Origin of the sequence: Rhodococcus koreensis, assembly GCF_900105905.1 — a bacterium.
Taxonomy (GTDB): domain Bacteria; phylum Actinomycetota; class Actinomycetes; order Mycobacteriales; family Mycobacteriaceae; genus Rhodococcus_F; species Rhodococcus_F koreensis.
In genome coordinates this window covers 7,555,997-7,772,500 of the sequence record NZ_FNSV01000005.1, presented here as the reverse complement: position 1 = coordinate 7,772,500, position 216,504 = coordinate 7,555,997, and the positions used below count along the sequence as shown (strand labels likewise).

Annotated in this window: 195 protein-coding genes, 2 tRNA genes, 2 pseudogenes and 1 riboswitch (1 of these 200 running past the window's edge); of the genes and pseudogenes, 94 read left to right on the top strand and 105 right to left on the bottom strand. The window is 67.8% G+C overall.

Features of this window, described 5'->3' with window-relative positions; all coding sequences use genetic code 11:
- The first annotated feature begins 23 nt into the window (after positions 1-23).
- On the top strand, positions 24-599 hold the full coding sequence (locus tag BLV94_RS39905) for a cob(I)yrinic acid a,c-diamide adenosyltransferase (protein WP_072946138.1): 576 nt from the start codon (positions 24-26) through the stop codon (positions 597-599).
- On the opposite strand, the gene BLV94_RS39900 is transcribed toward BLV94_RS39905, so the two are convergent.
- The 21 genes from BLV94_RS39900 to argS form a co-directional block, all read right to left on the bottom strand.
- Entirely contained in the window at positions 600-1,022 is a 423-nt protein-coding gene (locus tag BLV94_RS39900) for a DUF2550 domain-containing protein (protein WP_072946136.1), read from the bottom strand.
- A 48-nt stretch (positions 1,023-1,070) separates the two neighbouring features.
- Positions 1,071-1,439, bottom strand: coding sequence for a F0F1 ATP synthase subunit epsilon (locus BLV94_RS39895; RefSeq protein WP_007300053.1), 369 nt, complete (start codon positions 1,437-1,439; stop codon positions 1,071-1,073).
- Between the two features lie 6 nt (positions 1,440-1,445).
- Positions 1,446-2,897 carry a F0F1 ATP synthase subunit beta gene (gene atpD, locus BLV94_RS39890; protein WP_072946134.1) on the bottom strand — a complete coding sequence of 484 codons (1,452 nt, stop codon included), beginning with the start codon at positions 2,895-2,897 and terminating at the stop codon, positions 1,446-1,448.
- A 3-nt stretch (positions 2,898-2,900) separates the two neighbouring features.
- On the bottom strand, positions 2,901-3,881 hold the full coding sequence (locus BLV94_RS39885) for a F0F1 ATP synthase subunit gamma (protein WP_072946132.1): 981 nt from the start codon (positions 3,879-3,881) through the stop codon (positions 2,901-2,903).
- A gap of 48 nt (positions 3,882-3,929) precedes the next feature.
- Positions 3,930-5,573, bottom strand: a complete 1,644-nt coding sequence (gene atpA, locus BLV94_RS39880; protein WP_012688409.1) for a F0F1 ATP synthase subunit alpha — start codon at positions 5,571-5,573, stop codon at positions 3,930-3,932.
- Between the two features lie 62 nt (positions 5,574-5,635).
- Positions 5,636-6,463, bottom strand: coding sequence for a F0F1 ATP synthase subunit delta (locus tag BLV94_RS39875; RefSeq protein ID WP_174705532.1), 828 nt, complete (start codon positions 6,461-6,463; stop codon positions 5,636-5,638).
- Between the two features lie 5 nt (positions 6,464-6,468).
- A complete protein-coding gene (locus tag BLV94_RS39870; protein ID WP_072946127.1) occupies positions 6,469-7,029 on the bottom strand; it encodes a F0F1 ATP synthase subunit B in 561 nt (186 codons plus the stop codon).
- A gap of 9 nt (positions 7,030-7,038) precedes the next feature.
- Entirely contained in the window at positions 7,039-7,284 is a 246-nt protein-coding gene (locus BLV94_RS39865; RefSeq protein WP_072946125.1) for an ATP synthase F0 subunit C, read from the bottom strand.
- Positions 7,285-7,369: 85 nt separating this feature from the next.
- A complete protein-coding gene (gene atpB / locus BLV94_RS39860; RefSeq protein WP_371851572.1) occupies positions 7,370-8,155 on the bottom strand; it encodes a F0F1 ATP synthase subunit A in 786 nt (261 codons plus the stop codon).
- A 321-nt stretch (positions 8,156-8,476) separates the two neighbouring features.
- Positions 8,477-8,950 (bottom strand): Cg1360 family ATP-synthase-associated protein, encoded by a 474-nt coding sequence (locus BLV94_RS39855; RefSeq protein WP_072946122.1) that lies wholly within the window; start codon positions 8,948-8,950, stop codon positions 8,477-8,479.
- A gap of 38 nt (positions 8,951-8,988) precedes the next feature.
- Positions 8,989-10,170, bottom strand: coding sequence for a glycosyltransferase family 4 protein (locus BLV94_RS39850; RefSeq protein ID WP_072946120.1), 1,182 nt, complete (start codon positions 10,168-10,170; stop codon positions 8,989-8,991).
- A complete protein-coding gene (locus tag BLV94_RS39845) occupies positions 10,167-10,823 on the bottom strand; it encodes an L-threonylcarbamoyladenylate synthase (RefSeq protein ID WP_072946118.1) in 657 nt (218 codons plus the stop codon). The genes BLV94_RS39850 and BLV94_RS39845 overlap by 4 nt, the downstream gene beginning before the upstream one ends.
- A complete protein-coding gene (gene prmC / locus BLV94_RS39840) occupies positions 10,820-11,749 on the bottom strand; it encodes a peptide chain release factor N(5)-glutamine methyltransferase (RefSeq protein WP_072946115.1) in 930 nt (309 codons plus the stop codon). Before prmC ends, BLV94_RS39845 begins: the two co-directional genes overlap by 4 nt.
- Positions 11,750-11,803: 54 nt before the next feature.
- Complete coding sequence (prfA, locus tag BLV94_RS39835) at positions 11,804-12,883, bottom strand: peptide chain release factor 1 (protein ID WP_072946113.1); 1,080 nt, start codon at positions 12,881-12,883, stop codon at positions 11,804-11,806.
- 92 nt (positions 12,884-12,975) lie between these two features.
- Positions 12,976-13,218, bottom strand: a complete 243-nt coding sequence (gene rpmE, locus BLV94_RS39830) for a 50S ribosomal protein L31 (RefSeq protein ID WP_005252948.1) — start codon at positions 13,216-13,218, stop codon at positions 12,976-12,978.
- A gap of 229 nt (positions 13,219-13,447) precedes the next feature.
- Complete coding sequence (gene rho / locus BLV94_RS39825; protein WP_072946111.1) at positions 13,448-15,514, bottom strand: transcription termination factor Rho; 2,067 nt, start codon at positions 15,512-15,514, stop codon at positions 13,448-13,450.
- 328 nt (positions 15,515-15,842) lie between these two features.
- Positions 15,843-16,787 (bottom strand): homoserine kinase, encoded by a 945-nt coding sequence (gene thrB / locus BLV94_RS39820; protein ID WP_072946179.1) that lies wholly within the window; start codon positions 16,785-16,787, stop codon positions 15,843-15,845.
- Between the two features lie 44 nt (positions 16,788-16,831).
- Entirely contained in the window at positions 16,832-17,914 is a 1,083-nt protein-coding gene (gene thrC, locus BLV94_RS39815) for a threonine synthase (protein ID WP_072946109.1), read from the bottom strand.
- Positions 17,911-19,224 carry a homoserine dehydrogenase gene (locus BLV94_RS39810; RefSeq protein WP_005264470.1) on the bottom strand — a complete coding sequence of 438 codons (1,314 nt, stop codon included), beginning with the start codon at positions 19,222-19,224 and terminating at the stop codon, positions 17,911-17,913. Before BLV94_RS39810 ends, thrC begins: the two co-directional genes overlap by 4 nt.
- Positions 19,221-20,642 (bottom strand): diaminopimelate decarboxylase, encoded by a 1,422-nt coding sequence (gene lysA, locus BLV94_RS39805; RefSeq protein ID WP_072946106.1) that lies wholly within the window; start codon positions 20,640-20,642, stop codon positions 19,221-19,223. The genes BLV94_RS39810 and lysA overlap by 4 nt, the downstream gene beginning before the upstream one ends.
- Positions 20,639-22,291, bottom strand: a complete 1,653-nt coding sequence (gene argS, locus BLV94_RS39800) for an arginine--tRNA ligase (RefSeq protein WP_072946104.1) — start codon at positions 22,289-22,291, stop codon at positions 20,639-20,641. Before argS ends, lysA begins: the two co-directional genes overlap by 4 nt.
- A gap of 208 nt (positions 22,292-22,499) precedes the next feature.
- On the opposite strand from argS, the gene BLV94_RS39795 reads away from it, so the two are divergent.
- A complete protein-coding gene (locus BLV94_RS39795; protein WP_072946102.1) occupies positions 22,500-23,420 on the top strand; it encodes a DUF3105 domain-containing protein in 921 nt (306 codons plus the stop codon).
- Positions 23,413-24,147, top strand: coding sequence for a DUF305 domain-containing protein (locus BLV94_RS39790; RefSeq protein ID WP_072946100.1), 735 nt, complete (start codon positions 23,413-23,415; stop codon positions 24,145-24,147). Before BLV94_RS39795 ends, BLV94_RS39790 begins: the two co-directional genes overlap by 8 nt.
- Positions 24,148-24,156: 9 nt before the next feature.
- Here BLV94_RS39790 and BLV94_RS39785 read toward each other — a convergent pair whose 3' ends face one another.
- On the bottom strand, positions 24,157-26,559 hold the full coding sequence (locus tag BLV94_RS39785) for a phosphoketolase family protein (RefSeq protein ID WP_072946097.1): 2,403 nt from the start codon (positions 26,557-26,559) through the stop codon (positions 24,157-24,159).
- Between the two features lie 166 nt (positions 26,560-26,725).
- On the opposite strand from BLV94_RS39785, the gene BLV94_RS39780 reads away from it, so the two are divergent.
- Together BLV94_RS39780 and BLV94_RS39775 are read left to right on the top strand one after the other, a co-directional pair.
- Positions 26,726-26,801, top strand: a tRNA-Arg gene (locus BLV94_RS39780).
- A gap of 208 nt (positions 26,802-27,009) precedes the next feature.
- Positions 27,010-28,170: a N(5)-(carboxyethyl)ornithine synthase gene (locus BLV94_RS39775; RefSeq protein WP_072946095.1), complete on the top strand. Its 1,161-nt coding sequence runs from the start codon at positions 27,010-27,012 to the stop codon at positions 28,168-28,170.
- Positions 28,171-28,180: 10 nt separating this feature from the next.
- Here the strand turns inward: BLV94_RS39775 and BLV94_RS39770 are convergent, their stop codons facing one another.
- The 10 genes from BLV94_RS39770 to BLV94_RS39725 are packed head-to-tail and all read right to left on the bottom strand — an operon-like array spanning position 28,181 to position 38,708.
- Positions 28,181-29,839, bottom strand: coding sequence for an AMP-binding protein (locus tag BLV94_RS39770; protein WP_072946092.1), 1,659 nt, complete (start codon positions 29,837-29,839; stop codon positions 28,181-28,183).
- 53 nt (positions 29,840-29,892) lie between these two features.
- The gene (locus BLV94_RS39765) at positions 29,893-30,681 is read right to left on the bottom strand and encodes a RhlG family 3-oxoacyl-ACP reductase (protein ID WP_072946090.1); all 789 of its coding nucleotides are present in this window, start codon (positions 30,679-30,681) and stop codon (positions 29,893-29,895) included.
- Positions 30,682-30,708: 27 nt separating this feature from the next.
- Positions 30,709-31,692: an NADPH:quinone oxidoreductase family protein gene (locus tag BLV94_RS39760; RefSeq protein ID WP_072946088.1), complete on the bottom strand. Its 984-nt coding sequence runs from the start codon at positions 31,690-31,692 to the stop codon at positions 30,709-30,711.
- Positions 31,693-31,727: 35 nt separating this feature from the next.
- Positions 31,728-32,828: an acyl-CoA dehydrogenase family protein gene (locus tag BLV94_RS39755; RefSeq protein WP_072946086.1), complete on the bottom strand. Its 1,101-nt coding sequence runs from the start codon at positions 32,826-32,828 to the stop codon at positions 31,728-31,730.
- Positions 32,825-34,015 (bottom strand): acyl-CoA dehydrogenase family protein, encoded by a 1,191-nt coding sequence (locus BLV94_RS39750; protein ID WP_072946084.1) that lies wholly within the window; start codon positions 34,013-34,015, stop codon positions 32,825-32,827. The genes BLV94_RS39755 and BLV94_RS39750 overlap by 4 nt, the downstream gene beginning before the upstream one ends.
- 17 nt (positions 34,016-34,032) lie before the next feature.
- Positions 34,033-35,067: a phosphotransferase family protein gene (locus BLV94_RS39745; RefSeq protein ID WP_072946082.1), complete on the bottom strand. Its 1,035-nt coding sequence runs from the start codon at positions 35,065-35,067 to the stop codon at positions 34,033-34,035.
- Positions 35,060-35,842 carry an SDR family oxidoreductase gene (locus tag BLV94_RS39740; RefSeq protein ID WP_072946080.1) on the bottom strand — a complete coding sequence of 261 codons (783 nt, stop codon included), beginning with the start codon at positions 35,840-35,842 and terminating at the stop codon, positions 35,060-35,062. The genes BLV94_RS39745 and BLV94_RS39740 overlap by 8 nt, the downstream gene beginning before the upstream one ends.
- A gap of 1 nt (position 35,843) precedes the next feature.
- A complete protein-coding gene (locus BLV94_RS39735; protein WP_072946077.1) occupies positions 35,844-37,094 on the bottom strand; it encodes an acyl-CoA dehydrogenase family protein in 1,251 nt (416 codons plus the stop codon).
- Entirely contained in the window at positions 37,081-37,893 is an 813-nt protein-coding gene (locus BLV94_RS39730) for an enoyl-CoA hydratase-related protein (RefSeq protein ID WP_072946075.1), read from the bottom strand. The genes BLV94_RS39735 and BLV94_RS39730 overlap by 14 nt, the downstream gene beginning before the upstream one ends.
- Complete coding sequence (locus BLV94_RS39725) at positions 37,890-38,708, bottom strand: SDR family oxidoreductase (RefSeq protein ID WP_072946072.1); 819 nt, start codon at positions 38,706-38,708, stop codon at positions 37,890-37,892. Before BLV94_RS39725 ends, BLV94_RS39730 begins: the two co-directional genes overlap by 4 nt.
- 160 nt (positions 38,709-38,868) lie before the next feature.
- On the opposite strand from BLV94_RS39725, the gene BLV94_RS39720 reads away from it, so the two are divergent.
- The 3 genes from BLV94_RS39720 to BLV94_RS39710 are packed head-to-tail and all read left to right on the top strand — an operon-like array spanning position 38,869 to position 41,926.
- On the top strand, positions 38,869-39,348 hold the full coding sequence (locus BLV94_RS39720) for a MaoC family dehydratase (protein WP_072946070.1): 480 nt from the start codon (positions 38,869-38,871) through the stop codon (positions 39,346-39,348).
- Positions 39,349-39,353: 5 nt separating this feature from the next.
- Positions 39,354-40,913, top strand: coding sequence for an AMP-binding protein (locus BLV94_RS39715; protein ID WP_072946068.1), 1,560 nt, complete (start codon positions 39,354-39,356; stop codon positions 40,911-40,913).
- A 5-nt stretch (positions 40,914-40,918) separates the two neighbouring features.
- Positions 40,919-41,926, top strand: coding sequence for an NADP-dependent oxidoreductase (locus BLV94_RS39710; protein ID WP_072946177.1), 1,008 nt, complete (start codon positions 40,919-40,921; stop codon positions 41,924-41,926).
- 72 nt (positions 41,927-41,998) lie between these two features.
- Here the strand turns inward: BLV94_RS39710 and BLV94_RS39705 are convergent, their stop codons facing one another.
- Positions 41,999-43,375, bottom strand: coding sequence for an MFS transporter (locus tag BLV94_RS39705; protein ID WP_072946065.1), 1,377 nt, complete (start codon positions 43,373-43,375; stop codon positions 41,999-42,001).
- 192 nt (positions 43,376-43,567) lie between these two features.
- On the opposite strand from BLV94_RS39705, the gene BLV94_RS39700 reads away from it, so the two are divergent.
- The gene (locus tag BLV94_RS39700; RefSeq protein ID WP_072946063.1) at positions 43,568-44,194 is read left to right on the top strand and encodes a TetR/AcrR family transcriptional regulator; all 627 of its coding nucleotides are present in this window, start codon (positions 43,568-43,570) and stop codon (positions 44,192-44,194) included.
- 7 nt (positions 44,195-44,201) lie between these two features.
- On the opposite strand, the gene BLV94_RS39695 is transcribed toward BLV94_RS39700, so the two are convergent.
- From BLV94_RS39695 to BLV94_RS39665, 7 genes are all read right to left on the bottom strand, one after another.
- Positions 44,202-44,840, bottom strand: coding sequence for a TetR/AcrR family transcriptional regulator (locus tag BLV94_RS39695; RefSeq protein ID WP_072946061.1), 639 nt, complete (start codon positions 44,838-44,840; stop codon positions 44,202-44,204).
- Position 44,841: 1 nt separating this feature from the next.
- The gene (locus tag BLV94_RS39690; protein ID WP_072946059.1) at positions 44,842-45,834 is read right to left on the bottom strand and encodes a phosphotriesterase family protein; all 993 of its coding nucleotides are present in this window, start codon (positions 45,832-45,834) and stop codon (positions 44,842-44,844) included.
- Positions 45,835-45,925: 91 nt separating this feature from the next.
- Positions 45,926-46,327 carry a nuclear transport factor 2 family protein gene (locus BLV94_RS39685; RefSeq protein WP_072946058.1) on the bottom strand — a complete coding sequence of 134 codons (402 nt, stop codon included), beginning with the start codon at positions 46,325-46,327 and terminating at the stop codon, positions 45,926-45,928.
- Positions 46,324-47,454 (bottom strand): 3'(2'),5'-bisphosphate nucleotidase CysQ, encoded by a 1,131-nt coding sequence (locus BLV94_RS39680; protein WP_072946056.1) that lies wholly within the window; start codon positions 47,452-47,454, stop codon positions 46,324-46,326. The genes BLV94_RS39685 and BLV94_RS39680 overlap by 4 nt, the downstream gene beginning before the upstream one ends.
- Positions 47,444-49,294: an adenylyl-sulfate kinase gene (gene cysC / locus BLV94_RS39675; RefSeq protein ID WP_072946053.1), complete on the bottom strand. Its 1,851-nt coding sequence runs from the start codon at positions 49,292-49,294 to the stop codon at positions 47,444-47,446. The genes BLV94_RS39680 and cysC overlap by 11 nt, the downstream gene beginning before the upstream one ends.
- Positions 49,294-50,211: a sulfate adenylyltransferase subunit CysD gene (gene cysD, locus BLV94_RS39670; RefSeq protein WP_072946051.1), complete on the bottom strand. Its 918-nt coding sequence runs from the start codon at positions 50,209-50,211 to the stop codon at positions 49,294-49,296. Before cysD ends, cysC begins: the two co-directional genes overlap by 1 nt.
- Before the next feature lie 124 nt (positions 50,212-50,335).
- Positions 50,336-51,259, bottom strand: coding sequence for a helix-turn-helix domain-containing protein (locus BLV94_RS39665; RefSeq protein ID WP_072946049.1), 924 nt, complete (start codon positions 51,257-51,259; stop codon positions 50,336-50,338).
- A 91-nt stretch (positions 51,260-51,350) separates the two neighbouring features.
- Here BLV94_RS39665 and BLV94_RS39660 point away from each other — a divergent pair, with 91 nt between their 5' ends.
- Genes BLV94_RS39660 through BLV94_RS39650 form a run of 3 tightly spaced genes read left to right on the top strand, consistent with a single transcriptional unit; the run spans position 51,351 to position 54,488 of the window.
- Positions 51,351-52,517, top strand: coding sequence for a hypothetical protein (locus BLV94_RS39660; protein ID WP_072946047.1), 1,167 nt, complete (start codon positions 51,351-51,353; stop codon positions 52,515-52,517).
- On the top strand, positions 52,514-53,311 hold the full coding sequence (locus tag BLV94_RS39655) for an SDR family oxidoreductase (protein WP_072946045.1): 798 nt from the start codon (positions 52,514-52,516) through the stop codon (positions 53,309-53,311). The genes BLV94_RS39660 and BLV94_RS39655 overlap by 4 nt, the downstream gene beginning before the upstream one ends.
- A 19-nt stretch (positions 53,312-53,330) precedes the next feature.
- Complete coding sequence (locus tag BLV94_RS39650; protein WP_072946044.1) at positions 53,331-54,488, top strand: sulfotransferase family protein; 1,158 nt, start codon at positions 53,331-53,333, stop codon at positions 54,486-54,488.
- Here BLV94_RS39650 and BLV94_RS39645 read toward each other — a convergent pair.
- A complete protein-coding gene (locus BLV94_RS39645) occupies positions 54,472-55,155 on the bottom strand; it encodes an arsenate reductase/protein-tyrosine-phosphatase family protein (protein ID WP_072946043.1) in 684 nt (227 codons plus the stop codon). The two genes, BLV94_RS39650 and BLV94_RS39645, sit on opposite strands and share 17 nt — an antisense overlap.
- A gap of 208 nt (positions 55,156-55,363) precedes the next feature.
- Here BLV94_RS39645 and BLV94_RS39640 point away from each other — a divergent pair, with 208 nt between their 5' ends.
- Together BLV94_RS39640 and BLV94_RS39635 are read left to right on the top strand one after the other, a co-directional pair.
- Positions 55,364-55,972 (top strand): ClpP family protease, encoded by a 609-nt coding sequence (locus tag BLV94_RS39640; protein ID WP_005568279.1) that lies wholly within the window; start codon positions 55,364-55,366, stop codon positions 55,970-55,972.
- A gap of 4 nt (positions 55,973-55,976) precedes the next feature.
- Positions 55,977-56,561, top strand: coding sequence for an ATP-dependent Clp protease proteolytic subunit (locus tag BLV94_RS39635; protein ID WP_072946042.1), 585 nt, complete (start codon positions 55,977-55,979; stop codon positions 56,559-56,561).
- 9 nt (positions 56,562-56,570) lie between these two features.
- Here BLV94_RS39635 and BLV94_RS39630 read toward each other — a convergent pair whose 3' ends face one another.
- The 3 genes from BLV94_RS39630 to BLV94_RS39620 form a co-directional block, all read right to left on the bottom strand.
- Entirely contained in the window at positions 56,571-56,918 is a 348-nt protein-coding gene (locus BLV94_RS39630) for a helix-turn-helix domain-containing protein (RefSeq protein ID WP_072946041.1), read from the bottom strand.
- Positions 56,919-56,982: 64 nt separating this feature from the next.
- Entirely contained in the window at positions 56,983-57,831 is an 849-nt protein-coding gene (locus BLV94_RS39625; protein ID WP_072946040.1) for an alpha/beta fold hydrolase, read from the bottom strand.
- Positions 57,828-59,615, bottom strand: a complete 1,788-nt coding sequence (locus tag BLV94_RS39620; RefSeq protein WP_072946039.1) for an N-acyl-D-amino-acid deacylase family protein — start codon at positions 59,613-59,615, stop codon at positions 57,828-57,830. The genes BLV94_RS39625 and BLV94_RS39620 overlap by 4 nt, the downstream gene beginning before the upstream one ends.
- Positions 59,616-59,714: 99 nt before the next feature.
- Between BLV94_RS39620 and BLV94_RS39615 the strand changes: the two genes are divergently transcribed.
- On the top strand, positions 59,715-60,323 hold the full coding sequence (locus BLV94_RS39615) for a TetR/AcrR family transcriptional regulator (RefSeq protein ID WP_072946037.1): 609 nt from the start codon (positions 59,715-59,717) through the stop codon (positions 60,321-60,323).
- Between the two features lie 113 nt (positions 60,324-60,436).
- Positions 60,437-62,383 carry an ArnT family glycosyltransferase gene (locus BLV94_RS39610; protein WP_174705531.1) on the top strand — a complete coding sequence of 649 codons (1,947 nt, stop codon included), beginning with the start codon at positions 60,437-60,439 and terminating at the stop codon, positions 62,381-62,383.
- 55 nt (positions 62,384-62,438) lie between these two features.
- On the opposite strand, the gene BLV94_RS39605 is transcribed toward BLV94_RS39610, so the two are convergent.
- Positions 62,439-62,510 (bottom strand) — tRNA-Cys (locus tag BLV94_RS39605).
- 92 nt (positions 62,511-62,602) lie between these two features.
- Between BLV94_RS39605 and BLV94_RS39600 the strand changes: the two genes are divergently transcribed.
- Positions 62,603-63,853, top strand: coding sequence for a multidrug effflux MFS transporter (locus tag BLV94_RS39600; protein ID WP_072946172.1), 1,251 nt, complete (start codon positions 62,603-62,605; stop codon positions 63,851-63,853).
- A 54-nt stretch (positions 63,854-63,907) separates the two neighbouring features.
- A complete protein-coding gene (locus BLV94_RS39595; RefSeq protein ID WP_072946034.1) occupies positions 63,908-64,441 on the top strand; it encodes a MarR family winged helix-turn-helix transcriptional regulator in 534 nt (177 codons plus the stop codon).
- 57 nt (positions 64,442-64,498) lie between these two features.
- On the opposite strand, the gene BLV94_RS39590 is transcribed toward BLV94_RS39595, so the two are convergent.
- The 5 genes from BLV94_RS39590 to BLV94_RS39570 are packed head-to-tail and all read right to left on the bottom strand — an operon-like array spanning position 64,499 to position 69,942.
- The gene (locus BLV94_RS39590; protein WP_072946032.1) at positions 64,499-65,275 is read right to left on the bottom strand and encodes an enoyl-CoA hydratase; all 777 of its coding nucleotides are present in this window, start codon (positions 65,273-65,275) and stop codon (positions 64,499-64,501) included.
- Positions 65,272-66,171, bottom strand: coding sequence for a 3-hydroxyisobutyrate dehydrogenase (gene mmsB / locus BLV94_RS39585; RefSeq protein WP_072946029.1), 900 nt, complete (start codon positions 66,169-66,171; stop codon positions 65,272-65,274). The genes BLV94_RS39590 and mmsB overlap by 4 nt, the downstream gene beginning before the upstream one ends.
- A 33-nt stretch (positions 66,172-66,204) precedes the next feature.
- The gene (locus BLV94_RS39580) at positions 66,205-67,275 is read right to left on the bottom strand and encodes an enoyl-CoA hydratase/isomerase family protein (RefSeq protein ID WP_072946026.1); all 1,071 of its coding nucleotides are present in this window, start codon (positions 67,273-67,275) and stop codon (positions 66,205-66,207) included.
- On the bottom strand, positions 67,272-68,429 hold the full coding sequence (locus BLV94_RS39575) for an isobutyryl-CoA dehydrogenase (protein WP_072946024.1): 1,158 nt from the start codon (positions 68,427-68,429) through the stop codon (positions 67,272-67,274). The genes BLV94_RS39580 and BLV94_RS39575 overlap by 4 nt, the downstream gene beginning before the upstream one ends.
- A 10-nt stretch (positions 68,430-68,439) precedes the next feature.
- The gene (locus BLV94_RS39570) at positions 68,440-69,942 is read right to left on the bottom strand and encodes a CoA-acylating methylmalonate-semialdehyde dehydrogenase (protein WP_072946022.1); all 1,503 of its coding nucleotides are present in this window, start codon (positions 69,940-69,942) and stop codon (positions 68,440-68,442) included.
- A 96-nt stretch (positions 69,943-70,038) separates the two neighbouring features.
- Here BLV94_RS39570 and BLV94_RS39565 point away from each other — a divergent pair, with 96 nt between their 5' ends.
- Positions 70,039-70,479 (top strand): nucleotidyltransferase family protein, encoded by a 441-nt coding sequence (locus BLV94_RS39565; RefSeq protein ID WP_244163765.1) that lies wholly within the window; start codon positions 70,039-70,041, stop codon positions 70,477-70,479.
- 27 nt (positions 70,480-70,506) lie between these two features.
- Here BLV94_RS39565 and BLV94_RS39560 read toward each other — a convergent pair whose 3' ends face one another.
- From BLV94_RS39560 to BLV94_RS39525, 8 genes are all read right to left on the bottom strand, one after another.
- Entirely contained in the window at positions 70,507-70,998 is a 492-nt protein-coding gene (locus BLV94_RS39560; protein WP_072946019.1) for a pyridoxamine 5'-phosphate oxidase family protein, read from the bottom strand.
- Between the two features lie 36 nt (positions 70,999-71,034).
- Complete coding sequence (locus BLV94_RS39555) at positions 71,035-72,357, bottom strand: HNH endonuclease signature motif containing protein (protein WP_174705530.1); 1,323 nt, start codon at positions 72,355-72,357, stop codon at positions 71,035-71,037.
- Between the two features lie 78 nt (positions 72,358-72,435).
- The gene (locus BLV94_RS39550) at positions 72,436-73,149 is read right to left on the bottom strand and encodes a copper homeostasis protein CutC (RefSeq protein WP_072946014.1); all 714 of its coding nucleotides are present in this window, start codon (positions 73,147-73,149) and stop codon (positions 72,436-72,438) included.
- Entirely contained in the window at positions 73,150-73,929 is a 780-nt protein-coding gene (nagB, locus tag BLV94_RS39545) for a glucosamine-6-phosphate deaminase (RefSeq protein WP_072946011.1), read from the bottom strand.
- On the bottom strand, positions 73,917-75,101 hold the full coding sequence (locus BLV94_RS39540) for an N-acetylglucosamine-6-phosphate deacetylase (RefSeq protein ID WP_072946009.1): 1,185 nt from the start codon (positions 75,099-75,101) through the stop codon (positions 73,917-73,919). Before BLV94_RS39540 ends, nagB begins: the two co-directional genes overlap by 13 nt.
- A complete protein-coding gene (gene ptsP / locus BLV94_RS39535) occupies positions 75,098-76,777 on the bottom strand; it encodes a phosphoenolpyruvate--protein phosphotransferase (protein ID WP_072946007.1) in 1,680 nt (559 codons plus the stop codon). Before ptsP ends, BLV94_RS39540 begins: the two co-directional genes overlap by 4 nt.
- Complete coding sequence (locus BLV94_RS39530; protein WP_083395816.1) at positions 76,777-77,052, bottom strand: HPr family phosphocarrier protein; 276 nt, start codon at positions 77,050-77,052, stop codon at positions 76,777-76,779. The genes ptsP and BLV94_RS39530 overlap by 1 nt, the downstream gene beginning before the upstream one ends.
- Entirely contained in the window at positions 77,049-78,296 is a 1,248-nt protein-coding gene (locus tag BLV94_RS39525; RefSeq protein ID WP_072946003.1) for a PTS transporter subunit EIIC, read from the bottom strand. The genes BLV94_RS39530 and BLV94_RS39525 overlap by 4 nt, the downstream gene beginning before the upstream one ends.
- Positions 78,297-78,462: 166 nt before the next feature.
- Here BLV94_RS39525 and BLV94_RS39520 point away from each other — a divergent pair, with 166 nt between their 5' ends.
- Positions 78,463-78,774, top strand: a complete 312-nt coding sequence (locus BLV94_RS39520; RefSeq protein WP_143051459.1) for a PTS sugar transporter subunit IIB — start codon at positions 78,463-78,465, stop codon at positions 78,772-78,774.
- Positions 78,771-79,235, top strand: a complete 465-nt coding sequence (locus BLV94_RS39515) for a PTS sugar transporter subunit IIA (protein ID WP_072946000.1) — start codon at positions 78,771-78,773, stop codon at positions 79,233-79,235. Before BLV94_RS39520 ends, BLV94_RS39515 begins: the two co-directional genes overlap by 4 nt.
- A gap of 23 nt (positions 79,236-79,258) precedes the next feature.
- Here the strand turns inward: BLV94_RS39515 and BLV94_RS39510 are convergent, their stop codons facing one another.
- The 6 genes from BLV94_RS39510 to BLV94_RS39485 all read right to left on the bottom strand — a co-directional run bounded on the left by BLV94_RS39510 (position 79,259) and on the right by BLV94_RS39485 (position 88,821).
- Positions 79,259-80,002, bottom strand: a complete 744-nt coding sequence (locus BLV94_RS39510) for a GntR family transcriptional regulator (protein ID WP_072945999.1) — start codon at positions 80,000-80,002, stop codon at positions 79,259-79,261.
- A 112-nt stretch (positions 80,003-80,114) separates the two neighbouring features.
- On the bottom strand, positions 80,115-80,594 hold the full coding sequence (locus BLV94_RS39505; protein ID WP_072945997.1) for a DUF1990 family protein: 480 nt from the start codon (positions 80,592-80,594) through the stop codon (positions 80,115-80,117).
- A gap of 80 nt (positions 80,595-80,674) precedes the next feature.
- Positions 80,675-82,099 carry an FAD-binding oxidoreductase gene (locus tag BLV94_RS39500; protein WP_072945994.1) on the bottom strand — a complete coding sequence of 475 codons (1,425 nt, stop codon included), beginning with the start codon at positions 82,097-82,099 and terminating at the stop codon, positions 80,675-80,677.
- A gap of 48 nt (positions 82,100-82,147) precedes the next feature.
- Positions 82,148-85,159, bottom strand: coding sequence for an ATP-binding protein (locus BLV94_RS39495; protein ID WP_072945992.1), 3,012 nt, complete (start codon positions 85,157-85,159; stop codon positions 82,148-82,150).
- A gap of 60 nt (positions 85,160-85,219) precedes the next feature.
- Complete coding sequence (locus BLV94_RS39490) at positions 85,220-85,993, bottom strand: SWIM zinc finger family protein (RefSeq protein ID WP_072945990.1); 774 nt, start codon at positions 85,991-85,993, stop codon at positions 85,220-85,222.
- Positions 85,990-88,821: a DEAD/DEAH box helicase gene (locus BLV94_RS39485; RefSeq protein WP_072945989.1), complete on the bottom strand. Its 2,832-nt coding sequence runs from the start codon at positions 88,819-88,821 to the stop codon at positions 85,990-85,992. The genes BLV94_RS39490 and BLV94_RS39485 overlap by 4 nt, the downstream gene beginning before the upstream one ends.
- A gap of 374 nt (positions 88,822-89,195) precedes the next feature.
- Here BLV94_RS39485 and BLV94_RS39480 point away from each other — a divergent pair, with 374 nt between their 5' ends.
- The 3 genes from BLV94_RS39480 (at position 89,196) to BLV94_RS39470 (ending at position 91,256) form a co-directional block, all read left to right on the top strand.
- On the top strand, positions 89,196-90,098 hold the full coding sequence (locus BLV94_RS39480) for an NADP-dependent oxidoreductase (protein WP_072945988.1): 903 nt from the start codon (positions 89,196-89,198) through the stop codon (positions 90,096-90,098).
- A gap of 73 nt (positions 90,099-90,171) precedes the next feature.
- Positions 90,172-90,489, top strand: a complete 318-nt coding sequence (locus tag BLV94_RS39475) for a hypothetical protein (protein WP_012688484.1) — start codon at positions 90,172-90,174, stop codon at positions 90,487-90,489.
- 65 nt (positions 90,490-90,554) lie between these two features.
- Complete coding sequence (locus BLV94_RS39470; protein WP_072945987.1) at positions 90,555-91,256, top strand: HNH endonuclease family protein; 702 nt, start codon at positions 90,555-90,557, stop codon at positions 91,254-91,256.
- 13 nt (positions 91,257-91,269) lie between these two features.
- Here the strand turns inward: BLV94_RS39470 and BLV94_RS39465 are convergent, their stop codons facing one another.
- Positions 91,270-92,844: a molybdopterin-dependent oxidoreductase gene (locus BLV94_RS39465; protein WP_072945986.1), complete on the bottom strand. Its 1,575-nt coding sequence runs from the start codon at positions 92,842-92,844 to the stop codon at positions 91,270-91,272.
- Between the two features lie 85 nt (positions 92,845-92,929).
- Here BLV94_RS39465 and BLV94_RS39460 point away from each other — a divergent pair, with 85 nt between their 5' ends.
- From BLV94_RS39460 to BLV94_RS39435, 6 genes are all read left to right on the top strand, one after another.
- Positions 92,930-93,745 carry a shikimate 5-dehydrogenase gene (locus BLV94_RS39460; protein WP_072945985.1) on the top strand — a complete coding sequence of 272 codons (816 nt, stop codon included), beginning with the start codon at positions 92,930-92,932 and terminating at the stop codon, positions 93,743-93,745.
- A gap of 1 nt (position 93,746) precedes the next feature.
- Positions 93,747-94,214 (top strand): DUF6328 family protein, encoded by a 468-nt coding sequence (locus tag BLV94_RS39455; RefSeq protein ID WP_072945984.1) that lies wholly within the window; start codon positions 93,747-93,749, stop codon positions 94,212-94,214.
- Positions 94,215-94,444: 230 nt separating this feature from the next.
- Positions 94,445-94,954, top strand: a complete 510-nt coding sequence (gene uraD, locus BLV94_RS39450) for a 2-oxo-4-hydroxy-4-carboxy-5-ureidoimidazoline decarboxylase (RefSeq protein WP_072945983.1) — start codon at positions 94,445-94,447, stop codon at positions 94,952-94,954.
- A complete protein-coding gene (gene uraH / locus BLV94_RS39445; protein WP_072946167.1) occupies positions 94,951-95,295 on the top strand; it encodes a hydroxyisourate hydrolase in 345 nt (114 codons plus the stop codon). The genes uraD and uraH overlap by 4 nt, the downstream gene beginning before the upstream one ends.
- A gap of 2 nt (positions 95,296-95,297) precedes the next feature.
- Positions 95,298-96,191, top strand: a complete 894-nt coding sequence (pucL, locus tag BLV94_RS39440; protein WP_083395815.1) for a factor-independent urate hydroxylase — start codon at positions 95,298-95,300, stop codon at positions 96,189-96,191.
- A gap of 10 nt (positions 96,192-96,201) precedes the next feature.
- Entirely contained in the window at positions 96,202-97,653 is a 1,452-nt protein-coding gene (locus BLV94_RS39435) for a nucleobase:cation symporter-2 family protein (RefSeq protein WP_072945980.1), read from the top strand.
- A gap of 47 nt (positions 97,654-97,700) precedes the next feature.
- Here the strand turns inward: BLV94_RS39435 and BLV94_RS39430 are convergent, their stop codons facing one another.
- From BLV94_RS39430 to BLV94_RS39420, 3 genes are read right to left on the bottom strand one after another with little or no spacing between them, the layout of a single operon-like run.
- Positions 97,701-98,978, bottom strand: a complete 1,278-nt coding sequence (locus tag BLV94_RS39430; RefSeq protein WP_072945977.1) for a cation:proton antiporter — start codon at positions 98,976-98,978, stop codon at positions 97,701-97,703.
- The gene (locus BLV94_RS39425) at positions 98,975-99,484 is read right to left on the bottom strand and encodes an O-acetyl-ADP-ribose deacetylase (RefSeq protein WP_072945975.1); all 510 of its coding nucleotides are present in this window, start codon (positions 99,482-99,484) and stop codon (positions 98,975-98,977) included. Before BLV94_RS39425 ends, BLV94_RS39430 begins: the two co-directional genes overlap by 4 nt.
- Positions 99,485-99,491: 7 nt before the next feature.
- Positions 99,492-100,682, bottom strand: coding sequence for a benzoate/H(+) symporter BenE family transporter (locus BLV94_RS39420; protein ID WP_143051458.1), 1,191 nt, complete (start codon positions 100,680-100,682; stop codon positions 99,492-99,494).
- Between the two features lie 82 nt (positions 100,683-100,764).
- Between BLV94_RS39420 and BLV94_RS39415 the strand changes: the two genes are divergently transcribed.
- On the top strand, positions 100,765-101,202 hold the full coding sequence (locus BLV94_RS39415) for an acyl-CoA thioesterase (RefSeq protein ID WP_072946165.1): 438 nt from the start codon (positions 100,765-100,767) through the stop codon (positions 101,200-101,202).
- A 22-nt stretch (positions 101,203-101,224) separates the two neighbouring features.
- Here the strand turns inward: BLV94_RS39415 and BLV94_RS39410 are convergent, their stop codons facing one another.
- Positions 101,225-102,253 carry a phosphotransferase family protein gene (locus tag BLV94_RS39410; protein ID WP_072945972.1) on the bottom strand — a complete coding sequence of 343 codons (1,029 nt, stop codon included), beginning with the start codon at positions 102,251-102,253 and terminating at the stop codon, positions 101,225-101,227.
- 115 nt (positions 102,254-102,368) lie between these two features.
- Here BLV94_RS39410 and BLV94_RS39405 point away from each other — a divergent pair, with 115 nt between their 5' ends.
- The 5 genes from BLV94_RS39405 to BLV94_RS39385 all read left to right on the top strand — a co-directional run bounded on the left by BLV94_RS39405 (position 102,369) and on the right by BLV94_RS39385 (position 107,541).
- A complete protein-coding gene (locus BLV94_RS39405; RefSeq protein WP_072945969.1) occupies positions 102,369-102,737 on the top strand; it encodes a DoxX family protein in 369 nt (122 codons plus the stop codon).
- 241 nt (positions 102,738-102,978) lie between these two features.
- Positions 102,979-104,076, top strand: coding sequence for a pyruvate dehydrogenase (acetyl-transferring) E1 component subunit alpha (gene pdhA / locus BLV94_RS39400; protein ID WP_072945967.1), 1,098 nt, complete (start codon positions 102,979-102,981; stop codon positions 104,074-104,076).
- Positions 104,073-105,056 carry an alpha-ketoacid dehydrogenase subunit beta gene (locus BLV94_RS39395; protein ID WP_072945965.1) on the top strand — a complete coding sequence of 328 codons (984 nt, stop codon included), beginning with the start codon at positions 104,073-104,075 and terminating at the stop codon, positions 105,054-105,056. The genes pdhA and BLV94_RS39395 overlap by 4 nt, the downstream gene beginning before the upstream one ends.
- Positions 105,057-105,086: 30 nt before the next feature.
- Complete coding sequence (locus BLV94_RS39390; RefSeq protein WP_072945963.1) at positions 105,087-106,331, top strand: dihydrolipoamide acetyltransferase family protein; 1,245 nt, start codon at positions 105,087-105,089, stop codon at positions 106,329-106,331.
- A 19-nt stretch (positions 106,332-106,350) separates the two neighbouring features.
- Positions 106,351-107,541 carry an MFS transporter gene (locus BLV94_RS39385; RefSeq protein ID WP_083395814.1) on the top strand — a complete coding sequence of 397 codons (1,191 nt, stop codon included), beginning with the start codon at positions 106,351-106,353 and terminating at the stop codon, positions 107,539-107,541.
- Positions 107,542-107,544: 3 nt separating this feature from the next.
- Here BLV94_RS39385 and BLV94_RS39380 read toward each other — a convergent pair whose 3' ends face one another.
- A complete protein-coding gene (locus BLV94_RS39380) occupies positions 107,545-109,320 on the bottom strand; it encodes a multicopper oxidase family protein (RefSeq protein WP_072945958.1) in 1,776 nt (591 codons plus the stop codon).
- A gap of 183 nt (positions 109,321-109,503) precedes the next feature.
- On the opposite strand from BLV94_RS39380, the gene BLV94_RS39375 reads away from it, so the two are divergent.
- Positions 109,504-110,136, top strand: a complete 633-nt coding sequence (locus BLV94_RS39375) for a hypothetical protein (RefSeq protein WP_083395961.1) — start codon at positions 109,504-109,506, stop codon at positions 110,134-110,136.
- Between the two features lie 68 nt (positions 110,137-110,204).
- Here the strand turns inward: BLV94_RS39375 and BLV94_RS39370 are convergent, their stop codons facing one another.
- Genes BLV94_RS39370 through BLV94_RS39360 form a run of 3 tightly spaced genes read right to left on the bottom strand, consistent with a single transcriptional unit; the run spans position 110,205 to position 113,068 of the window.
- A complete protein-coding gene (locus BLV94_RS39370; protein ID WP_072945954.1) occupies positions 110,205-111,629 on the bottom strand; it encodes an NAD(P)(+) transhydrogenase (Re/Si-specific) subunit beta in 1,425 nt (474 codons plus the stop codon).
- A complete protein-coding gene (locus BLV94_RS39365) occupies positions 111,629-111,955 on the bottom strand; it encodes an NAD(P) transhydrogenase subunit alpha part 2 (protein WP_072945952.1) in 327 nt (108 codons plus the stop codon). The genes BLV94_RS39370 and BLV94_RS39365 overlap by 1 nt, the downstream gene beginning before the upstream one ends.
- On the bottom strand, positions 111,956-113,068 hold the full coding sequence (locus BLV94_RS39360; RefSeq protein ID WP_072945950.1) for a Re/Si-specific NAD(P)(+) transhydrogenase subunit alpha: 1,113 nt from the start codon (positions 113,066-113,068) through the stop codon (positions 111,956-111,958). It abuts the gene before it with no gap.
- 271 nt (positions 113,069-113,339) lie between these two features.
- Here BLV94_RS39360 and BLV94_RS39355 point away from each other — a divergent pair, with 271 nt between their 5' ends.
- Both BLV94_RS39355 and BLV94_RS49730 read left to right on the top strand, forming a co-directional pair.
- Positions 113,340-113,741, top strand: a complete 402-nt coding sequence (locus BLV94_RS39355; RefSeq protein WP_072945947.1) for a DUF488 domain-containing protein — start codon at positions 113,340-113,342, stop codon at positions 113,739-113,741.
- Complete coding sequence (locus BLV94_RS49730) at positions 113,738-113,902, top strand: hypothetical protein (RefSeq protein WP_167372210.1); 165 nt, start codon at positions 113,738-113,740, stop codon at positions 113,900-113,902. Before BLV94_RS39355 ends, BLV94_RS49730 begins: the two co-directional genes overlap by 4 nt.
- 11 nt (positions 113,903-113,913) lie before the next feature.
- Here BLV94_RS49730 and BLV94_RS39350 read toward each other — a convergent pair whose 3' ends face one another.
- Entirely contained in the window at positions 113,914-115,455 is a 1,542-nt protein-coding gene (locus BLV94_RS39350) for an AMP-binding protein (protein WP_072945945.1), read from the bottom strand.
- Positions 115,456-115,623: 168 nt separating this feature from the next.
- Between BLV94_RS39350 and BLV94_RS39345 the strand changes: the two genes are divergently transcribed.
- Together BLV94_RS39345 and BLV94_RS39340 are read left to right on the top strand one after the other, a co-directional pair.
- Positions 115,624-116,442: a maleylpyruvate isomerase family mycothiol-dependent enzyme gene (locus BLV94_RS39345; RefSeq protein ID WP_072945942.1), complete on the top strand. Its 819-nt coding sequence runs from the start codon at positions 115,624-115,626 to the stop codon at positions 116,440-116,442.
- 5 nt (positions 116,443-116,447) lie between these two features.
- Positions 116,448-117,131: a Type 1 glutamine amidotransferase-like domain-containing protein gene (locus BLV94_RS39340; protein ID WP_072945940.1), complete on the top strand. Its 684-nt coding sequence runs from the start codon at positions 116,448-116,450 to the stop codon at positions 117,129-117,131.
- A 29-nt stretch (positions 117,132-117,160) separates the two neighbouring features.
- Here the strand turns inward: BLV94_RS39340 and BLV94_RS39335 are convergent, their stop codons facing one another.
- Positions 117,161-117,490, bottom strand: a complete 330-nt coding sequence (locus BLV94_RS39335) for a hypothetical protein (RefSeq protein WP_011594545.1) — start codon at positions 117,488-117,490, stop codon at positions 117,161-117,163.
- 513 nt (positions 117,491-118,003) lie between these two features.
- Here BLV94_RS39335 and BLV94_RS39330 point away from each other — a divergent pair.
- The 6 genes from BLV94_RS39330 (at position 118,004) to BLV94_RS39305 (ending at position 123,387) form a co-directional block, all read left to right on the top strand.
- Complete coding sequence (locus tag BLV94_RS39330) at positions 118,004-119,377, top strand: FAD-binding oxidoreductase (RefSeq protein WP_072946160.1); 1,374 nt, start codon at positions 118,004-118,006, stop codon at positions 119,375-119,377.
- A gap of 110 nt (positions 119,378-119,487) precedes the next feature.
- A complete protein-coding gene (locus BLV94_RS39325; protein WP_072945939.1) occupies positions 119,488-120,678 on the top strand; it encodes a DUF4185 domain-containing protein in 1,191 nt (396 codons plus the stop codon).
- A 64-nt stretch (positions 120,679-120,742) separates the two neighbouring features.
- Complete coding sequence (locus BLV94_RS39320) at positions 120,743-121,018, top strand: GNAT family N-acetyltransferase (protein WP_072945936.1); 276 nt, start codon at positions 120,743-120,745, stop codon at positions 121,016-121,018.
- Positions 121,002-121,541, top strand: a complete 540-nt coding sequence (locus tag BLV94_RS39315; protein ID WP_072945934.1) for a DUF3558 domain-containing protein — start codon at positions 121,002-121,004, stop codon at positions 121,539-121,541. The genes BLV94_RS39320 and BLV94_RS39315 overlap by 17 nt, the downstream gene beginning before the upstream one ends.
- Positions 121,538-122,062, top strand: a complete 525-nt coding sequence (locus tag BLV94_RS39310) for a DUF3558 domain-containing protein (RefSeq protein WP_072945931.1) — start codon at positions 121,538-121,540, stop codon at positions 122,060-122,062. The genes BLV94_RS39315 and BLV94_RS39310 overlap by 4 nt, the downstream gene beginning before the upstream one ends.
- Positions 122,063-122,145: 83 nt before the next feature.
- Positions 122,146-123,387, top strand: a complete 1,242-nt coding sequence (locus tag BLV94_RS39305) for an MFS transporter (RefSeq protein WP_072945929.1) — start codon at positions 122,146-122,148, stop codon at positions 123,385-123,387.
- Here the strand turns inward: BLV94_RS39305 and BLV94_RS39300 are convergent.
- Positions 123,380-124,933 (bottom strand): carboxylesterase/lipase family protein, encoded by a 1,554-nt coding sequence (locus tag BLV94_RS39300; protein ID WP_072945927.1) that lies wholly within the window; start codon positions 124,931-124,933, stop codon positions 123,380-123,382. The genes BLV94_RS39305 and BLV94_RS39300 overlap by 8 nt on opposite strands.
- 112 nt (positions 124,934-125,045) lie before the next feature.
- On the opposite strand from BLV94_RS39300, the gene BLV94_RS39295 reads away from it, so the two are divergent.
- The 5 genes from BLV94_RS39295 (at position 125,046) to BLV94_RS39275 (ending at position 129,222) form a co-directional block, all read left to right on the top strand.
- Positions 125,046-125,723: an NUDIX hydrolase gene (locus BLV94_RS39295; protein WP_083395960.1), complete on the top strand. Its 678-nt coding sequence runs from the start codon at positions 125,046-125,048 to the stop codon at positions 125,721-125,723.
- 58 nt (positions 125,724-125,781) lie between these two features.
- Positions 125,782-125,877, top strand: a riboswitch (TPP riboswitch).
- Complete coding sequence (locus tag BLV94_RS39290; protein ID WP_072946158.1) at positions 125,871-126,593, top strand: TenA family protein; 723 nt, start codon at positions 125,871-125,873, stop codon at positions 126,591-126,593. (Overlaps the previous riboswitch by 7 nt.)
- On the top strand, positions 126,578-127,618 hold the full coding sequence (locus tag BLV94_RS39285) for an ABC transporter substrate-binding protein (RefSeq protein WP_072945923.1): 1,041 nt from the start codon (positions 126,578-126,580) through the stop codon (positions 127,616-127,618). Before BLV94_RS39290 ends, BLV94_RS39285 begins: the two co-directional genes overlap by 16 nt.
- On the top strand, positions 127,596-128,417 hold the full coding sequence (locus tag BLV94_RS39280; RefSeq protein WP_072945921.1) for an ABC transporter permease: 822 nt from the start codon (positions 127,596-127,598) through the stop codon (positions 128,415-128,417). The genes BLV94_RS39285 and BLV94_RS39280 overlap by 23 nt, the downstream gene beginning before the upstream one ends.
- The gene (locus BLV94_RS39275) at positions 128,410-129,222 is read left to right on the top strand and encodes an ABC transporter ATP-binding protein (RefSeq protein ID WP_072945919.1); all 813 of its coding nucleotides are present in this window, start codon (positions 128,410-128,412) and stop codon (positions 129,220-129,222) included. Before BLV94_RS39280 ends, BLV94_RS39275 begins: the two co-directional genes overlap by 8 nt.
- A 29-nt stretch (positions 129,223-129,251) precedes the next feature.
- On the opposite strand, the gene BLV94_RS39270 is transcribed toward BLV94_RS39275, so the two are convergent.
- Positions 129,252-130,610 carry a WS/DGAT/MGAT family O-acyltransferase gene (locus BLV94_RS39270; RefSeq protein WP_072946156.1) on the bottom strand — a complete coding sequence of 453 codons (1,359 nt, stop codon included), beginning with the start codon at positions 130,608-130,610 and terminating at the stop codon, positions 129,252-129,254.
- A gap of 178 nt (positions 130,611-130,788) precedes the next feature.
- On the opposite strand from BLV94_RS39270, the gene BLV94_RS39265 reads away from it, so the two are divergent.
- A complete protein-coding gene (locus BLV94_RS39265) occupies positions 130,789-131,778 on the top strand; it encodes an alpha/beta hydrolase (RefSeq protein ID WP_072945917.1) in 990 nt (329 codons plus the stop codon).
- A 10-nt stretch (positions 131,779-131,788) separates the two neighbouring features.
- On the opposite strand, the gene BLV94_RS39260 is transcribed toward BLV94_RS39265, so the two are convergent.
- Both BLV94_RS39260 and BLV94_RS39255 read right to left on the bottom strand, forming a co-directional pair.
- Complete coding sequence (locus BLV94_RS39260) at positions 131,789-132,133, bottom strand: 4Fe-4S dicluster domain-containing protein (RefSeq protein ID WP_072945915.1); 345 nt, start codon at positions 132,131-132,133, stop codon at positions 131,789-131,791.
- Positions 132,130-133,707 (bottom strand): FAD-binding protein, encoded by a 1,578-nt coding sequence (locus BLV94_RS39255; protein WP_072945913.1) that lies wholly within the window; start codon positions 133,705-133,707, stop codon positions 132,130-132,132. The genes BLV94_RS39260 and BLV94_RS39255 overlap by 4 nt, the downstream gene beginning before the upstream one ends.
- A gap of 303 nt (positions 133,708-134,010) precedes the next feature.
- Here BLV94_RS39255 and BLV94_RS39250 point away from each other — a divergent pair, with 303 nt between their 5' ends.
- Complete coding sequence (locus BLV94_RS39250) at positions 134,011-134,556, top strand: hypothetical protein (protein ID WP_072945910.1); 546 nt, start codon at positions 134,011-134,013, stop codon at positions 134,554-134,556.
- A gap of 3 nt (positions 134,557-134,559) precedes the next feature.
- On the opposite strand, the gene BLV94_RS39245 is transcribed toward BLV94_RS39250, so the two are convergent.
- Positions 134,560-135,771, bottom strand: coding sequence for an MFS transporter (locus BLV94_RS39245; protein ID WP_072945908.1), 1,212 nt, complete (start codon positions 135,769-135,771; stop codon positions 134,560-134,562).
- 123 nt (positions 135,772-135,894) lie between these two features.
- On the opposite strand from BLV94_RS39245, the gene BLV94_RS39240 reads away from it, so the two are divergent.
- From BLV94_RS39240 to BLV94_RS39225, 5 genes are all read left to right on the top strand, one after another.
- Positions 135,895-136,794: a PPE domain-containing protein gene (locus BLV94_RS39240; protein WP_072945905.1), complete on the top strand. Its 900-nt coding sequence runs from the start codon at positions 135,895-135,897 to the stop codon at positions 136,792-136,794.
- Positions 136,795-136,808: 14 nt separating this feature from the next.
- A complete protein-coding gene (locus tag BLV94_RS39235; RefSeq protein ID WP_072946154.1) occupies positions 136,809-137,471 on the top strand; it encodes an ESX secretion-associated protein EspG in 663 nt (220 codons plus the stop codon).
- A gap of 70 nt (positions 137,472-137,541) precedes the next feature.
- Positions 137,542-138,900 (top strand): T3SS (YopN, CesT) and YbjN peptide-binding chaperone 1, encoded by a 1,359-nt coding sequence (locus BLV94_RS39230; RefSeq protein WP_083395813.1) that lies wholly within the window; start codon positions 137,542-137,544, stop codon positions 138,898-138,900.
- A gap of 95 nt (positions 138,901-138,995) precedes the next feature.
- Complete coding sequence (locus BLV94_RS51640) at positions 138,996-139,130, top strand: hypothetical protein (RefSeq protein WP_255315001.1); 135 nt, start codon at positions 138,996-138,998, stop codon at positions 139,128-139,130.
- A 345-nt stretch (positions 139,131-139,475) separates the two neighbouring features.
- Positions 139,476-139,766, top strand: a complete 291-nt coding sequence (locus tag BLV94_RS39225; RefSeq protein WP_072945903.1) for a hypothetical protein — start codon at positions 139,476-139,478, stop codon at positions 139,764-139,766.
- A gap of 288 nt (positions 139,767-140,054) precedes the next feature.
- Here BLV94_RS39225 and BLV94_RS39220 read toward each other — a convergent pair whose 3' ends face one another.
- The 3 genes from BLV94_RS39220 to BLV94_RS39210 all read right to left on the bottom strand — a co-directional run bounded on the left by BLV94_RS39220 (position 140,055) and on the right by BLV94_RS39210 (position 144,181).
- The gene (locus BLV94_RS39220; RefSeq protein ID WP_072945901.1) at positions 140,055-141,176 is read right to left on the bottom strand and encodes a methyltransferase; all 1,122 of its coding nucleotides are present in this window, start codon (positions 141,174-141,176) and stop codon (positions 140,055-140,057) included.
- 81 nt (positions 141,177-141,257) lie between these two features.
- Positions 141,258-142,892 (bottom strand): AMP-binding protein, encoded by a 1,635-nt coding sequence (locus BLV94_RS39215; protein WP_072945899.1) that lies wholly within the window; start codon positions 142,890-142,892, stop codon positions 141,258-141,260.
- A complete protein-coding gene (locus BLV94_RS39210; protein WP_072945897.1) occupies positions 142,892-144,181 on the bottom strand; it encodes an MFS transporter in 1,290 nt (429 codons plus the stop codon). The genes BLV94_RS39215 and BLV94_RS39210 overlap by 1 nt, the downstream gene beginning before the upstream one ends.
- A 300-nt stretch (positions 144,182-144,481) precedes the next feature.
- Between BLV94_RS39210 and BLV94_RS39205 the strand changes: the two genes are divergently transcribed.
- The 6 genes from BLV94_RS39205 (at position 144,482) to BLV94_RS39180 (ending at position 148,733) form a co-directional block, all read left to right on the top strand.
- Positions 144,482-145,225 (top strand): SDR family NAD(P)-dependent oxidoreductase, encoded by a 744-nt coding sequence (locus tag BLV94_RS39205; RefSeq protein ID WP_072945894.1) that lies wholly within the window; start codon positions 144,482-144,484, stop codon positions 145,223-145,225.
- 43 nt (positions 145,226-145,268) lie between these two features.
- Positions 145,269-146,456, top strand: coding sequence for an acyl-CoA dehydrogenase family protein (locus BLV94_RS39200; RefSeq protein ID WP_072945892.1), 1,188 nt, complete (start codon positions 145,269-145,271; stop codon positions 146,454-146,456).
- 68 nt (positions 146,457-146,524) lie between these two features.
- Positions 146,525-147,037, top strand: coding sequence for an acetyl-CoA C-acetyltransferase (locus tag BLV94_RS48080; RefSeq protein WP_244163764.1), 513 nt, complete (start codon positions 146,525-146,527; stop codon positions 147,035-147,037).
- Positions 147,038-147,077: 40 nt separating this feature from the next.
- Positions 147,078-147,653 carry a TetR/AcrR family transcriptional regulator gene (locus BLV94_RS39190; RefSeq protein WP_072945888.1) on the top strand — a complete coding sequence of 192 codons (576 nt, stop codon included), beginning with the start codon at positions 147,078-147,080 and terminating at the stop codon, positions 147,651-147,653.
- Positions 147,654-147,763: 110 nt separating this feature from the next.
- Positions 147,764-148,228, top strand: coding sequence for a winged helix-turn-helix transcriptional regulator (locus tag BLV94_RS39185; protein ID WP_072945886.1), 465 nt, complete (start codon positions 147,764-147,766; stop codon positions 148,226-148,228).
- A 91-nt stretch (positions 148,229-148,319) separates the two neighbouring features.
- The gene (locus BLV94_RS39180; protein ID WP_072945883.1) at positions 148,320-148,733 is read left to right on the top strand and encodes an ester cyclase; all 414 of its coding nucleotides are present in this window, start codon (positions 148,320-148,322) and stop codon (positions 148,731-148,733) included.
- A gap of 68 nt (positions 148,734-148,801) precedes the next feature.
- Here BLV94_RS39180 and BLV94_RS39175 read toward each other — a convergent pair whose 3' ends face one another.
- Together BLV94_RS39175 and BLV94_RS39170 are read right to left on the bottom strand one after the other, a co-directional pair.
- Positions 148,802-149,896 (bottom strand): Glu/Leu/Phe/Val family dehydrogenase, encoded by a 1,095-nt coding sequence (locus BLV94_RS39175; RefSeq protein WP_072945879.1) that lies wholly within the window; start codon positions 149,894-149,896, stop codon positions 148,802-148,804.
- A gap of 6 nt (positions 149,897-149,902) precedes the next feature.
- Entirely contained in the window at positions 149,903-153,415 is a 3,513-nt protein-coding gene (locus tag BLV94_RS39170) for an indolepyruvate ferredoxin oxidoreductase family protein (RefSeq protein ID WP_072945877.1), read from the bottom strand.
- A 137-nt stretch (positions 153,416-153,552) separates the two neighbouring features.
- On the opposite strand from BLV94_RS39170, the gene BLV94_RS39165 reads away from it, so the two are divergent.
- Positions 153,553-154,065: an Lrp/AsnC family transcriptional regulator gene (locus BLV94_RS39165; protein ID WP_072945874.1), complete on the top strand. Its 513-nt coding sequence runs from the start codon at positions 153,553-153,555 to the stop codon at positions 154,063-154,065.
- A 23-nt stretch (positions 154,066-154,088) separates the two neighbouring features.
- Positions 154,089-154,550: a 6,7-dimethyl-8-ribityllumazine synthase gene (locus tag BLV94_RS39160; protein WP_072945872.1), complete on the top strand. Its 462-nt coding sequence runs from the start codon at positions 154,089-154,091 to the stop codon at positions 154,548-154,550.
- A 252-nt stretch (positions 154,551-154,802) separates the two neighbouring features.
- Here the strand turns inward: BLV94_RS39160 and BLV94_RS39155 are convergent, their stop codons facing one another.
- Entirely contained in the window at positions 154,803-155,444 is a 642-nt protein-coding gene (locus BLV94_RS39155) for a restriction endonuclease (RefSeq protein ID WP_072945870.1), read from the bottom strand.
- A 190-nt stretch (positions 155,445-155,634) separates the two neighbouring features.
- Here BLV94_RS39155 and BLV94_RS39150 point away from each other — a divergent pair, with 190 nt between their 5' ends.
- Positions 155,635-156,690: a 2,3-butanediol dehydrogenase gene (locus tag BLV94_RS39150; protein ID WP_072945867.1), complete on the top strand. Its 1,056-nt coding sequence runs from the start codon at positions 155,635-155,637 to the stop codon at positions 156,688-156,690.
- Positions 156,691-156,693: 3 nt separating this feature from the next.
- Here the strand turns inward: BLV94_RS39150 and BLV94_RS39145 are convergent, their stop codons facing one another.
- Positions 156,694-158,211 carry a PucR family transcriptional regulator gene (locus tag BLV94_RS39145; protein WP_244163870.1) on the bottom strand — a complete coding sequence of 506 codons (1,518 nt, stop codon included), beginning with the start codon at positions 158,209-158,211 and terminating at the stop codon, positions 156,694-156,696.
- Positions 158,212-158,326: 115 nt separating this feature from the next.
- Between BLV94_RS39145 and BLV94_RS39140 the strand changes: the two genes are divergently transcribed.
- The 3 genes from BLV94_RS39140 (at position 158,327) to BLV94_RS49725 (ending at position 160,459) form a co-directional block, all read left to right on the top strand.
- Complete coding sequence (locus tag BLV94_RS39140; RefSeq protein ID WP_072945865.1) at positions 158,327-159,778, top strand: purine-cytosine permease family protein; 1,452 nt, start codon at positions 158,327-158,329, stop codon at positions 159,776-159,778.
- Complete coding sequence (locus tag BLV94_RS39135; protein ID WP_072946146.1) at positions 159,771-160,178, top strand: YybH family protein; 408 nt, start codon at positions 159,771-159,773, stop codon at positions 160,176-160,178. The genes BLV94_RS39140 and BLV94_RS39135 overlap by 8 nt, the downstream gene beginning before the upstream one ends.
- Positions 160,179-160,306: 128 nt before the next feature.
- The gene (locus BLV94_RS49725; protein WP_167372209.1) at positions 160,307-160,459 is read left to right on the top strand and encodes a hypothetical protein; all 153 of its coding nucleotides are present in this window, start codon (positions 160,307-160,309) and stop codon (positions 160,457-160,459) included.
- 10 nt (positions 160,460-160,469) lie between these two features.
- Here BLV94_RS49725 and BLV94_RS39130 read toward each other — a convergent pair whose 3' ends face one another.
- The 5 genes from BLV94_RS39130 to BLV94_RS39110 form a co-directional block, all read right to left on the bottom strand.
- A complete protein-coding gene (locus BLV94_RS39130; RefSeq protein WP_072945863.1) occupies positions 160,470-161,837 on the bottom strand; it encodes a bifunctional lysylphosphatidylglycerol flippase/synthetase MprF in 1,368 nt (455 codons plus the stop codon).
- Positions 161,838-161,927: 90 nt separating this feature from the next.
- A complete protein-coding gene (locus BLV94_RS39125; RefSeq protein WP_072945860.1) occupies positions 161,928-162,266 on the bottom strand; it encodes a 4Fe-4S dicluster domain-containing protein in 339 nt (112 codons plus the stop codon).
- Positions 162,263-163,858 carry an FAD-dependent oxidoreductase gene (locus tag BLV94_RS39120; protein ID WP_072945858.1) on the bottom strand — a complete coding sequence of 532 codons (1,596 nt, stop codon included), beginning with the start codon at positions 163,856-163,858 and terminating at the stop codon, positions 162,263-162,265. Before BLV94_RS39120 ends, BLV94_RS39125 begins: the two co-directional genes overlap by 4 nt.
- Before the next feature lie 142 nt (positions 163,859-164,000).
- Positions 164,001-164,429: a pyridoxamine 5'-phosphate oxidase family protein gene (locus BLV94_RS39115; protein ID WP_072945856.1), complete on the bottom strand. Its 429-nt coding sequence runs from the start codon at positions 164,427-164,429 to the stop codon at positions 164,001-164,003.
- A 1-nt stretch (position 164,430) separates the two neighbouring features.
- Positions 164,431-167,340 (bottom strand): FAD-binding and (Fe-S)-binding domain-containing protein, encoded by a 2,910-nt coding sequence (locus BLV94_RS39110; protein ID WP_072945853.1) that lies wholly within the window; start codon positions 167,338-167,340, stop codon positions 164,431-164,433.
- Positions 167,341-167,470: 130 nt separating this feature from the next.
- Between BLV94_RS39110 and BLV94_RS39105 the strand changes: the two genes are divergently transcribed.
- Positions 167,471-168,118, top strand: coding sequence for a DUF998 domain-containing protein (locus tag BLV94_RS39105; protein WP_244163869.1), 648 nt, complete (start codon positions 167,471-167,473; stop codon positions 168,116-168,118).
- Positions 168,119-168,163: 45 nt separating this feature from the next.
- Positions 168,164-168,946, top strand: coding sequence for a DUF427 domain-containing protein (locus BLV94_RS39100; RefSeq protein WP_072945851.1), 783 nt, complete (start codon positions 168,164-168,166; stop codon positions 168,944-168,946).
- Here the strand turns inward: BLV94_RS39100 and BLV94_RS39095 are convergent.
- Positions 168,943-170,238 (bottom strand): NtaA/DmoA family FMN-dependent monooxygenase, encoded by a 1,296-nt coding sequence (locus tag BLV94_RS39095; protein WP_072945849.1) that lies wholly within the window; start codon positions 170,236-170,238, stop codon positions 168,943-168,945. The two genes, BLV94_RS39100 and BLV94_RS39095, sit on opposite strands and share 4 nt — an antisense overlap.
- Positions 170,239-170,330: 92 nt before the next feature.
- Between BLV94_RS39095 and BLV94_RS39090 the strand changes: the two genes are divergently transcribed.
- From BLV94_RS39090 to BLV94_RS39080, 3 genes are all read left to right on the top strand, one after another.
- Positions 170,331-171,842: an ATP-dependent DNA ligase gene (locus tag BLV94_RS39090; protein ID WP_072945846.1), complete on the top strand. Its 1,512-nt coding sequence runs from the start codon at positions 170,331-170,333 to the stop codon at positions 171,840-171,842.
- Between the two features lie 79 nt (positions 171,843-171,921).
- Complete coding sequence (locus BLV94_RS39085; RefSeq protein WP_072945844.1) at positions 171,922-172,410, top strand: hypothetical protein; 489 nt, start codon at positions 171,922-171,924, stop codon at positions 172,408-172,410.
- Between the two features lie 27 nt (positions 172,411-172,437).
- Positions 172,438-173,166 (top strand): SDR family NAD(P)-dependent oxidoreductase, encoded by a 729-nt coding sequence (locus tag BLV94_RS39080; protein ID WP_072946142.1) that lies wholly within the window; start codon positions 172,438-172,440, stop codon positions 173,164-173,166.
- Here BLV94_RS39080 and mddA read toward each other — a convergent pair whose 3' ends face one another.
- Positions 173,167-173,949, bottom strand: coding sequence for a methanethiol S-methyltransferase (gene mddA, locus BLV94_RS39075; protein ID WP_072945841.1), 783 nt, complete (start codon positions 173,947-173,949; stop codon positions 173,167-173,169).
- A gap of 134 nt (positions 173,950-174,083) precedes the next feature.
- Between mddA and BLV94_RS39070 the strand changes: the two genes are divergently transcribed.
- The 5 genes and pseudogenes from BLV94_RS39070 (at position 174,084) to BLV94_RS39050 (ending at position 183,104) form a co-directional block, all read left to right on the top strand.
- The gene (locus BLV94_RS39070; RefSeq protein WP_072945839.1) at positions 174,084-177,296 is read left to right on the top strand and encodes a DEAD/DEAH box helicase; all 3,213 of its coding nucleotides are present in this window, start codon (positions 174,084-174,086) and stop codon (positions 177,294-177,296) included.
- A 90-nt stretch (positions 177,297-177,386) separates the two neighbouring features.
- Complete coding sequence (locus BLV94_RS39065; protein ID WP_244163762.1) at positions 177,387-178,706, top strand: DUF2786 domain-containing protein; 1,320 nt, start codon at positions 177,387-177,389, stop codon at positions 178,704-178,706.
- A 15-nt stretch (positions 178,707-178,721) separates the two neighbouring features.
- A pseudogene (locus tag BLV94_RS39060) lies at positions 178,722-180,217 on the top strand (DUF3375 domain-containing protein).
- Positions 180,214-180,819, top strand: a complete 606-nt coding sequence (locus BLV94_RS39055; protein ID WP_072945834.1) for a DUF4194 domain-containing protein — start codon at positions 180,214-180,216, stop codon at positions 180,817-180,819. The pseudogene BLV94_RS39060 and the gene BLV94_RS39055 overlap by 4 nt, the downstream one beginning before the upstream one ends.
- The gene (locus tag BLV94_RS39050) at positions 180,816-183,104 is read left to right on the top strand and encodes an ATP-binding protein (protein WP_244163761.1); all 2,289 of its coding nucleotides are present in this window, start codon (positions 180,816-180,818) and stop codon (positions 183,102-183,104) included. Before BLV94_RS39055 ends, BLV94_RS39050 begins: the two co-directional genes overlap by 4 nt.
- A gap of 70 nt (positions 183,105-183,174) precedes the next feature.
- Here BLV94_RS39050 and BLV94_RS39045 read toward each other — a convergent pair whose 3' ends face one another.
- Positions 183,175-184,317 carry an RNA-guided endonuclease InsQ/TnpB family protein gene (locus tag BLV94_RS39045; protein WP_072944263.1) on the bottom strand — a complete coding sequence of 381 codons (1,143 nt, stop codon included), beginning with the start codon at positions 184,315-184,317 and terminating at the stop codon, positions 183,175-183,177.
- Between the two features lie 79 nt (positions 184,318-184,396).
- Here BLV94_RS39045 and BLV94_RS39040 point away from each other — a divergent pair.
- From BLV94_RS39040 to BLV94_RS39020, 5 genes and pseudogenes are all read left to right on the top strand, one after another.
- A pseudogene (locus BLV94_RS39040) lies at positions 184,397-185,422 on the top strand (SbcC/MukB-like Walker B domain-containing protein); the annotation flags it as partial.
- Entirely contained in the window at positions 185,419-186,570 is a 1,152-nt protein-coding gene (locus BLV94_RS39035) for a DUF3322 domain-containing protein (RefSeq protein WP_072944261.1), read from the top strand. The pseudogene BLV94_RS39040 and the gene BLV94_RS39035, both read left to right, overlap by 4 nt.
- A 52-nt stretch (positions 186,571-186,622) precedes the next feature.
- Entirely contained in the window at positions 186,623-187,039 is a 417-nt protein-coding gene (locus BLV94_RS39030; protein ID WP_072944259.1) for an acyl-CoA thioesterase, read from the top strand.
- A gap of 43 nt (positions 187,040-187,082) precedes the next feature.
- On the top strand, positions 187,083-187,514 hold the full coding sequence (locus BLV94_RS39025; RefSeq protein ID WP_083395811.1) for a hypothetical protein: 432 nt from the start codon (positions 187,083-187,085) through the stop codon (positions 187,512-187,514).
- 167 nt (positions 187,515-187,681) lie between these two features.
- Positions 187,682-189,178 carry a stealth family protein gene (locus tag BLV94_RS39020; RefSeq protein ID WP_371851561.1) on the top strand — a complete coding sequence of 499 codons (1,497 nt, stop codon included), beginning with the start codon at positions 187,682-187,684 and terminating at the stop codon, positions 189,176-189,178.
- Here BLV94_RS39020 and ppk2 read toward each other — a convergent pair whose 3' ends face one another.
- Complete coding sequence (gene ppk2, locus BLV94_RS39015) at positions 189,179-190,120, bottom strand: polyphosphate kinase 2 (RefSeq protein ID WP_072944257.1); 942 nt, start codon at positions 190,118-190,120, stop codon at positions 189,179-189,181.
- A 57-nt stretch (positions 190,121-190,177) separates the two neighbouring features.
- Here ppk2 and BLV94_RS39010 point away from each other — a divergent pair, with 57 nt between their 5' ends.
- Positions 190,178-190,531 carry a helix-turn-helix domain-containing protein gene (locus BLV94_RS39010; RefSeq protein ID WP_072944255.1) on the top strand — a complete coding sequence of 118 codons (354 nt, stop codon included), beginning with the start codon at positions 190,178-190,180 and terminating at the stop codon, positions 190,529-190,531.
- Here BLV94_RS39010 and BLV94_RS39005 read toward each other — a convergent pair whose 3' ends face one another.
- The 3 genes from BLV94_RS39005 to BLV94_RS38995 form a co-directional block, all read right to left on the bottom strand.
- The gene (locus tag BLV94_RS39005) at positions 190,532-191,461 is read right to left on the bottom strand and encodes a phosphodiesterase (protein WP_072944254.1); all 930 of its coding nucleotides are present in this window, start codon (positions 191,459-191,461) and stop codon (positions 190,532-190,534) included.
- Positions 191,462-191,595: 134 nt separating this feature from the next.
- Positions 191,596-192,468, bottom strand: coding sequence for a slipin family protein (locus BLV94_RS39000; protein ID WP_072944252.1), 873 nt, complete (start codon positions 192,466-192,468; stop codon positions 191,596-191,598).
- The gene (locus BLV94_RS38995) at positions 192,465-192,932 is read right to left on the bottom strand and encodes an NfeD family protein (RefSeq protein WP_072944251.1); all 468 of its coding nucleotides are present in this window, start codon (positions 192,930-192,932) and stop codon (positions 192,465-192,467) included. Before BLV94_RS38995 ends, BLV94_RS39000 begins: the two co-directional genes overlap by 4 nt.
- Before the next feature lie 139 nt (positions 192,933-193,071).
- Here BLV94_RS38995 and BLV94_RS38990 point away from each other — a divergent pair, with 139 nt between their 5' ends.
- Positions 193,072-193,881 carry a HugZ family pyridoxamine 5'-phosphate oxidase gene (locus BLV94_RS38990; RefSeq protein ID WP_072944249.1) on the top strand — a complete coding sequence of 270 codons (810 nt, stop codon included), beginning with the start codon at positions 193,072-193,074 and terminating at the stop codon, positions 193,879-193,881.
- Between the two features lie 164 nt (positions 193,882-194,045).
- On the opposite strand, the gene BLV94_RS38985 is transcribed toward BLV94_RS38990, so the two are convergent.
- Positions 194,046-194,447, bottom strand: coding sequence for a TM2 domain-containing protein (locus tag BLV94_RS38985; protein ID WP_072944248.1), 402 nt, complete (start codon positions 194,445-194,447; stop codon positions 194,046-194,048).
- 330 nt (positions 194,448-194,777) lie between these two features.
- Between BLV94_RS38985 and BLV94_RS38980 the strand changes: the two genes are divergently transcribed.
- The 3 genes from BLV94_RS38980 to BLV94_RS38965 all read left to right on the top strand — a co-directional run bounded on the left by BLV94_RS38980 (position 194,778) and on the right by BLV94_RS38965 (position 199,388).
- Positions 194,778-196,394: a GIY-YIG nuclease family protein gene (locus tag BLV94_RS38980; RefSeq protein ID WP_072944246.1), complete on the top strand. Its 1,617-nt coding sequence runs from the start codon at positions 194,778-194,780 to the stop codon at positions 196,392-196,394.
- A 932-nt stretch (positions 196,395-197,326) separates the two neighbouring features.
- On the top strand, positions 197,327-198,517 hold the full coding sequence (locus tag BLV94_RS38970) for an acyl-CoA dehydrogenase family protein (RefSeq protein ID WP_072944244.1): 1,191 nt from the start codon (positions 197,327-197,329) through the stop codon (positions 198,515-198,517).
- Between the two features lie 34 nt (positions 198,518-198,551).
- Complete coding sequence (locus BLV94_RS38965) at positions 198,552-199,388, top strand: mycofactocin-coupled SDR family oxidoreductase (RefSeq protein WP_072944242.1); 837 nt, start codon at positions 198,552-198,554, stop codon at positions 199,386-199,388.
- A gap of 34 nt (positions 199,389-199,422) precedes the next feature.
- Here BLV94_RS38965 and BLV94_RS38960 read toward each other — a convergent pair whose 3' ends face one another.
- The gene (locus BLV94_RS38960; protein WP_072944241.1) at positions 199,423-202,092 is read right to left on the bottom strand and encodes a LuxR C-terminal-related transcriptional regulator; all 2,670 of its coding nucleotides are present in this window, start codon (positions 202,090-202,092) and stop codon (positions 199,423-199,425) included.
- Between the two features lie 324 nt (positions 202,093-202,416).
- Between BLV94_RS38960 and BLV94_RS38955 the strand changes: the two genes are divergently transcribed.
- From BLV94_RS38955 to ribB, 3 genes are all read left to right on the top strand, one after another.
- Positions 202,417-202,812, top strand: a complete 396-nt coding sequence (locus BLV94_RS38955; protein ID WP_072944239.1) for a nuclear transport factor 2 family protein — start codon at positions 202,417-202,419, stop codon at positions 202,810-202,812.
- An 85-nt stretch (positions 202,813-202,897) separates the two neighbouring features.
- Positions 202,898-203,428, top strand: a complete 531-nt coding sequence (locus tag BLV94_RS38950; protein ID WP_072944238.1) for a flavin reductase family protein — start codon at positions 202,898-202,900, stop codon at positions 203,426-203,428.
- Positions 203,425-204,699, top strand: a complete 1,275-nt coding sequence (gene ribB, locus BLV94_RS38945; protein WP_083395810.1) for a 3,4-dihydroxy-2-butanone-4-phosphate synthase — start codon at positions 203,425-203,427, stop codon at positions 204,697-204,699. The genes BLV94_RS38950 and ribB overlap by 4 nt, the downstream gene beginning before the upstream one ends.
- Positions 204,700-205,520: 821 nt before the next feature.
- Here ribB and drmB read toward each other — a convergent pair.
- The 4 genes in view from drmB to BLV94_RS38925 are tightly spaced (at most 41 nt apart) and all read right to left on the bottom strand, a layout consistent with a single transcriptional unit that may run on beyond the window.
- Positions 205,521-207,320, bottom strand: coding sequence for a DUF1998 domain-containing protein (drmB, locus tag BLV94_RS38940; RefSeq protein WP_255314995.1), 1,800 nt, complete (start codon positions 207,318-207,320; stop codon positions 205,521-205,523).
- Positions 207,321-207,361: 41 nt separating this feature from the next.
- Positions 207,362-210,604 (bottom strand): helicase-related protein, encoded by a 3,243-nt coding sequence (locus tag BLV94_RS38935; protein ID WP_072944234.1) that lies wholly within the window; start codon positions 210,602-210,604, stop codon positions 207,362-207,364.
- Positions 210,601-212,514: a UvrD-helicase domain-containing protein gene (locus BLV94_RS38930; protein WP_072944232.1), complete on the bottom strand. Its 1,914-nt coding sequence runs from the start codon at positions 212,512-212,514 to the stop codon at positions 210,601-210,603. The genes BLV94_RS38935 and BLV94_RS38930 overlap by 4 nt, the downstream gene beginning before the upstream one ends.
- Positions 212,511-216,504, bottom strand: partial view of a sacsin N-terminal ATP-binding-like domain-containing protein gene (locus BLV94_RS38925; protein WP_072944231.1) — the 3' portion only. Its footprint extends 812 nt past the window's final position; 3,994 of the gene's 4,806 nt are visible here — the last part of the coding sequence; the start codon falls outside the window, past its right edge; it ends in the stop codon at positions 212,511-212,513. The genes BLV94_RS38930 and BLV94_RS38925 overlap by 4 nt, the downstream gene beginning before the upstream one ends.

Genomic DNA, 216,504 nt, shown 5'->3' with positions numbered 1-216,504 from the left:
CCGGAGGCCGGTACCGTAACGCTATGGCCGTACACCTCACCAAGATCTATACCCGGACCGGCGACGACGGGACCACCGGACTCAGCGATTTCTCCCGTGTGTCGAAGAACGATCCGCGGCTGATCGCGTACGCCGACTGCGACGAGGCGAACGCCTCGATCGGGGTTGCGGTCGCGCTGGGCGACCCGCCGGAGGAGATCCGGTCGATCCTGCGGCAGATCCAGAACGACCTGTTCGATGCCGGCGCCGACCTCTCCACCCCGGTGGAGGCGGAACCGAAATACCCGCCGCTGCGCATCACCGGCGAATACATCGATCGTCTCGAAGGCTGGTGCGACGAACTGAACGAACGCCTGGAGCCGCTGAACTCCTTCATTCTCCCAGGCGGGACGGCGCTGGGCGCTCTGCTGCACGTGGCGCGGACAGTGACCCGTCGCGCCGAGCGGTCCGCGTGGGCGGCCGTCGACACCAACCCGGAGACCACCAACGCTCTTCCGGCGAAATACCTCAACCGGCTGTCGGATCTGCTGTTCATCGTCAGCAGGCTCGCGAACCCCGAGGGCGACGTGCTCTGGAAGCCGGGCGCCGGGAAGTCCTGATCAGAGACGGCGACCGCGAACCGATCGGCCGGACGGTCGCGATTCGACCCAGGACAGGAACGCGGTCAACGCTCCCCCGTCCAATGCGATCTCGTACGAGCTCCCGCGGTCCTTGACCGACAGGATGATGATCTCGTCGGACATGATGTCGAATTCGGAGCCCTCGGGGCTGCGACGACCTGCGACCTCGATGCCCTGGCGCTCGATACGCGAATCGGGGCCAGGTCGCAGACTCGACAGTTTGAAGAAGACGAGGGAGCCCTCGCCGTAGCGGATGACGCCGTGGCGCCACCCGGTGTCCCCCGGGGCAGGCGTCACCCGGAGGATCGCCGCGGTGCCACCGCGGCGCAGTACTGCAAGCCGATACAGAAAAACCGCGACGAAGGCCGCGAGCAGCACAACCAGAATGATCAACACAGTCATTCCGATTGTCACTGTTCGTCGGCTCCGTCGCGGTCTTTCTCGTGCAGCCTAGGCGCGCTCGACAGCGCGGACCCGACCCTTGGCGACAGCAATCGCCTCGAGGTCGTCTCCACTCTCTGCGAGCACGGCCTTGGCCGCTTCCACATCGATGTCCTCGGCCAAGTCGGCTGACTCGGCGAGGATCGTGACTGTCTTCGCGGTCACGGACAGGAATCCGCCGTGCACAGCAGCGACGATACGCTCACCGTCGGCCGTCGTGATCGCAACCACTCCGCCCTCGACCAGCTGTCCGAGAACCGGCTCATGCCCGGGCATGACACCGATCTCGCCCTCGGTCGTCTGTGCGCTGACGAGAGTCGCCGAACCAGACCACAACCGTCGCTCCACGGCGACGAGTTCCACGGTCATCTCAGCCATCGTCGACTACTTCCCGGCGATCTTCTTGGCTGCAGCCTCGACGTCGTCGAGTCCACCACAGCTGTTGAACGCCTGCTCGGGCAGGTGATCGAACTCGCCCTTGCAGATGCGGTCGAACGCCTCGATGGTGTCGCGGAGCGGCACCACGGAGCCGGGCTCACCGGTGAACTTCTCGGCGACGATGAAGTTCTGGCCGAGGAACTTCTGCAGACGACGGGCACGGCCGACGAGCACCTTGTCCTCTTCCTGCAGCTCGTCCATACCGAGGATGGCGATGATGTCCTGCAGTTCCTTGTACTTCTGCAGGATGCGCTTGACCTCGTTGGCGACCCGGAAGTGCTCGGCACCGACAATGCCGGGCTCCAGGATGCGGGAGGTGGAGGTCAGCGGGTCCACAGCGGGGTAGATACCCATCTGCGAGATCGGACGCGACAGCTCGGTGGTGGCATCGAGGTGCGCGAACGTCGTGGCCGGCGCCGGGTCGGTGTAGTCGTCGGCGGGAACGTAGATCGCCTGCAGCGAGGTGATGGAGCGGCCTCGCGTCGAGGTGATCCGCTCCTGCAGCTCACCCATCTCGTCAGCCAGGGTCGGCTGGTAACCCACGGCCGAAGGCATACGACCGAGCAGGGTCGACACCTCGGAACCGGCCTGGGTGAAACGGAAGATGTTGTCGATGAACAGCAACACGTCCTGACCCTGGACATCGCGGAAGTACTCCGCCATGGTCAGCGCGGACAGGGCGACGCGCATACGCGTTCCCGGCGGCTCGTCCATCTGGCCGAAGACGAGGGCGGTGTCCTGGAGGACGCCCATCTCTTCCATCTCGAGGTGAAGGTCGGTGCCCTCACGGGTGCGCTCACCGACGCCTGCGAACACCGAGGTGCCGGAGAACTCGCGGGCGATACGGGTGATCATTTCCTGGATCAGAACGGTCTTGCCGACACCGGCACCACCGAACAGACCGATCTTTCCACCCTTGACGTACGGGGTGAGGAGGTCGATGACCTTGATGCCGGTCTCGAGGATCTCCGTCTTGCCCTCGAGCTGGTCGAAGGCTGGTGGCTTGCGGTGGATGCCCCACTGCTCGCCGTCGCGACCCGTACCGGGAGCGTCGAGGCAGTCGCCCAGCGCGTTGAAGACGTGGCCCTTGACGACGTCGCCGACGGGAACCGAGATCGGCCTGCCCGTGTCGGACACCGAGGTGCCGCGGATCAGACCGTCGGTGGGCTGCATCGAGACGGTGCGCACCAGGTTGTCGCCGAGGTGCTGTGCAACCTCGAGGGTCAGCGTCTTGGCGACCGAGGGGAGCGTGATCTCGGCGTGCAGGGCGTTGAACAGTTCAGGAATGGCGCCACGCGGGAATTCAACGTCCACGACGGGACCGATGACCCGCACGACGCGGCCGGCGACGGACGAACCCGAGCCTGCCCCGTTGTTTTCGGTTACTGCTGCGGTCATTGCTTAGTCACTTCCTGCGCTCGAGGCGAGCGCATTCGCGCCGCCGACGATCTCGCTGATTTCCTGGGTGATCTGGGCCTGGCGAGCCTGGTTTGCCTGACGGCTCAACGTGTTCACCAGTTCGTTTGCGTTGTCCGTCGCGGCCTTCATGGCGGTACGACGGGCAGCCGACTCCGACGCCGCAGCATCCAGCAGCGAGGAGTAGATGCGGGTGCTGATGTACTTCGGCAGCAGGGCACCGAGCAGCTTGTCGGGTTCCGGCTCGAAGTTGTATCCGGCGACCGGTTCCGAGTTGCTGGACCCGTGACCGTTCGTCAGTATGTCTTCGCCGAGTTCGACGTGCTCCTCGGAGACCATCACCTCGAGGGGAGCCATCCGGCGAACCTCGGGAGACTGGGTCAGCATCGACACGAAGCGGGTGTAGACGATGTGCAGCTCGTCGACGCCTTCGATGGTGCCCTCACCGTTCGGCGCGGGAACCTCGGAGCCGGATCCGGCCATGAACAGGTCGACCAGGTGCCGGCTCGCCTTGGCAGCGTCGGAGTAGCCCGGATTCTGGGAGAACCCGGTCCACGCACCCCCCAGATCGCGGTCACGGAACGTGTAGTAGCCCAGGCCCTTGGATCCGAGCACGTAGATCACCGGATCCTTGCCCTCGCTGCGCAGCAGCTGGAACAGCTCCTCGGCCTCCTTGAGGACGTTGGAGTTGTATCCGCCGCACATACCGCGGTCACTGGTGACGACCAGGACCGCGGCACGCTTGGGATCGGTGCGCTCGTTGAGCAACGGGTGGTCCAGCGAAGCGGACGCGCTCGCCAGCTCCGAGAGAACCTTCGTGATCTCCTCGGCGTACGGCTTCGCCGCGGCGACGCGCGACTGTGCCTTCGTGATCCGCGAGGTCGCGATCAGTTCCTGGGCCTTGGTGATCTTCTTGGTCGAGTTGACCGACTTGATGCGAGACCTCAGTTCGAGAATGCTTGCCATCGATCGATCACTCTCCCTTCATGTTTCGCAGCATCATGGGCAGGCCGCTCACTTGCTGACGGTGGTGCGCTTGACGTTGATCTGCTCGTGGCCGACCTCGCCGGCGTCCAGAGCCTCAGCCTCGGCCTCGTTCACGACCCGGCTTCCGTCGGACGCGAGGAACGTTTCCTTGAACTTGTCGGTGGCCTCGACCAGTGCCTTGGCGTTGTCGGCGTCGAGGGCCTTGCCGCCCTTGATGCTCTCGTACACGCCGGAGGCGGTGCGGTGCAGCTCGTCGAGCAGTTCGGCCTCGAAGCGACGGACGTCGCCGACGGGCACGCTGTCGAAGACACCTTCACCGGCGAGGTAGATCGACACGATCTGGTCCTCGACGGGGATCGGGCTGTACTGATCCTGCTTGAGCAGCTCCACCAGGCGGGCGCCACGCTCGAGCTGTGCCTTCGAGGCGGCGTCCAGGTCGGAGGCGAAGGCCGAGAACGCCTCGAGCTCACGGAACTGGGCCAGCTCCAGACGCAGCGAGCCGGAAACCTTCTTCATGCCCTTGGTCTGCGCGGCGCCACCGACACGGGACACCGAGATGCCGACGTTGATGGCGGGACGGACACCCTTGTTGAACAGGTCCGACTCGAGGAACACCTGACCGTCGGTGATGGAGATGACGTTGGTCGGGATGTAGGCCGAGACGTCGTTGGCCTTGGTCTCGATGATCGGCAGCGCGGTCAGCGAGCCTCCACCCAGGGCGTCGGACAGCTTGGCCGAACGCTCCAGCAGGCGGGAGTGCAGGTAGAAGACGTCACCGGGGTATGCCTCACGTCCCGGCGGGCGACGCAGCAGCAGCGAGATGGCGCGGTACGCCTCGGCCTGCTTGGTCAGGTCGTCGAATACGACCAGGACGTGCTTGCCCTGGTACATCCAGTGCTGACCGATGGCGGAGCCGGTGTAGGGGGCGAGCCACTTGAAACCGGCGGAGTCGGAGGCCGGGGCAGCGACGATGGTGGTGTACTCCATCGCGCCCTGCTCCTCGAGGGCAGCCTTGACGCCCGCGATGGTGGAACCCTTCTGGCCGATCGCGACGTAGATGCAGCGAACCTGCTGCTTCTCGTCGCCGGTCTCCCAGTTGGCCTTCTGGTTCAGGATCGCGTCGATGCAGACGGCGGTCTTGCCCGTCTTACGGTCGCCGATGACGAGCTGACGCTGTCCGCGGCCGATCGGGGTCATCGCGTCGATGGCCTTGATGCCGGTCTGCAGCGGCTCCTCGACGGGCTGACGCTCGAGCACCGAGGCAGCCTGCAGCTCGAGGGCGCGGGTCTCGTCGCTCGCGATCTCGCCCAGGCCGTCGATCGGCTGGCCGAGCGGGTTGATGACGCGGCCGAGGAAGGCGTCGCCGACGGGTACCGACAGCACGTCGCCGGTCCGCTTGACTTCCTGGCCTTCCTGGATGTTCTCGTAATCGCCCAGGATGACGGCACCGATCTCGGTGGCATCCAGGTTGAGCGCGACGCCCAGAATTCCGCCGGGGAACTCCAGCAGTTCGTTGGCCATCGCCGAAGGCAGGCCACTGACGTGCGCGATGCCGTCGCTGGTGTCGGTCACGACGCCGACCTCTTCGCGGGAGGCCTCCGGGGAGTAGCTCGCGGTGTAGTTCTCGATCGCGCTACGGATCTCGTCGGAGGAGATCGTCAGCTCCGCCATGTTTTTCCTGCTCTCGGTGTCTGGTCTTCGAAAAGATCTGGGGTATGGGGTTCGGTTGCGGACTACTTGAGGGACTTCCGCAACGCTGCGAGACGTCCCGCTCCGCTGCCGTCGATCACCTCGTCGCCCACCCGGACGACCAAGCCGCTGAGGAGTTCAGGATCGACCTCCACGTGAACCGTCACCGGCTTCCCGTAGGTACGGGTGAGGGTGGCGGTCAGCCGATCCGACTGCTCACTGGACAGCGGAGCAGCGCTGCGCACCTTGGCGACAACGGCCTTCCGCTGTGCTGCTGCCAGATTCGACAGTTCGTCGAAGGCGTCCGCGGGTGCGGAGTTCTTCAACCGGCCCACTGCCTGGGTCGCCAATGCCTCGGAGACCGCGGTGACCTTGCCGTACAGCAGCTTGGAGAGCAGGTCACGCTTGCCCTTCGCCGGTACGGAACGGTCGGACAGTGACTGCTCGAGCTTCGGGTCACCGGCAACGATGCGGCCGAGACGGAAGAGCTCGTCCTCGACGGCGTCGAGCTGTCCCTGATCGGCCGCTGCCTTCAGCAGCGATTCCCGACCGAGGAGCACCAGCGAGTTGAGCAGGTCGGAGGTGGCGGACCAGTCCTGGCCCACTGCCACCTTCAGGACGGCGAGGGTCTCGGCGGAGACCTTGCCGCCGAACACCTGCTCGGCCAGACCTTCGCGAACGCTCCCGGGCGTCGAGGTGTCCGACAGGGCACTCCGGAGAGTGCGCTGTTCGTCCAGGATCTCGACGACCGAGAACAGTTCGGCCCCGATCTGGGCCGCGGCCGCTGTGGCTGCTCCGGCAGAGACGGATCCCAAGGCCGAAGACAACGCAGCACGGGTCTGCGTCAAGGCCTCACGGCTCGCTGCGTACATGGTGCTCACTTCCCTGCTGCGGAATTTGCGCCGATGGAGTCGAGCTCGTTCAGGAATCGATCGACCGTGCCTGCCCGCTTCACGTCGTCGGCGAGGGACTCACCGATGAGCTTCTCAGCGAGGTCGACGGCGGTGCGGCCGAGATCGCCGCGCAGTTCGGTGACGATCTGCTGACGCTGCGCAACCAGCTGGTTGTTGCCGGCGGCCACGATGCGGTCGCTTTCTTCCTGAGCCTGTGCCTTCATTTCGGCGATGATCTGCTGCCCCTGGGTGCGCGCGTCCTCACGGATCTGCGCAGCCTCGGTGCGAGCTTCGGCAAGCTGAGCGCGGTACTGCTCGAGCGCCGCCTTCGCTTCGGCCTGGGCCTCTTCGGCCCGCTTGATGCCGCCGTCGATCTGCTCGGTTCGCTCGGCAAGGACCTTCTGGAACATCGGAAGGACGTACTTCCAGAAGACGAAACCAACGATGACCAGGCAGACGATCGACCAAACGATGTCATACGTCGCGGGGAGGAGAGGGTTGTGACTCTCTTCCTCTGCCGCGAGCAATGCGATGTTGGCTGCCATGTGACGGTCTTAGAAAATGAAGCCGGCGACGAGGCCGATCAGCGCGAGGGCTTCGGTGAAGGCGATACCGAGGAACATCGTGGTACGAACCTGTCCGGCCATCTCGGGCTGGCGAACCATTCCCTCGATTGCCTTACCGACAACGATGCCCACGCCGATGCCGGGGCCGATCGCGGCGAGACCGTAGCCGATGGCTCCGAAGCCCGTCGAGCGGGTTTCCTGGACAGCTTCCTGAGCGAGGTAGGCGAGGCTCATGGTGTTCCGTTCCCTTTCTGTTGACCTCCGCCGGATTCGGCGGGAGGCTCAGTTCTTGGTGTAGCTGGTCGTGAAGCTTGTGGTGCTAGTGCGAATCCGCGTGCAGCGCCAGATCGATGTACACCGACGTGAGCAGCGCGAAGACGTAGGCCTGCAGGAAGATCACCAGCAGTTCGAAGAAGGTGAATGCAATGCCGGCGGCAAGCGAGGCCACACCGAACACGGCCTGGAACCCACCGGAGACGAAGAAGAAGTACTGGGTGGCGCTGAAGAACAGCACCAGCAGGATGTGGCCGGCCAGCATGTTGGCCATGAGACGAACCATGAGCGTGAACGGCCGGAGGACGAACGTCGAGATGAACTCGATCGGCACGAGCAGGAAGTGCAGCGGAAGCGGCACACCCGGGACGACGATGCTGCTCTTCACGTACTTGAAGAAGCCGTACTTCTTGATGCCGACGTAGTTGAACACGATGTACGCCAGGGCGGCGAGCACGAGCGGCATGCCGATGCGCGCGTTCGGCGAGATGTTGATGAAGGGGATGATGCTGCCGAGGTTGCTGGCGAGCACCAGGAAGAAGATGGTGGTGATGACCGGCAGGAAGCGCTTGCCCTGCTCCTTGCCGAGAATCTCTTCCGCGATGTTGATCCGGACGAAGTCGAGCGCGATCTCACCGATGTTCTGGACACCGCGAGGAATGATCTTCGGGCTGCGCATCGCGATGACGAAGAAGAGCATCATCAGCGCGGACAGCAGGATGCGAACCAGCATCAGGCGGTCGAGTTCGAACGGAGTCCCTTCGAACAGGACCGCGGGCGGGAAGAAGTCGTTCAGGGAAGGCGCGTGGAATTCTTCCGCGGCCACGTTGATGACGCTCAGCGTTCTCTCCCGTAGTCGGTCCGCAGCCTTCGTTGACTGCGGTTCGATCGGACATTGACGATCAAACAAGTCGACAAGCTCGACTCGCGTATTCGTCAGCTGCTGCGGACTGTTCGAGTCCAGCGTCTGTCGGTGTCGGCGACTCTCGTCGACTCGGCGGCCCTGAAAGTGCGGCCACCTACAAGCATGCAATACCGGCGAGTAACTGACTCGCACTCTCATTGCTCTCGCTTGACCCAGACCTTAGCAAGTCATCTACGACGTTGTGTAGACGGGGTCGGGGTCGATTCAATTTTACTACATCTCGTAGTACTACTTATCGTCCGAATCGGGCGATCCGGCGTCGTCCGACGGCGTGGGTTCGACGTACGGCGCCTTGGTACCGAGCACTCCGAACGTTTCCGCTCCCAGCACGATGACCAGCGAAAGCACCATGACCAGCACCAATGCCGTCTTGTCGTAGAAGTCGAGCGGTTTGAGGATCGCGAGGACCGTGATCGCGAGGATCATCTTCAGCAACCACGTACCGAGCAGTACCGCTCCCGCCGTCAGCGCCGGAAGCTTCGCGGTGAACAGCACACCGAGTGCGGTGCACAGGATGAATCCTCCCCCGACCGCCGCACCGAGAAGGGCCCCGTACAGGCCCGGCTTGCCCGCGACGAGAAAAGCGACGATCGAACCGACCACTGCCAGCACGATCAGACCGAGAACTCCGTAGCGCACGGCAGCCCGCAACGACGCGGTGTGATCAGGGGCGGAGGCAGGGGTGAACGTCACGGTCGCCAAGGGTAGTGGATCCTCGCCGGTCCGCGGCAACCCTCCCGTCAGCCCCGACGATCGTGCTGCTGTCCGCGAATCGACGGGACAGCCGTCACGACCAATGCGAAGACCAGGCCTCCCGCGACCAGGAGCACGACGACGCGACGGTCGAACAGGGCCGAACCGACCGCGCCGAACGCCAGCACACCGACCCACAAGTAGATGAGCAGCACGACGCGGCGGTGCGAGTGCCCGATCTGCAGGAGCCGGTGGTGGAGGTGCATCTTGTCGGGGCTGAACGGGCTCACCCCGGCGCGGGTTCGCCGGACCACGGCCAGCAACAGGTCGAGGATCGGAATGAACATGACGGCACCGACCAACAGCAGCGGCGAGAGCAGACCGAGCAGGTCGCGGGTGCCGTACGCGGTCAACGGAATGCGACCGGACGCGCTGGTGGAGATGGCCGCCAGCATCAGTCCGATCAGCATGGAGCCGGAGTCGCCCATGAAGATCTTGGCGGGCTGGAAGTTGTGCGGAAGGAAACCGAGACACGCACCTGCCAGGGCGGCGGCGATCAGAGCGGGCGGATAGGCGCTGACGTCGCCGCCCTGATCGTGCAGAAGTCCCACCGAGAACACGCAGATCGCGAGCGACGAGATCAGGCCGAGGCCCGCGGCGAGGCCGTCGAGGCCGTCGACGAAGTTCATGGCGTTCACCATCACCACCGCGACACCAACGGTGACGAGACCGGCCTGCAGCTGGTCGAGGATGACCGTGCTGCCGTCCCCGAACGGCATATAGACGATGAACCAGCTCACCCCCATCACGACGAGGATCCCGGCCGCGGTGACCTGGCCGACGAACTTCGTGAGCGCGTCCAGGCCCCAGCGGTCGTCGACCACCCCCACCAGCACGATCACAAACCCCGACACCAGGGCCGCGGGAATGTCGGAGGTGAACTCGAATCCCCTGGTGAGCGCGGGTAGCTGCTGCGCGAACAACAACGCGACGAGCATGCCGAGATACATGCCGACCCCGCCGAGGCGGGGCGTCGGGATGACATGGACGTCCCGGTCCCGCGGCACCGCCACTGCCCCGAACCGCAGCGCGAACAGCCGCACGGCCCCGGTGGCGAGGTAGGTCACCACCGCGGCCGTGAAGAGGACGAGCAGGAGTTCGCGCAGCGGGACACCCGCGCCCCCACCTGCTTGAGCCAGCACCACGCCGGCCGATTCGGCAGCACTCACTGGGCGGACAGACTCTCCGCCGTCACTCCGAGTACGGCGGCGACATCGCCGGTGGGCACCGCGCCTTCACGCAGGATCCGCGGGGTGGCGCCGGTGAGGTCGACGATGGTCGATGCCTGCCCCTGTTCCGCCCGGCCGCCGTCGAGGTACACGCTCGCCGATCCGCCGAGTTGCTCGCGGGCTTCCTCCACCGTCGTGGCGGGCGAGCGCCCGGAGACGTTCGCGCTCGACACCGCGAGCGGACCGACCTCACGCAGCAGTTCGAGGGCGACCGGGTGCAGCGGCATGCGCAGCATGACCGTGCCCCGGGTGTCGCCGAGATCCCATGCCAGCGAAGGCGCTTGCTCCACAACGAGACTCAGCCCGCCGGGCCAGAACGCCCGGATGAGGTCGCGCGCCTGCGGGCGCACGCTGTACACCAGGCCGTCGATCGTGTTCCACGAGCCGACGAGCACGGGCACCGGCATGTCCCGCCCGCGACCCTTGGCCCGCAGGAGGGCGGCGACGGCCTCGCTGTCGAATGCGTCCGCGCCGATTCCGTACAGCGTGTCCGTGGGGAGCACGACGAGACGCCCGGCCTTCAGCGCATTCTTGGCCGCACTCAGTCCGGCGGAGCGTGAATCGGGAAGGCCACAGTCGTAAACGGTACTCACCGGTTCATTCTTTCACCCTCGGCGTCGGCCCCTGCACGCTGCGCCTCGATATCCGTTGCGACGCGCCGGGCCACGACGAACCGCGGCTTCCCCGCCAGGTCCGGATGCTCCGCGACCTCGCCGAACACCCGGCGGGACGCGAACAGTGCCGCGACGTCGGAGCCGTTCGAGTCGTCGTGCTCGATTCCGACCGCTCCCCCGATGCGCAGCCAGCGCGCGACGTTCGAGATCATCGGCTTGATGACGGACAGACCGTCCGGTCCGGCGAACAGCGCGCTGTGCGGATCGTGGTCGGCCACCTCGGGTTCGAGTTCGACACCCTCCGGGATGTACGGCGGATTCGCGACGATCAGGTCGACCCCGCCCTCGAGCCCGGCGAGCAATGTCCGGTCCGTCACGTCGCCCTGGTACAGCCTGATCGGCGCGTCACCTGCCTGTTCGCGGGCGTCGGCATTGCGCCGGGCCCACGCGAGCGCATGCGGTTCCAGTTCGACGGCGTGTACGACGGCGTCGGGGCGGGCGTTGGCGATCGCCAGCGCGAGCGCGCCCGACCCGGTGCACAGGTCGAGGACCACCGGCGGATGCTGATCGCAGCTTCCGAGGAATGCGAGCGCCCACCCGAGCAGCAGTTCCGTCTCCGGGCGCGGCACGAAAACGCCGGGGCCGACCTCGATGTCGATGTCTCCCATGGCGGCCGTACCAAGGATGTACTGCAACGGAATCCGCTTGGCCCGCTGGTCGACCATCTTCTTGTAGGCGTCGATCACCGACTCGTCGACGAGCGGGACGAGCCCGAGCCGGGTTCGCTCCACCCCCAGCAGGTGTGCCGCGAGCAGTTCGGCGTCCGCACGGGAGCTACGCACCCCGGCCTCGTCGAGTTGCGCGGTTGCGTCGATCAGGGCCAGGCGAAGAGGAAGGCGACTCACAGGTACAGACTGCCACGCGGCCCGCCGCCCGGTGGCGCGGTCCCGGCTTCGCGGTTACTCCGCGGCGAGCCTCGCCTCACGGTCCGACTTGCCGAGCGCGTCGAGCAGGGCGTCGAGTTCGCCGTCCAGGACCGCATCCAGGTTGTGGGACTTGAACCCGATCCGGTGATCGGTGATGCGGTTCTCCGGGAAGTTGTACGTACGGATCCGCTCGGAACGGTCGACGGTGCGCACCTGGCTCTGCCTGCCCGCCGACGCCTCCGCGTCCGCGGCCTCCTCCGCCGCAGCCTGCAACCGGGCGGCGAGCACCTGCATGGCGCGGGCCTTGTTCTGCAGCTGCGAGCGTTCGTTCTGACAGGTCACGACGATGCCGGTGGGCAGGTGCGTGATCCGGACCGCGGAGTCGGTGGTGTTGACACCCTGACCACCCTTGCCCGAGGAGCGGTAGACGTCGATGCGCAGGTCGGTTTCGTCGATCTGCACCTCCTCCACCTCTTCCGGTTCCGGGTAGATGAGGACACCGGCGGCGGACGTGTGGACGCGTCCCTGCGATTCCGTCACGGGCACACGCTGCACACGGTGGACGCCGCCCTCGAACTTCAGCCGCGCCCAGACCCCGTCACGCACATCGCCCTTCGACTTGATCGACAGCGTCGCGTCCTTGTATCCGCCGAGGTCGGACACGGTCGCGTCGAGGATCTCGACGCGCCAACCGTGACGCTCGGCGTACCGGACGTACATCCGGGCCAGGTCGGAGGCGAACAACGCGGATTCCTCGCCGCCCTCCCCCGACTTCACCTCGAGCACCACGTCGTCACCGTCGTGCGGGTCGCGGGGAGCCAGGAGATCGGTGAGAGTCTTGTCCAGTTCGAGGACCTGCTCCTCGAGTGCGGGCACCTCGGCGGCGAAGCTGGAATCGTCGGCGGCGAGTTCACGCGCCGCCTCCAGATCGTCCTGCGCCGACTTGAGCCTGGTGTACGTCGCCATGATCGGTGCGAGTTCGGCGAATCGCTTGCCCGCCTTGCGGGCCGCGGAAGCGTCGTTGTGCAGGGCCGGATCCGCCAACTGCTGCTCCAGGCCGGCATGTTCGGCCAGGATGTCGTCGATGGCCGAAGGCTGGGTGGTCCCTGCCATGATTCGCTCCGCTCTGCGTTCGTTCGGGAAGTAGGCACAAAAAAGCCGACGCCCGGCCTGCAATTATCGCAGGACGGGCGTCGGCGGAACAGCTAGGACTCTGCAGATTCCTTGGCTGCGCCCTTGCCGGCACGCTTGCCGTAGCGAGCCTCGAAGCGGGCGACACGTCCACCGGTGTCGAGGATCTTCTGCTTGCCGGTGTAGAACGGGTGGCACTGCGAGCAGACCTCGACGTTGATACGCCCGGTCTCCTTGGTGCTGTGGGTCTCGAAGGTGTTGCCGCAACCACAGACCACGGTGGTGGCCACGTAATTGGGGTGAATGCCTGACTTCATGGTGTCCCTTTCAATGGTCGCCGGGTCGCCTTCGCCGTTCGAAGACGTGAACCGGAACCGGACTCAGCCGCTCAGTATGCCAGACCGCAGGTTCGCGATCCCAATCGGCATTTTGTGCTTGCGGTGTGGTCAACGCGGGTGGTCCGCGTTTTGTTCCACGGTGATTCCGGAGGGGGAAACAGCGGGGCCCGGCGACCGAAAGTCGCCGGGCCCCGCTTCGGGTCGATGATCAGTCGTCGATCGCGCCCGGAGCAGTCTTCGACACCTGCATGAGGAATTCGAGGTTGCTCTTGCTCTTCTTGAGCCGGTCGATCAGCAGATCGATGGCCTGGTGCGAATCGAGACCGGAGAGCACGCGCCGGAGCTTGTGCAGCACCGCCGCCTCGTCCGGGCTGAGCAGCAGCTCGTCCTTACGTGTGCCCGAGGGGTTCACGTCCACGGCCGGGAACACGCGGCGTTCCGCGATCTTGCGGTCCAGCTTCAGCTCGGCGTTACCGGTGCCCTTGAACTCCTCGAAGATCACGGTGTCGCCGGTGGAACCGGTCTCGACCATTGCCGTCGCGATGATCGTGAGCGAACCGCCGTTCTCGATGTTGCGCGCAGCACCGAGGAAACGCTTCGGCGGGTACAGCGCGGTCGAGTCGACACCACCGGAGAGGATACGTCCCGACGCCGGCGACGAGTTGTTGTACGCACGGCCGAGGCGGGTGATCGAGTCGAGCAGGACGACGACGTCCTTACCCGCCTCCACCAGGCGCTTCGCACGCTCGATGGCGAGCTCGGCGACCGACGTGTGGTCTCCCGGCGGGCGGTCGAAGGTCGAGGAGATGACCTCGCCCTTCACCGAACGCTGCATGTCGGTGACCTCTTCGGGACGCTCGTCGACCAGCACGACCATGAGGTAGCACTCGGGGTTGTTGGTCGCGATGGCGTTCGCGATGGCCTGCAGAACGCTGGTCTTACCGGCCTTCGGCGGGCTCACGATCAGCGCACGCTGTCCCTTGCCGATCGGCATCACCAAGTCGATGACACGCGTCGTCAGGATGTTCGGCGTCGTCTCCAGACGCAGCCGCTGATTCGGGTACAGCGGGGTGAGCTTGCCGAACTCGGGGCGCTTCTTGGCCGCTTCGACGTCGCCGCCGTTGACGGTGTCGATGCGGACCAGCGGGTTGAACTTCTGCCGCTGGTTGCCCTGGTCACCCTCGCGTCCGATCCGGACGGCGCCGGTGATGGCGTCGCCGCGACGGAGGCCGTTCTTGCGGATCAGGTTCATCGACACGTAGACGTCGTTCGGTCCGGCCAGGTAGCCGGAGGTCCGCACGAACGCGTAGTTGTCGAGGACGTCCAGGATGCCCGCGACCGGCTGCAGGACGTCGTCCTCGCGGATCTCGGTCTCGCGAACGTCACCGCCGCCGCCTTCACCGCGGTCGCGTCCACGACGACGTTCGCGGAAGCGGCGTCCGCGGCGTCCGCGACCGCCTTCCTCGTCGTCGCCGGGGCGGTTGTCGCTGGTGCGCGGGCCGTTGCCGCCCTGGCTGCGGTCGCCACGGTTGTCGCGGTCGCCCCGGTCGCCCCGGTCACCGCGGGTCTCGCCGCGATCACCACGGGTCTCGCCACGGTCGCCGCCGCGCTCACGTCGGTTGCGGTCGCCGCCCTGCTCGCCGGAGCCGTCCTGCTTCGCCGGCTTCTCGGCGGAATCCTGACGGTCCTCGGCCTGCTTGCGCTCGGCCTGCTGCGTGTCGGTGGCAGTCGCCGAGGCCGTGTCCTGGGCGTTGCCGCCCTGGTCACCCTGCTCGGGAGCGCCCGCCCGACGTGCGGATCCGCGACGCTGGCGGCCACGACGTCCGCCTTCGGCGGTGTCGGTGTCCCCTGCAGCGCCGTCGGCCGTCGCAGGTTCGGCCGTCTTGGGCTCGGCGGCCTTCTCGGCGGGTTCCGCCTGCGGAATCACTTCGAGTTCGGTCTGAGCGGACTGTTCGCGCTTGGCGCGCGTCGCTCGGGTCCGGGGAGCGGTTTCGGTCGCGGCAGCGGCCGGGGCCGCAGAGCCGCCCTGACGCTCCTTGATCGCGGCGATCAGGTCGCCCTTGCGCATCCCCGAAATGCCCTTGATGCCCAGCTCACCTGCGAGAGAGCGGAGCTCGGTGAGCACCATTCCGGACAGCCCGGCACCTCGGCGCGCGTCGGCGCGCTTTGTGGAGGCCGTCACTGATGACGCCTGTGAAGAGTCGCCTGCCTGCGCGCCAACGGTATCCACCGAGGAGGCGCGCACAGGAGCGGCGATGAGGTCCGTATCGGTCACGGAGGTCCTTTCCTTCCCTCACTCGCGCTGCGCAGAGTCGAGGGTTCGTCCCGTAATTCGGTTTCGAATACCGAATTCGGATGTGCCGTACGTAGTTGCATGTGAAGAACTGCCGGCTTGCCCGCCATCACATCACCCTTGAAACAGGCGCGTACTCGCAATCCCTACACGACAGATAGTGCGGAGGATCGTGCCAGGAGCCGTCAACCCCGATTGACCTGGAGTAATTGCCCTGGTGAAGCACCGGCGTCTGATGCGCACGATGTACGGACATTGCCCAGGATAGCTGTGAACGACCGTAGGGGCAAGGAGACGCCCCTACTGCGTGTCAGCTGGTCCGGACGCCGTCGGCTACGTCCAGTTCGAGAACCTGCAACCCCTCGGCCTCGGCCTGTGCTCGAAGATCCACGGGGAAAGGCTCCGTGGTCAATGCGAGAACGGTCGGTCCGGCTCCGGAGACGGTGGCGGCGATACCCGCCTTGCGGAGGACTGCGATCCATCGCGTCGTCAGAGGAAGGGCCGGAGCGCGCTGCGTCTGATGCAGTCGGTCCTCGGTGGCCGACATCAGAAGGTCGGGACGCTCTGTGAGCGCCACCACAGCGAGGGCCCCGCGGCTGACGTTGAACGCGGCATCCCGGTGGGGAACCGTCTCGGGCAACAGACCCCGCGTGTGGGCCGTCGACGAGCGCTCCCCCGGAACCAGTGCGACGACCCGGATCGCGGGGTGCACCTTCAGCGGGACGGCCGAGTAGATGTCGGTGGCCGCGGGGGCTCCGTCGGCCTGCTCACCCGCGCAGCTCCACGACACGACCGCGCCGCCGAGCACGCTCGCCGACGCGTTGTCGGGGTGCCCTTCGAATTCCGACGACAGCTGGACGAGCTGATCGAGCGACAGTCCGAGTTCGGGGTCGAGCTTGATCGCCAGGCCGTTGGCGGCCGCCAGTCCCCCGACGACAGCGGAGGCAGAGGACCCCAGACCGCGCGAATGGGGTATCACGTTGTGGCACACCACGTCCAGGCCGTCGGCCCACACACCGGCCGATTCCAGGCCGCGTTCGATCGCCCGGACCACGAGATGGGATGGACCCCACGGCACGTCGTCGGCGCCCTCGCCCTCGACCCGGATGTTCAGCCCCGAAGCCGTGGTCGTCACGGTGATCTCGTCGTACAGTCCGAGCGCGATGCCCAGCGTGTCGAAACCCGGGCCGAGGTTGGCGCTCGACGCAGGCACGCGAGCGGTCACGGTGAGGCCCGCGGGGAGGGTCTGTGTCATGGTGGCAGTGTGGTCCTGCGGCGTGGTGGGCGTGGGCGCCCCCACTACGCCAGCTCGAGGGCCGAGGCGACAGCGACAGGGTCGACCGGGATCGGTTGGACCTCAGGCATACCCGCCAACGCCGTGTCGGGGTCCTTGAGGCCGTTACCGGTGACCGTGCAGACGACGGTCAGCCCGGAGTCCAGCCAGCCCTCCTTGCGGGCGGCGAGCAGGCCCGCGACGCTCGCGGCCGACGCCGGTTCGACGAAGACCCCTTCGGTCCTGGCGATCAGCCGGTACGCCTCGAGGATCTCGTCGTCGGTGGCGGCCCGGAAGGCGCCGTGCGACTCTTCCTTGGCGGTGACCGCGCCGTTCCAGGATGCCGGCGAACCGATGCGGATCGCGGTCGCGATGGTCTCCGGGTCCTTCACCGGCGCACCGTGGACGAGCGGCGCCGCGCCCGCGGCCTGGACTCCGAGCATGCGGGGCTTCACGCTGGTGAGCCCGTCCGCGTAGTACTCGGAGTACCCGCGCCAGTAGGCGGTGATGTTGCCGGCGTTGCCGACCGGGAGGGCGTGCACGTCGGGCGCCTTGCCGAGGGCGTCGCAGATCTCGAACGCCGCGGTCTTCTGCCCCTCGATGCGGACCGGGTTGACCGAGTTCACGAGCCCGATCGTGGGGAATTCCGCGGTGGTCTTGCGGGCCAGTTCGAGGCAGTCGTCGAAGTTGCCCTGCACCTGGATGATCCGCGCACCGTGCATGACGGCCTGCGCGAGCTTGCCCATCGCGATCTTGCCCTGCGGCACCAGCACGGCGCAGGTCATCTTCGCCTTGGCGGCGTACGCGGCGGCGGAGGCCGACGTGTTACCCGTGGACGCACACAGGACGGCCTGCTGACCGCGGGCCAGCGCATCGGTGACGGCCATCGTCATGCCGCGGTCCTTGAACGAACCGGTGGGGTTGAGCCCCTCGACCTTCAGGTAGACGTCGCAACCGGTGATCTCCGAGAGATGCCCGGCGGGCAGCAGCGGGGTGCCGCCCTCGCGCAGGGTGACCGTCTTCCAGTTCGGTCCGATGGCGAGGCGGTCGCGGTAAGCCTCGATCAGCCCCGGCCAAGGGGTGTGAACGGGATTACGGGTGCCGGTCATTGTTCGGTGCCTTCCAGTCGCAGCACGCTGGTCACAGCGGTGACGAATTCGAGTTTGCTCAGGGCCTCAACGGTTTCCGACAGGGCAGAATCCGTCGCGACGTGGGTCACGACGACGAGGCGGGCGCCGTCGCCGGCGCCTTCCTGCCGCACGGTGGAGATACTGACGCCGTGCTGCGAGAATTCGGCAGCCACCGCCGACAGGACCCCGGCCTTGTCCGCTACCTGCATGTTGACGTAGTAGCGGGTGGGGATGTCGCCGATCGGCGCGATCTTCAGCTTGGCGTACTTGGACTCGCGGGGTCCGCGGCCGCCGTTCACCTTGTTGCGCGCGGCCATCACCAGGTCGCCCATCACGGCCGACGCGGTGGGGGCGCCGCCGGCGCCCTGACCGTAGAACATCAGGCGCCCGGCGTTCTCCGCCTCGACGACGACCGCGTTGAACGCACCGTTGACCGAGGCCAGCGGGTGCTCCAGCGGCACGAGAGCCGGGTAGACCCGCGCGGAGATCCGCTCCTTGCCCTCGGGGGTGGTGATCCGCTCGCAGATGGACAGCAGCTTGATCGTGCAGTCGAGTGCGCGTGCCGACGTCAGGTCGGCCGCGGTGATCTTGGAGATCCCCTCGCGGTACACGTCGGCGGCGGTGACCCGGGTGTGGAACGCGATCGACGCGAGGATGGCAGCCTTGGCCGCGGCGTCGTAGCCCTCCACGTCGGCGGTCGGATCGGCCTCGGCGTATCCCAGGCGTCCGGCCTCGGCGAGGGTCGCGGCGTAGTCCGCGCCGGTCTCGTCCATCGCCGACAGGATGAAGTTGGTGGTCCCGTTCACGATTCCGGCGACCTTGTTCACCCGGTCGCCCGCGAGCGACTGGATCAGCGGGCGGATCACAGGGATGGCGCCCGCCACGGCGGCCTCGAAGTAGAGGTCGACGTTGTGCAGTTCCGCGGCCTCGGCCAGTTCACCGGTGTGATCGGCGAGGAGCGCCTTGTTGGCGGTGACGACGGACTTGCCGGAGTTCAGCGCCGAGAGAATCAGCTTGCGGGGCAGATCCATGCCCCCGATCACCTCGACGACCAGGTCGACGTCGTCGCGGGCCACGAGGGACTCCGCGTCGGTGGTCTGCAACTCCTCGGGAATTCCGCGGTCCTTGCCGGGGCGGCGGACGGCCACTCCACGCAGTTCCAGCGGGGCGCCGACGCGAGCCTCGAGGTCTTCGCTGTGCTCCCGCAGGATACGCACGACCTCGCTCCCGACGTTGCCGAGGCCGAGGACGGCCACACCGATAGCGCGATGCGCCGATTCGCTCGTCACTCTTGTACCTCCAAGCTCAACAGGTCTTCCACGGTTTCCCTCCGCAGGATCACGCGCGACTGTCCGTCGCGCACCGCCACCACGGCAGGGCGGGCGAGCAGGTTGTACCTGCTCGACATCGAATAGCAGTATGCACCGGTGGCCGCGACGGCGAGCAAGTCGCCGGCGTCGATGTCCTCGGGCATCCAGGTGTCGCGGATCACGATGTCACCGGATTCGCAGTGCTTGCCGACGACGCGGGACACCACCGGCGCCGCGTCGCTGACCCGCGAGACCAGTTTGGCCTCGTACTCCGCCTGGTACAGCGCGGTGCGGATGTTGTCGCTCATACCGCCGTCGACGCTGACGTACCGGCGGGTGAGGTTGCTGCCGACGGTGACGTCCTTGATGGTGCCGACCTCGTACAGCGTCACCGTTCCCGGTCCGGCGATCGCGCGGCCGGGTTCGACGGCCAGCGTCGGCTCCGGCAGACCGGCGAGCGCCGACTCGTGGCGCACGATGTCGCCGAGTTTGGCGGCGAGCTGGTCGACCGGCGGCGGGTCGTCGGTGGGGACGTAGGAAATTCCCATGCCGCCGCCGAGGTCGATGATCGAGATCTGGGCGGTCTTCTCGACGCCGAACTCCGCGACCACGTCCCGCAGGAGCCCGATCACACGGTGCGCGGCCACCTCGAAGCCGTCGACGTCGAAGATCTGCGAGCCGATGTGACTGTGGAGACCGACGAGACGCAGGTTGTCGGCGGCGAAGACCCGCCGGACCGCGTCGATCGCCTTACCGCCGGCGAGCGAGAACCCGAACTTCTGATCCTCGTGGGCGGTGGAGATGAACTCGTGGGTGTGCGCCTCGACTCCGACCGTCACGCGGATCAGGACGTCCTGCACCACACCGGCTTCGGCGGCCACCTTGTCGAGGCGGTCGATCTCCGTGGCGGAGTCGAGCACGATGTGCCCGACCCGGGCCGACACGGCGGCGGTCAGCTCGGCGACCGATTTGTTGTTGCCGTGCATGGCAATTCGCTCCGCCGGGAATCCGGCGTGCAGCGCGACCGCGAGTTCGCCGCCCGACGCGACGTCCAGGGACAGGCCCTCGTCGGCGACCCAGCGGGCGATCTCGCCGCACAGGAACGCCTTGGACGCGTAGTGCACCCTGGCCGTCGGCCCGAAGGCGCGGGCCATGTCGCGGCAGCGGGACCGGAAGTCGTCCTCGTCGACGACGAACAGTGGGGTGCCGTACTTCTCGGCCAGTTCGGTGACCGGGATGCCCGCGAGGCTCACCACTCCGTCCGCGGCGCGGCGGGCGTTGCGGGGCCACACCTCGGGAGAGAGCGCCGCGAATGCGGCCGCGTCGGCGGGACGTTCGGGCAGACCGGGCGCGTGCAGTTGCTCGGCGTGCTTGGGACCGGCGGGGTGCGCGTTCACATCTGCTCCGGTGCGCTGACGCCGAGCAGGGCGAGACCGTTGGCCAGAACCTGACGGGACGCGTCGCACAGCGCCAGTCGCGCGATGTGCAGCGGGCCGACCTCTTCGTCGCCCTGGGGCAGGATGCGGCAGGCACCGTAGAACCGGTGATAGGCACCGGCCAGTTCCTCCAGATACCGCGCGATGCGGTGCGGCTCACGCAGATTCGCGGCGCTGGTCACGACCCGCGGGTACTCGCCGAGGGTGCGGATCAGATCGCCCTCCTGCTCCGAGATCAGCAGCGAGAAGTCGGGATCCGTGACGGCGATGCCGAGGTCGGCGGCGTTGCGGGCGATGGCCGACAGCCGGGCGTGCGCGTACTGCACGTAGTACACCGGATTCTCGTTGCCGGTGCTCGTCCACAGTTCGAGGTCGATGTCGATGCTCGAATCCACCGAAGACCGGATCATGGCGTACCGCGACGCGTCGACGCCGATCGCCTCGACCAGGTCGTCCAGGGTGATGACGGTGCCGGCACGCTTGCTCATCTTCACGGCCACGCCTTCGCGGACCAGGTTCACCATCTGCCCGATGAGTACCTCGACGGTGTCGGGGTCGTCGCCGAACGCGGCCGCGGCCGCCTTGAGCCGGCCGATGTATCCGTGGTGGTCCGCACCGAGCATGTAGATGCACAGGTCGAAGCCCCGGGAGCGCTTGTCCTGGAAGTAGGCGATGTCACCGGCGATGTACGCCGCGTTGCCGTCGCTCTTGATGACGACCCGGTCCTTGTCGTCGCCGAAGTCGGTGCTCTTGAGCCACCAGGCGCCGTCCTCCTGGAAGAGGTTGCCGGAATCCTTCAGCGTCTCGACGGCCTTCTCCACCGCGCCGGACTCGAACAGCGAGTTCTCGTGGAAGTAGACGTCGAAGTCGACGCCGAACTCGTGCAGGGTGCGCTTGATGTGCGCGAACATCAGGTCGACGCCGATGGCGCGGAAGACCTCCTGCTGCTCGCCCACGGGCAGGTCCAGCACGTCGGGGCGCTGCTGCTGCACCGCGGTGGCGATGTCGGCGATGTAGGCGCCCGCGTATCCGTCCTCGGGGGCGGGTTCGCCCTTGGCGGCGGCGATCAGCGAGCGGGAGAACCGGTCGATCTGGGCGCCGTGGTCGTTGAAGTAGTACTCGCGCGTGACCGCCGCGCCCTGGGTGGACAGGATCCGGCCCAGCGCGTCGCCCACCGCGGCCCAGCGGGTTCCACCGAGGTGGATGGGGCCGGTGGGGTTCGCGGAAACGAACTCGAGGTTGATCTTCTTGCCGTCGAGCGTGTGGCCGGACCCGAAGGCGGCACCCGCCTCGAGGATCTTCGCGACGATCGCGCCCTGCGCGTCGGCGGCCAGGCGGATGTTGAGGAAGCCCGGGCCCGCGATGTCGGCGCTGTCGATGCCCTCGGCCGCGGTCAGCGCGTCGGCGAGCCAGCCGGCCAGCTCACGCGGGTTGGTACCGACCTTCTTGGCCACCTGCATCGCGACGTTGGTGGCGTAATCGCCGTGCTCGGGATTGCGCGGACGCTCGACCGTGAGAGTTTCGGGAAGCACGGACACGTCGAGTCCGCGTTCGGCGAGCACTTTCGCGGCGGTTCCGCGGAGCAGTTCGGCAAGGTCAGCTGGAGTCACAGGTATCTATCCTATGGCCAACGCGTCCCGAGCGGTGATCCGGCTTCCCGCGAGTCCCGGCGACCGCCGGCGAGCGTGGGCCCGGCCACTCTCCCAGGTTGCGCTCAGGGTGGGTAAGTACAGTGGGATCGCCCTGAGTCCCGGCTCTCAGCTCCCGGTCACCGGGGGGTCGAGCGCCCGTAACCCACACACCGAAAGATCACAATCGATGCCAAGCGGTTCGGAAAGTCGCGGTCCCGATAAGAACTCGGGCGCGAAGTCGGCGAAGGCCATCAAGGCCGCCAAGAAGAAGAGCGGCGGCGCGAAAGTCAAGGGCGGCGCGTCCGCTCCGCGGAACATCCCGTGGCTGACGATCGGTGCCGGAGCGGCCGTTCTCGCGCTCGTGGCGGTCCTCGCGATCAACCTGGTTCCCAAGTATCAGGCCAAGGAAGAGGCCGCGAAGTACGCGCCGAGCGCCGAGAACCCCGATCCGTCGGTCAACATCGACGGCGTCGTGAAGGTCGACTACCCGGCAGGCATCCACATCCAGCCGACGCAGCGCGTCGCGTACGACCAGTCGCCGCCGTTCGGCGGCCCGCACGACGCCATCTGGGCGACGTGCACCGGCACGGTCTACCCGAACGCGATCCGCACCGAGAACGCGGTGCACTCGCTCGAGCACGGCGCCGTGTGGATCGCCTACAACCCGGACGAGCTGTCCGCCGACCAGGTCGAGACGCTGAAGGACAAGGTGGACGGCGAGACGTACACGCTGCTGTCGCCGTACCCGGGCCTCGACAGCCCCGTCTCCGTGCAGTCGTGGGGCCACCAGCTGAAGGTGGACAGCGTCGACGACGAGCGCATCGACCAGTTCATCACCGCGCTGCGGATCAACAAGAACACGTATCCCGAGGTCGGCGCGAGCTGCTCGTCCATCCCGGGCTCCGGTTTCGACCCGGACAACCCGCCGCCGTTCGACCCGTCCACGCCGGGCGCGGACGCGGTGCCGATGGACGGTGGCGGTATCAACCCCGACCAGTCGGAATCCGGCGGCGCGGGAGCGCAGCTGCCGAGCGGCATGCAGCTCCCGTCCGACCTGCAGCTACCGTCCGATCTGCAGCAGGCCCCGGCCGAGGGCGGCAATGGCTAGTTCCGCCGACACCGGGCACGGACCCGAGACCGATTCCGTCGACGAGGCGACCCCGGCCCGGCCCAGTCAGCGCACAGCGCTCCTGGTCATCGGGCTGATCGGCGCCATCGCCCTCGGATTCGCGCTCGGGTTCCTCGCCCGGCTTCCGCTCGAGGACTCCGGTACCCCGGTCCCCGAGGCCGGTTCCGTCGATGTCGGATTCGCGCAGGACATGAGCGTGCATCACAGCCAGGCGGTGGAGATGTCGGCGATTGCGCTGGCCAATGCCACCGACCCGGCGGTCCGCAGCCTCGCATACGACATCCTCACCACACAGCAGAACCAGCTCGGACAGATGCAGGGCTGGCTCGCGCTGTGGGATCAACCGGCGCTGCCGTCCGGCGGCTACATGGGCTGGATGGAGTCGGACCACTCGGACGGTCACACCCACGGGACCGCCGAGAACACGCACATGGAGTCGATGTCGAAGATGCCCGGCATGGCGTCCTCGGAGGACATGGCCGCGTTGCGTCAGGCCACCGGCCCGGCCGTCGACGTCCTGTACCTCCAGCTGATGCTGCGGCACCACCAGGGCGGGCTCCCGATGATGGAGTACGCGGCCCAGCACGCGTCGGAAGACGCGGTCCGCAGCCTCGCGCAGACGATGGTGGACACCCAGCAGAGCGAAGCGACGGTGATGACGAACATGCTCACCGCGAAGGGCGCCGCTCCCCTGCCGATGAACTGACGTCCGGCGTCACGACCACGTCCAGTCGCGCACCTCGGGCATGTCCTCGAGGTGCGCGACGACGTATTCGCCGTGCCGTTCGAGTTGCCGGAGGCAGAAGTCGGCCAACTCCGTGGCACCGGCCGGTTCGCGCCGCGTGCGGCGCAGCGCGGCGAGGGCGAGGTGGTAGCGGCTCATCCGGTTTAGCACGACCATGTCGAACGGTGTGGTCGTGGTGCCCTGTTCGCTGAAGCCGCGGACATGGAAGCGGTCCGGTGCGGGACGTCCGTGCATCAACTCGTGGACGGCGCGCGAGTACCCGTGGAACGCGAACACCACGTGGGTGTCCGCGGTGAAGAGGTCGAGGAAGGTGCGCGCGTCGAACCCGTGCGGGTGCTCGGTGGGTGTGAGCAGCCCCATCAGGTCGACGACGTTGACCACCCGGGTGACCAGTTCCGGGGTGTGTTCGCGCAGCAACTGCGCTGCGGCGAGAACTTCCTGGGTCGGGACGTCCCCGGCGGCGGCGAGCACGACGTCCGGTTCGGTGCCCGCAGAAGACTCTGTTCCCGCCCACTCCCACACCGACGCCCCGGCCGCGCAGTGCGCGTGCGCCTCCGCGAGGGTCAGGTACTGCAGGTGCGGCTGCTTGTCGACCACGACGAGGTTGACGTGATCGGTGCTGCGGAGACAGTGGTCGGCGATCGAGAGCAGGGTGTTCGAGTCCGGTGGGAGCCACACCCGGACCACGTCCGGTGCGAGTGGGATGACGGCGTCGATCATTCCCGGCCCCTGGTGGCTGAACCCGTTGTGGTCGTTGCGCCAGCAGGTGCTGGTCAGCAGGACGTTCAGCGAAGCCACCGGCGCGCGCCACGGCAGATCCACCGCATGCTGCAGCCACTTGGTGTGCTGGACGAGCATCGACACGCTCACCATCGCGAACGCCTCGTAGCTCGCGAACAGTCCGTGCCGCCCCGACAGCAGGTACCCCTCCAGCCAGCCCTCGCAGAGGTGCTCGCTGAGCACCTCCATCACCCGGCCACGGGCCGACAGTCCGTCGTCGTAGTCGGTGACCGGGAGCTGCCAGCACCGGTCGGTCACCTCGAAGACGGCGCCCAATCGGTTGCTGGACGTTTCGTCCGGGCAGAACAACCGGAAGTATCCACCGCCGTCGGGCGTGGTGGTGGCGGCGTAGAGGTCGCGGAGCAGTTCCCCGAGCACCCGGGTGGTCTCGTGGTGGGTGGTGCCGGGTTTCTCGATCGGGAGCGCGTACTTCTCCAGGGGCGGTACCGGAAGATCCGCGCGCAGGCGGCCGCCGTTCGCGTACGGCGACGAACCCATCCTCTTGTCGCCCTGCGGCGCGAGCCGCACGAGGTCCGGCACGAGTGCGCCGGACGAGTCGAACAGTTCGTCCGGGCGGTACGACCGCATCCACTCCTCGAGTTGACGCAAATGGGCCTCGTCGGTGCGGACCCCCGACAGCGGAACCTGGTGCGCCCGGTGCGTGCCCTCGACGAGCACGCCGTCGACGGTGTGCGGACCGGTCCAGCCCTTGGGGGTCCGCAGCACGATCGCCGGCCACTTGGCGGCGCTGCGCCTGCCTGCCCGCGCCTCCCGCCGAAGGTCGGAGATCGCGGTGTGGGCGTCGGTCAGCGCGCGATGCAGCGCGGGGAAGACCTGCCGCGGGTCGTCGCCCGAGACGACGACCGGCGCCCACCCCTGACCGCCGAGGAACGCTTCGACGTCGGCGTCGCTGCTGCGGCCGTGGACGGTGGGCCCGGCGATCTTCGCACCGTTGACGTGCAGGATCGGCACCACCGCACCGTCGCGTTCCGGATTGAGGAATGCGGGCAGTTTCCACGACGCGGACAGTGGTCCCGTCTCCGCCTCTCCGTCTCCGATCACGCACGCCACCAACAGATTCGGGTGGTCGAACGCCGCCCCGGCGGCGTGTGCGAGCGCATAGCCGAGTTCGCCGCCCTCGTGGATGCTGCCCGGAGTCTGCACGCTGACGTGACTCGGGATGCCGCCCGGCGTCGAGAACTGCCTGCAGAGCCGGTGGATACCGGCGGCGTCGCGGGACACGCCCGGATACACCTCCGAGTACGTCCCCTCCAGGTACGTGGCGGCGACGAGCGCCGGACCACCGTGACCGGGACCGGTCACGTAGAGACAATCGGTGTCGGTCCGGCGGATGAGACGGTTCAGCAGGGCGTAGATCATCGACAGCCCCGGACTCGTTCCCCAGTGCCCGAGCAGCCGGGGTTTGATGTGTTCCGGGCGCAACGGCTCCCGCAGAAGCGTGTTGTCCTGCAGGTAGATCTGCGCGACCGTCAGGTAGTTGGCCGCCGCCCACCACCGCAGGTCCGACTCGAGGTCGGCATCGGAATAGTGCCTGTCGGAATCCTGCGACCCCGGCTGCCGTACATCGGTCATTCTCGACCCCTCCCCAAGAGTTCGCGAGCGTCCACGTCCTCCCGACACTAGGCGTGTTCGGGCCTCTACCGGGGCGAGTCCACGAAGTAGGGGGACCGATTTGGTCGATCCCCCCACCTATGCGCTACCATTGGCCAGCCCAATCGGCACACCGGTTTTCCGGTGCGCCCCCGTAGCTCAGGGGATAGAGCGTTCGCCTCCGGAGCGAAAGGTCGCAGGTTCGAATCCTGCCGGGGGCACCACGAGAAAATGCGCCGCATTGCCGCGGCGCAGTTTTCTCTGGTGCTACCAGTCTTCCCCGAGTGTCTTCTCGGGCCTTGTCGAGAGCTGCAGCCGCGCCGGCAGATGCCGCGCACATCGATCGAACGCTGGCCTCCTCCATTGCAGGTTCCGCGGCAACAACTCTCTGCCGAAGACTCTCTCCGGCAGTGTCGACCAAGGGACACCCCTGTGCAGCAACACCGCTCTCATCCACTCACCCTCGGCGTCGTCGCGCGTTCGAGTAAGACCGACGAACGCCGGCTCCCGATCCATCCGCTCCACTTCGACCGGATCGACGCCGACCTCCGCGGGCGCATCCATCTCGAGTACGGCTACGGCGAACCCTTCGGCGTGTCCGACGAGCAGCTGGCCCCGTCGGTGGGAGGACTGCGCACCCGGGAGCAGCTGATCGAGCACTCCGACGTCCTCCTGCTGCCCAAACCTCTCGCGAAGGATCTGGCGGACCTGCGTGACGGCCAGATCCTGTGGGGGTGGCCGCACTGCGTCCAGGACACCGAGCTCACCCAGGTGGCCGTCGATCGTCACCTCACGTTGATCGCGTTCGAGGCCATGAACCACTGGAGCGCCGAGGGGTCGTTCCAGCTCCATGTCTTCCACAAGAACAACGAACTCGCCGGATACAGCTCGGTGTTGCACGCGCTGTCGATCGCGGGTTCGACCGGCGACTACGGTCGCCGCCTCCGCGCGGTGGTACTCGGCTTCGGTGCGACCGCCCGCGGCGCCGTGACCGCACTGAACGCCCTGGGCATCCACGACGTCCACGTCGTCACCCAGCGCGGGGTCACCGCCGTGAGCTCGCCGATCCACTCCGCGGAGATCGTGCAGTTCGATCACGACGACGCCGATCCGCGCCGCAGTCACGTCACCACGGACGAGGGCCGGATGCCGCTCGCCGGGTTCCTCGCCCGGCACGACATCATCGTCAACTGCGTCCTGCAGGACACGGAGTCGCCGCTGACGTTCCTGATCGACTCGGACGTCGAGACCCTCCTGCCCGGCAGCCTGGTCGTCGATGTGTCCTGCGACGAGGGAATGGGCTTCAGCTGGGCCCGGCCCACGTCGTTCGCCGATCCGACGTTCATGATCGGTGAGAACGTCCGCTACTACGCGGTCGATCACAGCCCGTCCCACCTGTGGAATTCGGCGACCTGGGAGATCAGCGAGGCCTTGCTCCCCCACCTGGGGACGGTCCTCGACGGACCCGCCGCCTGGGACCGCAGCGACACCATCCTGCGGGCCGTCGAGATCCGCGACGGAGTGGTGCAGAACCCCAGGATCCTGTCGTTCCAGCACCGCGCGGCGGAGTACCCGCACCCTGTCGTCGCCTGATCGACCGGGCTCAGGCCGGGGCGCTGCGGCGCATTTCGCGCCGGAGGATCTTTCCGCTGGCCGTCTTGGGTAGTTCGTCGACGATTTCGACGCGCCTCGGGGCCTTGTAGCTCGCCAGCCGCTCCCGGCAGTACTCGACGAGGTCGTCCGTCTCGACCGTCTGCCCGGGGCGGAGGCTGACGAACGCTGCGACGGTCTCGCCGCGGTAGCTGTCCGGTTCGCCGACGACGGCCGCCTCCCGGACGGCGGGATGCCGGTAGAGGACGTCCTCGACCTCACGCGGCCAGACCTTGAAACCGGACGCGTTGATCATGTCCTTCTTGCGATCGACGACGTACACCCAGCCCTGGGCATCCATGAATCCCACGTCGCCGGTGAGCAACCGGCCGCCGGGCAGCGACTGCGCCGTGGCGTCCGGCTTGTTCCAGTACGCGGGCACGACCATGGGTCCGTCGACGGCGATCTCCCCGACTTCGAGTGGGTCGAGGTCGGCGCCGTCCTCCCCGACGATCCGGATCACGGCGGAGGGCAGCGGCAGGCCGATCGCCAGCGTGCCGGACGACGGATCGACCGGCGCCTCCAGGTTCGGCGGGACGACGACGCACGGCGCGCTGGTCTCGGTGAGCCCGTAGCCGTTGCGGATGTACTTTCCGGTCAGCTCCCGGAACCGTTCGACGATGGCGGGCGGCAGCGGGGCGCCACCGGACATCACGGCCTCCAGCGAGGCGAAGCGCTCACCGGAGAAGTCGGGGTGGGCCATCAGCGCCATGTAGGCGGTGGACGGGCCGACCATGAACACCGGCCGCTCCCGCTCGAGGGCGTCGAGCAGGACCCCTGCGTCGAACCGGTACGCGAGGATCAGCGGCGACGCCAGGTCGATCGCGGTGAGCAACTGGCACACCATGCCCGTGATGTGGAACAGCGGCGCCAGCGCGAAGATCGGCGAACCGGCGGGCTTGCTCTCGTACAGGCGCAGGATCGAACTGTTGACGGTGAGATTCCGGTGGGTGTTGGTCGCTCCCTTGGGGACTCCACTCGTTCCGGACGTGTAGGACACGAGCGCGATGTCGTCCGGGACCAGACCGGGATCGGGTACGTCTGCCCCCGCGCGCGCCCGGGCCACCTCGAGCAGGTCCGGCACGCCCTCGGCGCGCGCCCGGGTCACTCCCCCGAACACCCGTGGGTCGCCGGACGTCTGGATGTCGAGTTCACTGGCGGTCAGCGCGATCCGCACGCCGTCGGCGGACGCCCGCTCCCCCACCCGATCGGCCCACGCGTTCTCGCTGCACACGATCGCGGTGACTCCGGCGTCGGTGAGGATGTGGGCGAGCTCGTCCCGGTACATCGGGTTCAGCGGGACGACGACCCCGCCGGCCTTCCACGTGCCGATCAACGCCAGCACGAACTGCGGGACGTTCTGCAGGTAGATCGCGAGCCGGTCGCCGTTCCCGAATCCGTTCTCCGCGAGGTATGCGGCCACACCGTCGCTGAGTTCGTCGACCTCGCGGTAGCTCAGGGTACCGCCGAGGTACCGGACGGCGGGCCCGTCCGGGGCGGACTCGACCGCGGCCGAGAACATGTCGAGCGCTGTCCGGGCGGGGATCTCCCCCACGGAACGCGTGTTCTCGTCGTACCGGTTCATCCAGGGCCTGTCGTCGTACCAGCTCATCGTCGCCGTGCCGCCTCTCGCTCGTTCCGTGTCCGACTGTGTGACGTGCTGCTTCAGCGTGTTCCCGAGATCCCGCCGTCGACGGGGACGACGGTGCCGGTGAGGTAGGCCCCGGCGCGCGAAGAGAGGAAGATCGCGGTGCCGGCGACGTCTTCCGGTGTTCCGACCCGGCCGAGCGGCACCGATCCCTCGACCGCCTCCTTCCGCTCCGGGTCGTCGAGGATGAACGCCATCATCTTGCTCGGAAACGGACCCGGCGCAATGGCATTGACGGTGATCCGCTCGACGGCCAGCGCCGCGGCGAGCTTGCGGGTGAGCATGTGGACCGCGGCCTTGCTCGCCCCGTACGAGAAGTTCTCGGTACCCGACACCACGAGTCCGTCGATCGACCCGATGTTGATCACCCGGGCGGGGTTTTCGTCCGTCGCCGCGGCCCGCAGACTCGGCAGCAACGCCTGGGTGAGCAGGAACACGCCCTTGACGTTGATGTCGAAGATCTTGTCGAACCCGGCGGCGGGGAACTCGTCGACCGGCGCACCCCACGTCGCGCCGGCGTTGTTCACCAGGACGTCCAGCCGGGGCGACACCTCGGCGACCCGTGCGACGAGTCCCTCGATCCCCTCCTCGGTGGACAGGTCGGCGGGGTGCGCGTGGCACGTCCCCGGCCCGGCGGCGGACAGTTCGGCCGCGGCCTTCTCGCACGCCTCGGCCTTGCGGGCGGAGATGACCACGGTCGCCCCGGCCTCGACGAATCCCTGCGCGATCATCCGGCCGATACCCCGCGAACCTCCGGTGACCACCACGGTCTTGCCTGCGACGTCGAACAGCGAACCTACGTCCATGTGCGTTCCCTTCAGGGTTGGAAGACTTCAGGGTTGGAAGACGAGGCGACCGACGGTGCTGCCGTCACCGAGCCTGCCGATGCCGTCGGCCACGTCCGCGAGCGAGAGCCGCTCGCTGATGAGCGGCGTGATCGCCCCGGACTCGGCGAGGCGGGTCAGTTCCTCGTGACAGTCGGCGATCGCCTGCTGGTTGTACTGCTTGTACAGACCCCAGTGCAGTCCGATGATCGAGTAGTTCTTGATCAGGGCGTGATTGAGACCGGGTGTCGGGATAGTGCCGCCGGCGAAACCGATGATCAGGATCCGGCCCTCGAACGCGATGCACTTGGTGGACTTCGCGTAGGCGTCGCCGCCGACCGGATCGTAGACGACGTCCGCGCCGCGTCCGCCGGTGAATTCCTTCACCAGCGGAACGAAATCGTCGGTGTGCCGGTCGATCACCAGATCTGCCCCCAGCCGGCGGCAGTACTCGACCTTGTCGGCGCCACCGACGACGCCGATCACCTTTGCTCCCGCGGCCTTGCCCAATTGCACTGCGGCGCTGCCCACTCCGCCCGCGGCGGCGTGGACGAGCAGAGTCTCCCCCGGCTTCAGCTGGGTGCGGCGGTGCAGTGCGAACCAGCTCGTCTGGTAGCCGATGCTCAACGCCGACGCCTCCGCGTCGTCGAGCGCGGACGGGGCGGCGAACGTGTTGGCCTCGTCCATCACGGCCATCTGCGCGAATCCGCCGCCGGGCAGGTTCGGGTTGCCGATCACCCGGTCGCCGGCGGCGAAGCGGGTGATGCCGTCACCGACCGCGACCACTTCGCCGCACAGCTCGACTCCGGGCGTGAACGGCAGCGGCGGCTTGATCTGGTATTCGCCGCGGCACAGCAGCACGTCGGGGAAGTTCGCCGGTGCGGCGAGGACCCGGACCAGCACCTGCCCCGGGCCTGCCGTGGGGTCCGGGACCTCCTCGAGGTGCAGCGCGGTGCGCGGCTCGCCGAGTTCGTGGACACGCCATGCCTTCATGGATTGCTTCCTGACTGTCGGTGGTGGGGCCCGGGTTACGCGGGCAGGTCGATCAGGCCGGCGAGGTGCGCGCGGTGACGGTAGGCGGTGCCGAATGCCAACTGGTCGCTTTTCGCCCTCTTCAGATACAGGTGGGCGGGGTATTCCCAGGTCATGCCGATCCCGCCGTGCAACTGAACGCACTCCTCCGCGGCGTGGACCGCGACCCCGCTGCAGTACGCCTGCGCGACGGCGGCCGCGACCTCGGCGTCGGCGTCACCCCGGGCGGCGGTGTCGGCGGCGTAGCGGGCGGCGGCGGCCGCGGACGTCACTTCGAGCCACAGGTCGGCGAGGCGGTGCTTGATCGCCTGGAACGACCCGACGGCCCGGCCGAACTGGGTTCGGTCCTTGACGTACGCCAGCGTCGTCTCGAAGCACCACTGCGCCAGCCCGAGTTGCTCGGAGGCGAGCAGTGCGGCGCCGAGAACGAGGGCCTCCCGGACCGCCGCCGCGGCGTTGCCGTCGTCGATGCGGATGGACGCTGCGGCGTCGAACGCGACGTCCGACAGTGGCCGGGTCATGTCGAGCGCGAGCACGGGCGTGACCGTGACACCGGCGGTGCCGGCGGGCACCGTGTGCAGCTCGAGTCCCCCCGGACCCTCGACCGGCACGATCAGGATGTCGGCCTCCGAGACGCCCGCGACACTGGTCACGGTGCCGGTCAGAGCGTCGCCCTCCCGGCGCACGGTCGGGGTGAACAGTCCCGGTGCGGTCGCGAGACCGACCGTGAGCGCACCGGTGGTGGTGCCGTCGGCGAGTGCGCCGACCGTCTCGGTGTCGCCCGCCTTCAGCAGCGCGACCGTCGCGAGTACGGCGCTGGACAGGTACGGGACGGGTGCGACGGCGCGCCCGATCTCCTCCATGACCACCGCGGCCTCACGTGCGCTCGCCCCGGCGCCGCCCAGTTCCTCGGGGACGAGCAGGCCGGCCAGGCCGAGTTCGACGGCGAGCGATTTCCACACCCCGGAGAAGTCGGCGGGCGTCCCGTCGTACGCCCCGACGACCAGCTCGTGCGCGCAGCGGTCGGCGAGCAGCCGGCGGACGCTGTCGCGCAGGGCATCTTCCGTGTCGGAGTACAGCAGATCTGCGGTGTTCATCGGGGCAGGTCCTTCCAGGCGATGTCCTTGTCGACGCGGTGCTCCGGCGGGAGGCCGAGGACGCGTTCCGCGATGACGTTGCGCAGGATCTCGGACGTGCCGCCCTCGATCGAGTTGCCTTTCGCGCGCAGGTACCGGTATCCGGGTTCGCGGCCGGTGAAGTCGACCTTGTCCGGGCGGCGCATGCTCCAGTCGTCGTAGCGCAGCCCGGCCTCACCGTGGAGTTCGATGTCGAAACCCGAGATGGTCTGCGCGAGCCGGGCGAAGGCCAGCTTCAGGCCGGATCCCTCGGGGCCGGGCTGCCCGGCCTCGAGTTGCTGCCGCAGCCGTTCGCCGGTCAGCCGGGCGACTTCCGCTTCGACCCACAGCCGGAGCAGTTCGTCGTGCATCGCGGGGTCGCGGAGCTCGGGTTGTTCGCGCCAGGCGCGGGCGACCGGTCCGATCATGCCGCTCTCGCGGGCGGCCGCGGAACCGCCGATCGCGACCCGTTCGTTGTTGAGGGTCGCGGTGGCCACCCGCCAGCCCTGTCCCTCATCGCCGAGCCGATCGGAATCGGGAATGTGGACGTCGGTGAGGAACACTTCGTTGAACTCGGCCTCACCGGTGATCTGCCGCAGCGGCCGGACGTCGATTCCGGGATCGCTCATGTCGCACAGGAAGTAGGTGAGCCCGGCGTGCTTGGGCACCGACGGATCCGTGCGGGCCACGAGGATGGCCATCTGCGCGTTCTGCGCCCCCGATGTCCACACCTTCTGCCCGTTGACCGTCCAGCCGTCACCCTCACGGACGGCTCGCGTCGCGACGGCGGCGAGGTCGGAACCCGCCCCCGGTTCGCTGAACAGCTGGCAGTAGATGTGCTCGCCGGTGAAGATCGGCCGAAGGTACTTCTGCTGCTGTTCGTCGGTGCCGAACGCGGCGATGGTCGGAGCGGCCATGCCCAGTCCGATCCCGTTGCGGCTCTTCGCCGGGCCGGGCGCCCCTGCGGCCTCGAGTTCGGCGTCGACCTGCGCCTGGAAGCTCTGCGGCAGACCCAGACCGCCGCGCCCGGGCGGGAAGTGGACCCATGCGAGGCCGGCGTCGAATCGGGCCCCGAGGAACCGGGCCGGATCCGACTGGTCGTTCTGTTCCAGGAGGGTCGCGATGCGGCCGCTCAGGTCGCGTGCGATCGCCTGTTCGTCAGTGCTCATCGTCCTCAGTCCTTCGGTCAGATTCCGGCCCGGGCAGCGATGTCGCACGCCTTGGCCACGAGGTCGTCGATGCGCTCGACGGTCGGGGTGCCCGCGGCCGCCTTGTTCTGCGGTTCGTCCCGGGCGCGGCGCATGACGCCCTCCGCGATGACCGCGACCTTCCACAGGCCGAGGACGTGCCAGAACGCCAGGGCTTTCGGGTCGCGTCCGGTCTCGTCGAGGTACACCCCGGCGATCTCCACCCGGTCCGGGAAACCGTCGAGGGTGGACGCCGGGAAGTCGCCGCCGGTGGTCTCACCCGGCTCCGGCCAGTACGCGAGCAGGCTGCCGACGTCGGCGAGCGGGTCGCCCAGCGTGCACAACTCCCAGTCCAGGGCGGCGGTCACCTCCCCGGTCGCGTGGGAGGTGATGACGTTGCGCAGGTGGAAGTCGCCGTGCACGAGGGTCAGTTCCCGCTGCTCCGGCACCGAGTCGGTGAGCCGTCCGGTCAGGTCGTCGAGGGCGGGCAGCTCGCGGGTCTTCGACTTCTCCCACTGACCCGACCACCGCTTGAGCTGACGCTGCGCGTACGGCTTGTGGCTGGCCAGGTCGGTCAAACCGGTGCTCTCGAGGTCCACCGCATGGATCTTCGCCAGCGTCCGCGGCAGCGACAGGCCGATCGCCCGGCGACGTTCCGGGGTCAGGGACTCCGCGATCGACATGCGATCGACGACCTGTCCGTCGACGAACTCCATCAGCAGCAGCGGTACCTCCGTGACGTCCGGGTCGTCGGTGAGCCCGAACACCCGTGGGGTGGGCACCGCGGTGTCCTCGAGGGCGGAGAGGATCCGCGCCTCGCGGGCGACGTCGTGGGCCGACGCGAGCAGGTGCCCGAAGGGTGGGCGCCGGAGCACCCATCTGCCACCCGCCCGGTCCTGGACCAGATAGGTGAGGTTCGACTGGCCGAGACCGATCCGGTCGAAGGTCAGCGGTCCGGCAGTGTCGATGCCGAGCGTGCCGATCCAGCGGCTCACGGCCTCGCTGTCGATGCCGACGACGTCCACGCTAGACACCGAGCTGAGCCCCCTGCCGGAACGGGATTGCGTCGCCGAGCAGTTGCCCGCCGTCGATCGCCATGGTTTCGCCGGTGATCCAGCTCGCGGCATCGGACACGAGGAACGCGACCGCGGACGCGATGTCCTCGGGTTCGCCGATCCGTCCCAGCGCCGTGGACGCCGACACGGCCTGCTCGTGGTCCTTCCACAGCGCCTCGGCCAGCTTGGTCCGCACCACACCGGGAGCGACGGCGTTGACCCGCACGTTCGGTGAGAGTTCCAGTGCCAGTTGCTTGGTGAGGTGGATCAGCGCGGCCTTCGACGCGTTGTACAGGCCGATGTTCGCCTCGAACGCCATGCCACCGATGGACGCGGTGTTGACCACGGCGCCGCCGTGCTCGCCCATCCACGCCTTCGTGGCGAGGCCGGTCCACAGCACCGGCGCCCACAGGTTCACGTCGAAGGTCTTGGCGAACCGTGCGTGGTCCTGGTCGATGACCGGTCCGAAGGCGGGGTTCGTTCCCGCGTTGTTGACCAGGATGTCCAGGCTGCCGAAGCGTTCGACGGTGGTGTCGACGCAGCGCCGGGCGGCCTCCTCGTCGACGGCGTGCGCGGCGACGCCGATCGCGGTGCCCCCGACCTGCGCCGCGGCGGCGTCGGCCGATTCCTGGGAGCGTGAGGTGAGCACCACGTCGGCACCGGCCGCCGCGAGGGCCCGGGCGACGGCCAGGCCGATACCCCGCGAGGCGCCGGTGACGATCGCGGTGCGTCCGGTGAGGTCGAGTCCGGCCATGTCAGCTCACCGCAACCTTGTGACCGTTGGTGGAAGCGTGGGCGGCGTCGCGGTACTGCCGCAGTTCCTGCCGCGCGATGGCGCGCTTGTGGACCTCGTCGGGACCGTCGGCCAGGCGCAGGGTGCGCAGGTGCGCCCAGGCCATGGCGAGGGGGAAGTCGTCGGTGACGCCCGCACCGCCGTGCACCTGAATCGCCCGGTCCACGATCTTGAGCGCAATGTTCGGAGCCGCCACCTTGATCGCCGCGATCTCCGTCCGCGCCTCCTTGTTCCCCACCGTGTCCATCAGATACGCCGCCTTCAGCGTCAGCAACCGGATCATCTCGATCTCGATGCGCGCCTCCGCGATCCAGTCCTGGATGTTCGCGTTCTCACTGACCGGCTTCCCGAACGTCACCCGCGACGACGCGCGGCGGCACATCAATTCGAGTGCCCGCTCCGCCATCCCGATCGCCCGCATGCAGTGGTGGATCCGGCCCGGCCCCAGCCGCGCCTGGGAGATCGCGAAGCCCTCGCCCTCGCCCTTCAGCACGTCCGTCACCGGCACCCGCACATCCGCGAAGTCGATCTCCGCGTGCCCCTCACGGTCCTGATACCCGAACACCGGCAGCCCCCGCATCACCGTCACCCCGGGCGCATCGATCGGCACCACCATCATCGACTGCTGCCGGTGCGGCGCCGCCGACGGATCCGTCTTGCCCATCACGATCAGCACCTTGCAGTTGCGGTGCAACGCATTCGACGCGAACCACTTGCGGCCGTTCAGCACGTACTCGTCGCCGTCACGCACCATCGACAACTCCACGTTGGTCGCGTCCGAACTCGCCACCGCGGGCTCGGTCATCGCGAACGCCGACGCCATCGTCCCGTCGAGAAGCGGCTTCAGGTACTTCTCCTTGTGCTCGGCCGTGCCGAACAGCTCGAGCACCTCCATGTTGCCCGTGTCCGGCGCATTGCAGTTGCACGCTTCCGACGCAATGTGGCTGCGCCCCATGATCTCCGCCAACGGGGCGTACTCGAGGTTGGTCAACCCGGCGCCCGTGCCCGGGTGCGGATGGAACAGATTCCACAACCCCCGGCGCCGCGCCTCCGCCTTGAGCTCCTCCAGAACCGGCGGCTGGAAATGCGGATCCCCCGACTCCCGCATCTGCTCCTCATACACCGCCTCCGCCGGATACACGTGCGAATCCATGAACTCGAGCAGATCGACCTGCAACTGCTGGGCGCGTGCGGAAATGTCAAACAGGGACATGGGAACTCCTGACGGGTAGTGAGGGAAACACGGGTGTGCGCTTGTCGAGGTGGCTCTGGATGCCCTCGACGAGATCGGCCCCGCGGAACGCCTGCAACATCAGGCCTTCCGCTCGGGCCACGGACTCGGCGTAGGTGCCGTCCGCATCGCTGTGCAATTGGTCCTTGATGACGGCCATCGACGTCGGCGAGCAGTGCGCCGCCAGGTCCGCGGCATACGCGACCGCGGCGTCGACGACCGAACCGTCCGGCACGAGGTGGTCGACGAGTCCGATGCGCAGCGCCTCCTCGGCGTCCACCATGCGGCTCGACAGCAGCAGGTCGGTGGCCCGGCTGCGTCCCACGAGTCGGGGCAGCAGCCAGGAGATACCGTATTCGGCGATCAGCCCGCGCTTGGCGAACGCGGTCGTGAACCGTGCCGATGCGGACGCGAACCGGACGTCGCAGTAGAGGGCCTCCACCATGCCGAGTCCGGCCGCGACCCCGTTGATCGCCCCGATGAGCGGTTTCCGCAGCGTCGCGGGAAGGTCGCGGGGGCGCGGGCGGAAGAGGTCCGCGTCGGAAGCGTCACCGACGGCCTGCAGGCGGCCGAGGTCGGCACCGGCGCAGAACCCGCGCCCGGCGCCGGTCACGACGATCGCGCGCACGTCCGGGTCGTCCTCGGCGTCCACGAGCAGCGTGAAGTAGCGGTCCTCGAGGTCGTCGGTCCAGGCGTTCAGCTTGCCGGGCCGGTTGAACGTCAGCACCAGGACCGGTCCGCGCCGCTCGGCGAGGACCAGGTCTGCGGGCTCGCCGGTCACGCGTGCTCCAGCAGCGAACTCTGGAAGCGGCGCATTCCGCGCAGCCACCGGTCGTAGTCGGACCCCTTCTGCCGGTACATGGTGAGGACGCTCTCGTGGGGCAGGATCAGGAACGTCTCCCGGTCCACGGCGTCGAGCACGATGTCGGCGACCTGCCCGGGCTGCAGCACCTCCCCCGCCGAGACGACGGCCTTCGTGGCAGCGACGCCGAGGGGATCGCCCGAGTTCTCACCGGAGCGCATCAGCTTCGTCTCGACTCCCATCGGGCAGAGGCAGCTGACGCGAACCCCGTCGTCCCCGTATGTGACCGACAGCCATTCGGCGAACGAGACGGCCGCATGTTTGGTGACCGCGTAGGTCGCCGAGCCGATCTGGGTGAGGAGCCCGGCCGCGGAGGCGGTCGACACGAAGTAGCCCTCGCCGCGCGCGATCCATTTCGGCACGAGTTGCTGGGCGGCGCGGATGTGGGCGCGGACGTTGACGTCGAACGCGAGGTCCCAGTCGGCGTTGCCGGCGTCGAGGCCGGGCGCTCCCGCGATGCCGGCGTTGGCGAAGTAGAGATCGACCGGCCCGAACTCGGTCTCCGCGCGGTCGATGATGCGCCGGATCTGATCGGCGTCCGCGACGTCGCCACCTTCGGCGACGGCGGATCCCGGGTGGCGGGCGTTGATGCCGTCCGCGACGGCGGCGGCGGCGTCAGGGTCGAGATCGGCGACCAGCACCTTGGCGCCCTGTTCGGCGAGACGGTCCGCGATCGCCCCGCCGATTCCGCCTCCACCGCCGGTCACGATGGCGACTTTCTGTGCAACCTTCACGAGGTGTCCTCTCCTTCGCCGTGCGTTGTGACTCGCGTCTCTCTTTTGTATAGTTGAATCCGTCGTCAAGTTCAAGTGTCTGGGGTCGGCAACACACGACTTCCGATGCAGCCAACGTGACACATCCAGGCCCTGCACCACCCGGAATCGAGGGAGACAGATGACCGACACCACCGCACTGCCCGTTCGCCCCGCGAGCTTCGACGAGCTCACAGCGCTGATCGGCAAGGAGCTGGGCCCCACCGACTGGCACGACGTCACCCAGGAACGCGTCAACGCCTTCGCCGACGCCACCGGCGACCACCAGTGGATCCACATCGATACCGAGCGCGCCGCCGCCAGCCCGCTCGGCGGCACCATCGCGCACGGCCTCTACAGCCTGTCCCTCGGACCGGCCCTGTCGGCGACCCTGCTGCGCTTCGACGGTTTCGCCCACAGCCTGAACTACGGCTACAACAAGGTCCGCTTCCCCGCGCCGGTGCCGGTGGGTTCGCGCATCCGGATGCGTGCCACCATCCAATCCGCGGAACAGGTCGGGGGCGGCATCCAGGTGACCATGTCCCAGGTCGTCGAGCGCGAGGGCTCCGACAAACCGGTGGTCGTGTCCGAGTCCGTCGCCCGCGTCGTCGAGGCCGGCTAGCAGCCGTGAGCACCTGTGAACCGCCCGCGGTTGACAACTACTCACGGGCGAATGTGCTCGATCCGGTGTCCCGCCACGCCGACACCACTCCCGACAACATCGCGCTGCGAGGTGCGGACAGCACCCTGACCTACGGACAGTTGCGCGCCGCGAGCACCCGGTACGCGGGAGCGCTCACGGAAGCGGGCCTGTCCCCCGGCGACCGAATCCTTCTGGCCGCACCCTCGGTGCCCGAGTTCGTGGTCGCGTACCTGGGCATTCAGGCGGCGGGGTGCGTCGTGGTGCCGGTGAACACGATGTCGACCCGGCCCGAGACCGAGTACGTCCTCACCGATGCCGGCGCCGCACTCGCCATCGTGTGGCACGAACTCGGGCCGGCGGTCGCCGACGCGGCCGCCGCGCTGGACATCCCGGTCTGGACGCTCACCCCGGACAGCGTGTCGCCGGACACCGAGCCGGTTGCCGTCGCCCGGCGGGATCGCGACGACACCGCCGCCATCCTCTACACGTCCGGTACCACCGGGCGGCCGAAGGGCGCGGAGCTGACGGTGGGGAACCTGCTGTCCGGCGGCGAGATCGGCGCCGAATGCAGTCGCGGTTCGAGCGAAGACCGGACCGGCACCGGACTTCCGCTGTTCCACGTGTTCGGCCAGGCCTCGGTCATGATGGCGACGTTCACCGGGGGTGGGTCGCTGACGCTGCTGGCCCGGTTCGATCCGGCGGCGATGCTCGCCCTGCTCCGGCGCGACCGCCTGACGATCATGGCCGGTGTGCCGACGATGTGGAACGCCATGCTGCATGCCGCGGACGGCGCCGACTCGCAGGACTTCACACAACTGCGCATCGCCATCTCCGGGGGCGCGTCGTTGCCGGGCGAGGTAGCCCGCGAATTCGAGTCCCGCTTCGGGTGCACCATCCTCGAGGGCTACGGGCTCACCGAGACCACCGCGTTCGGCACGTTCAACGACATCGACCGTGGCGGGAAGATCGGCTACACGGGTCGCGCGGTGCCCCGGCTTGCGGTCGAGGTGCGGGACCACGACGGGCTCGTCTGCCCGCCCGGGACCGTCGGCGAGGTGTACGTGAAGGGTGCGACGGTGATGAAAGGCTACTGGAACCGGCCGTCCGACACCGCCGCCGTCCTGGACCCGGACGGCTGGCTGCGCACCGGGGACCTGGGCGAGATCGATGCGGACGGGGATCTGCGCATCGTCGATCGGGTGAAGGACCTCATCATCCGGGGCGGCTACAACGTGTACCCGAGTGAGATCGAGGAGGTCCTGTACACGCACCCCGACATCCTCGAGGCCGCCGTCGTGGGCGTCCCCGACGATCACTACGGCGAGGAGGTGGCCGCGGTCGTGGCCACTGTCCCCGGTTCCGGGCTGGACGGCGCCCAACTGACCGGCTGGGCCCGGGAACGGCTGTCCGCATACAAGATTCCCCGGATCGTCGCCATCGTCGACTCCCTTCCCAAGGGGTCGACCGGAAAGATCCTCAAACGGTCGATCGACAGAACCGCACTGAGAAACGACGCACTGACCGCAGAAGTACCCGAAAGGTGAACACCGTGACAACCGTGAACAGGCAGGTCCGACTGGCGAAGCGTCCGGTCGGCCGTCCCGACGACTCCACCTGGGAGATCACGTCGGAACCGATACCCGAACCCTCGGACGGCGAATTCACCGTGAAGGTGGACTACGTGTCCCTCGACCCGGCGATGCGCGGGTGGCTCGACGACGTGAAGTCGTACGTGCCGCCGGTCGCGATCGGCGAGGTGATGCGCACCCACGCCGTCGGCCGGGTGGTGGCGTCGAAGAACGCGAAGTTCCCCGAAGGACAGCTCGTGTCCGGGCAGTTCGGCGTGCAGGAGTACGCGCTCTCCGACGGCCGCGGCGCGCTCGCCGTCGACGAGTCGCTCGCCCCGGCACCGACGTGGCTGGGCGCACTCGGATTTCCCGGCATGACCGCGTATTTCGGCCTCACCGACGTCGGCAGACTGGAGAAGGGCGACACCGTGCTCATCTCGGGCGCGGCGGGAGCGGTCGGGAGCATCGCCGGGCAGATCGCCAAACTGAAGGGCGCCACGGTGATCGGCGTCGCAGGCGGCCCCGAGAAGTGCGCGTGGCTGACCGAGGATCTGGGTTTCGACGCGGCGATCGACTACAAGTCCGAATCGGTCGGGAAGGCGCTGCGCGCCGCCGCACCGGACGGGATCGACATCTACTTCGACAACGTCGGCGGGGAGATCCTCGACGCCGCGCTGGCCCGGCTCCGCAAGAACGCCCGGGTCGCGCTGTGCGGCGCGATCTCCGGATACAACGCCACCGACCCGCAGCCCGGGCCGTCCCGGTACCTGTCGCTGCTGGTCAACCGTGCGTCGATGACGGGGTTCATCGTGTTCGACTACCTCGACCGGTTCCCCGAGGGCATGGAGGCGATGTCGGAGTGGATCCGGGCCGGGGAGATCGTGACCCGTGAGCAGGTCGAGACCGGGGGCGTCGAGGCGTTCGGCCGCACCCTCAATCTGCTGTTCGACGGCGCCAACACCGGCAAGCTGGTGCTGAAGATCAGCTGAACTCCTCCTCCCGCGACGATGCCCACCGCCGAGATCCGGCGGTGGGCATCGTCGTGAAAAGGGGCGGGGTGTCTAGTAGAACTGGGCACCGGGCACGGCGGCCGGATCGCTGCGGACCTCGGCGGTGTTGGTCTCGCGGAGCTTCCACGCGCAAAGGAAGGTGACCAGCCCCATCACCGCGACGAACACCGCGACGAACGTGGTGGTCCCGGTCTTGGCGATCAGCGCGGTCATGATGAACGGGGTGCCGCCGCTCACCGTGATCGCGGCCAGCTGATACGCCAGCGAGGCGGCGGAATACCGGACATTGGGAGCGAACAACTCACCCATGTACGCGGCGATCGGCCCGTACGTCATGGACTGAAAGACGCTGCCGACTGTGACGGCGACGAAGAACAACACCAGGTTCCGGGTGTTGATCAGCCAGAAGTACGGGAACGCCCACACGATGATCATCGCCGCACCGATCAGGATCATCGGCCTGCGTCCGATCTTGTCGGACATGTGCCCGGACCACAGCACCACACCGACCGTGAGCGCCGCGCTGAGCAGCGAGATCGCGAGCAGGTCGTTGCGCTTCATCCCCAGTTCCGCGGTGCCGTAACTGAGCACCCCGGCGATGGAAATGTAGAACAGCGAGTTGGTGGCCGCGAGCAGGCCGCAGCCGAGCAGGATCTTGCGCCAGTGGTCCCTGATCGCCTGGGTCAGCGGTGCGCGGACGACGGTCCCGTTCTTCTTCTCCGCCTGGTCCTGCAGGTGACGGAATTCGGGGGTGTCCTCGACCTTGGTCTGGATGTACAGCACCACCGGGAACAGCAGCGCGCTGGCGAAGAACGGGATCCGCCAGCCCCAGCTGAGGAACGCCTCGTTCGAGATCGCCGCGGTGGCGCCGAGGAACACGAGGTTGCCGAGCAGGACACCGAACGAGACACCCATCTGCCCGAAGGTGCCGGAGAATCCCCGGCGCTTGGGACTGGCCGATTCGGTCAGCAGCAGCACGATCCCACCCCACTGACCCCCGCACGCGAGGCCTTGGACGAACCGCAGGACCACCAGCAGGATCGGGGCCGCGATCCCGATGGTCGCGGCGCCGGGCAGGCAGCCGATCAGGAACGTCGCCAGCCCCATGAACAGCAGGCATGTCACGACCGCCGGTTTGCGGCCGTACTTGTCACCGAAGTGACCGGCGACGAGGCCGCCGAGCGGGCGGGCGACGAAGCCGGCCCAGAACGTGCTGAACGAGAGGAGGGTGCCCACCAACGCCGACGCGCCGGGGAAGAAGACGTGGGGAAAGACCAGTGCCGCAGCGGTTCCGTACAGGAAGAAGTCGTACCACTCGATCGAGCTGCCGACCAGTCCCGCCGCCAGCAGTTTCCGATGTGCACGCGTGCGCGAGACGGCCGTGTCGCCGGCCGCGCCCTTACTCGGCTGCACCGCGGATGAAGTCATCCGATCACTCCTCGAGATAGGTCTACGGGTGGATGTGGGATCGCGATTTTTCAGAACCTGACGCCAACTTCAAGTCAGTGAGCGCTTGCTTAGTGTGTGTGAACAGTGATGTGATGTCAATCACTCGAGGGGATTGATCTTGCCGAATCCCGCCGGCACGGACGAAGCTCGATGCGGCGGAGAGGACCACCGATGACCGAACTGCGAGACGACGTGTTCGCGACCGAGCAGGCCAGCCCGGGTCCGCCGACCTCCGAGGAGCGCCTGCTCCGCGCGGCGACGACGCTGTTCTCCGACAAGGGTTTCGAAGCCACACGCACGCGGGACATCTCCACGACGGCGGGAATGAGCCCCTCCGCGATGTATGTGCACTTCCCGTCCAAGGAGGATCTGCTCTTCCAGCTGGTCCGCCGGTCGAACGAGCGCGCCCTCGCGCTGGTGCTCAGCGCGGTCGCACCGTTCACCGACCCGATCGACCGCCTCCGGGCCCTGGTCCGTGAGTTCAGCATCATGCACGCCCGGAACTTTCGCCGGGCGCGCATCGCCCAGTACGAGAGCAGGCATCTCAGTCCCGAACACCGCGAGACGGTGGCCGAGACCCGGCTCCAGATCCGGGTCGCCGCGATGCGCGAGGTGCAGAACGGGCTCGATCAGGGTGTGTTCCTCATTCCCGACCCCCGCGTCGCCGTTCTGGCGATCATGTCCCTCGCGGTGGACATCTGCCGCTGGTACAGCCCCGACGGCGAATTCACGCCGGAGGAACTGGGCGACATCAACGCCGATCTCGTTCTGCGCATCCTCCACGCCCCCGGCTACTGACGGCCCCTCAGACGCGGTCCGGGACGCGCAGCGCGTTCGTCCACATCCGCGCGAGTCCGGCGTTCAGTTCTTCGAACGTGAGTGATCGCCGCTCGCTCGGCGGTCCGACGAAATAACCGTAGGCCATTCTCCCGACCATGGCGGACAACGCCTTCGACGTCAGCATCGGGTCGAGCGACGCGTCGGCGAGACCCCGAGCCTGCAGATCGGCGATCGCCCGCGCGTTGCGCAGGTAGAACGTCTCGTCCCGCGAGCGCTCCAGTTCACGGAATGCAGGGTCGACGTGCGCGACCTGCTCGAGCAGGGCCAGCAGACGCGCATTCCGGCGGCACGCGTGCAGGTATGCCCGGATGCTCGCCTCCACGACCGCGTGCACGTCGTCCTCGTCCTCGACCCGCCCCATCCCGGGATGCAGCAGGTCGTTCTGCGTCACCTCCACGACCGCCGCGAACACTTCCTCCTTGCCGGTGAAGTAGGTGTAGAAGGAGCCGGTCGAGAGTCCGGCCTCCTTGCTGATGTCGACGAGGCGGGCGTCGAGGTATCCCTCGCGCTCGAACACCACCCGGGCCGCGGCGACGAGGCGATCGCGGGTGCGGACGCCCCGGGCGGTGACCGGTGGTGTGGGTGCGGTTCGCGGGCGCGACATGTCAGTACGGGTCCACGTTCTCGAAGTACCGCCGGGGCACGTCGACCAGCATCTCGGTGATCATCTTCTCGGTGACGCCTCGCTCGCGGACGTAGGGCAGCACGTCGTTCTCGATGTGCAGGTAGTGCCACTGCGGCAGCGCCGCCATCAGGTTCGGGTCGATCCAGTCGATGTAACAGGAGGCGTCCTGCGACAGGACCATCTGCCCCGCGAAGCCGCGGCGGCACATCTCGACGAGCGTGTCGGCGCGCGCTTCGAACGTCGTTTCGAGGTTGATCCCGAACCGGTCCATGCCGAGGACGAAGCCGGCCTCGGCGAGGCTGGTCAGGTGGTCGACGTCGGTGCTGTCTCCGCTGTGCCCGAGCACGATCCGGTCGGGCCGCACGCCCTCCTCGTCGCACATCACGCGTGTGACGTGCAGACCGGCCTCGCTGCCGGGGTGGGTGTGCACGGTGATCGGCACTCCGGTGCGCCGATGCGCCTTCGCGACGGCCCTCATGACCCGCTCGACACCCGGTGTCGGCCCCTGGTGGTCGATCGCGCACTTGAGCAGGCCGGCGCGCACCCCGGTGTCGGCGATCCCCTCTTCGATGTCCTTGACGAACATGTCCACCATCGGGTCGGGCACCTCGGCCCCCACCATCGCGTCCAGCGCGGGACCGCGGTAGTGGAAGAAGAACGGCACGTCGTCGTAGGTGTACAGCCCAGAGGCCGCAACGATGTTCAGTTCGGGAAGCTGTTCCGCCACCCGCTGGATGCGCGGAATGTACCGGCCGAGGCCGACGACGGTGGGGTCGACGATGGTCCGGACCCCCTGCTCCGCCAGCGCGCGCAGCTTGGTGACGGCGTCGGCGACCCGCTCGTCCTCGCTCCCCCACTCGTCCGGGTAGTTCTGCTGCACGTCGGGTGTCAGCACGAACACGTGCTCGTGCATGTACGTGCGTCCGAGTTCGGCGCTGTCGATCGGTCCGCGGACCGTGTTGACCTGACTCATGCAGATTCGCCTCTCCGAGTGTGACCGTCGTCATACCCCGGGCTCAGCGTAGAGCTAACTTGAACCTGACGTCAACATTTACTGCCGTGGGTCACCCACCACCGGCTGCAGCCTGGATCGGCGCCATGTCGAAGTAGTCGCGCCACGTGGTGATCTTGCCGCCGGTGATCTCGAAGACGCCGACGACGGGCAGTTCGACGACGGTGCCGTTGAGGGTGAACACGTCGATCCGCTCGTTCATCACCACCCCGCTCGACTCCTCGGCGTTGGGGCTCTGACCGCCGTCGGTGACCTGCCGGTGCACCCGGAAGTCGATGCCGCCGAAGGCCGCGGTGAAGCCGGCGATGAACTCGCGGATCGCGTCACGCCCGGTGACGGGTTCCATCGGAATATTGTGATAGACGGCGTCTTCCGCGAAGTATTCGGCGATCTTCGCCGGATCGGGCTCGATCCACTCGGCGCAGAATTGGGTGACCAGCTGGTCCGGGGTCATCGGTTCTCCCTCTCGATCGCGAACGGTTCGATGATGGCCATGACGGACTGGATCGCCCCGGCCGGGATGTCGAAATGTTCCGTGATCCGGACCGACGTCACCTCGGTAGGTGTGGCCCCGAGGTCGAGCACGAACCGGGCCACCACGTTGTCGCCCCATTCGTGGAAGGAGAGGTCGCGCACGGCCTGGATGGCCTGATACTGCAGTCCGTTCTCGAGTTCGTCCCGGATGAACGCCCCCGATTCGCCCGTGTGCTGCCCGTTCTCCACCCGCCACGCGTTGTCCGCGAGACGCACCTTGGTGGCGTCGTGACTGACCAGTGCGTCGATGTAGGCCCTGGCCATCGCGACGCGTCCGCTGTCGGCCGTGTCGGTGGCGTGTTTCGCGATCGCCGCAAGCAGGGGCGCGGCCAGTTCCGGCCGGCAGATCAGCAGGTCGGGGAGATAGGGGTGGGATTCGTTGTAGCCCAACGGGGTTCCGTCGATCCGCGAGCAGTGCAGGCCCGCGGCCACGGCGACGCCGACGGGGGCCGCGGAGTCCCATTCCCACTGCCCGCCCGCATGGATGTACGCGTCGACGTCTCCGCGGAGCACCGCCATCGCCTTCGCGCCCGCCGAACCCATGGTGGAGACCTCGGCACCGATGTCCGTCGCGACGGCGTCGACGAACGCGGGCGGCCTGCTGGCGGACACGACGATCCGCGGGCGGGCAGGCAGCTGTTCGGCATGGACCGCGTGGCTGTCGTCGTCGCTGGCGTACACGGCGCCCAGTGCCGGTTGCGCGACCGCGGCCGCCGTGATGCCGCGACCGCGTTCCCACAGCGCGACGTGCACCGCCCAGTCCGAGTGCCCGGGCAGTCCGTACTCCTTGGACCCGTCGAGCGGGTCGATGATCCACACCCGTGACCGCTCCAGCCGGGACCGGTCGTCGGCCGACTCCTCGGAGAGGATCGCGTCTTCGGGTCGCTCCGCCGCGAGTTTGCCGAGAATGAACGCATCGGCGGCGATGTCGCCGCGCCTGCCGAGTTCACGACCGTCGGCCGATCCCAGTCCCGCGGTGCGGATGTCCAGCAGCAGGGCGCCGGCACCGGAGGCGATGTCGGCCGCGAGTCGTGCGTCAGTGATCACGTGTCAACAATTCCATAATTCTCGCGGCTTGTTCGGTCGGCGTGCCGTCCTCGGGCCGGAGCACGAGTTCGGCGTTCTCGGGCGCCTCGTACGGGTCGTCGACCCCGGTGAATCCCGTGATCTCCCCGGCGCGGGCCTTCGCGTACATGCCCTTGGGATCGCGCGCCTCGCACTGGTCCACCGGCGTGTCGACGAACACTTCGACGAAGTCGAGCCCGGCTGCCCGATGCTGTTCCCGGACGCGGTCCCGGTCCTCGCGGTACGGGCTGATCAGCGACGCGATCGCGACCACCCCCGAGTCGGCGAGCAGTTGCGCGACGGCGCCGACACGGCGGACGTTCTCGGCGCGGTCCGTCGCACTGAACCCGAGGTCGGCGTTGAGGCCGTGCCGCAGGTTGTCGCCGTCGAGCCGGTAGGCGGGCACCCCGGACGCGACCAGGCGGCGCTCGAGTTCCACCGCGACCGTCGACTTTCCCGACGCCGACAGTCCGGTCAGCCACACGGTGCGGCCGCGCGTCGCCCGCTCCTCCCGCGACACGGCCGCCGCGTGCCACACCACCTTCGAACGCGACAGCGTCGGCCCGGTGATCATGCCGGCGGCGACCGTGTTGTGGGTCGACTCGTCGACGAGGACGAAACTGCCCGTCACGTGGTTGCGGCGGTACGGGTCGAACATCAACGGCTGCGACGTTCGCAGCTGCACACGGCCGATCTCGTTGAGCGACAGCGACCGTGCGGACTCGTCGCGGTGCAGGGTGTTCACGTCCAGCCGATAGTCGAGCCGCGCGATCGACGCCTTGGTGGCACGGGTGGTGTGCAGCAGCGTATACCGGGCATCGGGTGTCAGCGCGGACTGTTCGCTGAACCAGCAGACCATCGCGTCGAGTTCCTGCCCGACGAGCGGACGGTTGTTGGGACGGCACAACACGTCTCCGCGGCTCACGTCCAACTGGTCGGCGAGTTGCACGCACACCGCCGACGGTGCGAACGCCTCGTCGAGGCGGGTTCCGCCGGGACCCCAGATGGCACTGACGGTGGAGGTGAACCCCGACGGCAGGGCCACCACCTCGTCGCCCGGCTTGAACACCCCACTGGCGACCGTCCCCGCGTAGCCGCGGAAATCGTGCAACGCCGAATCGGTCTGGCGTTGCGGCCGGACCACGTACTGCACCGGGAACCGCGCGTCGATCAGGTTGCGGTCGGACGCCACGTGCACCTGCTCGAGGTAGTGCAGCAGCGACGCTCCCTCGTACCAGGGCATGTTGGCGGTGCGTTGCGCGATGTTGTCGCCGCGCAGTGCCGACACCGGGATGAACGTGAGGTCGTGGACCTCGAGTTTGATCGCGAACTTCCGGAATTCCTCCTTGATCTCCTCGAAGCGTTCCTCGGACCACCCGACGAGATCCATCTTGTTGACGCACAGCACGAGGTGCGGAATTCCGAGAAGGCTGGCGATGAAGGCGTGGCGGCGGGTCTGCTCTAGGATCCCCTTGCGGGCGTCGACCAGGATCAGGGCCAGGTCGGCGGTCGACGCGCCGGTCACCATGTTCCGCGTGTACTGCTCGTGCCCCGGGGTGTCCGCGATGATGAATTTGCGGTGCGGCGTGGCGAAATAGCGGTGCGCGACGTCGATGGTGATGCCCTGCTCGCGTTCGGCGCGCAGGCCGTCGGTGAGCAGAGCCAGGTTCGCGTGTTCGTCGCCCCGTTCGCGGCTGGTGCGTTCGACCGCCTCGAGCTGATCCTCGAAGATCGCCTTGGAGTCGTAGAGCAGCCTGCCGATAAGGGTGGACTTGCCGTCGTCGACGCTGCCCGCGGTCGCGACCCGGAGTAACTGCGGCATCAGAAGTAGCCTTCCTTCTTGCGGTCTTCCATGCCGGCCTCGGAGATCCGGTCGTCCGCCCGGGTCGCCCCGCGCTCGGTCAGCCTGCTCGCGGCGACCTCGGTGACGACGGCCTCGGGGCTGGTTGCCGACGATTCGACGCAGCCCGTGCACGTGGCGTCGCCGACGGTCCGGAAGCGGACGAGGGCCTCGTACGGTTCGTCACCGGGGAGCAGGGTCAGGAACCGTGTGTGCGCCAACAGCATTCCGTCGCGGAGCACGACCTCCCTGCGGTGCGCGTAGTACAGGGACGGGAGCTCGATCCCCTCCTCGCCGATGTACTGCCAGATGTCGAGTTCGGTCCAGTTGGACAGCGGGAACACCCGGATGTGCTCGCCCTTGCGATGCCTGCCGTTGTACAGGCTCCACAGTTCCGGGCGCTGCGCCCGCGGATCCCACTGCCCGAACTCGTCGCGGAAGCTGAACACCCGCTCCTTCGCGCGGGCCTTCTCCTCGTCGCGCCGGGCGCCGCCGAAGATGGCGTCGAACCCGTGGTCGCGGATGCCGCGCAGCAGCGCCGTGGTCTGGAGCCGGTTGCGGCTGGCCCGCGGACCCGTCTCCTCGCTGACGCGACCGGCGTCGATGTCGTCCTGCACGCTGGACACCACCATCCGCAGGCCGAGGCGGTCGACGGTCCGGTCGCGGAACTCGAGGACCTCGTCGAAGTTGTGACCGGTGTCGACGTGCATGACGGCGAACGGGAGAGGCGCGGGCCAGAACGCCTTGGCGGCCACGTGGAGCATCACCACCGAGTCCTTGCCGCCGGAGAACAGCAGGACCGGTCGCTCGAATGTGGCGGCCACTTCTCGGAAGATGTGCACGGCTTCGGCTTCGAGCGCGCCGAGGTGGGACAACTCGTACACGGGCGGTGCGGTCATGGGCGACTCCTCGTCGCGAGTTCCTTACCGGTCGCTGTTCCATATTTGGACCAGCCCGGTCGAAAATGAATGCACCTCCGAGAATAGAACGTGTTTCAGATTGCGGTCAATGCCTGCCCGCCCGTCACCGCGGCCGGCGGCCACCCACCTCCGTCGTGATCGCGTCCGCGGCCGCGGCGAGGGCCTTGCCCCGCCGCGCGATCTCGGACGGCGCGAGTTCGGTACCCACATAGAGGGTGAGGACCATGGCCTGGTGACCCTCGGCGTCGTACGTCGGCGCCGCGATGAGGCTGACGGGGTGCGGCGACGCGGGGTCCGCGTGCTCGGCGTCCAGGTACACCCGCTCCCCGAGGCTGGACACCATCTCGCCGAGCACGTCGCGCAACTCCGGCGGCAGGTCGTGCGCGGCCACCCCCGCCATGAGCGTGTGCAGGCGCTGCCCGACGGGAGTGAGTGTCTCGACGAGGTATCCGGTGCGGGAACACTCCTCGACGACCGTGCGCAACCGGTCCCGGTCGAGGCGCACCGGCAGCGTCGGTTCCCGGCGCAGCCACGACTGCAGGGCGTCGTCGCCGTCCCACAGCACGTACATCAGGCCGACGGGCGGCGCGAACGGGTACATTTCCCCCACCTTGGCGGCGGCCCGCACCCCCGGCGGACTGGTCAGCTCGAGGACGGCGATGCGGTCGCCGACCACCGCCGACGCAGTGCAGGTGGTCCGGAGCTCGTCGCTGAGCACGGCGAGATGCCTGCGCGCCACCGGCCCGGCCGCAAACCCCTGCTGGGCCGCGCGGCCCGCCGCGATGAGGGCGGGCCCGAGGCCGTACGTCTTCGTGGCCGGGTCCCGGACCAGGTAGCCGCCGCGGACCAGTTCGGTGAGGATCCCCAGGCACGTCGGCTTGCTGATGTCGAGCGTCCGGGCCAGCTCCGACAACCCGAAGCGATGCTCCTTACGCGCCACCAGGAAGTCCAGCACCTGCACCACACGCTCGGTCGGCGGCGACCGCCGGCCCTGCGCCCGGTCGGGCATCTCGTCCTCGTGCCCCATTGACCACTCCTTAGAACACGTTCTATTGTCGGTTCATCAATGTTCTACCACGCAGGTACATATTTGTACCACCCCTCGTGAGGAGCACGGTGTGCTGACCGACCCATTCGCCGACGCCATGGCCGAGGCCGAGAAACTGATCGAGAGCGCCCCCCACATCCGCACCGAACAGGACCTGCTGGAGGGCTACCAGTACCTCGCCGGCGGAATCCTCGCCACGACGCACGCGGCCTGGGCCACCGAACGGTCGCACCCGACGTTCATCTCGGGCACCGGCCCGTACATGAAGATGGGCCTGGACAACCCGGACACCCTCTACTTCGGTGCGCGGATCGACGACGACGTCGAATACGTGGTCACCGGCCTGCGCGGCACCACGGCGGACCTCAGCTTCCAGGTGCTGAACGGAAATTACACGGCCGCACACGTTCCCGGCAGCGTCACGGCATTCGACGACCGGGAGATCGACATCGCGCCCGACGGCTCGTTCGAGGTGCGGTTCGGCCCCGACGACAGTGCGGGCCGGCGCAACTACTTCACCCTCGCTCCGGGGTCGTCGCAACTGGTGGTCCGGGAGGTGTACAGCGATTGGAGTCAGCGGCGCGGCACCATTCGCATCGCCAGGGCGGATACGGTCGGTACCGCCCCGGGCCCGCTCACCCGCGAGACCGTGGAGAAGCGGTACGCGCGTGCGGGCAAGGCCCTCGTCGCGCGGGTGAAGACGTGGCTGCAGTTCCCGGAGTGGTTCTACCTGAACCTGCCGGTGAACACGATGACCGAGCCACGGCTTACTCCGGGCGGTCTCGCCACCCAGTACTCGTCGGTCGGGCACTACGAACTGGCCGAGGACGAAGCCGTGGTCATCACCGTCCCCAAAGCCGACGTGCCCTACCAGGGCTTTCAGCTCGGCAGCATGTGGTACATCTCCCTCGACTACGTCAACCACCAGACGTCGCTGAACGTCGCACAGTCGCAGGTGGATCCCGACGACCACATCCGTCTGGTCGTGTGCGAGCGCAATCCCGGCGTCGCCAACTGGATCGCCACCGTCGGACACCTCCGCGGCTACCTGCAGTTCCGCTGGCAGCGCGTCTCCCGCGAACTGACCCCGGACGACGGTCCCCGGGTCGAGGTCGTGAAGTTCGACGAGATCCACCGGAGCCTGCCGTACTACGACTCCAACAAGATCTCCCCCGGGGACTTCGCTGCACGCATCGCCGCACGCCAGGCCGCAGTGGCCGACCGGATGCTGGGATGACCGCCATGACTACTCCACAACTCCTGCAGGACAAGGTCGTCGTCATCTCCGGCGTCGGACCGGCCCTGGGCCGTACCCTCGCCGTCCGCTGCGCAGCCGCCGGCGCCGACGTGGTGCTGGCCGCCCGGACCGCGTCGCGCCTCGACGAAGTGGCCAAGGAGATCATCGCCGTCGGCCGGCGCGCGGTGACCGTCCCGACCGACATCACCGACCAGGCCTCGGCCGAGAACCTGGTGTCCGCGGCCGTCGACGCGTACGGCACGGTCGACGTGCTGATCAACAACGCGTTCTCGGTTCCGTCGATGAAACCGCTGGCCCGCACCGAGTTCGACCACATCCGCAGCAGTTTCGAGCTGACCGTGCTCGGGGCATTACGGCTGACTCAGCTGTTCACTCCCGCACTCGCCGAGGCGAACGGCGCGGTGGTGAACATCAACTCGATGGTGCTCCGGCACTCCCAGGAACGGTACGGCAGCTACAAGATGGCCAAATCCGCCCTGCTCGCGACGTCGCAGTCGCTCGCCACCGAGTTGGGACCGCTGGGAATCCGCGTCAATTCCGTTGCCCCCGGCTACATCTGGGGAAACACGCTGAAACAGTATTTCACGCACCAGGCCGAAAAGTACGGGACGACCGTCGAGCAGATCTACGAGCACACCGCCGCGAACACCGATCTGAAGCGGCTCCCCACGACCGAGGAGGTCGCCGACGCCGTGATCTTCCTGGCCTCCCCGTTGGCGAGCGCCGTGACCGGCCAGTGCCTCGACGTCAATTGCGGCGAATTCCACCACTAGCGAACGGAACCGGAGCATCATGAGCGAGCGCACCACGGTCGGCACGGTCGAGGACCTGCACGCCTCGGCCACCCGGCTGACCGGTCTCACCGACTTCGGTGTGGACGACTACACCGAAGCCCTCGGCGTCCTGCTGGATTCGTATCACACCGACGAGCAACTGACACCGCTCGGCAGCAAGGTGTCCCGGGTGTTCCTCCGCGGCGCCCTGGTGGCCCGGCTGCTGAGCGAGGCGGCGTGGAAGCAGAACCCCGGGCACGCGGACGTGCGGATCGAGCGGCCCATCTTCGTGACCGGCCTTCCCCGCACGGGGACGACCGCGCTGCACCGACTGCTCACCGCGGATCCGTCCCATCAGGGCCTGGAGATGTGGCTGACCGAGATGCCGCAACCCCGGCCGCCGCGTGAGACCTGGGAATCGAATCCGGTGTTCCAGAAGATCGAGGAGGGCTTCAGCCGCCACCACATCGAACGCCCCGAATTCATGGGCGTCCACTACATGTCGGCGAGCGAGGTCGAGGAGTGCTGGCAACTGCTGCGGCAGACGTTCAAGTCGATCTCGTACGAGTGCCTGGCGTCGCTCCCGACGTATTCCCGCTGGCTCGAGGGCCAGGACTGGACGAACGCCTATCGGCGGCACAAGAAGAACCTGCAGCTGATCGGACTGCCCGACCGGGACCGCCGCTGGGTGCTGAAGAACCCCAGTCACCTGTTCGCGCTCGACGAACTGCTCGCGGTCTACCCGGACGCCCTGATCGTCCAGACCCACCGGCCGCCGCGCACGATCGTCCCGTCGGTGTGCAGCCTGGCGGAACAGGCGACGGAAGGGTGGTCGGAAAAGTTCCGGGGCAGCGTCATCGGGGAGAGTCAGCTCGAACTGTGGGCCCGGGGGCTCGAGCAGTTCACCGCGGCCCGCGCCCGGCACGACCCCGCCCAGTTCGTCGACGTCGACTACCGGGATTTCGTGGCCGATCCGCTCGGCACCGTCGAGGGGGTCTACACGCACTTCGGGCTCGATCTCGGTGGGCCAGCCCGGGCGGCGATGGAGGCGATGCACGCCGAGAGCCGCAGCGGCGACCGCCGCCCCTCGCACAAGTACACGCTCGAGGAGTTCGGGCTGACGGCCGAGCAGGTGGACGAGAGATTCGCCGATTACCAGTTCAGCGCGTCCAGCTGACCGGATAGTCGAGGATCGACGACGCCGCCCGCGCCGCGATCAGCGGCCTGGGCGACAGCGGCAGGTGGACGACCGGGGGAAGCGGCTCGGGTTCGGGCTCGGGTCGGGGATCCGGTTCGGCTTCCGGTTCCGGCGACCACGTCGTACCGCTGTCGAGGTCGAGAGCGTCGAGCAGCGGTATCAACTCGGCGGCGATCCGGTCGCCCACCTCGGTGAACGCCGACTCGGCCAGACCCACCGGGTCGCTGATGTTCGGCTCCTCGATCGTCCCGTAGTCCCGGCGGGCAACCGCGAGTTCGGCGACGGTGCGGGCCCCGGTTGCGGCGGCGATCCTGCGTGCCTCCCGCAGGGTGAACGTGCAGTGGCTCGTCCCGAGGAGCAGTTCCATCGAACGGTCCCGGATCTGCTCGGCCATCGCGAGGACGAGGTCGGCGCGTTTGATCATCTCGGGCTGCAGGCGGCGCGCCCGGAAGCCGTCGGCGCTCGCACCGAGGCCCTCGATGACGCGGGCGGCGACGGGTTCGATCGGAAAGCCCACGAGGGCGCGGACGCCGGCGCTCTCCGCGGTGAGGTGCGGCAGATCGCGGGCGAGTGCGTACGCGTATGTCAACCGCTCTGCGATCGGCGAGCGGCAGACGTTCCCGCTACAGACGAACAGAACGTGCATGAGGGAACCCTAACCAGCGACTTCGCCCACATGCGAGCCCGATTCCACTGTCCGAGCGGTCTGTTCTTACAGTTCACCCACAGGTGGTGGGTCGTTCATCCACTGGACTCCTCACGGTCACCTCGATTCACGAACACCCGGCACTCCGTCGTCTGCCCACAGCAGACAACTGGCGGTCCTGCGCCGGCGCGGCGGTAGAACTGGAGACATGACCACAGCCGCACTACCCGACCTGAACTACCGCGACCTGTTGGCGGACAGACTGTTTCGCCAGCGCACGATCCTCCTCACCGGCGAGGTGGACGATGCCATGGCCGAGCGCGCCTGCTCCGAACTGGTGCTGCTCGCGGCCGCCGACCCCAAACGCGACATCGTGCTGTACATCAATTCGCCGGGTGGTTCCGTCTTCGCAGGCCTGGCCATCTACGACACGATGAAACTCGTCCCCAACGACGTGGTGACCGTGGCCATGGGTTTCGCCGCCAGCATGGGGCAAGTGCTGCTGTGCTCGGGAACCCACGGCAAGCGGATCAGCCTGGCGCACAGCCGCATCATGATGCACCAGCCCTCGGCAGGAATCGGCGGTACGGCCGTCGACATCGCCATCCAAGCCGAGAGCCTCGAACGGATGAAGCGACAGTCGCAGGAGATCCTGGCCGCGGAGACGGGGCATCCGGTCGAGCAGATCGCCGAGGACAGCGATCGGGATCGGTGGTTCACCGCGGACGAGGCCCGCGACTACGGGATCGTCGACCGCGTCGTGTCCTCGTTCGCGGAGATCGCCCCGCACACCACCGCCCCGAGAATTGGATTGTGAAGCCATGTCCCAATACACCATTCCCCACGTCATCGAACGCACCCCGGCAGGCGAGCGGTCGTTCGACATCTTCAGCCGACTGCTGAACGAGCGGATCGTCTTCCTGGGCACGGAGATCGACGACGGCGTCGCCAATGTCGTGATGGCACAGCTGCTCCACCTGCAGGCGGACAGTTCCGATCAGGAGATCGGGCTGTACATCAACTCCCCCGGCGGCTCCACGACCGCGATGCTCGCCATCTACGACACGATGCAGTTCCTGCGCCCGACCATCGCCACCTACTGCATGGGGCAGGCCGCCTCCGCCGCGGCGGTTCTCCTGGCAGCGGGAACCAAGGGACACCGGCACGTCCTGGCGCACTCCCGGGTACTGCTGCACCAGCCGTCGACGCAGGGCAACGGCACGATCTCCGACCTGGCGCTGCAGGCCGCCGAGATCATGCGGGTTCGTTCGCAGACCGAGGCCATTCTGAGCAAACACACCGGGCAGACCGTCGAACGCCTTCGCCGGGACACGGACCGGGACCGCATCCTCACGGCTCAGGAGGCCATCGACTACGGCCTGGCCGACACGCTCGTCGCGGAGTGACTGCGAAGGCTAGGCGGCGAGCAGGGTGGGCACCTGCCGGTTCGGGTTCCCGGTCGCCGAGTTCCGGTTGGCCGCGCCGAGCCGGCGCCCGGACCGGAACAGCAGGTGTTCGACCGGGAGACCGAGGGCGCCGCATACGGCGCGCAGCATTTCGGAGGACGGCTCCTTCTTCCCGCGCTCGATCTCGGAGAGGTACTGCTTCGACATCCCGACGGCGGCGGCAACGTCCTCGAGGCTCCGGTCCTGGTCCCGGCGCGCCTCGCGGAGCACCCGCCCGTAGAGCTCACGCACCAGCGGTTCCTCCCGCGAGTCCTCGGGAGCGGCCGTAACCAGCGTCAGTCTGCGCTGAGCTTCCATACCTCCGGAGTCTTCCAGACCACGCACCCTGACGCCGCGGCGTTCACCGACAGCGGACAGTCGATCACGACTGATCGAGCAGGTGGTTTCCGAGTAGTTCGTCGACGCGTTCGGCGGCCTCGTCCGGGATCCAGTGGCTCACGCCGCGGAGCACCTCGAATGTGTACGGGGCGTCGACGAATCGGGACGTCAGCTTCGGCCCCACCGGACCGATCGCAGTGTCGCCGTCGCTCCACACGAACAGCGTGGGCACCCGGACCTTCCGGGAGGCAGATCGGGGCGAGATGAACGGCATCGCACGATACCAGTTCAGGGCGCCCCGGGCCCGCGTCCGGTCGCGCATGGGCCCGAGGTCGCGCTTCGCGTCGTCCGGCGACTGGCCGCTGGCGACCAGGGCCCGGTAGCCGAAGCCGTCCGGGGTGAGCACCCGCTCCGGGATCCACGGCAGCTGGAACGCGAACATGTACCAGGACTTCAGGATCTGACGGCTGGTGAGCATCGCCCGCACGAACGCCGCCGGGTGCGGCACCGACAGCGCCGTGAGCGTCCGGACCCGGTCCGGGCGTTCGGCGGCGAGACCCCAGGCCACCGCAGCGCCCCAATCGTGTCCGACCACGTGCGCCGGGCCGAGGCCTGCCCGGTCGATGAGCGCGACGACGTCCGCGATCAGATCCGTGCTGCGGTACGCGCGGCGGGCGCGGGGCCTGGCACCGGGCGAATAGCCTCGCTGGTCCGGGGCCAGGGTGCGGAACCCGCGCCGGTGCAGCAGCGGCGCCAGCGCCTCCCACGACCGCGAGTCCTGCGGAAACCCGTGCAACAGCACCACCGGTGTGCCGTCGATCGGGCCCTCGTCGCGGACGTCGAACACCAGTCCGTCGCGGGTGAACGTGCCGATCCGCTCCGTGCGACTCATCCGACGATCGTCTCACGCTCGCTGCGGTCTGCGGCCGACTCTCCGGCGCGGAGGAAGCGTCCCGTCCTGGTGACCCCGAATCCACCGGCGAATTCGCCGTCGCGGTACACGAGCCTGCCGTTGATCACCGTCGCGACCGCGGCGCCGTCACTGCGGTTCACCATTCGCCGCAACCCGCCGTATTCGGGGACCTCCGCCTCGAACAAACCGTCCACCGTGGCGTCGAGACCCGCCGGGTCGACGACGACCAGATCGGCGCGGTCACCTTCGCGGAGGTGGCCGGCGTCGATGCCGTACCAGTCGGCCAGCTCGCCGGTCAGCCGGTGAACGGCCCGCTCGACGGTCAGGAACGGCTTGCGGTCGGACTGCGCGTCCTTGACCTTCTTCAGCAACCGGATCGGGTAGTTGTAGAACGCCATGTTGCGCAGGTGGGCGCCGGCGTCGCCGAATCCCATCTGCACCCCGGAACTGGCCGCGAGCTTCTTCGCGAACCTGGGGCGATGGTTGGCGATGGTGGTCCGCCACCGCAGGTCGGTGCCGTACTTCACGACGAGATCGAGGTACGCGTCGACCGGGTGCACACCGCCGAGGTCACCCACGGCGCCGAACGTCTTGCCGATCAGCGTCTCGTCAGGGCACCCGACGATTTCGGCGTCGTAGAAGTTGCGGTGCCAGATGCGGGGGCTGAACTTGTTGTCGTAGTCCTTGCGGAACCGGCGTCGGTAGGACTCGTCCTGCAGTAGGGCATTTCGCTCCACCTGGTCCTCGAGGTGCAGTGCCGCCGCGCCGGCGCCGAATTCCTCGAACACCACGAGGTCGATCCCGTCCGCGTAGACGGTGAACGGCACCGGCAGGTGCTGCCACTTGAAATCGGTCTTGGCGAAGCGGTTCAGCAGCGGCGCCGCGGCGAGCATGAAGTACACGATCGGCGGGTAGGCCTTCGAGTCCGCGGCCGACAGCAGCGACGTCTTGAGGGGCTTGCGCCGCCCGAGGCCCGAACTCTCCGTGAAGAATCCGGCGATGTTCGGATGCAGGTTGATTGTCGGTGCGCTCTGCAGGATCTTGCCGCGCTCGCGCAGGATGCGATTGAGGAAGCGGAACTCCTTCCACCGCGCGTACGTGGACGGCAATGAGCGCGAACGGTATTCGTCACCGTCGATCTTGTCGAGTGCGTTCGTCATCGAGGAGAGGCCGAGGAAGCCGGCATCGACGGCGTCGGTGAGCATCGCACCCATCTGCTCGAGTTCGCGCGCGGTCGGCTCGATCCGCTTGTCGGTGCCGCGGCCGAGACCGAGGACGTGGGTGCGGATGTCGGAGTGCCCGATGAACCCGGCGATGTTGGGGCCGAGCGGCAACGACTCGAGTGCCTCGACGTACTCCGCCGGGTTCTGCCAGATCTTGTTTTCCTCCAGGATCCCGAGCACGGAGTCGTGCGGCACGGCCTCGACCCTGCTGAACAGGTCGGCGCACTCGCGCGGCGTCGAATACACGGTGGAGAGGGAGCAGTTTCCGAGGACGACGGTGGTCACGCCGTGTCGTACCGACTCCGGCAAGCCGGGGCTGACGAGCACCTCCGCGTCGTAGTGGGTGTGCACGTCGACGAATCCGGGGAGCACCCACTTGCCTGCGGCGTCGATGACCTCGGTGTCAGGTCCGACGGGCAGCGGGCGGGTCGATGCCCGGACGACGATTCCGTCGCGGATGCCGAGATTGCGTCGCAGCGGCGCGGATCCGGTTCCGTCGAACCACAGCCCACCATTGACGACCACATCGAAATCCGGCATTGTTGCGCTCCTCACACTCGGTATGTGTAACCCGAGGTTACGTATGTGGTTGAGTAAAAGTCAATGGACGGTTCGGGCGATCCTCAATAGAGTGCAGGGGTGGCCGCCGCACCCCGCTCTCCCGAAGATCGGCGCGCGCAGATCCTCGACGTGGCCGTCCGACTCCTCGAGACGGTGCCGTTCGACGACCTCTCGATCGACCAGGTGGCGGCCGAGGCGGGCGTCTCGGCACCACTGCTGTTCCACTACTTCAAGAACAAGCAGGGCTTTCGCAACGCCGTCCTCGAAGCCTCGGCCTCCGAACTGCAGCGGCGGATGACACCCGACGCGACGCTCCCGCTATACGGGCAACTCCGGGCAGGCGTCGAAACGTTCGCGGACGCGGTGATCGAGCACCCCACCATCTATCTCGCGGTCATGCGGATGGCCGGGAGCGGCGACGAGAGGATGCGGCAGATCTACCGCGGCATGCGTCGGACGTTCACCCGGTGGATCGGCGTGTCGCTGGCCGAGTTCGGCGTGCCGACGACGCCCGCGCTCGAGGCCACGATCTCGGGCTGGCAGGCGTTCATGGAGGAGATCGTGCTGTCCTGGCTCGACGAGCCGACCATGGAACGCACCGAGATGATCGACCTCTGCGAACGCGCCTTCTACCACCTGCTTCCCGCAGCAGGCGTCGACGTCGACACACTCGACACGACACGCTGAACCGGATCGCGATCGGAGTCCGGGTTCACAGGAACCTTCCAGCCGCCTCCCAGCCGGGTGACGCCCCCACGCGAGAACGTTGTCAGGACAGCAACTCGCGAAGGGACCACCTGATGACTGCCGTTCTCACTCCGGCTCCGCCACGGAGAACAGAATCGCCCGGCCACCGCGCCGAGTCGGAATCGTGGATCCGCCGGCGCGGTTCCGCACTCGCCGTCACCGCACTACTCGCCGCCACCGCGGCGCTGTACCTGTGGGATCTCACCTCGAGCGGCTACGCCAACAGTTTCTATGCCGCGGCAGCGCAGGCCGGTTCGCAGAGTTGGAAGGCGTGGTTCTTCGGCTCGCTCGACACCTCGAATTTCATCACGGTCGACAAACCGCCCGCGTCGCTGTGGGTGATGGGACTGTCCGGACGGATCTTCGGGTTCTCCAGCGCCAGCCTCCTCGTCCCCCAGGCCCTGATGGGGGTCGGGTCGGTCACCCTCGGCTACGCGGCCGTCACCCGCGTCACGAACAGTGGCGCCGGGTTGATCGCCGGCGCCGTTCTCGCCGCAACTCCCGCGGCCGCCTTGATGTTTCGCTTCGACAACCCCGACGCTTTGCTCGTGCTCCTGATGACCGCGGCCGGATATTTCGTGGTCCGCGCGATCGAGACGGAGACCGGCCGCCGCGCCGCGATGTGGATCACCCTCACCGGGGTCGCGCTCGGCTTCGCGTTCCTCACCAAGATGTTGCAGGGCCTGATGGTGCTGCCCGCGTTCGGTCTGGCCTATCTGGTTGCCGGACATGCCCGGTTGCGGTTTCGCCTGCTGCACCTGGCCGGGGGTGTCGCCGCCGTCGTCGCCGCGGCCGGATGGTGGGTTCTCGCCGTGTGGCTGTGGCCCGCGGACTCGCGCCCCTACATCGGCGGTTCCACCGACAACAGCGTCATGGATCTGGTGCTCGGCTACAACGGACTCGGCCGGATCTTCGGAAACACCGGCGGTGGTGGCGGCGGAATGGCCGGCGGAAGTGCGGGATCGAGTTTCGGCGGGAGCACCGGGCTGGATCGCCTGTTCGGCAGCGAGATGGGCATCGAGATCTCGTGGCTGATCCCGGCGGCGCTGGTCGCCCTGGTCTTCGGGTTGCTCGCCCGTGGACGCGCTCCGCGGACGGACCGCGTGCGGGCCTCCCTGATCGCGTGGGGTGGCTGGTTCCTCGTCACGGGACTGATCTTCAGCTACATGTCCGGCACCATCCACCCGTACTACACGGTGGCGCTCGCCCCCGCGATCGCCGGGATGATCGGCACCGGCGGGTACGCCCTGTGGCAGAAGCGCGGCAGCATTCTCGGACGGTTCGGTCTCGCATTCATGATGGTGGCCGCAGGTGCGTGGGGCTGGGTCCTGTTGCACCGCAACACCGAGTGGATGCCCGCCCTGAAGTGGGTCCTGCTCGCCGGCACCGTTCTCGGCGCCGCCCTGCTCGCGCTCGGCGACGGGAACCGCGTCCGGAAACTCGCCGTCACCGGCGTGCTGCTGGGCTCGCTCGCCGGAATCGGAGGCTCCGCGTCCTACGCGATCGCCACCGCCGCCACCGCGCACAGCGGATCGATCCCCACGGCCGGCCCGTCCGGGGCAGTCACCGATACCGGAATGGGAGGCGGCGGCGGCCGGGCACCCGGCGGTGACATGGCCGGCGGCCAGGCACCGGGCGGTGACATGGGCGGCAACGAGGGTGGGACGAGTTCCGAGCTCACGACGTTGCTCGCCGAGGCAGGCACCACGTGGTCGGCCGCGACCAACGGTTCGCAGAGCGCTGCCACCTATGAACTGGCCGCCGACACCGCGGTGATGGCCATCGGCGGATGGAGTTCCGACCCCACGCCGACACTCGACCAGTTCATCTCCTACGTCGAGAACGGCCAGGTGCACTACTACATCGCCGGTGGTGGTGGGGGTGGTGGTCGCGGCGGCGACAGCACGTCCGGCGCGATCGAGCAGTGGGTGGCCGCCAATTTCACGCCCATCACGGTGGGCGGCACGACCGTGTACGACCTCTCCGGTTACACCGGATAGTTCCCCGTCGAGCACGCGGAGAACCGGCAGGTGCATCACCTGCCGGTTCTCGTCGAGCGAGTGACGGGATTCGAACCCGTGTGAACGGCTTTGCAGGCCGGTACCTCAACCACTCAGTCACACCCGCATCGATGATCACTGTGCCCGGCCGGCGCCGAGGGTGCGAGGGTTGTGCTCACGGTGATTCTGAACCGACACGCCGGGGCGGGAACAAACCACGTGCCCTCGTTGCTGTGTTGCTTCATGACCGACACCGAAGAACGCGCCGCCCCGACCGGCGAGCGGACAACCACTCGGCCCAGCCTTCGGGTGATCCTCGTACTCGGCGCGATGGTGGCCCTCGGCCCCTTCACCATCGACATGTATCTGCCGGCGCTACCGGACATCGGAACCGACCTCGGCGCGTCCTCGTCCGCAGTCCAGCTGACCATCACGGGAACCCTGCTCGGCCTCGCGCTGGGGCAGTTGATCGTCGGACCGCTGGCGGACAGCCTGGGGCGCAGACGCCCCCTCATCGCCGGTATCGGTGTGCACGTCGCCGCGTCCGTGCTCGCGGTGTTCGCGCCGACCGTGGCAGTGCTGGGGGTGCTCCGCGTCTTCCAGGGCATCGGCGCCGCCGCCGCAGCGGTAGTCGCGCTCGCCGTGGTCCGCGACCTGTTCTCGGGGAACACCGTCGCCGTCGTGATGTCGCGGCTGATGCTCGTCCTCGGCGTCGCACCCGTGCTCGCCCCGAGTATCGGCGGGGCGCTCCTCATCGCCCTCGACTGGCGCGGGATCTTCGTCGTCCTCGCCGTGATCGGCACGCTGACGGCGTTGATCGGCGCGTGGGGTCTGACGGAGACGCTGCCGCCGGAGCGTCGTCGCAAGAGCAACCTCGTCGCCGTGCTGGGCACCTACAGGGGCCTGCTCGGGGACCGGGCGTTCATGGTGCTCGCGCTCGTGTCGAGCGTGGCGATGGGATCGCTGTTCTCGTACGTCTCCGGTGCGTCGTTCGTGTTCCAGGACCAGTACGGCCTGGACGAGCAGCAGTTCGCGCTGCTGTTCAGCTCCGGCGCGATCGCCCTGATCGGGGCCTCGCAACTCAACGTCCGCGCCCTCGCGCGCTGGTCACCGCTGCAGATCACGGTGTCGGCCCTCGGCTTCGCGACAGTGGCCGGGCTGGCGCTGATCACCACCGCGCATTTCGAGTTCGGCGGGCTCGTCGGGTTCGTCGTTCCCCTGTGGTTCCTCCTCGGCGGTGTCGGCTTCGTCCTGCCCAATGCCCCGGCCCTGGCCCTCGGCAGGCACGGGGAGGCCGCGGGCACGGCTGCCGCGCTGCTCGGCGCCCTGCAATTCGGTGTCGGCGCCCTGATCGCTCCCCTGGTCGGGGTGCTCGGTAACACCGGCGTCGCGCTTGCGGTCACCATGACCGCGTGCACGGGACTGGGGTTGGTGGCGCTGGCGGCCGCAGCGAAGGCGGAAGCGCGCTGACGACACGCTCGGCAGACTTTCACGGCCCATCACCCGACATGGGATGATCGACGCATGCCACCACCGTCACCACTTCATCTCGACCCCATCGAAGAGGCCCACCGGCAGTGGACCAAGCACGGCTGGGGTGACGTTGCCGACGGCATGGCCGCGGTGACCTCGGTGATGCGCGCCCATCAGATCATGATCGCGCGGGTGGAAGAGGTGCTCAAACCGTCGGGGCTCACGTTCGCCCGGTACGAATTGCTGACACTGCTGACGTTCACGCGCACCGGCGCACTCCCGATGGCGAAGGCCAGCGCGCGCCTTCAGGTTCACCCGACGAGCGTCACCAACGCCGTCGACCGGCTCGAGACGGCGAATCTCGTGCGGCGTGTTCCGCATCCGAGCGACCGTCGGGCGACGCTGATCGAAATCACCGACGCGGGAAGGAAACTGGCAGTCGAGTCCACCGAGCGGCTCAACGCCCAGGTGTTCTCCCGCCCCGGCGTGTCCGGTGACAAGCTCGAACAACTGGTCGCCATCCTCGCCGAACTGCGCCGCGAGGCAGGCGATTTCGACACCGGAGACGCGCCCACCAAGTGGTGAAGCACCACTGTCGCCCCGCACCTGGTCCGGTGCGGGGCGACAGTCGTTTCAGGGCTTTCAGCGGTGCTTGAAGACGGGCGAACGCTTCTCGACGAACGCCGCCATCCCTTCCTTCTGATCTTCGGTGGCGAACGTCGAGTGGAACACCCGGCGCTCGAAGCGGACGCCCTCGGTGAGCGTGGTTTCGAAGGAGCGGTTCACCGCTTCCTTCGCCATCATCGCGACCGGGAGGGACATCTCGGCGATGGTGGTCGCCGTCTGCAGCGCCTCGTCCAGGAGGTCGGCGGCGGGCACGATCCGCGACACCAGCCCGGCGCGTTCAGCCTCCTCGGCGTCCATGTTCCGGCCGGTCAGGCACAGTTCCATGGCCTTGGCCTTGCCCACGGCGCGGGTCAGTCGCTGGGAGCCGCCGATGCCGGGGATGACACCGAGTTTGATCTCCGGCTGACCGAACTTCGCGGTGTCGGCGGCGATCAGGATATCGCAGAGCATCGCCAGTTCGCACCCGCCGCCGAGGGCGTAGCCCGCGACGGCAGCGATGGTGGGCTTGCGGGCCGCGGCGAGGCGATCCCACGCGGCGAAGAAGTCGTCCAGGTAGACGTCCATATACGACTTGGGCTGCATCTCCTTGATGTCGGCGCCCGCCGCGAAGGCCCGGTCGGAGCCGGTGATCAGGATGGCTCCGATCTCCGAATCCTTCTCCAACTCCTCGACCGCCGACACGACCTCGCGCATCAGCTCGGAGTTCAATGCGTTGAGCGCCTTCGGACGGTTGAGGGTGATGATCCCCACCCGGCCCTTGCGCTCCAGGAGGATGGTCTCGAAGTCGGTCACTGCTCTCCCTCGGTGGAACGTTCGCGGATGTCGTTGATGATGGCCGAGAAGTCCTGGCCACCACCGCCGGCGGCATGGAACCGGCTGTACAGTTCGGCGGCGCGGAGCCCGAGTTCGGCCTCGACGCCGTTGGTCTTCAGCGCGTTCGCGGCGAGACCGAGATCCTTGTCCATCAGCGCCGCGGCGAAGCCCGGCTGGTAGTCGTTGTTGGCCGGGCTCGTCGGAACCGGTCCGGGCACAGGACAGTTGGTGGTGAGCGCCCAGCACTGACCCGACGCGTTGGATGCGACGTCGAACAGGGCCTGGTTGCTCAGGCCCAGCTTCTCGCCGAGGACGAACGCCTCGCTGACGGCGATCATCGACACACCGAGGATCATGTTGTTGCAGATCTTCGCGGCCTGACCGTTGCCCGGGTCGCCGCAGTGGACGACCTTCTTGCCCATCACGTCGAGCAGCGGCTTCGCGGCCTCGAAGTCGTCCGCCGTGCCGCCGACCATGAACGCGAGAGTTCCCGCGGTGGCGCCGACGACGCCACCGGAGACGGGTGCGTCCACCGAGCGGTGTCCGGCCTCGACGGCCTCGTCGTGCGCGGCCCGGGCGTCCGCCACGTCGATGGTGGACGAGTCGATGAACAGGGTCCCCGGTTTCGCGGCGGGCAGGATCTCCGCGTAGAGCCCGAGAACGTGCTTGCCGCTCGGCAGCATCGTGATCACGACGTCCACCTCGCGTACGGCATCGACGGCCGAATCGGCGACAGTGACACCGTCTTTCACTGCCTGCTCGAGTGCGGCGGGGGCGAGGTCGAAGCCGACCACCGTGTGTCCCGCCTTGACGAGGTTGGCCGCCATGGGGCCACCCATGTGGCCGAGTCCCAGAAATCCGACGGTAGTGCTCATAGCAGTCCCTCCTGGACGCGTGTGGCTGATGGTTCAGTGCTGCGGTTGCGGGGCCGTCAGGCCGAGTTCGAGGTCGCCGAGGGGGGTGAAGAATGTTGCGACGGCGTCGTCGGTCACGTCGTCGATGGAGGCGGGTGACCAGTGCGGGTTGCGGTCCTTGTCGACGACCTGCGCCCGGATCCCCTCGACCAGATCGGCCGAGCCCAGGCAGGCCACCGACACCCGGAACTCCTCGTTCAGCACTTCTTCGAGGCTGGCCGCCACCCGGGCCCGGCGCAGCGACGCCAGGGTGACCGCGCACGCGGTCGGCGACTTCGCCAGCACCTGCTCGGCCGCCTTCGCCGCCTCCGGGACCCCACTGCCCTGCAGGCGGGCCACGATCTCGGCGACGCTGTCCGCGGAATATGCGGCGTCGATCCACGCCTGCTGCGCCAGCAGGTCCGATTCCGGGGCCGGTTCGGTGAACGCGGCCAACGCCTCCTCCACCGACGTGGTCGACAGAGCCTCGACGAACTGTCCGATCCTGGCGGACGGGATGAAGTGGTCGGCGAACCCGCACGCGATCGCATCCCCGGCACTGAGGCGGGCCGTGGTGAGCGCGATGTGGGTGCCCAACTCCCCCGGGGACCGGGCCAACAGGTAGGTGCCGCCGACGTCGGGGACGAACCCGATCCCGGTCTCGGGCATCCCGATCATCGACCGCTCGGTCACGATCCGCACACTGCCGTGCGCCGACACCCCGACCCCGCCGCCCATCACGATGCCATCCATCACCGCCACATACGGCTTCGGGTAGTTCGCGATGGCGGCGTTGAGGATGTACTCGTCCCGCCAGAACTCCCGCGACCCCGTGCCACCCTCCTTGGCGTCGTGGTAGATCGAGACGATGTCCCCGCCCGCGCACAGCCCGCGTTCCCCGGCGCCGGTGATCAGCACCGCGCGCACTTCGTCGTCCCCGGCCCACGCCGCCAACGCCGCGGCGATCCGCGCCACCATGGCGTGGTTGAGGGCGTTGATCGCCTTCGGCCGGTTCAACACGATCCGGCCCACACCGCCGCTCTTGTTGATCAGAACCTCGTCCACCGCTGTTCCCGCGTCGCTCATGCCGCTCCCTGCTTCCCGTGTCCCGCGATGATGCTGCGGGCGATGACCACCCGCATGATCTCGTTGCTGCCCTCGAGGATCTGATGCACCCGCAGGTCGCGGACGATCTTCTCGATCCCGTACTCGGCAAGATAGCCGTACCCGCCGTGCAGCTGCAGCGCCTTGTTCGCGACCTCGAACCCGGTGTCGGTGGCGAACCGCTTCGCCATCGCACACAACTCCACCACGTCCGGGGCACCCTCCTCCAACGCGGCCGCCGCCCGCCACAACAGGGTGCGGGCCGCCTCCAGCTCCGTGCGCATGTCCGCCAGCTGGAACTGCAACGCCTGCGAGTCGAGCAACGACGACCCGAACGCCTTCCGGTCCGCCAGATACGCCACCGCCTTATCCAACGCGGTCTGCGCCCCACCGACCGAGCAGGCGGCGATGTTGAGCCGGCCCCCGTTCAGGCCGGCCATCGCGATCCGGAACCCGCCGCCCTCGTCGCCGAGCAGGTTGCCCGCCGGCACCCGCACATCCTCGAAGATCACCTGCCGGGTCGGCTGGGCGTTCCAGCCCATCTTCACCTCGTTCGGCCCGAACGACAGCCCCGGTGAGTCCTTCGGGACGATGAACGCCGAAATCCCGCGCGGCCCGCCCTCCCCGGTGCGGGCCATCACCACATACACCTCCGAGGTGCCGGCCCCGGAAATGAACTGCTTGACCCCGTTGAGCACGTAGTCGTCGCCGTCGCGGACCGCCCTGGTGCTCAGCGCCGCCGCATCGGAGCCGGCGCCGGGTTCGGTGAGGCAGTAACTGCCCAGCTGATCCATCGCGCACAACCCCGGCACCCAGGCGCGGCGCTGCTCCTCGGTGCCGAACCGGTCGATCATCCAGGTGACCATGTTGTGGATGGAAATGTAGGCGGCGATCGACGGACAGCCCTTCGCCAACTGCTCGAAGATGCGGGCCGCATCGACCCGGGTCAGCTCGGAGCCGCCCACGTCCTCGCGGATGTAGATCCCGCCCATCCCGAGCGAGGCCGCCTTCCGCAGCACATCGACGGGGAAATGCTTGGCCTGATCCCATTCCACCGCATGCGGCGCCAGATGCTCGGCCGCGAAATCACGGGCCGTGTCACTGATCGCCCGCTCGTCATCGGTCAAGGTGAACATGGAGATCCGTTCAGTTCATGGTGGGGATGACGAAGTGGTTGGTCTCTTCCTTCTTGCCCGAGGGCCAACGCTGCGTCACGGTCTTGGTCTTGGTGTAGAAGCGGAAGGAGTCAGGACCGTGCTGGTTCAGGTCGCCGAAGCCGGAACGCTTCCAGCCGCCGAACGTGTGGTACGCGATCGGTACCGGGATCGGCACGTTGACGCCGACCATGCCGACGTTCACCCGGTTCGTGAAGTCGCGGGCCGTGTCGCCGTCGCGGGTGAAGATGGCGACGCCGTTGCCGTACTCGTGCTCGGTGGGCAGGCGGAGCGCCTCCTCGTAGTCCGCCGCGCGGGCAACCAGCAGGACGGGTCCGAAGATCTCTTCCTTGTAGACGCGCATGTCGGTGGTGACCTTGTCGAACAGGGTCGCGCCGGCGAAGAAGCCGTTCTCGTGGCCCTCGAGGGTGAAGCCGCGGCCGTCGATCACGGCCTCCGCGCCCTCATCGATGCCGATCTGGATGTAGTTGTTCACCCGCTCGAGGGCGTCCTTGCTGACCAGCGGACCGAAGTCGGCGGACTCGTCGTCGCTGCGGCCGATCGTGAGCTTGCCGACCCGCTCGGTCAGCTTCGCGACCAGCGCATCCGCCGTCTCCTCGCCCACCGGCACGGCGACGGAAATGGCCATGCACCGCTCACCCGCGGAGCCGTAACCAGCGCCGATGAGGGCGTCTGCCACCTCGTCGAGGTCGGCGTCGGGCATGATGATCGCGTGGTTCTTCGCGCCACCGAAGCATTGTGCGCGCTTGCCGTGGGCCGCGGCGGTCTCGTAGATGTACTGCGCGATCGGGGTGGACCCGACGAACCCGACAGCCTTGACGCGGTCGTCGGTGAGCAGGACGTCCACCACTTCCTTGTCACCGTTGACCACGTTGAACACACCCGCGGGCAGACCGGCCTCGAGGAACAGTTCGGCCAGGCGCAGCGGCACCGAGGGGTCGCGCTCGGACGGCTTGAGGATGAAGGCGTTGCCGGCGGCCAGCGCGGGACCGGCCTTCCACAGCGGGATCATGGCCGGGAAGTTGAAGGGTGTGATGCCGGCGACGACGCCGAGCGGCTGACGCATGGAGTACACGTCGATCCCGGTTCCGGCGGATTCCGTGTACTCGCCCTTGAGCAGGTGAGGAGCGCCGAGGGCGAACTCGATGACCTCGAGTCCGCGCTGGATGTCGCCCTTCGCGTCGGGGATCGTCTTGCCGTGCTCGGACGACAGGAGGCGCGCCAGCGAATCCATCTCCTCCTGCACGAGCTGGAGGAACTTCATCAGGACGCGTGCCCGCTTCTGCGGGTTGAACAGCGCCCATTCGCGCTGAGCTTCCACCGCGTTCGCGATGATCGCCTCCGTCTCGGCCTTGTCTGCGAGAGGCACACGCGCCTGCACCTCACCGGTGTTGGGGTCGTAGACGTCGCCGAACTTGTTGGAGGCACCGGGGACGCGCTTGCCGCCGACGAAGTGGGATAGCTCTTGAACCATTGTGCGAACCCGTTCCTTGTTCGATGATGAGGGAGTTCCGAATATGTGCTCATCCTATAGTTGGATGTCCATGTATGTCCACCATACGATCGGAACATGCAGATTCACTCTCCCGAGGAGCTGAACTTCCTCCGCATCCTGCAGACCAACCCGTACATCACCACGATCCTGGACCGTGCACCCCAACTCGGCCTCTCGGACTGGCACCTCACCGCAGGCGCCGTATTCCAGACGGTCTGGAACCACCTCGACGGCCGCGACCCGCAGTCGGGGATCAACGACTACGACCTCTTCTACTTCGACGACACCGACCTCGGCCACGACGCCGAAGACGACGTCATCCGCCGAGCCGACGCACTGTTCGGCGACCTCGATGTGCGCGTCGAAGTCAGAAACGAAGCGCGTGTGCATATTTGGTACGAAAACCACTTCGGCGTGCCCTCGACACCCTTCACCGACTGCACGATCCCGTCCTCGCTCCGCGTGAGGTGTACGAATCCAAAGCTGCCCGGTGGCAGAAGGAATGGCCCCATTTGACCGTGGTGCCGTGGCCGGAGTAAGCAGTCAGTGCTTTCGCACGACGTGCTCGGGCTTGCCCGGTTTCCAGATGGTGATATCCATGTGGCCGTCGCCGACCTCCACCGCCGAGCCGCCGATCAGGTCGGCTCGGTAGCAGTGATCGAATTCCTGCCCCCGGATGTCGAACCCGGTCTCGTCGAACAGTGCCTGCGCGAAACGCTGATGCAGGGCCTTGTCCTGGACGTCGTCGACGACACCCCACAGTTTTGCGTCACCCTCCTTCACCTCGGTGTCGACGGTCGCCGTGTGCAGGCAGAAGCGCGGATCCCGTGCCAGATCACGGAATTTCGTGGTGTTCGGCATTCCGGCGATCCACAACTGATTCTCGAAAAATCTCGGCTCGACCGGGCTGATCCGCGGAAACCCGTCGGAGCGAAGCGTGCCGAGCATGCACAGGTTCTTGGTCGCCGCGTGCCTGCGGGAGAAGATAGCGGCAATCCGCGGAGCAGCTTCGGCGAACTCATTCCAGCTGGCCATGCACACGACCCTACGACGAATCCCATGGCCGCCGGGTCAAGACGCCCGCAATTGTGCGATCAGGATCGCCTCGATCTCCGACCGCCGCGCCGCGGACGGCAGTCGTGGGGCCGCGGACCGGTAGTGATGCCCCGTCGGGGTACCGAGGTCGAAGAGATGCGTTCGGCCATGCCTCCTGACGGGGCGCGCGGTCCAGCCGTCGCCTTCCTTCGCGTAGTTGCACGCCGCGCACAACCCGGCCCCATTGTGTGCCGTGGTGGCGCCCTTGTTGCGGCTCGAGAGAATGTGATCGTGATGGCGGATCGGGGCGTCACACCACGGCGTCCGACACGTGCGGTCCCGGAGGTCGATCAGCTTCGCGAGACTTTTCGGGAACGTCCGCGCCTGCGATTCCATCGCCGTCAACGACCCCGACACCGGGCACGAGTAGATCAACCGCAACGTGGTTTCGGTCTCCAAACCCACCGCGTCCGCCACCAACCGGCGCGCGATCCCCGCCGGCACCGGCCCGAACCCCGCCAGATCCGCCGCCTCACTCTCACCCGCCAGCAGTGCTTCGTCGGAGATCACCAGGTTCACCGCCACCGGCACACCATTGGCGACCGATGCCCCGGTGCCGCGGTCGAACAACAGATCCGCCATCACCTGATTCCGAGTGCGGCCACCGCTGTTCCCGGTGGCGATGAGACTGTCCGCATCCCGCCCCAACGTCGCCTGCAAACACACGGCCTGTTCCATCGGCAACAGCACACTCAGATACGCCATCGAATCCGGCGCCGGCCGCATCGTGACCCGCCGCTCGGAGACGGCCTTGCGGTACCGGGCCACGACCGCGGCCGCGTCGAGTTCCACCGCCAGGGCCTTCGCCTTCGCGACCAGGCCGCGGTCCCCGACCCCGTCGAGACTGTTCGGGTCCGAACACAACCGGCGATCCACCACCGCGCGATCCGCCGCCGACAGACACGCTGTTTCCCGCACCAGCAGCGTGGCGCGCCACTCGTTCAACCGGCCCGACCGCAACAACGCCAACGTGTGCGGCATCTCGTGCACCACCGCCCGAGCGAACCCCAGATGCCGGCCGCCGCGGTTCGGGGATTCCCTGCGCGCCAACGCAATCTGTGAGGCGATACCGCGGTCCCACTCCGTCCGCGGCAACCGCCGGGCCTTCCGGTCCTCCCGCATGCACGTGGCGACATCGTCGGTGACGACCGCCTGCACCGCGCACCCCACTGACTTCAACGACTCCACCGCGTCGATCCACTCGATCCCCAACCCGGGATCACCACTCGCAGAAACCACACGAAGCCGCGCCGTGAACGCCCGCAACTCCTCCAGATCCGGTGCCCCCACATCCCCCACGACCAGCCTCCCCCGAGGTTGTTCGAAACTTTGTTCGATTCTAGCAGCCTGACCGGACCACAGGCAATGGCCGAAAGTTCAGATACCCAGTGCCACAGCGGCTGCGATGGCGAGGGTTTCGTCGACGGCGTCGTAATCGCCGGTCCCACCGCCGGGACCGCCGCTGTCGGCGACGGTGCGGCGGCCGGACAGGTGTACGGCGTCGACACCGGTCCCCGCGACCGCGGCGATGTCGTCGACGCGAATCCCGCCACCTGCCATCACCTGGATCCGCCCGTGTGCGTGGGCGACCATGGCCGACAGGGCGTCGAGGCCGTCGATGCAGCGGGGCGCTCCGCCCGAGGTGAGGACGCGGATGATGCCCGACCGCGCGAGCGCATCGAGGGCAGTCGCCCTGTCGTCGACGACGTCCATCGCACGATGGAACGTCACCTCCACCGCGTACGGGTCGATGCCGTCGAGCAGGCGGGCCAGCGCGTCGCGGTCGACGGCCATGCCTGGCGTGAGCGCACCGACGACGACGCCGGATGCGCCCGCGCCCACCGCGGCACGGATGTCGCGGGCCATGACCGCGATCTCGTCGGCGTCGTAGGCGAATCCGCCGGGCCGGCACCGGATCAGCGGGTGTACCGCGATCCCCTGGGCCACAACGGCTTCGATCATGCCGATGCTCGGTGTCAGTCCGCCGGTCGCGCCGAGTGCGGTGCACAACTCGACACGCGTTGCTCCGGCGCGCCGTGCGATCCGGGCGCCCGCGACGTCCTGGACCGCCAGTTCGAGTACGGGTGCCATCTAGAACAACTGCCAGGAAGGCTTGTGTTCCAGTGCGTACCGGTAGTAGTCGGCGAGTTGCAGTTTGCTCGCCGCGGCCTCGTCGATGACGACGGTCACGTGCGGGTGCAGTTGCATCACCGACGCCGGGCAGAACGCAGCGAGCGGACCTTCGGCGGCGGCGGCGATCGCTTCGGCCTTGCCCTTGCCGAACGCGATCATCACCAGGTGCCGGGCTTCGCTGATGGTGCCCAGCCCCTGGGTGAGGACGTGGTGCGGGACGTCGTCCACGCTGTCGAAGAACCGCGCGTTGTCGAGTCGGGTCTGCTCGGTGAGGGTCTTGACGCGGGTGCGTGAGGTCAGTGCGGAACCCGGCTCGTTGAACCCGATGTGGCCGTCGGTTCCGATGCCGAGCAGTTGCACGTCGACGCCACCCGCCTCGGCGATGGCCGCGTCGTATCGTGCGCCTTCCTCGGCGATGGTGGGCGATTCGCCGTTCGGGCTGAGCACCCGCTCGGGATCGAGGTTGACGTGGTCGACGAACTCCGAGCGGATCACCGAGAAGTACGACTGATCGTGACTTTTCGGCAGCCCGACGTACTCGTCGAGGAGGAAGGCCCGCGCGTCCGTGAAGTCCAGCCCGGACTCGCGGTGCCGTCGCGCGAGTTCGCGGTAGCTTCCGAGCGGGGACGACCCGGTGGCGAGGCCCAGTGTCGCCGGACCGCGTCGGACGTACCTCTCGACGATGTCCGCGACGGTCGTGCTCACCTCCGACGGCGTCGGCCGGATTACGATTTCCATGCGAGTCCTTCCGTTCCGGCGGGCATTCCGCCGGAAAACACGCCACGCGGGCGCAGTTGGTGATCGGTCACGACGATATCTGCGCGGAAGCCCGGGGCCAGGGTGCCGCGTTCGGATTCCAGGCCGAGCAGCCGGGCCGGGGTCCTGGTGGCGGACGCGACGGCGTCGACGAGTCCGACGCCGCTGTCGACAACGGTGGTGCGCACGACATCCAGTAGTCGTGCGGTGCCGCCCGCGATGGCCCCCTCGGATCCGTCGGCGGTCGCGAGCCGGGCCACCCCGTGCGAGACGCGCACGTCCAGTGGCCCGAGTTGGTAGTCGCCGTCCGAGACACCGGCGGCGGCCATGGCGTCGCTGACGAGGACGATCTGGTCCGGTCCGACGGCGTCGAACACCATCGACACGGTCTCGGGCGCGAGATGCACTCCGTCCGCGATCAATTCGACGACGATGTCGCCGCGACCGGCTGCGGCGAGAAACGCGGCCACCGGCCCCGGCGCGCGGTGGTGCAGCGGCGGCATCGCGTTGAACAGGTGTGTGGCGGTCAGCGGCCCGCCGGCGGCGTCGGCGATCCGTGCGGACGTCGTCGCTGCATCGGTGTCGGTGTGGCCGAGGCTCGGTAACACGCCGCGCCGGCGCATCGCGGTGAGAAGCTCGCCGAAGTGCGCGGTCTCCGGTGCGAGCGTCATCGACCGGACGGTGCCACGCGCGGCGTCGCAGATCCGCTCGAACAGGCCGGGGTCGCCGGGCACCACGGACGCGGGATCCTGCGCACCGCAGCGGGCACCGGAGATGAACGGGCCCTCCAGGTGGATCCCGAGGAGGTCACGGCGTTCCACCAGGTCGGCGAGGATTCCGGCCTGCCGGAGCAGATCCTGCTCCCCCGCCGAGACCAGGCTCCCGAGCAGTCCGGTGGTGCCGTGCCCGCGGTGATGGTCCGCGGCCAGCCTCGCCCCGTCGGCGTCGGCGTTCGGAAAGCCTGCGCCTGCGCCGCCGTGGCAGTGCAGGTCGATCAGGCCCGGCAGCAGTATCGACGAAGTCGGGTCCGGCAGCGGCACCTGCCCGCGGTACTGCGACGCGGAACCGACCCAGGAGATTCGGTCGCCGTCGGTGACGACCACGCCGTCGGCGAGGACGCCGTCCTCCACGACGGCCCTGCCCCGCAGGATCATCGGGGTGCCCCGGACGCAAGAGCCGCGACTGCCGACCGTGCGGCCTGCGGTGACTGTGCGCTGCGCGCGGCGACGGCCATCTCCCGGCACCGGTCGAGGTCGGTGACGGCCAGACGGGCACGGACGGCGCCCAGCGATGGGGCCACCATGGACAGGCTCGTGACGCCCGACCCGACCAGCACGGGCGCCAGCACTGGATCGGACGCGGCCTCCCCGCAGACGCCGACAGGTGTGCCCGCCTCCGCTCCGGCCGCACCGACCAGGCCGATCAGGTCCAGGACCGCGGGCTGCCACGGGTCGAGCAGTGCGGCGAGGCCGCCGGCCATCCGGTCGGCAGCGCACGTGTACTGGCTCAGGTCGTTGGTTCCGATACTGACGAAGTCGAGATGTTCGAGCAGATCGCGGGCGCGCAGGGCGGCCGAGGGGATCTCGATCATCGCCCCGACCTTCGCGATGCCGCGGGACCGGGCGAGTGCGGCGAATCCCTCCGCCTCTCCCGCCGTGGCGACCATCGGGGCCATCACCCACAGGTCCGCGCCGGTGGCGGAGGCCGCGACCCCGAGCGCTTCCAGTTGGGTGGCCAGGACGTCCGGGAAGACGGTGCCGACCCGCAGCCCCCGCACACCGAGTGCCGGGTTCTCCTCGGTGCCCAGGTCGAGGAACGGCAGTGGTTTGTCGGATCCGGAATCGAGTGTCCGGACCACCACCTTCCGTCCGGCGAACCGCTCCAGCACGGAGGTGTACGTGGCGATCTGCTCGTCGAGGGTGGGCGCGGTCTGCCTGCCGAGGTAGAGGAACTCGGTGCGGAACAGTCCGACGCCCTCCGAATCCGCGGCGGCGGCGCGCACGGCGTCGTCGACGGTGCCGATGTTGACGAGCAGCCCGACCGGTGCGCCGTCCCGGGTGCGGCCCGGCCCACTCGTGGCCGCGACCCGCGCCCGGGCCTCGGCGATCCGTGTCGACACCTCCGACTGCCGACGTTCGCCGGGGTCGACGACGACCTCGCCCGTGGTGCCGTCGAGCACCACCGGTCTCCCCTCGATCAATCGGTCGAGGTCGGCGCAGCTCACGATCGCGGGCAGGCCGAGCGATTTCGCCAGTATCGCAGTGTGACTCGTGGGCCCGCCCTCCGCAGTGAGCAGGCCCACCACGTCGCTGCCGCCGAGCATCGCGGTGTCCGCGGGCGACAGGTCCCGGGCAACGAGAACGAACGGGTATCCGGGGTCGGGGATTCCGGGCATCGGCACTCCCGACAGCACCGCGACCGCACGATGTCCGAGGTCGCGCAGGTCCGCGACGCGCTCGGCCATGTACCCCCCGAGTGCCTCGAGTGTGACGCAGTAACCCTCGAACGCGACGCTCACGGCGTGCGCCGTCGGCATGCCGCCGCGAAGGTTCTCCTCGGCGGCGGACACGATTCCCGGGTCGCGGGCCATCGCCGCCGACACGAGCAGGATCTCGTACGCGACGCCGTCCACCTGCGCGGCGCGGGCCTCGAGGTCGCCGGACACCGTCGCGAGGGCGTCCCGCACCCGGGCGATCTCCGCTGGGACCGATTCGCCGACAGGGTCTTCGGCGGACGTCTCGACCGGCGTCCCGAACGCGAGCCAGGGCGCGCAGACCAGCCCCGGACTCACCCCGAGTCCGTGCACTACCTGTTCCGTGGTCGTCGGCATCAGGCGGCGTCGAGGTCGGAGGCGAGCAGGTCGGCGAGGCGGTCGAGGGCCTCCTCGCTGCCCTCCCCTTCCGCGGTGATCGTCACCTCGGTACCGAATGCGGCGCCGAGGGTCATGACCGCGAGCATGCTGCCCGCGTCCACCGGCGCCGACTCGCCGACGGCGATCTGCACCGGGACCGGCACGGCCGCGGCGGCCTGGGTGAACTTCGCGGCGGGGCGGGCGTGCAGGCCCACCTTCGAACCGATGAGGACCGTTCGTGAAGCCATGCTCACTGACCTGCCTTTTCCGTGTCGGTGTCGGTGTCGGTGTCCGCGTCGTCCTCCCGGCCGGGAGTGCGCAGGTTCCATTTCTTGATGACGAAGCTGAACAGGACGTAATAGATCACCGCGTACCCGAGCCCGATGGGGATCAGCATCCACGCGTTGGTGGCCTTGCCGAAGTTGAGGACGTAGTCGAAGAAGCCTGCGGAGAACGTGAATCCGTCATGGATGCCGAGCGCGTTGACCAGGGCCATCGAGGTGCCGGTGAGGAACGCGTGGATCAGGTACAGCGGCCAGGCGACGAACATGAACGCGAATTCGAGGGGCTCGGTGATCCCGGTGAGGAACGCCGTCAGCGCGGTGGACAGCATGATGCCGCCCACGACCTTCTTCTGCGAGGGCCGGGCGTTGCGCCAGATCGCCAGTGCTGCAGCGGGAAGCGCGAACATCATGATCGGGAAGAAGCCGGTCATGAAGATGCCGGCGCTCGGGTCGCCGGCGAAGAACCGGTTGAGGTCGCCGCGGACGAGTTCTCCGCTCGCGTTCTGGTAGTCGCCGACGAGGAACCACACGGTGGAGTTCAGGATGTGGTGCAGTCCGGTCGGGATGAGCAGGCGGTTGGCCATGCCGTAGACGCCGCCACCGATCACCGAGTTCTCGGCGACCGTCTCGCCCACCCACGTCAGGGCGGAGTTGAACGCCGGGTACAGGAACGCCATGAGGACGCCGACGACGAGACCGGTGACGGCGGTGAGGATGGGAACGAGCCTGCGCCCGTTGAAGAATCCGAGGTAGTCGGGCAGTTTGGTGCGGTAGAACCGCTGCCACAGGATGGCGGACAGCAGACCCATCACGATGCCCGCGAGGACACCGTAGTTGATCAGCGCCTGGTCGCCGTTCGGATCGGTCTTGCCTTCCAGGACGACCGGGGACATGGCCTCGAACACGCCGTTGATGACCATGTATCCGACCACGGCGGCCAGGGCGGTGGAACCGTCGGCCTTCTTGGCCCAGCCGATGGCGATGCCCACCGCGAAGATGAGGGGCAGCCAGGTGAATACGGCCTGGCCGGCCGCGGAGATGACGGACGCGGCGGTGTGCATCGAGTCGAATCGTCCGAGGAGGTCGTCCTGGCCGAGTCGCAGCAGGATGCCGGCCGCGGGTAGTACCGCGATCGGCAGCATCAGGCTGCGCCCGAGGCGCTGTAACCCGGCAAACACCGCTGATTCCTTTTTCGGGCTGTCTACGACAGTCATATCGGCCTTCTCTGTGCGCGTCGGTCGCCGAATCGGCGTCTGGTGAGTCCCGAAACCGGTGGCGGCGAGCGCGTCGTACGGCTTCGGGAAAACTATTGTGGACCAGCACCCCCAACGGGTACTGTCCGGTCATAACCAGTTGCTAGTTTGACCAGGTGAGCACAGGATGTCAACAGGCAAATGTGATCCAGCTAACTCATTCCTCACCATCACCTGCAGCGCAAACACGAACTACGAGGGAGAACCGATGTCCAAAGCGGACGCAATCATCAGCGGCCTCGGCGGTGCCGACAACATCGTCGAGATCGAGGCCTGCATCACCCGGCTGCGCACCGAGGTCAAGGACGGCGCCAAGGTCGACGAGGCCGCGCTCAAGGCCGCAGGCGCCCACGGGGTGTTGAAGGCGGGCAGCGTCGTCCAGGTCATCGTCGGCCCCGAGGCGGACACCCTGGCCGAGGACATCGAGGACATCCTGTGAGCCTGTCCGTGCAGGCACCACTGCCCGGTCGGGTGCTCGCCCTGGCCGATGTGCCCGACCCCGTATTCGCCGGACAGATGGTGGGTTCCGGAGTCGCGATCGAGCCGGCACGCGACCGCGGCGCCCTCGACGTGCTCGCGCCGATCTCGGGCAAGATCCTCAAACTGCACCCGCACGCATTCGTCATCCTGGGCTCGGCGGGCGGCGGCGTGCTGGTGCACCTGGGAATCGACACCGTGAAGCTGAAGGGCGAGGGGTTCACCCTGCTCGCGGCGGAGGGCGACGAGGTCGACGCCGGCGACCCCGTGGTGCGGTTCGATCCGACCGAGATCGACGGCACCGGGTACTCCGCCGTCTGCCCGATCGTGGTGATGGATTCCAAGCCGGATTCGGTGTCCACCGACACCATCGGGTCCGACGTGACCACCGGCGACGTCCTGTTCGCCTGGGCGGCGCAGTAGTAGCAGGGCCAGGGCTGCCGGGCTCAGACGCTGCGCTGAGTCCGCTCCCCCTGAACTTCCATCTGCAGTTGGTAGCGATCGGACCGGTACCAGCTGCGGGTGTGCTCGACCGGTGTGGGGCCGCTGAAGGACACCCGGTCGAAGTACATCACCGGGGCGCCCTTCTTGATGCCGAGCAGGGTCGCGATCTCCTGGCTAGCGCCGTCGGCGCTGACGGTCTGCTCGGCCCGGTCGATCGGCATGCCGTACCGGTCGGCGGTGGCCCGGTAGATCGACCCGGTGAGGTCGAGGTCCAGCAGGCCGGGAAGCAGTGCGGCGTTGAACCAGCCGTCGTCGACGCTGACCGGTTCGCCGTCGGCCAGCCGCAGCCGTTTGACGTGGTAGGCGCTGGTGTCCGGTGCGATCCGCAGGGCCTTCGCGGTGGCCTCGGGCGCCGCGTCCTCCTCGCTCTGCAGCACGACCGTCGTCGGCTTGTGGCCCTGCGCCCGCATCTCCTCGGTGAACGAGGCCAAGTGGAGTTTCGACTGCACCGGACGATGCGCCACGAACGTGCCCTTGCCACGGACCCGGACCAGGTGCCCCTCGTTGACGAGCTGCCCGATCGCCTCGCGAACCGTGATGCGACTGACACCGTAGTCCTGCATCAGTTTTCGTTCACTGGTCATCAGGTCGCCGGGCTGAAGTTCCTTGGTGCACTTGTGCAGCAGGATGGCACGGAGTTGCTCGTGCTTCGGAATCACGCTGTCGCGTAGATGTACGGGCATCATGCCGGCGGCTCCAGCTCTGTCAGGGTCGGACACATCGGATCAGTCGGTCGGACTCCAAAGGTCCCGTCCGGTCCGGTCCAACACCGAGAATACGTGATCCGGGCGCCCGGGCCTACCGTGCCGCGGCGGCCAGCGCCTCGAGGTACCTGCGCGTCATCGCTTTCTGCACGACCCGGCCAGCGGGGCCGCCGAGCCGCGTGAACCACCGCCCCGGTTTCGAGAACGCCGACACGGTCGCGACGACGGTGCCGTCCGGCCGCTGTTCGACGACGAAGCTCTCCTCGCCGCGCTCGGGATGACCCGGCAGCGTGCCGTACGCGAAGCCCTTGCGCTGCGGATCGTCGAGCACGTAGACGACCCGGCAGGAGAACGTCAGCCGGAACGGACCGATCCCCCAGCGCAGTTCGACCGACGAGCCGGGCACGGCGGTCGGAGCCTCGGCCCGCACCTCGAGCCCCGCGCCGCGGTGCATCCCCCAGGCACACAGGTGGGCGGCGGCCGCGTCGAATGCGTCTGCCCCGTCACCGATCACCTTCTGCTCACGCAGATGGTGGTATCCCGCCGGGAACGGAACCTCGCGGCTCGCACCCACCTCCGGGTACGTGAACGCGGGCAGGTCGTCTCCGGAGGTACTGATGACGGTCGATCCTCTCGGTCGGGAGGTCGCCCAGCCTACTGCTCCGACCGGGCCGCGGGACGGATGTTCTGATTCACATGGAAGAGGTTGTCCGGATCGTACTTCGCCTTCACCTGCGCCAACCGGTCGTAATTGCCGAGGTATGAGGCACGCACCCGGTCCTCACCCTCGGACATCATGAAGTTGACGTACGCCCCGCCCGCGGTCGTCGGGTGGAGGGCCTCCCAGTACTGCTTGGCCCAGTCCGTGATGACCTCGGCGTTCGCCGGATCCGGGTCGACCCCGACGATCACGCCCGCCCAGCCGCCGTCCCGGTACGCGAACGCCGTGCCGTCCTCGGCCACCCGCGTCGCCGCGCCGTCGATCGGATACATGTGCATCGTCGAATGGCCGGTGGGCAGCCGACGGCCGAACTCCAGGTGGATGTCGACGGCCTCGTCGGAGATCTCGCGGACGAAGTCTGCGCGCCAGTACCACTGCAATCCCGCCGGGTACAGTGCGTCGAAGGCCGATTGCAATGCTGTGAAGGGCATTTCGCCGACCCCTACCAGCAGTGGATTACCGAATTCGCGGATCGGTTCGAGCACCGCGTCGGCCTTGCCCGGGTCGCCGGTGTAGCACCAGATGATGCCGCACGCCTTGCGGCCCCACAGTTCCTCGGGGAACGGCGGCGCCGGCGGAATGGTCAGCAGGCCGATCCAGCCGTTGAGTTCCTCGGGCAGTGAGGGCAGGAGTTCGCGGTACCACCGCATCACGTCGGGGGTGTCCTCCAGGTCGTACAGCACCGGCCCGCCGACGACATTTCCGTGGTCGCCGATCTCGTGACACGCGAACTGGAACGACGTGACCACACCGAAGTTCCCGCCGCCGCCCCGCAGCGCCCAGAACAGGTCCGGATGCGACCGCTCGCTCGCCGTCACCAGGGTGCCGTCGGCGAGGACGACGTCGGCGGAGAGCAGGTTGTCCACCGTGAGACCGAAACGGCGCGTCAGGTAGCCGATCCCGCCACCCAGCGTCAGCCCGCCGACACCGGTGGAGGCGATGAACCCGGACGGGGTGGCCATGCCGAACGGCACGGTGGCATGGTCGACGTCGCTCCAGGTGCACCCGCCGTCGACCCGGACGGTCCGGTCGGCGGGCGAGACCGTGGTCCCGCGCATACCCGACAGATCGATCACGAGGGCGTCGTCCCACACGCCGAGTCCTCCCGCGTTGTGTCCGCCTCCGCGAACCGCGAGCTCGACGTGCTGCTCGCGCGCGAACCGCACGCACGCGACGACATCCGCGGCGTTGGCGCACCGCGCGATGGCCGCGGGACGACGGTCGATCATGGCGTTGTACACGGCCCGCGCGTCGTCGTAGCCGGCGTCGCCGGGCATGATCAACTCTCCGCGCAGAGACGCGGCCAGTTCCGTGAAAGGCGGTGACGTCGTCGGTGTCGAACTGGTGGTGGTGCTCATGACCTTCTCCTCGGATCGGCGGCCCCGGAACGGGCAGTGCCTGGTAATTCACACCGTAGGAATCGGGCGTTCGCGCACCGTTCGCGCCGAAACCCCACCCGCGAACGGTCCGACGTCCGCACGAAGTCGCAGGACCTGAGGCAACCACCACCGGTCGTCGTGTTGCTCAGCGGCGATCAGGGCGGCATCGAGGGTGGCGCGGGCGGCGTCCACCGACCCGGCGTCGATCTGGACCTCCGCCAGCAACGAGAGCCAGTACGGCATCCGCGCGAACGCCCGCTGCCGTCGTAACGCGGCGAGCCCGTCGCGGATCTTCGCGATTCCCGGTTCGCCGCCGAGAAGCCGGCCTTCGAGGATCTGAGACCACTGGCTGTAGTAGGCGAAGTGGTAGCGCTCGCACAGCTGCCGCAACTCCGTCAGCGAGGCGAGCAGCGCGGTGTCGTCGCCCCGGACCTGATGCAGCACCGACGCGTACCCCAGCGCCACCGCGAGACTGTACGGGTGGCCGCAGGCCCTGCCCAGCTCGAGGGCATCCGCGGACGCCTGCACGGCCGCCTGCTCGTCGCCGATCATCCAGTACGCGTGCGATTTCCACGCGTGGCAATGCACCTCGAGCCGCGTTCCGAGGATGAACGAATAGTCGTCCGAGAACGATCGCTGCGCGATGTCGAAATGTTCGATCGCCTCCCTCGGCCTGCCGAGACCGAGGGCGCCGCCCGCCACCGCGAAATGCGCCTGACCCTCGAATTCCGGATCCGCCGCGGACAGTTCGAGGGCACGCACGCCGAGCCCGTAGGCGTGCGCGGTGTGCCCCTGCACGAAGTGGACCGCGAACAATCCGATCAGCGCACCGAGCACCACCTTCGGCCTGCGTAGTCGCTGCCCCAACTCCATGGTGCGGTCCAGCGTCCGCTCGAGCTGAGGGTCGGAGTATCCGTACAGGGTGGTCAGCGGCGCCGACATGCCCTGGCGCACGTCGACCTCGTGAGCGTCCCGGTTGCGGCCCACCGGCATCGCCTCCAGAAGGTCGAGGCAGTCCCGGAAGAGCCGCAGGGCGTCGGCGTTCGCGAACACGCCTGCCGCTACCTCGGCTGCGCGCTGCAGATAATGCAGGGCACGGTCGGGGCGGCCGCCGCGCCGATACTGCTCGGCGAGTTGCCCGGCCACGTCGTCGGTGCGGCCGGTGTGCAGAAGTTCGAGTCCCTGCGCCAGACGCCGATGCAGGAGCCAGCGTCGCGGCGGACCGACCGAGCGGTACGCGGCCTCCCGGACCAAGTCGTGCACGAAGTCGTACCCGGTGCCCGCCGGCCTGACGATCCTGCGCCGCCACAGTTCGTCCACCGCCTGCACGAGGGAATCGGTGTCCAGGTCGCTCGCCTCGCTGAGCAGGTCCAGATCGAAATCCGCGCCGAGGGCCGCGGCGAGGCCTGCGACGTCCCGGGCCGGTTCCGAGCACTGCCCGAGTCGCCGGGCCAACACCTCGCCGAGGTTGCCGGCGCCCCCGCCGCCCCCGGTCGCATCCGTGCCCGGCACCATCCTGGCGGCCTCCACGACGTACAGCGGGTAGCCCGCGGTCGCGGCGTACAGGACCGCCTCCTCCGCAGGATCCAGCACCCGGCCACCGAGGGACCTCGCCAGTTCGACGGTCCCGTCCGCGGTCAACGGGTCCACCTCGACGTCCGTGACCAGTCGCGCCGACCGGAGGGCCCGCAACGCGTCCCTCACGTCGCGGCGGGACTGCGCCTCGTCCGTGCGGGCGGTCGCCGCGACCAGTACCCGCAGATGGGTGTCGAGGGACAGCAGGAACGCCAGCCACGCCGTCGTCTCCGCGTCGCACCACTGCAGATCGTCGAGGACGAGCAGGACCGGCCGGCCGGGCGACAGCACCGCGCGCGCCGTCCCCTCGAAGAAGCGGTGCCTCTGCCATGCGTCGACCATCGCCCGGGACGTCGCCGGCCGCGGCGCGGACTCGACGCTCGGGACCAGCCGCTCGACCTCGACCCTCCACAACGGATCCAGCGACCCGATCGCCGACCGAAACTCCGGGCTGCGCAGCCACTCGGCGACGGGGGCGAGCGCGACGCGGCCCGGCAGTCCGAAACACCGCGCCGTCGCTACCACTGCCCCGTCGGCACGAGCGATCTCCGCGAGTTCGGTGGTCAACCGGGTCTTGCCGACCCCCGCGTCACCGGAGACGAGCACCAGCCCCTGCCTGCCGTCGAGGGCCTGCCGCCACCGCCGCTGCAATTCCGCGCATTCGCGCTCCCGCCCGATCAGGGCGGGCATCGCCGTCCGAACGCGTTCGCGCCGGGGAGCCGCGGCGGGTTGCTCGCCCAGCAGGTTGTCGAACAGCCGGGTGGTCGCGGCGCCCGGCGCGACCCCGAGTTCGGTCTCCAGCACCGCCGCGCACCGGTGATACGTGGTCATCGCCGCCGCCCGGTCACCCGATGCGGCTTGCAGTTCCATGAGCGTCCGGTACCCGGCCTCCGCCAGCGGGTCGAGTTGGATGCGCCGACGCGCCCACGTCGTCGCCGCCTCCACCTCACCCGAGTCCCGCAGCACCCGCACCGTCGCCTCGCAGAGTTCGACGCACTCCCGGCGCAGCACGTCCCGATGGTCGAGGACCCAGTCCTCGTACGCCCCAGGCATGAGGTCACCGCGATAGGTGTCGATCGCGCAGTCCGCGTGTTCGAGAAATGCCGGGGTGTCGGAATCGGCGAGGGCGGCGAGGGCTGCCGCCCGCTCGTTGCGGAACGTGTCGACGTCCACCCGGCACGACGGCGAGTCCGTCCACGTCAGCGTCGGCCCGTCCGCGGTCGGCGCACCATCCGACCCCAGGAGACCACGGAGGTTGTGCAGTTCCCGCCGCAGGTTGGTGCGAGCCTGCTGCTCGCTCGACTCGGGCCAGAACAGCCCGGCGAGACGGGTCCTGGACTGGGCGAGACCGGCGTGCAGCACGAGATAGGCCAGCAGCGCGATCGCCCGTGACGAGACGGTGCCTGCCCCGTCGTCCTCCGGGTTCGACACGCGCTGCTCGCCGAGCAGGTAGACCGTCACCATGACTGACCAGCTCCCGGTCGCGAAACGAGGCGAGCTTCCGCGTCATTCATCATCGCACGGTCAGCGGAAGTGCTGGTACAGCGCTTTCAGCTCCCGGATCGCGGCGTCCACCGCACGCTCGTCCTCACTGACCGAGCGGATCGCCTTCCGCAGCAGGAGCGGGTCGAGGTCGTCGATCGCTGCCCGGAAGTCGGCGTCGGGCAGTCCGGGCAACGAGGACTCGTCCCCGAACCAGTCGTCGACATCGGATTCGGAGGAGTCGCCCCCGACGCCCTCGATCAGCATGTCCAGATCGACGCCGCGCAACGTCAGGATCTCGAGCGGGTTCTCGTCGATGCGCTCGGTGGCGAGGTACGCGACCGCCGCCGCATGCTTGCACGGCCACCCGTCGTCCGGGCAGGTGCAGTCGTAGTTCAGCGCGGACGCCCCGGCGGGCAGCAACAGGGGGCCGAGAACCTCCGGAACCCCGCCGCCCGCCAGCATCGCCAGGCTGCCCGGTTGCCTGCGGACCACCGCGACCAGTTCGGCGATCTCCGACTCGTCGAGGCGATCGATCGAGACGGTCGCGACGAACGGCTGGAGTTGACTGCCCTGAACCTCCCCCGTCACCATTCCGCCTGCGATCTCGAGCGAGATCACCTGACCGCTGCGCGCGTAACTCCGACCGCGGCTCATCCGGCCCTTGTCGGCGACGAACTCGATGATGTCGACGAATTCGCGACCCCACCACGTGCGGCCGAACGATCCCCGCTGGGACCGTGCCTCCAGCCCGCCCGTCACGGGTCGTCGCCGGCCGTACTGACCGAAGTACGGTCCGGGGCGCCGATTCGTCATTCGCCCACCGCCTCGTCGCCGAGCCGCAGCAGTTCGCCCAGCTGTTCGGTGCTCATCTCCGTCACCCAGTTCTCGCCCGTCCCGACGGCGAGATCCGCCAACTCCTGTTTGGTGGCGATCATCGCGTCGATCCGCTCCTCCAGGGTGCCGACGCACACGAGCTTGCGCACCTGCACGTCCCGCCGCTGGCCGATCCGGAACGCGCGGCCCGTGGCCTGGTTCTCGACGGCCGGGTTCCACCACCGGTCGAGGTGGACGACGTGATTGGCCGCGGTGAGGTTCAGCCCTGTTCCGCCGGCCTTCAGCGACAGCATCATGATCGGCGGCCCGTCGTCGCTCTGGAACGAGGCCACCATGTCGTCGCGTTTCTGCTTCGGAACACCCCCGTGCAGAAACGGTACGGGGGTACCGAAACGTTCGGCGAGGTACGGGGTGACGAGATCACCGAATTCACGGAACTGGGTGAACAGCAACGCCTTCTCGCCGTCTGCCACGACGGAGTCGAGGATGTCCTCGACGAGCCCCAGCTTGCCGGAGCGGTGCTGTCCGCGCCGCATCACCGCCGACCCGTCGCGCAGGAAATGCGCCGGATGGTTGCACACCTGTTTGAGTTTGGTCAGGGCGGCGAGGACGGCGCCCTTGCGCTTCATCCCCTTCTTGTCCTTGATCTGCGCCATCATGTCGTCGACCACCGCCCGGTACAGCGCGGCCTGCTCGGCGGTGAGGTTGGCGCGGACGGTCATCTCGAACTTGTCCGGGAGGTCGGCGATGACGGCGGGATCGGTCTTGACGCGGCGCAGCACGAACGGGGACGTGACGGCGCGGAGCCGGGCGACGGCCGTCTCGTCCTGCTCCCGCTCGATCGGCACAACGAAACGCTTGCGGAACATCGCCTCCGAACCCAGGATGCCCGAATTCGCGAAATCGAGGATCGAGCGCAGTTCGTCCAGCCGATTCTCGACCGGAGTGCCCGTCAACGCGACCCGATGCTCCGCCGGAATGCTGCGGGCCGCCCGCGCCTGCCCGGTCTTCGCGTTCTTGATGTGCTGCGCCTCGTCCAGCACCACCCGCCGCCAGTCCTGCTCCTTCAGCTGCGCGACGTCGCGGGCGAGCAGCGCGTACGTGGTGATCACCAGGTCGCTCTGTGTCACGGCGGCGGCGAGGTCGTCACCGCTCAGCCGCTGCGGACCGTGGTGCACCAGCACCCGCAGCGAGGGAACGAAGCGTGCCGCCTCACGCTGCCAGTTGCCGACCACCGACATCGGGCACACCAGCAGGGTGGGCGTGGCGGCGTTCTCGTGTGCGAGCAGGGCGAGCAACTGCAGCGTCTTGCCGAGACCCATGTCGTCGGCCAGGACCGCCCCGAGCCCGAGGCGGCTCATGAACACCAGCCAGTCGAGCCCCCGCTTCTGGTACGGCCGCAGCGTGGCGTCCAACCCGTCCGGGGTCGGCACGTCCTGCGGCTTGATGTCGCCGTCGAGCAGCGCGGCCGCCCAGCCGGTGGCGGTGACCTCCTCGACGGGGAGATCGGACAGATCGTCCGCGATCAAATCTTTCAGCAGGTCCACGATGGCGCGGTCGCCGCTGCCGTGCCGCTCCGCGACGTACCGCGCGGCGCGGGAGAGCACGTCCTGATCGGCCCGGACCCACTCACCGCGCAGCCGCACGAGATCGCTCTTCGCATTGACCAGCCGGTTCATCTCCGCGGCGGTGAGCACCGTGTCGCCGAGTGCCAGTTCCCAGTTGTACTGCACCAACTGGTCTTTGCCGACGGACCGGTTCTCCGCGCTCGCCGGGGTGCTGGGCGAGCTCACCCGCAGTCGCATCGACGGCGACGCCACACTCCAGGCCCGCGGCAGCAGCAGGCTGATGCCCTTCTCTTTCAACGCCACCGCACCGTGCCCGACGAGGTCGATGACCACCGCGGTGGGCAGCATCAGGTCGAGACTGTCGGGGTCGCTCGGGACGTCCTGCAGCCGCGGGTAGGCGGCGACGGCCTCGGTCAGTTTGCGAACACCGGTCTGCAGGCGGCTCGCCTCCGTCCGGTGCAGCGGAATCGGCACCGGCGCTTCACCTTCCGGGCGCAGGCACACCTGTAGCCGCCACAACACCGTGTCCGGGTCCCAATCGCCCTCCACGTCCACGTCTTCCGGCTCGAGCAGTCGCAGCACCAGTTCGGGTTCGTCCACCTTCAGGCTGTCCCGCCACCCGTCGAGGGAACCCGCCAGCTGGGCGGTGCCCTCGGCGAAGTCCTCACCCCGAACCAGCGCGTCGATCAGCGGATGCTCCGGTGCGGTGCCGGAATCGTCCGGGTGCCTGCCGCCCAGGACCCGCCGGGCAACGGGGTCGGTCAACTCGGTCACCATGTCGTCGAGCACCGCCCGCGGGGTGGTTCCGTGGCGCTGCACCGGGGGCATCGCGACCGACAGTTCCGTGAGCCACGCACGCTGCCGTTCGCCGCCGAGGAGCCGCCATCGCGGCCACCATCCGCCCTCCGCCCGGTGCACCTCCGGCACCACGCGTCCCGCACGCACCCAGCGCTCGACGCCGCGCGCCACGTGGGCGAGGTAGCGCAGATCCCCGGCGATCCGGGGGTCGCGGGCCGACACCGACAGCAGGAAGTCGGTCGCGTCCGGCGGCGCGAGGGCGACCGCCGCCCACTCGAGCATCTCCGGACCCGACGGCGTCGGCATCGGCACCTTCACGTGATGGCGGAACTTCCGGGCGAGCACCCGCCCGACCGCGTCGGTCGGCTCCGCGGCGGCCGGATTCCGGTCCTCGACCCACAGCATGAGACCCGAACCGGGTGTCCAGAGGCCGTGCAGCATGCACCCATCCAATCAGGCACAACCGACAGTCGGAGAAATCCCTGCTCGGCGGCTGTAACCCTCGACGAGATTCCACCGATGAACGAGGTGGCGGCTGTCCACGCCGGTATCGACCGGGATCGCTGCCGTTGGTAGATCGCAGTGATCGGAGGAAGACACAATGGATGCGACACAGATGTTGCAGGTTCTCGTTCAACTCATCCAGGTCCTCGGACCGTTGATGGGCGGCGGCGGAGGCGGCGGAGGCACAGGCTCCCTGGGTAGCCTGTTCGGCTCCTGAGTTCTCACGAAGTAGGCCCGCCGACTCCGTTCGGCGGGCCTACTTCGTGCCCGGATCCGGGCACGAAGTTCGTGATAGGACTGTGGGCGTGAGCATGGCATACGGCTTCAGCGAATATGGCGGCCCCGAGACGCAGCAGTTCTTCGACGTCCCCGTTCCCTCCCCCGGCCCCGGACAGCTGCTGGTCGCCGTCCACGCGGCAGGCGTGAATCCCGCCGACTGGAAGGTGCGGGCGGGAACGCGGAAGGACACGGTCCCGGTCACCCTTCCCGCGGTTCTCGGCCGGGAGGTCGCGGGTGTGGTGGCCGACGTCGGCCCCCGGGTGACCGGGTTCGCGGTCGGCGACGCCGTGTTCGGGGCGACCGCCACCGGTTTCGGCGGATACACCGAGTACACCCTGGTCAACACGGCCGCAGCGGCACACAAGCCCGACGCGGTCTCGTTCGCCGACGCGGCCACGCTACCCGTCGCGGCGGGGACCGCGTACGACGCGCTGACGACCCTGGACCTGGCTCCCGGCAGCCGATTGCTCGTCGTCGGTGCGGGCGGTGGCGTGGGGGTGGCGGCGCTGCAGTTGGCCGCGGCCCGGGACGTCACCGTGATCGGGGTCGCGAGCGAGGGCAAACGGGAGGTCGTCGAATCGCTCGGCGCCACGTGGGTGGCGTCCGGGGACGGACTCGCCGAACGGGTGCCCGGCCCGGTGGACGCCGTCTTCGATCTCGTCGGCGGTGCCGCGCTGGCCGAGGCGGCGCGGGTGGTGACGGATCCGGCGGCGATCATCAGTGTCGGCGACCCACTCGCGGCACGGGATCTCGGCGGCTCGGGAGTGGAACGGCGCCGCACGTCCGCGGTGTTCGCGGAGGTGGCCGCGCTGGTGGCCGACGGAACCCTCGACCCGCGGGTGGCCCACCGGTACCCGTTCGCGCACGCCGGTGACGCTCTCGCGACGGTCGAATCCGGTCACACGAGCGGCAAGGTCGTGATCGAGTTCGGTTAGCGGGTCTGGCTTTCACCCGGCCCGAGGTAGATGCTGGAGAGACGTAGCTGCCGGAAACTCTCGGGAGTCGGCCATGAGCATCCTGATCCAGGTTCTCGAACAGGGGTACGCGCTCACCACCCCGTGGGAGCAACGGAAGTACGCCTTCGTCGATGCCACCCACATCGTCACCATTCGCCTGGACGGGCAGTCGGGTGTGTGGCTCGACGGAATGAAACACGGTGAGGCGCACCGGCTTGCGGTCACCCCCGTCGCCAGCGAGGCGATCTTCTTCCTCCTGCGCACGCTCGACCTGCTGGCCGAATGCCGACAGAGCGGCGGTTCCTGGGTCATCGGTCACGACGGCACGCACGTGTCGTCGATCGCCGCGGTGCGCCTGCCCTTCAGCTGACCTGTCGGGGGCCCGGTGCATACTCCTGGACGGTAGGGGAAGAGTTTTCGAGCGCCGGGGGACGCATGAGACTTCTGTACGTGACGGCGTGGCTGGCCGTGATCCTGTCGGCCGGTGGCTGCGGAGTGTCGCTGCTCGACCTGGGCGACAGTCCCGCACCGGGCAGCCCGCCGCGCGCGCACATCGAGGAGTTGCTCGGGCGGGTCGCCACGGTCGAATCCCGTCCGCACCCCGGCGGATACCAGCGCGGGTGTTCCGGCCGGGAGCTGTGCGTCTTCGGACCGGCCTGGACCGACGACCAGGACGCCGCGGGCGGCCACGACGGGTGCGACACCCGCAACAACGTTCTGGCGATCGATCTCCGCTCGGTGATCTTCCGCGACGGCACCCGCGACTGCGTGGTGCTCAGCGGGGTCCTCGCCGATCCGTACTCCGGTGAGGTGCTCCCGTTCGACCGGGCGGACGCGAAAGCCGTCCAGATCGACCACGTCTACCCGCTGGCAGCGGCGTGGGACATGGGCGCGTCGACGTGGCCGCCCGAGCGCCGGCTCCGGTTCGCCAACGACGTCACGTTCAACCTGCTGGCCGTCAACGGCGCCGACAATCAGGACAAGGGCGACCAGACCCCGCAGGACTGGCTGCCGCCGAACCCGGCGTACCGCTGCTTCTACGCGGGCAAGTACCTCTCGGTGGCGGTGGAGTACGGACTTCCGGTGACGCAGGCGGACCGCGACGCGCTCGCCGAGGTGGCGGAGCGGTGTCCGTGATCGTCTCGGCGCCTCATGCCACGGTGAACGACCGGGTGTGCCAGCCGGTGGCGCCGCTCGGGACCGGCGGCGTCCGCTCCTCCACCTGCACGTTGCCGTCCAGATCGGTGGCGCGCACCTGGAGTGTGTGCAGGCCGGACACGGCCTCCCACTCCCACGTCCACTGCCGCCAGGTGTCGATGCTGTACTGCGGGGCGAGGGTCGCGGTCTGCCATGCGCCGTTGTCGACCCGTACCTCCACCTTCTCGATGCCGCGGTGCTGCGCCCATGCGGTTCCGGCGACGAGTACCGGGCCGGGCGCGGTGGGTGCGAACGGGGCGGGCACGTCGATCCGGGATGCGGTCTTGATCGGACCTTCCGCGGACCATCCGCGCTTCGTCCAGTAGGCCTCGGCCTTGTCGAATCGTGTGAGTTCCCACTCCACCACCCATTTGGTGGCCGACACGTAGCCGTAGAGACCGGGGACGACCTGCCGCACGGGGTAACCGTGTTCGAACGGCAGCGGCTGACCGTTCATCGCCACCGCGAGAATCGCGTCGCGTCCGTCCCGCAGCGCCGCGACCGGGGTGCCCGCCGTGAAGTGGTCGCTGCTCGTGGAGAGCAGCATGTCGGCGTCGGGGTGCACGCCTGCCTCGTCGAGGATGTCCTTGATGGGGTAGCCGATCCACGTGGCGTTGCCTGCGAGGTTTCCGCCGACCTCGTTCGACACGCACGTCAACGTGATCAGCCGTTCCACGGGTGTGCGTGCGATCAGGTCGTCCCACGAGAGGGTGAGTTCGCGGTCCACCATGCCGTGGATGCGCAGTTGCCAGTCGTCCGTCGTCAGCCGCGGCACCCGGAGGGCGGTGTCGATCCGGTAGAAGTCCTCGTTCGACGTGACGAACGGGGTGCCGCCCGGCACGCCGATGTCGGTGCCCGGAACGATCGCGGCCGCCCGGTCCGTCACCCCGGGAACCGCGAAGGCGCGGCGGTTGTCCACGGCGCCCGCGACCTGCTGCCCGAGGTACCGGCCCGCGGCTCCCGCGGCCGCGGCCGTCGCGGCGGCTCCCGCCGCCAACAGGAGAAAAGTGCGGCGCGGCAACCACGAATCCTCGGAATCCGAGTTCTCGGGAGCCCGCGCGGTGGCCGTCAGCACCCGCAGGACCGCGATACCGGCGACGACGCCCACCACTGTCGGCAGCGCATACATCCAGGTGGCGCCGGGACGCTGGGTCGCGGCCACGATTCCCACCAGCCCGAGCACCGCGAGGATTGCGCTGCCGAACGGGGCGCGGGGGCGCTCGACGATCCCCGCGACTGCGGCGAGGAGCACGATGAGGATCGTCATGCCCACGAACAACGCGGGTTTGTCGTTGGTGCCGAACGTGTGTATCGCGAACTCGCGGGCCCAGGCGGGGCTGCGGTCCACCGTCGTCGATCCGACCGCGTAGAACGGCGACGCATTCGGGTCGATCAGCGCCGCCAGCAGTTCGCCCACTCCGAGTACCATGCCGGCGGCGATCACTCCGGCGAGCGCGCGCGAGAACAGGTGCCGCCGTCTCCGTGGCGTCCGCGCCGCCTCGTGCCGGTCACCGATCGTGGTAGTCATCGCAGACTTGCTCCTTTGCGGTCGTCACCGTGTATTCGGAGCTGAGAACGCGCACGGATGGGAGCCCACCACTAGTATTTACCGGATGAACCAGCTCGACAAAGACACTCTTCTCTGCATCTCGCTCTCCGGCCGGCCGAGCAACATCGGCACCCGGTTTCACAATTATCTGTACGGCGAGCTGGGCCTCAATTTCGTGTACAAAGCCTTCACCACCAACGACCTCCAGGCTGCGGTCGGCGGCATCCGGGCGCTGGGGATCCGCGGCGCCGGTGTCTCCATGCCGTTCAAGGAGCAGATCATCGACTACGTCGACGTGATGCACGAATCGGCGTCGGTCATCGAGTCCGTCAACACGGTCGTCAACGAGGACGGGGCGTTGCACGCCTACAACACCGACTACCAGGCCATCGCGAACCTGTTGCGCGACAACGTGTTGCCCCACTCGCTCTCGGTGGCGGTGGCCGGGAGCGGCGGCATGGCCAAGGCCGTCGTCGCCGCCGTGCGCGACTACGGGTTCACCGACGTCACCGTGATCGCCCGCAACGAGACGACCGGCGGCGCCGTCGCGAAGCAGTACGGATTCGCTTGGCAGCCCGAACTGGGCGCGGCGCGACCGGGGCTGCTGATCAATGCCACCCCCATCGGAATGGCCGGTGGTCTCGAGGCCGAGGATCTGGCATTCGAACTCGACGCGATCGACGCGGCGGAGGCCGTATTCGACGTGGTGGCGATGCCCGCCGCAACGCCACTGATCCGGGCTGCGGCCGAACGCCACAAGACCGTCATCACGGGCGCCGAGGTGATCGCGCTGCAGGCCGCGGAACAGTTCGTCCTCTACACCGGCGTGCGCCCGTCTCCCGAAGAGATCCGCAGGGCCTCCGAGTATTCACGGTCGTGAGGTGAGCACCGCCGAGACACCCGCGCAGCGGCTCGCCCGCAATTTCAGCGAGCTGCTGCAGGAACTCCGTGTCGCGCAGGCCGGTGTGCAGATCCTGTTCGCCTTCCTCCTGGCGGTCGCCTTCACCGAGGCGTACGAGGAGCAGTCGTTCGGCCTCCGCATGCTGCACCTCGTCACGGTGCTCCTGACGACGGTGTCCTCGGCGCTCCTCATCGCCCCGGCGGTCTGGCATCGCGTGCTGTTCCGTCAGGGCCGCCGGGCCGACATCCTGCGCAAGGCCAACCTGTTCGCGCTGTGGGGTATCGGATTTCTGGCCGCCGCCATGACCGGCACCGTGATCCTGATTGCCGAAGTGGCAGTGGGCGGTCCGGGCGCGATCGTGATCGGCGTGGCGGCCGCGCTGATGTTCGCGACGCTGTGGTTCGTGTTGCCCCGTCTTTTCAATCACCACGCCGACGGCGAGGAGTAGGTCCCGCCGTACCGCGTCCCGTTGTCCGTGAGCTGTTGCCCGACAACGTTTTCTCATCGCAGGTGGTTCCCCCACCACCGCACCCGGGACCCGTCACGCCCCCTGGTCGGCCGTAAACCCACCCATGTCCGAATCTGGATTAATTCAATTTTGGGTCTTGACACGAATTGTGACCCCTGTCACGCTTCTCTATACGGAATCATTATTTCGCATTGTGGAAGAAGGGTCGCATGGTTTTCGATGCAGGACTCCAACGATTCAACGAGGCGTCACAGTCCGAGGCGACGGAATGGGCGCGGATCTGCCTGGACATCCCCCGGTGGGCAGACGAACTCGTCTCCGCCCGGCCGTACCCCGATCGCGCCTCGTTGCTCACCGCGGTCAGGACGGGGGCCGGCCCGCTCTCCGCCGAGGAGATAGAACTGGCCCTCGCCCGCCACCCCCGAATCGGTGAACCCCCGGGCGGCGACGGCGCCGAGGCGCACCTGGCCCGCTCGGAACAGTCGAACGTCGATTCGTCCGACGCTGCCGCCAGGAAGCGGCTCACCGACGGCAACCGTGCCTACGAGGACAAGTTCGGACGGGTCTTCCTGATCCGCGCCGCCGGGCGCAGCACGTCCGACGTCCTCACCGCCCTCGACCGCAGGCTGGTCAACGACGAGGCCGGCGAATTGGCCGTTGTCGCAAAGGAACTGCGCGACATCGCCGCACTCCGGCTCGCCGGGATGCTGGACGCATGAGCGACGTCAGCCAGGTCACCACCCACGTGCTGGACGCGGCCGAAGGCATGCCCGCGCGGGAGGTGCCGGTCACGCTGGCGGTCCTGAGAGAGTCCGCCTGGGTCACCGTCGCCGACGCCGTCACCGACGACGACGGGCGCGCCGCAGCTCTGGGACCTGCCCGTCTCGAGCCGGGCACCTACCGGATCGTGTTCGACACCGGACGCTACTTCGCCGCGAAGGGACGTCCGACGTTCTACCCCGACATCACCATCACGTTCGCCCTCACCGACAGCGAACAGCACTACCACGTACCTGTCCTTCTCAGTCCATTCGCATACTCGACCTACCGAGGGAGCTAATCATGAGCAAGATCGTGCTCGGCCAGAACCAGTACGGCAAGGCGGAAGTCCGGTTGGTCAAGATCACCCGGGACACAAAGCGACACGAGATCGAAGACGTCACCGTCACTTCGCAACTGCGCGGAGACCTCGACGCGGTACACACCGAAGGCGACAACGCGCACGTCGTGGCCACGGACACCCAGAAGAACACGGTGTACGCGTTCGCTCGCGACGGCGTCGGCGCGATCGAGTCGTTCGCGATGCGACTCGGGAAGCACTTCACCGGCGAGTTCGAGTGGATCACCGGCGGGCGGTGGGAGATCGAGCAGTACTCGTGGGCGCGGATCCCGGTCGACGGCGAGGGCCACGACCATTCCTTCGTCCGATCCAGCGACGAACGACGGAACACCGTGGTCACCGTCGACGGCGACCGGACGTGGATCGTGTCCGGTCTCAGCAACATGGTGGTGTTGAAGTCGACGGGTTCGGAGTTCCGCGGATACCCGAAGGACAGGTACACGACCCTGCAGGAGACGTCCGACCGGATCCTCGCGACGTCGGTGAGCGCCCGATGGCGGTACCTCACCACCGACGTCGACTTCGACAAGACGTTCGAGAACGTGCGCGCAATCATGTTGGAGGCGTTCGCCACAACCCATTCGCTTGCGCTGCAGCAGTCGCTGTTCCAGATGGGTTCGGCGGTCCTCGAGGCGCATCCGGAGATCGCCGAGGTGAAGTTCTCGATGCCGAACAAGCACCATTTCCTGGTCGACCTGGAACCGTTCGGACTCGACAACCCCGGCGAGGTGTTCTTCGCCGCCGACCGCCCCTACGGGTTGATCGAGGCGACCGTCGAGCGCGAGGACGCTCCCGACGCCGGCCGCGCCTGGGATTCCGTTCCCGGATTCTGCTAGGAGCGCGGCGATGAAGCGGATCGGACATCGGGTCGCCGGAACGACCGGACCCGAAGACGAGCGTTTGCCGCTCGGAAAGTCGTACATCTACGGGTTGCAGCACATCCTGACCATGTACGGCGGCGTGATCGCGCCTCCCCTGATCGTCGGCGGCGCCGCCGGACTGACCGGCTTCGAGATCGGCCTGCTGGTGTCGGCGGCCTTGTTCGTCAGCGGCGCCGCCACCTTGCTGCAGACCCTCGGCGTTCCCTTCTTCGGCGCCAAACTCCCCCTGGTGCAGGGCATTTCCTTCGCTTCGGTGTCGACGATGGTGGCGGTGGCCGCCGGTCCGGGCGGGCTGCGCTCCGTGTTCGGGGCCATCATGGTCGCAGGCGTCATCGGGTTGCTGATCAGCCCCTTCTTCTGCAAGATCGTCCGCTACTTCCCACCCGTCGTCACCGGGTCGATCATCACGGTCATCGGCATCTCCCTCCTACCGGTCGCGGTGCGGTGGGCGATGGGCGGCAACGCCAAGGCCCCGGACTGGGGATCGATGTCCAACATCGGACTCGCCGGGTTCAGCCTGTTCGTCGTGTTGCTGGTGAGCCGACTGGTCCAGGGCACCCTGTCGCGGTTGTCCATCCTGATCGGCATCGTGGTGGGTACCCTGTTCGCCGCCCTGATCGGCAAGGCCGACTTCAGTGCGGTCGGGAAGGGCGCGATCTTCGAACTGCCGCAGGTGTTCTCGTTCGGCACCCCGCTGTTCCAGATCGGCGCGATCATCTCGATGACCGTCGTGATCCTGGTGATCATGACCGAGACGACCGCGGACATCCTCGCGGTCGGCGAGATCGTGGGGACGAAGGTAGATGCTCGCCGGGTCGGCGACGGACTCCGCGCCGACATGCTCGCCACCACCGTGGCGCCGGTGTTCGGGACGTTCCCGGCCAGCGCGTTCGCCCAGAACGTCGGACTCGTCGCGATCACCGGGATCAAGAGCCGGTACGTCGTCGCGGCCGGCGGTTCGGTCCTGTTCGCTCTCGGGCTGTTCCCCATCCTCGGTCGGCTGGTGGCGTCCGTGCCGCTGCCCGTCCTCGGCGGCGCCGGGATCGTGCTCTTCGGCTCGGTGGCCGCGAGCGGAATCCGCACCCTGTCCAAGGTGTCGTACGACGGCAACCTGAACCTGGTGATCGTCGCGGTGGCCCTCGGATTCGGCGTCATCCCGATCGCGGTGCCCGAGTTCTACTCGGCCTTCCCGGAGTGGGTGCACATCGTCTTCGACTCGGGAATCAGCGCGGCGAGCATCGTCGCGGTGCTACTGAACATCCTGTTCAACGAGATCAAGGCGGGCAACCGGCCCACGCCGTCGGTGGTGTCGGCGGCGCCTCCCGTCGCCGTCCACCGCGCCGAGGACACGGCGCACCCGGCAGACACTGGGCATCCCGCAGACACGGCGCGCACCTCCGCCGTGCGCAACGAGTGAAGGATCGCACCACCACAACACGCTGGTCGGGCGGTGCAGTCGCGACGCTATCGGTCCGCGACTGCACCGCCTTCCCGACGAAGATCGAGCAGGCGCATCACCCGCGTCGCGCTCACCCCGTGGACGAGGACGGAGAGGACGACCGTGAAGGCCACCGTCGACCACAACCATTTCTCGTTCTCCACGCCGGCCTCCGCGGCGGCGTAGGCGAGATAGAAGATAGACCCGATTCCGCGAACCCCGAAGAATGCGGTGACCCGGCGCTCGGGGCCGGACATCTCCTCGCAGCCCAGCAGCGAAAGCCATGCCACCACCGGCCGGATGACGAACACGAGGGCCGCCGCGACGAGAACCCCGCCCCACGTCAGTTCGGCCAGCAGTCCGGACGTGAGTGCCACGCCCAGCAGGAGCAGGACGGCGAGGGTGAGCACGTGTTCGAGTTGCTCGATCAGGCTGTGCATCTCGGCGTGATACTCGTGGGCCCGCTCCGTCCGACGGATGGCGACGGCGCAGGCGAAGACGGCGAGAAACCCGTATCCCCCGGCCAGTTCGGTGAGTCCGTAGACGGCGAAGGTGGCGGCGAGCGCGAAGATGGGTTCGCTGCGTTCGGCGAGGCGCATGTGTGCGATCGGGAAGCGGAAGACCGCGCGACCGAACAGGTCACCGGCAATCCACCCCAGGGCCGCGCCGATGACGACCTTGCCGATCAGCTCCCAGGCCACCCACTGCACGATCCACTGCTCGATCGGCCCCTTGCCGATCATGAACAGTGCCAGATACACGAACGGGAAGGCGAGAGCGTCGTTGAGCCCGGCCTCCGAGGTGAGCGCGAACCGGACCTCGTCGTCCTCCCGATGGGACTCGCCGCCCGACGTGGGACCTTCCACCTGCACGTCGGACGCCAGAACCGGGTCCGTGGGCGCGAGGACGGCCCCGAGCAGGATCGCGACGGCGGGGGTCAATGCCGCCACCCACCAGCCGAGCACCGCGACAGCGGCGATACCGAAGGGCATCGCGATCAGCAGCAGACGCCACGTCGAATTCCACGTCCGCCAGCCCAGTGGCCTGTCGATCGCCAGTCCCACACCCATCAAGGCGACGATGACGCAGGTTTCGCTCAGGTGTTCCGTCACAGCGGGATGCAGTGCCGGCGACAGGGTGTCGGTGCCCGACTTGCCGAGAAACAGGCCGGCCCCCGCTCCGACCGCCAGGACGATCAGCGGTGCCGAGACGGCACGGTCCTGGAACAGGCCTGGAACGGTGGCTGCCAGCAGAAGAGCCAGTCCAGCCGTCAGATACACGAGATCGGTGTTCAGCGCAGTCACCCCACCTCGCCGCGCAGCAGAGACGCCATCCGCGCGTCGAACGCCACGAACAGCACCCGCGGAATCCCGGAGTCCGATTCCCGGACGGCGCCGACCGCCTGCCGGACGGCGTCGTCCGCGGGCCAGCCGTACACCCCGGACGAGATCAGCGGGAACGCGACGGACTGCGCGCCGAGGTCGGCGGCCACCGCCAGGCTCGCGGTATACGCGCTGCGCAGGGTGGCCGACCGATCGTCCGAAGCGGAATAGACGGGGCCGACCGTGTGGATCACCCATCGGGCGGGCAACCGGCCCGCCGTCGTCGCGACCGCCTGTCCCGCCGGCAGTCCGTCCTGCAATGTGGTGGCCCGCAGTTGCCGGCATTCGGCGAGGATCTCGGGGCCACCGGCCCGGTGGATGGCGCCGTCCACGCCACCGCCGCCGAGCAGTCCGGAGTTGGCGGCGTTGACGATCGCGTCGACCTCGACCGTCGTGATGTCACCCTGCACTACCTCGATGGTGGTCATGTGTCCATTATCGCCGCGAGCCCACCGCGACCCGCACGATCAGTCCGGCGACCAGCGCCCAGAATGCGGACCCGATGCCGAGGATGCTCACCCCCGAGGCGGCGATCAGGAACGTGACGACGGCGCCTTCCCGTTCGCGGACGTCGTCGAGGGCGGAGGCCAGAGCGCCGCCGAGGGTGCCGAGGAGGGCGAGTCCGGCGACGGCCTCCACGACGCCCTCGGGCGCCGCGGCGATGAGTGCGGCGACCGCGGCGGAACACACCGCGAGCACGAGGTACGCCCAGCCCGCCGTGAACGCCGCGACCCAGCGTTTCCGCGGGTCGGGGTGCGCGGACGGCGCGGCGGCGAGGGCGGCGCTGATGGCGGCGAGGTTGATGGCGTGCCCACCCGCGGGGGCGCCGACGAGGGTCCCGACACCGGTCACCAGCATGGCCGGCCGCCACGGCACCCGGTAGCCGAAGGAATTCATGACGGCGGTGCCGGGAATGTTCTGGGACGCCATCGTCACGATGTACAGCGGGATCGCGATCCCGACCATCGCCTGCCACGTCCACGCCGGTGCCGTGACGTCGAGCCTCGGCAGGAGCGCGCTCGTGTCGAGGGTGTCGCTGCCGGAGACGAGACCGACCGCGATCACCACCGCGGCAGCCGCGAACGCGGCCGGGACCGCCCACCGCGGCGAATACCGCTGCAGAACCAGCCACACGAGGACGACGGGCGCAACGGCGAGCGGGGCGTCACGCAACGCCAGCACCGGCGCCAGGCACAGCGGCAGCAGTACTCCCGCGAGCATCGCCTGCGCCAGTGCCGGGGGGATGGCCGCGATGAGCCGTCCCAGCCGCGGCCACAGCCCGGTGAGGATCACCGCCGCCCCCACGACGGCGAACGCCCCGACCGCGGCGGGCCACCCGCCGCTCACCGTTCCCGCCCCGGCGAGCAGAGCCGCGCCCGGCGTCGACCACGCGAGGGTGATCGGCATGCGGTAGTGCCGCGCCATCCACAGCATCCCCAGCGCCTGCGTCACACACAGCGCCAGCAGTCCCGACGCGGCCTGGGCGGAGTTCGCGCCCACCGCCGTCAGCCCGGTGAGTACGACCGCGAACGAACTGGTGAAGCCCACCAGAGCGGTGACGATTCCGGCGCTGATCGGCTGGGCGGCGGAATCCGGTGAACGCACATCACTGTCGGGCACAGACATAGGACGCGATTCTGCCCGACGCGTGGTGCAGACGATCCGTGGCATTAGGGTCGGGACGGTGAAACACGACGACGCCCCCGTGATGCCGACCGCCGCACACTTCCCCGCGCTGTGGCCGGTGCCGACCCGCTGGGCGGACAACGACCACTACGGGCACGTCAACAACGTCACGTACTACTCGTACTTCGACACGGCCGTCAACGGCTGGCTGATCGCGTCGACGGGCACCGACATCCGGGATCTGCCCGCCATCGGCGTGGTCGCCGAGACGTCCTGCAGGTACGTCAGCGAGCTGACGTTCCCGGACCGCCTGCAGGTGGGATTGTCCGTCGAGAAGCTGGGCACCCGGAGCATCGTGTATGCGCTCGCCATCTTCCGCGAGAACGGCGACGCACTCGACCTCGCGGCTCTCGGCCGCTTCGTTCATGTCTACGTGGACGCGAAGACCCGCAAGCCGGTTCCGATCCCTGACGAAATTCGCAGCGCCGTAACCGTTCTGGTGGTGCCGGACACGCCCTGAGGGTCCGGCACCACCGGGTGGTTCAGTGCAGGCCCTCGGCCTCGGCGGTGGCCACCGCCCGGGCGATGATCCCGTCGATCAGCGCGACCGTGGGCGCACCGGTCTCGGCCTTGTTCCGGGGGTCGTCGATCACGCGGCGCAGCACGCCTTCGGCGATGATCGCCAGCTTCCACAACGCCAGCACGTGCCAGTACCCGACATGAGTGACATCGCGTTTGGTGTGGTGGACATAGGCCTCCACGAGTTCGGCCCGGGTGGGGAATCCCTCGAGGGTGGAGGCGGGGAACGGTCCCGCGTCCTCGTCGCCTGCCTCGGGCCAGTAGGCCAGCAGCGCGCCCACGTCGGCGAGCGGGTCTCCCAGCGTGCACAGTTCCCAGTCGACCACCGCGACCACCTCGCCCTCCTCCGGCGAGGTGATGACGTTGCTCAGGTGAAAATCACCGTGCACCAACGACAGTTCGGCCTGCTCCGGCATGTTGCGCTCGAGGATCCCGGCCAGATCCTCGATGGCCGGGACCTCGCGGGTGCGGGACTTCTCCCACTGATCCGTCCAGCGCTTCAACTGCCTTGCCGCGTAAGGTTTGTGGCTGGCCAGGTCCTCCAGCCCTGCGTCCCGGAGATCGACCGCGTGGATCTTCGCGAGCGCCTTCGGCATCGCCAGCCCGACGGCACCCCGCTGCTCGGGTGTCAGCTTCTTCGCCACGCCGACACTGTCGATCACCACCCCCGCGACGTAACTCATCAGCACGAGCGGCGCGTCCGTGACCTCCGGATCTTCGGTGAGCCCGAGGATCTTCGGCACCGGAACGTCGGATCCCTGCAGAGAGGACAGAATCCGGTGTTCGCGGACCACGTCGTGCGCCGACGCGAGCAGATGTCCGAGCGGTGGTCGCCGCAGCACCCACCGTCCGCCACCCGCGTCGCTGACCGCGTACGTGAGATTCGACTGACCGTTCCCGATCCTCTCGAAGCTCAGCGGCGCGATCGCTCCCACACCGAGTCCGGCAATCCACGCAGAAACGGCATCTTCGTTCAGCCCCACAGCATTCACGCGCTCGATGCTAACCGCTCGGAAGCCCGATGCGGAGGGAACCGGTCCGCACCGCAGGTCGCGGCCCTAGGGTGGCAACAGTGAGGCCGAATCGGCCGGAACTGGAGGGACGGACGTGGAAGTTTTCCTCATCGTGTGTGGCGTGCTCCTCGCCGTGAGTGCCGTCGCCGTGAGCATTCCCAAGCTGAGACTGAAGGGAACCGCGTGGACGGGGTTGCAGGCCCGGGGCCTGAGCGGGCAGCAGGTGCGGCTGATCGGCGTGGCGGAACTCGCCGGCGGTATCGGCGTCCTCGTCGGCCTCTACTGGACTCCGCTGGGCGTGATCGCGACGGTGGCGCTGCTGATTCTCCTCTTGTGCGCTATCGCGTTTCACGCCAGACACGGCGATTACGGCAATCCCGATACCCGGGCCGTCGCGATGCCCGCGGTCTACCTCACAGTGCTCGCCGTCCTCGCCTCGATCGGGTTCGTGTTCGCGGGGTGATCCGGACGTTTCGGACAATTGCAGCGACAACCATGCGTCGGTGGCGTTTGCATTGGTCATTAGACGCAGCATGACACCCATCGCACCCCCGAAACTGGGCATTCTGCTCGACGTCGCCGGTGCCACTTGCGCACTTCGCGTTCCCGTGGATGCTGTGAAGTAGGACACACCCGTCCTACCGCAGTACCCGTCTCCGACGAACCCACAAGGTTCACGGACTCGACAACACGAGGTGACCCCGATGGTCGACAAGATTGCCTATCCGGTCCAGCTCATCCAGCCGGACGGCCGACGGGTCTTCAGACCCGACTACACGAGCCTCGTCCGCGACATCGGACCCGACCAACTGCGCGACCTGTACGAGGACCTCGTCGTCGCGCGTCGGATGGATGTCGAGGCGGTCGCTCTGCAACGCCAGGGTGAACTGGGACTCTGGGCCCCGCTGCTCGGTCAGGAAGCCGCCCAGGTCGGCTCCGCCCGCGCCCTCCGTCCCGACGACTACGCGTTCATCAGCTACCGCGAACATGCCGTCGCCTACTGCCGGGGCGTGGACCCGGGTGTGATGACCCGCATGTGGCGGGGATGCGCGCATTCCGCCTGGGATCCGAGTTCCGTGAACGTGACGAATCCGGCGATCGTCGTCGGCTCGCAGGGGCTGCACGCCACCGGGTACGCCATGGGCGCCCACCTCGACGGTGCGGAGATCGCGACGATCGCCTACTTCGGCGACGGCGCCACCAGTCAGGGCGACCTCGCGGAGGCCCTCGGCTTCTCGATGAGTTTCAACGCACCGGTCGTATTCTTCTGCCAGAACAACCAGTTCGCGATCAGCGAACCGGTCCACCTGCAGAGTCCCGTCCCCATCGCGCAGCGCGCCGCCGGTTACGGCATGCCCGCCCTCCGGGTGGACGGCAACGACGTTCTCGCGGTCCTGGCGGTCACCCGTCAGGCCACCCAACGCGCCCGCGAAGGCAGTGGACCGACGTTCATCGAGGCCATCACGTACCGAATGGGCCCCCACACCACGTCGGACGACCCCACCCGGTACCGGGCGGCGGCCGAGACGGAGATCTGGAAGGCCCGCGACCCCATCGACCGGATGAGGCGACTCCTCGACCGGGAGGGACTGCTGGGCGACGACTTCCTCGCCCGGGTGCAGGCCACCGCCGACGCCGTTGCCGCGCGACTGCGCTCGGGGACCGTCGAGGCGCCCGACCCCGCGCCGCTCGATCTGTTCGACCACGTCTATTCCACCGACCACCCGCTCATCGACGAGGAACGCGAGCAGTACGCCGCGTACCTCGCAGGCTTCGCCGGCATCGAGGAGGCACTGTCATGACCACCACCACGCTGTCGCTCGGCGCCGCACTCAACGCCGGTCTGCGGCGCGCTCTCGAACACGACCGGAAGGTCGTGATCATGGGCGAGGACGTCGGACGCCTCGGCGGGGTCTTCCGCGTCACCGACACTCTGCAGAAGGACTTCGGCGACAACCGGGTCATCGACACCCCGCTCGCCGAATCGGGGATCGTCGGTGCCGCGTTCGGGATGGCGCTGCGCGGCTACCGGCCGGTCTGCGAGATCCAGTTCGACGGATTCGTCTACCCTGCGTTCGACCAGATCGTGTCGCAGGTCGCCAAGATTCACTACCGCACGCAGGGCCGGGTCACCGCGCCCCTGACGATCCGGATCCCGTACGGCGGCGGCATCGGCGCAGTCGAGCACCATTCGGAGTCGCCGGAGGCGTACTTCGTCCACACCGCCGGACTCCGCGTGGTCACCCCCAGCAACCCGGCGGACGCGTTCCACATGATTCAGCAGTCCGTCGCGGCGGACGATCCGGTGGTGTTCTTCGAACCGAAGCGGCGGTACTGGGACAAGGCCGAGTTCGACGTGGACGCCGAATCGGACCTGCCGCTGCATCGGGCCCGGGTGGTCCGGGCGGGCACGGATGCCACCATCGTCGCGTACGGCTCCGTCGTGCCGACGGCCCTGTCGGCCGCGTCGATCGCCGCCGACGAGGGGCACTCCCTCGAGGTGATCGACCTGCGCTCCCTCTCCCCGATCGACTTCGACACCGTCGAGGAATCGGTTCGCAAGACCGGGAGACTCGTCATCGCGCACGAGGCGTCGACATTCCTCGGGCTGGGTGCGGAGATCGCGGCCCGCATCTCCGAGCGGTGCTTCTACCAACTGGACGCTCCGGTCCTGCGGGTCGGCGGATTCGACGTCCCGTATCCCCCGTCGAAGCTGGAACGGCATCATCTGCCGGACGCCGACCGCCTGCTCGACGCCGTCGATCGCAGTCTCGCGGCCTGATCGCACTCACCGGAGGAGAGGAGTTGTCCGTTGGCACAGGAATTCCGCCTACCCGATCTCGGTGAGGGACTGACGGAGGCCGAACTGGTCTCCTGGGCCGTCGAGGTGGGCCAGACGATCGAACTCAATCAGGTGATCGGCGAAGTCGAGACGGCGAAGGCGCTCGTCGAGTTGCCCTCGCCGTACCCGGGTGTCGTGGAGGAACTGCTGGTCGCCCCGGGCGCGACGGTGCCGGTGGGGACACCGATCATCCGGATCGCGACGGATGCGGCCATCGAGGAGGCTCCCGTGCGCACACCCGTCCTGGTGGGGTACGGGCCCGAAGCCGCCGCCGAGAGCAAGCGTGCCCGGCGGCGATCCGTCGGCCCGGAGACTGCCCGCCCGGAGTCTGCCCGCCCGGACCACAGGCGCCCCGACGCGTCGCCGGGCGCCCGGCTCGCGGCCCGTGAACGCGGGATCGACCTCGCGGTCGTCACGGGAACGGGACCGTCCGGCGCCGTCACCAGGAACGACGTGGAATCCCACGCCGCGCAATCCGTGCAGCCGGAGCCTTCGGAGCCGTCCGACTCGCTGCAGCGCGAGACCCGCACCCCGATCCGCGGTGTCCGCAAGCAGACGGCGGCGGCGATGGTCCGCAGCGCGTTCACGGCCCCGCACGTCACCGAATTCGTGACCGTCGACGTGACGCGCTCGGTGGAACTGCTCGAGCGTCTGCGGGCCCTCCCCGAATTCGAGGGACTGTCGGTGACACCGCTGAGCCTGGTCGCGAAGGCGATGATCGTCGCGTTGCGGGCGAACCCGAGCCTCAACGCCTCGTGGGACGAGGAGAACCAGGAGATCGTCACCAAGCACTACGTCAATCTCGGTATCGCCGCGGCCACACCCCGCGGTCTGGTGGTCCCCAACATCAAGGAGGCGCAGTCGCTGAGCCTGGTCGAATTGTGCCGCGCGATCACCGAACTGACCGCGACCGCACGCAGCGGCAAGGCCGATCCCGCGCAGTTGACCGGCGGCACGGTGTCGATCACCAACGTCGGGGTGTTCGGTGTCGACGCGGGCACACCCATCCTCAACCCCGGCGAGGCGGCCATCCTGTGCCTCGGCAGCGTCGGCAAGCGACCGTGGGTACACGAGGACGAACTCGCGGTCCGGTGGGTCACCACGTTGAGCGTGTCGTTCGATCACCGGGTGGTCGACGGCGAGGAGGGGTCGAGGTTCCTGTCCTCCGTCGCGGCCATGCTGCACGATCCCGCCTCACTGCTCGCGCACCTCTGATCCTCGGTACGTTTGGTCGGTGAGCACTTCCCGAGCATCCCCGGTCGACAAGCGTGTGCCGGCGGCGGAGCCACTCCGCCGGGCCAGGGCGGGAACGTTCGGGATCTTCGGGATCAACGGGTTCCTGCTGGGCATGTGGGTCGTGCACATCCCGGCGATCGAAAACCGGACCGGCATCAGCCACTCCACGCTGGGTTCGCTGCTGCTCCTGCTGGCGGTCGGCGCGATCGGCGGCATGCAGGTCAGCGGCCCCCTGGCCGACCGGTTCGGCAGCAGGCGGATGGTGATCGTCGCCGGACTCGCGCTGGCGGTCGCCACCGTGGGTCCGGGGCTGGCGTCCACTGCCTGGCAACTCGGTCTCACCCTGCTCGTGTTCGGCTTCGCCAACGGCGCACTGGACGTGTCGATGAACTCCCAGGCCGTCGAAGTCGAGCAGCGGTATCGACGGCCGATCATGTCGGCGTTCCATGCCCTGTTCTCCGTCGGCGGGGTGGCGGGGTCCCTGCTCGGCGCGGCGACGCTCGCCGCCGGATGGGCGCCCCTGACGGCGCTGCTGGTCGCCGGCGGCATCGGGGTCGTCACCGTCGCCGTGGGCTCCCGCCGGCTGATGGTGGACCGTCCCCGCTCGCGGCACAACCCGGCACCCGCCGAGAAGGCCCACGGCCGACTGTCCGCGCGGGTGCTCGCGCTCGGCGGCATCGCCTTCGTCCTCATGCTGTCGGAGGGTGTCGCGAACGACTGGAGCACCCTGCAGGTCAAGGAACACCTCGGAACGTCGGATTCCGTCGCCGCCCTCGCGTTCGGCGCCTTCTCGGTGATGATGACGGTGGGCCGGTTCACGGCAGACCGCGTGAGCGCCGCGCTCGGCCCCGTCGCCGTCGTCCGCTACGGCACCCTGATCGCCGCGCTCGGCATGCTGCTCGTCCTCGTCTCGGCGCTGCTCCCGCTCACGATCCTCGGCTGGGCGCTGTTCGGCCTGGGACTGTCGGGCTGCGTCCCGCAGATCTTCACCGCCGCGGGCAACCTCGGCGCGGGTTCCGCCGGCACCAACATGTCCCGCGTGGTCGGGCTGGGGTATGTCGGATTTCTCGCCGGACCGGCCACCATCGGCTGGATCACCCAGGTGGTTCCCCTGACCGTCGCGATGGTGGTGCCACTGGTTTGTGTGCTGGTGGCCGCCACGTTCGCGGGGGCGGTCCGGCGCACCTGAACCTCAGGCGACAGTGCGGTACCTGAGCATCATCTCGTGATCCTCGTGATCGAGGATGTGACAGTGCCACACGTAACCCTGCAGTGATCGCGGAACTCCACCGGGGCCGTGCCCGTGGGCGTCGTGTGCCCCGTGCCCGAACACGGCATCAGGATCGAAGCCCAGCGACTCCGCGGTCGGGAACCGAACGACGATCCTGGTGACAGAATTGGCGTTCGCCAGCACCGTGTCCTTGAATCCCCGCTCCCACGGTTCCGCGGGAAGGAGCGGCGAGATGGTGAACGCGTCGGCGGATGGCGTCCACCGGATTCCGAGCGGCGGCTGCGGGGCGGCGAACGCGAGACGCAGCGTCTCGATGACTTGACGCCCCAGCACCCGGAAGTTCGCGAGATGAAGATGCACGGGATGCGGATCGTTGGTCGCGTTGACGATGTTCCACTGCTCCACCGTCCCCTGGCGCGGCAACTCGATGTCCTCGGTCGAATACCGGAGGTTGTTCAGGGACATGATCGACGGCGGCAGGCGCACGTCGCTCGGCTGGCTGAGGGTGACGTCCCGGAAGACCTGAGGTCGCGGGATCGGCGGCAGCAACTCCGGCTGCCCGGGTCCCCCGCGCAACGTCGCAGGCGGCGCGCCGGAGTATCCGCGGGCCGTGCCCACCCGGAACCGGCAGAACCTCGGCATCGTGCGCTCGCCGATCAGCGCGGCCTGGAACGGCGGTGGCTCGTCGTTGCAGAGTTCCACCGTCGACCCCGGTTCCAGCGCGCCGAAATCGACGAGCAGGTCGACCCGCTCGGCCGGGCTCAACCGCACCCGCGTCACCGCGACCGGGGCGTCGAGCAACCCGTTGTCGCCGCCGATGACCCAGAACGGCATGCGGTTGCCGAAATACAGATTCCACACGCTCAGCGAACCCGCGTTGACCAGTCGCAATCGGTACAGGCCGCGGGCCACGTCGAGTTCCGGCCACACCTTGCCGTTCACGACCCCGACGTCGCCGACCGCGCCCCCTTCCCAACTCCCCTGCGGCACGGTGGGCGTCGAACGGATCCGCTGCCTGCCGTCGGCGGTGAACATCTTCTCCTGCAGCACGAGCGGCACCTCGAACTCCCCCGCAGGCAGACCCAGCGGATTGTCGGCGCGTCCGGTGTCGAAGTCGTCCCGCAGCAGGTACAGCCCGACCAGGCCCGCGTAGATGTTGAGCCTCGTCACCCCCATGGCGTGGTCGTGGTACCAGAGTCCGGCCGCGTCCTGCCGGTTCGGAAGATGGTGCAGGTACTCCTCGCCCGGCCGGAACACCTGCTCCGGGTGCCCGTCGAACTGGGGCGGGTTCACCCCGCCGTGCAGATGCGTCGCTGTGGGCACCTGGGTGCGGTCCCGTTCGCTCAGCCCGTGCAGCGACGTGTCGAAGTCGACCGCGAACGGGTGGACGGTGACGGCGTTCCGGAACGCCATCATCGTCGGCTGATCGACGTGCGCCTCGATCGTCGCGCCGAGATAGTCCGCGCCGCTGTATGCCAACGCCGGCGAGGGCGCCAGGTCGGCGTGGAACTGATGCAGCGTGCTGCTCGCCTGCACGTCGACGCTCGTCCCGGACGTCGTCGGCAGGATCGGCAGCCGATCACGATACGGCTGGATCGGCGGCGACGAGAACATCAACGGTCGCAGCGGATCGATGTCGAAAGGGAACGCGCTCGCCGAACCGGCCGACACCGCGCCCAGCCCACCGCCCAGCGCCACCGCCCGCAGGAACGATCGGCGCGAGATCCGTCCACTCATATCGGTCACTTCGTGCGTGTCACGCGGAAAGACGATTCGAGATCGGTCGACGACGACGTTACTCCGACGGGTGCGGCACCCACCCGAGATCCGGACGCGCGCTCGTCGCACGACGACGACCATTCACCGACCTCACAGCGGCCGCTCATGGATCACTCAGCGTCGGTTGGCACACTGTGTGTCGTGACCGAATCGACTAGCAGGCTTCGTCGCAGTGTTCGTCGCCTCGCCTTCGCCGCGGCGGGTGTGGTGGCACTGTGCGCGCTGTACCTCATCCGCCCCGAATCGTCGGGTCTCGTCCTCCCGGAGGCACTCCGACCCGTCGCCGAACCCGTGATCCAGGCGATCGACGTCACGACGGTCCTCGCAGCGGCCGTCGTTCTCGCCATCGTCGCGGCGATGCGAAAACTCTCGTACGGCATGGGCGCGGTACTGCTGCTCTGTATCGGCGCGAATCTCACCAGCGCCGCCGTGCGGGCCTGGGAATCGGATGCGCCGTCCGTGCTGCTGCCGAGCGGGCACGTCGTCGCCGTCACCGCCCTGTACGGTTCGGCGCTGCTGGTGTCGGCGCCCCGGTTCCGGCCCGTCATCGCGGGCCTGGGTTTCGCCGTCGTCCTCGGTGTCGCGGGGGCCGCTGCGCTCGTCGAGTCCACCGGCATCTTCGGCCTCGCGGCCAGTCTGATCATCTTCGCGATCTGGTGGGCGCTGGCGTCCACCCTGATGCTGTACTCCCCCGTCGCGGCCGAGCGCGAAGAGCGCCGGCCCGACACCGCGGCCATCGCCTTCTCGCGGCACCGCGGCAGTCTCCGGCTGTAGGCGGCTTCGCCGCCCGTGCGCCTTTCTGGTAGCGGGAGCTACCAAAAAGGCGCACGGGCCCGGAGGGCCTAGAGGGCTTTGAGTTCCTCGGTGACCTCGGAGACCGACTTCTTCGCATCCCCGAAGAGCATCGAGGTGGTGTCGGCGAAGAACAGCGGGTTGTCGATGCCGGCGAAGCCGGAGTTCATCGACCGCTTCAGCACGATCACCGACTTCGACTGATCCACGTTCAGGATGGGCATCCCGTGGATCGGGCTGGACGGATCATTGCGGGCGGCCGGGTTGGTGACATCGTTCGCGCCGATCACCAGGGTGACATCGGTCCGCGAGAACTCGTCGTTGATGTCGTCCATTTCCTTCATCGCGTCGTACTCGACGTCGGCCTCGGCGAGCAGCACGTTCATGTGCCCGGGCATCCGGCCCGCGACCGGGTGGATCGCGTACTTGACCTCCACGCCCTTCGACTCGAGCATCTTGGCCATGTCCTTGACCGCGTGCTGGGCCTGCGCCACCGCCAACCCGTAGCCGGGGACGACGATGACCTGGTTGGCGTACGCCATCTGGATCGCCGCATCCGCCGCCGAGGTGGACTTCGCCGTCTTCGCGGTCCCGTCCCCGACCGCCGCCGCGACGCCGCCGCCACCGAACCCACCGGCCACGATCGCCGGGATGGACCGGTTCATCGCCTTCGCCATCAGGTTCGTCAGGATCGAACCCGACGCCCCGACGATCATGCCGGCCACGATCATCGCCTGATTGTTCAGCGCGAGACCGGCGGCCGCGGCGGACAGACCGGTGAGCGCGTTGAGCAGGGAGATGACGACGGGCATGTCGGCGCCGCCGATCGGCAGCACCACCATCAACCCCAACACCGCCGCCAGCACCAGGACACCGACGATCCACCACTGCGACGTCGGACCGGTCGGGTCGATGGCCTTGACCCCGATGGCCACCGCCAACGCGACGGCCCCGATCAGCAGCACCGCATTGAGCGGCTGCTGCAGCTTGCCGATGCCGATCGGCCGGCCCGGCAGCGTTTCCTGCAGCTTGAGGAACGCGATCACCGAACCCCAGAAGGAGATCGACCCGATGATCGCCGCGAACAGTGACGCGATGACGATGTGCACCGTCGGCGACTCACCGTGCGCGAAGGCGGTGAACCCGTCCGAGTCCAGGAACTCCGCATAGGCGATCAGCGCGACGGTGCCGCCACCGACACCGTTGAACAACGCGACCAGCTGCGGCATCGCGGTCATCTTCGTCTTGAGCGCCGGCGGCACACCCAACACCACACCGATCACCAGACCGGACACGATCAGCACCCAGTTGGAGGTGTCCCGGATCGCGATCAGGGTGGCGACCACGGCGACACCCATACCGACCGCGGCGATCTGGTTACCGCGGACCGCGGTCTTCGGGCCGGTCAGACCCATCAGACCGTAGATGAACATCGCGAACGCCACGATGTACAACACGTTGACCAGGTACTCCATTACTTGTCCCCACCCTTCTCAGCAGCAACGGGCGCGGTGGGCTTGGACTTGAACATCGCCAGCATCCGGTCGGTGACCACGAAACCACCGACCACGTTGATCGTTCCGAACACCAGCGCGACGAACAGGATCACCTGCAGCCCCCACGGCGGGTCCTCGACCTTGCCGAGCACCACCAGGGCGCCGAGGACGACGATGCCGTGGATGGCGTTCGTGCCCGACATCAGCGGGGTGTGCAACGTGTTCGGGACCTTGGAGATCACCGCGAACCCCACGAACCCGGACAACACCAGGATCGCGATGTTCGCCAACAATTCGGTATACATCTAGGACACACCCTCCTCACGGGTGACGCAGGACGCGGCCAGGACCTCGTCCGAGAAATCCGGGGCCAGCGCCCCGTCGACGAGCATCAGCTCGAGCAGCGCGGAGATGTTCTTCGAGTACAGCTCGGAGGCGTGCTCGGGCATGCTGGCGGGCAGGTTCAGCGGCGAGCAGATCGTCACCCCAGCCTTGACGACGGTCTGACCCGGTTCGGTGAGCTCACAGTTGCCGCCGGTCTCGCCGGCCAGGTCGACCACCACGGAGCCGGGTTTCATGCCCTCCACCGCGGCGGCGGTCACCAGGCGCGGTGCCGGGCGGCCCGGGACCAGGGCGGTGGTGATGACCACGTCGAAGCCCTTGATCGCGTCCTCGAGCGCCTGCTGCTGCTGCGCCCGCTCCGCCTCGGTGAGCTCGCGGGCGTAGCCGCCCTCACCGGCGGCGTCGATCCCGAGATCGAGCCACTGCGCACCGACCGAGCGGACCTGGTCGGCGACCTCCGGGCGCACGTCGTAGCCGGTGGCCCGGCCGCCGAGCCGCTTCGCCGTCGCCAGCGCCTGCAGGCCGGCGACACCGACTCCGAGCACCAGCACCGTGGCCGGCTTGACGGTGCCCGCGGCGGTGGTGAGCATCGGGAAGAACCGGGTCGACTCCGACGCCGCCAGCAGCACCGACTTGTAGCCGGAGACGTTCGCCTGCGACGACAGCGCGTCCATCACCTGGGCGCGGGAGATCCGCGGGATCGCCTCGACGGCGAACGCCGCCACCCCGGCCGCCTTCAGCGCGGCGACCTGGTTGTCCTGGTTGCGGGGGGCGAGGAACCCGATCAGGGTCTGCCCGGCATGCAACCGGCCCACCTCCTCGTCCGACGGCGGCGCGACCTTCACGATCACGTCCGCCGACCACGGGTCGGCGATCTTCGCCCCCGCCCCGGTGTACAACTCGTCCGGGATCAGCGCGCCCAACCCGGCACCCGACTCGACCACCACGTCGACGCCCTTGGCGATCAACGACGCCACGATCTTCGGCACCAACGCCACCCGACGCTCACCGTCGTTCGACTCCCGAACGACACCGATCGTCGGGCGCGCGGTGGACGCGCTCTGCGATGTATCCATGTATCGACTTCCTGCGGTAGATGGTGTGTGTGCCGCGACGAGCGGCGATCAACCGATGACGAGCGGGAAAAAAATTCCCCCGATTCGACTGAGTTAGCTGATAGTAGCCAGAGAACGCGTGACGTAGGGAACAGAGAAGTCCGTGCGTACGCGTCTGAATCGAGTCCGAACAGTCGTTCTCACAGATCTTTCTGCTCGTTTGTGAACCCGATCACAGGGCGATTCGTCGTAGTCTGACGGTAGACAGCCGCAAGGAAGCGGAGGTTCGGCCATGAGCAAACCGAAGGAACGGAGCGCGGAGGACGTCACCGCGGATCCGCCGGTGATCGTCGAGCGGGTCTACGACCATCCGACCGAGGGCGATGGACTGCGACTGTTCGTGGACCGGCTGTGGCCGCGGGGGCTGCGCAAGGACGCGTTCCATTTCGACGACTGGGCCAAGGACCTGGCGCCGTCGACGGAGTTGCGTCACTGGTACTCGCACGACGTCGCCGCGTTCAGCGAGTTCCGCGAGCGGTACGTCCACGAGCTCGATTCACCGACCGGCCGGAAGGCGGTCGCACGGGTGCAGGAACTGGCGCAGGGGCGGCCGATCGTTCTGCTCACCGCGACGAAGGACGTCAGTCACAGTCATGCCGAGGTCCTCGCCGAATACATGCTGGATCGGTTGTGACGTTTCCCGGCGACGAGGCCGTGCCCATCACCGAGCCGGACGGCGACGTCGGCGGCGATCCGGTCTGCTGGCTCGACCGCGTGTGCCCCGACTGCGGGTTGTTCCTCACCGACCGGACCGCGAGCACCTGCCCGCGCTGCGGTGCGGCACGGGACAGGTGACGGTCGGGGGTTCAGCCGGCGTTCAGGTACCGCGCGCGGAGTTTGTGCTTGACGAGTTTGCCGGTGGGGGTGCGCGGCAGGTCGTCGGAGAAGTCGATGCTGCGGGGAGCCTTGTAGTGACTGACCCGCTCCCGCACGTAGTCGAGTAGCTCGCGGGCGACGGCGTCCGACGGTTCCACCCCGTCGACGAGTTGCACGACGGCTTTGACTTGTTCGCCCATCTCCTCGTCGGGTACGCCGATCACCGCGACGTCGAACACCTTGGGATGCATGGTGAGAACGTTCTCCGACTCCTGCGGGTAGATGTTCACTCCGCCCGAGATGATCATGAACGCGGCCCGGTCCGTGAGGTAGAGGAAGCGGTCGGAGTCGATGTACCCGATGTCGCCGCTCGTCGTCCACGTCGGGTGGTCGGGGTGCGTCGCGGAGTCGGTCTTCGCGGGGTCGTTGTGATACTCGAACGGTCGCTCCTCCCGTTCCCAGTAGACGGTTCCGATGTCACCGACGGGGACGTCCGCGCCGGTGTCGTCGCAGATGTGGACGGTGCCCATGACCCCGTCGTGGCCCACCGACCCGGGCTTGGCGAGTGCCTGTGCGCTGTCGATGAACGTGGCACCGGCGCCCTCCGTGGAGGCGTAGTACTCGTGGACGACCGGACCCCACCAGTCGATCATCGACCGCTTCACGTCGGGCGGGCACGGCGCCGCCGCGTGGATCGCCACCTTCAGACTCGACACGTCGAACTTGTCGCGAACGTCCTTCGGCAGCTTGAGCATCCGGACGAACATCGTCGGAACCCACTGACTGTGGGTCACCCGGTACTCCTCGATGAGCCGCAGCGATTCCTCGGCGCCGAAACGGTCCATCAGCACGATCGTGCCGCCGACGGAGGTGATGGTGCCGCAGAAGCGCAGCGGCGCGGCGTGATACAGCGGTGCCGGGCACAGATAGACGGTGTCGGAATCGAATCCGTACATCGGGGCGAACACCGCGGTGTACGGGTCCGTCGTCGTGTCCACTTCCCCCTCGGGGAGTGCGGGTTTGATCCCCTTGGGCCTGCCGGTGGTGCCCGACGAGTACAGCATGTCCTGCCCGCGGGGCTGCGAATCGAGCGGTTCGGCCGACTGCGCCGCCACGGCGTCCTCGTAGCTGTCGAATCCGTCCAGCGCACCGCCGTACACGAGCCGGTGGCGGACGCGGGGCAGCTGACTCCGGTCGCGGGGCACAGCGCCGCCCGCGTCGGCGGACACGATGAGCACCTCGGCTCCGCAGTCGTCGACGACGTAACCGGCTTCCTCCGGGGTGAGGTGCCAGTTCACCACGGTGATGTACAGCCCGGATCGCAGCGCCGCCCAGTACACCTCGAGGACCCGGAGGTCGTTGCTCGACACGAGCGCCAGGTGGTCGCCGACCTTCAGGCCGAGCGAGCGCAGGTGCCGTGCGAGGCGGGTGGACCGCTCGTCCAACTCCCGGTAGGTCAGCCGCTCCCCCGTCGAGGGACGTATGACGGCGGGCTTGTCCGGGGTGGTCACCACGAAGTTTCCAGGGAACATCCGCACTCCTTTTGTTAATGGAGATTCTCACCCTCGGTCTACCACACCGAACCCCTGGACGGGGAGGCCTTCGACGCTCTCACCGGCACATTCGCCCACCCGCGGCGAAAATGCTCGGCCTGTCGGGCGGAAGGTCCTAGAGTTGAGGCAAAAGGAGGCGTACGACCCGTGAATGCCCTACAGAAGGAATCGATCCTCGACGCGTTGTTCGAGGAATGGGACGTACTCGACGACGTGCTGTCCTCGTTGTCCGGCGACGCGTGGTTCACGCCCACCGCCCTGCCCGGGTGGACGGTGCACGACGTGACCGCGCATCTCATCGGCACGGAGTCGCTGCTCGCCGGAATCTCCGCGCCGCACACCACCATCGACGTCCGCGGCCTCGCCCACGTGCGCAACGAGATCGGTGCGTTCAACGAACAGTGGGTGGAGGGACTGCGGGGGTGCTCCGGCACCGAAATGCTCGAGCGTTTCCGGATGATCGTCGCCCGCAGGCGGTCGGAGCTGGGCGAGATGACCGACGAGATGTTCGCGGCCGAGACCACCACGCCGGTCGGGCCGGCGCCCTATCTCCGGTTCATGCGCATCCGCGTGTTCGACTGCTGGATGCACGAGCTCGACCTGCGGGACGCACTCGGGCTGCCCGGCGACGAGGGCGGCCTGCGCGGGGAGACGGCGTTCGCGGAGATCGCAGGCGCCGTCGCATTCCTCGTCGGCAAGCGCGGCAAGGCTCCGGACGGGTCGAGGATCACGCTCGAGCTGACGGGACCGCTCGCGCGGAACATCCACATCGCCGTCGACGGCAGGGCCGCGGTGGTCGACGAACTGCCGTCGGAGGCCACCACGACGGTGACTCTCGACTCCCGGCTGTTCACCCGGCTGGCAGGCGGCAGGACGACGGCCGCGGACCACCGCGACGAGATCGCGTTGCGCGGCGACACCGACGTGGGCAAGCGGATCGTCGACAACCTCGCGTTCACGATCTGACCGCGGTGCGCCTGTTCCTGTCCTCGTACCGGTTCGGCGCGGATCCCGCGCCGCTGATGTCGCTCGTCGGCCGTCCGGGGCGCGTCGGGGTGATCGCGGCTGCGGCGGATGCGTGGCCGCGGACGGCGCGGACGTCCGCGGTCGTGAGTGACGTGATGCCGCTGACGCGCCTGGGCTTCACCGCGGAGGAGGTGGATCTACGCGACTACATCGGCGACGACGGGCAGCCGCGTGCGGCCGCACTGAGGCAGCGGCTCGACGGGTTCGGCATGGTGTGGGTGCGCGGCGGGAACACGTTCGTGCTGCGCGCGCAGATGGCCCGGAGTGGGGCGGATCGGGTGATCCCGGAACTGTTGGCGAGTGATTCGCTCGTGTACGCCGGCTACAGCGCGGGGGCGTGCGTGATGACTCCGACGCTGCACGGTCTCGACTCCTCCGATGACCCGGCGGAGGTGGTCGCGACGTGTGGCGTGGAGCCGCGCTGGGACGGACTGGGGATGGTGGGCTTCGCGATCGTGCCGCATCACCCGCCTGCGGAGCTTCCAGGGGCCGAGAACGCGGTGCCCTTGGAGGACGTGGCCGCCGTTCGGCGCACGATCGACGCCCTGAGGCTCGCCGGCATCGAGTACCGCACCTTGACGGACGATCAGGCGATCGTCGTGAACGGAGATCGAACCGAACTCGTCTGACGACGGCGAGCCCTGCGGCGGGAAGGCCTTCAGCCGAAGACGGCGACCGGCACGGACGGCGTGAAGGGGGCGACGCGGTCGAGTGCGGCCCAGGTGACCTCGCAGCGCTTGGCGGTGACTTCGTCCGCGTCGGCGAGGAGCGTGTTCAGGAGGGTCTTCGGGTTCAGGCGCCATTCCTGGACCATCGACCGAACTTCCTCGTTGGTGAACAATCCCGAACCGGCGAGTGCGAAGATCCATTCGTCGAACTCGCCACGGTGGATCTGCTCGATGGAGTCGTAGTCGATACCACCATCGAGGAACTCGTACGAGAACATCGCGGAGATGTAGCTGCTGGGATCTCGGTGGAGTGCATTCATCGGTGCGGGTCCTTCCAGGGTCGGTGCGGCAAAACCCGGCCCCAACGGTGTTCTGGCTCACATTTCGTGAGAATCTCCGTTTGGGTGTAACGCCTCGCCGGTGTTTGACGATGCAAGACGCTAACCCGTAGAAGTGGGTTTTTGCATTGCCTGGTCGATACGATCCGGTAACAGAGTGGCGAATGTGACCTGTGTTACACCCGATTTGTCCGGGTCCGCCCGGTTCGCGGGACGCCTCTACCAGCATTTTCCCCTCCGGGCACGGTTGCATACCCCATCGGTGGACCCCCCGAAAAAATTCACCCCCCTGATCCCACATCGTGAGACTCCTACGCGTAAGTAACTAACAGATGGGCTATTGGGGGGTCGCTTCTGCACCGAACGTCCAGGTTGGAGCGATATCCGGGAAACACGGTCGGAATCGGTTCAGTTGGACGAATGACCAATTCGCGGACACTCGCCGTTCGCCGGGCTACCGTCGAGGTCCCCGACACCCGCATTCCAGGAGTCACGATGACGGTCACCGACGACGCACTCGCGGCGCTCACGAGCGCGCTCCCCCGGGGCTGCCTCGTCACCGATCCGGACGTCCTGGCGTCCTACCGCCAGGACTGGGCGCGCGATCCCGACGCCGTCCTCCCCCTCGCCGTCGCCCGCCCCGCGACCACCGAGGAAGTCCAGGTGGTGATGCGCTGGGCGACCGAGCACCGCGTCCCCGTGATCCCGCGCGGCGCCGGCTCCGGGCTCAGTGGCGGCGCCACCGCCGTGGCGGGCAGCGTGGTGGTCAGCACCGAGCGCATGCGCCGGATCGAGGTGGACCCGGTGACGCGGATCGCCGTCGTCGAACCGGGGCTGCTCAACGCCGAGGTCAAGGCCGCGGCCGCCGAACACGGCCTCTGGTACCCGCCCGATCCGTCGTCGTTCGAGATGTGCTCGATCGGCGGCAACGTCGCGACCAACGCGGGCGGGCTGTGCTGCGTCAAGTACGGCGTCACCACCGACTACGTCCTCGCGCTGCGGGTGGTTCTCGCGGACGGGACGGACGTGCGCCTCGGCGGCCCGCGGCTGAAGGACGTGGCCGGCCTGTCGCTGACCAAGCTGTTCGTCGGGAGCGAGGGAACACTCGGCATCGTCACGGAGGCGACGCTGCGGCTGATCCCGGCCCAGCCACCTGCGAGCACCCTCGTCGCGTCGTTCGCCTCCGTGCAGGCGGCCGCCGACACCGTGCTGGCCATCACCCGCACGCTGCGACCGTCGATGCTCGAGTTCATGGACCGCGCCTCGATCGGCGCCGTCGAGGACGCATTGAAGATGGGCCTGGACCGGACGGCGGAGGCGATGCTCATCGCCCGGTCGGACGCCCCCGGTTCGATTGCGGCCGAAGAGATTTCCGTCATGGCCGACGCCTGCACGGCAAACGGCGCGACCGAAGTCTTCACCACCGACGACCCCGACGAGGGCGAAGCGTTCGCCGCGGCAAGACGATTCGCGATCCCCGCGGTCGAGAGACTGGGCACCCTGCTCCTCGAGGACGTCGGGGTCCCGCTGCCGAAACTGCCTGCGCTGGTGGAGGGAATCGCGGCCATCTCCCGCGAACGTGACGTGATGGTCGCGGTGATCGCCCATGCCGGCGACGGAAACACGCACCCGCTCATCGTGTTCGACCCCGAGGATGCCGCGATGGCCGAGCGCGCCCACCTCGCTTTCGGCGAGATCATGGACCTCGCAATCGCTCTCGGCGGCACGATCACCGGCGAGCACGGTGTCGGCCGCTTGAAGAAGGCCTGGCTGCCCGACCAGTTGGGCCCGGACGTCATGGAATTGACGCAGCGGATCAAGACGGCACTCGACCCGCTGGGGATACTCAACCCCGGAGCGATCCTGTAGCTACCCAGGGCGGGTGCGATATCCAATGGTTACCCAAGGGACTGGTGTGACAGGTGAGGTATTGCTAGCGTGACCGGACCGAACTCGACTCGTCGCAGAGAGGTGCGCTCGTGACCAGACTCCGCCGTGTCGCCTCCCTGGCGATGCCCGCCTTACTCGCTTCCACCTGCACGTTTTTCACGATGGCGCCCCCTGTTGCGGCGGCGGCGCCGTGCCTCGGCGGAACCGGCAGCCTCGGATCGAGCGGCTCGGGCCAGGGCATCAATCCCATCCCCTGGCTCAACGGCAGTGACGGCCGCCTTCCCGAGCTGCGTGGCAAAACTCAGGCAATCGCGCACATCACCGGGCCTCGCAGCCCCAACGACACGATCGGCAGGTTCCGGGTACTCGGCACCGACCTCGGCATCATGTGGGACAACGGCGGAGGCGAGATCCTCACGGCGTTCGGTGACACCGTCGGGCTGAGCGACAACCCGCTGTGCGGTCTGGTCGGCGACTGGCGCAGCAACATCCTGCTGCGCAGCTCCGACAAGGACCTCACCGACGGGATGGGCATCGACAATTCCCCGGTCGATCTGCCGAACCATTCCAAGGAGATCATCCAGAGCCAGAAGATCCCGGGCGTGGAGCAGACCGTCATCCCCACCACCGGCATCTCGGTCGGCGAGGGCCCGGCCGCGACGCAGTACATCAATTACATGTCGGTGCGCAGCTGGGGCGCCCCGGGCGAGTGGGACACCAACGCGTCCGGCATCGCGTACTCCGTGGACAACGGCGAGAACTGGGTCACCGATCCCCTGACGCTGCGGCCCAACGTGCCGGGCACGGGCGCCGAGAACTTCCAGATGGGCTCGTACGTCAAGCACGACGGATTCGTCTACGCATTCGGCACCCCCTCGGGGCGTTCCGGCGACGCCCGGTTGTCGCGGGTGAAGGAGGCGGACATCCGGAACCTCACGCTGTACGAGTACTGGGACGGCGGGGCGTGGGTGAAGGCCAACGCCACCGTCGCCACACCGGTGATCGCCGGACCGGTCAGCGAGTTGTCCGTGCAGTTCAACGAATACCTCGGTCAGTTCGTGGCGATGTACACCGATGCCGGCAACTCGGTGGTGATGCGCCGTTCCGACCACCTCGAATCCGGCTGGAGCGAACCCGAAGTGCTCGTGAGCAGCCGGGACGTGCCCGAGCTGTACGGCGCGTACATGCACCCGTGGTCGAAGGGATCCGACCTGTATTTCCTGGCCACCACCTGGTCGGACTACAACGTCATGCTGCTGCGCACCAACCTCGCGGACTGACGTAATCTGCGAGTGACAGCGTGCGCGGGACAGCGCGCACGCCACACGAGCAGAGGAGCGATCTGTGGCGGCCACGGTGGAACACGACGTGTCGGAATCCCGGTTCGAGATCTACCTCGACGGCCAACTGGCCGGATACGCCGATTACTTCGAGCGGAACGGCGCCCGCGACTTCCACCACACCGTGACGTACCCGCAGTTCCGCGGGCAGGGTCTGGCGGCGGTGGTGGTGAAGGCCGCCCTCGACGACACGAAGTCCAGTGGGCTCGCCGTGATCCCGTCGTGCTCGTACGTGGAGAAGTACATCGCCGAGAATCCGAGCTATGCGGAGCTCGTCTGATCCGCTCCGCCCGGCCGTCCGCGCGACGTGTCTTCTCGCGGCGACGGTCGTGCTGGCCGGTTGCGGTTCCGGCGGCGGTTCGGACACCGATCCGGCATCCGCGCCGACCACCTCGGTGGCCGTGCAGCCCGGCCCGTTCGTGGGTGAATGCGGCTCGCTGACCGACGCCGAAGTGTACGAGCGGGCGCGGATCGCGGGGCTCACCCCGGTGTCGCGGAACGGCATCAAGTGCCGGTGGGAAGCGGACGGCGGCGAACGGTACGTGATGTTCACCTGGTACCGCGGCAGCCCCATCGACCGGGAGCGGTCGGTGGCCAAGGGCATCGGTCACGAGGTCCACGACCTCGAGATCGCCGGGCATCGCGGGTTTTCGTCGCAGAACGTCGGGTTCTGCGAGGTCGCGCTCGGCACCGGTTCCGACTTCGTGCACTGGCTGGTCCGCTACGGAACGGGCAGTGCACCCTCCGATCCGTGCGAGGCACCGACCGCGCTCGGCCGGCTGACGCTGGAGAAGGCCAAATGACCGGCCGCCGGCGACTCGCCGCGGCGGTCGCGTCGGCGATGGTGCTGGCCGGCTGCGGCACGTCCGTCACGGGCACTCCCCTGCCCGAGGGTGCCGCCTCCTCCGACGACGGCTCGCCGCAGTTCGACAAGCTCCTGCGCGAATGCGACGCCGTCCCCAACGACAAGATCGTGGAGACACTGCACGGCGCAGGCATCGACCAGTACTTCTACGGTGCAGTGTGCATGTGGACGGTGTCGTCCGCCGCCGGATCGATCGACGTCACGTTCGGCTGGTTCGAGAACAACTCGTTGCAGCGGGAGCGGGCGGTGGCGGACCAGCTGGGCTATCAGGTGGAGACCACGACGATCGCGGGCACGTCGGCGTTCAGCGCCCGGCGGCCGGGTGATTCGGCGGCGTGTGGGATCACCGCCGCCTACTCCGGTGTCATCACGTGGTGGGTGCAGCAACGGTCCGGGACGGGCGACCCGTGCGACGGTGCGCGCACGCTCGCCGAGTTGACTCTGCAACGCAACCAGTAGCGGCCGAAAATTCGCTCGCGGTGGCCACGACCTCGCTGTTAGCGTCGAAGGACCACCGACCGAGCCGACCAGAGGACCTTGCCGTGACCGCCACCGAGACGGCTGTGACTCGCCGGTTCGGGCCCCTGATCCTCCTGAACGTCGCGACCCTGTTCTCCTCCACGGGCAACGGCATCGTGATCGTCGTGCTGCCGTGGCTCGTGCTCGAGCAGACCGGTCGCGCATCGGACGCCGCGATCGTCGCGGGCGCGGCCACCCTCCCGCTGTTGCTGTCGAGCCTGTTCGCGGGCACGTTCGTCGACCTGTTCGGACGACGCCGCACGTCGCTGATCTCCGACTGCCTGTCGGCCCTGTCCGTGGCGGCCATCCCGGTGATCGCGACCACGACGGGCCTCACCGTCACGGTGATCGCCGTCCTCGCCGCGATCGGCGCCGCGTTCGATCCGGCCGGCATCGCGGCCAGGGAGTCGATGCTGCCCGCCGCCACGAAGTCCGCGGGGTGGTCACTCGACCGGATGAACAGTCTCTACGAGGCCAACTACAACGTGGCGTATCTCGTCGGCCCGGGCATCGGCGGCGTCCTCATCGCCACCGTGGGTGCGGTGAACACGTTGTGGGTCGCCGCCGCCGGGTTCGTGCTGTCCGTTGCGACGATCGCGTTCCTGCGTCTCGAGCACGCCGGCAGACCGGACACCGCCACGCGCCCGACGTCCATTTGGCACGGCACGCTCGAGGGATTGAAGTTCGTGTGGCACAACCGGCTCCTGCGCACGATCGCGCTCGTGGACATGGCGGTGGTCGCGCTGTACATGCCGGTCGAGTCAGTGGTGTTCCCGGTGTACTTCACCGAACTCGACAAACCTGCGCAACTCGGTTCGGTCCTGATGGCGCTCAGCATCGGCGGCGTGGTGGGCGCCCTCGCCTACGGACCGCTCGCGCCGTTCGTGTCGCGCCGGATGCTGATGGTGGTGGCGGTGACGGTGCTGGGCGCAGCGATGGTCGCGATGGCGTTCCTGCCGCCGCTGTGGGCGATTCTGGCGCTGGCTCTCCTGCAGGGTCTGGTGTTCGGTCCGGTCGGCCCGATCGCCAACTACGCCATGCAGACTCGCAGTCCGGAGCACATGCGCGGCCGGGTCACCGGGGTCATGACGTCCACGGCGTATGCGGCGGGTCCGCTGGGCTACCTGCTGGCCGGCCCGATCCTCGACAAGTGGGGTATCCAGCCGACGTTCTTCGTGCTCGCGATCCCGGTCCTGATCATCGGGTTGGCGTGCTTCGCGCTGCCCGTGCTGAAGGAACTGGACGAGAAGGTGCCGGTCAGTTGAACCCCATGACGTCGTTGCCCCAGGCGACCCGCATCTCGTGGTCCGGGTCCTTCACCAGCGTGTCCGCGCCGTCGATCAGCAACGTGGCGCGGTCCTCCTCGTCGTAGGGGGCCCAGTGCTTGGACGCGTCCAGGGCGGCGGGGACACCGTGCCGCGCGAACGCGAGCCACCGGCGCTGGATGCGGCCCGACACCTCGAGTGCCGTCTTCCGGCCGCCGAGCCAGAACGTCGGGTCGATGTTGAGGGTGTCGAAATTGCCGAAGACGTACGGGAGTTCGGTGGCGTGCCCGGCTCCGATGCGCGCGGCCTTGAGCATCGGGGTGGCCTGGTCGAACCGGTACATCCACGTCGGCGAGTGCCTGCTGTGGGCATCGGCCACCCACAGGGCGGGCATCCGGAACGCGGCGTCGCGGGACATCGCGAGTGCGCCCTTCGGTTTGCCGCGGTCCGGGTACGCAGACAGGATGTCGGCGAGGCGGGCCGCGGGCAGTTCCGGGTGATCGGTCGCGATCGCCCGCAGCATCTCCTGTACCGAATCCGAAGTGACCGGCAGCAGAGGCGATTTCATGAACTTGAAGATCGACGACTCGTCCTTGTTGGAACCGATGATGAGGGGGATCCGGTGGGAGTAGCCCTTCTGGAACGCGGCCACCGGGTAGCGGGGCAGGAAGTCGCGGTCCACCACGGGCGCCATGGCGAGTGTGCCCGGGATCTTCGTCGGCACCTCGTTGACGAGGGTGTCGCTGGCCTCGATGACCGTGCGGTACGGGAGGCGCAGCAACGTGTCGATCCGGGCGGGTTCCACGTCGAGGATGTCGAGGAACTGCTTCGCGACCGTGGCCGCCCGCTCGCTGCCGTAGACCGACGTGGCGGGTGGGCTCTGGGCGATCGCGCGGTGGAACAACCCGTCCGCACTCGGGCACGTCATCAGGGTGGTGATCGACCCGGCTCCCGACGACTCCCCGAACACCGTCACCTCGTCAGGGTCACCGCCGAACGACGCGATGTTCTCGCGCACCCATTCGAGGGCGGCGACCTGGTCGCGCAGCCCGCAGTTGGTCTCGAACACCCGCTCCGCCGTCGAGAACGACGACAGGTCGAGGAAGCCGAGCGCCCCCACCCGGTAGTTGAACGAGACCAGCACGACGTCGCCGAGAGTGGACAGGATCCGCCCGTTGTAGATGCCCTGGGCCGCGGTTCCCAGGCAGTAGGCGCCGCCGTGGATCCACACCATCACCGGCCGCGGGATGCCGTCGGGCCTGGGTGCCCACACGTTGACCGACAGGCAGTCCTCGTCCATCTCGAGTCCGGCGTCGATCGGGACGGCGGTGCCGTGGCCCTGCGGGGCCATCGGGCCGAAGTCGACGCAGTCGCGCACGCCGTCCCACGGTGCGGGCGGGGCCGGCGCCCGGAACCGCAGATCGCCGACGGGGGCTGCGGCGAACGGGATGCCCTTCCACGCGTAGACGTCGCCTTCGGGATAGCCGCGCACGTCGCCGCCCCGGGCGCGGACGACGAGTGTGTCGCCTGACTTCTCGACATCCACGGCCGAATCTCCTCACGCAGCGCGTACGGGAATCTCTCGCCAAACTACCAACGATGCGCAGGCAGGACCGTTCGAACGCGATATAGATCAACCGCGCGCTAACATGTGCTCCGTGGCCGCATCGACCGATCCCGAGGGCAAGAGTCTCCTCGACTACCCGCGGCCGTCCGTGGCGGTCGACGTCGCCGTCCTCACCGTCGACGGCGCCGAGCTGAAAGTGCTTGTGGTTCCGCACCGTTCGGGCCGGCTCGCGCTTCCGGGCACCTTCCTCCACAAGGACGAGCGGCTGCGGGACGCCGCCGAGCGGTGCCTGCGGATCAAGGCCGGACTGGCGGGTGCCGAGTTCCACCAGTTGGCGATGTTCGACGACCCCGCCCGCGACGACCGCGGGTGGGTGCTGTCGATGACGCACGGGGCGGCGCTGCCGCGCACGGCACTCCCCCGCGACGCCCTGCTGATCCCCGTCGACGGCGACCGGGTGACGCAGGACCTCGCGTTCGACCATGCGGACGTCGTCACCCTCGCCGTCGCCGACCTGCGCGAGCGGTACGCGCGGTCCGTCGACCCGTCGGGACTGGCCGGCGACACGTTCACGGTGCTCGAACTCCGCCGGGTCTACGAGGTGGTGTTCGGCCGTCCCCTCCCGAAGGACTCGTTCCGCCGGCACATGATGCCCGCCCTCGAGCACACCGGCGACCTGGCCGTCGTCGGGACCGGCAGGCCCGCCGAGATCTACACGCGCGGCCCCGCGCCCCTCCCGCCGGGAGCGGCCGCGTTCCTCGCAGGCTGAGCCCGTCCACCCACCCGGGGCCTTTCCGTTCGCGGCACGGCCGGTGCTAGGGTCGGCTTGTTCTGACACGGGGTGCTCCGCACGGGCGGGGCTGAGAACACACCCGGGAACCTGCTCAGGTAATGCTGACGAAGGGATGTCAACGTTGTGAATAGCTCTGTCCAAGGTGCTGCGGGCGCAGGCCAGCACGCCCGATTCACGGACCACTTGTGGGACCGGACCAAGGTGCTGCGCGAGGCGATCGACGAACTCGAGTTCCTGTGCCGCCTCGGCGACGGAACACTGCCGCTGGACGTGTTCCGCACCTACATCGAGCAGGATTTCCTGTACCTGACCGGGTACGCGAAGGCCCTGTCCCTGGTCGCCGCGCATGCGCCGGGCCCCGTCGAGGCCGGCTTCTGGGCCGGCTCGGCAGCCGAGGCCGCCACGGTCGAGGCGACATTGCACCAGAATCTGCTGACCAGCGGACGGCTCCCCGCGTCGGACGCCGAACCGCAGCATTCGCAGGCCTGCCTCGGGTACATCTCCTACCTGACGGCGGTCGCCGCCACCGAGCCGTACGCGGTGTCCGCCGCCGCGGTGCTGCCGTGCTTCTGGATCTACGCGGACGTGGGACGCCGGCTGGCGGCGAGCGCCCGGGACGTGCTGGCCGCCGACCCGTCGCACCCGTACGCACAGTGGGTGACCACGTACGACGCGGAGGAGTTCCACGCCGCCGTCGCGATGGCCCGCGAACTCGTGGACGCCGCCGCGGAGGCCGCGACCGAAGCCCAGCGCGAGGCGATGGTGGAGGCGTTCACGATCGCCAGCCGCTACGAACTCATGTTCTGGGACACCGCACTCAACAAGCAGGAATGGCCGGCGTCGTGACACTTTTCTCCCGTACCAAGCGCGCGGCCACCGCAGCCGTCATCCTCGTCTCGGCCCTGTCGATGCTCACCGGCTGCGCCGGCGACTCACAGTCCGACGACACCATCCGGTTCGCACTCGACTGGACGCCGAACACCAACCACACCGGACTGTTCGTCGCCCAGCAGGAGGGCTGGTTCGCGGACGCCGGACTCGACGTGCAGGTGCTGCCGTACAACGACACCTCACCCGACACCCTCGTCGACGCCGGCAACGCGGAGTTCGGCGTGAGCTTCCAGAGTTCCGCGACGTTCTCGAAGGCCGCGGGCGCCCAGACCACGTCGGTCATGGCCCCGCTGCAGCACTGGGCGACGGGCATCGCGGTGAAGGCGGATCGCGCCGACATCACCCGCCCCCGGGATCTCGACGGCAAGATCTACGCCGGTTTCGCGGACCCCGACGGCGAGGAGACGCTGAAGCAGATCATCCGGAACGACGGCGGCAAGGGCGAATTCACCACCGTCACGCTCGGCACGTCGGCCTACGAGGCCGTGTACTCCGGCACCGCCGACTTCACCGTGTCGTTCTTCGGCTGGGAGGGCATCGAGGCCGAGCACCGGGGCACCCCGATGCGCTACTTCCACTACACCGACTACGGCTTCCCGGACGCGTACGCACTCGTCATCGAGGGCAACGAGCAGTGGATGGACGAGCATCCCGAGCAGGCCCGCAAGTTCGTCCAGGCCCTGCAGCGCGGCTACCAGTTCGCCGCCGACCGGCCGGACGAGGCCGCGCAGATGTTGATCGACGCCAATCCCGGCGCCTTCACGGACGAGTCCCTCGTGCGGGAGAGCCAGCAGATGCTGTCCTCCGAGTACATGAAGGACGCTTCCGGAAAGGTCGGGACACAGACGGCCGAGCAGTGGGCGGGGTACTCCGGTTTCCTGTTCCAGCACGGCCTGCTCACCGGCCCCGACGGGGCACCGCTGACCACGGAACCCGACTGGTCGACGTATTTCACCAATGAGTACCTCGCTCAGCCCTGACCCGACCCTCCGGACCCCGGCCCCGGGCACGTCCCCGCTGCTGCGGCGGGTACTGCCCGCGGTCGTGGTCGTGGCGCTGCTGGTCGTCGCGTGGCAGGTGTACGTGACGGTCAGCGGTATCCGGCCGCAGGTGCTGCCGTCGCCGCTGCGGGTCGTCCAGCAGGGTTGGCGGGCGCGGGACGCCATCTCCGGTCACGCCTCCGCGACACTGCAGGTGACGCTGATCGGGTTCGCCGTGTCCCTGCTCTGCGCGTGGGCTCTCGCCGTGCTCGTGGACTTCTCGCCGTGGCTGCGACGCGCATTCGTTCCGCTGTTCGTCGTGTCGCAGACGCTGCCGATCATCGCGATCGCGCCGCTGATGATCATCTGGTTCGGATTCGGTCTGCTGCCGAAGGTCCTCGTGATCGCCCTCGCCACGTTCTTCCCCATGACGATCGGCCTGATCGAGGGTTTCGCCGCCGCCGACCGGGAGGCGGGTGCGCTGTTGCGCAGCATGGGCGCCTCCCGGTGGCAGGAATTCCGCTACGTGCGGCTGCCCTCGGCCATCCCCCGGTTCTTCACCGCCCTGCGCATCGGCATCACGTACGCCGTCGTGGGTGCCGTGTTCGCCGAATACGTCGGGGCCACGTCCGGTCTCGGCATCTACATGGCCACGCAGAAGAACTCCTTCCGCACCGACCTCGTGCTGGCGGCGGTGCTCGTCACCGCCGTGATCAGCGTCAGCCTCTACCTGCTCACGTTCGCGGTGGAGCGCGTCGTCGCCCCCTGGATCAAGAACGAGAGGGCCCGGCATGAGTGAGACCGCGCGCGTCGCACTGTCCGGACTGAGCAAGGGATTCCCCGTCCGCGGCGGCATCCGTCCCGTCCTCGACAACGTCTCGTTCACCGTCGAACCGGGCGAGTTCGTGTCGGTGATCGGCCCCAGCGGGTGCGGGAAGAGCACCGCGTTCGCCATGCTCGCCGGACTCGACCAACCGGACGCCGGCACCGTCACGATCGGCGGCGAGCCCGTGCGTCCCGCGGGCAGTGGCCCGTCGAACTGCGCGTACATGCCGCAGAAGGACCTGCTGTTCCCGTGGCGCAGCGTCCTCGACAACACCACCCTCGGACTCGAGGTGCAGGGCGTGCCCCGGAAACAGGCGCGGGACAAAGCCCGGGAACTGTTTTCCGTCTTCGGTCTCGGCGGGTTCGAGGACGCCCGCCCCAGCCAGCTGTCCGGCGGCATGCGACAGCGCGCCGCGATGCTGCGGACCGTCGTCCAGGACCGTCCCGTGCTGCTGCTCGACGAGCCGTTCGGCGCCCTGGATTCGTTGACCCGCACCGAGATGCAGACCTGGTTGCAGGACGTGTGGCAGCGCTACCGGTGGACCGTCCTGATGATCACCCACGACATCCGGGAGGCCGTCTACCTGTCGGACCGGGTGGTCGTGCTGTCCGCCCGGCCCGCCACCGTGCGGCGCGAGGTCACGGTGGGCCTGCCCCGCCCCCGCGAACTGTCGATGATGACGTCACCCGAATTCGCGGACGTCGAACACGAACTGCTCGGCGTGCTGCACGAGGAATCGCGGCGGGCCCTCGTCGAGCAGGAGTCGGGCAGACGCTGAAACCCGCGGCGCCTCCAAGCAGTAGCGTCTCAGAGTAGTGCCGCCTCCAGTTCGCCGAGGGCAGCCTCCAGATAGTGGAGGATGCGTTGCAGGCTCGGCACCGAGCGGCGGCACCCGATGACACCGAAATCGAGGTTGCCGCCGTTGGTGGTGAGCGTGATGTTCAGCGCCTGCCCGTCCAGCACCACCGACGTCGGGTAGATGCCGTCCAGCCGGGACCCGTTCCAGTACATGGTCTTCCGCGGTCCCGGGACGTTGGAGATGATCACGTTGAACGGCGGCGGCGTGAAGCGGACGAACCCCGGCACCGGCGTCAGGGCGATCGGTGACATGTTGACCGCGGACCACGCCAGCGCCTGCAACGAGGTGAGGCTGCCGAACAATTCCTTTCCCTGCGACATGGACGCGGAGATCGCCGTCAGACGCTCCGCCGGGTCGTCGACGTCCGTCGCCAGGTTGCACAGCGTCACCCCCACCGCGTTGCCGCCGGAGTCGGCCTTCTGCTCGTCGCGCAGCGACACCGGAACCATCGCGATCAGCGGTTCGTCCGGCAGCGCGTTCTGTTCCTCGAGGTAGCCCCGCAGCCCCCCGGCGCACATGGCCATCACGACGTCGTTGACACTGACGCCTGCCGCTTTCCGCACGGCATGGATCCGGTCGAGCGGCCAGGACTGCGCGGCGAACCGGCGCGCGCCACCGATCGGGACGTTGAGCATGGTGCGGGGCGCCTCGTACGGAAACCTCATGTCGTGCTGACCCATCGCGGTGCGGGCGATCCGCAGCGACACCGGCGCGAGACCGGCGACGTCGCCGACCGTGCGGCGGACCCCGTTCACCACCGACCAGAGGTCGGGGGCGGCGGCTCCGTTCGCCGACCCCGAGCGCGGCAGGTTCCACGGCGGCGGCGCGTCGCGCACGTCCGGGTCGGTCGACAGCGTCCGCATCAGCAGCCGCAGCCCGGAGACCCCGTCCATCAGCGAGTGGTGCAGCTTGGTGTAGATCGCGAACCGGCCGTCGGAGAGGCCCTCGATCAGATACATCTCCCACAGCGGGCGATGACGGTCCAGGAGCGTGCCGTGCAACCGGGACGTCAGCGTCAGCAATTCGCGGACCCGGTACGGCGCAGGCAGGGCCGAATGACGCACGTGGTATTCGAGATCGACGTCCGACTCGTCGGCCCACCACAGGTTCCCGAGACTGCCGACCGGGCCCGCCGGCTTCTTGCGGAACGTGGGGTCCACGTCCGTGTGCTTCAGCAGTGTTTCGTGCATCGACTTCACGTAGTCCGGTCCGGCATCCTCCGGCGGTGTGAACAATTCGAGCGATCCGACATGCATCGGATGCTCTCGCGATTCGCCGAGAAGGAATATCGAATCGGTAACCGGCATGATCCCCACCTGGACGTTCACCCCCGCTCGGTCACTATCCCATTACGACTTCCGCCTGGATGCTACGTCGGGCGTAGCGTCCGTGCGACCTACTTCGATGTAGACCGTACGGCGCAAAGAGGTGGCAAACCTGAAGGCAGCACGTCGAAGGGCACCGAGGCCGGAACGGAGGCAGGCAATGAGCACTGCGACTTACGAATTCTGCCCGTCACCGCTCCCGGTGACGCGGCGGGAGTTCGCCGGGACCAGCCTGCAGTCGGCGGCCCTCGCACACACCCTCCGCCGCACGGTCCGGCCGTTCCTCGACGGGTGGGCGCGCTACCCCGAACTGCCGTGGCCCACCGGAGTCGTCGACCTGTTCGGGTACTCGCTCGGCCCCATCCGCGGAACCCAGCGCAGGCCCGTCCGGCTGCCGCACTGCCGCGCCGAATGGATCCGGCCTCCGGGTGAGCTCGGCGACCGGGCGATCCTCTACCTCCACGGCGGGGCGTTCCTGTGCTGCGGGATCAACTCGCACCGCCAGATGGTGTCGCGGATCTCGGCGGAGTCCCAGGCGTCGACGCTGAACGTCGCGTACCGGATGATCCCGCGGAACCCCATCCGGGCGGCCGTCGCGGACGGTGTCGACGGGTACCGGTGGCTGCTCGCGCACGGGTACACCGCGGACCGCATCGTCATCGCCGGCGACTCGGCGGGCGGATTCCTGACGTTCATGGTGACGCTCGAAGCGCTGCGCCAGGGGCTGCCGCGTCCCGCTGCCGACGTCGCGCTGTCGCCGCTGACCGACCTCGACCCGGTCAACAAGCTGGCCCATCCCAACGCCGACCTCTGCGCCGTCTTCCCCAAACGCGCGGTCGGTGCCCTGTCCAGGCTGATCGAACGCCTGGACACCCGGGGCGGGCACGAGCCGTCCACGTCCCCCGTGGACGGCTCCCTCGCCTCCATGCCGCCTGCCCTGATCCAGACCGGGTCGCAGGAAATGGTGTACGTCGACGCGGAACTGATGTCCGAGCGGCTGTCCCAGGCCGGTGTGCCGTGCGAACTGCAGGTGTGGGAACGGCAGGTGCACGTCTTCCAGGCCGCCGCCGGACTGCTCCCCGAAGGCACCCGCGCCATCCGCGAGATCGGCCGGTTCATCCGCAGGGCCACCCCCGTGAGTACTTGTTAACGTCCGGCGGTTACGAAGTACTCACGGGTGCGAACAGGTGGTTCCGGTCGAGCGTGGAACCCGGCGTGCGCCCGCCACCCCACCCGATCACGGCGCGGTAGGCGCCGAGCGCCCCGGACTCCGCCAGCGCGTCGGCGTCGGTGTGGGTGGAGCCCTCGGGAACCGGGGTGTCGAACGGCGCGACGTACAGCGCGTCGGTGGGACAGTTCGCCTCACACATGAAGCACGTCTGGCAGTCCTCCTGGTGCGCGACGACGGGAACCCCGTCCTCGCCGCGCCGGAAGACGTCCGTCGGGCAGACCTTGATGCAGATGTCGCACTGCACGCACCTGTCGGCGAGGACGACCTCGATCACGACGCCACCGTCCTGTTTTCGGCGGCGCCGTGTTCCGGCCGCACCCACACTTCGCCCAGTCCGCCCGACAGCAGGCGACGGGTCTGCGACGGATCGGTGTCGGGCAGGTCGGTGCGCACGTGCATGCCCCGGGTCTCGGTCCGCGCCAGCGCCGAGTGGGTCGCCCACCGGGCCGCGGCGAGCATCGCGGCGGCCGAACGTGCCTGCAGCAGTTCCCGTTCGCTCCCGCCGAGCAGATCGGCGGCACCCGACCAGGCTTCGTCGAGCGCGGTCACGCTGTCCTGCAGGCTCGCCGCGCTGCGCCGGTAGCTGCGCCGCAGCGGCAGGGTGTGCTCCTGAACCAGTCCGACGATGGCGCGCGACGCCTGCCGCCGGGCGGACGGGCCGCGCAGACCGGCCGTTCCCGCGCCGCGCACTCCGTCGGGGACGGGACGCCCCCGCGCGAACCGGGCGGCACCCGCGCCCGCCCACGTTCCCGAGGAGATCGCCCAGGCCCCGTTGTGGCTGCCGCCGCCGCTGCGGCCGCCGGTGATCAACTCGCGGGTGGCGGCATCGCCGGCCGCGAACAGGCCGGGAACGTCACTGGCGCAGTCGGTGCCGGTGATCCGGATGCCTCCGGTCCCACGCACCGTCCCCTCCAGCACCGCGCGCACGGGATACTTCTGCGTGAACGGGTCGATGCCCGCCTTGTCCAGCGGCAGAAAGTAATTCGGTTGCGACGTGCGCATGGCCGCGCGGATGTCGGGCCGGGCCCGGTCCAGCCGCGCATACACCGGGCGGCCGGTGGCGAGGTGCGCCATCGCGGCGCCGCGTGCGGAGAAGCCGCCGTCCCCGAGCGGCTGGCCGTCCGCGTCGTAGTACGTGGCGAACTGCATCATCAAGCCCTTGGTGTGCCCGCTCCACGCCGGGGCCAGCGCGTAGGCGGTCGAGAATTCCATGCCCGAGAACGACGCCCCGACCTCGGCGGCCATCAGGAGTCCGTCGCCGGTGTCGACGTTCGTTCCGAAACTTCCCGACAGGAACGCGCAGCCGCCGGTCGCCACGACCACGGCCCCGGCGCGCACCGACCACGGCGCGTATCCGTTCTGCCGTTGCAGACCGGCGGCGCCGGACACGACGCCGTCGCCGGTGGTGAGCAGTTCCAGGGCGGGGCTGTGGTCGAGAATGGTGACCCCGGCCCGGTGCACGCGCCTGCGCATCCGGCGCATGTACTCCGGCCCCTGCAGGCTGGTGCGCACCTCCCGGCCGTCGTCGCCGGACGGAAACCGGTAGCCGGAATCGGCCAGTTCGTCCACCCGGCGGTGGGTCTCCTCGAGCACCCGGTACATCCAGGCCGGTTCGGACAGCCGGCCGCCGTCCTCGAAGCGGGCCTGCACCGACCGTTCGCGGGCGGGGCCGGGCGGGATGTTCCACAGGTTGTTGCCACCCGACGCGGTGGGACCGCTTGTTCCGCAGTACCCCTTGTCGGCGAGCACCACCCGGGCGCCCTCCCGGGCCGCGGACAGTGCCGCCCAGGTGGCGGCGGGTCCGCCGCCGAGGACGAGGACGTCGGCGACGATCTCGAGTGCGCTCACGAAGCGAACAGCATCGCCGACGCGGCGACGGCCGCCCCGGCTCGTTCGGACAGCGGGCGGCGGCGGAACAACTTGTCGAGCAGAGACATCGTTACCCCCGGTCGGAGCGGTATGGACACCGCTCGATCGTCGGCTCGCGACCCCGTCCGGGCAAGGGTTCTCGTCAGCGTGCGCCGAACCCCGGCGGCCGCCCGGCAACCTTCGAGCGAACCCCTCCCGGGCAACTCGATTGCGGACACGTGCACCAGCCGGGGGCAACGCCCTCTATGGTGGACGCATTTGCACGCCGACGACGGGTAAAGCATGGACGACAGGACTGTAGCGATCGGGGCGCTTGCGATTGCCACCGTTTCAGCGGTCTCCGGGCTGATGATCGGCGCCGCAGGCGGCGCGTTCGGCAGTCGCGGACCGACAGTCGTGCCACCACCACTGTCGTCGGAAGGTCTGCAGGCCGCGGGGCCGTACAGCGCGGAACCGGCGACGTTCCAGGTGTTCGTCCCGCCGACCCCCACCTGGCAGATGGCGGAGCTGACCACCCCGAGGGTCGTCACCCTCCCCACCGAACCGGCGCCGGTGACCACCGCGCCGCCGCCCGCGCCCTCGACGACCCCCGCGCCGCCTCCCCCGCCGCCGGTCCGGACGACGCTCGCGCCGCCTCCGCCTCCCCCTCCGCCGACGATCAGCCTCGCCCCGGTCACCACGCCGGTGACCCGGCCCCCGATCGTCACGACGACTGAGGCGACCGTTCCGCCGCAGGCCGCCGTGGCACCGACACTGGCGCCGACCACCACCACGACGACGCGTCCGGTGATCACGATCCCGCCGGTCACCACCAGGCCACGAGGCTGACGCTCAGGCCCGTCTGCGCGCGATCAGTTGCGCGACGGCCACCCCCGCACCCAGCGCGGCGACCAGCGCGCTGAAGACGATCCCGGCGGCCCGAAGGTCGGTGAACCGCGCGAGCACGCCGACACCGACCGCGGGGACGGCCAGCATCACGTAGATCCCCGCGAAGAACGCCGACGACACCCCGCCGCGGAACTGCTGCTCGACCCGTTCGACGGTGGTGGCGATCGAGGCATTGAGGCACAGGCCCCCGGCGACGCCGAGCACCACCGCGGACGCGAGCAGCGGCGCGAGCACGATGTTCGCCAGCGCGAGCGCCAGCAGGCCGGCTGACGGGATCAACGCGAGGCACCCGACGAGCATCGCGGCGGCCGTCGACATCCGGCGTGCGAGGAGCTGACCGAAGGCCATGAACAGGAACGTCAGGAACACGACGAGACCGGCCATCGTGTGGCTCCTCGACCCCAGATATTCGGTCAGGAACAGCGCCGACACGGCGGTGAGCACACCGGTCACCGCGAATGCGGTTCCGGCGGCGAGCACGGCGGTGACGAAGGCGCCGCGGATCGACGCCGGAACCTGCAGGCGGCGAGGTCGGATGCGCCACGTCGGGCGGGTGGCCGGTGCCGGCGCGAACAGCCACAACGCGGCGCCCGCGAGGACGGCGAGCACGAGATTCACCACATAGGGAATGGTCAGCGGACTCGAGGTGAGGTCGGCGATCACCCCCGCACTGAGCGTGCCCAATCCGAGTCCGCCAGTGTTCACCGCGATCGCGAGCATTCCGGCTGCCGCCTTGCGGTCGGGCGGGAACAGATCGATCACCGCGGCCGTGCCCGTGCCGGTCATGAGGCCTGCGGACAGCCCGGAGATCACCCGGGCCACCACGAACACCGGAAGCGTGGACGGCAACAAGAACAGCACGGCACTCACCGCGGCGAGGGCGACCGCGAGAAAGAGCACCGGACGCCGTCCGAGGTCGTCGGACAGCCGCCCGAACAGGGCGAGCGCGACCACGACCCCGACCGCGTACACGGCGAACAGGATCGTGACGGTGAGGGCGCTGAACGCCAGTTCCTGCGCATAGATGGAATAGAGCGGGGTGGGAAGTGTCGTTCCCATCATCGTGACCAGGAACGCGAACGACGTGGCCCCGACCGCGAGGGCGGACGACCGCCGGGTGCGGGTTCCGGACACTGCGGGCGAGAACGAAGGCATGGATCCGAGCCTTTCGGAGATCGGGAGCGGTGACAAGCCCCGTCCAGCAGTCGGTAAGGTGGCTTCCCGCCGGATTGGGGGGTCCACTCCGGGACCGAGAGTGTCCAGCAGCGGAGGTCGGGGATGAATGGCGGGGAGAATTTTCGATCGGGCGCCTGGGATCACCGCGCCATCAGCAGTGCTGTCGACGCCCTGAGACCCGCCGAGTCCGAGGCGGTCGCCTCGTCCTGGGACGACCTCGGACGAAAATTTCAGGAGTCCGTGGCCGCGTTCCACGAAACGACCCGGGCCGCGGTCGGCACCGGCTGGCGCGGACGGTCGGCGACCGCGGTGGTGTCGGCACTCGACGACTACGCCGCCCGGGCCGGGCAGGTCGGCGACCGTTTCGCCGACGTGGGAGACGCATTGCGGCACGCGAGCGCCGGCGCCGAAGCGGTACGCGGTGCGGTCGGCCCGCCCGGGGACCACCCGACCGACTGGACCCGGGTGCTACCCGGCAACTGGACCGCGGAAGCCGACGCCGATGCCGCGGAACAGGACGCGAAGGCGGCCATGGATACCCTGTACGCGTCGTCGTATCGGGTTGCCGACGATCGACTCCCCACCGACGGTCTCGCCGCGACCCACGGTGCGGCGACGGAACACGGGCAGCCGGTGGGCTTCGACATCGGACCGAACGGCGTGCACGGCGTACCCAGCGATCAGCAGGTGGCCGAACCCGAACCCGGCGCGGACTCCGAGCCTCGCGAGAGTGACCAGGTCCAGCCCCAGGCCACGCAGGCCGCTCCCGGTTCGATCGCCGGTGCGGCGCTGGCCGGGGCCGTCGGCGGCGGGGTGGCGCAGTACGCGCACGGCATCGTGGCCGTGCACCGGGCGCCGGCCCCCGAACGGCCCGGCAGTCTGGCCCTGCCCGCCGCACGCGAAGACGAGGAGGAACCACCGACCTACCTCGAAAGCATCGACGAGGGAAGCGAACTCGTCGGGAAACTGCCCCTCGTCACGCCCGCGGTGATCGGCGAATAGTCGTGGGGCACTGGGTGTTGAGCGGTCCGCAGTTCTCGGCGTCGTGGGCGCGGACCGGCCAGGACCGCATCCCGTATCCGTTCAAGGTCACGAGCGCGCTGGCCACCGCCGACGAGTACGAGGCCGAGCAGCGCCGGATCCGCGCCGACTTCTCCGGACCGGAACACGACCCGCTCGCTTCGGCGCTGCTGGTGCTCGCCGAACCCGACCTCCGGATCGAGATCTCCGGCTCCGAAGGCGGCACGCCGATCCGCCTGATCGGGGCGCTCGCGCGCGGGCACGGAATCGCGGCGGTGCAGCATCCGGGCGGCGAGGTGGTGATCCGCAGCTGTGAACCGTACGACGTCGGCAGGCAGCTGATCGCGCAGCTGCCCGACACCGACGCGGGCACGCGTCGCGGCGTCGTGGTCGACCGGGCGGATGCCGCGCACCGGCAGGCGGAGGTCGCCCGGATCCTCGACCGCCCGTCGACGGGTCAGGGGGTCGTCACCGTCGTCCGCGGCGCGCGGCACTCGCCGCGCCCGGTCGGCGGTCTGGCGTGGCGTGACATCGACAGCGACGGCAGATATCTCGTGTGGGGCGACACGGCGGTGGCGGTGGAACCGGGCACGTCGTGGGACCTCCTCGACGCGGTCACCCGGCTGACCGGACGGATCGCGGCCGGTCACCCCGTCTGAGCCCCGCACCCCCTCCTGCGCTGCGGTGTCAGCGATCGCCGCTACCGTATACAGCGGAAGTAGGTGACCTGTGGCCGACCCGGACGGAGCAGACATGCAGGACTTCGATCTGGATTCGAGCGTGAACCGCGACTGGGCGGAGTTCCAGCGGCGCCTCGCGGACTATCTGGCGGCGATGCAGGACGAGGACCTACTGGTGCTCGAATCGGGATTCGAGGAACTCGACGAATCCCAGGGGCTGATGCCGTGCATCCAGTTCGTGGTGTGGGACGGCGACACAGTGCGCTGCGAGGTGCCGTCGAACCACTACCTGCACCCCGACCGCGCGCTGACCGAGGCCGAGCAGACGTACCTCACCGAGCTGGGCTGGAACCGTCCGACCCGCGGCCCGGACGACGACCCGGACGACGGCTCCCCCGCGTTCTACGTGGACAAGAAGCTGTCGTGGTCAGATCAGCTGGCCGCGATGGCGGTGGCCGCGTTCCGCGACGTCTGGGGAATCACGCATCCCGCGTTCCTGAGTACCGAGACGTCGAGCACCGATCCCGAGGCCACGTTCGACCCGATTGCGGTGCGGCCGCCGCTGGTCGCGCAACTCGACCCCGCGGCCGCCGTGGTCCCGCGGGACGTCGAGCACCTGCACGAACTGATCACGCTCTCGCTGGTGCCGATGCTCGGGCTGCTGCCCGAACGCGACCCGGACGGCGACGTCCCGATCCGGATGGGCAACACCATCCTGTTTGTCGGGCCGCTCGCCGACACCGTCGACGTGCAACTGTTCGCGCCGCTGGTGCACGACATCAGCGACCGCACCCGGGCGGCCGAGGTCACCGCCGACCTCAACCGCACCTGGTCACGGATCAAGTTCGTGCTGGTCGACGACCGTTTGTCGGCGTTCCTGGAGGTGTCGGGCAACCCGTTCGTCCCGCAGCACCTTACGGACAGCTGCAAGTCGTTCGCCGATTTCCTGCGCACCGTCGACAGCGACTTCGCGGCGCGGTTCGGCGGCGAACTGTTCTTCAACCGGGACTCCGGCCCCGACGAGGAACCCGAACCTGTGTCGGCACCCCACACCGGGAACGGGACGTCGACGACCGATCTGCCGAAGGAACTCCAGACGCTGTTCCATCTCGATCCCGGGTGCGGTGGCGACACCGATCCGGCCGTCGTCGCCGACGTGTGCGGTCACGACCGCGACCGGATCCTCGCCCTCCTCGACACCGGCACCGCGTGGGTGTCCCGTCTGCGTGACACGGACGACGCGTCGGTGGAGCACTGGGAGCGCGTCGTCCGCACCCTGCGCAACGCCCTCCGGACCGTCGTACTGCCGCCGACGGAGAACGCTCCCGACACCAAGCCGCGGCCCGAGCAGATGGGACTGTTCAACAACCCCGAGGAGCAGACGCTGTTCGACGATCCGTCGTCCTAGAAGCGACCGTTTCGACGATCGGTCCGGGTTTCCCGGGATATGGCGTACTGTCGGCTCTATCGGAGCCGTCCAGGTTCCGCATTCAGGGATGGTCCATGGCTGACAAATCGCCCCGCAATTCCATGTCGAAGAAATCCGGCAAGTCGCTGAAGGAGAAGCGCGCCGACAAGAAGATGAAGACGAACGGACAGAGCGATCCGGAAATCGTCACGCACGTCAAGAAGCGCTAGCGCCCGTGCGCCTTTCTGGTAGCTGCAGCAACCACAAAGGCGCACAAGCCTGCCCGCTCTACCCACTTCCCACGCTCGACGGCAACACGGAAGTCACCATTCCCACGACCGCCAGACCAGGCTCCACCGCACCGTGCAAGCATCTGGGGGCCTTGTGCTTCGGTAGGCAGCGGCAGCTGTCGACGGTTTCGCGCTCGGCTGAGGCCCCTGAAACGCGGTAGTGCCGCCACTTCGCAACAATCCCATCCGTAACCCACAAAAATGCGCACAGGCGCACACTAAAGCGTGCATACCGGTGGTCTGCCCACCACAGCCAGTGGTCGAGCAGACGCAGAAGGAGTCACGATGAATCTGAAAACGAGTGCGGCGCGTGCCCTGGTCGCCGGTGCGCTGGGCTTCACCACGCTGGGACTCGGCGCCGTTCCGGCAAATGCTGATCCGTGGCCACCGCCGCTACCCGGCATCTCGGTACCCGACTTGGGTCCACCGCCCGGACAACCGGCGAAGCAGCCATTCTTCCCACCGCCGGGACAGTTGGGCCAACTGCCATTCTTCCCACCGCCGGGACAGTTGGGCCAGCTACCCTTCGTGCCGCCGCCCGGACTCTGGGACAAGCCGTGGAAATGGGTTCGTTGACGCTGATCGTCATGGCGGACATGCTGACTGGTCGCACCGACGTGTTTTCAACGGTCAGGGTTCGCCCGGGGCCAGGCGCCGTACGTGCATCGGATGTATCGCGGCGCGTCGGCCGCGGGTCGGGCTGACGACGAGCGTGACGACGGTGTCCCTCACCTCCCGGTGCTGCTCGGTGACGGCGCCTACGATCGCGCGACGGGCGAACCGTTGTGTGCGATCCCGGATCTCGTGTCGACGCCGCGGGTCACGCCGGAGTCGTACGGCCCGAACACCACGCAGTCGCGGTCGTCAGTCCTGCGCGCCGAGCCGCCACAGCGACGTCACTTCCCGCTTGCGGGCGGCGTGCAGCGCATCCGAGCGGTCGGCGGCCTTGCCGTGCCGGGGCGCCACGTCCCGCCGCCCGAGAACGGTGAGGCCGGCGTCGTCGATCAGGGTCAGCAATTCCTCGCGGGTTCGCAGTCCGAGGTGCTCGGCGATGTCGGACAGGATGAGCCAGCCCTCTCCCCCGGGTTCGAGGTGCTCGGCCAGGCCGGCGAGGAATCCGCGGAGCATCCGGCTGTCCGGGTCGTAGATCGCGTACTCGATGGGCGAGGTGGGCCGGGCCGGGATCCACGGCGGGTTGCACACGACCAACGGCGCCCGGCCGTCGGGGAACAGATCCGTTTCCACGACCTGCACCCGACCGGCGTAGTCGAGCCGGTCCAGATTCGCCCGCGCGCATGCCAGCGCGTTCGCGTCGAGTTCGGTCGCGATCACCTTCTCGACACCGCGGTGCGCAAGGACGGCCGCCAGCACGCCGGTGCCGGTGCCGATGTCGAACGCTGTCGCGAGCGACGGCAGCGGGGTATCGGCGACGAGGTCGACGTATTCGCCGCGAATCGGTGAGAACACGCCGTAGCCGGGGTGGATGCGCGCACCGAGGGCGGGGATCTCGACGCCCTTTTTCTGCCACTCGTGGGCGCCGATCGCGCCGAGCAGATCCCGCAGCGTGGTGACCGTCGGCTGGTCGGTCGGTCCGTATGCCGCGAGCACCGCCTGCCGCACGTCGGGGGCGCGGCGCAACGGAACGGTCTGGTCGGCGTCGAACGGCACCAGCAGCATCCCGAGGATGCCTGCCCGCCGCGACTGTGTCTGCCGGTGCAGATGGAACGCGGTGGCCGGGTCCGTGGACGTCTTGCGGGCCTTGCGGTCGGTGCGGGCGGCGACGGCCGTGCCGAGCTGGCGGGCGTTGTGGAAATCACCGCGCCACAGCAGCGCCGTCCCCTCGCACGCCAGACGGTAGGCCTCGTCGGCGGTCATCGAGTCGTCGGCGACCCTGATCTTCTTCGGGGGCGCCGCCCCGCTGGTGGACCGCCACACCGCCGAATGCTCGGTGCCGTCCTCGGTCCAGCGGACGAACTCGGTTTCCATGAGGGAGAGCCTAGGCCTACGGCCCGTGAGTGGTTAACGAGTGCAGGGACTCCTTAACCACTCACGGGCGGCGGAGCCGCCCTACGGGAGTGCGCGGACCGCCGCCCGGCGGAGCTTGCCGACTTCGGTGCGTGGGAGGTCGGGCCGGAAGTCGACGACCTTCGGCGCCGCGTAGGGCCCGACGCGCTGCGCGACGAGTTGCTTCAGTTGCGTGACGAGGTCGCTGTCGTCACCCGGGGTGTCCGCGCGGACGACGACCGCCCGGACCACTCCGCCGCGGACCGGATCTTCGTACGCGACTGCCGCCGCGTCCGCGACCGCCGGGTGCTGCAGCAGCGCGTTCTCGACCTCCACCGGGCTGATGTTGTGTCCCGACGCGATGATCATGTCGTCGTCCCGGCCCAGTATCTGCCACCGCCCGTCGGCGTCGGTGACGGCGCGGTCCTCGGTGAGGAACACGTCGCCGCGCCAGCGGTCGGCCCACAGTTCGGGGGCGTTCTCGTACCCGCTGGACATCTGGTGGCGGGGCTGCCGTACCGCGATCAATCCCGGCAGGCCCTCGGCCACCGGTTCGCCGTCCCGGTCGGCGAGGAAGGTGTCGAAACCCAGGATCCCGGCGGACATCCAGCCGGGAACGGACCGCGTTTCGGTGCCCTGGGTGTCGCCGAGCAGCATGCCGACCTCGGACAGTCCGTATCCGTTGCGCACGGCGGGTGCACCGGTGCCTGCCCAGTCTGCGGCGACCGCTGCGGTCAGCGGTTCACCGGCAGCGGCGACGGTGCGGAGCGACGCCGGTACACCTTCCTGCGCGAACGTCGCCGTCAGTCGCCGCAATGCAGCAGGCGCGGTGGTGAGGATCGTCGCCTTCTCCTCCCTGATGACGCGATGCCAGGCCTCGGGGACGAACTTCCCCGAGTACAAGACCCGCGGCACGCCCAGCGCCATGACGGCGGCGCCCGTGCTGAACAGTCCGAACGCCCACGCCGGGTCCGAGGTGGAGAAGACGATGCTGTCGCGGGTGGCCCCGAGAACGGTCTTCACGTAGGGCATGACCGAGACGAACGTGGCGTGGGTCATGGTGCACGCCTTCGGTGTTCCGGATGTTCCGCTGGTGAACAGCAGGGTGGCGGTGTCGCCCAGTGCGGTTTTCTCGAGCGGACCGTCGGCGGCCGCCAGGTCGACCTCGGTCCAGAACGACTTGTCGGTCCCGCCGGCCGCGCCGTCTCCGACGACGAACACGGCCGGGTCGAGTCCGTGGGTCGCCTGCGCCTCCGCGAGCGCCGGCCGGTACCGCCGATCGACCACGATCGCGCGGACTCCTGCCGCGTCGAGTCGAAGACCGATCGCGTCCGGGGCGAAACCGCCGAACAACGGCACGTACACCAGCCCGGATCGCCATACCGCCAGCGCGGTGATCCAACTCTCGACCTGTCGGGACAGCAGTCCGCCGACGCGGTCTCCCCGCTTCAGGCCCGCTCGGGCGAACACCCGTGCCGCCTTGGCGGCGAGACGGTCGAGTTCGAAGTACGTCCAGCGGTCGGCCGACCCGTCTTCGTGCCGGACGGTCAGCGCCACCCGATTCGGGTCGGCGGCGTAGCGGGTGCAGATCTCGTGTGCCGTGTTGAAGTCGCCGCCGAACGGGTCGCGGTCCAGCAGGGATTCGATGTCCTGCCAGGCAGCGGCGAGTGCGGGCGACGCGGGTCCGTCGAGAGACATCAGTGGTTCACCTTTGCAGTTTTCGTCAGGGTCAGAACGAGGACGGTGATCGCGCACGCCGCGGCGATGTATGCGGCCAGTGCCCACGCACCGTCCGTCTCGGCCGCGATCGCCACCGCGATGAACGGTGCCGGCGCGCTGAATACGACGCCGCCGAACTGATAGGCGACGGACGCGCCCGTGTACCGGACCTCGGCAGGGAACAGACCGGTGACGTATCCGGCGACCGCGGAGTAGGTGACGGCGTGGCCGATGGTGATGATCAGAATCATCGCCAGCAGCACCGCGGCACCCGTGCCGGTGGACAGCAACCAGAAGAACGGGTACGCGATCGCGGCCATGTAGACGGAGCCGTAGATCAGCATCTTCCGAGTCCCGATCCGGTCCGCGATCATCGACGCGTAGGGCACGGACACGATGTCGAGGACGCACGCGACGAGGATGCTGAGCAGAATCGTCTGCCGCGAGATGCCGAGTTCCTTCGGGCCGTACGACAGCACGAAGACGGTGACGAGGTAGAAGGGCACGAGTGAGGCGGCCTGGGTGAGTATCCCGACGCCGAGTGCGCGCTTCTCACCCCGCAGCACCGCGAGGATCGGGAAGTCGGCAATCTTCTTGTCGCGCTTGACGTTCTCGAATTCCGGCGATTCGACGACCTTCAACCGCACGTACATGCCGACCGCGACCAGCCCGGCGCTGGCCAGGAACGGAAGCCGCCAACCCCACGCCTGCACCTGGCCCTCCGGAAGCTGCTCGACGAGGAGAAACGCGAGTGTGGCGAGCACGAGTCCGGCGGGAACGCCGGCTTGCGGCCAACTGCCGTAGAACGCGCGTTTCTCGCGCGGTGCGTGTTCGACCGCCATCAGTACCGCGCCGCCCCATTCTCCGCCGACCGCGAAGCCCTGGGCAAGGCGCGCGAGGACGAGCAGCACGGGCGCCGCGAGACCGATGGCGCCGTAGGTGGGGATCAGACCGATGGCGACGGTCGACGACCCCATCAGCACCAGGGAGAACACCAGCATCTTCTTGCGGCCGATGCGGTCTCCGAAGTGCCCGAAGACGATGGCTCCGGCGGGACGGGACACGAACGCGACGCCGAACGTCGCGAACGCGGCGAGTGTCCCCGACAGCGGACTGAGTGACGGGAAGAACGCCTTCCCGAAGATCAGGGCGGCCGCGGTCCCGAAGATGAAGAAGTCGTACCACTCGATCGCGGTTCCGACGAAGGACGCGAACGCGACCTTCCGGGGTTCGACCCGGGTGACCTCCAGGTCGTCGATGACTCTCATATCGAATCTCCCATCGCTGCTGATGTGGGGCGGTGCGGTTGCCTGTCCAGCCCGGTGCCACCGCGGTTGTGATCGAGCGGTCGGGCCTCGTCCGGAGTTCGCCGATCGGACCTCGTGTCCGCGACGTCGCCCCGTGTGGCCGCAGTCACAGGTTTAACACAGCCACCGCGTCGACCGCAAGCATTTTTGTACCGATTGATCCAACCTCAAGGCGCTCGTGTTAGTCGAGCATTAAGTGCATTTACATCGAATTTTTCCACAGCTCTGGACTATTTTTGGATCGGTCAGTACATTTCTGGCATGAACGAGAACGACAACGAGGATCTCCGCGTCGCACTGGTGTCCGGCGGCTCCCGCGGCATCGGGGCCGCCGTCACCATCGGCCTGACCCAGCGCGGCTGCCGGGTGGGTTGCACGTACCGAACCGGCCGTGACGAAGCCGAGAAGCTCACCGCGAACGCCCCTGATCAGGTACTACCGATCCACTTCGACCTGCACGACGACACCACGGCGACCTCCGCGGTGGAGCACGTCGTCTCCCATTGGGGACGCCTCGATTCGCTGATCCTGAATGCGGGTCAGTGGTCGGGCGGACGGCTCAACGCGACGAAACCGGACGCCTGGTGGAGCGTGATCGAGACGAACCTCCGCGGCACCGTCGCCCTCGCCCGGGCCGCGCTACCCCACCTCGCGAACGGCACGTCACCGAGCATCGTTCTGGTGTCGTCGGTCGTCGGCGTGATCGGTCACCCCGGCGACACCGCCTACGCGAGCGCGAAATCGGCGATGGTCGGCTTCGGGCGATCGCTCGCGAAGGAGGTCGCCCGTGACGGCATCCGGGTCAACATCCTGGCCCCCGGCTTCGTCGCCACCGACATGACCGACGCGGTGCCCGCATCCGCGCGCAGGCGCATCGAACAGGACACCGTCCTGGGCCGATTCGGCACCGTCGACGAAATCGCCAAGGCCGCAGTCTTCCTCAGCGAAGACGCCACGTTCTGCACCGGCTCCGTTCTCACCGTCGACGGAGGCTGGGCGCTGTGACACACCACGACTGTGACGACCCACAACGAAGGGAAGAAACACCATGACCGCGACACTCACGCATTCGGCCGGAATTCCGGAGTCGGAGTACCTGACCCTCCGGGACCGCATCTTCGAAGCGATCTGGTCCGAACTCGATCCGCTGGAACAGCTGATCGAGGACGACGAGCAGGTTCCGCACGACATCGTCATGCCGATCCTCACCCGGATCGGCGCGCTCGGCCTGCTGGTCCCCCGCGAGTACGGCGGCAGCGGACTCTCGATCGCCCAGTACCTGCCGATCATCGCCGAGTTCGCCAAGGTGCAGGGCGGCCTGCGGGTCATCGTGCACGTGCACAACTCGTTCGCCCACGCGCTCTCCGAAATCGGGAACGAGCAGCAGAAGGCGGCGGTGCTTCCGGGCGCGGCGACGGGCCGGAATTCGGTCGCGTTCGCGCTCACGGAGCCGGGATTCGGGACCGGAGCCGACCTCGGCTCGACCGCGGTACGAGACGGCGACGACTACGTCATCACCGGCGAGAAATGGTTGATCACCAACTCGGACATCGCGTCTCACTTCATCGTGTTCGCGAAGACGACCGACCGCGAAGTCTCCGCGTTCCTCGTTCCCCGCGACACCGAAGGCCTGTCGATCGCGGCACTGCCCGAGACGATGGGCTGCAAGGGCACCGAGCACGGACACGTCACCCTCGACTCCGTCCGGGTTCCCGCCACCGCACTCGTCGGCGCCGAGGGGCAGGGCAACGAGCATCTCGAACGCGCCCTGGAGATCAGCCGGGTCTTCATCGCGGCAAGTTCGCTCGGTACCTCCGAGCGCGCCCTCGAACTGTCGATCGCCCACGCCAAGAGCCGCGTCACGTTCGGCAAGCCGATCGGCACGCGGCAGGCGGTCCAGCGCTACCTGGCGGAGATGGCCACCGACGTCTACGCCCTGCGCGGCATCCTGGCGGACGCGGCGAGGAAGTGGGATGCGGGCGAACGGATTCCGGCCGAGGCCAGTATGTGCAAGCTGTTCGGCCTCGAGGCAGTCGGGCGGGTTACCGACCGGGCGCTGCTCGTCCATGGCGGCATCGGTTACACGCGTGCGCATCCGATCGAGCGCCTGTACCGGGACGCCCGCCTCAATTGGCTCGAGGAGGGCACGCCGACGATCCAGTACCTGGTGGCGGCGGGACGACTGCTCGACGGGTACGCGTTCTCCGACGCATTCGAGACCTCGCGTCGACCCTGACCCGGCCATCCGCCGACCTGCAGCCGGGGCTCGGCTGCGGGTCGGCGCCGCCCTCGAAGGAGATGACAATGACGAACTCAGACCCCACCGTCCTCGTGGCGGGGGCACGAACCCCGTTCGGACGCTTCATGGGATCTGTCGGGTCTCACCGCCGAGGAACTGGGCGGCGACACGATCGGCGGTGCGCTGCAGTCGGGATGTGCCTGTCGGGAATCGACGCGATCACGCCGGCGCACCGAATGATCGCGTGCGGCGACGCGGTCCTGATCGATCACCTCGCGTTCGACGGCCTCCGCGATGCCTTCACCGGGTTGTCGATGGGGGCGCTGACCGAGGCCGGAAATCCCGGGTACGGCATCACGCGGGAGGCTCAGGACGGCTGGGCCGACGGTGCCTGCGCCGTCGTGGTCACGCGGAAGTCGACGGCCGTCCGCCTCGGCGTCCACTCGGATCGGGTGAGGGCGGCATCGGCGCGGCGGCGCTGTGCGGGGCGGCAGCCAGGGGCAGGCCCTGATCGTGCACGTCGCACGCACTCGGATCACAGACCCGGCCGCGCCGAACCCGTGATCCGGGCCGTCTAGACTCACACCTTCGACCGCCGGGAGACAAAGGGGCCCTTCGATGAGCGACAAGTACGACGCCAACCGGGACCGGGTCCTGCAGGTGGCCGCCGAATTGTTCGCGAAATCGGGGTACCACGGCACCGGCATCGCCGACCTGGGCACGGCGGTCGGGCTCGGCCGCGGGGCGCTGTACCACTACATCGGCAGCAAGGAGGCCGTCCTCTACGAGATCAGCAGCAGGCAACTCGCCCAGATGAACACGGTCGCCGACGAACTCGCGCTGTCGGAGGCCGATCCGGAGAAGCGACTGCGCGGCCTCGCCCGGGCGCTGATGCGCAACATCGCCGAACACCGCGCGGAGTGGACGGTCTTCTTCCGCGAGTACCACGCGCTGACGGACGAGCGTCGTGATCGCATCATCGTCGAACGTGAACGCTACGAATCGCATTGGCGGAACGCGTTGGAACAGGGCATTCGCGACGGGCATTTCCGCGTGCTCCCGCGGCTGATGGTGAAGGGCCTGCTGGGCATGTTCAACTACAGCTACCTGTGGATCACCCCCGCGGGCGCGGAGACGCCCGAGGAGATCGCGGACGAGTTCCTCGACGCCGTCATCATCGGGATGCGGGCGTGAGGCGCTCCGCGCCCGTGCGTGGTTAGCGAGTCCCTGCACTCGTTCGCCGCGCACGGGCGGCGCAGCTGCTGACTTGGACCCGCCAAGCCTGGCGCGACTATTCTCGTCGTATGAGCCCGTCCCCGGCCACGCCTGCCCGCTGTTCCATCGCGCGTGCGCTCGAGGTCCTGGGCGACCGGTGGACGCTGCTCATCGTCCGTGACGCGTTCTGGGGTCACAGCCGATTCTCGGAGTTCACGCGCAGTCTCGGTGTGGCGTCCGATGTGCTCACCGCCCGGCTGGCGTTGCTCGTCGACGAGGGAATTCTCGAGCGCCGCGCGTATCGCCAGGCGGGGTCGCGGGAACGTCAGGAGTATGTGCTGACCGAGAAGGGCAGGCAGTTGCATGTCGTGATCGGGGCGCTGGGCCAGTTCGGTCGCGACCACCTGCCGCGTCCGGGGAGCACCTCCCCCGAATACTCGGACGAGACCACCGGCGAGGCCGTGTCCCTGGCCTTTGTCACCGACGACGGCCGACGCGTGTCCGCATCGACTCTGCACGTGCAGCGAGGAGAACCGGCGCCCACGGGCGACTGACGAAGCCGGCCACATCGTGAGAAAACGACGGCTCGACCTCGTCATACCCATGCTAACTTGGAAAATCCAAGCCAGAGAGAGGCAAGAACGCATGTCCCATCAACACGGAGTTCACGCAGTCGAGAATTTCTGGGCCCGGGTGTGGCAGTCACCCCAAGACCCCCACGCGATCGACGAGCTCGTCGTCGACGATTTCGTCATCGTCAGCGGCGGAGAGACGATCCGCGGCCGGGCCGACTTCAAGGAATGGGTGCTGAAGTTCCAGTCCACCGTCGAGGATCTGGAGTTCATCCCCGTCGAAACGTTCCAGAACGCGGACGGCTCCCGCGTCGCGTCGCTGTGGGAGATGACCGGCCACAATCGCGGATTCATGGGCACCGAACCCGACGGGCAGCCCATCCACCTGATCGGCACCGCCGTGTGGAACGTGCGCGCCGACGGGATGCTCGAATCCAACCGCGTGGAGCGCAATGCCTGGGAGCTGCACCGGCGGCTGACGGCCTAGGCGCTTCGCGCCCGTGCGCCTTTCTGGTTGTGGGAGCAACCAAAAAGGCGCACGGGCGGCGGAGCCGCCTACTTCGCTGCCGCGATCCGGGCCTCGGCGACGGCGTCGGCTGCGGCGCCGGCGAGGATGCCGTCCCGCTTCGCGACGTCGAGGATCTGCACGACGGTGGCGAAGATCTTCTCGACCTGCGCGCGGACGTCGTCGGCGGACGTGCCGAGCCGCTCACCGGCGACCTGGATGAGTCCGCCGCCGTTGGCGACGTAGTCGGGGACCCACGTGATGCCGCGGTCACCGAGATCGTGCTCGACGATCGGGTGGGCGAGCTGGTTGTTCGCGGCCCCGCAGATCACCTGGGCGGTGATCGCGGCGACGGATTCGTCGGTGAGGGTGGCGCCCATCGCGCAGGGTGCGTAGACGTCGAGTTCCAGGTCGATGACGCTGGAGGCGATCTTCACCTCGGGGAAGTCGCGGGCCACCCGATCGAGTGCGGCGGCGTTGACGTCGGTGGCGACCACCGATGCACCGTCGGCGAGCAGCAGCTTGATCAGCTGGTAGCCGACCTTGCCGGTGCCCTCGACCCCGACGACGCGTCCGGCGAGGCTCGGGGTGCCCCACTTCTCCTGCGCGCCGGCGCGCATGCCCTGGAAGACGCCGAGGGCGGTCATCGGGGCGCTGTCACCGGATCCGCCGGCGGACGTGTTGCGTCCGACGACGTACTCGGTGGCGCGGCCCATCACGTCGAGGTCGTCGGAGTTGGTGCCCACGTCACCGGCGGTGATGTAGCGCCCGCCGAGCGTCTGGACGAAGCGGGCGTACGCCTCGAGCAGCGCCTCCGACTTTCCGGTGGCCGGGTCGCCGATGATGACGGCCTTGCCGCCGCCGAGGTCGACTCCGGCGATCGCCGACTTGTAGGTCATGCCCCGCGACAGCCGCAGGACATCCTTGAGGGCGGCGGCCTCGTCGGCGTAGGGGTAGAACCGGGTGCCGCCGAGCGCCGGTCCGAGGGTGGTGTCGTGGATCGCGACGATCGCCTTGAGTCCGGTGGCGGGGTCCTGGAAGAACGTCACCTGCTCGTGCGCGGTGTCGGTGGGGAAATCGGTCCGTTCGAACACTCCGGCGTTCTGGAGCGGTGCGGTGGCGTGACGTTCCGCGGTGAGAGTCATGTCTTCTCAGGACCTTTCCGAAGGGGTGGCGATGGTGATGGTGGAGGTGTCGACGCCGAGTTCGGCGAGACGCTGGAGGTAGACGGTGACGTTGCGCAGCTTGACGTCCTCGTAGCCCCGGACGAGGTCGGGAGTCGCGGCGATCAGCGTGGCGGTGTCGTAGGTGTCGGCGGTGAGGTCGGCGATCAGGCCGGCGACCGTGGCCTCGTAGTGCGCGAGCAGTTGACGCTCGAGACGACGGACCTTGGCGTAGCCGAACGGGTCGAACGCGGTGCCGCGCAGGAACTTCGCCTTGGCGAGGGTCTTGAGCGCGACGTGGGAGCGGGGGCCGAATCCGATCTTGGTCTTGCGGCCCATGGCCTTGAGGACCGGCGGGTGCAGCTTATAGGTGAGCTTTCCGGCGCCGGGGACCTCGCCGGCGGCCGCGTCGAGGAAGGCCTGGTCGGTGAGCATCCGGGCCACTTCGTACTCGTCCTTGTAGGCGGTGAGCTTGTGCAGCCCGGCGGCGACGGCCTCGCTGAACTCGGTCCGGCTGCCCAGTGCGCGCTCGGCGTTCCACGCCTGCTGCACCAGGGCGATGTAGCGGGCGGCGACGCGGTCACCCTGGAAGGCGACCAGGTTCGCGGCCCGGCGTTCGGTGAGCTCGCGGGTCGCGCCGTCGAGGGTGGACCCGGCGAACAGGTGGGCCGGGACGACGGTGTCGCTGCGCTGCGGCACGGCGGCCGAGCTGGTGGCGTCGAGGAAGGCCGCCCGGTCGGCGACGGCGACGCGTCCCCAGTGGAACGCGGCCTTGTTGGACTCGACGGCCACCCCGTTGATCTCGAGGGCTTCCTCGATGAACCGGGCGGGGACGGGCAGCCCGCCGGCCTGGTAGGCGGCGCCGACCAGCAGGAAGTTGGCGGCGGCGGTGCTGCCGAACAGCGCGGTGGCGGCGGCGAGGCCGTCGATCGCGGTCAGTTCGCGGGCCGAGACGTCGAGACGCTCGAGCAGCTTGTCCTCGTCCGGGTAGCGGACGGCGGGGTCGTAGACCATGTCGCCGGTCGGGGTCTGGCTCGTCGACGCGACCGTGATGGTGCGGTCGGAGCTGCCGAAGCCGGCGTACTTGGCGTCGGCGGCGGTCAGCAGGTCGAACGCGAGGACGCAGTCGGCGGTCGCGGGGCTGATCCGGTTGGACGGCGCCGAGCTCCCCGCACGCGTCTTCTGGTCGCTGAGCCGCAGGTGCGACGTGACGGGTCCGGCCTTCTGGCTGAGACCGGTCTGGTCGAGTCCCTCGACGTGCAGCCCGGCGCGCAGCGCGGCCATGCCCAGCACCTGGTTGACGGTGACGATGCCGGTACCACCGACACCGGCCATGAACAGGTTGTGGGTTCCGGTCCACACGGCGGGATCGGGGTCGCCGACCTCTGGCGGAACCGGGATCTCGCGCAACGTCTTCGGCGCGCCCTCCTCGGGCAGTTCGACCGTCACGAACGACGGGCAGTCGCCCTCGAGGCAGGAGTAGTCGGTGTTGCAGCTGGTCTGGTCGATCTTGGTCTTGCGGCCGAACTCGGTGTCGACGGGCTGCACGGACAGGCAGTTCGACTTGACGCCGCAGTCGCCGCAGCCCTCGCAGACGGCCTCGTTGATGACGACGCGGGTGCGGCGGGCGGGCAGCTTGCCGCGCTTGCGCTTGCGGCGGGCCTCGGCGGCGCACTGCTGATCGAAGATGAGGACGGTGACGCCCTCGATGTCGCGCAGGACGCGCTGCGCCTCGTCGAGCCGGGTGCGGTCCCACAGCAGCGTGTTGGCGGCGAAGTGGGCGCCCTTGTGCCGCTTCGGGTCCTCGGCGCAGACGATGATCTGCTTGACGCCCTCGGACGCCAGCTTGTGGGTCAGCTGCGGCACGGTCAGCCCGGCCTCGGCGTCCTGGGCGCCGGTCATCGCGACGGCGGAGTTGTAGAGCACCTTGTACGTGATGTTGACGCCGGCCGCGACGCACGCCTGCACGGCGAGCTGGCCGGAGTGGAAGTAGGTGCCGTCGCCGACGTTCTGGAACATGTGCTTGACGTCGCTGAACGGGGCCTGCCCGATCCACTGCGCGCCCTCGCCGCCCATCTGGGTGAGCATGGTGACGGCACTGTCGGTACGGCCGGACATCGTGACCAGGGTGTGGCAGCCGATGCCGCCGCCCGCGATCGATCCCTCGGGCACCGCGGTGGAGCGGTTGTGCGGGCAGCCGGAGCAGAAGTACGGGGTGCGCGACGTCGGGAGGACGGTCAGTTCGAGGCGCGGCGGCGGGGCCGGGGTCAGCGCGACCCGGTCCTTCAGGACGCGTCGCAGCGGTCCGGTGAGCCGGGCGGCGGTCAGTTCGCCGTCGACGGGGATCAGGTTCTTGCCCTGCGCGTTCTTCTTGCCCAGCACGGCGGGTGCACTGGCGCCGCCGTACAGGATGTCCTTGAGCTGCGACTCGACGAACGGCATCTTCTCCTCGACGACGAGGACCTGCTCGACGCCGTCGGCGAGTTCGCGAACCTTGTCGGAACCCAGCGGGTAGGGCATGCCGACCCTGAGGATGCGGATGCCGGCGTCCTCGAGCTGGGAGTCGCCGAGCCCGAGGTCGAGCAGGGCCTGGCGCAGCGAGTCGTACGCGGTGCCGACAGCGGCGATACCCAGCCACGCGGTGCGCGGGTTGACCTCGATCGCGTCGATGTCGTTGGCGGCGTTGAACGCCTCGACCATCGCCCAGCGCGGGCCGTACAGGTCGGCCTCGGCGTAGACGCTGTCGGGCGGGGACGCGAGCACGCGCTGCCGGTACGACCACGGCTTGCCGTTCCACTCGATCTCGGGGAGCACGATGTCGAGGCCGGCGAAGTCGCGGTCGAGGGTCCAGAGTCCGTCGGCGACGTCGGCGACGATCTTCATGCCCGACCAGCAGCCGGAGATCCGCGACAGCGCCACCCCGTAGAGGCCGAACGTGATGACCTCCTCGGCGTTGCGCGGGAAGAAGACGGGCATTCCCATCGCGGCCATGGACCGTTCGCTGGCGCAGGGGATGGTGGAGGACTTGGCGTTGGGGTCGTCGCCCACGAGGACGAGGACGCCGCCGCGCGCGTTGGCGCCGTACATCGCGGCGTGCCGGATGGAGTCGCTGGCGCGGTCGAGGCCGGGACCCTTGCCGTACCAGACGCCGACGACGCCGTCGTGGGTGCGCTCACCCTGCGGGAGGTCCACCTGGCTGCCCCAGACGGACGTCGCGGCGAGTTCCTCGTTCATGCCGGGCACGAATTTCACGTCGTGGTCGGTGCTCAGCGTGGGGATGGCGGCGATGGTGCGGTCGAGGCCGGCGAGGGGGCTGCCCTGGTAGCCGGAGACGAACGTCGCGACGTTCAGGCCCGCGCGGCGGTCGCGTTCGTGCTGCTCCACCAGCTGGCGGGCGATGGCCTGGACACCGGTCATCAACACCGGACCCGAGTCGGCCCGGTATCGGTCGGCGAGATCAAAGGATGCTGCACTGGTGCGAGCGTCGTCTAGCTGAGTCATTGCGATTCCCGATCCGTCGCGTTGAGCATTTCGTGAGCTTGATCCTGTATCTGCTCTATGATTTGGTCAACGCAAATCGGATCAACTGATCAGTTCACGCAACAGGTGACGGTGGTCACTTCCCGGAGGTACCCAAAGTGCTCAGCATCGACAAGCTCGACGTGCAGTTGCTCGGACTGCTCGGCCAGGACTCACGCATGAGCGTGGCCGAACTCGCCAACTCGCTGGGCGTCGCCCGCAACACGGTGCAGTCCCGGATGAAGCGCATGGAGACCAGCGGGCTGCTCACCGGCTTCCGCCCCAACCTCGACCTCGCCGAGGTCGGCATTCCCATCCAGGCGTTCGTCGGGCTGGAACTCGAACAGGGCAAGCTGACCGCCGTCGGCAACCGTCTCGTCGACCTGCCGGAGGTCATCGAGATCCACGCGACCACCGGCCGGGAGGACCTGCTGGTGCGGGTGGCGACGTCCACTCACGCGGAGCTGCAGAAGTTGCTGGAGAAGATCGCGAACCTGCCCGGCATCACGCATTCGACGACCACCATCGCGCTGACGAGCCCGCTGCCGTACCGGATTCAGCCGCTGCTCGAGCACCTCACCGACGACTCCGGGTGGGGCCGGTCGACGGCACTGCCCCGTTCACACCGCTAGGACCGGTGCAGTAGTTTCAGACCATGAGTGAGAGTCAGGGACGAATCGCGTTTATCCAGGCCACGTGGCACCGCAGCATCGTCGACCGCGCACGCGACGGCTTCACCGACGAGGTGACTACGCTGGGCTATTCGAAGGACGACCTGGACTTCTTCGAGGTACCGGGCGCGTTCGAGATCCCGCTGCACGCACGCCGCCTCGCCCTCACGGGGCGTTACGACGCCGTCGTCGCGGCCGCGCTCGTCGTCGACGGCGGCATCTACCGGCACGAGTTCGTCGCGACCGCGGTGATCGACGGCCTCATGCGGGTGCAACTCGACACGGACGTGCCGGTGTTCTCGGTTGTGCTGACCCCGCACCACTTCCACGAGCACGACGAGCACCTCACCTACTTCGGCGAGCACTTCGTCAAGAAGGGCGCCGAGGCCGCGCGGGCCTGCGTCGCCACCGTCACATCGCTGAAGTCGCTGCCGACCGCGAACTGACTCGCCTCCCGAATCCGCAACGAGAACACCACCGCCGGTACGTACCGGCGGTGGTGTTCTCGTATTTCGGGGGTCGGGTGCGCTACCCGGCGACGAAATGCGACAGAATCGCCTGCACCGCAGCCGGGTCGATCTTTCCCGAATTACCCATCAGGCCGTTGATCAAGCCCATATTCATCTCCGCGATTCCACTCGAATGTCGACAGTCACGCTGGCTGTCGTCGGCGCGAGCGAAATCGTTACGGGGTCGAACTATCCGGCCCTCGCGTGCCGGTGCTGGACGAAGAGGAGCCAGAACACCGGCGCGCCGACGACGGCGAGGATGGTCGCGAACACGCGGAGCCCGACGTTCCCCTCGCCGAAGGGGGCGATCATGAGGACGATCGTGCAGACGACGGCGCCGAGCAGTTGCCAGTGCGCGCCGAAGAAGCCCGCGATCATCGCCCATGCGTTGCGGGCGACGATGCGCGCCGGCGACTCGGGCTCGGGTGGGGGCGGCGGGGACGGGGTCACCGCAACCGTCGAGTTACGAGCGGCGGCCACCAGTTTCGGGGCGTGGGCGCCGAGCGGCGGGGTTTCGCCGTCGGGTTCGCACCGGAACAGGGCGATGCCGACGGCGTCCGCGTAGTCGACGGCCTCGTCGGTGTATCCGGGGCCGGAGAAGTACAGCAGTTTCCGGGCGTGGCTGGTTCCGCGGGTGCCGTAGAGGTTCGCGAGATCCGATTTGCCTGCGCTGCCGCCGCGCCACTTCACCTGCGCGTACGCGCGTGACGAGTAGACGTCGATGCCGCCGTCCGTGCCGCCGAGTAGCGCTGTCGCGTCGCCGTAACCGAGCTTCTGCATCTGCTCGGCGGCATTGATTTCAGCTTCAGCCGCCGTGCGTATGCGTGCCATGCCTCACTCCCCCAGATCGAACCAGTCTTTCCCTTCGAAGGTACCCGCAGATCCGGCCAAACCAGCTATCCGCCGGTGAACGTCACACAGTCGTCGTCGGATTGCAACGCACTGCAACCCTTCCCGGCCGCGTGCCGGCGTCGTACCGTTCGGCCCATCAGCAGGTTCACAACGAGGTGAGGGCGGATTCATGAGAGCAGCGCGCTTCCACGGACGACGCGACATCCGGATCGACGACATCCCCGAACCGGAATTACGGCCCGGCGCCGTGAAACTCCGGGTCGGGTGGTGCGGCATCTGCGGCACCGACCTGCACGAGTACCTGGAGGGCCCGATCTTCATCTCCCCGCCGGGACATCCGCATCCGCTGTCGCACGAGAACGCGCCGGTGACGATGGGCCACGAGTTCTCCGGGACGGTGGAGGAGGTCGGTGAGGGCGTCACCGATGTCGCGGTGGGCGACAACGTGGTGGTGGAGCCGTACTTCGTGTGCAACGAGTGCGCGTCCTGCACGGCGGGCAATTATCACCTGTGTACGAAGATGGGGTTCATCGGATTGGCCGGTGGCGGAGGCGGACTCAGTGAGAAGGTGGTGGTCGACCGCCGGTGGGTGCACAAGATCGGCGACATCCCGCTCGACGAGGCAGCCCTGATCGAACCGCTCAGCGTCGCGCATCATGCCGTCGTCCGCAGCGGGGCCGAAGCCGGCGACGTCGCGCTGGTCGGCGGTGCCGGGCCGATCGGACTCCTGGTCGCCGCGGTCCTGAAGGGTCTGGGTGTCACCACGATCGTCACCGAACTCAGCGACGCCCGGAAGCAGAAGGCGCTGTCCAGCGGGGTCGCCGATCACGTCGTCGACCCGTCCTCGGCGGACGTGAAGGCCCGGGTGCTCGAGCTGACCGGCGGCGTCGGCGCCGATCTCGGGTTCGAGTGCGCGGGGGTGAACGCCGTCCTCGACACCATCCTCGACGCCGTCCGTCCCGCGGCCGTGGTGGTGAACGTGTCGATCTGGGGCAAGCCCGCGACGGTCGACATGCAGAAACTCGTCCTCAAGGAGATCGACCTGCGCGGCACCATCGCCTACGTCCGCGACCACGAGGCGGTGATCGAGATGGTCCGCAGCGGGGTGATCGACCTGGCCCCGTTCATCACGGGCCGGATCGAACTCGACAATCTGGTCTCCGAGGGACTCACCACGTTGATCGAGCACAACGACACGGCGGTGAAGATCCTGGTCCGGGCGTGAGAGTCAGTCGGGTTCGTCCGTCGACGGCGTCACCGCCCTGGCCTTGAGCGCCAGCCACAACTCCATGCGGTCGTCGGCCTGGTCGAGGTTCCGTCCGGTCAGCGCCGCGATCTTGTCGATCCGGTTCCGGACGGTGTTGCGGTGCACGGAGAGGGCAGCCGCCGCGGGGTCCCATGCCCCGTTGGCGCGCAGCCATTCCTCGAGTGTTCGCTGGAGTTCGACGCGTTCGCGCGGCTCGAGCTGATCGAGGGGTGCGAGGACGGCGGTCGAGAAGCCGCTGAGCACGTCGGCCGAGCCGAGGCGCAGCAGCAACTGGACGGTCTCCCCCTCCTTGGCGTCGACGGCGCGGCCCAGCCGGGCACTGACCGCGACGAGGGACCGTGCCTGCATCGCCGACACGGCCAGCGCGTCCACGGGAACCAGCGCGCCGATCCCGATCGCGCATCCCTCCGCGACCCTGGACAGCAGGTCCGCGAGCCCGGCGGACTCGGGGTGCGCGATCTCGATGTCCCAATTGCGCTGCCGCAGGACGGCATCCGGGAGGGCCGAACCGATCCGGACGGTCAGATCGGCCACCGCGTCGGGAGTGGAGCGCACGACGGCGATCTGCAGGGGGTCGCGGGACAGCCCGATGCCGGCGGCGATCTGATGGGCGCGTTCCCGTCGGAGTCCGGGCCGGAGCAACTGCGCCAGCGCCGCCGCCCGCCGCTGCCGTTCCGGTTCGCCGGCCACGTGACGGCGTTCGAGTTCGAGCGACAGGAGCGAGACGAGAACATTGGACGCGTGCCGCAGCGCGCTGTCCGCCGACCTCTCGAGCACGACGAACGCGAGCGGGTTCTCGATGCGAACGGGGTGCAGTTCGAGTTCCCGCCGACCGGCGCCACCGAACGCCGTCCAGCCCCGGGCGCGGGTGGTGTATCGACCCACCTGATCCTCAGCGTCCTGCAGGAACGCCGCATCGACCCCGTCGGAGAGTTGGACGACCCCGCCCGACGCGTCCAGCACCGCGCAGAGTGAGCCGCTGACGGAACGCCACGTGTCGAGCAGTCCGCTCAGCGGCGACGGTCCGGCCGCGACCGCCGTGAGCTGATAGCTCAATTCGATGGCATCCTCGAGCGCGCGTTTCTCCTCCTCGGCTATCCGGGAGAAGATCCACTTGGTGATGGCGATGAACGGCACCGAATCGGGGGCGATGAGCAGCGGGACGCCGAATTCACGCGCCGCCTCGACGAGCGGCGCCGGTGGTGCCTGATAGGGCAGCCCGTGCCCCAGCCCCAGGCACAGCGCGGCGACCCCGCCCGCGACGCAGTCCCGGACGTAGTCGCGGCACCCGGACTCGGTCATGGGAAGCATGAGACCGACGGTCATCAGCAACTCCCCGCCCTGCAGCCAATCCCGCGGGCGCGTCAGTTCGGACACGTGCGCTGCGGTGATGGGGTTGTTCACCCCGGCCGTGCCGCTCATCGACGTGAGCCGGAGCGTGGGAGCGGACAGCACGTCCTGGACGGTGATCACCGGCATCCCCTTGTACGAATTGCCCAACCGTAATAGACGAACTGTACATCTCGCCTCTGGTGCCGGAGCGGCGCACTGCGCAGAGTAGTGATCAGAGCCACAGCACCTCCTAGGAGTTTCAGTGACAGATCACTCCGGCGACACCGCCGCGACCCTCGGTGGCACCATCGAGACCCGCTCGATCGACTACGTCCCCGAGGACGAACGTCACGGGAAGGTCCGCGACCAGGGCCCCTTCTGGTTCGTCGGAAACTTCCAGCCCTTCACGGTGGCCATCGGCTTCGTCGGTCCCGCCCTCGGCCTGTCGCTGGGCTGGACGGTCGTCGCGGGCATTCTCGGCATCTTCTTCGGAACGTTGTTCATGGCGTTCCACGCGTCGCAGGGACCGGTCCTCGGACTCCCGCAGATGGTGCAGTCCCGCGCGCAGTTCGGCTACCGCGGTGTCGTCCTCGCGCTGATCGGGACCTTGTTCACGTACGTCGGGTTCAACGTGGTGGACGTCGTCATCATCAAGTCGGGCCTGCACAGCATCTTCGGGTGGAACGCGGCCGTCATCGCCGTCGTCATCACCGCCGTCGCGACGCTCCTCGCCATCTACGGCCACGACCTGCTGCACCTGTCGTTCCGTGTGCTGTTCTGGCTGTCGCTGCCGCTGTGGGCCATCCTCACGTGGGGCGTCGTATTCGGGCACGCCGGCGGCGACGCGGGCGCCACGACGGGCGGGTTCACCCTGCTGGCGTTCATCGCCCAGTTCAGTGTCGCGGCCTCCTACAACATCACGTACGCGCCGTACGTGTCGGACTACTCGCGGTACCTGCCGCGCAACACGCGGACGTCGGCGATCGTGTCGGCCGTGTTCCTCGGCGCCTCCGCGTCGCCGGTCTGGCTGATCCCGGTGGGCGCGTGGATGGCCACCCGACTCGGAGCGACGGATGCGCTCGCCGGCATCCACGACGCCGGCAACTCGGTGGTCCCGTTCCTCGGCAGCGTGCTCGCCCTCGTCGCGACGCTCGTACTGGTGGCCACCATGGGCCTGAACGCGTACAGCGGCATGCTCACCGTGATCACCGGCATCGACTCCTTCCGGAAGGTCACCCCCTCGCGCCGGATCCGGGTGGTGACCGTCCTCGCGCTGGCGGCGGTCTGGCTGGTGCTGAGTCTGCTGTTCACCGATTCGACGACCGTCCTGAACACGACGCTGCTGATCATGCTGTACCTCCTCGTGCCGTGGACCGCCGTCAATCTCACCGACTTCTTCTTCGTGCGCCGCGGGCACTACGCCATCACCGACCTGTTCACGCCGGACGGGTTGTACGGAATGTGGTCGTGGCGGGGCATGACCGCCTTCTTCGCCGGCATCGTCGCGTCCGTTCCGTTCATGGTGCTGCCGTTCTACGTCGGACCGATCGCCGCGGCGCTCGGTGACGTCGACGTCGCGTTCGCGGTCGGCCTCGCCGTGTCCGGGATCGTGTACTGGTTCCTGTCCCGGTCGCTCGACCTCGACACCGAGGAACGGTTCATCGAAGACAGCGAAGCCGCACTGGCAGTCGAGGAGACCCATGCTCATGGCTGACACGGCGACGACAGCAGACGTCCAGGACGCGATCGACGCACTGATCCGGGCATTCGGCGAGCACGACACGACCGCCTACTTCGAGGCGTTCAGCCCGGACGCGACGTTCGTCTTCTACACCCACCCGGTGCCGCTGCCCAGTCGCGAGGCCTACCGCAACCTGTGGACCGAGTGGGAGTCGGACGGGTTCCGCGTCCTGGCGTGCCGCTCCAGCGAGCAGAACGTCACGTTCCCGGCCCCGGATGTCGCAGTGCTGACGCATCGGGTCGGCACCACCGTGCGGGATTCGACGGGAACGGTCGAACTCGACGAGCGGGAGACGATCGTGTTCCGGCGTCGCGAAGGCTCGGGCTGGATCGCCGTCCACGAGCACTTGTCGCCCCAGTCGAACACAGCCTGATAGCTGTCAGATAACTGGCTCGACGTGCACCACGTCACATCAGGACCCCGCCGGGTTGCGGAGGCAGGCTCGTGACGGTGTACTGGTGAGTAACCCTGCCCGGCTCGGCCTATCGCGAAGGTGCACAGATGACGGACGAACGGCCCGCCAAGAACCAGACCCGACCGGACAAGGCGACGCGATCGACGCCGAAAGAAGAGACCGCGGACGTCTCCAAGACCGATCTCGCGGCCGTCGTCGACGCGCTCACGGCGACGAACGAGAAGAACTTCGACTTCTGAAACCCGAGCGTCAGTCCCGTTCCCGGTGCGGCACGAATTCGAACGTCAGGCACGCGAACGCCACGGGCAGCAGGTACCGGAAACGCAGGAGCACGTAGCGCCGGTTCCCCGTCGCATGGAACTTGCCGAGGTAGCGGTACAGCGACTCCAGCGCGATCAGCGCGTCGCCCAGGTGCAGGACGCGGCGGAAGAGCCGGGCGCCGGCACCGGGTGCGTCGGGGTCGAGGAGTTCGGGAAACGCCGCGAACGACAGCGAGACGTAGCGCGCACCGGTCCGCTCGGCGTACCGGATGACGTCGACGGTCATGCGTTCGTCGGTGCCGTTCGGGGCGCCGTCACCGCGCCACGGCACGTCGAGGCTCAGCTCGCGGGCGGAATCGGCGGTGCCGTACCGCTGGAAGGCGACGGCGCGACCGGTGCAGTCGCGGGCGACCACGAGAAGAACACCGGGAAGCGTGCCGTCCAGCAGGTGGTCGAGGATCATCGAGAACCCGCGGCGCTGATGTCCGGCGCGGGCGGCGTCGACGATGTCGGTGAGTTCCCGGCGTGTCGGTTCGTCGAGCGCGGCTTCGGGGACGATCTCGGTGGTGAGCCCGGCGTTGCGGGTGCGCTGCACCGCCTGCCGGAGGTTCCGGAACTTTCGGCCGTGCAGGGTGAAGGATCCGACGTCGATCACCACGTCGCGGCCGATCGGGACCGCCGTCAACGGCTTTCGGGTGTCGCCGCCGATCTCCCACAGCCGGGTGACCCGCTCCCCCGCGCCGAGCACCGCGACGCGCCACCCGCGTTCGGCCGCGAACTCGTCGAACGCGTCGAGGAGCGCGCCGAACTCGAGCGGGTCTCCGATGGGATCGCCGGAGACGACGGCGATCCCGGACCGCGCCCGGTAGGCGATCGCCGCGGTGCCCGACGCGTTGAGGTAGTACGACTTCGCCGAATTGAGGGCGAACGGCGACAGTGGATCGTCCGTGGTCCGCTGGATCAGCGAGAAGACGCGGGCACGGTCCTCGGGCTGCGGCACGCTGCGCACCGGCAGCATCAGGACGGGTCCGGTGGCCACGAGGAGCAGGAACCCCGGGGTCGAATGTGCGCTCGAATACGCCACATCCGCGACCGCCACCATCAGCACCGCCGCGGCCGCATGCGTGACGGTGACGGGCCGTCGCAGGTGCAGTCCCCGGGCCACGAGCAGGACGGCGATTCCGGACGCCACCATCCACGTGCGGACGGGACCCGACCGTCCGGCCATCCACATGAGCACGAGGCCGACCACGACAGTGGCGCCGACGAGCGCCATCCGCGCCGCGGGCGATTCGGGCCGGTAGACCCGCAGCCCAGGCACGGTCGTCGGTGTCGATTTCGAATTCTGCACGCGCACCCCTGCACCCGGAAACGACTGTTCCGTACCTCCAATCTAGCGGCTCCGCCGCCCGTGAGTGGGTAAGGAGTCCCTGGACTCGTTACGCACTCACGAGCGAAGCCGTGGTGGCGGCGCACCGTGCGGCAGGGACGGCCCGACCGCGGTGAGCGAGCCGGCGGCACGCCCCTTGCCCCAGCCGAGTTTCTCTCGGTACCGGCCAATGTGGTCCTCCGGGATGCGCTGACCGTCGACGAGCGGGGTGGACTGCGGGTCGACGTACAGCGCGTCGACCGGGCAGTACGCCTCGCACATGAAGCACGTCTGGCAGTCCGATTGCCGCGCGATCACGGGGATCCCGGTGTCGGTGCGGTCGAACACGTTGGTGGGGCACGCGTCGACGCATTTGTCGCAGCCGATGCACGCCTCGGCCAGCAGAACCTCGATCACGACGCCACCCGCAACAGCCCGTCGTGCACCGCGGCGGTCGAGGTCCAGACGTCGTCGAGCCCACCGGTGAGGATGTGGTGGTGCTGTGCCGGGTCGAGGTCCGGGTAGTCGGCGCGCTTGCTCATTCCGCGGGTCTCCGTCCGCGCCAGCGTCGAGTGGTACATCCACCGGCCCACCGCGGTGATCGCGGCGGCCTGCCGGGCACGCACCCGCTCGTCGCCGGAGTCGCCGCCGAGGCCGGCGGACAGTGCCGTCCACAGCGACTCCAGTTCGCCGAGCGCACCCTGCACCCGCGTCCCGTCCCGCAGGTAGTTCTTCTCGTACGGGATGAGTTCGGCCTGCGCGGCCGCGACGACGGCGGACGCCTCCAGCCCCGGCCGCCCCGTCGGACGCAGCCCGGCCCGGCCTGCGGGACGCAGTTCGCCCGCCGCGACCCGACGTTCGGTTCGTGCACATCGAGCGGCCCCGGTTCCGGCCCAGCTGCCGGACGACATCGCCCACGCCGAGTTGTGGCTGCCGCCGCCGGTGAAGCCGCCGCAGATGCGTTCACGGGTCGCGGCGTCCCCGGCGGCGAACAGCCCGGGCACCGAGGTGGCGCAGGTGTCGTCGACCACCTCGATACCACCGGTTCCGCGGACCGTGCCCTCGGCGAGCATGCTGACCTCGAAGCGGTCGGTGAACGGGTTGATCCCGCGGCGGTCGAACTGCAGGAAGAAGTTCGGCTGCCCGAGCCGCATCTGGCGTTGCACCTCGTCGTCGGCGCGGTCGAGCTGGGCGAACACCGGTTCGGACAGCAGCGTTTTCGCGATCACCGACCGCCCCTTGGTGGAGCCGGCGCCCTCGAGGACGCTGCCGTCGGCGTGGAAGAACGTGGCGTAGCCGTAGTAGGCGGTCTTGGTGATGGTGGAGTTGGCGGGAACGATCGCGTAGGCGTTGGAGAATTCCATGCCGGAGAACGTGGCCCCCACCTCGGCGGCCATCAGCGCACCGTCGCCGGTGTCGACGTTCGTGCCGAGCGCGCGGGACAGGAATGCGCAACCGCCGCTCGCGATCACGACGGCGCCCGCGCCGATCCGGTAGTCGCGGTCGTCGTGGCGCTGGTAGCCCGCCGCGCCGCGCACCCGGCCGTCGGTGTCGACGAGCAGTTCGAGGGCCGGCGAGTGGTCGAGAATCCGGACGCCCGCCTTCTTCACCCACGCGCGCATGCGTCGCATGTATTCGGGCCCTTGCAGTCCGGTGCGGATCTGCCTGCCGGTGTCGGGGTCGACCGGGAACGGGTACCGGCCCTCCTCGGCGAGCAGGTTCATGTTTGCGTACGTCTGGTCGAGGACGCGGTCCATCCAGTGGTGATCGGCGAGATGTCCGCCGAGTGCTTCGCGGCTGGCCTTGGCCTTCGCCCGCGCGGACGGGTCGGGGTCGACGTACCAGACGCCGGTGCCCGAAGGCGCGGTGGCACCGCTGGTTCCGCAGTACCCCTTGTCGACGAGGACGACGTCCGCCCCGGCTTGGCGTGCGCGCAGCGCCGCCCACGTTCCGGCGGGGCCGCCGCCGATGACGAGGACGTCGGTGCTCAGGTCGAGAAGTTCGGTCATGAAGGGCGCTCCTGTCGAGGCGGAACAACTGCCCTTCGACGCTTCCGCACTTCGGGCGTCCCCGCCATCGTCAGAATCATCGTGAACCGAATCGCCCGTGCGCCTTTCTGGTTGTTCCAGCTACCAGAAAGGCGCACGGGCGCTATGCGCCCTGACCGTAGTCGACGCTCAGCCAGTGCTCCGGCCGCATCCGGATGATGATCGCGTTGTCGTCGTACGCCTGCTCCACGAACGGGTCGACCTCGTCGGCGGGGAGGTAACGAGCGGCGAGTCCGCGGACGATGTCGGCGGTGGGTGCCTCGTCGAACTCCGCCGGACCTTCGACGCTGACGTACCGGTACGGCGGCTTCTCGTGCTGGGCGACGAGGCTGAAGCGGCCGGAGGCGCGGATCAGCCGCTCCTTCAGCGAGCCGCGCCCGGTCCAGACGTACGGTTGGCCGCCGGGCTCGTAGCCGTACCAGATGGGCACGGCAAGTGGGGCGCGTCCGTCGCGGTCGACGGCGATCACCCCCACGTGCACGTCGGCGAGGAACTTCTGACGTTCGTCACTGGTCATCGACAACTGCGACATTTCAGTCTCCGCTCTGGTGATCGGGTTTCGACGGTGGTGCGGGGTCGAGCAGTTGGGCGAGGTGTTTCGACGATCGGTTCGGATCGAGTTGCCGCACCTGCATGTGGCAGCTGAACCCGTCCGTCAGTATTACGGCATCTTCGGGACTCTCGCGCAGCGCGGGGGCGAGTGCCTGCTCCGCGACCTGCATGCTGAGGTCGTAGTGGTCGGCCTCGAACCCGAAGTTACCTGCGACGCCGCAGCATCCGGTGGCTTCCCGCACGCGCGGCACCCCGACGGCCTGCAGTGCCTTCCGCTGGGCCGCCGCGCCGAACACCGCGTATTCGTGGCAGTGCGTCTGCACGGTGACGTCTTCGGGCACCGGCACGCTCGGGCTCCATCCGGACTCGGTGCGTTCGAGCACCGCACCGGCGAAGCTGCGGATGCGGGCGGCGACGCGTCGTGCGGCGTCGGTGTGGACGAGTTCGGGCAGGTCCTTCCGGAATGCGGCGGCGCAGCTCGGTTCGAGGACGACGATGGGCCGGTCGGTGCCGTCGTCGAGGAGTTCGGCGGCCCTGGTGAGGGTCTTGGTGGCCTGCTTCAGCTGTCCGGTGGAGATCCAGGTGAGCCCGCAGCACACGTCGCTGCGGCACTGCGAACTCAGGCCCGCGTCGGCGAGCACCCGCGACGCGGCCCCGACCACCTCGGGACGGAACCCACGCGTGAACGTGTCGGCGAGTATCACGACGTCCGCGGTGCCGGCCCGCGACGTCTCTCCGACCTCGCGGCGGATCTGCTTGCGGGACGCGAACTCCGGCATCGACCGGTGCGGGGTGAGACCACCCAGCCTGGCCGCGACCTTCGCGAGCCGGCCGGCGGTGAGCCGATTCACCACGGGCGCCGAGCGTTCCGCGATCTTCAGCCACACCGGCAGCCAGCCGAGGGAGTAGTGCGACAGCGGCCGCACCCGGCCACGGTAGTGGTGGTCGAGGAACTCGGATTTGTACGTGGCCATGTCGACGCCGACGGGGCAGTCGGTGGAGCAGGCCTTGCAGGACAGGCAGAGGTCGAGGGATTCCTTGACGTCCTCGGACCGCCAGCCGTCAGCGACGGTCGGCGAGTTGCGGACCATCTCCTGCAGGGCGCGGGCCCGGCCCCGGGTGGAGTCCTTCTCGTCCCCGGTGGCGCGGTAGCTGGGGCACATCACCCCGCCGGTCGACGCGCGGCAGCGGCCCACCCCGATGCAGCCCTGGACGGCGTGGACGAACGGTGCGACGGGGACGTCGCTGGTGGGGGTGAGGTCGAAGGTGGTCTGCCAGGCCCGCGGGTTCACGCCGTCGAGGGCGAGGCTGCCGAGCAGCGGTTCGGGCTCGACGATGCTGCCGGGGTTCAGCACGGCCGCCGGATCCCACAGGCGTTTGAACATGGCGAACGCCGCCATCATGGTGGGCGTGTACATCATCGGCAGCAGCGCCGACCGGGCGCGGCCGTCGCCGTGCTCACCGGACATCGATCCGCCGAACCGCACACAGAGTTCGGCGGCACGGTGGATGAACCGCGACATCACGTCCCGGCCCTCGTCGGTGCGCTGGTCGAAGTTGATACGGATGTGCATGCAGCCGGCGCCGAAGTGCCCGTACATCACCCCGGTGAGGTCGAATTCGGCGAGCAGCGCCTTGATGTCGACGAGGTAGTCGGCCAGCTGATCGGGTGCGACGGCGGAATCCTCCCAGCCCGTCCAGGATTCGCCGCCCTCGACGAGCCGGGCGGACAGTCCGGCGCCGTCCTCGCGGACCCTCCACAGCGACGCACGTTCCGCCGGGTCCCCGACGACGCGCGAGTCGACGAGGCGTCCGGCCGCACGCAGCTTCGAGACCAGTTCTGCCCCGCGGAGTTCGACCTCCGCGAGGTCCTCGCCGTCGAGGTCGACGTACAGCCAGGCCTGACCGTCGGGCAGCCCGACCACGGAGTCGGCGCCGCGGAGGTGCCGCATGGTGTCGACGATCGCCGAGTCGATGCCCTCGATGGCGGCGGGCGAATAGTCGAGGATGATCGCGTTGTCGCGGGCCGCGTCCACCAGGTCGTGGTATCCGAGGCACAGCAGCATCGCCGCGGACGGCACCGGCACCAGCGCGACGGTCGCGGCCACGATCACCGCGCACGTCCCCTCGCTTCCCACCAGCGCGCGGGCCACGTCGAAGCCGTTCTCGGGCAACAGGTTCGCCAGGTGAAAGCCGGATACCTGGCGCGGGATGCGGCCGAGCTCGAGCCGGAAGTCGCCGAGATGCTCCTGCGTCAGTTCGTGGAGTCCGGCGGTGATCCGCGCGGCCTCGCCCACCGCGGGCGTGTCGTCGGGATCGGTGGCCCGCAGCCCGTCGTGGGTGGCGGTCAGCCGGTGCCCGCTCGCGGTCACCACGTCGAGTGCGACGACGTGATCGGACGTGCGGCCGTAGCGGACGGAGTGGTTGCCGCAGGCGTCGTTGCCGATGGCGCCGCCGACCGTCGCGCGGGACTTGCTGGACGGGTCGGGCGCGAAGGTGAACGCGCCGTCCGTCGCCAGTTGCACGTCCTTCTGCAGGTCCGTCAGCACGATGCCGGGTTCGACGACGGCGGTGCGGGCGGACGCGTCGACGGCCCGTACCCGGTTCATGTGCCGGGAGAAGTCGAGCACCACTCCCCTGCCGATCGCGTTGCCGGCGAGCGACGTGCCGCCGCCGCGGCTGGTGACGGGGATGCCGCGGTCGGTGCAGGCCCGCACGATCGCCACCACGTCGGCGGGCGTGTGCGGAAACGCCACGGCCAGCGGCGGCACCCGGTAATTGGAGGCGTCGAAGGAGTATTCGGCGCGCCGGCGCGTTCCGGTGTCGAGGTCGATGCCCAGCTCGGCGAGCTCGGCATGCAGTTCGGCGGCGGGGCGCGTCAGCTCAGCCACGCGCAGCCCTGCCCTCGGAGTCAGCAACCGGAATCGTCGTCAGCGGGGCCATGGCTACATCGTCGAGCCGCCCCCGAAGATTGTCAACAATCCACTCCGTGAGCCGGTACGGTACGGAGGGGTGAGCGTCGTGCGAACGTCTGCACCCGCCCGGCGACAGCTGGCCGTGCGGGTGGGTGGCGCTGCGTGGGTGCTGATCGCCCTGTATTTCCTCGCGGAGGTCGTGACCGCGCGGGCCTGGCCGCGGCCGTACCGGGTGCGGACGAATTCCGTCAGCAATCTGGGTGTCACGGGCTGCGACGGGTCTGCTGCCACCAGGCTCTGCTCGCCGCTGCACACGGTGATCAACAGCGCCTTCGTGCTGACCGGGGTGCTCATCCTCGTCGGGGCGGTGTGCCTGCGCGAGTTCCTCCCACCCGGCCTCCTCCGCCGCGTCGCGCTGGCCTTGTTCGGTGTGGCCGCTGTCAGCGCCGCGCTGACCGGCGTGGTTCCGATCGACGTGGACGCCCACCTCCACCAGGTCGTCGCGACCCCGACGTTCGTCGCGCGCAACGCCGCCATGATCGTCGTCGCGATCGGGCTGTACGGGCGGTGGCGCCTCTTCGCACTGTGGACAGGCCTGTGCTGCCTGGTCGGGATCGTCGGGATGGCGGCGATCCTCCTCCGCGAGGGACCGTTCGGGATCACCGAACGCCTGGCCCTGTACCCGTTCACGGTGTGGGTCGTGACCGCCGGGTTCAGTGCGCTTCGCGCCCGTGCGCCGTTCTGGTTGCTCTGACTACCAAAAAGGCGCACGGGGCGCCGAAGGTGCCACCATGGAGTGATGTCCACAGCCCTCACGCATGCCGCCGCTTCTCAGCAGGTCGCGGAGAACGGCCGCATCTCGATCGAACCCAATCGCAAGCGCCTCCGGGTGTTCTTCGGCGGTCAGGCGGTCGCCGACACCACCCGGTCGGTGTACCTGTTCGAGAAGGGACACCTGCCCGTCTATTACATTCCCCGCGACGACGTGAACTTCGACGTCCTCGAGCCCGTCGACGCGACCACCACCTGCCCGTGGAAGGGCAAGGCGCGGTACTGGGATCTCGTCGTCGGCGACCGTCGTGCCGAGCAGTCGGTGTGGGGTTACGACGAGAAACTCGCGGATTCCCTCGACCTCAGCGCGTACGTCGCGTTCTACTGGCACCGGATGGACGCCTGGTACGAGGAGGATCAGCAGGTGTTCGTCCACGCCCGCGACCCGTACGTCCGCGTGGACGTGCTGCCGTCGTCCCGGCACGTGGCGGTCTTCGTCGGCGACACCCTGGTCGCCGACACGGTCCGCCCGCGACTGCTGTTCGAGACGTCACTGCCGGTGCGCTACTACATTCCCCGCATCGACGTGCGGTCCGAGTTCTTCACCGCCTCCGATACCAGGACGTCCTGCCCGTACAAGGGGACGGCGTCGTATCTGTCGTTCACCGGGTCCGAGAGCACCGATCCGGTGGAGGACGCCGCCTGGTTCTACCCGTTCACCACCGCGGAGGCGTCGGGCATCGACGACCACGTCTCGTTCTACCCGGACCGTGTGCGGATCGTCGTCGACGGCACACCGGTGGAGAACTAGCGGGCCGGCAGCGGCGGCAGTTCGAGGTTGTCCCGGAACGTGCCGCCCACGTAGTCGTCGCCGACGATTCCGCGTCGCCGCAGTTCGGGCAGCAACCCGTTGACGACGAAGTCCCGGGTTCGTTCGTCGGCGAGCCCGCCGAGGGAGATGACGTCGAGAACACCGGCGTCGTAGCGTTCCTGTACGGCGTCGACGAGTTGCTCGGGTGTTCCCGCGACCGCCCAGTGGCCGGTGTCTTTGGACGCGATGATCAGCTCACGCAGCGTCCGCCCGGACGCGGCGAGACGGCTGAAGATCTCGACCCGGCCGCGGCGACGGTTCACCGAGTGGACGTCGGGCAGGACGTCGGCCGGGATCGGCTTGTCGAGCGGCAACCCGGACAGGTCGATGTCGCCACCGAACATGTCCTCGAGCCGGATCCGGCCCGCGTCGAGGTCGGTGGCCTCCTCCTGCTCCCGGACGAGCCGGCGCACCTCGTCCTCGGACGCGCCGTAGGTGGCGTGGAACGAGCTCATGATCAGGGGCAGTCCGTCGGCGCGGCCGAGTTCCGTGGCCCGCGCCCGGATGCTCTTGGTGTAGGTGACGGCGTCCTCGAGGGTGGGCAGCGATGTGAACACCACCTCCGCGAAGCGGGCACCGAGCTCCACGCCGGCCGTGGATTGGCCGGCCTGGAACTGCACGGGCCGGCGCTGCGGCAGCGGCGGGATGTTGAGCGGACCCTTCACCGTGAAATAGGTGCCCGCGTAGTCGATCGGCCGCACCCGGTCGGCGTCGAGTCTGGTTCCTCCGGCTCCGTCGGACGTGAGCGCCCCGGGTTCCCAGCTGTCGAACAGTGCGTTGATGACTTCGAGGGATTCCGTCGCGCGGGCGTACCGCTCCTCGGGGCTGGGGAGGTCGAGGTCGCTGTAGTTCTCCTCACCCAGCGACGACGTCACGGCGTTCCACGCCGCGCGACCGTTGCTCACGTGGTCGAGGGTGCCGAACAGCCGCGCGAGGTTGTACGGGTGGTGGAACGTGGTGGTCACCGTCGCAATCAGCCCGACGTGCGAGGTCACGGCGCTCAGCGCGGACAGGAAGATCAGCGGTTCCTGCGCGCCGATCGCGCCCTGCGCCCCGAAACTGAGGAGGTCTGCGGCGAACAGCGCGTCGAACTTGTTTGCCTCCGCGATCTTCGCGATCTCGATCGAGGAGGCGACGGTCGACTGCTGCGGGTCGATCGCCGCCGCATAGGTGCTGACGGCGCCGCTGACTCCCGTCACCGTCTTCAGTGGGCGGCGTCGCGCAGTACTCATTCGCCCAGCCTAGGGACGGCGGGCCGGTCGGCCCAGCGTTCGGATCAGCCGGATTCTGACCGCCCACGACACCGTCCCGCTACCGTCGGGGTGTGCTGTTCTCGCAGATCGTCGCGACGTCCCGGGACGTGGGTGCCACCCGGTCGCGCAAGGTGAAGGTCGGGGCGCTCCGCGAGGTCCTCACCCGGCTGGAGCCGTCCGAGGTGGAACCGGTGGTCGCGTGGCTGTCCGGGGAACTCAGGCAGGGCCGCATCGGAATCGGCTGGCGGACAGTCGCGGACATTCCGGCGACGCCCGTCGACGTCGGGTCCGTCACGGTGTCCGAGGTCGACGGGACCGTCTCCGCCGTCGCCGAGGTCACCGGCTCCGGGTCGGCGGTACGCAGGCGTGAACTGCTCGCGGACCTGTTCTCCCGCACCACCACCGACGAGCGGGATTTCCTGATCCGGCTGGTCACCGGCGACCTCCGCCAGGGCGCACTGGAGGGCGTGATGACGGACGCGATCGCGGCGGCCGCCGATCTTCCCGTCGAACCGGTGCGCCGGGCGTTCATGTTGTCGGGACGGCTGCCCGCAACGGCGGTCGCGGCGTTCGACGGTGGCGTGGACGCGCTCACCGCGTTCCGGCTGGAGGTGGGTCGTCCGATCCGGCCCATGCTGGCCTCCCCCGCCGAATCACTCACCGACGCGTGGACCGAACTCGGCGGTGATGTCAGCGTCGAATACAAACTCGACGGGGCCCGCATCCAGGTGCACCGCAACGGCGACGAGGTGCACATCTTCACTCGCACCCTGCGTGAGATCACCGGCAGCGTGCCGGAACTGGTCGAACTCGTCGCGGGCCTGCCGTGTACGTCGGCGGTGTTCGACGGGGAGACGCTGGCGCTCACCGACAGCGGCAGGCCCCGGCCGTTCCAGGAGACGATGAGCCGCTTCGGCGCCGAGTCCTCCCGCGACCTGCTGCTGCACCCGTACTTCTTCGACTGCCTGCATCTCGACGGCATCGACCTGCTGGACGCTCCGCTGGAGCAGCGGTTGGACGCGCTGGAACGGGTCGCCCCGCAACACCGCATCCCCGGCCTGATCCGCCCCGACAGCGAGGGGGCCGCAACCCATTTCGACGACGCACTCGCCGCCGGGCACGAGGGTGTGATGGTCAAGTCGCTCACCGCCCCGTACGCGGCGGGACGACGTGGCCGCGCCTGGCAGAAGGTGAAACCGGAGCACACCCTCGATCTGGTGGTGCTCGGCGCGGAGTGGGGGTACGGGCGGCGCACCGGATACCTGTCCAATCTGCACCTCGGGGCGCGCGACCCGGACGGCGGCGCACCGATCATGGTGGGCAAGACGTTCAAGGGCCTCACCGACGCGCTGCTGCAGTGGCAGACGGACGAATTCCCCCGCCACGAACGCCGCCGCGACGACCACACCGTGTACCTGCACCCCGACCTCGTCGTGGAGATCGAACTCGACGGCGTCCAGGTCAGTTCCCGCTACCCCGGCGGGCTCGCCCTGCGGTTCGCGCGCGTGCTGCGGTATCGCCCCGACAAGGCGGCCGCCGACGCCGACACCATCGACGCCGTCCGCGCCCTGCTGCCGGGGTGAGCGCTCGTCCTGCGTGGCGCCCGCCGGGGCGGTAGCCTCCCCGGCAAGCCAAGTCGCCGTGCCGCGAGGGGGTCGACCAGTGACATTCGTTTCCCGCTTCGTGCCGTCGTGTGTCGCCCCGGTGGTCGAGGACGCGTACCGGAGGGCGGCCGAGGCGGCGGAGGGTCCCGTCCGGGTCGCCGTGTGTACGGTCACCGTGCCGATCGAGGTCGGAAAGACGTCGTTCCGCATCCTCCGGCTCACCGAGGAACTGCTCGAAGAGGTCGTGTTCCTGCTGCGGACGATGCGGCCGGTGGTCGAGGCCGTGAGCACGGGCAGGCAGTCCGACAATGTCGACACGATGTTCCGGACACTCGAGCAGATCCAGCAGTCGGCCGACGCGATCGCCCGCACGCCGATGGGGGTGGTCCGGAGTGTCTTCTCACCGGCCCGACCGGTGCCCGAGCAGGTCGACTATCACCCCACCGTCATCGACGCCGAACCGCCGCCCGCCCCCGGTCTCACGGTCCGCATCGCGTCGATCACGGTGACGGCGCCGAGCATCACGTTCGGCAGGCCCACGCGCTGACCGCGCCCACCCGGATACGCTCGTATGGTGAGCGAACACATCCTCGTCACCGGTGGATCGCGCGGCATCGGCGCCGCCGTCGTGCGCCTGGCCGTCCATCGCGGCTATCAGGTGACGTTCACCTATCAGAACGACGACGAGGCCGCCGCCCACCTCGTGCACCAGTGCGGGATCCGCGCCACCGCCGTGCGTGCCGATGTGCGCGACGCCGCACTGGCCGCGGCCGTGGTGGGCGCGGCCGACGAGCGCGGGCAACTGACCGCGGTGGTCAACAATGCGGGGACCACCGGTCCGCTCGGCACCTTCCTCACCACCACGGACGCGTCGCTGCGGGAGGTGTTCGACGTCAACGTGTTCGGAACGATCAATTACGCCCGCGCGGCGGCCGAACACTGGGTCCGGGAGGGGCGCCCCGGCGTGCTCGTCAACCTCAGTTCGGTCGCGGCGGGAACCGGGGCACCCGGCGAATACGTCGGCTACGCGGCCTCGAAGGCGGCCGTCGACAGTCTCACCACGGGGCTCGGGCGGGAACTGGCGAGCGCGAACATCCGGGTCGTCGGCGTCGCTCCCGGCACCACCGACACCGACATCCACGCGGCCGCGGGCGACCCGGGGCGACCCGAACGGGTCGCCGGTCGGATCCCCCTCGGCCGGGTCGCGACACCCGAGGAGATCGCCGAGGCGGTGCTGTGGGCCCTGTCCCACCAGGCGTCCTACGTCACCGCCACGACCATCGCCGTCGCCGGCGGTCTGTGACTACCTCGGCTTTGCGCCGCACCTCGGGACGAGCATCGGCACCCGCGTGCGGTAGGTGCGATAGTCGTCGCCGAACGTGTCGATCAGGTCGTGTTCCTCGAAACGCACAGCGACCAGGATGAAGCCGGTGGTCCCGACGGCGAACAGCAGCCGGCCCCAGGTCATGGTCGGCGCGACCCAGAACGCGATGATGAAACCGGCGTACAGCGGGTGCCGGATCACCCGGTACAGCACGGGTGTCCGAAAGTGGCTGGGCAGAGCCGACTTCCCGCTCTGATTTCGCAGCACCTGACGCACCCCGAACAGATCGAAGTGGTCGATGGCGAACGTCGCGGCCAGCACGAGGGCCCATCCGCCGAGCGACACGGCGAAGATCGCGACGCGGACCCAGCTCGTCTCCACGTGCCAGATCTGGTCGGGCAGCGGACGCCATTGCCACATCATCAGCGCCAAAGCGGCCGTGGCGAACAGTACGTAGGTCGAGCGCTCCATCGGTTCCGGGACGATCTTCGTCCAGCGCTTCTTGAACCAGGGCCTGGCCATCACCGAATGCTGCATGGCGAAAATCATGAGTAGCGCCACGTCGACGACCACCGCGACCGCGACGGGGGCGGCGGGTCCGTCGTTGATCGTGTGGGGCACGACGAGGCCCTCGACCCATCCCATCGCGTAGAGGAACACGACCAGGAACGTGACGTACACGACCGTTCCGTACACGGTGATCAGTGTTCTGGCGACGCCGCCGGTGCGGTGTTTCTGCGGTGCTTCGACCATCTCGGCCATGATGTTCTCTCCGATCCATGGGTTTCCCCCGACGCACCGAAGTCTCCGGCCGCGCGACGGGCGCGACCAGTAACCCTGGGGTGGGACTCACCGCACCCCGGGGACCTGTCGGAGCGGTTGACTACTCTGTGGCCATGCTTCCCGGGGACTTGCCCGACATCGATATGGCGTCGATCAAGGCGGTCCTCGGCACCACCACGTACCGCCGCGGCGAGCAGTACGCCCGCGACCACGCGGTCATCGAGATGTCGTGGGATCTGGCGGCCAAGGAGCTGTGGGGCGAGGTGGCGGGCACGGCGAGGGAGCCGTACTCCGCGTCGGCGTTCGTCGTCTCCAGCGGTGGCCGCACCGTGTACCGGTACGGGATCTGCACGTGTCCGGTCGGCATGAACTGCAAGCACGTCGCCGCCCTGCTGATCACCGCGATGATGCAGGCGAGGTCCGAGGCCCAGGCGGCGGTCGCGCCCACCTGGGAACGCTCCCTCGGTTCCCTCCTCACCGCCGATCCGTTCGGCGACTCCGGCGGACGCTCGCCGCTCGCCATCCAGTTCCGGGTGCAGGCGTCGGCTGCCGGCGCGGCACCTCGGTTGCTGGTACGGCCCGTCCAGCCGGGCAGCAGGGGCTGGATCGTCGGCGGGCTGGCGTGGAACAAGCTGGGCAGCCAGTTCCAGCATCCCGCCGAGCAGATCCGGGTGCTGCACGAGATCCACCTGCTGGCCGACGGGGGTCTGACCTATCGCCGCCAGAACTACACCGATGTCGACCTCGGGGTCTTCGCCAGCCGCCAGCTGTGGTCGCTGCTCGACGAGGCGGCCCGGGTTGGTGTCGAGCTCATCCACTCCTCCAAGCGTCTGGGCGCGCTCGGCCCCTACCGCACGGCCGAGGTCTGCCTCGACGCCACCCGCGACGAGGCCACGGGCTCTCTCGTGGTGCAGCCGGTGGTCCGGATCGACGGTCGACCCGTCGACGCAGCGACCGTCGGCTTCATTGGCGTCCGGGCCCACGGCCTGTTCTACGTCGACGCGGACGACCGCATACATCTCGCCCGGCTCGACGCGACCGTCCCCGCTCCCCTGCAGGACCTGGTGCGCCGCCGCACACCCATCGAGGTTCCCGCCGCCGAGCAGTCCCGTTTCCTGACGGACTTCCTGCCGAAGTTGCGCAACCTCGCCACGGTCATCTCCTCGGACGGCTCGTTCGTCCCACCCGAGATCTCCGAGCCCACCCTGGTGATGCGGGCGTCGTATCTCCCCGACCATGAGGTCACCGTCGATTGGGAGTGGCTGTACACCGTCGGGGACGACGAGCATCGCGCGCCGCTCTCGGCCCGGACCCCCGGCGACGAGTATCGGGACGACGCCCGCGAACGCATACTGCTCGACGAACTCGACATCGCCTGGGACAGGTACGGGTTGGGGTCGAGCGGCCCGGAGTCGACGGCGTTGCGCGGACTCGACACGATGCGGTTCACCACCGAGGTCCTGCCTCTGCTCCACGGCAAGTCCGACGTGTCGATCGATGTGTCGGGCGAAGCGGCCGACTACCGGGAGGCCGGCGACTCCCTGGTCATCGGGGTGTCCGTCACCGAATCCGAGGGCGGCACCGACTGGTTCGACCTCGGCGTGACCCTCTCAGTGGAGGGCCGGGACGTTCCGTTCGACCAGGTCTTCTCGGCGCTGACCGCTGGGAAGACCGAACTACTGCTGCCCGACGGCGCCTACTTCTCCCTCGACAAACCCGAGCTCCACACGCTGCGCAAGCTGATCGACGAGGCGCGGGCTCTCCGCGAACGCGCGGACGGGTCGTTGCGGTTGAGCCGTTTCCAGGCGAGCCTGTGGGACGAGTTCGCCGCGCTCGGCACCGTCGAGAAGCAGTCGACGCAGTGGCGGCAGCAGGTGGACGGACTGATGGCCCCGACCACCGTCGGGCCCGCGGACGTTCCGAGCACGCTCGACGCCCGGCTGCGCCCGTACCAGCTGGAGGGGTTCCGCTGGCTGAGCTTCCTGTGGGAGCACGGGCTCGGCGGCATCCTCGCCGACGACATGGGACTCGGCAAGACGCTGCAGGCACTGGCATTGATCTGCCATGCGCGGCAGTCGAATCCGGACGCGCCGTCGTTCCTCATCATCGCCCCCACCAGTGTCGTGTCGAACTGGGAGTCCGAATCGGCCCGCTTCGCCCCCGGCGCGACCGTCGTCGCGATCTCCGACACCCTGACACGACGCAAGGTTCCGCTGAACGAACTGGTCCGGGGTGCCGACATCGTCGTCACGTCGTACACCCTGTTCCGCCTCGAGTTCGACGCCTATGCGGAGTCGGTGTGGTCGGGGTTGATCCTCGACGAGGCGCAGTTCACCAAGAACCATCAGTCCAAGATCTACCAGTGCGTCCGCCGACTCGAGACTCCGTTCAAGCTGGCGATCACCGGCACGCCGATGGAGAACAACCTGATGGAGCTGTGGTCGCTCCTGTCGATCACCGCCCCGGGGCTGTTCCCGAATCCGGCCCGGTTCACCGACTACTACCGCAAACCGATCGAGAAGCAGGGCGATACGGAGCTTCTGGCACAGCTGCGCCGCCGCGTGAAGCCGCTGATGCTGCGCCGCACCAAAGAGCAAGTGGTGAAGGATCTTCCGGCGAAGCAGGAGCAGGTGCTCGACGTCGAGCTGCACCCGCGGCACCGCAAGGTCTACGACACCCATCTGCAGCGTGAGCGGCAGAAGATCCTGGGTCTGCTCGCCGACGTCGACAAGAACCGCTTCACGATCCTGCAGTCGCTCACGCTGCTGCGGCAGCTGAGCCTCGACGCCGGTCTGGTGGACGACGAATACCACGACGTCCCGTCCGCGAAGGTGGACGCCCTGCTCGAGCAGCTCACCGACGTCGTCGCGGGCGGTCACCGGGCGCTGGTGTTCAGCCAGTTCACCGGGTTCCTCGGCAAGATCCGCGACCGACTCGCGGACGCCGGCGTCGCGCACAGCTACCTCGACGGCAGCACCCGTCGTCGCGGCGACGTTCTCCGCGAGTTCAAGGAGGGCGCCGCCCCGGTGTTCCTCATCAGCCTCAAGGCCGGCGGCTTCGGGCTGAACCTCACGGAGGCCGATTACTGCTTCATCCTCGACCCGTGGTGGAACCCGGCCACCGAGGCGCAGGCCGTGGACCGGGCGCACCGGATCGGGCAGACCCGCAACGTGATGGTGTATCGCCTGATCGCGAAGGACACGATCGAAGACAAGGTGATGGCGCTGAAGGCGAAGAAGTCGGCGTTGTTCGCGAGTGTGATGGACGCCGACTCCCTGCTCAGCTCCAGCCTCGACGCCGACGACCTCCGCGGGTTGTTCGAGTGACGCGGGCCGACGCGCCTCGCTTCGGACCCCCGATGCTGTCGGGGAGTCCTGATAGGAACGCAATTGTTCACACCGAGCGAGGAGGGCGCTGTGAGCCGCAACAGCCAGCAGAACCGGGCCGCACGCAAACGTAAGAAGCAGCAACGCGGCGGTGCCCGGCAACATCGTGAGTTCCGTGCCGAGATCGACGCCGGATCGTTGATCTTCGCGGGAATCGAGTTCGCGTTCGGGCCGTCGGCGAATGCGGAGTCGCTGCGCCGGACGGTCGACGACCTGGCGGAGCTCGAGGGTTCACCCGTTGCCGGCGCTGCCCTGGACCGGGTCTCGCAATTACTCGACGCGTCGATGGACCACGCGTTCGCCTCGGGGTGGCAGCCGGCCGAGTTGGTGCACGCGGTGCGCCGGGAATTCGGTGCGCGCACCGCCCGGCTGACGGTCGCGGCGATCGGCTCCCATGCCGGCCGCACCTCGGCACACAAGAGTGCCCCGGAGCCGTGGCGCGAGCAGCTCGACGAGCTGAACATCGGCGCCGACGACGCACCTGCCCGCGGTCGACTGTCCGCCTGGCGTGCGGCAGAGAACGCCGAGACGACGGCCACCTGGACGGCGATCCTGTCGCTCCTCGGCTTCTGCAACTACCTGGCCCCCCTCACGCCGCTGATGGCCACACCACCGAACTGGGTGACCGGGGCGGCGGCGTCGCGGCCCGCCAAGCGTGGGGCCGAACCCAAGGTGCTCTCCCGCATCCGCGGCCTGCTGGCCAAGGCCGAAGCGACCACGTTCGCCGAGGAAGCGGAGACCCTTTCGGCGAAGGCGCAGGATCTGATGACCCGGTATGCGATCGACAGCGCCGTGATCGACGCGCATGCACACACCTCGCTGACCGATCAGGTGGTCACCCGCCGGTTGCTCGTCGACAATCCGTACCCCGAAGCGAAGGTGCAGTTGCTGCATTGTGTGGCGAAGACCAACAATGTGCGCGTGCTCTGGCACCAACGATTCGGCCTCGTCAGCATGGTCGGGATGCCCGTCGATCTGGATCTCAGCGAAATGCTGTTCACCTCGCTGCTCGTTCAGGCGTCCCACGCGTTGAGCGAGGCGGGCGGTGATCGGGTGAAACGCTCACCCAGCTTCCGTCGCTCGTTCCTCCTCGCGTTTGCCACCCGGATCGGGGAACGGCTCACGATCGCCCGGGAACAGGCCGGCCGCGACGCGTCCAGTCAGTACGGCAAGGAGTTGGTGCCGATCATGGCCGAGCGCAGCGAGGCGGTGGGTTCGGTGTTCGAGGAGCAGTTCCCCTCGGTCGTCACGACGTCGCATTCGATCACCAATGAGCACGGCTGGCAGGCGGGGCGTGTGGCCGCCGAGCTGGCCGACCTGACCGGCGGCCGGGAACGCATCACCGGCTGAACCGAGAGGAGTCCGATGTCCATCACCGCCGACGTCCATCGGCTTCTTCGCCTGCGCCAGGACCACGCCGCGTGGACGCTGCTGCGGGCCGACACGGCGCCGGCGATTCTGGCGCTGCTGGGCCGGCACTTCGATCGCGGGACCCGACGCCTCCCGGCTCCGGAACTGTTCGCCCGCTTGGACTCCGACCTTCAGACGATGCGCGACGAGGGCCTCGACTTCCCGCGCACCGGTCAGGCGTACTGCACCGAGTGGGTGCGGTCCGGTTATCTGCTCCGCCGAGCGGCGGCCGGTACCCGTGAAGAGACTCTGGAACCGACCGAGGGCGCGTTCGCCGCGATGGCGTTCGTCGCGAATTTCACCAGTCGGCGAGTTCGGCCACCGAATCCCGCCTGACCACGCTCTCCACCCAGTTGCAGGCTCTGGCCCGGGATTCCGATCCGCGCACGGAAACTCGCCTCACCGCGCTGCTGACCGAACGGGCGGCGATCGATCAGCAGATCGCGGCGGTGGAGTCGGGGGTGTTCCCGGTCCTCGACGGCGATCGTGCCGTCGAGCGTTCCGCGGAGATTCTCGCGCTGGCCTCGGAGGTCCCTGCGGACTTCGCCCGGGTCCGCGCCGAACTCGAGGAACTCAACCGTGATCTGCGGGCGCGCATCCTCGACGACGACGGTGACCGCGGCGACACTTTGGGAGATGTGTTCCGCGGCGTCGACCTGATCGGGGACTCCGATGCCGGCCGCAGCTTCACCGCGTTCTACGACATGATTCTCGATCCGGCCCGGTCGTCGCAGATCGACGAGTGGATCGACGCGGTGCTGCAGCGGCCGTTCGCCGCGATGCTGACCACCGATCAGAGATTACGGTTCCGGACGTTGCTGACGGAGATGGAAACGGCAGGCTCCGAGGTGCATTCGACGATGACCTCACTGTCCCGGTCGTTGCGTCATTTCGTCCAGTCACGTCACTACCAGGAACACCGCCGGCTGCAGCGGTTGCTGCGCACCGCGCAGCAGAGTGCCGTCGCCGTGGCCAGACGTCGTAGGCCCTACGACCTGCTCGACCTCGACCTGGTGCGCGTGGGTATGACCATCGAATCGGTCGCAGCTCTTCGCCTGCACAATCCCGCCGACAACCTCGTCACCGAACCGGTGCTCACCCACGACGCCGGCACCGTCGATCTCGACGAACTCCGAAGGCTCGTCCGAGAATCCGAGATCGATATGGACGAATTGTCCGACAACGTCGCGGCCACTCTGCGGGCGCACGGTCGCGCCACGATCGGTGATGTCCTGCGCGACTACCCCGCCACTCAGGGGCTCGCGAGCGCGGTGGGATTGATGGTCCTTGCCACCCACCACGGGCACGCGATCGACGGCACCGAGGACATTCAGTGGGTGTCGGGAGCCGGCGTCGCACGCCGGGCGACGATTCGACGTCGCCTGTTCGATCCGGCCGCCGACGAGTTCACCACCCGGCAGGCATTCGAACCCACGGGGAGCCCGACATGACCGACGAGCCGACGACCCCCGGCCAGTACCCCGGAGACACCGGCGAACTGGATGTGGAGACGCGGCGCGCCTTCGTGCAGCTGCTCAAGGGCCCGCTCGTCACCGCGGCCAAGCATCCCGAGGTGTGGCGCGCGGTGATCCGGGACGAGCGCCTCCTCCGGTCCCGGCTCGCCGACGTGTTTCTCGTTCTCGTCATCGACGACGAGAACGAGCTGGCGTTCACCCGCCCCGCCGAAACCGGCGACGCCAGCACTCCCACGGTGCTGCGCACCGAGCGTCTGACCTTCATGGACACGGTCATGCTGCTCGCGTTGCGCCAACGACTGCTGCGCGCGCAACCGGGTGAACGGGTGATCGTCGATCTCGACGAACTGCGCGAACAGCTCGAGATGTATCGCGCGGCGAGCGACACCGACCCCGCCGGCTACGCGAAGCGCATCAACGCGTCGTGGAAGAAACTCGACAAGTATTCGCTGCTCACGAAGACCTCGACCGACGATCGGATGGAGGTCTCCCCGGTGTTGCGGCAGCTGTTCGACGCCGAACAGGTCGCTCTCGTCGAGGCGGAGTTCCGGCGGATTCTGGAGGAGGGCACACCGTGATCCATCCCGGTCAACGCCGACTCGCGCGCGTGCAGGTCGTCAACTGGGGGACGTTGCACGGCCACCACGATCTCGCGGTGGCCCGCAAGGGTTTCCTGATCACCGGCAATTCCGGCTCCGGCAAGTCCACGCTCATCGATGCCATCTCGGCGGTGCTGGTCCCGGGCAATCAGCTGCGGTTCAACGCGGCCGCGCAGGAGGCCACGAACTCGGGACGCAACTTCGTCACGTACATCCGGGGTGCGTGGCGGCGGGAGGCGGGCGCGGACACGGAGGGGCTGGTCGCCTCGTACCTGCGGACCGGTGCGACGTGGAGCGGCATCGCCCTGACCTACCGCGCGGGCACCGACGATCCGCCGATCACCCTCGTCAAGCTCATGCAACTCGGGCGGGGGCAGAACGCGGCGGGCGATGTCAGCCACCTCCATCTCATTCTCGATCACGAACTGGACCTGACGGATTTCAGCGCGTTCATGGCCCGCGGTATCGACACGAGGGGAATCCGTAAGCGGTGGCCGGAGGCGGCCGTCAACCCGACTTACGCGCCGTTCGCCCGCAGTTTCCGCTCCCGCCTGGGCATCTCGACGGAAGGCGCGCAGCGACTGCTGCACCGCACGTTGTCCGCGAAAAGCCTCGGCAGCCTCGACCAGTTGTTCCGCGACTACATGCTCGACACCCCGAGCACGTTCGCAATGGCCGAGCGCGCGGTCAACCAGTTCCACGATCTGCAGGAGGCCCACCGCGTCGTCGTCGACGCACGGCTTCAGGTCGAGATGCTCACACCGCTCGTCGACCTGGCCGACACGCGGCGCCGCGGCCTCGAGTCGTTGCAGGACACGGAGGAGGAGAACGCGCATCTCGGGGCGGTTCACGCCGAGATGACGCTGTCGCTGCTGTGCGGTGATCGCACCGAACGCCGCGCCCTGACTCCCCTGCTGGAGTCGGGCGCGGACGAGGCCACGGCAGCGGCCGAACGCGCCCGCCAGGAAACCCTCGATCTGACCGTGAAACTCGAGGGCATCGGGGGCGGCCGGCTGGCCACCCTCCACGCGCAGCAAGACGCAGAACTGAAGACGTTGGCCCGGGTGCGTGCCAGGCGGGATCGGATCGCCGAGGCGGTGTCGGCCTGGGAGGGAACCGTTCCCGGGACCGCCGAAGAGTTCGCGCGGTTGCGCGGGCAACTCGAGGATCAGTTGCGCCAGGCGTCCACCACCCACGAGGAGCGGTTCGGTGACCGCTATCCCCTCGCCGAACGGCGCGGCACCGCGCAGAAGGAGCGCGCGGAGCTCATCACCGATCGGGAGATCATCGCCCGCCGACGCTCCAATATCGATCCGGGACTGCTGCGCGCCCGGGAGTCGATCTGTTCCGCCGCGGGCGTCCCCGATGACGCCGTGCCGTTCGCGGGCGAGTTGATCGCGGTCCGGGACGAGCACTCCGAGTGGACCGGCCCCATCGAGCGGGTCCTCGGCGGCCTCGGGCGCACCCTTCTCGTCCCGGAGGAGGTATATCCGGCGGTCGCGGCGGCCGTCGACGCCACCCACCTCGGCGCGCGGCTCGTGTATCGCCGGGTGCGGGTCGGCGCCACGCCGACGACGGTGCCGAAGACCGGGGCGCTGTCGCTGGTGCGCCGAGTAGAGGTCTCGGACGGTCCGCTCGCCCCGTGGATCCACCACCATCTCGCGGACCGCTACGACTACGCATGTGTCGACACCGCGGCCGGCTTCGCGGATCACGCCCGCGCCGTGACACGTGCCGGGCAGGTCAAACACTCCACGGAGCGGCACGAGAAGGATGACCGCAGCCGCATCGACGACCGGCGGCGGTGGGTTCTCGGATTCGACAACGAAACCAAACTCGAGGACATTCGCCGTCGAATCGCGGATCTCGACGTCACGATCGCGGGTGTCACGAGCCGACTCGACGCGCTGGACCGTGAGGATCAGCGGATCGCCCGGCAGAATCGCGCAGCACAGACCATCCTCGATGCGCAGTGGGCGGATGTCGACGTCAGCGCGGCGCAGGCTGCCGTCGACGCGGTGGACGGCCGCCTCGACTCCTGGCGGCAGGACAACCCGGAGCATTCCGCGGTGTCGGCTGACCTCGAGCTCGCGAAGAAGGCGGAGAACGAGGCCGACGCGGCCCGGTGTCAGGCGGACACAGCGTTGACGGTGCACCGGACGGCGCTCACGGACCTCGAGGCGAGGATCGCGCAGGCCGAACTCGACGCGAGCGAGACTGCTCCCGATGCGGTGGCTGCCCGGTTGACTTCCTCTCGGCCGTGAACGACCGAGATTCCCCCTCGAGACTCGCGTCCCGAGGTTCCTGTTTCACCGACAGTCGCCGCCCCACACGTTATGTGCGAGGCGGTCTCACACCATCTCCGCAGGCTGCCACCGCCAGTCCGACGGCCAAAATATTCCTCGCCGCATTCACATCCCGATCATGGACGACGCCGCACCGGCACGCCCACACCCGCACATCCAGCGGCATCGCCGACGCGATCACCCCGCACACCGAGCAGGTCTTCGACGACGGACAGAACCGATCGACCGCCACCACCCGCCGCCCGTACCAGTCGGCCTTGTATTCGAGCATCGACCGGAACTCGGACCAACTCGCATCCGAGATCGCCCGCGACAACGACCGATTCTTGACCATATTCCGCACACTCAGATCCTCGATGGCGATCACTTGATTTTCGCGCACCAGCCGAGTGGAAAGTTTGTGCAGATAATCGCGACGCCGATCAGCGATCCGACCATGAATCTTCGCGACCTTCAATCGGGCCTTGGCCCGATTACGCGATCCCTTCTCCTTCTTGGCCAGTGCCCGCTGCGCCTTCACCAACCGCGCACGGTCCGCGCGCTCGTGGCGCGGGTTGGTGATCTTCTCCCCCGTCGAGAGCGTGTACAGGCTCGTGATCCCGGCATCGAGCCCGACCACCCGATCCGTCGACGGGGGCTCGGTGATCGTGTCTTCGACGAGGATCGAGATGTGGTACTGACCGCGGGCATTGCGCGACACCGTCACCTGCGACGGCACCGCCCCCTCCGGCAGCGGCCTCGACCACCGAATATCCAAGGGTTCGGCCTGCTTGGCCAACCGGACCTGCCCACCCCGGTAGGTGAAGCAGTTCGAGAAGTAGGTCGCCGAATCCTTCGACTGCCCCTTCTTCTTGCATTGCGGGTATCCGGTCTGCTTGCGCCAAAACCTGTCGAACGCGCCCTGCAACTGCCGCAGCGATTCCTGCAACGGCCCCTTCGACGGCTCCGCCAACCACTCCGTCTCCGCCTCCCGCTTCCATCCGGTGAGCATCTTCGAGGTGTCGCTGTACGTCACCCGACGCTGCTCCTGCGACCACGCCCGCGTCCGCTCCGCCAACGCCCGGTTATAGACATAACGGGTGCACCCGAACGTCCGAGCAAGCTGTTCCGCCTGCACCGCAGTCGGATAGAAACGAAACTTGAACGCCCGCCTCACCACCCTCCCCGCCATGCCCCAGACACTAGCCACACAGTCCGACAAACCAGATCGGCTATCCCGGACCTAAAGGACCGGGTTTGCGCCGAAAGACTCACGGATCAAGGCGCGGTTCCAGAAGTTCGCGCGCCGGGTCACATCGGACAATATCGACAGGGCTCTGTTCGAGGTCGGACAGGGCATCGGCAAGGACAGGGGTGAGGCGCAGAACGCGGTGTCTGCCGCCGGCGCGTCGATCGTCCGGATCCTGTCGCAGTACCTGGCGCGGTGGGAGTCCCGCGGCGGTGAGTTGAGGGTCGACGCCGAATACGTCGACGACGCCCTGGCGATTCTCCAACGGCTGCGCTCCGACGGTCTCCCCCGGTACGAAGATCGGTTCTTCCAGCTGCTGCACGACCAGTCACACCGCAACATCGGCGAACTCGCTCGCACGATCCGCAAGGCGCCGGCGGAGATCCGATCCCGGATCGACCCGGTGAACGACTCGTTGCGCCGCTCCGCGTTCGACACCGACCGGTGGTTGCGCATCGACGTCCGCGAGCGACGCTCGCCGGCGGCGGCCGACCTGCTGGACGACCTGACCCGGATCACGAGCGGTGGTTGGGACGTCGAGCAGCGCCCCGCGGCCGAGGAGCGATTCGAGCGGATGGCGGCGGTGCTGGAGCGGCTGGCCTCGAAAGAACCCGCGGATCAGCGCTGGCAGCGGCAGGTCCTGGACACTCGCCTGCACGTGGGATTCATCGGCGTCGAGATCGATGGCGCCGGAGAGGCTCGCAACTACCACGATTCGAGCTCCGGACTGTCCGGCGGTCAGGCACAGAAACTCGTGTTCTTCTGTCTGGCAGCGGCATTGCGGTATCAGCTCGCACCCGACGGTGCAGACCTTCCCCGTTACGGCACTGTCATCCTGGACGAGGCGTTCGACCGCGCCGACTCCGCGTACACACGCCGGGCGTTGGACGTGTTCGCGCAGTTCGGTTTCCACATGGTGCTGGCGACGCCGCTGAAGTTGCTCGGCACCCTCGAGGAGTACATCGGCGGTGCGGTGACCGTGAGTATCCGCGACCGCATGCACACCGAACTCAGCCTCATCGAGTTCGACGACGTGGGCAGTGCATGAGCACACGATGCGTTCTGCCGCCCGTAGCCGCCGCGAAGGCACTGGCCGCCTACAACAGTCGCCGACGACGCTGGCTGGCCGACTCCGTTTTCGCCGATCAGGATTCGCTGACCGTGGCGCTGCATCCGCCGTCCGAGCAGCAGATTGCCGAGGACCCCGACACGGTCGTCGCGTGGGTACGCGGCTGGCGCGGCTACGCCGGCGACGGCCGGGTGGAGTGGGCGACGCGGCGGTGGCCGAGCTTCGGCACCCAGGAGGTGCCGGTGCGGCTGACGCTGGCGGGGGCCGGCCGGATCGCGTCCGCGGGTGGCCGCGCAACCGAATGGCGCGCCCTGGTGATGCGCCGTGACACACTCGTCGACCGTCTCGGTCCCGGCACCCCGGAGTTGTCGGCCGCGGTTGCCGCGACCGCGGCGAAATGGCTCGAACTGGACGACGACGACTTCGGCAGGCTGACCACCATCGCGCGGTGGTTGAGCGACCACCCGAACTCCGGGTATCTCATTCGTCAGCTTCCCGTTCCGGGGGTCGACACGAAATGGCTCGCGCGTCACCGCGGCGTGGTGGAGACGCTACTCGACGGTGTTCGCGGCAGCCGGGACCTCGGCATCCGAAGCCTTCCCCACCTGCGCGACCTCGCATTGTGCGATCCCGGTCTGCTGGCCGGCAGTCCGCGACGCTTCGCCACCTCCCTGGAGGAACTCACCACGTTGCCGCTGAACCCGGCGCGCACGCTGATTCTCGAGAACAAGGAGGGCCTGTACGCGCTCCCGCCACTGGCCGACACCGTGGCGGTGCACGGCAGCGGCTACACGGTCCACGAACTGGCCGAAGTCCCGTGGGTGGTCGGCTCGGAAGTCTGGTACTGGGGCGACCTTGACAGTCACGGGTTCGCCATCCTCGACCGCCTGCGCCGGCACCTTCCGCACGTGCGGAGTCTGCTGATGGATCAGGCCACCCTGGATCGGTGGCGGGGACTCGCGGTCCGGGAGCAGTCACCGACGTTCACCGAAGTGTCCCACCTGACCGGGTCCGAAGCCGCCGTCCTGGGGTCTTTGCGCGAGGGTGATCTCCGACTGGAGCAGGAGCGAATCCCCTGGCCGTACGTGCTCGAGCAACTGAACGCCGCCTTCGGTCCGGACCTGTAGTCGCCGTCCTCCGGCTGCGACGCCCGTCCGGGCAGCAAGTAATGTCCGATCCATGCCTCGTTACACGCTCCCCCTGCGGAACAACGCCACGCCGGACGCGCCGGCGTCCGTGAGCCGCCATGTGCCGTTCTACTGCGTGCACGAGGCGGCCGCCGTGGCGTGGAAGCGGGCGCTCGTCGAGGCATGCGGCGACCTGCTCGACCCGGTCACGCAGACCGCCGTCGTGAACGTCGTCAGCAACTTCGGACGCGAACTGTTCACCGGCGCCGCGGACGTCGACGTCACCCTCGACCGGATCGGCACCACCTCGCTGACCTTCCTGATCACCCTCCACCAGGACGGCGTGCAGGCCGCGGAGCTGACCGTCGTACTCGTGCACCTCGATTCGAGCCGCGTGAACTCGGCGCCGTGGTCGCCGGAACAGATCGCGGCGTTCGAGACCTTGCGCGATGCTCGAGCTGTCGCCTGACCTCGACCATCGAAGTTTCAACCACGCCTGATCTGGGCATTTGATGTTTATGAGTATCGAAGACGGGCCCGGTGACACGCTGAGCCCCAGCGAGAGCCTGGACTCCGACGACGTGCGCAACAACGACGGCGACGACGTCGTCGATCCGCCCGACGGCTGGAGTGAGGCCGACCGGTTCGGTACCACCTTGCGTGAGGAGCGCGAGGGTGAGTCGCTCGACGAGAAGCTGTCCGAGGAGGAGCCCGATACCCCGCTGGAGCAGCAGCAGGAGGTGTCGTTGCGGGATCTGCCCGACGACGAGCTGACCGAGGACGTCGACCGGGTCATCGACGACGAGGAGATCGACATTCCGGTGTTCGGCACCAAGCACGCCGCCGTCGTCGAGGGTGTCATCGTGGAGGACTCGCGCACCGACCGCGGTCAGATCGACGGGTCCGCCGAGGACGGCGACTCGTTCTTCACGGTCCTCGACTGACCGTCGCCCCGCAACCTGGGCCTACACTGGCACTGTTCGCACTCGCGACCGTCACCGGAAGGCCCGACATTACTCATTCTTCTGCTCCGCACGACGTGTACCTGGTTCCTCCGGAGCAGGAGACCGCCGACGCTGTCGCGCATGCCTCCGCCGCTGCGTCGTCGCGGTTGCGGGACCGTCCCGACGTGGTGCGGTTCAAGGGCCGGTTCGCGCTGCCGATCACGCATACGACGCCGCACGAGGCGATGGTCGAGGACCTGTTGTTCGTCCGCGATGTCCTCGACGCGGCCGGCATCGAGTACCTGCTGGTGCGGGGCAACGACGAACGCCCGGTGATCGCGATCAACTGGGCGCAGCGCAAGGCGTTGCGTGCGGCGCTCGTCGCCGCGTGCGAGGACCGTCCTTTCTACTCCAAGACCGTCGACGCCAAGGGCCCCGCGGTCCTCGTCTCCGACGGCAGCCTGTCCGCGACGTCGAAGGCCCGCATCTTCCGGTTGTTCCGGCCGCGCGTGCACCTGGCCAGCGGTCTGGCGTACGGGGCGTCGACGGGCGTGCAGATCGAACTGTGGTCGATCAGCGACGACGAGATCGTGCTGCCGATGGAGAATTCACTGACCCGCCGTGTGGTGCGGTCGGAGGAGGCGGTCCGCGGCACCGTGGAGCGGTTCGGCCGGGTGTGGCCGACCATCGAGAACATGTTCGCCGACCACGCGTCGGACATCAATTTCGACGTCGACCTGGTGTTCTCCTGGGTGGACGGCTCGTCGGCGGAGTTCCAGGCGCAGCGCGCGAAGCGGATGCAGAACTACGTGGTCGGTGAGGGTGACGACTCCGCCGCCCGGTTCCGGCAGATCGACGAACTCAAGTACGCGCTGCGTTCGGTGCACATGTATGCGCCGTGGGTCCGCCGCATCTTCGTGGCCACCGACTCCGACCGTCCGGCGTGGCTGGCCGACGACCCGCGGGTCACGTTCATGCCGAGCGAGGAGTTCTTCGCCGACCCGTCGGTGCTGCCCACCCACAACTCGCAGGCCGTGGAATGCCAGCTGCACCACATCCCCGGGCTCGCTGAGCATTTCCTGTATTCGAACGACGACATGTTCTTCGGCCGCTCGGTGGGCCCGCAGATGTTCTTCTCCCCCGGCGGGATCACCATGTTCATCGAGGCGACCACCCGAATCGGGCTGGGCCACAACGACGACGAGCGCAGCGGCTTCGAGAACGCGGCGCGCGTCAACCGCCGGCTGCTGCAGGACCGGTTCGGGCTGATGACCACCCGGCACCTCGAGCACGCCGCCACCCCGCTCCGCAAGAGCGTCATGGAGGAGATGGAGAAGGAGTTCCCCGACGAGTTCGCCGCCACGGCCGCAAGCACTTTCCGGGCCAGCACCAACATTTCGGTGACGAACTCGCTGTATCACTACTACGCGCTGATGAGCGGCCGCGCGGTGGTGCAGACGGCGGCGCGGGTGAAGTACGTCGACACCACCATGAAGTCGGGGCTCCGCGACATGGATTCGCTGCTCGCGAAGCGGTCGATGGACTTCTTCTGCCTCAACGACGGCAGCGCACCCGAGATCGACCTGGAGCTGCGGACCCGGAAGGTGACACAGTTCCTGGAGAACTACTTCCCGATCCCGGCGCCGTGGGAGACCGGGATCTGATCAGACGCTGGGGAACGCGTCGGCCGGGCGCTCACCCTCGTCGTAGACCGTTGCGGGAGAACCGATGAGGAGCGAGTCGGGTTTGCCGACGACGCGTGCGTCCTTGCCGGTGTAATCGAAGCGGTGCAGGATCCAGCGGATCGCCTCGAGCCGGGCCCGTTTCTTGTCGTTCGATTTCACGACGGTCCACGGCGCGTGCGGGGTGTCGGTGTAGAACAGCATGGCCTCTTTCGCCTCGGTGTAGGCGTCCCACTTGTCGAGGCTCGCGAGGTCGGTGGGTGAGAGTTTCCACTGCTTGACGGGGTCGGTGCTGCGGGAGACGAACCGGGCGTGCTGCTCTTCCCTGCCCACCGAGAACCAGAACTTCACGATGTGGATGCCCGACTGCACCAGCATCCGCTCGAACTCCGGCGCTGACCGGGTGAACTCGAGGTACTCGTTGGGGGTGCAGTAGCCCATGACGCGTTCGACGCCGGCCCGGTTGTACCAGGAGCGGTCCATCATCACGATCTCCCCGCCCGCGGGCAGGTGCTGCACGTACCGCTGGAAGTACCACTGGGTGCGTTCGCGTTCGGTGGGCTTCTCCAGCGCCACCACCCGCGCGCCACGAGGGTTGAGGTGTTCGGTGAAGCGCTTGATCGCGCCACCCTTGCCTGCGGCGTCGCGACCCTCGAAGATGATGACGACCTTCTCGCCGTTCTCCTTCACCCAGGCCTGGAACTTGAGCAGTTCGATCTGCAGTTTCCGCTTGCGGTTCTCGTACTGCCGCCGCGTCATCTTCGTGTCGTACGGGTAGCCGTGCCGCCAGGGCTCGTCCTCGTCGGCCGCGTGTTTGCGGCCGGACTTGCGCAGCAGCTCCCCGATTTCGTCTATCTCCGGGGTCACGTCGATCTGGTCGGCGCGTGCGAGTTCGAAGGCTGTGGGATCGCGCAACTCGTCCATCTGCAAAGGCTACCGCTCTGCGCCGTCGCCCGGCAGGCCCATGAGATCGTAAACGGCATGAGCATCGACCACATCGTTTCCGCGCTCGACTCGAAAGTTGCGGCTGAGCTTCGGACCGCCCTCGACGGATCGCCGGTCGTCACCCTCGACGGAATGGTGCTGCCCGACTCCGCGGGGGACGCCGTCCTCGAACTGCTCACTCTCCTCGCCGACGGTCAGAGCGTGGCGCTCGGTGCGGTGGCCGACCTGCTCACCACGTCACAGGCCGCGGAGATCCTCGGCGTCTCCGACACCTATGTCCGCCGGCTCGCCGACTCCGGCGCGCTGCCCATCGAGATGCGCGGCACCCACCGCCGCTTCCGGCTCTCCGACGTCATGGCCTACCGGGAACAGTTCCCGCGCAGAAGCTGATCACACCCGGACGGGCTTGACGGCCTGCTCACCGGTGTCGGGGATCCGCACGCCCTCGGCCGCGAGCCGCTGCCCGGTCTCCTCGGCGGTGACGTATTCGCCGACGGTGTCGTAGCTGCCCATCGGGACCACCGAATGCACGATCGTCTCCGGGTACACGTGCACCAGGTTGTAGCCCTGGGCGCCGTCGCGTCCGCGCAACGCCCCGGCCGGGACGTTGAGGTCCTGGGTGTAGCAGGTAGCCGACGCGACGGAGACCGGGATGCCCGCGAACGTCGCCGTCGTCGAGTAGTGCAGGTGTCCCGCGAGGATCGACCGGACGTCGCTGCCGCGGAGCACGTCGGCGAGGCGCGGTTGGTCGCGCAGTTCCACCAGCACCGCCAGGTCGAGGACGCACGGCACCGGCGGATGGTGCAGCGCCAGGATGGTCCCGTGCGGCGCCGGGACCGCGAGCTGCTGTGCCAGCCAGATCAATTGGCTCTCGGAGATCTCCCCGTGGTGGCGGCCGGGGACGGTCGTGTCGAGGGTGATGATGCGCAGCCCGTCGACGTCGTGGACGTGATCGATCGGCTCGTACGACGGTTCCTGCCCGAGCAGTTCGGTCCGGAAGTGGCCGCGGTCGTCGTGGTTGCCCATCGCCCAGATCACCTGCGCACCGAGCGACCCGGCCACCGGTTCGACGATCGCCCGCAGCTTCTCGTAGGCGCCCGGCTGGCCGCGGTCGGTGAGGTCGCCGGTGAACACCAGGGCGTCCGGGCGGGCGTGCGACGCCTCGATCTCGGCGAAGATCTGCCGCAGCGTGGCCTCGCTGTCGACGGCCCCGTACAGCAGGTCGTCGTCGACCAGATGGGTGTCGCTGAGGTGCAGCACGAAGTGCGACGGTCGCGGATACTCGGCCGTCCGTATGTCGGCTGCCTCGGTGCCGCTCATCGGTCTCTCGCTTCCGCTCGCCCCGACGGGCAGGTGCCCGGGTGGACTCCTGCTGGTTGTCCAACCCTAGCCAAGCGCACTGCGGTCACCGCCCGGGGTACGCGCGGTGGCCGGACGGTGAACGGTGGGGCACGTCAGTTTCGTGCGTGGTGCGGGGTGCGCGTCTCCGGGCCGGCGGGCGGGATCATCGCGGCCAGGTTGGCCTGGGCCTCGAACCGGGCGCGCTCGTCGCCGTCGTCCGTCGCTGCCGCGTCCTTGGCCGCCGCGAGGAACGGGCGGACCAGGTCGAGGGGCATCGGGAAGACGACGGTGGAGTTGTTCTCACCGCCCATGGCGCTGAGGGTCTGCAGGTAACGCAGCTGCAGGGTGGTGGGGTTGCGGCTGATGACGTCGGCGGCCTCGGCGAGTTTCGCGGAGGCTTGGAACTCGGCTTCGGCGTTGATGATCTTGGCGCGACGCTCGCGTTCGGCCTCGGCCTGCCGGGCGATGGCCCGTTGCATGTTGGCGGGGATCTCGACGTCCTTGATCTCGACGGTGGTGACCTTCACACCCCACGGTTCCGTTTGCTGATCGATGACCTTCTGCAGGTCCTCGTTGAGGCGTTCCCGCTCGCCCAGCAGGGCATCGAGGTCGGCCTTGCCGAGGATCGAGCGCAGTGTGGTCTGGGCGATCTGCAGGGTGGCGGCCAGGAAGTCCTCGACCTCGACGATCGCCCGGTCGGCGTCGACCACCCGGAAGTAGGCGACGGCGGTGACCTTGGCCGGCACGTTGTCGTGGGTGATCACTTCCTGAACGGGGATCTTCAGAGTGACGGTTCGCAGGCTGACCCGTTCCATCCGGTCGATCGCCGGGATCAGTAGCACCAGCCCCGGGCCCTTCAGGTCGACCAGCCGGCCGAGCCGGAACACGACGGCCCGCTCGTACTCGCGCAGCACCCGGATCGAGCTGCTTGCCACGACGGCGAGGAGGGTGATGACGACGCACAGGATGACGATGATGGTGGTCATATCTCCAGCTCCCAGGGTTCGCGGCGGCGCACGGTGAGGGTGAGTCCGCGGATCTGCTCGACGACGACGGAATCGCCCGCGGTCGGTGTCTCGTCGTCCCCGAACAAGGTTTGCGCCCGCCACAGGCTGCCGGCGGCCTCGACCTGACCCTGCCGTCCTTTCCAGTTGCGGACGGTGGCGTCGGATCCGATGAGGGATTGCATCCCGGTGCGCACGGGCGCGTGCCCGGCGGCGAGCGCCTTCCGGCCGCCCACCACGGCGAGACCCACTCCGACCACCGCGACACCGGCAGCCGCCGGGATGGCGATCATCTGCGCGGTGTCGCTGGACGTGAACAGCAGCCACACCCCGGCTCCGACGAACAGTGCCCCGAGCCCGCCGAGGACACCCGCGGTCGGTGCGTGTGCCTCGACGACGATCAACAGCACACCCAGCACCAGCGCCAGCACGCCCAACGCGGTCATCTCGCATCACCCACGATCACGCTTCGCGAGGACCCGGTCGCACTCGCATAGCCACTCGGCGATCGAGCCCTCAGTTCAACGGTAAGCGCAGGTCGACGGCAATGCCACCGGCAATTTCCGGCGGGGTACCGTTCAACGAATGACGAACCTAGATCACGGAGATCCCGGTGATGCCCCGACCGTGCCGCCGCCGTTGGAGGAGGTCGCCAACCCAGCCCGCCCGTCCGCCGCCGAGGAGGCCCGGACGGTCGCGGCCACGACCAATGTGGGCACCCTCGCCAGCCTGACCAGGGACGGCGACCCGTGGGCGTCATTCGTCACCTACGGTCTGCTCGACGGCTCCCCCGTCCTGTGCGTGTCGCAGATGGCCGAGCACGGCCGCAACCTCGCGCACGATCCCCGCGCCAGCATCGCGATCGTCGCGCCGAACCCGCCCTCCGATCCGCTGGCCAGCACCCGCATCACCCTCGCCGGGTACGTCTACCGCCCGGAAGGCGACGAGCTCGCCGCCGCCCGGGAGGCACACCTGGCGGCCATCCCGGCGGCGCACGTCTACATCGACTTCAGCGACTTCTCACTCTGGGTAATGCGCGTCCAGCGCATCCGGTGGGTCGGCGGCTACGGGCGAATGGACTCGGCGAGCGAAGAGTCCTACGCCGCGGCGACAGCAGACCCCGTCACCCCGCATGCCGGCCCGGCGATCGAGCACCTCAACGCCGACCACGCCGACGCCCTCCGCGCGATGGCCCAGGCGCTCGGCGGCTTCCCCGACGCGAAGACGGTCACCTGCGAAGGCGCCGACCGCTACGGACTTGACCTGCGCGTCACCACACCCCGCGGCGTCGCCGTCACCCGCGTCGGGTACGCAGAGCCTCTCGACTCCGTCGACCAGTTACGCGCGGCGACAGTTGCTTTGACAGAGCAGGCCCGGGCACTGACCGGGCGTTGAGCGCGTGACCCGGGGGTGACTCCCTCCCGACCGACCTGCCCGGCTGAGAGCGGCGAGCTTCGTGCTCGCCGCTCTCGCGCATTACCCGACTGGGCGACCATGTATGCCTCGAGGCAACCGCCGGTCGTGCAGCCGCTCGCCTCGGCATCCGCCCGTCTTCGCCGCTACCTCAAGGGGAGTCCGTTCTTGTCCTTCGGCTCGCCTGCGAGGAGGACGATGCCGTCGATGACGGGCCAGATCCACGCGACGAAGAGCCACATGCCGAGGGAGACGACGGTGAGCACGATGTTCACGATCAGCATCGCGAATCCGAGGCCGGTGTGGCCGGCGTAGAACCGTCCCGCGCCGAAGTACCCGAAGAAGATGCTCAGCAGACCGGCGGCGAGCTTCGTCTTGTGCGAGTACGGCAATCCCGTCACCGGGTGGTACCCGTAGGCCGCAGGCTGTTGCAGTCCCGATCCCTGGCCGAAGTTCTGGGCGGGATGCGCGAAGGGCTGCTGCCCGTACGGCTGCACTCCAGACGGCTGTTGCGGTTGTTCACCGTAGGGAGGCTGGGGCTGGGTCATCGGCGGTGTCCTTCGGAGATGTAAGAGAAGCATGAAACTTGACGACGTACTGAGTCGACCACGCCGATCCGCGCCGCAGCATTACTACTGCGGCGCTTCGTAATCCACTCAACGCTCACTAGATAACACGGACCCAAGCTCGTCCGGTATCGGTCGCGTGACCGTATCTGCCATACACAGGCACGCATTCGGATTGATCGCTCCTCGCGGGCGGTATGTGCAGGCAATCGTCATCGCGAAACACGGTGCCAGCGCGTCCTCTTTGCGGCTTACCGGAGTTGCATCGGGCAACCGACAGAACACGTCCGCCGTTGGCTCTACTGTGTTCGCATGAGCGACACGGATGCGGCAGCGGCCTGGGCAGACAAGCGTGGGTTTCTTCCCGAGGTTCCCTTCGGCGAAGTGCGGTCGACGGCATTGCCGGCGAACGGTCCCCGTCAGAGCGGCTATTACCTCCTCCGCTTCGACAACGACACGTATTACGTCGGCGAATCCGTCGACCTGCGATCACGCATGGGAGGTCATGCGGCCAAGTGGGGGTCGGAGATCACCTCGGTACGCCTCCTCCCGGAGACGGCATCCAAGCAGGAGCTCAAGAAGTACGAGCGATTCCTCACGCACGAACTCGAGAGCAACAATATCCGGCTGCGCAACGTTCTCAACGCCAGCACCACAGCGGGACGCGATGCACTCGACGAGTTGCTGTCCGACGAGGAACAGGCCCGCTGGATTCTGAACCCAGCTGAGTACAACGGCGCGGATCAGACGCCGTTGAAGGCGATCCCCCAGCAGGAGGATCGTTACTCGACAACTGCCCAGCGCTACACGGAAGCACCGCATTCGACGGCGGTCACCGAGGTGTTGCGATCCTATCTGGAGTCGTGCGTGCCAGCGCCTCGCGCAACCGAATTCCAGTATTGGGGTGTCAGCGCCGGAACGTATGCGGGCACCCACTCGCCGCGGCGGTTCTGCGTCAATGTCGGAAAGATGGAAACGTTCGTCGTGCACGAGGACAAGCGGTTTCCCGGCGAACTGTTCGGGTTCGTAAATGTTCGGGAAAGCGTGTTGTTCCCGAACACGAGAGCCAAGTGGGGACTGCGACGGCGTCATCCCAAGGTAGGCATCAGGACGGTCCAGTATGACGATGCCGGTAGCGACCTGGTTCGATTGGACATCCGCGGCCTCACGGAACTGACACGGCTCCTTGAGGATCCACAGGTCACTGCCGCCGCGGCGAGGTTGGTGTTGGACGTCATGCGCAAGCACTTTTGCGTTTACACCAGGTACCACTGCCCGCAGGTCGTACAACTCGTCTATCCCGAGTACCCCCGCCCTGCCACTCCCGCAGCGTCCGACACGCCTTCTGTCCACACATTGCCCGAAAGGCCACACGAACTGTCCACGAATGACGAGGCGGAGATCGCCCAGGAGAGCGCGTCGCACACGGAGGACGACGACATTGCTCTGCTCGATGACGACGAGTGCTACTGGATCGTGGGATGCGGCAGCAAGCGGTCGGGCCGCAACCAAGTGAAGGACTTCCTGGCGTCCGGCGAGTGGCGGATGGATCCCGATCCTCGGTACGAGCCCAAGGTCGTCGACATGCGAGTGGGCGAACGCATCATCGTGCGAACGCGGAAGAACGTGACTGACGATGTGCCGTTCGATCGCCGCGATAATTCGGTGTCCGTGATGGACTTCTCTCTGCGCGGTGTCATCGCCGGCAACCCAGGCGACGGCTGCTCGGTAACCGTGGAGTGGGAGGACACCGCTCCCCTGCCGCAGCGGTACTACTTGTACACCAGCCAGGACACGGTGTGGCCGGTCGCCCGCAACCTTCGACCCGAGTGGGACGACCTCATCGCATTCGCGTTCGACGATCAAGACCAAGACATCGACTACTTCCGCAACCTGCCGTTCTGGGCGCCGCGTTTCGGGGACAGATGACACGCTCGCGGCCCTTGTGGGAACAGGTGATGCGGTACAAAATCGCATACTCCCCGGGCGAATGCCGCGAGACCGACGGATGGATGCAGGTCGGGGCGACACACATCGAACAGCACGGGGAACAGCGGCTCGTGTGCGAGCTGTACCAGGGCGTCCTCGTCGTCGAAGGTGGCCGCGTCCAGACGATGCTGTCATTCGGCGACGAGGTCGAACCGCTACCGGATGACATGCATGAGGCATTCACCATTCCCGGGGCACACGCTCAGATTGCTGCCGACCGATTCGGCGACCTGGTCGATTTCGTTGCGCTCAGCCGCTACTTCGACGGGCCGCGCAGGATCCGAAACATGCCGCCTCCTGGTGCCCGGGCGCGGCCGGCCTGGACCGCGTGCGTTGTCGCCGGACGGCCCCTGCTCGAGGTGAGGGCCACACACTTCACGACCGCACCCGGGTCGCGGACTCTGGTCTGCGAGCTCTACCCGGGAATTCTGGTCCTCGAAAAGGACGGGGTCTGTTCCGTGCTTACCTACGGAAGTTCGGTCGAGTTGCTTCCGCCACGCAGTACGAGCGAATGGCAATGTCCGGTGGCCAGGCTGTTTCCGCCGCCATCGAGTTCGGCAGGCAGATGTCGAGTCAACCAGGGGCGTGGCCGCCACCGCGGTGGGCCCGCGGGCGGACCTGAGAAGCTGGTGACCCGTCGCCGACTCCGCAGTTCTTACGCGGTGTAACCGCGGCAACCCACGAGAGATGACCGGGCGAGCTTCTCGCTCGCCGTAATACCCGACCGGGTGACCACGTAGTGGACCACGTGGTCACCCGCCTGTGTGCAGAACGCGAACAGACCATTGTGATTCAGGTCATACCGCGATCGCGTCCCCGCCGAAATGTGCGGTGGACGACGAGCCGAGTTGCATACCAGGAAGGTCATTTCCATGACGCAAACCGTTGATCGATCAGTGTCCGCCCTCGCCGAGCCTGTCGACTACCTCGCCCGGGCGAAGGCCGTCGCTCGCGTCGTCGAGCAGGAGGCGGATGCGATCGAGCGTGACGCGACGATCACCCGGCCGGTATACGAGGCCCTCGCCGAGGCGGAGCTGTTCTGGACCCTCGTCCCGACCGAGTTCGGCGGCGGCGGGCTGGGCATCGTGCAGGCACTCGAAGTGATCGAAGAGATCTCGCGGGCCGACGCGTCGACGGGCTGGGCGCTGATGGCCAACTCCTTCAGCACCGGCATCGCCGCCGGGTTCATGAACGACGAGGGCGCCCGCGAGATGTTTGGCGGTCCGGACCGCGGCATCACCGCAGGCATGATCATGCCCACCGGCAAGGCCGTCCGCGTCGAGGGCGGCTACCGCGTCACCGGCCGCTACCAATTCGCGAGCGGATCCGCGCACGCCACATGGATCGGCGCGGGATTCGTCGTCCACGACGACAACGGGAACCCCATCGTGGACGAGGCCGGTACCCCCGACTGCCGCGTCGGCTTCCTCCCGCGGGCCGACGTCGAATTCCTCGGAAACTGGAACGTGATGGGACTGGTCGGCACCGGCAGCTACGACTACGCCGTCCACGACCGCTTCATTCCCGACAAGTTCACGATGGAGACGTTCTCGACCACCCCCGTTCGCTCCGAGCCCGTGTACCGCCTGGGACTGCTCGGCATCGGCGTCGGCGGGCACGCCCCCGTGGCACTCGGACTGGCGAAGCGGGCGCTCGAGGAGATCGTCCGGATCGTCGCCAACAAGGCACGTCCCGGCTACGCCACGGTGGTCGGCGAGTCGGAACTGTTCCGCCGCGAGTTCAGCAAGTACGAAGCTCTCTACCAGGCGACTCGCCTGTACGTGTACGCCGCCCACGAGGACGCCGAGGCCAGTGCGCGCGCCGGTGTGGAGATCACCGAGGAGCAGCGCGCCCGGTTGCGTCAGGTCATCACCTGGTCGCAGGAAGTCGCCGGTGAGATCGTCGGCTTCGCGCACCGCTGGGCGGGCAGCCAGTCGATCCGTAACCCCAGCGCGCTCGGCCGGTGCGTGCGCGACGCCGCCGTCGCGACGCAGCACATGCTGGTCGATCAGATCACCCTCGTCGACGCCGCCACACCGATCATGCGCGCATACGCCGTCTGAAGACCCCAGTTCATTTACAACGGAAGGACCCCTGATGGGACAGCTTGAAGGCAAGGTCGCGCTGGTAACGGGAGCTGCACGCGGGCAGGGACGCTCGCATGCGATCCGGCTCGCGGAGGAGGGCGCCGACGTCATCATCGTCGACCTCTGCGCCAAGCCGGCTACGACGAAGTACCGCGGAGCGACGGAGGACGAGCTTCAGGAAACGGCCCGGCACATCGAGAAGTTCGGGCAACGTGCCCACGTCGCGGTCGCCGACGTGCGGTCGCTGAGTCAGCTCCAGGACGTGGTCGCGGAGGGTGTCGCGAAGCTCGGACGACTCGACACCGTGGTCGCGAACGCCGGCATCTTCTCGTCCGCACCGCTGCACGAGCTCTCCGAAGAGCAGTGGGACGAAATGGTCGACATCAACCTGTCGGGTGTGTGGAAGACCATGCGGGCGACCGTTCCCCACCTGATCGAGCAGGGTGAGGGCGGGTCGATCGTCCTGATCAGCTCCACCGGCGGTTTACAGGGTTTCCCGAACTTCGCCCATTACGTCGCCGCGAAGCACGGGGTCACCGGACTCGCCCGGACCGCCGCCAATGAGCTGGGCGCCCATCGGATTCGGTGCAACTCCATCCATCCCACGTCGGTGCTGACGGACATGATCGACAACGAGGACATGTACCGCCTGTTCCGTCCCGACCTGGAGACGCCCACGCACGAGGATTTCCGTGAGGCGTGCGAGACGGCGATGAACGTGCTGCCGATTCCGTGGATCGAGCCGGTGGATGTCAGCAACGCCGTGGTGTGGCTGGCGTCGGATGCGGCACGCTACGTCACCGGCATCGCGATGCCCGTCGACGCGGGTGCCCTCAACAAGGTCTGACCAGCACATCCCTGCGAGTGCGGGGCACGCGGAACTAGCTCGGCGTGCCCCGCTCCGCGTGCGCGAACGCGGCGGCGATCTCGTGACGCCTGCTCATGCCCAGCTTTTCCAGGATGTGTTCGACGTGCCCTTCCACCGTGCGCGGCGACAGAACCAGCTTGGCAGCGATCTCCTTGTTGGTCATGCCGGCGGCGACGTGCGTCGCCACCTCCTGCTCCCTCGGGGAGAGAACGTCTTCCGGGCGCGTGCCACCAGCGGGAGCCGTATCACCGGACGGTACCGACTCCCCCAGGACGAATCCGGTGATCTCGGAGACCGACATCGCGGCCCCGCTGGTGTGGCACTTCTCGAACTGATCGTCTCCCAGGGCCTTTCGCGCCTGCTTCTCGAAGCGTGTGCGTTGCTCGACCCAGTGGCTCGAGCCATACAGCTGCATGCCGAACGACTCCCACATCGAGGAGGCGGCGCCGAGGAGCACGGCCGACCGTTCCGCCGAACCCGCCTCGGCTTCGGCCCATCCCAGAAGGTCGGTGACCAGGGTGGTTCCGACGACGTCGTCGAAGTCGCGCCGCAGGCGCAGACTTTCGGAGCCGAGCCGGAGTGCGTCCTCGAATTCCTCGTTCATCAATGCCACCAGTCCGAGCCCGTAGACGGCGTAGGAACGCAGCCACGACTCCCCGACCGCGATGGCACGCTCGTTCACCGTCTCGAAGAGTTCGGTGGCACGAGCCGTCTCGTCGGTGAAGCAGTAGAGCATCCCGAGGTGGACGCGCAGCGTGTGGGCGAGATCCTCACGATCCGGGATCTCTTCGTACATCTCCAGCGCAGCCGTGAGCCGACGTTCCGCCTCGTCGAAATCGCCGGCGAAGAAGGCCTTCAGCCCCATGACGTCCGCTGTGAACGCGCCGGTGATGGCGTCATCCGCGGTCAGGTTGACGGCGGAGGCCTCGGTCAGCGCCGAGTCGGCGGACTCGCGGTCACCCTGCAGGGTCTGGACGAGGCCCAGATTGACGAGCATCCGCCCCCTGGTGGCCGTCGGCGCCATCTCCCGTTCGAGGATGCGGTTCAGCCACATCCGGTGTTCGCGCACCGAGAACCCGCACGACCAGAGGAACCAGGCGCGCGAGACCATGTCCGCGGCCATCCGCACTTCGTCGTCGTCGGACGAATCCAGCAGTGCCGCGTGCAGCGCCGACCGGATGTTGGCATGGTTGCGGCGCAGCTTCTCGCTTCCGGCGCGTTGATCGGCACTGAACCAGTTGTCGGCCGTCGTGGTCACCAGCCGCGTACACCAGCGCAGGTGCCGCAGTGTCAGGGTGTCCATCTCCGAGGCGGTCAGCTTACTGTTCCCGTATTCGCGGATCGACTCGAGCATCCGGAACCGCACGTGCGTGCCGCCCTCTTCGCGGTGCAGGATCGATTTGCCGACCAGAGCCGAGATGCCGTCGAGCACGGTGTCCGCCGGGACGTCGTCGTCGCTGCACACCTCTTCGGCCATGCCGAGGTCGAATCCGCCCGCGAACACCGAGGCTCGCGACCAGAGGAGTTGTTGTTCGCGAGTGCAGAGTTCGTAGCTCCAATCCATCGTCGCCTGGAGGCTCCGATGCCGCTGCGGCCCGGTGCGGTTGCCGGTGGTGAGGAGATTGAGCCGGTGATCGAGCCGATCCGCCAGTTCGTACACCGACAGCACCGGTAGTCGCGCGCAGGCCAATTCGATGGCGAGAGGAAGGCCGTCGAGGCGGTCGCAGACGCGCATCACGGCGTCGCGGTTGTCCTCGGTCAGCTCGAATTTCGACAGCACGGCGGCGGCCCGGTTCACGAACAGCTCCACCGCGCTTCCCGTCCCGCGGGCCGGCGAGGGCGATTCCGTTCCGTTGACCGTGGGCAGCGGGGCGAGCGGGAACACGAATTCGTCCGGTACCGAGAGTATCTCGCGGCTGGTGGTGATGATGCGCAGTTCTGTCGTGGAGCGCAGCAGCACCGACACCAGTTGCGCGCATTCGTCGAGGAGGTGCTCGCAGTTGTCGAGGATCAGGAGCATCCGCCGCGTCCGGAGATACTCGATGATGGTGTTCTCCGTCGGGCTGGCATGCATGTCGCGGTTGGCGAGGGCGAGCCCGTCCACGACGGTCTGGGTCAGGAGGTCGGGGCTGCGCAGCGCGGCGAGTTCGATCACGCGCACACCGTCCGGAAACGCGCGGCGGTACTCGCCGGCGGCATGGATCGCGAAGCGGGTCTTGCCCATTCCGCCCGGGCCGGTGATGGTCACGAGCCGGTGGTCACCGAGCAGTTTCCGCAGTTCGAGCAGTTCGGTGCGACGGCCCACGAAACTCGATCCGTACACCGGGACCGACGGAGCCGCGGGCACCGTGTCGGCCGGGCCGTCGTGGGGTTCGCCGGTCGACCGTTCCTCACGGATGCTCGTGACCCGGCGCGCCAGCGTGGTCCTCGACTTGGTCCATTGGATCCGGCGCGCGATCTCCGCGATCGCGATGCCGGGGTCGTCGGCGATCAGCTCCCGGATGGCCGAATCGACGGGGTCGGCGACGGAGCCGCGTCGGCTTCGGTGGTCGGTGGGAGGTTCGTCGAGAGTCAGCGCGCGGCGCACCGTGTTGCGCGACATTCCGAGCTGCACCGCGATGTGCTTGATGGGAGATCCTTGCCGGTGGAGTCGGCGAATCTCATCCCACTCGTCAGCGTTCACAAGGTCCCTTCTGGACTCGTAACCGGTCGGTCAACCTCCCGGTAATTGAGATCTGGATCACCTTGGTCGCTGGTTGCGCCTCCTGTCAACTTTCGGGGGTCAAGATGTGTCACCGCGACCGTGCACCCTACGCACTCGCACCCGGACTCGGGCCGAGAAAGTGGCATTTACCTGCACCGATTCTGGGCACCGGGTTCGGATTGGTGTGACCGTAGCGAACCACGTAGCTGGACGGTTCCGCCGGGCTCCGCGCACGGGCAGGGTGATGCACACCACAGAAACGACACGTGGTGCCGACATATCCGAAGCGACGATGGAGTCCGCATGACCAACACCAATGCCGAAGCCCTGAAGGCAGCCTTCGCCGCCGCAGACGAGGGGAACCCGGTTCCCCTCGTGGAGCTGTACTCGGACGAGATGACGTGGGCCGGTTTCACGCTCGAGGGAACCCTCCGCCTATACACCAAGGCCGAGTTCCTCGAGGCCTTCGGCGTCCTGGCCAAGCTCGACGAATCCCGCAACGAGGTCGTCTCCGTCGACGTCGTCGGTGACGACCTGGTGACCGCCAACGTCCGGGCGTACCGCCGCCTCGGGGAACTCGAACTCGACACCACGATCGTGATGACGCACCGCTTCGAGGACGGCAAGGTCACCCGCGGCACCGACATGTGCTCGGCGACGTTCGAGGAGTTCTGGGCCAAGACAGGGTTGTCGGTGTAGCTCTGCGTTCCAGCCGCCGCGGCAGCGCGGCGGCTGGCAGCTCTCCCCCAACACCATTCACTTCGACCGCCTGAAGTAGGTACCGATGCGAACCACCACCGAACCGCACATCACCGCCACCACCCCCGAAGACATCGCGGACGCCTACCGCACCGTCCTCGGAAAGTTCTGCACCGGCGTCGTCGCCGTCACCGCACTCGACGACACCGGCAACCCCGTCGGACTGACCGTCGGCTCCTTCAGCTCCGTCTCCCTCGACCCCGCCCTCGTCGCCTTCTTCGTCGGCCGGGGCTCCACCACCTTCCCCAAGGTGGCCGCCTCCGGCCGCTTCTGCGCCAACATCCTCGCCGCCGACCAACACGAACTCGGCCGTGCCTTCGCCCGCAGCGGCACCGACAAATTCCGCGGAATCGACTGGACCCCCGCGACCACCGGATCACCGCGCCTCGCCGGCGCGCACGCCTGGATCGACTGCCACATCGACCTCGTCCAACCCGTCGGCGACCACGACCTGGTCGTCGGACGCGTCGTCGAACTCGGCGCCACCGACACCCCCGACCCGCTGCTGTTCTACACCTCCACCTTCCATCAGCTCACCCCAGCGAGCCCCGCATGAACACCGTGGAACAGTGCCTCGAACAGCTGCGCGCCGGGAAACCGATCCTTGTCCTCGACGACGAAACCCGTCAGAACGAAGCCGATCTCGTGATGGCCGCACAATTCGTCACCACCCAGAACGCCGCCTACTTCCTCCGGCACACCTCCGGCTTCTTCTGCGTCGCGATGCCCGCGGAACGAACGCGCGCTCTCGGTCTCCCCTTGATGGTCGGGGATCCCGACAACCCGCTGGGCACCGCGTTCACCGTCAGCGTCGACGCCGCCACCGGCACTTCCACCGGCATCAGCGCCGCCGACCGGGCCCGTACCATCCGCCTGCTCGCCAACCGCGAGACCGTCGACACCGACCTCACCAGGCCCGGTCACGTACTCCCGCTCCGTGCCCGCGACGGCGGAGTCCTCACTCGGCCCGGCCACACCGAAGCAGCCGTCGACCTCTGCACCCTCGCCGGTCTCTCCCCCGTCGGGCTGATCTGCACGGTCACCAGCGCAGACAAACGCGACATGCTCCGTGGGGACGCCGTGCGCGCCTTTGCGGTACGCGAGGGCGTCCCCGTCGTCACCATCGAACAGCTGGTGAACTACCGGCGCCGCACCCTCAGCATCGAACGCTGCGCGGAGGCTGCTGTCCCCACCGACCACGGCACCTCCACCGCCATCGTCTACCGCTCCACCAACGGAGTCGAACACCTGGCGATGGTGTTCGGCGACCCGGCCGGCACCACCGCCCTCACCCGCGTCCACAGCGAATGCCTCATCGGCGACGTCCTCGGCTCACGTCGCTGCGACTGCGGCGCACAACGCGCCGCCGCACTCGAGCGCATCGCCCAAGCCGGCGCCGGCGTCCTGCTCTACCTGCGCGGACACGAAGGCCGCGGGATCGGACTGGCCGCGAAGATCGCGGCCTACCAGCTCCAAGACCATCTGGGACTCGACACCGTCGACGCCCACCTGCGACTCGGGTTGCCCGTCGACACCCGCGACTATGCGGCCGCGATCCTCCGCGATCTCCGCATCGACCGCATCAACCTACTCAGCAACAATCCCGCCAAGGCGGCAGGTCTCGCCGCGGCCGGCATCACGATCGCTGGCACCACACCCCTCGACATCGCACCGAACGACCACAACACCCACAACCTCGCGACCAAGCGGGACCGGCTCGCCCACAACCTCATGCGCACGACGCTGACGGCACCCCGCACGCAGCCGCGACGGAGGACGGGCGGTTTCGACCGGCCATCTTCTATTTCGATTCCTGGCGGAACGTAAACCGAGTGACACAGCTCGACCCGGTCGACGTCGCCGGACACGTAGTGCAACTACTCGAGTCCGGCCGTCGCGAATCGACATACAAACTGGTGACGCTTCTCGCTCTCGTCGACATTTGCGTCGAGACGCGGCCGCACCGGACGGCAGCCTCATGGTGCCGACTAACGAGATCATTCACCGGATCGTTGCGTCCTACTGGCCGCAGTCTCGTGTCTTCAACTTCCGTGGCCAACTGTCTCAGAATAGGACCGGACGCTCGATACCGGACCGTATCGCCGACGTTCGCACACAGCTTGCCGCCTTGGGTCTGAGGACAGGCTCGAAGTCCACAAGTTATCGACCCTGAGAGACGGGGTTAAGTTGTTGCCTCGGAGCAACGATGAGCGGTTCGCGATGAACGCTGGGCAGGCTGCTCGTGCCGCCCTCCAGTATGCCCAACAGATGTCGAAAGGGAGTCGGATGTGGCCACCACCGCAATGGGTTAGCGGGCGATATCCGAGGACCAACTGATTCGAAGCGCCGATCGATTTTCGCCCGGCGCAACTGCGACAAGCACGTGTGGTGACCGACGCCGTGATCTGGACATCGTCGCCACTAGCGGCGAAGATTGATCCAGCCGTCGGAGGCCGCTAGACGGTCCCTAAAACCCCTTCGACCAGCGACGAACCGCACAGGTCCTTCTACACCCAGTTTGCAGATGTTTCCTCCATCCTTTTTGGACCAAATTTGACTTAGCCTGGCTTCACCTCCGAACTGCGGAGAGATCTCGGACCCTTCGATTATCAACTAACAAGTGTGGAAGGTCGCTCGCACGCCGCGTCTTAAGGAGCCAACGAAAAGAAGCCACGCACGGTTCCCGCCTGATCCCCGACGAGCATGGCTCGATCCAAGAAACTGTTCTGTGTCTCGCAGCTTGTCTCGGGCAAGAGAACGCAGGCGTGACACGCAGCCATGTTGACGCTGCCAGCACCGCTGGCCTCGGCTTCCATGCATAGCGGGTCGTTCGAGCACCACTCCGTCCGTGCCAAGGCAGAACGAATAGTCCGGGAAAGCTGCTCGGGTTCCCCCTGTGCCACGACTCCACCAAGGCTGCCCGCCGAGTCGCTAGTGGCTGTGTAGATCAGCAACCCCGACATGTCATCGTCCACATAGAGGCGTTCTCTGAGCGAGGAAGCCGGGTACCCCCCATCAAGGCTCCATTCGTTGATCAGCGTGTGCGCGAGGGTGTGGAGTAGTAGCAGCCTCGGAGTGACGTGTGATTCGGGGTGCTTCGCAGATCCCGATTTTGGGCTGGCACCGCGTTCACGAAGCAACGCATTGTGATTCGCTCGAACCCAGTCGCTGCGCGCGATCACAGCGTGGTCCGACTCCCATTTCGACAGTCGGGTGGCGTCGAGTTGAAGGAATACGCCCTCACCGCTTACCTCCATCGCTGGCAACCAGTCCAGATCAGCGGACGAGAGCCTCGCCAGTCGCCGATCAGAGTCCGCTTCAGTCGGTGCTTCGCCCCGAACGAAGGACGACAGCGCGCGCACCTCACGAAGGCGCTTGACGAGCATGCTGCAGTCGATACCGAATTCCCGCACCAGGGCAGGGTCGCCGGTTGGTTTCTCGCAAACGAACTGTTGCCACTCGGCAGTGAATCTTTCCGGGTTTCCCTTGACCAATCGCTTGTACTCCTCCTGACGGAGGGTCGTATGCGCCTTGGTGGCGGGAGTTTCATTCTCACCCGCTCCCCCGTCGGCCTCCTGTATTGCTTTCACCAAGCTGATCACATCCTCCACAGTGGCGTCGAGATTCGCGAGCAGTGTCGGACGGGACTGGAAGTACCACCGGATGGAGTCCTCGGGAGCGGCAATCAGCTTGTGCTTCTCGATCAGCGCGTGCAAGCCTTCTCCCCATGGCGGAATCGACAGCGCGCTATGCATAATGGGATGCCAAGCAGAGGAGGAGCCTCGCTGCATCGCTCGCGGTTGCTGGTCGCATTCTTCCTTGGCCGAATTCCTCAGCCAGGGACGCTTCCCCTCACATCGAATTCCCAGATCCCTTAATGCCTTCGAGCGAAAGGCACCTTCCATAGATACCGCAGAAACTCCGCAACTGCAATGAATTTCAATCGATCTGAGCGACGCGGTGCTGCCGTTCGTGTGCAGCGACAAGCCTCCGCCGCAAAATCCGCTTTCACGGTCGACATTTCGGTGAACCCATTTCCAGAACGGAAAGTCGTCAATGTGACCGTATTCGCATGCGACGACGAAACGTGAAGGAACCAGATCTTCGATGCATTCAAGACATGCGGCCGATCCTACAGGCGAGTTGAATCTGGAGAACGATTGAAGAGCATGGCATTTCGGGCAGGTGTAGAAGTCCGGGAAGCGACGAACTCGTACACCGTCGGTACCCCGATCCGCGTCGGGTGCAGGGGGCAGGCGGAATGAACCAACTCCGAGAATCTGTGCTAGCCGCCGCTCGAATACCTCAGGGGCTTCACTGATATCCCATGAGTCCAGGCCCGCAACAATGAACGACTCGTTGTCGATCGCAATCATTGAGCCGACCCCATAGGTAGTGACGAGCTGGGAGCGGCGCACTGCACCCAGCTTTCGGGCACGCGGGGGCATTGGTGCTCCGCCTCGTCGCCGACGCGGAGGTTTCGGAGGTGTCATTTCGTCGCTCCTTTATTCTTCTCATAGAAGAGAGTCGATTCAGCATCGACGTCGCGCAGGCTCCACAGAGTCGACCAGCCTGCGCCGTCATTAGAATCATCATCGAAACCGCTTAACAATGCCCGTTGACGGCTTCCTCGCTTCGCCTCGTACACAAGATCTGGGTTATCCTCAGCCTCGGTGCGCCACCATTCGACAAAGTTCTCGCAGTGTGTCCTGGTCGACTCAAGTTCAGCGTCATCGATTTGTCGGGCCCGATCGAGGATGCGCGGTATAACTTTCGAATTGATGTCCCCGACATACTCCTCGATCCGACCTGCAGCCTTGTTATCGGACGCACGTGGGATCATCAGACGAGTCAGGGCAACGATGACGGCATGCAGACCACGGTCCCGCGACCGAGACGAAAACGGGGTAACACTTGTCGACTCGACCTCACGGTAGAGGGCCGAGTGAAAGCTCGGAAACTTCTCGTAGTGCGAGCGATCCCGCGACCTCGACGAATTGAACATCACTGCGACGAGTCCTGGATGCCGTCGTCCGACTCGGCTCGTCGCCTGGATGTACTCCGCCGTCGTTTGCGGCTGTCCCATTACTGCCATCAAACCTAGTCGGTCGATGTCGACACCGACCGAGATCATGTTGGTTGCCAGAAGCACGTCAAGCACGTCCGGGTCTGGTAGTTCACGCTCAAGGATCTTCAGACGGCGGGGTATCTCGCTCGAATCTGCCCGGCTACTGAGCTCGATCAAAGCATTCGCCGAGCGGATACTCCCGGAATCGTCGCGTTTCGCGAGCACTTCCAGCCGGTCTTGCACGTCGCCGAAGACCTGCAGCTCGGCAGCGGAAAGCAGCCGCAGGCTGTTGAAATAGCCAACGAGGGTCCAGTACGCGTCAACGACCTTCGGATCCGCTTCCGCTGCTGCGGCATACGCGGCGTTCAGCAAAGCCGCGTAGGTGCGCACGAGTAGAGTCGCCTGGCTTCCACTGGGTGTGAACAACCCGACGTAGCGGCGTGAAGCCTTGTCCTGGCGCGGCGTCTCTACGGCAAACCAAGAGTCCCGTGAATCGACTCCCGCTGGCGGGAACTGAGCCGTTTCCCGATCGAAGAGTGCCCCCACTTGATTGGAGGCGCGACGGATCGTTGCTGTCGATGCGATTACCTTCGGCTGCTCGGCTAAGACATCCACTGCGGTTTCGTAAAGCCCTGTCAGTGTTCCTAGTGGACCCGAGATCAGATGAAGTTCATCCTGCACAATCAACTCCGGCGGCTTGACCCCCTCAATATCGCGGTTGAACAAGGCCTTCGTCTCAGGTCGCCATGGCATGGATGCAAATTTGTCGACTGTCGAAATGACCAGCGTGGGACGCGCGTCATAGACCGCTTCGTCGACAAGGTGGATAGGCAGTCCATCGCCCTCATGGAACGCACAGACCGCATTTGGGCAGTGCACCAACATCCTGCACAGGCCGATTCGAACGTCGTAGTCCGACGCGCTGAGCGGTTCGCCGCACCAGGGACAGTTCTGGAGCTGTACAGGATTCTCCCTCTGCAGGGACTTCAGAGGGTTCTTTCGCAGATCCTCCAGCTGAATTTCCGCGTCTTTCAGGTAGTTCGGCGTCGCCGACCTTCCCACCCACATGCCAATAGAAATTCGAGTAGCACCCAGATCTCGGTGTTCGTTACGCACACGCTCCATCGCGCAAATCAGAACCGTTGCACGTTCAAACTGTTGGAGCGTCAACAGGCGCAGGGTGTAACGCATCAGCACCGTGACCCCGCCACCGTTTGCGTTGTCTCGCAATCGGCGAAGGAACACAGTGAACGCGATCAGCCCCAGGTATGCCTCAGTCTTGCCGCCACCGGTCGGAAACCACAGGAGGTCAGCGACCTTCCTGTCTTCATGGTCGGGGTCGACGATGCCTTCGAGGCACAAGAGCATGAATGCGATCTGGAACGGGCGCCACCGTCCGATACTTGTGTCAGGGGAACCGATTCTCCCGTCCTTAATCCACTTGCTTCGAGCGCGCTGCTGAGCCATAGCCTGATTTGCCAGCTGAAAAGCTTGGAGAACCTTTGGTTGCTCGGTATCCGCAAGCAACGCCAACCCGCGACGCATCCGCGCGAGCGACTCTCGGCACAACGTGATCTGTTCGTCGGCCACGCTCGCGTAGTCGGTGCCGGCCAGGACATCCGCGTCGGCTGATCGGTCTTCGATCCACGACTGGTAACCGTCGAGAAGGCGACTCAGAGCCGAAGCCACCTCCTCACGGCTGCCGCTACCGAGGCCGGACATCCCAAGGGCGTTGTCGTCAATCGTCGGATTGGAGTCCGTCAGCAATACTTCATGGGTAGGTATGAATTCGGTTCTGAGACGGGCCACAGCTGCCCGGTCAGGTATCGGCGCCCGCACGGCCGGCGGTTCCCACTCCCAGGCGACTGAGCAACCGTGGCCCACTGCGAAGGACGGAGCGTGGCGGTGTAGGAGCCTACTCAACGCTTGCTCGGCGTCGACGGCGCCGGCACCCACCGCGCGCTCCACAAACGGGAGAGTTCCTTGCGGCCCGGAAACGACGATCTCAGGTTGGAAGAAACAGTAGGCGTCCTGCAGATCGAATTCGCCTGTCCGCAAGGTGTTCACGATAGTCACCGTCACGGTGACCACCCCGTCCCTGTCTGCACGCCTTACAAGCGTGCGCAGCTCAAGCCCGGGACACAGCGCAACGGGCTCTTGCATACCCGTGCTCGTCAACATGATCGACACCGTGCCGTACTCCGTCGGAACCCGACGCCAGCGTTCTTTCTGCTGCTCGGTGCTGCGCGCATCGCTGCGCTTAGGCTCCACCGGTAACCCGTTCTCATCCTCCGGCGCATACTGGGCAGCTCGCACCGTGACGTAGATGCTACCCGTAATCTCTGGCGCGACCCCAAACGTCAGCCCCATAGACGAAGGTTTGCGGCGATTGGTAAGTGCAACGCCCAGGTCCGCGGTCCCCTGTTCAGGATCATCACCGCTGACGACGTCCGGCGCATCTTCGACACTACTCTCGTCGTCAGTCGTGACAGTTACATCTTCGCCGACTCGGGGAAACAGAACACCGATCAGGTAAGCGGTGATCGGGGCGTCATCTGCGAGGACTTCGTGCGGGCCACCTTGCGGACCGAGCAGGTCAGACCGAAGCGCCGCACGCAGGTCGGATCGAAGGGTGTAGTGCGCATCGTGATCGGGAATGCTCACAAGACGGTCCCGCCTTCCTCGTCAAATTTGTCGGTCTTCCAATCGAAATGCCCCAGTCCACAAAGCCGGGGAGCGATCCACACCCCGCGATCGCCCAACCCGCAGCGTTCGGTGACCGATGCGGAACCAGCAACCGACTCCACTGCATCTATCTGGAGGCCGGAGATCCTCTGGGGCCATCGCCTCACGTCATATCCTCGACTGAGCTTCAGAAGCCTCCACAGGTCTTGGCGGAACCGTTCCGAGGTCACACCGACTGGACGACCGTCATGGAAAATCCCGAATGGCGGGCTCTCCACGGAAGACATCGGCAGATCGTGGAGACGACGAAGCTCGACAGCATCTCCCGCGTGCACGCTCTCGTGCAGGTACCGCTGCGCCCCGGCGGCATCCGAGTCAGACTCGGCAGGGGCGTCATGACATACGTCGACTTCGAGCGCCTCGATGCCGTTTCGTGCCCACCTTTCGCGGCCTCCAACATACCAGCGTTCGACAGGCATATATCCACGATGCGCCTTGCGCAACATCCAAGTAGATGGTTTCGCAATGCGATACAGATCATCACGAGCTCGCGTCATGGCAACGTACAGGAGACGAGCTTCCGCTGGTATATCCACCCCGTCGCTTCCCCGGCTTTTGAGCGCCTCCGGTTCCACGATCAAAACTCGGTCGAACTCGAGCCCCTTTGCCCGATGGACGGTAGACAATACGAGAGAATGAACAGGTTCCGCGGTCAGTTCATCCGGCAGGCGACCTTCAGCAACGGCCCGGCGAATGCCCTCGATATCCAGACGATTTCCTGAACTCGCCGCAACACGACGCAATACACGCCACACGCGTGCCGGATCGTCAGTGACAGCCTGAATCCCCGACACGATTTCGACGAACTTCTCTTCGGTGAGCGTTGCGCCGCGCGCACACAGCAGTAACTGCGTCACCCATGCCGGTGCCGGGCGCGCCCGCGGTGAACGTTGAATTCGGTGTGGGACGCCATACTTGTTCAGATCCTCTGACAGACGAAGCACCTGGCCATTGTCACGACACAGGACCGCCGTCGTCCCGCCAGACAGCTGGAGGGAATCCTGAACAAACGGGTCGCTCACTTGCCCAAAATCAGGGACTGAATCGAGCACCGAACACAGTTCGGCGTGAACCATTGATGCTTCAGCATCGGCCGCAGCCTGATCAGCCGGCAACCCCTGAAGGCGCTCGCCGAACGGGAGGGCGACTCGCGCTTCGGACGTACGCGCCCGAAAATTGTCCCCCAGGGTCACTTCGACAAGGTCGTCAGCAAAAGACACGCGCACCCAATCGAAGAATCGGTTCGTCTCGGCCGCACGCTCGTCGAGATCCGCAACCTGGAATCCGTAAATCGACTGCGCCGCATCACCAACCACGGTGAATCCGCAGCTGTCGGCATATCTATCCAACAGCGCTTCAACCATCTCTCGCCGCACTCCGACGAGGTCCTGGACCTCGTCGATGACCACATGCGCCGGAGCACCGTGCTCAAACTCGTCGACAATTCCGCTTTCAATGGCTACGACGGCTTGCGCAATTCGCCCATCGAATGTCAGACCTGCGAGATCCTCCCGACTGTAGCCAGCTTGCAGAAGAACCGACCGCGCCCACCCATCGAAGGTCTGCGCACGAACTCGACGAGCCGTCGTGGCCAACCGATCCACCCGATCACGCAGTTCGCGTACCGATGCCCTCGAAAAGCTGAGTACAAGGATTTCGCTGGCTGACAGCTCTTCCACTCCGGTTAGGTACTCGAGGCGATATGTAAGGGTTGTCGTCTTACCTGCCCCAGCACCAGCGGTCACCAAAGTCATAGCACTCGAAGGCTGCTCGACCACCGCCATCTGGTCAGAAGTGAGACCGACAGCCTCCGTGCCAGTCATCGTCATCGCTGTTCCTCTTGCCACAGGTACTCGAAGTCGGTGAAGGCCAGACTGTTATCAAAGTTGGTGATGTTGTCTCTCATGTCAAGAATCAAGCAGCTATCCTTGCCGCCGTTCCGCACACCGCGAAGCCCCCTACCGATCATTTGCTGGTAGACATTCGCGCTGTACACCGGCCGCGCGATAACGACCGCACGCGTCGCGGGAGCGTCGAACCCCTGCGAGAGAACTCCGTAGTTGGTGATGACCCGAATCTCTCCCTTCCGAAACGCATCAACCCGCTTACGGCGTTCGGACAGGGGCGTCGCAGAGTCAATGGCTACGGACCGGATGCCCTTGTCGCTGAGCTTTGCTGCAAGGAACTTCGCGTGCTCGACGGATGTGGCAAACACGAGCACAGGCCAGTCCGACGGCAGGTTGGTTATCTCTTCGATGAGTACCTTGTTGCGGTCGCCGTCATCGGCAAGACGCTGCTCGGCGCTCTTAGGTAGGAATCCATTGAGCTTCTCGACTTCGGCCAACTCATGTGGGCGGAGGGCCATGTCGGCGCCTACGAGTTCACGATGCTCCACTCGAGACAGGATTCCCAGATCCTGCAAGCGCGAGATTGGTTTGTCTCCCAAGATTCCCTTGTCCATGCGCTGGTCACCGAATCTCTGCGCCAGACGGCGGGTTAGTTCCGAATCATTGCGAAATGGTGTCGCTGTCAATCCCACGAGAGGGCGTGAAGTCGTGCGGTGGGTGAGGCCCAGCTGCTCGAGAATCCCAGTGTATTGGGGCGATATCGCGACGTGCGCTTCGTCGACAATGACGAGCGAGGATTCGCGCAGCCACGCATAGTCATCGGCATCCAGGCACGACCGCAGCTTCGCATCTGTCGCTACCACGAGATGCGCACGTCCCGTCACCGGAGTCGCCGAGTTATTGTGCCAGAGTCTGTCGATGATCAGTGCTTGGCCCGGGCCAACCTTTTCCCACACAAACTTCCACGACTGCACAGCCTGCTCGCAGAGTTCCCCCGTTTGCGCGATCCACAAGATCGGCCCTCCGGGGGCGCCCGAATCGCGGATCCACCGAATCACACCTTCAGCCGCAACCCGAGTCTTTCCCGCTCCGGTAGGCAGACTCAACATTGCGCGCTGAGGTGCCGAACTGCGCAGAAACTCGACGAATCTGGCAGCGATCTCCTCCTGATATTCGTGTAGCGACGGGAAATCAGACGGCCCCTCCGCCTCCTCTCGTTGTGGTGGTGATGGAATACGGGCACCCGCAAACGGATCTGGGAAGCCCAGATCGGTTACGAACTTCAACGCTGCATATCCACCGTCAAAACGACTGGGGGTCCCGGGGAGTCGAGAAGCGATTTCCTTGGCATACGCCCGCAACACGCCGTCGTCGTGTGCGCTGTAGGCCAATTCTGCCAAGCGGCGTACATTCGGCTCCCTGCCTGACTCCGCGGTCTCACTGGCGACGAGCCCGTCGGGTAATCCGCTGCGCAAGTCTGCCTCCTCGATAAGCAGCGCCAACTTGTCAACGACGCTCGAGCATCTACGAATCTCATTGATCCGTGCCTTGAGCGCCTGGTCCTCCTCCTGCTTGCGCTGCGCCTCGAGAACCAAACGGCAGCCGCTGACACCCAGGCCGAACCCGAATTCACCATCCGCGAGCACCAAAGCGGATTCCTCGGAGGAGGCGGCGGGGACCAGCACGGTGCTCTCCTCACGAGCACTCTTCAACGGCGTCAACCTAGTGCCGCTCGGCGTTCGGACGACCTCTTCCAGATCACTACATCTTTGTAGGACAAGTCCGTTGATCCGCGAACCAAGTCGCTGACGCAGCGCGGGATACACATCGGCGATCGCCGTCGCCGGCCCAGTTGCGACCCATCGCACGCGCTTTTCGATGACGTCTGCAACTGTCCGCATTCCCCATTCCCGGATCATGAGATCAGCCTGCTCAGCGTCGTTCGGGGACTCGACAAGCAAAGCGGGATGTTTCTCGCGGATCAGCTCAGCGTATTCCTCCTTATTCAACGCGACCGCAATATCGCCGTCCGGTAGAAGATCCCAGCTGTCGCCAACTCGGCATCGAACAGCTTCTTCGTCGAGTAGCAGGTCGTATGCCACCCGAATCAGAAGAGCGTACGTTCGCCCCACGAATCCATCGTCTGTGCTCTTCTTCACCATCGCGAGCAGATCAGACCAACGCTCAGACTCGACCTCCCCGACTCGTGTGGGGAGACGGAGGCGCTGTGCCTTCACCGAACTGATCTTCGCGACGGGTAGCACCTCCGCGTAGTCCTGCAACTGCGGCCCTACTGCGTCGACCAATGAGCGCAGGCCCCTTGAGGTGTCGACCGCACCGTAGGTTCGAATGAGCCACCGGATCGGCGACATGACCTGAACACGAGTGTTCCCTTGACGGCCGATCGTGCGGCTCCAATTCTCGATCAGACCTTCATCAGGAATAGCGCCTAGGAACGCTGCTTTTCCATCCGCCGACAACCGTTTGAACAGGTGCAGCGGTCCTGCAGTGGGTGCGCCTTCGAACCTGATTGTCTTCAGCTGAACACGCTTCTCGGTAGCACCAAGCTCTCCGCAATAATCGTCGTACATCGCCTGCGTGTACTCCTCGAACCAGCCGTCCTCTTCTGGCTTGAAACCAGTGGTTGGGCGATCCGTCACGCCTAACTCCCGTAATATGGACCTGTCGTCAGCGTGGAACCTAATATCGACCGTAAGATCACCATCGCGCGAGCCGTCCGCCGGCACGACTATCCCGGGCCAAATAGAGGCTCTAATCGGGATAAATCTGCCTTCAACGGTCTTAACCTGCAAAGTCGTGTCAACATTCTTGACCTTGTCACGAATCGTTCGAGTTTGAGAGGCTCCTCCCGCTTTCCGTAGTAGTTCCCAGAAACGAGTCCAAGATTGCGGCGTATATCCGCGGAATCCCTGATCTAGAACGCTGTGAAACCGCCCCTCCGTGTCTGCTTCACGGATGCCGAGTTTATCCAGGAGAGGCAGAATAGATGCGTTCTCGGCGATACTCTGGTGGACATACTCCAGATCATCTCGCAATCCGTCCTCAACCGATCGACGGAACAACTTGCCTGCGATTGGCGCAACGAACTCGCCATCCTCGGTCATAACGATCTTCGCCGCGCGAGCGTCTGTCGCCTCTGTCGCAAAACTCGATCCGTCCAGGTCGTGCTCGAGCAGATGCGCGAGCACCCGGATGGCTGCTGCAGAAGCCTCCGCCGTGCCATCCTTGACGAGTGCCTCGAGCCAGTCACGAGTCGACTCCGGCTCATCATGGGAGGCGGCTTCGAGGATGTGATTCATCTTTCCTCGACGTGAACCCGGCCCTTCCACCGAATGGTGAACCCAGTTGCGGGGGCGTCCGGGGTATTCCCTCCAGAGCGCCAAAGCCTGATCCGAAAGCTTGTCCCGGTGAATGCGAAGCTCGCTCGGCTTTCGCATCTTGCCATCCTGGTCTGGCAGCGAGGAACTGTGCGCAGCAAGCCTCCAAATTTGCTCGGTGAGTTCCTTGCAGGCCCAGTTGGGTGACTCCTTAGCGCGGCCGGGAAGCAACGGCAAGTACGCAGCCGGATCGTCCGGAACCGACAATTCTTTCAACGAATTGACTACCAATTCTGCCGATACTTTGAGCAGCTCCCTATTCAGGTCGCTACTGTCAAGCAGATTCTGACGATCCTCGTTAGTCTTCCACGCCGCATTGAGCGCACCGCTGAGAGTAGTCGGGTACTTGGTCGGAAAGTAGGACCAAAAAGTGCCACGGTCGTTTGGGACAGTCCTGTACGAAGATCCGGGCGAAATCGTGTAGTTCGGCACCGCCCATGAGATATCAATAGTTACTCGGTCGTGCAGCTCTCCCGCCGATTCGCGCACTTCCTCAGTCACCTGGTGCGGTCTGGTAAACACATGAAAGCTCTCCGAGCTCGCTTTCGCACCAGGTCTCGATTGATGAATCGTG

Excerpts from the sequence above, each read along its gene's own strand:
- BLV94_RS39525 (WP_072946003.1), bottom strand. The coding sequence starts at position 78,296 with ATGACTGTCGTAGACAGCCCGAAAAAGGAATCAGCGGTGTTTGCCGGG.
- BLV94_RS39005 (WP_072944254.1), bottom strand. The coding sequence starts at position 191,461 with ATGAGCGGCACCGAGGCAGCCGACATACGGACGGCCGAGTATCCGCGA.
- BLV94_RS39250 (WP_072945910.1), top strand. The coding sequence starts at position 134,011 with ATGGACGACAGGACTGTAGCGATCGGGGCGCTTGCGATTGCCACCGTT.
- BLV94_RS39645 (WP_072946043.1), bottom strand. The coding sequence starts at position 55,155 with ATGCACGTTCTGTTCGTCTGTAGCGGGAACGTCTGCCGCTCGCCGATC.
- BLV94_RS39575 (WP_072946024.1), bottom strand. The coding sequence starts at position 68,429 with ATGTTCACCTTGACCGATGACGAGCGGGCGATCAGTGACACGGCCCGT.
- BLV94_RS39370 (WP_072945954.1), bottom strand. The coding sequence starts at position 111,629 with ATGGAGTACCTGGTCAACGTGTTGTACATCGTGGCGTTCGCGATGTTC.
- ptsP (WP_072946007.1), bottom strand. The coding sequence starts at position 76,777 with ATGCCGACGACCACGGAACAGGTAGTGCACGGACTCGGGGTGAGTCCG.
- BLV94_RS39190 (WP_072945888.1), top strand. The coding sequence starts at position 147,078 with ATGAGCGACAAGTACGACGCCAACCGGGACCGGGTCCTGCAGGTGGCC.
- BLV94_RS39690 (WP_072946059.1), bottom strand. The coding sequence starts at position 45,834 with ATGAGTCAGGTCAACACGGTCCGCGGACCGATCGACAGCGCCGAACTC.
- BLV94_RS39870 (WP_072946127.1), bottom strand. The coding sequence starts at position 7,029 with ATGGCAGCCAACATCGCATTGCTCGCGGCAGAGGAAGAGAGTCACAAC.
- BLV94_RS39025 (WP_083395811.1), top strand. The coding sequence starts at position 187,083 with ATGTTTATGAGTATCGAAGACGGGCCCGGTGACACGCTGAGCCCCAGC.
- BLV94_RS39240 (WP_072945905.1), top strand. The coding sequence starts at position 135,895 with ATGAATGGCGGGGAGAATTTTCGATCGGGCGCCTGGGATCACCGCGCC.
- BLV94_RS39045 (WP_072944263.1), bottom strand. The coding sequence starts at position 184,317 with ATGGCGGGGAGGGTGGTGAGGCGGGCGTTCAAGTTTCGTTTCTATCCG.
- BLV94_RS39750 (WP_072946084.1), bottom strand. The coding sequence starts at position 34,015 with ATGAGCACTGACGAACAGGCGATCGCACGCGACCTGAGCGGCCGCATC.
- BLV94_RS39770 (WP_072946092.1), bottom strand. The coding sequence starts at position 29,839 with ATGAGCTGGTACGACGACAGGCCCTGGATGAACCGGTACGACGAGAAC.
- BLV94_RS39335 (WP_011594545.1), bottom strand. The coding sequence starts at position 117,490 with ATGAATGCACTCCACCGAGATCCCAGCAGCTACATCTCCGCGATGTTC.
- BLV94_RS39560 (WP_072946019.1), bottom strand. The coding sequence starts at position 70,998 with ATGGCCAGCTGGAATGAGTTCGCCGAAGCTGCTCCGCGGATTGCCGCT.
- BLV94_RS48080 (WP_244163764.1), top strand. The coding sequence starts at position 146,525 with ATGACGAACTCAGACCCCACCGTCCTCGTGGCGGGGGCACGAACCCCG.
- BLV94_RS38965 (WP_072944242.1), top strand. The coding sequence starts at position 198,552 with ATGGGACAGCTTGAAGGCAAGGTCGCGCTGGTAACGGGAGCTGCACGC.
- BLV94_RS39415 (WP_072946165.1), top strand. The coding sequence starts at position 100,765 with ATGCCGACCGCCGCACACTTCCCCGCGCTGTGGCCGGTGCCGACCCGC.
- BLV94_RS39175 (WP_072945879.1), bottom strand. The coding sequence starts at position 149,896 with ATGACTCTCACCGCGGAACGTCACGCCACCGCACCGCTCCAGAACGCC.
- BLV94_RS39285 (WP_072945923.1), top strand. The coding sequence starts at position 126,578 with ATGGCCGGCGTCGTGACACTTTTCTCCCGTACCAAGCGCGCGGCCACC.
- BLV94_RS39330 (WP_072946160.1), top strand. The coding sequence starts at position 118,004 with ATGACGGTCACCGACGACGCACTCGCGGCGCTCACGAGCGCGCTCCCC.
- BLV94_RS38985 (WP_072944248.1), bottom strand. The coding sequence starts at position 194,447 with ATGACCCAGCCCCAGCCTCCCTACGGTGAACAACCGCAACAGCCGTCT.
- BLV94_RS39865 (WP_072946125.1), bottom strand. The coding sequence starts at position 7,284 with ATGAGCCTCGCCTACCTCGCTCAGGAAGCTGTCCAGGAAACCCGCTCG.
- drmB (WP_255314995.1), bottom strand. The coding sequence starts at position 207,320 with ATGCCCCCGCGTGCCCGAAAGCTGGGTGCAGTGCGCCGCTCCCAGCTC.
- BLV94_RS39145 (WP_244163870.1), bottom strand. The coding sequence starts at position 158,211 with ATGCCGGTGATCACCGTCCAGGACGTGCTGTCCGCTCCCACGCTCCGG.
- BLV94_RS39565 (WP_244163765.1), top strand. The coding sequence starts at position 70,039 with ATGCAGATTCACTCTCCCGAGGAGCTGAACTTCCTCCGCATCCTGCAG.
- BLV94_RS39765 (WP_072946090.1), bottom strand. The coding sequence starts at position 30,681 with ATGGACGTAGGTTCGCTGTTCGACGTCGCAGGCAAGACCGTGGTGGTC.
- BLV94_RS38980 (WP_072944246.1), top strand. The coding sequence starts at position 194,778 with ATGAGCGACACGGATGCGGCAGCGGCCTGGGCAGACAAGCGTGGGTTT.
- BLV94_RS39895 (WP_007300053.1), bottom strand. The coding sequence starts at position 1,439 with ATGGCTGAGATGACCGTGGAACTCGTCGCCGTGGAGCGACGGTTGTGG.
- BLV94_RS39265 (WP_072945917.1), top strand. The coding sequence starts at position 130,789 with ATGAGCACTGCGACTTACGAATTCTGCCCGTCACCGCTCCCGGTGACG.
- BLV94_RS39790 (WP_072946100.1), top strand. The coding sequence starts at position 23,413 with ATGGCTAGTTCCGCCGACACCGGGCACGGACCCGAGACCGATTCCGTC.
- BLV94_RS39215 (WP_072945899.1), bottom strand. The coding sequence starts at position 142,892 with ATGTCTCTCGACGGACCCGCGTCGCCCGCACTCGCCGCTGCCTGGCAG.
- BLV94_RS39630 (WP_072946041.1), bottom strand. The coding sequence starts at position 56,918 with ATGGAAGCTCAGCGCAGACTGACGCTGGTTACGGCCGCTCCCGAGGAC.
- BLV94_RS39490 (WP_072945990.1), bottom strand. The coding sequence starts at position 85,993 with ATGACGAATCGGCGCCCCGGACCGTACTTCGGTCAGTACGGCCGGCGA.
- BLV94_RS39055 (WP_072945834.1), top strand. The coding sequence starts at position 180,214 with ATGACCGACGAGCCGACGACCCCCGGCCAGTACCCCGGAGACACCGGC.
- BLV94_RS39275 (WP_072945919.1), top strand. The coding sequence starts at position 128,410 with ATGAGTGAGACCGCGCGCGTCGCACTGTCCGGACTGAGCAAGGGATTC.
- BLV94_RS39360 (WP_072945950.1), bottom strand. The coding sequence starts at position 113,068 with ATGGATACATCGCAGAGCGCGTCCACCGCGCGCCCGACGATCGGTGTC.
- BLV94_RS39640 (WP_005568279.1), top strand. The coding sequence starts at position 55,364 with ATGACCACAGCCGCACTACCCGACCTGAACTACCGCGACCTGTTGGCG.
- BLV94_RS39070 (WP_072945839.1), top strand. The coding sequence starts at position 174,084 with ATGCTTCCCGGGGACTTGCCCGACATCGATATGGCGTCGATCAAGGCG.
- BLV94_RS39310 (WP_072945931.1), top strand. The coding sequence starts at position 121,538 with ATGACCGGCCGCCGGCGACTCGCCGCGGCGGTCGCGTCGGCGATGGTG.
- BLV94_RS39720 (WP_072946070.1), top strand. The coding sequence starts at position 38,869 with ATGACCGACACCACCGCACTGCCCGTTCGCCCCGCGAGCTTCGACGAG.
- BLV94_RS39210 (WP_072945897.1), bottom strand. The coding sequence starts at position 144,181 with ATGAGAGTCATCGACGACCTGGAGGTCACCCGGGTCGAACCCCGGAAG.
- BLV94_RS39875 (WP_174705532.1), bottom strand. The coding sequence starts at position 6,463 with ATGTACGCAGCGAGCCGTGAGGCCTTGACGCAGACCCGTGCTGCGTTG.
- BLV94_RS39495 (WP_072945992.1), bottom strand. The coding sequence starts at position 85,159 with ATGGTGACGGTCTACCTGCTCGGCGAGCAGCGCGTGTCGAACCCGGAG.
- BLV94_RS39270 (WP_072946156.1), bottom strand. The coding sequence starts at position 130,610 with ATGCCGGTTACCGATTCGATATTCCTTCTCGGCGAATCGCGAGAGCAT.
- BLV94_RS39010 (WP_072944255.1), top strand. The coding sequence starts at position 190,178 with ATGAGCATCGACCACATCGTTTCCGCGCTCGACTCGAAAGTTGCGGCT.
- ppk2 (WP_072944257.1), bottom strand. The coding sequence starts at position 190,120 with ATGGACGAGTTGCGCGATCCCACAGCCTTCGAACTCGCACGCGCCGAC.
- BLV94_RS39480 (WP_072945988.1), top strand. The coding sequence starts at position 89,196 with ATGGCATACGGCTTCAGCGAATATGGCGGCCCCGAGACGCAGCAGTTC.
- BLV94_RS39170 (WP_072945877.1), bottom strand. The coding sequence starts at position 153,415 with ATGACTCAGCTAGACGACGCTCGCACCAGTGCAGCATCCTTTGATCTC.
- BLV94_RS38970 (WP_072944244.1), top strand. The coding sequence starts at position 197,327 with ATGACGCAAACCGTTGATCGATCAGTGTCCGCCCTCGCCGAGCCTGTC.
- BLV94_RS39755 (WP_072946086.1), bottom strand. The coding sequence starts at position 32,828 with ATGAACACCGCAGATCTGCTGTACTCCGACACGGAAGATGCCCTGCGC.
- BLV94_RS39120 (WP_072945858.1), bottom strand. The coding sequence starts at position 163,858 with ATGACCGAACTTCTCGACCTGAGCACCGACGTCCTCGTCATCGGCGGC.
- uraH (WP_072946167.1), top strand. The coding sequence starts at position 94,951 with ATGAGCGACGTCAGCCAGGTCACCACCCACGTGCTGGACGCGGCCGAA.
- thrB (WP_072946179.1), bottom strand. The coding sequence starts at position 16,787 with ATGACACAGACCCTCCCCGCGGGCCTCACCGTGACCGCTCGCGTGCCT.
- mmsB (WP_072946029.1), bottom strand. The coding sequence starts at position 66,171 with ATGAGCACTACCGTCGGATTTCTGGGACTCGGCCACATGGGTGGCCCC.
- BLV94_RS39500 (WP_072945994.1), bottom strand. The coding sequence starts at position 82,099 with ATGAGCACCACCACCAGTTCGACACCGACGACGTCACCGCCTTTCACG.
- BLV94_RS39160 (WP_072945872.1), top strand. The coding sequence starts at position 154,089 with ATGAGTGAGAGTCAGGGACGAATCGCGTTTATCCAGGCCACGTGGCAC.
- BLV94_RS39685 (WP_072946058.1), bottom strand. The coding sequence starts at position 46,327 with ATGACCCCGGACCAGCTGGTCACCCAATTCTGCGCCGAGTGGATCGAG.
- cysD (WP_072946051.1), bottom strand. The coding sequence starts at position 50,211 with ATGACCGCACCGCCCGTGTACGAGTTGTCCCACCTCGGCGCGCTCGAA.
- BLV94_RS49725 (WP_167372209.1), top strand. The coding sequence starts at position 160,307 with ATGACGGACGAACGGCCCGCCAAGAACCAGACCCGACCGGACAAGGCG.
- BLV94_RS39095 (WP_072945849.1), bottom strand. The coding sequence starts at position 170,238 with ATGAGTACTGCGCGACGCCGCCCACTGAAGACGGTGACGGGAGTCAGC.
- BLV94_RS39150 (WP_072945867.1), top strand. The coding sequence starts at position 155,635 with ATGAGAGCAGCGCGCTTCCACGGACGACGCGACATCCGGATCGACGAC.
- BLV94_RS39185 (WP_072945886.1), top strand. The coding sequence starts at position 147,764 with ATGAGCCCGTCCCCGGCCACGCCTGCCCGCTGTTCCATCGCGCGTGCG.
- BLV94_RS39180 (WP_072945883.1), top strand. The coding sequence starts at position 148,320 with ATGTCCCATCAACACGGAGTTCACGCAGTCGAGAATTTCTGGGCCCGG.
- cysC (WP_072946053.1), bottom strand. The coding sequence starts at position 49,294 with ATGCCGCAGTTACTCCGGGTCGCGACCGCGGGCAGCGTCGACGACGGC.
- BLV94_RS39475 (WP_012688484.1), top strand. The coding sequence starts at position 90,172 with ATGAGCATCCTGATCCAGGTTCTCGAACAGGGGTACGCGCTCACCACC.
- BLV94_RS39435 (WP_072945980.1), top strand. The coding sequence starts at position 96,202 with ATGAAGCGGATCGGACATCGGGTCGCCGGAACGACCGGACCCGAAGAC.
- rpmE (WP_005252948.1), bottom strand. The coding sequence starts at position 13,218 with ATGAAGTCAGGCATTCACCCCAATTACGTGGCCACCACCGTGGTCTGT.
- BLV94_RS39485 (WP_072945989.1), bottom strand. The coding sequence starts at position 88,821 with ATGCTGCACGGCCTCTGGACACCCGGTTCGGGTCTCATGCTGTGGGTC.
- BLV94_RS39395 (WP_072945965.1), top strand. The coding sequence starts at position 104,073 with ATGACCACCACCACGCTGTCGCTCGGCGCCGCACTCAACGCCGGTCTG.
- BLV94_RS39665 (WP_072946049.1), bottom strand. The coding sequence starts at position 51,259 with ATGGGGCACGAGGACGAGATGCCCGACCGGGCGCAGGGCCGGCGGTCG.
- BLV94_RS38950 (WP_072944238.1), top strand. The coding sequence starts at position 202,898 with ATGCGAACCACCACCGAACCGCACATCACCGCCACCACCCCCGAAGAC.
- BLV94_RS39460 (WP_072945985.1), top strand. The coding sequence starts at position 92,930 with ATGAACCAGCTCGACAAAGACACTCTTCTCTGCATCTCGCTCTCCGGC.
- BLV94_RS39905 (WP_072946138.1), top strand. The coding sequence starts at position 24 with ATGGCCGTACACCTCACCAAGATCTATACCCGGACCGGCGACGACGGG.
- BLV94_RS39635 (WP_072946042.1), top strand. The coding sequence starts at position 55,977 with ATGTCCCAATACACCATTCCCCACGTCATCGAACGCACCCCGGCAGGC.
- BLV94_RS39740 (WP_072946080.1), bottom strand. The coding sequence starts at position 35,842 with ATGGCCGGACTCGACCTCACCGGACGCACCGCGATCGTCACCGGCGCC.
- mddA (WP_072945841.1), bottom strand. The coding sequence starts at position 173,949 with ATGGCCGAGATGGTCGAAGCACCGCAGAAACACCGCACCGGCGGCGTC.
- BLV94_RS39735 (WP_072946077.1), bottom strand. The coding sequence starts at position 37,094 with ATGTCCCTGTTTGACATTTCCGCACGCGCCCAGCAGTTGCAGGTCGAT.
- BLV94_RS39350 (WP_072945945.1), bottom strand. The coding sequence starts at position 115,455 with ATGTTCCCTGGAAACTTCGTGGTGACCACCCCGGACAAGCCCGCCGTC.
- BLV94_RS39465 (WP_072945986.1), bottom strand. The coding sequence starts at position 92,844 with ATGACTACCACGATCGGTGACCGGCACGAGGCGGCGCGGACGCCACGG.
- pdhA (WP_072945967.1), top strand. The coding sequence starts at position 102,979 with ATGGTCGACAAGATTGCCTATCCGGTCCAGCTCATCCAGCCGGACGGC.
- BLV94_RS39795 (WP_072946102.1), top strand. The coding sequence starts at position 22,500 with ATGCCAAGCGGTTCGGAAAGTCGCGGTCCCGATAAGAACTCGGGCGCG.
- BLV94_RS38990 (WP_072944249.1), top strand. The coding sequence starts at position 193,072 with ATGACGAACCTAGATCACGGAGATCCCGGTGATGCCCCGACCGTGCCG.
- BLV94_RS39135 (WP_072946146.1), top strand. The coding sequence starts at position 159,771 with ATGGCTGACACGGCGACGACAGCAGACGTCCAGGACGCGATCGACGCA.
- BLV94_RS39900 (WP_072946136.1), bottom strand. The coding sequence starts at position 1,022 with ATGACTGTGTTGATCATTCTGGTTGTGCTGCTCGCGGCCTTCGTCGCG.
- ribB (WP_083395810.1), top strand. The coding sequence starts at position 203,425 with ATGAACACCGTGGAACAGTGCCTCGAACAGCTGCGCGCCGGGAAACCG.
- BLV94_RS39570 (WP_072946022.1), bottom strand. The coding sequence starts at position 69,942 with ATGGTTCAAGAGCTATCCCACTTCGTCGGCGGCAAGCGCGTCCCCGGT.
- BLV94_RS39200 (WP_072945892.1), top strand. The coding sequence starts at position 145,269 with ATGACCGCGACACTCACGCATTCGGCCGGAATTCCGGAGTCGGAGTAC.
- BLV94_RS39245 (WP_072945908.1), bottom strand. The coding sequence starts at position 135,771 with ATGCCTTCGTTCTCGCCCGCAGTGTCCGGAACCCGCACCCGGCGGTCG.
- BLV94_RS39650 (WP_072946044.1), top strand. The coding sequence starts at position 53,331 with ATGAGCGAGCGCACCACGGTCGGCACGGTCGAGGACCTGCACGCCTCG.
- BLV94_RS39595 (WP_072946034.1), top strand. The coding sequence starts at position 63,908 with ATGCCACCACCGTCACCACTTCATCTCGACCCCATCGAAGAGGCCCAC.
- BLV94_RS39470 (WP_072945987.1), top strand. The coding sequence starts at position 90,555 with ATGAGACTTCTGTACGTGACGGCGTGGCTGGCCGTGATCCTGTCGGCC.
- BLV94_RS51640 (WP_255315001.1), top strand. The coding sequence starts at position 138,996 with ATGGCTGACAAATCGCCCCGCAATTCCATGTCGAAGAAATCCGGCAAG.
- BLV94_RS39380 (WP_072945958.1), bottom strand. The coding sequence starts at position 109,320 with ATGAGTGGACGGATCTCGCGCCGATCGTTCCTGCGGGCGGTGGCGCTG.
- thrC (WP_072946109.1), bottom strand. The coding sequence starts at position 17,914 with ATGACCGGCACCCGTAATCCCGTTCACACCCCTTGGCCGGGGCTGATC.
- BLV94_RS39155 (WP_072945870.1), bottom strand. The coding sequence starts at position 155,444 with ATGGCACGCATACGCACGGCGGCTGAAGCTGAAATCAATGCCGCCGAG.
- BLV94_RS39540 (WP_072946009.1), bottom strand. The coding sequence starts at position 75,101 with ATGATCCTGCGGGGCAGGGCCGTCGTGGAGGACGGCGTCCTCGCCGAC.
- atpA (WP_012688409.1), bottom strand. The coding sequence starts at position 5,573 with ATGGCGGAGCTGACGATCTCCTCCGACGAGATCCGTAGCGCGATCGAG.
- BLV94_RS39280 (WP_072945921.1), top strand. The coding sequence starts at position 127,596 with ATGAGTACCTCGCTCAGCCCTGACCCGACCCTCCGGACCCCGGCCCCG.
- BLV94_RS39225 (WP_072945903.1), top strand. The coding sequence starts at position 139,476 with ATGAATCTGAAAACGAGTGCGGCGCGTGCCCTGGTCGCCGGTGCGCTG.
- BLV94_RS39695 (WP_072946061.1), bottom strand. The coding sequence starts at position 44,840 with ATGTCGCGCCCGCGAACCGCACCCACACCACCGGTCACCGCCCGGGGC.
- BLV94_RS39510 (WP_072945999.1), bottom strand. The coding sequence starts at position 80,002 with ATGATGCCCGTACATCTACGCGACAGCGTGATTCCGAAGCACGAGCAA.
- BLV94_RS39355 (WP_072945947.1), top strand. The coding sequence starts at position 113,340 with ATGAGCAAACCGAAGGAACGGAGCGCGGAGGACGTCACCGCGGATCCG.
- uraD (WP_072945983.1), top strand. The coding sequence starts at position 94,445 with ATGGTTTTCGATGCAGGACTCCAACGATTCAACGAGGCGTCACAGTCC.
- BLV94_RS39760 (WP_072946088.1), bottom strand. The coding sequence starts at position 31,692 with ATGAAGGCATGGCGTGTCCACGAACTCGGCGAGCCGCGCACCGCGCTG.
- BLV94_RS39700 (WP_072946063.1), top strand. The coding sequence starts at position 43,568 with ATGACCGAACTGCGAGACGACGTGTTCGCGACCGAGCAGGCCAGCCCG.
- BLV94_RS39655 (WP_072946045.1), top strand. The coding sequence starts at position 52,514 with ATGACCGCCATGACTACTCCACAACTCCTGCAGGACAAGGTCGTCGTC.
- BLV94_RS39550 (WP_072946014.1), bottom strand. The coding sequence starts at position 73,149 with ATGGCACCCGTACTCGAACTGGCGGTCCAGGACGTCGCGGGCGCCCGG.
- pucL (WP_083395815.1), top strand. The coding sequence starts at position 95,298 with ATGAGCAAGATCGTGCTCGGCCAGAACCAGTACGGCAAGGCGGAAGTC.
- BLV94_RS39205 (WP_072945894.1), top strand. The coding sequence starts at position 144,482 with ATGAACGAGAACGACAACGAGGATCTCCGCGTCGCACTGGTGTCCGGC.
- BLV94_RS39030 (WP_072944259.1), top strand. The coding sequence starts at position 186,623 with ATGCCTCGTTACACGCTCCCCCTGCGGAACAACGCCACGCCGGACGCG.
- nagB (WP_072946011.1), bottom strand. The coding sequence starts at position 73,929 with ATGGAAATCGTAATCCGGCCGACGCCGTCGGAGGTGAGCACGACCGTC.
- prfA (WP_072946113.1), bottom strand. The coding sequence starts at position 12,883 with ATGGCAGGGACCACCCAGCCTTCGGCCATCGACGACATCCTGGCCGAA.
- BLV94_RS39315 (WP_072945934.1), top strand. The coding sequence starts at position 121,002 with ATGCGGAGCTCGTCTGATCCGCTCCGCCCGGCCGTCCGCGCGACGTGT.
- BLV94_RS39580 (WP_072946026.1), bottom strand. The coding sequence starts at position 67,275 with ATGAGCGACGCGGGAACAGCGGTGGACGAGGTTCTGATCAACAAGAGC.
- BLV94_RS39610 (WP_174705531.1), top strand. The coding sequence starts at position 60,437 with ATGACTGCCGTTCTCACTCCGGCTCCGCCACGGAGAACAGAATCGCCC.
- BLV94_RS38930 (WP_072944232.1), bottom strand. The coding sequence starts at position 212,514 with ATGACGATGACTGGCACGGAGGCTGTCGGTCTCACTTCTGACCAGATG.
- BLV94_RS39100 (WP_072945851.1), top strand. The coding sequence starts at position 168,164 with ATGTCCACAGCCCTCACGCATGCCGCCGCTTCTCAGCAGGTCGCGGAG.
- BLV94_RS39520 (WP_143051459.1), top strand. The coding sequence starts at position 78,463 with ATGTCAACAGGCAAATGTGATCCAGCTAACTCATTCCTCACCATCACC.
- BLV94_RS39705 (WP_072946065.1), bottom strand. The coding sequence starts at position 43,375 with ATGACTTCATCCGCGGTGCAGCCGAGTAAGGGCGCGGCCGGCGACACG.
- BLV94_RS39035 (WP_072944261.1), top strand. The coding sequence starts at position 185,419 with ATGAGCACACGATGCGTTCTGCCGCCCGTAGCCGCCGCGAAGGCACTG.
- BLV94_RS39220 (WP_072945901.1), bottom strand. The coding sequence starts at position 141,176 with ATGGAAACCGAGTTCGTCCGCTGGACCGAGGACGGCACCGAGCATTCG.
- atpD (WP_072946134.1), bottom strand. The coding sequence starts at position 2,897 with ATGACCGCAGCAGTAACCGAAAACAACGGGGCAGGCTCGGGTTCGTCC.
- BLV94_RS38955 (WP_072944239.1), top strand. The coding sequence starts at position 202,417 with ATGACCAACACCAATGCCGAAGCCCTGAAGGCAGCCTTCGCCGCCGCA.
- BLV94_RS39365 (WP_072945952.1), bottom strand. The coding sequence starts at position 111,955 with ATGTATACCGAATTGTTGGCGAACATCGCGATCCTGGTGTTGTCCGGG.
- BLV94_RS39420 (WP_143051458.1), bottom strand. The coding sequence starts at position 100,682 with ATGTCTGTGCCCGACAGTGATGTGCGTTCACCGGATTCCGCCGCCCAG.
- BLV94_RS39620 (WP_072946039.1), bottom strand. The coding sequence starts at position 59,615 with ATGCCGGATTTCGATGTGGTCGTCAATGGTGGGCTGTGGTTCGACGGA.
- BLV94_RS39625 (WP_072946040.1), bottom strand. The coding sequence starts at position 57,831 with ATGAGTCGCACGGAGCGGATCGGCACGTTCACCCGCGACGGACTGGTG.
- BLV94_RS39000 (WP_072944252.1), bottom strand. The coding sequence starts at position 192,468 with ATGACCACCATCATCGTCATCCTGTGCGTCGTCATCACCCTCCTCGCC.
- BLV94_RS39785 (WP_072946097.1), bottom strand. The coding sequence starts at position 26,559 with ATGACCGATGTACGGCAGCCGGGGTCGCAGGATTCCGACAGGCACTAT.
- BLV94_RS39115 (WP_072945856.1), bottom strand. The coding sequence starts at position 164,429 with ATGTCGCAGTTGTCGATGACCAGTGACGAACGTCAGAAGTTCCTCGCC.
- BLV94_RS38995 (WP_072944251.1), bottom strand. The coding sequence starts at position 192,932 with ATGACCGCGTTGGGCGTGCTGGCGCTGGTGCTGGGTGTGCTGTTGATC.
- BLV94_RS39885 (WP_072946132.1), bottom strand. The coding sequence starts at position 3,881 with ATGGCAAGCATTCTCGAACTGAGGTCTCGCATCAAGTCGGTCAACTCG.
- BLV94_RS39425 (WP_072945975.1), bottom strand. The coding sequence starts at position 99,484 with ATGACCACCATCGAGGTAGTGCAGGGTGACATCACGACGGTCGAGGTC.